The sequence below is a fragment of the Shouchella tritolerans genome (genome assembly GCF_025770735.1).
Taxonomy (GTDB): domain Bacteria; phylum Bacillota; class Bacilli; order Bacillales; family Bacillaceae_D; genus Shouchella; species Shouchella tritolerans.
Window position 1 is genome coordinate 1 of the sequence record NZ_JAODPB010000001.1, and the last position, 230,686, is coordinate 230,686.

Sequence of the window (230,686 nt, forward strand, 5' to 3'; positions counted from 1 at the left end):
AGCCATCTTTCACCCTCTCTCCAGGTGGAGAAAGGGATTATCCGGTATTAGCTCCGGTTTCCCGGAGTTATCCCAGTCTAAGGGGCAGGTTGCCCACGTGTTACTCACCCGTCCGCCGCTAACGTCCGGGAGCAAGCTCCCTTCTGTCCGCTCGACTTGCATGTATTAGGCACGCCGCCAGCGTTCGTCCTGAGCCAGGATCAAACTCTCCGTTAAAAAGTTTGACTTGCTCATTGCACAACCAAAGTTGTGGCTCACTATCATTCATTGACGAGATACCTTGTATCTCTTTTACGCTTGGCTTTTGTTCAGTTTTCAAAGGACTCGTTTGCGCCGTTCTCTCTTGGCGACTCAATTAATATATCATATTTGTTAAATAGCGTCAACTATTTCAGGAAAATAATTTGTGGTTTTTTAAAGTAATGCTTGTAAACTATAAAAGACGGCCTTAGCTGTACTTAGTTGGAACTGGCCGTCCGTATAGTTACTTCTCAATATCTTAATATCTTAGCTTATAATTCTTTAGATTTTTCCCTAGTAGGTAAAAACTGTTGTTCCCGTTTTTCATAAAACCATAGTAATTTCCTTACAAATTTAAGACGAGGGACCATAAAAGAAACCATTAAAGCTGAAACGATACTAATTAGCGCCCCAACTAAGACATCTGCAGGATAGTGGACACCCACCCAAATACGAGAAAGGCCAACAAAAAAAGCAACCGTCATCCATATGTAACTCCATCTTTTTCGATATATGCAGAAAGTTGTACAAAACGCAAAGAATAAAATGGTATGGTCACTCGGAAAGGAATTATCTACTGCTTTCTCTATTAATTGATTTACATTAGACAATTCCGCAAAGGGTTGATTATTTGCATGTAATTTCCCAGCAATTTTCCCGATAACCTCGGCAACAATAAAGGCTATAATAGCCGAAATTATCATCATCCTATTTTCCCTTATCCTGGTAAACCAGAATATTAAAACAATTAAAGCAAGAACAAAAACCATATATTCAGCTATAAATATAAAAGTATCGTTTAGATATGTATGTTCTTTACCAAAATCATTAATTAGTCTAAACAAATCAACATTCATTTGAAATAAATCCATGATTTATGCCTCTCCTTGAATTTTATATTGATATAGGAGAAGTATAAGCCATGTGTTGTTAGTTAATAATCGATTTTCCTTACGTAAACCTTACAATTATGCAATACTACTCTTACAATTATGTAATAAAATTTAAGTTATTTTTTTCTTACACTATTTTGCTTCTTCGTTTAATGACATATCTATCTAAAAAAGAGACCGTTGTTTTCAACATCCTCCAACAGTCCCCATAAAATTTAGTTTAATGTATTCATGCAGCTCGTACAGTTTCCTAGACTAGACAGGAAGCTTTTGCTTTATGAATTCGTCGATTGCCCGCCATCTACATGGAGAACTTGCCCTGTCACAAACCGGGAATCATCAGATGCCAAATAGACGTAAGTCGGCGCTAATTCAAATGGCTGCCCTACCCGGTTAAAGACATTGTCTCCTGGAAGGGCATTATTGTCAGCGGAGAAACTAGCGGGAATGAGCGGTGTCCATATTTTCCCTGGAGCAACGGCGTTTACACGGATCCCTTTATCGCCAATTTGTTTGGCAAGTGCACGGGTCCATCCGACAATCGCCCCTTTTGTCGCCGTATAATCAACAAGCTGAGGCTCTCCGACATAGGTAACGACCGATGTCGTTCCAATAATGGAACTGCCTGCCTTTAAATGTGGAAGAGCGGCACGTGTTAAATAAAAGTGGGAGTAAAAATTGACTTTAAATGTATGGTCAAACTGTTCATCGGTAATATCGACAATGGAGTGTTGTGGAAATTGGATGCCAACGTTATTGCAAAGAATATCGATTTTCCCAAATGCTTCGAGCGTTTTCGCAACAATTGTTTCACACATCTGCTTTTCACTAACATCGCCAGGCACAAGCAAACAATGTTGCCCCAATTCCTCAATTCGTTTTTTCGTGCGCTGGGCATCTTCATGTTCATCCAAATAGCTAATCACCACATCTGCGCCTTCTTTGGCAAAAGCAATTGCTGCCGCAGCGCCGATGCCGCTGTCGCCACCAGTGATGATTGCCGTTTTCCCTGTTAATTTTCCACTTCCTTGTACATTCGGGTTTTCAATGATTGGTTTTGGTACCATTAAACGTTCAACGCCAGGGTGCTTTAATTGCCTTTGTTCTGGAGCAGCCAGTGGAATGTCTTCGTAACGGGTAATTTTTCCGTAGTATGGATATTGGGGATAGGGTTTTGTTTGCTTATGGCGTTCAAACCAGTCTTGTAGCGCTTTTATTTCCTTTTCCTTAAAGTCGCCGTCATTTTTGCTTGCCATTTGCCTCTCCTCCATCCCTTTTTAGCTATTACCACCGTATGTATAGGCAGGCGCCGTGGTGCCCGTCTTCGCTAAAAAAGGATAGGCTCATAAATAAAATGCTTGCGTACAGTAAAGAAAAAGGGGTGTTTTCGCTTGTATACATTTTATCCTGAAGTAACTTTGCTATTGGATAAGGACCTCAATCAAAAAGAACGGATGTTTTATTTAAAGGACTCTTGGCTTGTCCCTAAAATCGGTCCTCGCCCGCCTTTTTACGCCTATCCTCGTTATGGGCCTTCCTACCCCATTATTTAAGTAAACGTTTCAGGTTTACACGAAAAAAAACCAGCTAGCTCAATACGATGCTAACTGGTTTTTTGCTTTTTTATTCTGCGGCCTCATCTGATGTCGGTTGCTCTGGCTCATCATCGTCTTCTAAGTCATCGACTTCGTCGTCGTTAATGTTCACACGGGCGACTGTCGCTACTTCTTCTCCTTCGCCGACTCGAATCAACGTCACGCCTTGAGTATTTCGGCCAGTCGTCGAAATGCCGTCTACGTTGGTGCGAATAATTATCCCATTGGCGGTAACAATCATAATGTCATCTTCGTCAGCCACCATTTTCAAAGAGACAAGAGGGCCGTTTTTATCGGTAATGTTGCATGTTTTAATTCCTTTGCCGCCGCGACTTTGGACTCGGTATTCCTCAAGTGGCGTCCGTTTGCCGTAGCCTTTCTCGGTAACGACGAGAACGCTTTGGTTTTCATCAACTACGTCCATGCCGACAACCCCGTCATTTTCAGAGAGCGTAATGCCTTTGACACCGCCTGCGGTACGTCCCATTAGGCGGACATCTGTTTCTGGAAAACGGATTGCCATTCCCTGTTTCGTCCCGATCATGACTTCACGGTTGCCATCGGTTAAGCGTACGCCATGGAGCGAATCGCCTTCCCTTAAATTGATCGCGAATAAACCACCTTTACGGATATTCGCAAATGCAGACAACTTTGTTCGTTTGGCGATGCCATGCTCTGTTACGAAAAACAAATACGAGTCGTCATCAAAGCATTCAATCGGGATGACTGTACTAATCGCTTCGCCTGGATCAAACGGTAACAAATTAATCGCAGGAATGCCTTTTGCTGTTCGACCTAGTTCAGGGATTTCATACCCTTTTAAGCGATAGGCTTTCCCTTTGTTCGTAAAGACTAACACAGTATGGTGCGTGTTGGTCGTAAACAAGTGTTGGACAAAGTCGTCATCGTTCGTACCCATGCCCTGTACACCTTTCCCGCCGCGTTTTTGAGCACGGTATGTGGAAATAGGTAGGCGTTTAATATAGCCATTATGGGTAATGGTAATAACGATATTTTGCCGTGGAATTAAATCCTCATCTTCCAAATGTTCTTCGCTCGCCGAAATGACCGTCCGCCGTTCGTCATTAAATTTCTCTTTAATGGCAAGGATTTCTTCTTGGATGACGGCAATGACTTTCTCGTCACTAGCCAAAATGGCACGGAGTTCAGCAATTCGCGCCAACACGTCGTTGTATTCTTGTTCAAGCTTATCCCGTTCCAAACCAGTTAACCGTTGCAAACGCATATCGAGAATCGCTTGTGCTTGGTCATAGCTGAGTTCGAATCGCTCGATTAAGCCGTTTCTAGCGATTTCTGCTGTTTCCGAACCACGGATTAAGGCAATAATTTCATCAATATGGTCAAGGGCAATGCGCAATCCTTCCAAAATGTGGGCACGGGCTTCCGCTTTGTTTAGGTCAAACTGAGTGCGCCTGCGGATCACTTCTACTTGGTGAGCCAAATATTGTTCCAGCGTCTGTTTCAAGTTTAAGACTTCGGGCCGGCCGTTCACAAGGGCAAGCATATTAATGCCAAAGCTTGTTTGCAAGGCTGTCTGTTTAAACAAATTGTTCAAAATGACGTTAGGATTTGCGTCTCTACGCACATCGATGACAATGTTCATGCCATTGCGGTCCGAAGAATCACGCAGTTCAGTAATGCCATCAATTTTCTTGTCACGCACTAGTTCCGCGATTTTTTCAATCAGACGCGCTTTATTGACTTGGTATGGCAGTTCCGTGACGATAATCGACTGTTTGCCTTTGTTTTCGACAATTTCCGTTTTAGCCCGTACGGTAATCGAGCCTCGTCCTGTTGAATAGGCTTTGCGTATGCCAGAGCGGCCGAGGATCTCGCCGCCAGTTGGAAAATCAGGGCCTGGAATATATTCCATTAACTCAGGAATACTAATGTCAGGATTTTTTGCTAAAGCGAGTACTCCGTCAATCACTTCGCCTAATTGATGTGGCGGGATATTGGTTGCCATCCCGACTGCAATCCCCGACGTGCCATTGACGAGCAAATTCGGAAAACGGGAAGGCAGCACTTTCGGTTCTCGCTCAGTGCCGTCATAGTTATCGATAAAATCAACGGTATCTTTGTTTAAATCTCGGACTAGCTCCATTGATATTTTGGACATTTTTGATTCTGTATAACGCATCGCCGCAGCAGAGTCGCCATCAATGGAACCAAAGTTGCCATGCCCGTTGACGAGCATATAACGATAACTAAAATCTTGTGCCATTCGTACCATTGCGTCATATACAGAAGTATCGCCGTGTGGGTGGTACTTCCCAAGCACTTCGCCTACGATCCGCGCCGACTTTTTATATGGTTTGTCTGGTGTCATCCCAAGCTCAAACATGGCATACAGAATACGGCGATGCACGGGCTTCATGCCATCTCTTACGTCTGGCAGCGCCCGGCTGACAATGACGCTCATCGCGTAATCGATGAACGATTCTTTCATTTCCTCGTCTATTTGTCTTTCTCTTAGTCTTGGTACATCTTCTTCAGCCATTCCGTAAACCTCCAGGGCAGCTGGCAATGATTTGCGTCAGCCGTTCTTCTACACATCCAAATTTTTCACGTAATGTGCATTTTCTTGAATAAAATCGCGCCTTGGCTCCACTCGGTCGCCCATGAGAATTTCAAAAATCTCATCTGCTTTGATCGCATCAGCGAGAGTCACTTGGAGCATATTGCGAACCTGTGGGTCCATCGTTGTTTCCCACAGTTGGCCAGCGTTCATTTCGCCAAGACCTTTGTAGCGTTGGACGCTCACTTTGCTGCGGTCTGCCACAGTTGCTAAATGCTCATCAAGCTCCCGGTCAGAATAAACATACGTTACATTGTTTTTTCCTTGCTCAATTTTATAAAGAGGCGGTTGAGCAATGTACACATAGCCATTTTCAAGGAGTTCGCGCATATAGCGATAGAAAAACGTTAAGATCAATGTCCGGATATGGGCGCCGTCTACATCAGCATCCGTCATGATGACGATTTTATGGTAACGTGCTTTTGAAATATCAAATTCATCACCAATTCCCGTGCCAATTGCCGTGATGATCATCCGTATTTCATTGTTTGCTAAAATTTTGTCCAGACGGGCTTTTTCTACGTTAAGAATTTTCCCGCGGAGAGGAAGAATCGCTTGGAAATGGGGATCTCGGCCCCCTTTTGCCGAACCACCGGCAGAATCACCCTCAACGATAAACAATTCGCTAATCGACGCATCTTTTGATGTACAGTCGGTTAGTTTTCCAGGAAGCGAGCTTACCTCTAAAGCGCTTTTCCGCCGTGTCAGCTCACGGGCTTTTTTAGCAGCCTCGCGGGCACGGGAAGCCATCAATCCTTTATCGACAATCTTACGGGCGACTCCTGGATTCTCAGACAGGAACCTAGAAAAACTTTCGCTGAATAAAGAGTCGGTAATCGTGCGTGCTTCGCTGTTTCCTAGCTTTGTTTTCGTTTGACCTTCAAACTGGGGCTCAGGAATTTTGACGGAAATGATCGCTGTCAGTCCTTCACGGACATCCTCGCCACTTAAATTTGGATCGTTTTCTTTAAACAGCCCATTTTTGCGGGCGTAATCATTAATAACGCGCGTCAGGCCTGTTTTAAAGCCTGATTCATGCGTGCCTCCTTCATGGGTATTAATGTTATTCGCGAAGGAGTAAATGCTGCTCGTAAATCCGTCATTGTATTGGACCGCTACTTCAACGGAAATGCCATCTTTTTCGCTTTCCACGTAAATCGGCTCTTCATGGAGCGTTTCTTTTGAACGGTTGAGGTGTTTGACAAACGACGAAATCCCACCCTCGTAATGGTAGGTGGCCTTTTTGCCGTCCTCTGTTCGTTTGTCCTCAATTTTGATCGTTAGCCCTTTGTTTAAAAAAGCCAACTCGCGAATGCGGGTAGCAAGTGTTTCATAATCAAATTCAACCGTCTCCCGGAAAATCTCCGGGTCTGGCTGGAACGTAATAATCGTGCCCGTTTTATCGGTTTCGCCTATGACGGTCAAATCAGCATCGGGAATACCGCGGCTATAAGATTGGCTATGGATTTTCCCGTCTAAATGGACATTGACCGTTAAATGTGTCGACAACGCGTTGACGACGGAAGCACCAACTCCATGAAGGCCGCCTGACACTTTATAACCGCCACCGCCAAATTTCCCTCCAGCATGAAGGGTAGTCATAATCACCTCGACCGCCGGACGCCCCATTTTTTCTTGAATACCGACTGGAATGCCACGGCCATTATCCTCAACCGTCAGGGCATTTCCTTCCTCGATCGTTACTTTAATTTCATCGCAAAAACCAGCCATCGCTTCGTCAATGCTGTTGTCGACAATTTCCCATACTAGATGGTGCAGCCCTCTTTGGCTCGTCGACCCGATATACATGCCGGGGCGCTTGCGCACGGCTTCAAGCCCTTCTAAAACTTGAATTTGGCTTTCATCGTATGTTTGATTTTGCTCATTTACCAACATTCTTCACCTTCTCATCAGGGATCGTCTACTCACTATCGCTTAAAAGCGCCTCCCCCAATTCATCATTTAGCAATTCCAATCCATCAGACATGGACCGGCGTTTTAACGTCTGCGATGAAACCGGGGAAAAATAGATGCAAGTATCGGTTACAATGACACTTTTCACTGAATCTTCTGATGCAATTTTTTTGCAATCGTGTTTCGTATCCCATTCGTGTAAAAAAACGGCTGTATCTTTTGCCAGTTCACCCTCTGCATAGGGCAAGATTGCGATAATTTGTGTGGCTGGCAAAATGACATCTCCACCGATGTGAATATACATACTTTACTCCAATCGTTTCACTGTGCCTTGATCTACGGAAAAGAGGCAAGCTTCAGCCAACACGCCATCGTCGAGTCCGCTTGTGGAAGTTGTCGTTACAAATGTTTGCACACGTGCCTGAATAGCCTCTAACAGATGCGATTGCCGATAATTGTCTAGTTCAGACAGTACATCGTCCAAGAGCAAAATCGGGTAATCGCCAATCTCCGCATAGATTAAATCGATTTCAGCTAGTTTGACAGACAGCGCCGTCGTCCTTTGTTGTCCTTGTGAGCCGTAGGATTGGACATCTAAACCATTGACAGAGAAAGAAACGTCATCACGGTGGGGCCCAAACAACGTTGTCCCCCTGCGTACCTCTGTTTCCCTTTTCGTTTCGTACGCTTTAAATAAGTCTTCTTTTATTTTCGACATATTCTCTATGTCTGATACCTCAATTGACGGGATATAGGAAAGAGTGAGCACTTCTTTACCGCGGCTAATGGATTGATGGATTGGCGTGGCCCAGTCTTCGAGCCGGCTAATAAATTCAGCCCGCTTTTTCATGACAAATGCCGCTTTGTCAATCAGCTGTTCGGTCAAGACATCAACCATTGCGTAATTTTGCGAGCGTTTTTGTTGCATATTTTTCAAGAGCACATTCCGTTGCTTTAAGATTTTCCCGTACAAGGAGAGGTTGTTTAAATAGACTGGGCTGATCTGGCCAAGCTCCATGTCGATAAAGCGGCGCCTGACTTGCGGGCTGCCTTTTACTAAGTCAAGGTCTTCAGGAGCGAACATGACGACATTCAGCGTCCCTACATAGTCGCTGAGGCGGCGCTGTTCAAGGCCGTTAATCTTCCCTTTTTTCCCTTTAGCCGACAAAATGATATCCAATTCGACCTCGCCTGTACGTTTTTCGGCTTTCGCGTGAATTCGTGCGAACGGCTCTTCAAAGCGAATCATTTCTTTGTCTTTTTGGGTGCGATGGGATTTGGCTAGTGATACCACATAAATCGCTTCCAGCAAGTTTGTCTTCCCCTGGGCATTTTCGCCGACAAAGACATTGATTTTTTCGCCAAAAACGACAGCCGTTTTGCTGTAATTACGGTAAGAGGACAGCTCAAGCGTGTGGATAATCATCGTTATTCCTTTCCAACAATCGTCAATGTGCGCCCGTCGGCCAATTCAATCACATCCCCGTTTCGTAATTTGCGGCCGCGCCGGTTTTCTTCTTCGCTATTCACGCGCGGGGTGTGCTCGCTTAAATACCATTTTGCCATGCCTCCCGTATCAATAGCGCCAATTTCCTTCAAGAGCTGGCCAAGGGTAATATACTCCGTTCCAATTCGTATTTGTTCCAAGGTATACCTCACAATCGGCTGGACGAAGGAAGACAGCATACTTTGCGAGAATGCTGCCTTTTTCGTTAGCCATATAGGTTTTCTTCCAAATCTCGTTTGTCCATCTTTTCTTATATTGTACTAAACGTTTGCACTGTTAGCCAACCTTTTTTCGCCCTAGTACTTTAATACGTTCTGACTGGCGAGAATAAATGCAAGTAGTGGTCTGAATCAATCGGACGAATAACGAAGGGGCTCATTGCACCTGTCAAAAAGATTTGGACTTCATCGCTGTCAACCACTTTCAAAGCATCAAGGATATTTTTCCCATTAAACGAAATCCGTATTTCATCCCCTTCAAATTGGTCAGTGGCCATTTTTTCCGTCACTTTTCCAATCTCTTGTGATGTTGACGTAATTTCAATTTGGTTGTCGCCAAGTGTTTTGACATTAATGACATTGTTTTTTGCTTCCCTTGACAACAACATTGCCCGTTCAAGCGTATGGACCAATTCTTTTGTTTTTACGACAAAGGACGTTTTGAACTGAGTCGGTATCATGCTCGACGTTACCGGATACTTCCCTTCAAGCAGTCTTGAGAAAAACAACAAGTTTCCGAGTTTGAAAAGGATCTGATTCTCGGTTACAACAATTTCAGCCAAATCGCTTGTATCCTCCAAAATCTTGCTCAACTCTTGCAAGCTTTTTCCTGGGATAACGACATTTTTAAATTCTAGTCCCTCTTCTTGGCTGTCTATCTTTGTTTTCCGCATCGCCAACCGATGGCTATCTGTTGCAGTACAGATAAGTTCCCCATTTTCCGTTTCAATGTTTACACCTGTCAACACGGGACGTGTTTCTTGAGTGGACACAGCAAATACGGTTTGGCGAATGATGTTGCGCAACATATCTTGTGGCAAGCTAAAAATCAAGTCTTCCTTCAGTTGTGGCAGACGAGGATATTCCTCTGGATCAAGGCCGTTTAACGTAAAAACAGAAGAGTCAGAGCGAATGGTCGCTGCAAATTGGTCATGGACTTGGATTTCAATCGTTTCTCCAGGCAGTTTTTTAACAATCTCAGCAAAGTATTTTGATTGCAACACGATGCTTCCTGCTTGTTCGATTTGAACAATTTCACGTTCGTTTTCTTCTTTTGGGATAAACGATTCAATCGATAAGTCCGAGTCGCTCCCAGTAAGCGTTAAGCCATTTGCATCAGCAACCAATTTAATTCCCGTTAAAATCGGGATCGTTGTTCTTGATGAAACGGCTTTTGCAACATGTTGGACATCGTGAACCATCCGATTCCGTTCAATAATGACATGCATAATAAGAAACTCCTTTTCATAAATCTATATATAAGTCTTTTAATGTCGTAGTAATAGTACTAGGGCTTGTGCATTTGTGGATAAGTGAGCGAAATGCGTAAAGAGACAGCCTATTCACATGTGGGTAGTTTGTGGATAGGCTTGTTTCTGTTATACACATGTTCACATCTACTGACGCAGCTGCTCGGTAATAGCTTGCACTTTTTGCTGTAATTCCTGGTCAGTGGCAAGCAGCTTTGAAATCTTTTCATGAGCATGGATGACGGTTGTATGATCGCGGCCGCCAAATTCACTGCCGATTTTAGGCAACGAGGCGTCTGTCATTTCTCGGGATAAGTACATCGCTATTTGACGTGGGAAAGCGACTGATTTAGTTCGTTTCTTTGCTTTGAAATCTTCGAGTTTTACTTGGAAGTGTTCGCCGACAAGCTTTTGGATGTCTGTGATCGTAAGCGTTTTAGGCATCGCATTTGGAATGATGTCTTTTAATGCTTCAGCAGCAAGATCAGCATTCATATCTTGGTTAATTAAAGAAGAATAGGCAACAACACGGATCAGCGCACCTTCTAGCTCACGAATGTTCGTATCAATCTGGTTGGCAATGTAAAGCATCACTTCATTAGGGATATCCAAGTTTTCTGCCTTCGCTTTTTTGCGCAAGATGGCAATACGCGTTTCCAAATCAGGCGGCGTTATATCGGTAATCAGGCCCCACTCAAAACGGGAGCGTAATCGGTCTTCCAGAGTCGGTATCTCTTTTGGAGGGCGGTCGCTTGAAATAACGATCTGCTTTGATTCTTCATGCAATGCATTAAAGGTATGGAAAAATTCTTCCTGTGTTTGGATTTTGCCAGCAATAAATTGGATGTCGTCAATGAGCAGTACATCAACATTGCGGTATTTGTTACGAAAATGAACAGCCTTGTTGTCTCGGATCGCGTTAATAAATTCATTTGTAAATTTTTCAGATGACAAATACACAACTTTCGCATTTGGGTTATGTTCCATTACATAATGGCCAATCGCATGCATTAAGTGGGTTTTTCCTAGGCCGACTCCTCCATAGATAAACAGAGGGTTATAGGCTCTTGCTGGAGCTTCCGCAACGGCTAATGAAGCTGCATGGGCAAAACGATTTCCAGATCCAATGACAAATGTATTAAACGTGTATTTGTCGTTAAGCATCGTTTGAGACAGTGTTGATTGGCCAGCTCCATCTTTTTCCGGCGGTGTCTGAGGTGTTTGTTCAGGTAATGCTTCCTCTTCTTGGTTATGTTGAGGAATAACAAACTTTGGCGCCAATCGCGCACCTGTAAGCTGTTCAATAATGTCGGACGTCAGCCCTGAGTAATGGTCTTCCAGCCAGTCACGGGCAAACTCATTTGGCGCAGTGACAATGATCGTGTCGTTATTTTGGAGCGCGTTTGCTTTTGTTGCTCTTAGCCACGTTTCATAACTAGGTTTGCTTACTTTCTTTTTCATTTCTTCAAGCACTTTGTTCCACAGATCATCAATATTTTCCAAAAAAACCCCTCCCTTATTGCGACATAAATAAGCTGTACAACATTTGTACAACATCTAAAATCAACACGAATAATTATGCGTGCACTGCATAGTTGTGTATAGTAATTATTATAGTAGAAAAACGGAAATCCCCCTTATGCAGTACGTTGTGGATAAGAACGCCAACAGAAATAAAAAACCTGTCCACAACCTTACCCACAGGCTGTGGACAGGTTTTTTGATTAAGTCAATGTCCACGAAGGAAAACAACTTAATCATAGCAAAAATAACTAGATACCGCAATGGTTCTATGTACTTATCCACAAAACCCTGTATCTAGTGTTTTGTAGTTGTCCACAACACTAGATATGTGCAAAGGGTTGTCGATAACTTGTAGACAAGAAAAAATGGAGCGCGGATTTTATCCACAATTGTCGAAAAGAGGGAGAAACAGTAGCCAATTGAACTATCTCTTGACAGAGGTAGTCTGTTGTCTATATAATTTTTTAGAGTGTCTTACAGAGATACAATCCTCGAAGGAGGTGGAATAAATGGGAAAACCAACGTTCCAACCAAATAACCGCAAACGCAAAAAGAATCATGGCTTCCGTGCCCGCATGGCGACAAAAAACGGGCGTAAAGTGATTGCGCGCCGCCGTCAAAAAGGAAGAAAAGTATTGTCTGCATAGACCACTGGCGCCAGTGGTCTTTTTCAAGTATGGGGAGCATTGCAGGCGAGAGGTCGTGGTCAGATTGAAAAAAGAGCAACGAATTAAAAAGAACCGAGAGTTTTCAGCGGTCTTTAAAAAAGGGACTTCAATGGCGAATCGGCAGTTTGTTTTATATGTGTTGCCAAAAGAGGGACAAGACCGTTTCCGACTCGGCCTGTCCGTTTCAAAGCGTGTCGGGAATGCCGTTTGTCGAAATCGGATCAAGCGCCTTGTTCGCGTCGCTTTTCAGGAACTTGAAGGACGGCTTCGGCCAGACTGTGACTATGTAGTGATCGCGCGAAATCAAGCACGGGATCTTTCCTTTAAAGAAGTACGGAGCAGTTTGGAGCATGTTATGAAAAAAGCGAAAGTATTGGCCCCTTTATATGGAAGTAGTAAAGAAAGATAGCTGATTGGTGGGAGGATGTCCGAGTTTGATGAAAAAAACAGGCTGGCTAATTGTACTGGCGAGCATGCTGTTGTTTTTATCCGGCTGCTTTAGCGTCAATGAGCCCGTTACGGCTGACAGCGAAGGGATATGGAATTCGTTTTTTGTGTATCCGTTATCACAGCTTATTATCCTGATTGCCGGCTGGGTCAGTAGCTATGGCTGGGCGATTATTGTTGTAACGGTTCTGTTTCGGATCGTGCTTTTGCCATTAATGGTCAAGCAGACGAAAAGCATGAAAGCAATGCAGCAACTACAGCCCGAAATGCAAAAGCTCCGCGAAAAGTACAGTGCAAAAGATAAGAACACGCAGTTGCAGTTAAATACAGAAATGCAGAAGTTGTTTTCCGAGCATAAAGTGAACCCATTTGCTGGTTGTTTGCCTTTGCTTGTGCAAATGCCGATTTTCCTGGCGATTTACCACGCGATTATGCGGACGCCTAATTTTCAAGGAGAATCGTTTGCTTGGTTTGTTCTAAATAACCCAGACCCCTATTTTATCTTACCTGTTTTGGCATGTATTTTAACGTTTGTCCAGCAAAAAATGATGATGGTACAAGACAATCCGCAAATGAAAATTTTGTTGTATGCAATGCCGATTATGATTTTGGTGGTTGGTATTTTCCTTCCTGCCGCTGTCATTTTGTACTGGGTTGTCGGAAACATTTTCATGATCTTGCAAACCTATTTTATTACCGGACCAAATGCTGGCAAACGGGGCCTCGAAGCAACTGTGCAGACAGCCGCTGCTTCAAAAGCGAAAGGAAACCAAGGTAGCCAACAGAAAAACAACAAGAAAAAGCCAAATAAGAAAAAGAAAAAGCCGAAGAAAAAACGTAAATAAGAAAGGGGATTAAAAGTGGCGCATACGTTCAAAGGTCGGACGGTGGAAGAAGCAGTTGCCAATGCAGTGCAGCATTTGGATACTACGGAAGAACATTTAGTCTATGAAGTCATCGAACAACCACAAAAAGGGTTTTTCGGTTTGTTTGGCGGAAAACCAGCTGTAATTAAAGCACATGTGCCGCCAAGATCTGCAGACGTTGCCCGCTCCTTTCTTGAAGAAACCATTTCTTTAATGGGATTAAAAGCCGAACTTTCTGTTGAGCAAGTAGGCAAAGAAGCGTTTTTTTCGTTGCATACAGAAGAAAAGGATCAAGGGCGTTTGATTGGGCGCAAAGGGCAGACGCTCGACTCCTTAGAGTATTTAACGAATTTGGCTGCTTCCCATTCGCCTAGCACGGATTTCGTCAAAGTCCGCCTCGATGCCGGAGGCTACCGGCACAAACGGGAAGAAACGCTTAAGCAGCTCGCATTGCGAATCAGCCACAAGGCAAAAGCGACAAAGGAACCGATTGTTCTTGAGCCAATGCCAGCTCGTGAACGAAAAGTCATCCATACAACTTTGGCAAACGAAGCCGGTGTGCAAACCTATTCGCAAGGCGAAGGAGCAAAACGGCATATTGTGGTTGAGCCGAAGCAATCAGACTGAGACGAGGAGTGCAGGCGAAGGAAGATGCGAATAGAACGGGTGTTTATGAGCATATGACTGGGGCAAACGACGACGCATGCGAGCGTTTGTCTACAGTCTGAAAGGAAGCAAATGCTTCCTTTTTCTTGTTGCTAAAAAAGCAGCCAATTTCAGGCGATAGCTTTTCACGTTTTCCTGTGCTATGCTTATATGTTGAAGATACTGCCTTAAGGAGGTGAAAACGATGGAAATGGATACAATTGCAGCAATATCGACGGCACTTGGAGAAGGGGCGATTGGGATTGTCCGGCTGAGCGGAGATCAAGCAATTGCGATTGGCGATAAATTGTTTAAAGGGACAAAGCGTTTAGAAGACACGCCGAGTCACACGATTGTGTATGGCCATTTAATGGATGATGCTAGTGAGGAAACGATTGAGGAAGCGATGGTCACGGTTATGAGAGCGCCGAGGACCTATACACGTGAAGACATTGTGGAAATCAATTGCCACGGTGGGCTTGTGTCTGTGAACCGTGTGCTTCAAGCTGTGCTGGCAAAGGGAGCTCGATTGGCTGAGCCGGGAGAATTCACAAAGCGCGCTTTCTTGAATGGCCGTATTGATTTGTCGCAAGCTGAAGGAGTCATCGACTTAATCCGTTCAAAAACAGACCGGGCAATGAATGTCGCGTTGCGTCAAGTGGAAGGGCGTTTGTCCAAAAAAATTGGCAAATTGCGGCAAGATCTTTTAGAAACGATTGCTTCTATTGAGGTCAATATTGATTATCCAGAGTATGATGCGGAGACAATGACAGCTACGCTTATAAACGAAAAATTGACTATTGTTTTAGCAGAAATTGAAGCGTTACTCGCGACTGCAAAACAAGGGAAAGTGTTACGGGAAGGGCTCGCCACCGCTATCATTGGCAGGCCAAATGTTGGCAAGTCCAGTTTGATGAACAGCCTCGTCCATGAAGCAAAAGCGATTGTGACCGATATACCTGGAACGACGAGAGACACGCTTGAAGAGTATGTCAATGTCCGCGGCGTTCCTCTTCGCCTTATTGATACAGCTGGTATTCGGGAAACGGAAGACATTGTTGAGCGAATTGGCGTTGAACGGTCTCGGCAAGCGCTCAAAGAAGCCGACTTGATCTTGCTTGTTTTAAACTACGCAGAAGAGCTTTCAAAAGAGGATGAAGCTTTATTCGAAGCGGTTAAAGGACTGGATGTTGTCGTGATCGTCAATAAAATCGACCAAACAGGGCGGATTGATATGGAGCGTGTCCGCCAACTGGCAGAAGATAGGCCAGTCGTGGCGACTTCCTTCCTCCAGGAAGAAGGAGTCGACCAACTAGAAGAAGCGATTAGTAGCTTGTTTTTTGCTGGCGGAGTGGAAGGTGCTGATTTGACGTATGTGTCAAATGCCCGTCATATTGGCTTGCTGAACCAAGCAAAAGCTCATGCTGAAGAGGCGATTGCTGCTAGTTTAACAGATGTTCCTGTTGATTTGATTCAAATTGATGTGACACGGACGTGGGAATTATTAGGCGAAATTATTGGAGAAGATGTCCAAGATAGTTTAATTGACCAGTTGTTTTCGCAATTTTGTTTAGGAAAATAAACACATTTTTTTGTGTAGAAAGGAAGGTAGGCTGCTAGGCAATTTAGCAGCCGCAGCCCATATGAGTTACCAAGGTGGAACGTTTGACGTTATTGTCATCGGCGCAGGGCATGCGGGCGTAGAAGCTGGCCTTGCTGCTGCGAGAATGGGCGCAAACACGCTCATGTTGACGTTGAATCTAGATGCAGTTGCATTTATGCCGTGCAACCCTTCTGTTGGAGGGCCGGCTAAAGGCATTGTTGTCCGTGAAATTGATGCTCTTGGCGGAGAAATGGGACGGAATATTGATAAAACCCATATTCAAATGAGAATGCTTAACACGGGGAAAGGCCCAGCTGTTCGAGCACTGAGGGCGCAAGCGGATAAATTCCGTTATCAACAAGAGATGAAACGGACGATTGAAGAGCAAGAAAATCTGCTTCTTCGCCAAGGAATGGTGGACCGTTTAATTATCGAAGAAGGAGAGTGCCGCGGCGTTATTACGAACACAGGGGCACAATATCGGGCCAAAGCAGTTGTTGTTACAACAGGCACGTATTTGCGCGGAAAAATTATATTGGGAGAGCTTTCTTATGAGTCTGGGCCGAACAATATGCAACCAAGCATTAAGCTGTCAGACCACTTGAAAGAGCTCGGTTTCGACATGGTTCGCTTTAAAACAGGAACGCCTCCTCGTGTCCATGGGAATACGATTGATTACAAGAAAACAGAAATTCAGCCTGGAGATGACAAACCTCGCGCTTTTTCGTATGAGACGACAAAATTCATTACAGACCAGCTGCCGTGCTGGTTAACGTATACGAGCGAAAATACTCATCAAATTATTTCTGCTAACCTTGGACGTTCCCCTATGTATTCCGGTATGATAGAAGGGACAGGACCAAGGTACTGCCCTTCGATTGAGGATAAAATTGTTCGTTTTAGCGATAAGCCAAGACATCAGATTTTCCTGGAGCCGGAAGGGCGCGATACAAGTGAAGTCTATGTACAAGGGTTGTCGACAAGTCTGCCAGAAGATGTCCAATTGTCGATGCTTAAAACGATTCCTGGCTTAGAAGAAGTCCGAATGATGCGGCCTGGCTATGCGATTGAATATGACGCGATCGTGCCAACACAACTATGGCCAACATTAGAAACGAAAAAAATTAGCGGGTTGTTTACGGCGGGGCAAATCAATGGAACATCTGGCTATGAAGAAGCAGCCGGACAAGGGATTATCGCTGGCATTAATGCGGCCCAAAAGGCATTTGGCAAAGAAGGCGTGATTTTAGATCGTTCAGAGGCTTACATTGGCGTGTTGATTGACGACCTTGTAACCAAAGGGACGAATGAACCATACCGCTTGCTGACATCACGGGCTGAGTTTCGCTTAATTCTTCGCCATGACAATGCCGATTTGCGTTTGACGGAAAAAGGCTACGAGTTAGGATTAATTTCTGAAGAACGCTATTCCCGCTTTAAAGCAAAACAAGAAGCGATTGAACAGGAAAAACAACGAATTTCTGACCTGGTTGTAAAACCGTCAGACCAAGTCAACCAACTACTTGAACGTTTAGGTTCAAGGCCGATGACGGAAGCTTTAAAAGCGACAGCGGTGTTAAAACGGCCAGAAATGACTTACGACCATTTCCTGAAAATCATTCCGCGGCCAGACGTGGAGCTTGATGAAGAGGTATATGAACAAGTTGAAATTCAAATCAAATACGAGGGTTATATTGAGAAACAGTGGCAACAAATTGAACGCTTGAAAAAGATGGAACGAAAACGAATTCCTGAGGATCTTGATTATGATGCAATCCAAGGAATAGCGACAGAAGCGCGGCAAAAACTAAAACAAGTTCGGCCTCTTTCAGTAGGCCAGGCTTCCCGTGTTTCAGGCGTAAACCCAGCAGATATTTCGATTCTGCTTGTATATCTCGAACAAGGGCGGCTGGCAAAAACATCATCGTAAGGAGGAGCAGATGGGCGAAGAATTTTTCTCCTCGTTATTAGCGGAACAAAAAATCGTCTTATCGTCCACTCAGCACGAGCAGTTCAAGCGCTATTTTGAACTGCTCGTTGAGTGGAACGAAAAGATGAATTTGACTGCTATTACCGAAAAAAAGGATGTATACTTAAAACATTTTTATGATTCAATCACGCCGAGTTTTTACTACCCGTTTACTGACCAAAAAATTGTTGATATCGGCGCTGGGGCTGGGTTTCCAAGCTTGCCGCTTAAAATCCTTTATCCCGACTTGCAAATTTCGATTATCGATTCTCTAAATAAGCGAATTGGGTTTTTAACCCATTTGGCTAATGAACTGGAATTAACAGGCGTTTCTTTTTACCATGACCGGGCGGAAATGGCCGGAAAAAGCAAGCTTCACCGTGAAGTTTATGATGTTGCAATCGCCAGGGCAGTCGCACGTATGTCCGTTTTAAGTGAACTTTGTTTGCCTTTTGTGAAAGTAGGCGGTGATTTTATAGCCTTAAAAGGGGCTGGCAGCAATGAAGAAGTGGCTGAAGGAAAAAAAGCGATTGCTGTTTTAGGCGGAGAACTTTCCGCTAGCCATTCATTCCAACTGCCGATTGAACATAGCGAAAGGCAAATTGTACAGATAAAAAAGGCGAAAGCAACGCCAAATAAGTATCCTCGCAAGCCTGGGGTGCCCAATAAGCAGCCAATCACGTGAAGTGTTCCACGTGAAACATATGTGAATTTCCAATGAGAAAAGGAATGCTGCGAATATATGTCGAATCAATTCAAATGGTTAAAAACAAAAGGTGGTGTCCGAGGCGATGAAGCAATCGTTTTCACGCCTATTTGGCTTAAATGATAAAAACGACGATGCTGAATTAAATGCAAACGAAGAGGTACAGCAGCTTGCTATTAAAGATATCGTGCCGAATCGCTTCCAGCCTAGAACTTTATTTGATGAAGACCGGATTGCCGAGTTAGCGCAAACGATAAGGACGCATGGAGTCATACAGCCCATTGTCGTCCGTGTTCGCGATGATAAATATGAAATCATTGCAGGAGAACGCAGATGGCGTGCTGTTACTTCGTTGCAATGGGAAACGATTCCTGCTATTGTCAAAGAATTTAATGATTCGCAAACAGCTTCGATTGCACTAATTGAAAATTTGCAGCGTGAAGGCTTAACTGCAATTGAAGAGGCAACCGCTTATGCAAAATTAATCGAAATCCACAACTTGACGCAGGAAAGTTTGGCACAACGCCTTGGCAAAGGCCAATCAACGATTGCAAACAAACTTCGATTGCTTCATTTGCCACAAGCTGTCCAAGATGCAATTTTAAATAGAGACATTTCAGAGCGTCATGCTCGCGCGTTAATTGCTTTAAAAGATGCTGAAGCCCAAGAAGCGGTTTTAAAACAAATCATTGAAGAACAGTTGAATGTGAAGCAGACGGAAGAACGGGTTAAAGCTTATTTTAAAGCAGCGGAAGAAGAAGCGCCAAAAAAGAAAAAGCCGAAACGAAAATCTTATCCGAAAGACATGCGGATTGCCATGAATACCATTCGTCAATCAGTTGATATGGTGATGAAAAGCGGCTTAAAAGTCGATACCGATGAAGAAGACAATGAAGAATTTTACCAATTTACGATTCGCATTCCGAAGAAAAAATGATCTATCAGCTTTGATAGGTCTTTTTTTGTTGTTTTTTCCCTAAAATGGGTCTAATTCAGTTTCACAAACTACAAGAAAAAATGTATAGTAGAGTTAGACTATTAAAATCGCTCATTAAACACGTAAATTGTTTAACAATCGGATTGTTTGATGTTTTGCAGGAAAGCAGGAAAGAGGTGCCCATGTGTCAAAAATCATCGCTATCGCAAATCAAAAAGGCGGTGTAGGGAAAACGACAACATCAGTCAATTTAGCTGCTTGTTTGGCTCACTTAGGAAAACGTGTGCTGCTCGTAGACATTGATCCCCAAGGCAATGCTACAAGTGGCGTTGGCATTGAAAAAGGCGACGTCGATGAATGTGTCTATGATTTGCTAATAGAGGATTTAGATGCACGCAAAGTTGTTAGGCAAACAGAAGTGGAGAATCTTGATGTTATACCGGCTACGATTCAGTTGTCAGGGGCTGAAATTGAACTAGTACCAACGATTTCAAGGGAAGTCCGTTTGAAAAAAGCATTGACGCCTTTGAAATCCCATTATGATTACATTTTTATTGATTGCCCTCCTTCACTTGGATTGTTAACCATTAATGCGTTAACCGCTTCAGATTCAGTTGTGATTCCTGTCCAATGTGAGTACTATGCACTGGAAGGGCTTAGCCAATTGCTTAATACTGTTCGCCTCGTACAAAAACATTTAAATACGGACTTAGCGATCGAAGGCGTATTGTTAACGATGTTAGATGCGCGAACAAATTTAGGCATTCAAGTAATTGAAGAAGTGAAAAAATATTTTCGTGATAAAGTATTTGATACCATTATTCCGAGAACTGTCCGTTTAGGGGAAGCGCCGAGCTATGGAAAACCAATTATCGTGTATGATGCCAAGTCGCGTGGTGCCGAAGTATACATAGACTTAGCGAAGGAAGTGGTTGCGAATGGCTAGAACTGCAGGAAAAAAAGGGTTAGGAAAAGGGCTGCAAGCGTTCTTTCCGGAACAAGAAGATACGCAAGAAGAGCAAATTGTACAAGTTGATCTTGCAGACGTTAGGCCAAATCCGTATCAACCTAGAAAAACATTTTCGGAAGAAGCATTAAAGGAATTGAGCAACTCGATTCGTGAACACGGAATTTTGCAGCCTGTTACTGTACGCAAAGCGATTAAAGGGTATGAAATTGTAATGGGCGAGCGGCGAGTAAAAGCGGCAAAACAAGCAGGATTAAAACAAATCCCTGTGATTGTCCAGGAACTTGATGAAAATAAAATGATGGAAATTGCTTTAATTGAGAACTTGCAGCGTGAAGATTTGAATCCAATCGAGGAAGCAATTGCTTACGAGAAATTGATGGAGCATACGAATAGCACGCAAGAGCAGCTGGCGCAGCGCCTTGGAAAAAGCAGGCCGCATATTGCCAACCATATGCGCTTGTTGCAATTGCCAAAAGTTGTTCAAGAGTTCATTTCCGTTGGCAAACTCACAATGGGCCATGGACGTGCGCTTTTAGGGCTGCAAGACAAGCAAAAACTTTCACAGCTGTTAGAAAAAGTGCTGCAAGACAAGCTCAGCGTTCGGGAAGTCGAACAGCTCGTCCAGAGACTAAACGAACATGTTCCACGTGAAACAAAGCAAGTAAAAGTGAAGTTACCTCCGATTATTAAAGAACAGCAAGAGCGTTTAAGAGATACGCTTGGTACATCTGTATTAATCAAGCCTGGAAAGAAAAAAGGCAAAATCGAAATTGACTATTTTTCCGAGGATGACTTGGAACGGATTTTATCATTATTGGTTCATACAGAAAAGGAATGAAGCTGTCGGCTGCGATGGCTTCTTTTTTAAAGGAGTGGGATGATGCGGTATTTTGATCAAGCGGCAACTTCTTTTCCGATGGCAAAAACAGTCGCTGATGCTGTTAGCGAAGCGATTCTTACCTATGGAGCGAATCCAGGAAGAGGAGGACATCAGTTAGCGAGGCAAGCAGCGGAAACGCTTTTTCAGGCAAGAAAACAGTTAGCAGCCTTTTTAGGCGCGCCAGGGCCTGAGCACATTTGGTTTTATCCGAATGCCACTTACGCGTTAAATCAAGCCATTCTTGGCTTCCCTTTGCAGCAAGGGGGTCGAGTAGTAAGCACAGCTTTTGAACATAATTCGGTTTTACGGCCATTGCATGTACTTGAAAAAGAAAAGCAGGCGACGATCGTGTATGCAAGCGGAAAAACGGGGAACGAGACAGCAGCAGCAGTCGTAGAAGCAATGACGCCAGGCACGCGCCTTGTTGTTATCAATCATGCATCAAATGTAACAGGAGAAATCGTGCCTTTAAAACCAATTGCAACAAAAGCAAAAGAAATTGGTGCCGTCCTACTTGTGGATGCCTCACAAACGGCTGGGAAAATCGCGATTGACATGGAACAAGACGGAATTGATCTGTTGGCGTGCCCAGGACATAAAGGCTTGTTAGGGCCACAAGGAACAGGGTTGTTAGCAGCAGCGAGAGATGTTGGCTTGAAACCGCTCGTCCATGGCGGTACTGGCCATTTTTCCGAGCATCCAGAGCAGCCAGATAAATGGCCTGAGCGCTATGAAGCTGGCACGGCCAATACACCAGGAATTGCAGGCTTGCTTGCAGGTTTGCAAGAGCTTGAACGTCTAGGAGGAGTGGATGCTGTGCATGCCCATGAAATGGAAGCAACACGTATCTTTTTAGAAGGGATTAGCAACCATGAGCATGTACATGTAGTCGGCTCTTTATCGACACAAGGAAGAGTAGCGGTTGTTTCTTTTGCAATTGACGGCGTAAGCAGCCAAGAAACGGCCATGATTTTAGATGAACATTATAATATCGCTGTACGAGCAGGCCTTCATTGCGCGCCAAAGCTGCACAATTGGTACAAGACAGCTGAAGATGGGCTCGTACGCGCCAGTTTTGGACCTTACACAAAACAAGAAGACGTTTCTGCTCTTGTGGATGCGATTACAGACATTGCCGATGCGTTCCGCTAAGATGTTAGGCAACTGGCTATTCCTTATTGGCGATCAACGATGGCGTTAAAGAGGCTCGGTCTTTGGCGGCAAAAAGGAATAGGCTTTTTTCGTTTTGGCAGTTTGCAGGGCGGTTAATTGTTGGTCAGCCGCAGCGACTGCTTTGCTTATTTTTTGGGCCATGCTCATGACCACATGCAGCCTTGTGCTTTGCAGCATATAAAAATCCATCAGCCCTCCGACATTGACAATGCCTGTTAAGCAAATATCGCCAATTTCAGGTAAGTTTTTGCCCATTGCTGCCCCAGGTTTGAGTGGTTCTGCCGACAATGTAATATAGCCAACGTTTGCAGTCTTGCCAAGGCAGGCATCCAAGGCGACAACAAATGCGTTAGGGTGTTTTTTATAAATGGAGGCAAGCCGTTTTTCCATGTTGGCGGCATGGATTGGTTCTGCTAATGTCCCATGCACGTGGAAATGGTTTAAGTTCTGTCCTTCTAATAAGTTTCCAACTAAAGGCCCTAACGAATCGCCAGTCGAACGGTCCGTACCGATGCAAATGAGCAAAAGGTCGCGATTGCCGCGGTGTTTGCAAAATTCGACAAGAGCGTGTGCGAGATCTTCCGTTAAAGATGCTTCCTCGGTATGGCAGCGAAAGGATGTCGGTCTTTTTTTAAAGGGCCATAGGTTTGTACTCATAAATAAAGCTCACCTCCCATAGTAGTAACAGTATAGTAGATTCTGCAAGAATCTATACATGACGGGGAAATTGAAGGTGACGAAAATGTGGGGAAACGGACTAAAATGGATGTTTTTAATTGTCGGGACGGTGATTGGCGCTGGCTATGCTTCTGGACGGGAACTGTGGGAATTTTTCGGGGCAGAAAGCGGACTGGCTATCCTTTTGTTTGCGGTTTTGTTTACGATCAGCTGTTCTGTCATATTAACGATTGCCCGAAAAGAAAAGACGACTCATTATTTGCCGATACTTGAAAAGTTGCTTGGGCGGCGTTTAGCAAAAGCGTATGATTGGATGATTATTCTTTATTTATTTTCAGTAACGGTTATTATGCTTGCTGGAGCAGGGGCGACACTAGAAGTGTATAACATTCCTTTTTGGCTCGGTGTTGTCATCAATGCGGGATTGGTTGTGTTCATGTTTGCAAAGGATATGACAGGAATGACTAAAGTAAACGCGTTTCTCATCCCAGTGCTCATTATTTGTTTAGTAGCGGTCTTACTTGTTTACCAATCATCAATCGGATTTTCGTTCACATTTGACATTCATATGCAACATAATTGGCCGGCGGCAATGACGTTTACGTCGCTTAATATTTTGCCGATTGTCGCTGTTTTAAGTGCGGTCGGCAACCAAATAAAGCATAAGGGTGAAATTTACATTGCCAGCATCGGCAGCGGGCTCTTACTCGGGACCATTTCCTATTTGTACAATGAGTCATTGCTTTCTGTTGCTCAAGAAATCATTTTTTACGAGATTCCGCTGTTTGTGATCTTAAAACACTATCCGTCTATTATGGTTCTTGCCATTTCCTTATTATTGTGGCTAGCAATCTATACAACGGCGGCTTCAGGGGTTTTTGGGCTGATAGCGAGATTACGAACAAACGTACAGGGCGAAGCTTGGCTGATTGCATTATTGCTTGTTGCATGCATGGCGCCTATGACGATGTTTGGCTTTTCAACATTAATTTCCATATTGTACCCGTTGTATGGCATCTTAAATTTGTTTATTCTGGCTTCACTCGTTCTTTACCCAATTGTCAAACATCCAGCAACGAAAAGCAAACAGTGACACTACAAACTCTTGCTTGGTTCATGTATAATACAAGCAGACGAGCTTGAGGAGGACGAAACGGTGGCAGCAGAAAAGGAATTTGCGTTAGGCGATGTGGTGGAAATGAAGAAACCACATCCTTGTGGGGAAAATCGATGGAAGATTATCCGCATGGGCATGGATGTCCGGATAAAATGCCTGGGTTGCCAACACAGCGTGATGCTACCACGCCGGGACTTTTCAAAAAAACTAAAAAAAGTATTAGGTTCCGAATAACAAGGGAGGGTCGATACTCTACCTTGTTTTTGTGCGGGCCTGTACAAATAAAAAGGACGTGACAGGAAGTGGCTTTAACAACTGGAATAGTAGGGTTGCCAAACGTGGGAAAATCAACGCTGTTCAACGCGATTACCCAAGCGGGTGCTGAATCGGCCAATTACCCGTTTTGTACGATTGATCCAAATGTAGGGATTGTCGAAGTGCCTGACGTTCGGCTGGAAAAATTAACCGAACTGGTCAAACCGAAAAAAACGGTACCAACAGCGTTTGAATTTACAGATATAGCCGGGATTGTCGAAGGCGCCAGCAAAGGCGAAGGGCTTGGCAACCAGTTTTTGTCTCATATTCGTCAAGTAGATGCGATTTCCCATGTTGTCCGCTGTTTTGCTGATGAAAACATTACCCATGTTTCCGGTGGCGTCAATCCGTTGCGTGACATTGAAGTCATCAACCTAGAGTTGATTTTGGCTGACTTGGAATCAGTCGACAAGCGGATTGGCCGTGTCGCGAAGCTGGCGAAAGCAAAAGACAAAGCCGCTGTTGCTGAATTGCCTGTGCTAGAAGCATTAAAAGAGGCGTTTGAAAATGAAAAGCCTGCAAGAAGCATCGATTTCGACGAAGACCAACTGAAAATTGTCAAACAGTTACACTTGCTTACAAGCAAACCTGTTCTTTATGTAGCTAATGTCGCTGAAGACGATTTGCTTGCTGGCGCTGATAATGACTATGTCAAACAAGTAAAAGCATTTGCGGAAGCGGAGAACAGCAATGTGATAGTCGTTTGCGCAAAGATCGAATCGGAAATTGCTGAGCTTGAAGGCGATGAAAAAGCGCTGTTTTTAGAAGAACTCGGCATCCAAGAATCAGGGCTTGACCAACTAATACGCGCAGCTTATTCTTTGCTAGGGTTGGAAACGTATTTTACAGCAGGAGAGCAGGAAGTCAGGGCCTGGACATACCGGCGGGGCACAAAAGCGCCACAAGCAGCTGGGATTATTCATACTGACTTTGAGCGTGGCTTTATCCGTGCTGAAGTTGTCGCCTATGAAGACTTGATTGCGGCTGGCGGCATGGTTGCCGCAAAAGAACGGGGCAAAGTTCGCCTGGAAGGAAAAGAGTACGTCGTTCAAGACGGAGATGTGATCCATTTTCGGTTTAATGTGTAAAAGGGAGGGGCTGCAGCCAACGTTGTAGCCCCTTGATTGTAGAAAAACGCTCCTGTCCTTCGTTGACTCATTTTGTCGAAAAAAATGCAAGAAAAAACAAGGAATTTGCGTTGTAAATAGCGTATATAGTTGATAACCCCTTTGAAAGCCCCCCTCACGTTTGCTCTTACATCTTGATTCCCATTGTCGTGACAATCTGAACAAAAGGCAGGTGTTGCTTCGATAATTCTTGAATAACGATCATTTTAATGGTATACTCGTTCAATGTGAGTGAATTGACTTTTGCTCCTTGCTCTGTGTAAACGGAGCCGCTTAGACCAAAAGGAGGTGACTGGAATGCGTAAGTATGAAATTATGTACATTATCGCTCCAAACCTAGAAGAATCAGCAAACAAGGAAATCATTGAGCGTTACAACAAAGTGCTCACTGACAACGGCGCTGAAATTCTAAAGGTGGACGAGATCGGTAAAAAACGCCTAGCTTATGAAATCAACGATTTCAAAGATGGTTTCTATGTATTGCTAAGTGTACAAGCAAATACAGAAGCGATTAACGAGTTTAACCGTTTGATTAAAATCAACGACAACGTTATCCGCGTTCTCGTAACAAAAGACGAACAGTAAGTTGAAATAGACATATTTTAACGGGCCCAGGACGAATATGGGACCACTTTAAAAGGCTGGGAGGGATCGCATTGTTAAACCGTGTTGTTCTTGTCGGACGCTTAACGCGTGACCCTGAATTGCGATTCACGCCAAACGGTGTAGCTGTAGCCAATTTTACGCTTGCAGTCAACCGTCCGTTTTCAAACCAGCAAGGAGAACGAGAAGCTGACTTCATTAACTGTGTTGTCTGGCGCAAACCGGCTGAGAACGTCGCCAATTTCCTGAAAAAAGGGAGCCTTGCAGGAGTCGACGGCCGTGTGCAAACGCGAAGCTATGACAATAATGAAGGCAGACGCGTTTTTGTAACGGAAGTCGTTGCTGAAAGCGTCCAATTTCTCGAACCTCGCAATAGTCAAAACCAATCCTCTGGGAATCCTGGTTTTGATAATTACGGCGCTGGCAACCAAGGTTCTGGCAACCAAACTGGTGGCAGCCGTTCTAATGGATATGACAACGATCCGTTCTCTAATGACGGTTCGATTGATATTTCCGATGATGATCTTCCATTTTAATGTTTAAATGAAAGGAGTGAAACAGATGGCACGTCGCGGTCGTCCTAAACGGAGAAAAGTATGCTTTTTTACTGCCAATAAAATTACCCATATTGACTACAAAGATGTTGATTTGCTAAAACGTTTCATTTCCGAACGTGGAAAAATTCTTCCACGCCGCGTAACTGGAACTTCTGCAAAGTACCAACGTAAGCTGACTGTAGCGATTAAACGCGCTCGCCAAGTAGCATTGCTACCTTACGTCAACGATGTGAACTAAAGATTGGATAAAGAGGGCGGACCGGGCCAAGCTAAGAAAAAGCTGGCTTGGTTGCCCTCTTTTCTTCTACTTGCTGGCGAATCGAGAGGCTCGCCTTTTACTTTAAAGGTAATTACGCTAAAATAGATGGGAACTGTGTGTAATGAGACGCGCTTGTTGAGCGTGTTAAATGAGGTGAGAATTTGGAACACAGGAACCAGCTGATGAAGGGCCTACTATGCGGTGTGATTTACATTGCATTATTCATGATCTTTGCATTTAACATTCCGCTACTAAACATGTTCGCACTTGTCGCCATGCCGTTGCCAGTTGTTTATTTCACGGTAACTTTTGGGCCGAGGCCAGGGATGGTGTTAACAGCGGCTGTCGGTTTGCTTGGAACAATAGCGACTTTAAACCCTTTGGCAGCATTTGCTTTTGCCATTATTGGCTATGTGCTCGGCTACGCTCAGCATAAGCGCAGAAAAGGGGCTGAATTGTTGCTGGCAACGATTGTCGCATCGTTTGTCTTTCTTTCGGCTGCTTACATATTACTTACAGCCGTCACCGACCTATCCGTAATGCAATTTGTCCGGGAGTCTCTCCAAGAGACGCAACAGCTTCTGTCTGAATTAGGGATGGAAGCCTATGATGAAGCGTTTATAGAGGAATACGTTCAATTAATTGAATCGCTGATGACCTTTTTGTTGTTAATGATGGCTGCCATCTATGCGTTTATGGTCTATGGGGCAGCGACCATGCTCTTTAAACGTGTCGATCTACCGTATCATAAGCTGCCAAAGTTTCGCGAATGGGCATTTCCACGTTTTTTCCTTTGGTTTTATTTTTCCCTATTGCTCCTGTCCTTTTTGCCGTTTGAACCTGGTTCCTATATGGCGGCCGTCACGCAAACTGGCATAAATTTGGTCAGTGTATTGCTTATCATCCAAGGGGTGTCGCTTCTGTTTATGTATTTGCAGGCAAAGCGGCTTGCAAAAGGCGTCTCTGTTTTTATTATCATCATGGTTGTCATCAGTCTTTTACTCGTGCCATTTTTGTTGTGGGCCATGAAAATGATTGGCGTACTGGATATGGTTTTAAGAATTCGCGACCGTATGAAACTGTAATTTCTGGATGACAGGTAGGAGATGACAATATGCCAAATTGGAAAAAGCAGTGGTGGCAACAGCTTCATGTCATCGCACTCTTTGCCATTGCCGTTGTGTCCATTGCTGTTCTCGCTTATTATCGCTTAGAAGCCGGCGCAGTTGCTGGCATTGCTCTGATCGTATGGATCGGTTTATTTCACCAATCCCATAAGCGCAATGAACGGCAGTTGCACAAATATATTTCGACTTTATCATACCGTGTGAATCAGGCAGGGGAAGAAGCTGTCACCAAGCTGCCTGTAGGCATTGTCCTCTATAATGAGGATGGGGTGATCGAGTGGACAAACCCGTTTGTTGATGAACGGTTTGGGACTGGGCTTATTGGCGAGTCCATTACCTGCATCCATGAAGAGCTTGGCGATTATGTAAACAAGGACGTTGCCAATGAAACGTTCCAAATGGAGTCCTCTTACTATTACATGACGTTTGAGCGCGACGAGCAACTTATTTATATTGTGGATGTAACCGAGAAAGAACAAACGCAAAAAAAGTACCAACATATGCTGCCGGTCATCGCGCATATTTACTTAGACAACTACGATGAAGTCACACAAAGCATGGAAGATCAAGTTCGCAGCCGGTTGCTCGCTAAAGTAACAACAGCGTTGAACAATTGGGCGAGCGATTATGATATCTTTTTAAGAAGGACGTCATCAGATCGGTTTTTGGCAGTGATGAACCATAAGACGCTATTGCTCCTAGAGGAGAACCGGTTTGAGTTGCTTGATGATATCCGTGAACGGACAGCGAGGGAGAAAGTGCCAATTACCCTTAGCATTGGGGTCGGCACGGAGGAAACATCATTAAAACAACTGGGCGTCTTGGCCCAATCAAGCTTAGATTTAGCACTTGGCCGCGGCGGCGACCAAGTGGCGATCAAAAAGAAAAATGGCCGCGTCCGCTTTTACGGCGGCAAGACCAATGCAATGGAAAAACGGACACGGGTACGCGCTCGTGTTATCTCCCATGCTTTGCGCGATTTTGTAAAAGAAAGCGAACGAGTGATTGTCATGGGCCACCAGCGTCCAGATATGGATGCGATTGGGGCAGCGATTGGCGTATTGAAAATTGCTGACTTAAATGACCGTGAAGGCTTTATTGTGCTCGATGTGGAGGATATTAACCCTGATGTGCAGCGGTTATTGGAAGAAACGGAGAAACACGACCATTTGTGGAGCCAGTTTGTTTCTCCAGAAGAAGCCTTGGATTTAGCTGATAAAGAGACGTTGCTCGTCGTGGTCGATACACACAAGCCATCGCTTGTCATTGAGCCGCGGCTATTGGAGATGATCGACCGCATCATTGTCATTGACCACCATCGCCGCAGCGAAGATTTTGTTGAAGATCCGGTGCTCGTTTATATGGAGCCGTATGCGTCATCGACGGCTGAGCTTGTGACCGAGCTGCTCGAATACCAGCCGATGCAGTTTAAAATGGACCGGCTTGAAGCGACGGCGCTTCTCGCTGGCATCATTGTCGATACAAGAAGTTTTGCTGTCCGCACTGGGGCGAGGACATTTGATGCAGCCTCTTTTTTACGGGCCAACGGCGCCGATACAGCGCTCGTGCAAAAGCTATTAAAGGAAGACTTGGCGTCTTACGTAAAGCGTGCTAAGCTTGTAGAAAACGCCTATCTTTACCGAGAGGGCTATGCCATTGCTGTTGCCCCAGACGACCATGTTTACGATCAGCTCGTGATTGCCCAGGCTGCTGATACGTTGCTCACAATGAGCGGCGTGCTTGCATCTTTTGTCGTTTGTCGGCTTGCTGATGGACGAATCGGCATTAGCGCTCGTTCACTTGGCGACGTAAATGTCCAAGTCATTATGGAAAAGCTCGGCGGTGGCGGCCATCTCTCAAACGCAGCGACGCAGTTGCCTGACTTGACGCTGGAGGAAGGAAAACGTCAGCTCGAGGAGGCCATTGATGAAGTACGAGAAGGAGGAAGCGGAGCATGAAAGTCATTTTCACTGAAGATGTAAAAGGGAAGGGCAAAAAAGGCGAATTGAAAGACGTGTCAGAAGGCTATGCCCGCAACTATTTAATCCCTAAAAATTTAGCAGTGGCAGCTACGTCTGGAAATATAAAAGACCTTGAGGCGCAAGAAAAAAGCAAGCAAAAAAAGGCAGAAGCGGAACTTCAAAAAGCGAAAGCATTGAAAGAAGAGCTTGAAGCGCTCAAGATCGAGATTCCTGCCAAAGCTGGCGAAGGCGGCCGCCTGTTCGGGGCCGTGTCGACAAAGCAAATTGCCGAGGCACTTGGGAAACAAGGCAAGAAAGTCGATAAACGCAAAATCCAATTGGATGAACCGATTCGTTCTCTCGGCTATACGAAAGTGCCTATTAAAATCCACCCAGAAGTGGTGGCAACGGCTACCGTCCACGTTGTAGAAGCATAGAAACAAAAGGAAGCTGGCTCTCGCTTTGGCCAGCTTCCTTTTAAGTCAGTTGTAAGGGGGGGAGAAATGGATGAGTGACCTGTTGTCAGAGCGGACGCCGCCGCAAAACATTGAAGCGGAGCAGGCTGTGTTAGGTGCGATTTTTCTTGCTGACCATGCGTTAACGACGGCGAGTGAGCGCCTGATGCCTGAAGATTTTTACCGTGCTAGCCACCAGCGGATTTATGAAGTGATGCTCGACCTCGGTGAAAAGGGAGAGCCTGTCGATTTAGTCACAGTCACCTCAGAGCTGCAAAACAGAGGGTGGCTTGATGATATTGGCGGCGTCGCCTATTTGGCTGATGTCGCCGAGTCTGTCCCTACTGCGGCCAATGTCGAGTATTACAGCCGCATCGTCGAGGAAAAATCGCTGTTACGGCGGCTCATCCGTGTGGCCACCAACATTGCAAAAGAAGGCTATGCGAGCGAGGATGAAGTCGATGCGATCCTCGATCAAGCCGAGAAAACGATTCTCGAAGTCGCACAACGAAAAAATACAAGCAGCTTTGTTTTGATTAAAGATGTGCTGCTTGAAACATATGACCAAATCGAAATGTTGCAGCAAACCCGTGGGGAAATTACGGGCATTGCGACTGGTTTTACGGAGCTAGATACAATGACTGCCGGATTCCAGCGTAACGATCTTATTATCGTTGCAGCGCGCCCATCAGTCGGGAAAACCGCCTTTGCGCTTAACATTGCCCAAAACGTTGCTACAAAAACCGATGAAACGGTTGCGATTTTCTCGCTGGAAATGGGAGCGAGCCAGCTTGTCACGCGGATGCTTTGTGCAGAAGGGAACATCGATGCCCAACGGATGCGGACAGGCGCTTTGGAGGAAGAGGATTGGCATAAACTATCGATGGCGATGGGGTCTTTGTCCAAAGCAGGCATTTACATCGATGACACCCCTGGTGTGAAAGTCGGCGAAATTCGCGCCAAATGCCGGCGCCTCAAGCAAGAGAAAGGGCTTGGCATGATTTTGATTGATTACTTGCAGCTCATTCAAGGGAACGGTCGCAGCGGTGAAAACCGCCAGCAAGAAGTATCGGAAATTTCACGGACGCTGAAAGCGATCGCCCGTGAGCTAGAAGTGCCGGTTATTGCCCTGTCCCAATTGTCACGGGGCGTCGAATCAAGGCAAGACAAACGCCCAATGATGTCAGACATCCGGGAATCAGGCAGTATTGAACAAGATGCCGATATTGTCGCTTTTCTCTATCGTGATGATTACTATGATAAAGAAACCGAGAATAAAAATATTATCGAAATTATTATTGCCAAGCAGCGAAACGGCCCCGTTGGGACGGTAGAGCTAGCATTTGTAAAAGAATACAATAAGTTCGTTAATTTGGACCGTCGCCATGACGAGAATGACATGCCTCCAGGTTAACGGGAAAAGCTCTCTCGTATTTGGAGGGCTTTTTCGTTTTTATACGAATGTTGGAAATTTTTAGTATGGAAATGTTCGTGTCTAATTGACGCCCCATAGGCTGACCTGCTATACTTACAATGGTTTTTATAGAGAGCGGAGGTGCAAGCAATGTCTTCAGTCGTTGTTGTTGGAACACAGTGGGGCGATGAAGGAAAAGGAAAAATCACGGACTACTTATCAGAAAAAGCAGAAGTGGTTGCCCGCTACCAAGGTGGAAACAATGCTGGCCATACGATTGTGTTTGACGGAAAAAAATACAAACTTCATTTGATTCCTTCAGGGATTTTTTACAAAGATAAAATTTGTGTCATTGGCAACGGCATGGTAATTGATCCTAAGGCGCTTGTCGAAGAGCTTGCGTATTTGCATGACCACGGCGTCGATACGAGCAATTTGCGGATTTCGAACCGCGCCCATGTGATCTTGCCTTATCATATAAAACTTGATATTGTCGAAGAAGACCGAAAAGGCGCCAATAAAATTGGCACAACAAGAAAAGGCATCGGTCCTGCCTATATGGACAAAGCAGCGCGGATTGGCATTCGAATCGCCGATTTACTTGAGAAAGACACATTTGCTGCAAAAGTGGCAGCTGTTTTGGAAGAGAAAAACCGCCTGTTTGAAAAATATTATGAAACAGATGGCTTTTCAGCAGAAGAAATTGTTGAAGAGTATGTCCGTTATGGCGAACAAATCGCTAAATATGTTGTCGATACATCCGTCGTTTTAAATGACGCTTTGGATGATGGCCGCCGTGTTTTATTTGAAGGCGCCCAAGGCGTGATGCTTGATATTGACCAAGGCACTTATCCATTCGTAACGTCTTCCAATCCGATCGCCGGAGGAGTGACGATCGGCTCAGGCGTCGGCCCATCAAAAATCCATCACGTTGTTGGTGTGTCAAAAGCATACACGACTCGCGTCGGCGATGGCCCGTTTCCGACCGAATTGGATGATGAAATTGGCGACCGCATCCGCAAAGTTGGAAATGAGTATGGAACGACAACAGGGCGTCCACGCCGCGTTGGCTGGTTTGATAGTGTCGTCGTCCGCCACGCTCGCCGGGTGAGTGGCATTACAGATTTGTCCCTTAACTCGATTGATGTGCTCACAGGGCTTAAAACGCTAAAAATTTGCACGAGTTACCGCTATAAAGGCGAAGTGCTTGATGAGTTTCCAGCAAGCTTAAATGTTTTGGCAGAATGTGAGCCAATTTATGAAGAGCTTCCAGGCTGGGAAGAAGACATTACAGGCGTAAAAACGTTGCATGAGCTGCCGGAAAATGCCCGTACGTATGTAGAACGGGTTTGCCAACTGACAGGCATTCCATTGACTGTCTTTTCCGTCGGCCCCGACCGTAGCCAAACGAACATGGTGCGTGGCGTTTTTGCCTAAATGGCAAGGGAAAATGCAGGGAAAGCACCCCTGTATTTTCCCGCTTCTCTTCCATTCAATCGCGCTAAAAAAACTTTTTAAAAAGTAGTTGCACACCTAGTTTTTATATGCTATTATAAATCTTGTCGCCAAGGGATTTGGGGACAAGCGGTTTGCTTTTCTGCACCGCCTGCTCGGCTTTTTTAGAGGAGCCATTAGCTCAGTTGGTAGAGCATCTGACTTTTAATCAGAGGGTCGAAGGTTCGAGTCCTTCATGGCTCACCATGTTTACAGTGGCCCGTTGGTCAAGCGGTTAAGACACCGCCCTTTCACGGCGGTAACACGGGTTCGAATCCCGTACGGGTCACTTTTCATATAGATACATATTTTGGTCCGGTAGTTCAGTTGGTTAGAATGCCTGCCTGTCACGCAGGAGGTCGCGGGTTCGAGTCCCGTCCGGACCGCCATTTACATCATGATAAACAGTTAAAAGAAGCAAAAATGGCTCGGTAGCTCAGTTGGTAGAGCAACGGACTGAAAATCCGTGTGTCGGCGGTTCGATTCCGTCCCGAGCCACCATTTGCCGGTCTAGCTCAATTGGTAGAGCAACTGACTTGTAATCAGTAGGTTGGGGGTTCAAGTCCTCTGGCCGGCATAGCGAAAGAACTTTATGTGCAAGTGCATATAAGGTTCTTTTTTTGCATTCTTCTTGACTTGCCCGTTTGTGGTAAACTAAGAGATAGGGCAAAACAATTGCCCGGGAAAGAATGTTGTTATTTCTAAATGAAGGATCTTAGAACGACGACCAATCTAGGAGGATGAGGATGGACAAACATATTCTCGTGGTAGATGATGAAAAGTCGATTGCTGATATATTAAAATTTAACTTGGAGAAGGAAGGCTTTGATGTTACTTGTGCTTATGATGGGAATGAAGCATTAGAGCGCGTCAAGGAACGGAAGCCTGATTTAATGCTCCTTGATATTATGCTCCCTTATAAAGATGGCATGGAAGTTTGCCGTGAAGTAAGGAAGCAATACGATTTGCCGATTATCATGTTAACGGCAAAAGACTCGGAAATTGATAAAGTGCTTGGCCTTGAGCTTGGCGCTGATGACTATGTCATCAAGCCGTTTAGCACGCGGGAACTGTTGGCACGTGTAAAGGCAAACTTGCGGCGCCAACAAGTCGCTTCAGATGACGCGCCAACCACGCAAAAAGAAATCACAATTGGCGAGCTATCGATCCTTCCTGAAGCGTATCAAGTAAAAAAACGGGGCGAGCCAGTTGATTTAACCCATCGGGAATTTGAGTTGATCCATTATCTCGGCAAGCATTTAGGCCAAGTAATGACGCGTGAGCATTTGCTGCAAGCGGTGTGGGGCTATGATTATTTTGGCGATGTGCGTACGGTGGACGTAACAGTGCGGCGCTTGCGTGAAAAAGTAGAAGACAACCCAAGCTATCCAAACTGGATTATGACGAGAAGGGGAGTCGGCTACTTCTTGTCGGCGCCAGAGGGCGAGCAGCGGTAAATGGAACGGAATGTCGGGTTTTTTAAATCCATTCGCTTTAAACTGATTATTATTTATGTGCTGTTGATTGTATTGGCGATGCAAATTGTCAGTGTGTACTTTTCCCGGGAACTGGAAAGAAATTTGCTTGAAAACTATGAAACACTGTTGAATGACCGCTTAAATGTACTGTCTTTAAGTGTCGGCCAAGAATTGCAAGAAGACCCAGAAGAACGGGACCTTGATACGCTTGTACGCAACGCTTTCCCGCAAAACGATGAGAATACACGCAAAGGGAAAGCGCAAGTGATTGGCTATAATAGCGTGGTGCTGGCAAGCTCTTCCGACGAAGACGCCAACATCATTGACCAACAGACTGACCAAACGATTGTTAAGCGCGCCCTAACCGGGACGCCGACGTATGAATTCCAAGAGCGGATCAACCAAGAAGACCAAGAGCGCTACATTATTAAAGCACACCCCGTTCGTTCCAATGAAAATGGCACTGGCGAAATTCTCGGTGCTGTCTACATTGAAGCGTCAATTGAGGGTGTCAGTAAGCAAGCACAAGCGATCAACCGCATTTTTATATCGGCGACAGGCATTGCAATGGTCTTGACGTTCTTAGTGGTCATTCTACTAGCCCGAACGATCACGATGCCGATTCTTGACATGCGTCGGCAAGCGCTCCGCATGAGCCATGGCGATTTTTCAAGGCAAGTCCGTGTCTACAGTACCGATGAGTTAGGCCAGCTTGCCACTGCGTTTAACGAGCTGACAAATAGGCTTCATGACACGACGTTAATGAGGGACAGGGAGCAGAAGCGTTTGCGTTCGGTGTTGGCGCATATGACGGATGGCGTGATTGCGACAGACCAAAGCGGTTTGATTATTTTGATGAACCGCCGAGCCGAAGAACTGTTAGGCATCCCGTTAAAGCATGTGCTGCGCAGGCCGATTATGAACGTGCTGCGCATGGAAGAGGAAGTGAGCATGTTTGAGCTCTACGAAAGGAACGAGCCGTTGCTCCTTGACTTGAGTACAGGCGAAGAGCCGATTGTGCTCGAAGTGAACTTTTCAGCGATCCAAGAAGAAGAAGGCCCCTTTAATGGCTTGATTGCGGTTCTTCATGATGTAACTGAGAAAGAGAAGATTGAAAATGAACGGCGCGAGTTTGTCGCCAACGTGTCACATGAATTGCGGACGCCGCTGACGACGATGAAAAGCTATCTGGAAGCGTTGGCAGACGGGGCGATGCAAGATGAGGACATTGCACCGCGCTTTTTAGAGGTAACGCAAAAAGAAACGGACCGGATGATCCGCCTTGTTAATGATTTGCTCCAACTGTCCAAAATCGACTCAAACGATTACCGTCTCGACTTGCATTGGGTGGAGCTCGGTGCCTTTTTGCATAGCATCGTCGAACGGTTTGAAATGGTCGTCAAGGACAAAAACATTGATTTTCACCGCCATATTGCGAAACAGCCAACTTACGTCAAAATTGACACCGATAAAATGACTCAAGTGCTGGACAACATTTTATCGAATGCCATTAAATATTCTCCGTCTGGGGGCAATGTGACCATTACCCTCCTCCATCAAGGAAACAAAGCACGGATTAGCATTGCCGATGAAGGGTTGGGCATTCCAGCTGAGTCACAAGACAAGATTTTTGAGCGGTTCTATCGAGTGGACAAAGCTCGGGCGCGGAACGTTGGAGGGACAGGTCTCGGCCTTGCGATTGCAAGCGAGTATGTCCACGCCCATGAAGGCGATATTTGGGTCCACAGTGAATACAATGAAGGCACGACCATTTATATTACGTTGCCTTACTCGACATTCAAAGGAGGAACAGTGTGAGGTACGAACAGTTTAAAACTGTCGCGTTAATTGCCTTAATTGGTCTAAGTGTATTTTTCACGTACCAATTGTGGACATTCCAACCAAATATCGAAGCATTAGAAGATAGCTCCAACGTGCAAACCGAAGAAATGTTTGGCACAGAACGGGACCCAGTGGAGCTAATTGCTCCTGAACAAATCGTGCTGCACAGCTCTGAAGGGACGTATTCACTCGTAAAAAATGGCTCTTCGTATTTTTCTCACGTAGTGGACCAATTGTTTGCCGAAGGGCAATTGCAATCGATCAACCGCGACTATGAAGATATCTCCGCCGTAAGCGGAATTGAGTTGATTTTTCCCGATGCAGTACCAAAAGAATTTGTGCTGAAACAATTCGGGATCGATCATGAAGACTTTCGCTTCAATTTAAGTGCCATCGATCGGATGTTTGTTTACGTTAGCCCTTATGACGGCGGGGTCAACATCCAATTTGCTTCACTGGAAAATGAAAGCTTATTTACGGTTGGCTCTGCGATGGATCCTAATTTGCTTACTGATTTGCTCGAATCTGGAGAGGAAGCAGACATCGAAGAGGCTGTTATCGTGAAGCAGAAGGATGATGAGAACAAATTGCTGCAAAACCGGCTGTATGTCAGCAGTGAGCCACAAAAAGTAAGAGAAAAGCAGTATGAGCTTGCCCGTCTAGACATAGGGCAAATCAACCAGCGTTTGTTTAGCGGGGCTTCTGATGTTCCGCGGCAAAACCAGCTTGATGGGCAAAATGTCTACACCGATGGTAGCCGGATTGTCACGATTGACCAACGGCTACAGTATTTAAGCTACAGCTATCCGTTTGCAGCAGACGGCGTTGACACAAACAACCGCCACATTATTGAGACCGCGACTGAATTTGTCAATTTAAATGGCGGCTGGACTGATGACTATAAGGCGAGCAGTTGGGCGGCCAGGGATAATAGCGAAACCGTTGATTTTCGGATGATGATTGACGGCATTCCTGTTTTTGGCCGCAGCAGCAGCGACAACAAAGACAGGATGAAAATAACTGTCAGCCGCTCAGGCACACAAGTGATCCAATTCGAACGGCCACTCTTTCATTTAGTCGGGGCGCCGCTGCAAGACCCTGAAGTGGAAGTGCCGTCAGGAGAGGCAGCTGCAGAAGCGTTAAAAAACGCAACTTCGGTCAACTGGGACGATGTCACGGACATCCAGCTTGGCTACAGGGCCGATATGGAAAACAACTCAAATGCCAATTTTGTGCCGACATGGTATTATGAAAGCCAAAATACGTGGAAAAGAGTCCCGTTTGATGAGGAGTACAAACAATGAACTGGAGCCGGGCCAAATCCATTTTTATTGTCACGTTTTTGCTGTTAAACGTCTTTTTAGGCATACAGTTGCTGGACAAAATCCAACAAGTACCTGATATTGAGCAATCAAGCGACATCGAAAAGCGGCTTGCCGATAACAACATCTCTCTCCCGTCGAAAGAAATCAACATTGTTGGCGCGAAAGGCGTTGTCCTTGAAGGAAGATGGACAACCTTTTCAGAAGCAGAGCTAGACACTCTTACAGGGCAGACGGCGACGTTGTCCCAATCACGGGAATTGATTAAATCAGCTTTTGATGAACCGATTGACCTATCGGATATTCCTGGAAACGACAGCAACGAAACAGCGGAACAAACCGACTATGCTGCTTTTTTAGCCCAGCATATTTTGCACGGATATGACTATGTGTTTTCAAGGCGAGAAGGATCGTACCTTTATTTTAACCAGCAATATAACCAAAACGAAACGTTCGTCAACGAGGACGCGCCTCTCATTCTAGAACTCGACGAAGAGGACAAGGTCATTGGCTACACACAGCGCCATTTCACCTTTGAAGAAAACCCAGATGAACGGAAAATGATCACGTACATGGAAGCGGTCGAAACGCTGCTAAACAACCATTTTATTAAAAGAAACAATAGCATTGTTGAAATTGATTTTGGCTATTATAGCCTAGCTGAACAAACGCCACGTTTCTTTTCGCCTATGTGGGAAGTGACAGTGAAGCGCAACACCGATGAGGAAGACGATATACGCATTTATTTAGTGAATGCGATTTTAGGCGAACAACATCAGTGGTATCCCGATGAAAACCAAGCGATGGATGGAGAAACGCCTGAATTACAAGAACCAAATGCAGATGAGATGAACGAAGCGGGCAGCACGCCTTAGAGTGTGAAATGAGGGGGGAAACTAGATGAGTATGCGGTTCAGCGTGCTGGCCAGCGGCAGTACTGGAAACGCGATGTATGTAGAAACGGCATCACAGCGCCTTTTAATTGATGCTGGGTTAACCGGAAAAAAACTGGACGAGCTGTTCCAGAAAATTGACCGCAACCCAAAAGACATTGATGCGCTGCTTGTCACCCATGAGCATAGCGACCATATTAAAGGTGTCGGCGTTTTTGCCAGAAAGCATCAAGTGCCGATCTATGCGAATGCAAAAACGTGGAAAGCGATGGAGAAACAGCTTGGGCAGTTGTCTCTTGAGCAAAAATTTGAGTTTAACCGCGGGACAGTCAAGCAGTTTGGCGACATAGAAGTCGAGTCATTTGGCGTTTCCCACGATGCAGCTGAACCGATGTTTTTTGTCTTCCGCCACGAAGGCAAAAAACTCGTTTTAGCAACAGATATGGGCTATGTGAGCGAACGAATTAAAAAGACGGTTGCAGGCGCCGATACGTACGTGTTTGAGTCCAACCATGATATGAACATGCTCCGTGTCGGCCGCTATCCGTGGAACGTCAAACGCCGGATTCTGAGCGATTTAGGCCATGTTTCCAACGAAGATGCTGCGATGGCGTTGGCGGATGTCGTCGAAGACAAACAAGCGAACATCTACTTAGCTCATTTAAGCCTCGATAACAACATGAAGGAATTAGCGCATATGACAGTCAAGCAAGTGTTAGAGCAAGAAGGGCATAAAGTTGGTGAAACGCTGCGCCTTTACGATACGGACCCTTATCACCCTACCCCCCTCTCGATTGTTTAAAAAGGGACGAAAGCGTAAATAAATAGAAAGAACCTACAGTATTCGTTTTTTTATCAAACTTCAGCAACAGTTATCGATAATTGTTAAACGAAGGTCAAAAATCATTGAAATGCCCGCAAATGCCTAGACCATCAGGTGAACAGGGGTATAATAAAGATACATAGAACGAATACGACTGTTTAGAGGGAAGGGGTATAATCATGGGCTACTATGATGACCAGCAAGAAACGCGCTACCGCGAGCCAAATAAGAGCTCGAAAAAAGTGGCTGGTTTGTCCGCATTTGGCGGCGCCATCATTGGCGGTGCGCTTGTATTAATCGCTTCACCAATTATGTCGAGCCTCGGCCTTGGCATAGATGATTCAGCAGGTGAAAACAACAACGCCAACACAGAACCGAATACGGAACAAAACGCTGAAAATGTCATTAACCTCGACGTCAATTCAGCGGTCACGGACGTTGTGAGCAAAGTGTCCGATGCAGTCGTCGGCGTTATTAACATGCAGCAAGCCAACATGTTCGGAGCGAGTGAAACAGACGAAACAGGCACAGGTTCTGGTGTGGTTTATAAAAAAGAAGGCGACTCGGCATTCATTGTTACCAATAACCATGTAATTGAAGGCGCTTCGGAAATTGAAGTTGCCTTAACGGACGGCACCCGCGTTCCAGCAACGCTTGTAGGCCAAGATGAAATAACGGACTTGGCTGTCCTTGAAATCGATGGGGAAAACGTCACAACCGTTGCCGAGTTCGGCAATTCCGATGAATTAAGCGTCGGCGAACCAGCGATTGCGATAGGCAACCCACTTGGCCTTGAATTTGCCGGCAGCGTCACACAAGGCATTATCAGCGCGACAGAACGAAGCATTCCAGTCGATTTAAGCGGCAATGGCCAAATTGATTGGAATGCAGAAGTACTGCAAACGGACGCAGCGATTAATCCCGGCAACAGTGGCGGTGCACTTATTAACATTAACGGCGAAGTCATCGGGATTAATTCGATGAAAATTTCCGGCGTTGCAGAAGGGCTAGGCTTTGCAATCCCCGCGTCGATCGTACAGCCAACCATCAGCGATTTGGAACAATACGGGGAAGTACGGCGCCCAACACTCGGCATCACATTGCGCTCACTCAATGAACTTCCAAGTTCCGCTCTCCAAGGAACGCTGAACTTGCCTGAAGACGTGACAGAGGGCGTTGTCATCGTCGGCGTCCAAAACGGCAGCGCTGCAGCCGATGCAGGCCTGCAAGAACGAGACGTCATCGTCGAAATTGACGGCGAAGCCATTGAAAACCCTCAAGACTTGCGCAAACTCTTATACGCTGAGCGCTCCATCGGCGACACCATTTCTGTCACACTCTACCGTGACGGCGACAAGCAAACAATCGATGTCACCCTTGAAGAACAAAGCGACGTATAAATAAATCCACAGCTCCCGCGAACGACGCGCGGGAGCTGTTTTTTTGTCTTGTGGATTGTGCAAAAGAAGCACTCGCTGTGGATAGCCAAGCCATGCTATAATAGCAAACGACGAAAGAAAGGACGGATTCAATTGCTTTACGCCTGCTCAGAACATATCGAACTGGCCCTAGACGTCGCCGTAGACGAATGGGAAGTGCCACCCAAAATCGAAAAAACCGCAGACGCCAACGAAGCCACATGTAGCTACTGTGGAAACAAAGCAGCGTACACTGTGGCAAAATAATCAGATATACACATTGTTGATATGTGGATAAGTTATGTGGATAAACTGTTTGCATCTGAAAAAGGAGTTATACACAAGTGAATATCACGATTCTATCCGTCGGCAAACTAAAAGAAAAATACTTAAAACAAGGCATCGACGAATACAAAAAGCGCCTAAGCGCCTACGCCAAAATCCAAGAAATCGAAGTCGCCGACGAAAAAGCACCCGAACACTTAAGCACCGAAGACATGCGCCTCGTCAAGAAAAAAGAAGGCGAACGCCTCCTCGCCAAAATAAGCGCCGACAGCCACGTCATCGCTCTGGCAATCGAAGGCAATATGAAAACAAGCGAACAGCTCGCCAAAGGCATCGACCAACTCGCCCTCCACGGCAAAAGCAAACTCACATTCATCATCGGCGGCTCCCTCGGCCTATCCGAAGACGTCTACGCCCGCGCCGACGAACTGCTGTCATTTTCAAAAATGACATTCCCTCATCAACTGATGAAACTCGTGCTATTTGAACAGCTGTACCGGAGTTTTCGGATTATGAGGGGGGAGCCGTATCATAAGTGAGGGGGTTTTTGAAGAAATATATATATAATCTGATGTAATAGAGTTCTCATTATAAGGGGGATGAATATGGAACATGATATTCGTTTAAAAATTATAGATTTGAATTTGGGTTTTAAAATACTAAAGAAATTTGAAGATAATTGGATTTATATAAAGATGGTATCTCATACTTCTAAAAACTCAAGTAATTGTGCCTATTTCAAATTTAAGCTGAAGGATTTTATGCTCTTAGATGATGATATATTTTTTTATGGGAATGAGGATGAGGATAGGCTGTATTTAAACAAAAGCGGAATTGTTCAAACTGAATGTTCCCCTGAAGAAGATGAAATTCTTTTTAAAATAGCCTCCTCCGATGGAGTTATAGAGGTGTTTATAAAAAAATATCTTCCAATCTTAAACGTTAGATTAGATGAATTAACTAATCCGAATAAAAATATAATTATTACAGAAGGACAAACAGACTGGAAACATTTAAAATATGCTTTAAAAAAGTTAAATGAAAATGGAATGTTTGAAAGCTTAGATATTGGATTTTTTGAACCTGATAAAAAAACTCAGATGGGTAACGATAAATTAAAAAAAATCCGTGATTATCATGCTTTATTAGAGAATGAATATTGTAAAATATTTATTTTTGATAGAGATGCTAATGATATTAATAGTGAATTTGGAGATGCTGAAGTATTATATCATGGGAACAACGTGTATTCTATGTTGTTACCAGTACCAGAGCACCGTAAAGACACACCAAATATTAGTATCGAACATTATTATTTCGATAAGGATTTATTTAGAGAAGATAGTAATGGAAGAAGACTATATATGGTAAAAGAATTTGATAAAATTACAAAAAAACATCTACTAATTCCTAATTTATATGCACTTAAAATAAATAAAGAGTCTAGTTATATAGGTATTTTGGATTACAAAATTATGAAGTATGAAGAACAAGAAGTGGACTTATCCAAAGTAGCTAAAGATGGACAAAATATTGCATTAAGTAAAAGCAATTTTATTAAACATATTGAAAATGAAGAATTTAAGGGAGTTAATGTAGCGGCATTTTCATCAGTCTTCACAATGATTGAAGATATATTACAAGATTATTTACAAAATAAAGCTGGAGAAATAGAGATAAGTAAGGGTGCGTATTTAAAAAAGTATCCTACAGGATTAAGTACATTATCTTTATTTGCAGAGGCTCCAAAAGAATTATTAACTCTTTATAAAGGTACAAATCTAGTAACCGTTGGACCTGTAGTACTAGAAAATCATAATAAATTGATACTCGAAATTGAAGCATTGATTAATGAAGAATGGCATCAGATTATACAATTTCCTTTAGATATTACTCCCTACTTAGTAGATTTTATAATGAAGAAAAATAAGAATAGATTTAATCGTATAGAGTTTCATTTGTTTAGCCCCGATAGAGAAATAAGTTTTTCAAGAGAAATCTTAAAAGATGACATCTCTGGAACTATTCTATTAAGAGCGCTAAATTTGTAAAAAAATCCGTTAAATAGATCATGAACGTTTTAAAATGTCAGATCGACTAGATAGTGGATTGTCAACACTAAATCAGACAGCTTTTTTAAGGGATGATCGTTTATATTCAATTGGGCTTACGTAGCCTAGTGTTCCATGAATTCGCAGCTAATTAAACCAGTGAACATTATCACTGAATTCAAGTGTAAGATGCTGCCAACGTTTCGTTAATGAGCTGGTTTTTAAACTCGCTGCCACGGTCGGTGAATAGAAGAAAAAGCCCGTGTGACAAGGCCTGCATCTTTGTTGGGTCCTGTGCTGAAGCCAATAATTTCGCGATTAAAGAGGTCGACAAAGATACATACGTAATGCCATTTGTTTTTGACTTTGACGTATGTTAAATCACTGACGACTACTTTTTTCGCTTTTGTCTGATGAAACTCGCGTTTCAATTCATTTGCCTGAGCTGACTCATTACAGGAAGTTTTCTGCGGCTTGAACTGTGCCGCTGTATAGGAAGAAACAAGCCCTTGTTCCTTCATGATACGGCCAATACGTCTCCTAGAAACCGTAAATCCACGCTTGTACAGTTCGACCTTGATTTTACGCGTGCCGTAGGCACTTCGGTTTTGTTCAAAAATCTCTATGACAGCGCCTGTTACATCGTCTTCTGACTGACGCTCTTTGGCCTCATAGTAGTACGTACTACGGGAGATTTGCAGGACGCTGCACATTGCTGATACCGAGTATTTGTCTGTGTTTCGTTTAATGACATTTACTTTCGTCCCATGATCAGCGCGGCTTGCTTTAAAATATCATTCTCCATTCTAAGTTGCTTTAGTTCCTTGCGAAGTTCCAAAAGCTCCTGCTGTTCAGGAGAACGATTGTCTTTCTCTTTAAAAGAACCAGAGGTTTCGTCCTGGTTGATCCATCGGTCAAGAGAGGACGGAGTCAGATTATATTCATCAATAATCGCTCGTTTCGTTTTTCCATTGTGGTACAGCTGCACCATTTGCTTTTTAAACTCGGGCGTAAATGTGCGGCGTTCTCGCTTTGTCATAGTCGGAGCTGCTCATCTGTTTTAGGTCAAGTGTACGTGACCTTAATTTTTCTGTTCAGATAAGTATAGACGCTCCAATTGGCTTTTATTTAAATGTGTCGTTTTAAACACTCATTCTCTCATTCATTCTTTACTCTTACTATCGTATATAATTGATACTGCTATTACTCAATAAGAAAAGCTTTTATTCTTTAGGAGTGGTGTTGCGAAAATAACAAATGAAATATCAAAATATAACTCTGACAATATTAAAGATAGATGCACCCAACTTTAAGATTATAATAATCTGAAAAATTGCGACATTAACAGAGTCTCAAACCAGATAATAAGGGTCACCACCGAAAGCAAAAATAAAATTGGTTAATAATGAGTAAATTTATGGAGGATATGGAATATGGTATTAAATCAATTTAAAAGTAAAAAAAAGAGAGATTTACATGTCCATCTTAATGGTGCAATTCCAACAGAAACCATCATTCAATTAGTGAAAGAACAAAAGATTAAAATACCATCGGAATTTTGCTTGAATACAAATTTACAAATTACAAAACCTGTCGAATCTTTAAGGGATTATTTTCTTCCTTGGGAGGTATTAAAATTACTACCGAGAGATTATCAAACGCTTAATACAATGGTAGAAATGGCATTTTTGAACTTAGCAAGTGATAATATAAATTATGTAGAATTTAGAAATTCACCTTTTTATATTAGTAAGATAAATAATATTCCATTGAAAGAAGCTATTTCTTGGTTGGTAAGTGTTATATATAAGAATACTTTAAAGTTTAATATCGACGCTAGATTAATACTATCATTAACTAGGCATGAATTAAAAGATAGTCAAGCATTTGATTTATTAGAAGCTATAAAAGATGTTAATAAATATAATATTATAGTAGGAGTAGATATGTCTGGCGATGAAGATGTCTCTGTTCCAAAAGAGATAAAGCATTTTTTTCTTAATGCAAAAGAAGAATACGGTTTAAAAGTAACTATACACGCAGGGGAAACAGGAAATTCAAGTAATATTAACTGGGCTATAAATGAGTGTAATGCAGATAGAATAGGTCATGGAAGTGGTGCAATCTTCTCTGAATATACTTTGAATTTAATTAAGGAAAAAGATGTATGCTTAGAGGTATGCTTATACAGTAATTTAATGTCAGGGAACTGCACTGATATTTCTAATCATCCCATTAAGGTATTTATAGAAAGGGATATCCCCTTCGTGCTTTGTACAGATAATCCCTCGGTACATGGAAAGCAACTGTCTGAGGAGTATATGTTATTTTTGAATACTTTTAATAGGTTAGATATAATAAATGACATGGAAAGCAGAACGAAAAAATATTCTTTCATCTAAGGAGCAATATAAATGAAAATACGCTTTGTTTCAGGTAATCCTTACAAGTTAAAAGAGGCACAACAAATTCTTTCGGAAATAGGAATCGAAGTTATAGCTGTTGATACTAATATTAACGAAATACAAACTGATGATCAAAAAAAAATAGTTCATGATAAAGTTATACGGGCTTTTAAACTAGTGGGAAGGCCTCTTTTTATAGAGCACACGGGCCTTTATGTTGATCATTTTGAAGGACTACCTGGAGGTCTTACTCAAGTATTCTGGGATAAGTTAAAAGCCGATAAATTCTGTGAAATTTTTGGTAATAATACCAATGTAAAGGCATCTGCCAAAACTACTATTGGATTTATTGATGGGAAAAGAATAAGAGTGTTTGAAGGAGAAATAAAAGATAAAATCTCTTCTCTACCTAAAGGAGATAGAAGTTTTCAGTGGGATTGTGTTTTTATACCAAATGGATACGATAAAACATTCGCAGAATTAGGAGAAAAAAAGAATGATATATCAATGAGAAAAGAAGCATTAGTTAAGTTTTCTCAGTTTTTGAGGGAGGGATAAAAATGAATCAAGATATCCGAGATTTGGTAGAAGCAATAAAGAAAAAAGAAATAATTTTATTTGTTGGTGCTGGAATATCTGCAAGTCTTGGACTGCCCACTTTTAGGGACTTAATAGACCGTATAGCTGTTATGTTGAAATACGATCCTGAAATATATAATGTTCTAGGAGACGGAGATTATTTAACTTTAGCGGAGTATTATAAAATAAAAAAAGGGTCAATAGGTGAGCTAAGAAGTTGGATGGATACGAGCTGGCACAATATTAATATTAGGATCGAGGAATCTAGAATACACAATCTCATAGTTAACTTGGACTTTCCGATTATCTATACAACAAATTATGATAGGTGGATAGAGAAATCTTACGATTACCATGGTAAAAACTATACTAAGATCAAAAATGTTGAGGATCTTAAAGATATAGTTAATGGAAAAACTCAAATCGTCAAATTTCACGGGGACTTTGATAATGATAATTCGATTGTATTAACTGAAACTAGTTATTTTGATAGGCTTAGTTTTGAGAGCCCTTTAGATATTAAACTTAGATCGGACACTCTTGGAAAAGGCGTTTTGTTTATAGGATATAGTCTAGATGATATCAATATCAAATATTTACTTTATAGGTTAACAAAACTATGGGAAATGTCTTCGCGAAGTGACCTGAGACCAAAGTCATTTGTATTTTTACCTCGGCCTAACCAGATCAAAAAGGAAATTATGGAAAGTAGAGGATTGAAAGTTATTAATTCCGAAATTGACGATTTGGGTGAAGCTACTGAAGAGTTTCTAGAAGCATTATTAAATGAAGTATCTCAGCAAATATATACAAAATAAAAGGTACTCTTTTGAAGCTGTGTCATTTATTAAAAACTTGTTATATTTTTCTTTTGTTTTACGTCTAACTCTTTATTATTTGTTATATATGAGTTTGCAGATCGCTCTAACTAAAGCTAATGTGACAATAGATAGTGAATTTTTGATAGATCAAATTGGGTGACAAGAACTTTTAATTGACGTTTGTTCTCTAAAATCCTCTTTACGAACTAGAGTTTGTAAATATCTGTATTAAAATCAATCATAGGGAAGTCTTCTTTTTCAGTGAATGTTGGGGTATTAGATTAAAACCGCTTCCTTTTTTCGTATTCATTACACTGAAAATTTTTACATTTTCTGGTGATTATAGTTTTCCTTTCAAGCAGTAAAGATTTTTGCTTTACTACTTATAAATAAACTTTAGCAAGCAAAGTAATGGAATTATAGAGGGAATTACAAGGATATAATAAAACGATTGTTTGACCAAACTTTTCAAAAAATATCTTTGTGTAATTCATGAAAATTACACAAAGATATTGACTGCACAAGTTTTAAGTGATATGATTCACTTGTAATTAAGTAATTTCAAAGAAATACTTTATTTATGAGGGTGGGATATGAAACTTGAAGATATTGTAACGGTTAAAATAGGAAGAAACCTTTCTAGAGGCAATGTTAAAAATGATCATACATTAGTTGCTTATACATATGAGGATTTAAAGAATGATTTAGATGGCTCATTTCTAGACTTGCAAGCTAGGTTTGATGTTGGACATTTAAATCATAAAGAAAGCTATTTGAGCAATGTCGGGGACGTTATTTTCAGCTTTGTTAGTTCCAAAGCTGGGATAGTGAGTGATTTAAACCAAGGCAAGATAATCAATCAAAATTTTGCGAAACTCGTAATCGAACATGATGAATTGGATCGTAGTTATTTATGTTATGCGTTGAATGAATCGTATGCAATGAAAAGGCAAATGGCAATTTTGATGCAAGGAAGTACTGTGCCAAAATTAACTCCAGCGATTTTAAAAGAGTTGGAAATCCAGTTGCCAAGTATTGAAAAACAACGGATAATTGGAAAAGCTTATTTCTGTTTAAGAAAGCGTCAAGCTTTGGCGAAAAAGCAAGCAGAACTGGAAGAGCAACTTTATTTAAAGGTATTAAAACAATTAGACCAACAATAGAAAAAGTGAGGAACACAACCATGGCTGAATTATATTCAAAATTATATAGCTCCGCAGACAACTTGCGAAGTAAAATGGATGCATCAGAATATAAAAACTATTTACTAGGATTAATTTTTTACAAATACTTGTCCGATAAATTATTAGAAAAAGTAGTTGAAATAGCGGGTGAATCGTTAGAAGAATACAACACACAAGACAAACAAACTCAATTGTATATGGAATCATTGGCAGATGAAGAGATAAAAAATGACTTGATTGAAACGTTAGTCGATACATTGGGCTATGATATTGAACCAAAGTATTTATTCAGTGTATTAGCCAACCAAGCGAAACAAAATACGTTTCAGCTGAATGACTTGAATAAGGCATTTATCGATTTGTCTACGAAGTATGATCAATTTAATGGGTTGTTTGATGATGTAGATTTGACATCAAAAAAACTGGGATCAGATGATCAACAGCGAAACATTACCATTACAGAAGTACTGAAGAAACTAAATGATGTCAATGTAATCGGTCATGATGGAGATGTGATTGGGGATGCCTATGAGTACTTAATTGGCCAATTTGCCTCAGAGGCTGGTAAGAAAGCGGGAGAATTTTACACCCCTCATCAAGTATCTAACATGATGGCTCGAATTGCCGCGATTGGTCAAGAAGGCAAAAAATTGTTTAGCGTATTTGACCCAACGATGGGATCTGGTTCTTTAATGTTGAATATTCGAAACTATATTAATTATCCAGATAGCGTAAAATATCATGGGCAAGAACTAAACACAACAACTTTTAATCTAGCGAAGATGAACTTGATCTTGCATGGTGTTAATAAAGAAGATATGCGGTTACGCAATGGGGATACATTAAATAAAGATTGGCCGACAGATGAGCCTTATACTTTTGATGCTGTCCTTATGAATCCTCCATACTCTGCAAAATGGTCTGCAGATACTACATTCTTAGATGATTCTCGTTTCAATCGTTACGGAAAGTTAGCGCCGAAATCAAAAGCAGACTTTGCTTTTCTTTTACATGGGTTCTACCATTTGAAAGATTCGGGAACGATGGCCATCGTCTTACCGCATGGAGTACTGTTCCGTGGAGCTGCAGAAGGTGTGATTCGCAAGAAATTATTAGAAGATGGCAGCATTGATGCCGTGATTGGCATGCCAGCAAACTTATTCTTTGGCACATCAATCCCAACAACAGTCATCATCTTGAAGAAAAATCGTAGCACTCGTGATGTGTTATTTATTGATGCAAGTAAGGAGTTTGTGAAAGGAAAAAACCAAAATAAACTTTCCAAAGAAAACATTGATAAGATTGTCGAAACGTATAAGAAGCGAGAAGATGTGGAGAAATATGCCCACGTTGCAACATTCGATGAAATCAAAGAGAATGATTTTAACTTGAACATTCCTCGATACGTAGATACCTTTGAAGAAGAAGAACCTGTGGATATGGCTGCGATTGGCTCAAAAATCAAAGATATTCGTAAAGAAAAAGCAGAACTAGAATCTAGTCTATATGACATGATTTCTTCGCTACAATATGATGAAGAAAACGCAGAATGGATTAAGGGTGCGTTAGAGGTGTTTAATCGTGGAAAATAAATATACCCCCGCAATACGATTTTCAGGGTTTAATGAAGATTGGGAAGAACGTATGTTAGGGGATGTCTTAAAAGAACACAACGAATTAATCAAAGGGGATATATATCCAATTGCTACGTCATCTAGAAAAGGATTGTTTTTACAAACGGAATATTTTGAGGGAGGAAGAAGTGGAATAGATGAAACATTGACTTTCCATATTGTTCCAGAAAACTATATTACTTACCGCCATATGTCTGATGATTCAACTTTCCATTTTAATAAAAACACTATGGGAACTCCCGTTCTTGTAAGTAAAGAGTATCCTGTATTTACAACTAATGAAAAAGCAAATGATGAGTTTATTTTAAGGAATCTAAACTATTCAGCTGCCTTTTCTAATTTTTCTCATATGCAAAAAAAAGGTGGTACCAGAGTTCGTTTGTATTATAACGTTCTACAAACTTATAAGCTATTGCTTCCGACAGTCGAAGAACAAACGGAAATTGGAGATTTCTTCAAACAACTAGACGACACGATCGCTCTTCATCAGCAAGAACTAACCACCCTCAAACAAACAAAACAGGGATTCTTTCAAAAAATGTTTCCAAAAGAAGGGGAGTCTATGCCGGAGGTTCGGTTCCCGGGATTTACTGGAGAGTGGGAAGAGTGTAAAGTCAAAGATTTCTCAGAAGAGACTTTTGGAGGTGGAACTCCAAAGACTTCAATTAAGGAATATTGGAATGGTGAAATACCGTGGATTCAAAGTTCTGATTTAGAGGAGCATCAAGTTTCAAGTGTTTTTGCAAAGAAAAAAATAACTGAAAAGGGTTTGCAAAATTCGGCAACTAAATTGATTCCTAAAAATTCAATAGCTATAGTGACAAGAGTTGGGGTTGGAAAAATTGCATTAATACAATTTGAATATGCAACAAGTCAAGATTTTCTTTCATTAAGTAACCTTAAAGTAAATGAGTGGTTTGGAGTTTATTCGTTATATAACCAATTACAAAAAGAGTTACATAATGTCCAAGGAACCTCTATAAAAGGAATAACGAAAAATGAACTTCTAGAAAAGAAAATCAATATTCCAACTGATTTAAAAGAACAAACTAAAATAGGTAATTTTTTTAAAAAACTAGATATTACTATCACTCTTCATCAACGTGAATTAGATGCCTTAAAACAAACAAAAAAAGCATTCCTACAAAAGATGTTTGTCTAAGCCGAATAGAGGAGAGAGAATCATGACAAAGATACCGCATAAAGATGAAGCTCAAGTAGAACGTCGCCTGATCGAAGTGTTAGGTGAAGGGCATAATCAGTGGAATTATCGTCCTGATTTAAAATCTGAAGAAGATCTATGGAAGAACTTGCGTCAAAAGATTACGCAAAATAACTTGTCGGAAATTGGGGAACATCCAATTACTGATAAGGAATTTGACACGATAAAGACAGAGTTATTATCGAAAACACAGACCCCCTTTGATGCTGCTAAATGGCTCAAAGGGGAAAATGGAATTGCTCGGATTACGATTGAACGTGAAGATGTCTCTTTAGGTTCGATGTCTTTAGTGCTGTATTCTAACCAAGATATAGGTGGCGGAATCTCTACATATGAAGTTGTTCATCAGATTGCGAAACAAAAAGCAAACCTTGATGGTCGTGATCGCAGATTTGACGTGACACTTTTAATTAATGGATTGCCAATTGTTCAAATTGAATTGAAGCAGGTCAGTGCCAAGGACGGCGTATTCCAAGCCTATAATCAAATCAAAAAATACGCCGAAGAAGGGATGTTTAGAAATAATATCTTTTCTACTCTTCAGTTATTTGTTGTCTCTAACGAACAAACGACTCGCTATTTTGCCAATGCGATGCCAAAAGATATGCATAAGAAATTTGTCTTTAGCTGGCGGACAACGGACAATCGAAAAGTAGAAAATCTCTATGAATTTGTTAAACAAGTCTTAAATATTCCAGATGCCCATCGATTGATTGCTGATTATACAATTGTAAGTGAGGACCAAGATAATAAAGCTGTAATAGTACTAAAACCGTATCAAATTCATGCAATTCAGGCTTTGTTTTCATCTGCCATGAAACATCAATCCGGATATGTTTGGCATGCGACTGGGTCAGGAAAAACGTTGACAAGTTTTGTTTCAACAAAGTTATTAGCTCGCAAAATAGGTGTAGACCGTACTATTATGCTAATTGACCGAAAAGACTTGGATAATCAAACTACGACAGAATTCACAAAATTTGCTTCCGAGTTTAATACCGGTATTTCTTCTGGTGATGCAAAATCGAATAGTTTGATTGTGGGAACTGGAAGTGCGAAGGAGTTAAGTGATACTTTACTTTCTGATGCCAATTCCAATACAGTGATTATTACTACTCGTCAAAAATTAGAAGCTGCCTTGCGTTATGCTCAAAGGCAGGAGGAGCAAAAAGGCACTCAGCGTTTTAAAAAACTACTAGGGCAACATATTGTCTTTGTCGTGGATGAATGCCATCGTGCGTTAAGTGGAGAAGGGATGCAAGTCATCAAGGAATTCTTTCCAAATTCAACTTGGTTCGGATTTACAGGTACACCGATATTTAACGAAAATAAAAAACAGGCTAAAGGTCAATTAGCTCGTACCACTCGTGATCAATATGGAGAAGTTTTGCACACTTATACCATTAAAAATGCACTAGATGATGGTGCTGTTTTAGGGTTTCAAGTAGAGCACGAAGACACGATTGACCAAACATCATTAAATAACTACATTTTTAATCAACTGCGCCAAGTTGAAAAATATGCCAATTTAACTGCAGATGAAATTAATAACATCATTGATCAAATGGATGGAATAGAAAAGGAAACATATCTTGAACCATTTTCGTTTGAAAGTGACGATCATATTCAAAAAGTTATTCATAAGATTTTCAGGCCGGATAATGCCTATACTAAATTTGATTTCCAAAACGGCCGCCCGCAAAAGTCTGCTATTTTAACAACAAGTTCCATTCATATGGCGAAACGCTACTATCGGGCAATCAAGGAAATGACGAAAGATCCAGAATGGTTGACGAAAGAATTTGCTGGACATCCAATTCGAACCGGACGTACAATTGAAGATCCCGATTTTCCACGAATTGCGATCACCTATTCGATTCAAGAAAACGAAGACAATTCGAAACAAATTCAAGATGAAATGAAAGAGATTATTAAGGAATATAACGATTATTATCACACTGCTTGGTCGATAGAAGATATTGAACGATATAATGGTGATATTAACAATCGTTTAGCTCGTAAGAAAGCAGAGTTCAAAGAATTTGGCAAACAAATTGATCTTGTCATTGTTGTCGATCGGTTATTGACTGGTTTTGATGCACCAACGATTCAAACGTTATTTGTCGATCGAAATTTAAGTTATGCTAATTTGATTCAAGCTTTTTCTCGAACCAATCGTACTTATCCAGGAAAGACAAAAGGATTAATTGTGACATTCCGGAAACCTTCAACAATGGAGCAAAATGTAAAGAATGCGACAAAATTATATTCACAAGCACAAGAGGAATCTAGTCTTGTTTATCCAACTTATGATGAATCGAAGAAACGTTTTAAAAAGGCTCACAAAGCACTAACAACGTTAGTTCCAAGTCCAACCGATATTGATGAAAACGCATCTCTTGAAACCCGAATTGAGTTCGTGAAAGCATTTCAAGAGCTAAACAATTCATACGAAGCTATAGTTACATATGATGACTACAACGATGATATGGAGAAATCAAAAGCACTTCAAGAACAGGTGAAAACCTTAGAAGAATATATTGGTATATATAACACGGTTAAGGGTTCGCTTGAAGATGAAGGAAACCAAGATGGTCCGGAACCAGATTTCTCAGACATTGAATTCTATGGAGAAAATGCAGTTAAGATCTATGATATTGACTCAACCTATATTGACCGACTATTAGAAACATACTCTGCCAACAATCAGAACATCCGTGATGAGATCGAGAATGCCCTTCAAAAACTGAAGAAGTCAGAAATAGTGAAAGACGTTTACGGTTCGATGTTAAATGCCATTGATAGGAAAGAAATAGATCCAGAAGAAGATATCCTTGCTGTAAAACGAAGCTTCTTCACTAAAGCACGTGACAAAGCGATTAATGAATTTGCAAATACTTGGTTTGTGGAAGAAGATGAGCTCCATTTATCAGCAATACAATATGTGGTAGGGACAGATCCTATTCCGAATATTGGGCGAATCATTAACAGCAAGCAATTTGATAAGTATAAAGCCGCTCACCCGGATGCAAAACCATTAAAATACAGTCCGGAAATGAAGCGTCAATGGAGAAAGATGTTAGACGAAGTCATTGTACCTTTAAATGATGAGTTGAGATAAAGTCGTTCTAATTATTTTGTTAAGTAATCATCCTTATAGAATTTTTATAGAAGTTGACTTAAAGTACTTAAATGATTTGCTTATAAGCACATGCTAGTATAAAGCTTTCAGTTTATGTTAATATAGAATTAACGTCATTAGGTGGCTAACGGAGGCCATATTAGCTAACCTTCAAAAGGTTAGTAAAGGAGAGAAATTCTTCTCAAATGATTTTCTCGAGAGTTGAGCTTACTTTTACTTATGGTTTCCGTGAAAACCTCTCCGTATAGGAGAGGTTTTTGTTTTGGAGGGATTAATATGTTAAAAGAAGATTTAATAGACGCACTACAAACTGTGGCCGAAAGGAAGGCTGCCCAATATCAAAATTATCATAACTTCTTAGAGCTTGAATTTCAAAGGAATTTAAGAAGAGTAACAGAGGTTTCTCCTAAAAATGTTAAGAAACCAGTGCATTGGGATAAAGATAACATGCATAATCCATTTTATGTTCTAAAACATTGTAATAAGATAGGAAGTTCAATTTTCAAAAAACTTATTAATAATAATTATAATCCACATGAGCCATATGTTAGGGACATAGATAAAAAAGGCAGTATGAAGAAAAGGCCAGTATATATATTCCAAATTCCTGACGAAGCAGTTTCAAATTACTTTTATACTAGATTGTTAGATAAAAATAGCCATAGATTTAGTTCTTTTTCCTATGCATATAGAAAAGATAGAAATGTTCACTATGCGATTAAGGATATAGGGTTAGATATAAAAGCTAGTTCACGAACTTACATAGCTGAGTTTGATTTTAAAGACTTCTTTGGCTCAATTAATCATGATTATTTATTAAAACAATTTAACGAAAATGGATTTTTAATTAGTAATTTTGAGAAGGAAGTTATTTACGCGTTTTTAAATAAAATGGAGAATAATAAAGGATTACCTCAAGGAACTTCTTTATCGCTATTTTTAGCAAATTTAGCATGTTGGAAGCTAGATAAAAAGTTAGAGAAGGAGGGATTGAGGTTTGCTAGATATGCAGACGATACAATAATATGGTCGGATAATTATAATAAAATAAGTAAATCGATAGACTTTATAAATGAGTTTTCTAGAGAAGCTGGAGTAGAGATAAATATGCTCAAGTCAGAAGGTATAAGTACTCTCTCAAAAGAAGAGATGAAATCAGAATTCAAAAAAAAGACTTATATTGAATTCTTAGGGTATAAGTTATCTAGTGATAATATAAGTATAAAACCTTCATCCGTAAACAAAATTAAAGCCCAAATAAGTTATATTCTCTATAAGAACTTGATCCAACCACTCAATGGCAGTCAATTAAAATCTATAAATATACCCAGTAATGATGAAGACTTTGATTTTGTAACTGCCATAATGCAAATAAGGCGCTATTTATATGGTAATTTGAATGAAAGTATGCTTAAAAATTACTTAAACGGTTCATACAAGCGATTACAGTTTAAAGGTATTATGAGTTTCTATCCTTTATTAGATGACGTAGAACAATTAAAACAACTAGATAAATGGCTTTTGTCTACTATACTAAACACTTTAAAGAAGAGAAACATTTTACTTGATAAATGGAATTATAATCGTTCAAACCAATTTCCGTTTAATGTAGATGGAACACAGCTATTAATAGAATGTAAAAAAAGGAGAATTAAGGGGAAAAAAGGTCTAATGGAAATACCAAGTTTCTTAAGGATTTATAATGCAATAAAGGAAAATGTAATAACAGTAGGGATTGAAGGAACAATGCATCCTAAATCTAATGACTATTAGTTTTAATATAGATAGTGGGTAAAGCAATGAATCATAATAGGTATGATTTTCAGGATATCCTTTCAAATTTAAGGTAGAGTTACTTACAAAGAGTTCATTTTTAAGTGTAGTAAAAGCAATTCAACTAGCAACTGTGCCATCGCTCGTTGAAACTGAGAGAAGCATTTCAGCATTAAAATCGTGAGAGCAGTTTTAAACTGCTCTCACGATTTTATGTTTTAGTGTGCTTGTGAGACACCATCTTTTATTAATACCTCTTCCCAAACTTTAATACCTCCAAACAAAGCATGACGAATACGACTGAAGTAAGCACCAAGAAGGAAATAATCGCTCCTATCAAACTTTTTCCCACATACTTTGAAAGAAGATACAAAGTCACACTCGCCACACCAAAATAGATAACATATCGTAGGTATTTCATTTAGTAGTATCATTCCCCTTGTTTTTCTGTCTACTCTCTCTTGCTGAACCGCGGCAATATGCCTTTTGTTGCATCGGGATGCGAAGTCTACAGGGTAGAGTAGCACGGAGTCAACAAATCCGCAAACAGATGAGAGACAAACGATCATGGCCGTCCTTACAGCCAACAAATGCCCCCTTCCGCAACCTTCATCCTCCGTTACCGAGGCTTAACACCCCCAAAAACAGCCAACTCCATCCATTTAAAATAACAGTCTGCGTGATCAAAGCCGATTTTGCGAAGCCAATCAACTTGCACAAACACATTTTCCAAGATATTGTCTGCTTTATCTGGCCTATTATCGTACTCTTTCTCAACGTCAGCACGTGGCCTGTTGTTATACGCGGCTAGGTGGTCAACGAATAACGCATCATGCAGTTGTTCTAATTCGACTGTAGCGGAGGCCGTATGCTCCACATTGACAAACACACCGCCTGGCTTTAATGTATTAAAAATCTCGGCATACAGTTTCTTTTTTCGATCATGGGGCAAATGATGAATTGCATACCCGGATACAATGCAATCCATGGAGCCTGGCTCTGCAAAGGCTGAGATGTCATCCTCCAGATCCGCCTCCACAAAAGTACAGCGTTCCTGATGCTCTGCCATGTATTGAGCTGCATTGTGCAGCATCGGTTTGGAGTGATCGACTAAAATAGCTCTTGCCTCTGGATAAGTTTGCAGCAGCAGCTTGGCCAGAAAGCCATTGCCGCAGCCAAGGTCGAGCACTTGGACAGGTTTGCTCTGAAAGTAGGTGATCACCTGAAGCATCATTTTTGTCTGATCTGCCCCGTAAGGAATGCCGCCACGTACTTGCTTCAAATAATGCTCTGTCACCTGATTTAGCTTCCATGAGGTTGTACTCACGCTATCCCCGCCTTTCCGTTCGTATTATGCAGTAATCAAGAAACCTTACCCGCAACTGTGTGGTAGTCCGTGACGACGGCTGTTTCGAAGTAGAAGGCTCTTTTATCTAATCATTCTTTTTGGTCCAAAAATCAATAGCCGGAAAGGTGAACTTGATCAGCTGTATAAGCTGCTTTCTGCCCACCCAAGAGGTGACTTTGTCTAAACACTCCCAGCCTAAAAGCTCTTCATACCATTGAACTGCCTGGTCAAAATGCTCAGCATCTACCATAATAAATCCACCATCCCAACGATACATTTAAACTCGCTCCTTTAACTATTTTTTATAAGCATAAAGGTTGAACTTAGTTTAATGTCAATAATTAATTTAAAATTTTAAAAACTTACTTTGATATACCGCATAGTTCGTTTTACAAGGGAGGCAATGTCAGGTCACGTATCCGAAGAAACAAAGGAGAAAACGAGACGACCCTTCCACAGAATTTTTCCCCCTCCCTCCCCCCAACTTCCATATTGACAAATCTGTGAACCACTGTTAAGCTCCAAATAGATTCAACTTAGATCTAAGTTAGATTCATGGTGGTGAAAAAAGAATGAATCGGTTGTTGTTAGGCTTTTATGGAGACGATTTCACGGGTTCGACGGATGCAATGGAAGCGCTTGATCAATATGGGTTAAAGACGATTCTTTTTTTAAGGATACCGGATCAAGGAATGCTTAAGCGGTTTGAAGATGTGGATTGTATTGGCGTGGCGGGAACGGCACGAGCCAAGGGGAAAGCGGGGATGAAGGAGGAGTTAGAGCCTGTTTTTTCTTTCTTGTGTGATCTCAATCCTTCCTTTGTCCATTATAAAGTGTGCTCGACGTTTGATTCGTCGCCTGAAACAGGGAGTATTGGGTTTGCTAGTGATTTGGCGAGACGCTATTTTGAAAAAGGCAGCTATCCTTTGCTAGTGGCGGCGCCGAACTTAGGTAGGTATACGGTGTTTGGGCATCATTTTGCCGCTTTTAACAGTCAAGTTTTCCGATTGGATACACATCCGGTCATGTCTAGGCATCCTGTTACACCAATGGATGAAGCAGACTTAGCGAAGCATTTGCAGAAGCAAACGAAGCAACGTATTGCAAACGTCACCATTCTTGATTTGGAGGCAAAGTCTGCGTCGGAGATTGTGAATGACGAGTCGGAAGCGGGCCTTATCGTTTACGATGCCCTGAATCGTGGGCATATGGAAAAGGTTTCTGAAGTGTTATGGGAAAAAAGGGGCGAACGTGCTCAGTTTGTTGTTGGGTCTTCAGGTGTGGAGTATGCGCTTGGTGAGGCAATGAAGCGAGAAAGGCCGAATGGACGAACAGACAGGGTGAAGAAGCCGAGTCAAGCGGAGCGGATTTTTGCCGTTTCTGGAAGCGTATCAGAAGTAACGAAAAACCAATTGCTTGCTGCTGAAGCGGCAGGGTTCCACGCTATTCAAATTCCGGTGGAGCTGTTTACAGATGAAGCGAAGGCAGAAGCGTTTTTAGCGGACGTTGCAGCGATGATTGCTGCGAAGAAAAAAGTTGTCATCTATACGGCTAAAGGGGCCGATGACCCAATTATTATTGAAACAAGGAAGCTTCTGAGCGAAAGTGGCGTAGCGAAAGAAGAGGTCGGCATTTTTATCGGTGAAAAGCTCGGTGCGTGGACGAAATCGATTTTAGATCGTGTCGATGTTCGACGGGTGATTATTTCCGGTGGGGATACTTCTGGTTTTGTCACATCCAATCTCGACATTTATGGGTTAGAAGTAATAGATTCTGTTGCACCAGGGGCTCCTTTATGTTTAGCATATTCTGAGAGCGAGAAATTTGATGGACTGGAAATCGCCTTAAAAAGCGGTCAGCTTGGCGGCGAACATTTTTTTGAAAACGTTTATCAATCTGGCTCTAAATAAACTAAAGGAATGAACATGGACATGTTATTGAAAGATGTTGCTTATGAAAAAATTAAAGAAAAAATTTTAGAAGAGCATTACGAACCTGGCCAGTTTTTATCGGAGCGAACGTTAATCGATGAGCTTGGGATGAGCAAAACGCCCATTAAAAATGCATTGGTGCGGCTTGAATCGGAAGGGTTTGTGACCGTTTCTTCCAAGCAAGGCATCATCGTTGTCGATATATCGATCGAACGGATCAATGATATTTACAATTTGCGGATTGCGTTAGAGACGTTTAATTGCCAGGAAATTTATAAGCGCATAACAGACGATCAAATTAGCGAATTAGAAGAGAATGTCGAAGCAACGAAAGTGGCTGCGGCTAATAGAGATGTGAAGGCATTTGCCACTTTAGATCATGAGTTTCATTTAGCGATAAGTGAGTTTGCTGGAAACAGTGAGATCACAAAAATTTTATTAAATTATCAGGATCATTTACGGAGAATTACGCTCCGGCATTTACGGAAAGACCCTGATCGAGTCAAAAAATTCTATACGGAGCATGTCGACATTTTAGATGCATTGAAAAACAAAAATGACAATTGCTCTGATTTGATGAAAAAACACTTGTACGAATCAAAGATGATGTATTTTCAATGATTGGTTGGTGCAATAAGGAGAGAAACGACGATGAAAGCTGTTTTTGTAGACGATGCAGAAAAAATTAACATCAAAGAAATCGACATACCGGTGGTGAAGGACAATGACGTGCTAATCAAAGTGGCCGCGGCCGGTATTTGTGGGTCGGACATTCATACGTATAAAGGATTGCACCCGTTTCGAAAACCGCCTGTCGTCATTGGTCATGAAGTGGCTGGCGAAGTTGTGAAAGTTGGCAAAGCGGTAAAAAACGTTCAAGTTGGAGACCGGGTAACGGTTGAACCGCAAATTGGTACGGGAGAGAGCGAAGGCGTGATGACAGGCCAGGCGAACTTGTCCGATAAGCGTTTGGCTCCTGGAATGGGCGATTGGCTTGGGACAATGGCTGAATACTTCGTCTCCCCTGAGGCGCAAGTGATTAAGCTACCGGACACGGTCAGTTATGAAAAAGGGGTGCTAGTTGAGCCGTTGGCGGTTGGCGTCCATGCTGCACGTAAAGGGGATATCCAACCAGGGGACCGTGTCGCGATTTTAGGTGCTGGGCCGATTGGCTTGTTGACACTTATAGCGGTAAAAGCGAAAGGCGCTTCACACGTTGTTGTGACCGATGTGTTAGACTACTCCCTTGACGTTGCCAAACAAATGGGGGCAACGGCCGCGATTAATATAAAGGACAAGCCGAATTGGATTGAGGAAGCAAAGAGCAAAGTAGGCCGATCATTCGATAAAGTGCTGATTACAGCAGGCGTGCCGGGCATCATTAATGATTCATTGAATCTACTAAAAAAAGGGGGACGTGCTGTAACGGTCGCGATGTTTCATGGCCAACAAGACTTTGATGTGGAGCAACTACAGCAAAATGAAAAAGAGCTTGTTGGCTGCATGACGTACAATCGTCCCGACACAGAAGAAGCATTGGAAATTATCGCAAAAGCTGTCCTTCCAGTCGAAAAAGTAATTTCGCATCAATTGTCTTATGAGCAGGCTGGCAGAGGGTTTGAAATCGTCGATAAAAAGCTAGATAACTCTGTAAAAGTGATTGTTTCATTTGAACAGGAGGGCTAAAGGATGACAAAAAAACAGTGGTTATGGCCTGTTGCAGCAATCGCCCTTGTCTTAACTGGCTGCAACGTTGGATATGCAGATGAAGGCGAGCCGAAAAAGCTACGTCTTGGCCATATTCAAAGTGAGTCGAATGCGTGGCATAAAGGCTCACTCAAATTTGCCGAATTGGTGCATGAAAAAACAGGCGGTTCTGTCAAGGTAGAGGTTTATCCAAGCTCTACTCTTGGCGCCGACCGCGACCTGGTTGAAGGCATGCAAATTGGCTCAGTTGATTTTGCTTTAGTAGCTGGCGTTATGTCCAACTTTTATGAACCATACTCGATCTTAGAGCTCCCTTATCTATTCGAAGATTTGGACCATTTAGAGGAATTTGTCTATGGAGAAGATGGTAAGCGATTGCAAGAGGAGACATTAGAAGCAACAGGAGTAAGAGGGCTGGAGTTTTGGCTCCGTGGGGCAAGGCAACTTACAACCAATAAGCTTGTTGAGTCACCTGAAGACCTCCGTGGCATAAAAATTCGTGTGCCAAACATTGAGGCGTCTGTAGAAGGCTGGCAGGCAATGGGGGCAAGCCCAACACCGATGAACTTTGGCGAAGTGTATTCCTCTTTACAGACAGGCGTGATTGACGCACAAGAAAATCCAATTGAGTTCACCGCAAGTGCGAGAATCCATGAAGTCCAAGACTATCTTGTGATGACGGACCACGTTTTTGGTTATGTGCAATTATTAATGAGTGACAAAACGTACCAAGAGTTAACAAAGGACGAACAGCAAGCTGTCATGGAAGCGGCTGAAGAAGCTCGTATGTACCAAAATGAAATCGTTTCCGCAGAAGAAGAGAGCGCTTTGCAAATGATGCTCGATGAAGGCGTCGAGCAAATCGAAGTCGATCAGGAGCCGTTTCGTGAGTCTGTTCAACGTGTCAATGAGAGATTAGCTGATCAATATGGGAGAGAACTTTACGACACGATTCAAGGGATGAGGGAGTAAGGCGGATGAATACGTACATTCGAATCATTGATGGTATTAATAATGGAGTTAAGTCGATTGTATCTGTGATGTTGGCGCTCTTAGCGGTGCTCGTCGTTTTACAAGTAACAACACGGTTTGTCATTAATGTTCCACTAGCATGGACAGAAGAAATTGCTCGTTATCTAATGATTTATATTGTATTCCTAGGGTCAGGGTTAGCGACACGTCATAATCAGCATATTGCGATTGATTTTTTAGTAGAGGTCATCAACCACAAAAACAAAGCGAGGTTGCAAACGGTTATTTTAGTGATTAGTGCTGTATTTTTCCTCATTTTAGCCTATTGTGGAGCACAGTTAACGTTCATGGTTATTGGTCAGTCGACCCCTACATTGCAATATTCAATGGCGTGGGCATATGCAGCGATCCCTCTTGGCGCCGTATTAATGCTATTAAATACTGTTGCCTTGCTTTTGAAGCCGAAAAAAGTTGCAGGCAGCATAGACAGAATAGTTGGTGAGAGCAAATGATCATTGTATTGCTTATATCGTTACTCGTTCTCTTCTTTATCGGTGTGCCGGTAGCCATTTCACTTGGCTTATCGACAAGTATTGCGATCATTGTAGCAGGCGATATTCCACTATTAACGCTTGCACAGCGAGCGTTTGTGTCCCTTGACTCGTTTCCTTTACTGGCGATTCCGTTATTTGTTTTAGCTGGTGTTATGATGGAATATGGCGGAATTTCACAACGGCTCATTAACCTGGCCAATGCGATTACTGGCCATTTAACAGGAGGACTCGCTGTTGTGACCGTTGTGACGACGATGTTTTTTGCCGCTATATCAGGATCAAGTGTGGCCGCGACGGCTGCTTTAGGTGCGATTTTAGTACCGGCAATGATTAGCAGAGGGTATGAAAAAGAATTTTCAGGAGGCGTGCAAGCTGTATCAGGAACACTTGGCATTATTATACCGCCGAGCATCCCGTTGATTTTGTATGGAACAGCAGTCGGAGCATCGATTGGCGATTTGTTTATTGCCGGGATGGTACCTGGGATCATTATTGGGATTGGCCTGATTACGACTGTTTATATTATTGCCAAAAAACGGAACTATTCAAAAGAAGAAAAGAAAAGCGGGAAAGAGATTGGCGAGGCTTTTGTAAAAGCCGTGCCAGCCTTAATTATGCCCGTTATTATTCTAGGCGGAATCTACTCAGGTGTGTTTACAGCAACAGAGGCCGCTGGTGTAGCTGTCGCTTATGCAATCATTGTTGGTGTGTTTGTTTATAAAACCATTACGTTCGCGAAAATTAGAACCATTTTGTCTCAAGCATCGGTAACGACTGCTACAATCATGCTTATTTTAGCGGCAGCAGGCTTGTTTAGTTGGATTTTAACAATTGAGAACGTACCGCAGCAAGTGGCCAGCGTCATTACGTCCATTTCCGAAAATCCGTTGGTATTTCTTAGTATTGTTGTTCTATTACTCCTCCTCGTAGGGATGTTTATGGAAACAAACGCATCGATTATTATTTTGGCACCGATTCTTGTACCCGTCGCATCGGAATTAGGGATTGACCCTGTTCACTTCGGCATCGTCATGATTGTCACACTTGCAGTTGGCATGGTCACGCCGCCACTTGGGTTAAATCTCTTTGTTGTATCGAAAATTGCCAACTTAAGAATGGATCGATTAACAGTAAGCCTTATCCCATTTTACATCGCTATATTGATCTGCTTATTCATTGTCACATTTATTCCTTCTCTCACAATGACGGTTGTAGAGTGGATGAAATGATCAAAGCGAAAAAGGAGCGTTAGATATGGAAAACCATTCGATTTTGCAAGACTTGCAAAAGACAGGAACGTTTATGATGGAGAAAGACCTCGCTTGGGGAACGGCAGGGAACATTAGTGCAAGATGTGAAGAAGGCTATTTGATCTCCGCTACTGGCACGTACTTGGGCGAATTAGAAGCAGAGGATTTTGCATATTGCCAAGGAGGAGAGCACCTTGCTGGCAAAAAGCCTTCAAAAGAATATGTAATGCATGAAGGCATTTACGCACAGAGGCCAGAAATCGGGGCTGTGCTCCATTCATCCCCGTTTTACAGCACATTGATCGCTAATACCGACCTTCGTTTGCCATCGAACTACTTTGTCGAGTCGATGTATTATCTGGAGAGAATCGTGCGTATTCCTTACTATCAGCCAGGCAGTAAAGAGCTAGCCCAAGCCGTTAAGGAGAAAGCAAAAGAGGCAAACGTCTTTCTGTTAGAGAATCACGGCATTATCGTTTGCGATGTGAATTTGAAAGAAGCACGCACCGCATTGCAAACGCTTGAATACACAGCGCGCATGCATATAACAGCATTAGAGAAAGGCATAATCATCAACGGTTTAAGTGACGATACAGTCCATCAGTTTCTTCATCACTCCGGCTATAAACCGGTGAGACAGTGGGGAGAAACCAAACAATAAATGTTAAACAGGTTGCATGAAGCAGCCTGTTTTTTGATGTTTTAGCGTATAGAATAAAAAGAAATTATTAAAACCCTCGCAACCTACCCCTCCAATTACCATAGCGTTATTTGCCAAAACTCCCTATCTGCTAACACAAGGTCATAAGGTGTTTCTATATCGGTCCAGTCAACAGTTTTCGTTCTCGAAATAGGCTTATCCTCTTGCCCGTTCACACTAGTAAAATACTCGATTATACGGCTCGTATGGATAGCCGCTTCTAAATAATCGTACAAGATCGTTAAGCATTTTTCTTCGACTGGCTTATTTGTGCATTCTCCTTTTAGTGGAATGGCATTATCATACGCAGCTACTTGATGCTTAAACGAAAAGTGTTGGGAATAGGTAAAGCGCTTTTTCCGTTCATTATCGTAATTTCTTTCAAAAAACAGATGAGTAAAATCGAGTTTATCTTTAAATATGTGGGGCTTATCCTTTGAAATAGGTTTTTGGCCGTAACCACCTTGTGGCAATTTCAGCGGAGAAGCGATGTATATGTATTGAGTCATAAAGATCTCCTTGTTAGCCATTTTTTAATTTAGTAGATTTGATAACCGCTATCTGATGAAATTCTTAAAAAGTTGCTGCAACGGTTATGGATCTACGTTAATCTAATAGTAAGTCATTTCAACATTGGCTGTTCGCCAACGTCATTCCGGGGATCTGGAAGTGGCTTTTTTCTTTTATATTAGTATACAGACTTACTCGTGAAAGTAGGGTGTGCGGTGCTCATTTCGATCATTCTTTATTCATTAATCGGGATTTTGATTGGCATACTTTCAAGTTTATTTGGCTTTGGGGGAGGGTTTGTAGTTGTCCCTGTATTGGTTGCATTCTTGCCTGACTCCATTCCACCAGATTATTTGATGCATACGGCTGTGGGCACTTCTCTTGCTGTAATGATCATTAACTCGTTCAATTCCACGTTCAACCACGCGAAAAAAGGCAATGTGAAGTGGTTTGTTTTTAGAGGGATGGTTTTCTATATTGCCATCGGTTCTTTAATAGGAGGAGTTAGTGCCGTTTATATCAATAGCGATTTTCTAAGGTTTGCCTTTATCGGTTTATTGTTGTACGTCATTGTAAGCAATCTATTTAAAAAAACATTTACTGCCCATGTGGAGGACCAAGATTTTCGGATGCCAAGTCGGAAATCAAGGGGACCAGTAGGTGTTGTCATCGGGTTGATATCAACGATGTTGGGTGTTGGCGGCAGTGTCATGACAATTCCTTATTTAAGAAAGCAAGGGATGCGGATGTTGAATGCGGTTGCCCTTGCTACACCGCTAGGCTTGCCGATTGCGATTGTGGGGGCCTTCACTTTTTTAATCACAGGTTTGCAAATAGAGGGGATGCCTGGCTCCACGCTTGGCTTTATCTTTATTCCGGCTTTGTGTGGATTTACAATCGGTGGGTTTATTGGCGTACCGTTGGGGCGGTCGTGGGCGCAAAAGATCCCCGATGCTGTCTATTCCAAAGTGTACTTAATCTTACTGATCATTGTCGTCATCATGATGATGTTAGAATAGCGTAAACGTGCCGCCTTTAAGAAAGGATATACTCTTAAAGGCGGTTTGTCTGTATATAAAGCACGGTAGGGGTATAAAGGGAGAGACCATACATATGACTGTTTGGCGTGAGTGCGGTTTCATTTATCAGCGCCTAAATAACAAAAGCAATAATCACAACGACGATAACAGAAATCGGCACAATTAAAAAATAGAGCCACGTAAAGGTCTTTAAGCTTTTTTCGCTGCTGTATGAAGAATCGGTGGATTTCATAGCGAATAACGATACAATTAAACCAATTAAACAAATCAATCCAATAATGATATAGAGCGCAATCATGCTGATCCCCCTAGTCGGTCATTTCAGTAAACGTTCTATAGTGGCTAACGATTTTACCGTACCATATTAGAGTGCCGTTTGGAATAAATCCGCTGTTTTTGTTCATGTAGAATTGTTCAAAATACCCTCTTATTTAGCCACTTAGGGGTTTTACCAAGCGGTCCTCCTTAAAGGATCATCACGCCATTCTCTAAAATCCCTATCTCCTACGTTGTTAAGGAAATAGTCCTATCCTCTTCTCTATCGACATAAACATGGTTTTAAGGGGGATTCCTATCTCCATTTTACAAGTTGATCGTTCGTGTTTGCAGGCGAGATTATTTAATTGAATTTTCTTTTTATTCATAGGGAGTGATAGAAAATGGGTATACTTATAAAATTGGGTTGACTTATAGGAATTATATGTTTTAATAAGACTTAGTTTACGTTGAAAAATTCGTGAAGGAGGAGTTCGATTGGTTTTAAGACAAAAATGGCTCTACCCTGGTTTTCTTACAGTGGCATTGTTAGGCGCTTGCAATACGGAGATGGGCGCAGATGATTCAACCCGTTCTTTAGAGGAGAACGACGAAAACCAAGAGGAATCAACGGTTGTAGAAGATGTAAAGGTAAAAGCGGCTGATCCATCCTCCTCACCTGCATTAGCAAGCAATCGAGGGAATACGGTTGTTGTCGGTTTACAGGAGCCAGGAGGCATCTTTACGCCGCATTTTAATACAAGTGGCTATGATGGAAATGTGCAAGCTGTCATGTTCCCTCCCCTTGTTGACATAAATGAAAAGGGGGAGCCATTCGGGAGGCTTGCAGAGGATTGGGACATCTCGGAAGATGAATTAACCTATACATATTATTTACGGGATGACCTAAAATTTGATGACGGCTCGCCTCTTACTGCAAATGATGTGGCTTTTACGGTAACGCTTTTGTTTGATCCTGATTATCCAGGAACAACGGATTTGACAGAAACCAACTTGGTTGGCGGCCTTGAATATAAGGAAGGCGATGCTGACAGCATTGCCGGCATTCATGTAATTGACGATCAAACGATTGAATTTCAGCTAGAAGAACCAAATGCACGAGCGTTGACTATGCTTGGCGGCACTGTGCTTAGTGAAAAATATTATGGAGAGAAATACGAAAAAGGCGACTTGGATTATATGAGTGACTATCATTTAAAACCACTTGGGGCAGGTCCGTTTAAATTTGAGGCGTACCATCCTGGAGAAGAGATTCGGTTCTCGGCCAATGAGCATTATTATAACGGCAAACCAGACGTCGATACATTTGTGTACCGAACGACTGAAGGGGACTCGCAACAATTTTTCCAAACTGGGGAATTGGATTACAGCGGTTTTGTCGCTACGAAAGATAATTTTGAACTGTTGGAGTCAATGGAGTTTGCCAATATTGATCTGTATACTTCGTCGAATTACAGTTATATCGCCTTTAACCATGAGTCCGAGGTGTTTAAAGATCCGAATGTTCGGATTGCTTTTAATTTGGGGCTAGATCGGCAAGCGTACATTGACGCTCGGTTTCAAGGATACGCACAGCTAGCCAATGTCCCGGTGTCGCCTATTTCTTGGGCCTATACAGACGAAGTAGAGGCGTTTCCATATGATCCTGAAGAAGCGAAGCGGCTTCTAGACGAGGCGGGATGGAAGGAAGGACCTGACGGCATAAGAGAAAAAGACGGGCAGAAGTTAACGGTCTATTTCTTTACAACGGATGGCAGTGGCAGCAATGACATTTTCGTGACGCTTGCGCAAGAAAACTATAAAGACATTGGCGTCGATTTTCAAATTGAACAAATGGATTTTAATGCGTTGCTGGCGCGTGTTGACAACGGCGATCATGATCTCGTGTCTTTCTCGACAACGATGCAGCCAGATCCACATATCGGCGTGCAAGCATTTCATTCAAGCCATACTGGCAATACATTTAGAGGGTACAAAAATGAGGAAATTGATCGTTTAATTGAAGCTTCCGTAGCTGTAAGTGATCTTGATGCTAGGGCGGAAGCCTACCATGAGCTTTATGAAAAGTTAAAAGAAGATCCCCCTATCATTCTGCTCAATTACAACAAATCCCTTGCGGCAACCAATGCACGTGTAGAAGGGTTTGAACCGAATGGGTTTCGAGGCATTAGCTTGAGTTTAGAAAACTTGCGGGTGGTAGACACACCTTAAAAAGAGGGGTGTCTATCCCCCTCTTTTTAACGTTTCTGGCAAGGAGGGGTGGCATTGGGGAATTATTTTATAAAACGGCTATTGTACTTAATACCAACGTTAATTGGGGCATCGATCTTGATCTTCTTTTTATATTCCATGATCCCTGGCAATTTTATTGACTCTGATCCGAATTTGACTGCTGAACGAAAAGCAGAGTTATACGCGCTGTATGGGTTTGACCAACCGACAATTGTTCGTTATTTTGTGTGGGTTGGAAACCTGTTGAAAGGGGATCTAGGCTATTCGCTTCAATTCCAGCGTCCTGTCAGTGAGGTGCTTGGAAATTACATATGGAGCTCTTTTATTGTCGCCGGGGCGTCGCTCATTCTTACATGGGGGATCGCTTTAATTGTTGGCGTTGTTTCCGCGACCAAACAGTACTCTTTCTATGATGCGGCCGTTACTGTTCTTGTTTTTGCGGCGATGGCCACGCCGTCCTTTTTTCTCGGCTTGATTGTGATTAAAATTTTTGCAGTGGATTTCGGCTGGTTTCCTGCCGGTGGAATGACGACGTCCGGCGTTGAGTACAGTGGATTTGCTTATATTAAAGACGTATTAGAACATATGATCTTGCCGGTCCTTGTGCTCACGATGCTCGGGATTGGCGGGTTAACGCGGTACTTTCGCACCAATATGCTAGAGGTGATTAAACAGGATTTCATTCGTACAGCCCGTGCGAAAGGGTTAAGAGAAAAAGTGGTTGTTTATAAACATGCATTAAGAAATGCACTGCTTCCTGCGATCACGTTGTTTGCGTTTGAGTTACCTGCACTTTTTAGCGGCGCCATTATTACAGAACAAATTTTTAACTGGCCAGGGATAGGGGCGATTTACATGCAAGCTTTTTCCGTCAGGGATTATCCGCTCTTAATGGGATTTACGATGTTTATCGCTGTCCTGACGGTGATTAGCAATTTAATCGCCGATTTGCTTTATGGAGTCGCCGATCCCCGCGTCCGTGTTAAGTAGGAAGGAGGACAGCATGGAACAGCAACCAAATATTCGCTCAACGACTCCTCTTCCTAAAGGCAGCAGTAAGAGGTCGTCGCTATGGAAAGAAGTGGGCAGGCGATTTATTAAGAAGAAAATGGCGTTGTTTGGCTTAATTGTCCTAATCATTGTTTTTTTATTTAGCTTTGTCGGTCCGTTTTTTTCTCCTTACACGACAGTTGGGACGAATACGCAGGCGATTCATCAGGCTCCTAGTCTTTCTCATTGGTTAGGAACCGATCATTTAGGCCGCGATGTGCTGACGCGTTTGATGTTGGCTGGGCGCATTTCGCTGACAGTCGGACTTGGCGCCATGGCACTGGCAGTGACGATTGGCGGCATTCTAGGGATTTTGGCTGGTTATTACAGAGGGATTGTCGATCAAGTCATTATGAGACTAGCAGATGTGTTAATGACACTGCCTGGCTTGCCGTTGTTGTTTATTATGGCGGCTGTTATGTCAGAGTGGCGGGTGCCGGCGGAACAACGGCTCTATATCGTCATGGTGATGTTAAGCCTCGTAAATTGGCCAGGCTTGGCACGCCTCGTGCGAAGTCAAGTACTCAGCTTAAGGGAACGGGAATTTATGCAAGCAACAGACGCGCTAGGTTTAAGAGACAGAAGAAAAGTGTTTAACCACTTGCTGCCGAATGTAGTGCCCTTATTAATCGTAACAGCGACGTTAAGTGTAGGTGGAGCGATCTTAAGTGAATCGGTGCTTAGTTTTTTCGGTTTAGGTGTCGTTCCCCCTACTGCTTCTTGGGGGAATATGATTAACACAGCGAATACGCTAATCGATTTTACAAACAGGCCTTGGCTCTGGGTTCCTCCTGGGTTAGCTATTTTTATCACAGTCATAGCTGTAAACCTCCTAGGCGACGGGCTTCGTGATGCGATTGATCCAAATATGAAAAGCAGGTGAGGGGTATGGTTAAGCCAATACTGCAAGTAAGCAATTTGCGCACGTATTTTCAAACAGACGAAGGCACTGTAAAAGCCGTTGATGATATAAGTTTTTCTGTAAAACAAGGAGAAACCGTTTGTCTTGTAGGTGAATCAGGATGTGGGAAGAGTGTGACAGCGATGTCAATTATGGGATTGCTTCAAGGCCAAGCTTCTGTAACAGGGAGGATTGAGTTGGCTGGAAACGAATTAACAAAGCTGTCTAAGGGCGAGATGAGGCGGTTGCGTGGCAACGAATTGGCCATGATCTTCCAAGAACCGATGACTTCGTTAAATCCTGTCTTGACGATTGGTGAACAAATGACAGAAGTCTTATTAGAACATAAATCGATCTCAAAGAAACAGGCAAAGGTGAAAGCACTTGAACTCATCAAGCGAGTCGGGATTGGGCGAGAAGAGCAAGTGCTGAAATCGTATCCACATCAAATGAGTGGCGGCATGCTGCAACGAATTATGATTGCGATTGCCCTCGCATGTGAGCCAAAAATGCTGATTGCCGATGAACCAACAACGGCACTCGATGTCACGATCCAAGCGCAAATTCTTGAATTGTTAAAACAGCTGAAAGACAGGCAAGGGATGTCAATGTTGTTAATTACTCATGATTTAGGGGTTGTCGCGGAAGTCGCCGATTATGTTGTTGTGATGTATGCCGGTAAAATCATCGAACAAGGATCGGTAGACGAGATTTTCTTTAACCCGAAGCACCCATATACAAAAGGGTTGCTCCAAGCGAAACCTGTCATCGGGCAAAGGAAAAAGAAACTTTATACCATCCCAGGGCAAGTTCCGCCTTTAATTGATTTGAAGCCCTCTTGCTACTTTGCTGATCGTTGCGATCATTGCATGGACATATGCCTCGATCAAGCACCCTCCCTCATCAATGATGGCGATCAGAAGGATCATCGCGTAGCTTGCTGGTTATACGAGAAGGTGGCGCAATGACAAACAAGCCAGTCGTCATGGAAGTGAATCGATTAAAGAAGTACTATGAGACAAAAGCTCCTTTTTTTAATCGCCAATCAGAGCTTGTAAAAGCTGTCGATGATGTTAGTTTCGTCATCCATGAAGGAGAAACGTTTGGCTTGGTCGGTGAGTCAGGGAGCGGCAAGAGCACAATTGGGAAATCGATTCTTAACTTGCAGCCGTTATCAGCAGGAGAAGTCGTTTATAGAGGAAAAAACCTCCATCGTTTAAGCAAAGAAGAAATGAGAAAGTTAAGGCCCCATATTCAGTTTGTGTTTCAAGATCCATTCAGTTCGTTAAATCCCCGTTTACGGATTGGCGATGCTTTAGCAGAACCGTTATTGGATCATGGCCTCGCGACGAAAAAAACGGTCAGGCAAAAAGTATTGGAAACAATGGAACTTTGTGGACTGCCGTCCTACCATGTGAATAAATTCCCACATGAATTTAGTGGTGGGCAACGCCAGCGGATTGGCATCGCCCGTGCAGTCATTATGGAGCCTGATTTTATTGTAGCCGATGAGCCCGTTTCAGCATTAGACGTATCCATTCAAGCACAAATCATTAATTTGTTTAAAGAACTTCAAGAAAAGAAAAAGTTGGCATTTCTATTTATATCACATGATTTAAGCGTTGTTGAACATCTATGTTCGCGTATTGGTGTGCTCTACTTAGGGACAATGATGGAGCTGGCAAGCAGAGACCGGTTATATGAGAACCCATTGCATCCATACACAAAAGCATTGCTATCTGCTTTGCCTGTACCTGACCCTACCTACAAAAAAGAGAGAATTCTTTTAAAAGGCGACATACCAAATCCAGCATCGCCGCCAGCTGGTTGCAAATTTCATACGAGGTGTCCTATAGCAAAAGATCGTTGTAAGAAGGAAGTGCCCGCTTTTAGGGAAGCAGAGCAAGGCCATTTCGTTGCTTGCCATTTCGTTTAAATAGCGAGTACGCCAACACAAGGAACACCGGCCAGCCCTTTTTGTACAGAAGGCTGGCCGGTGTTCGTGGTCTTTAGTCCCCTAAGCCAAACAGCTGCAAAAAGCGTTGCCATAAGCTCAAGTTATCTTCGTTGTTGTCTTCTTCCGTTTGCGTTTCCTCAGGCAATGTTAGGCGCTCCGTTTGAAAGACGAATTGGACGTTTTCAATAACGTCGTTGTTTTCTGGAGAGACGAAGGAAACAGGTTTGAAATCGGACTTGTCATACTGGGAAAGCATGTCGTCGATTTCGGCTTGCATTTGTTCTGGTATGTCTGCTGTTGCTTCCTCCAGCTCTTCGGCGCCATGATGGATTTCCTCCATTCCGGACGACAATTCCGTCGACCCTTCTGCCGTTTCACCAATGCCCTCATGAATGTGGGCATACGAGTCGTTTAATTGGGAAACGCCGCCGGTATAGTCAACCAACCCTTGGTGAAACTGGCTATATTGGCTGGCTACTTCGTCGATGCCTTCACTTAATTGGGCAAAGCCTTCGCCCATGTCGATCGTCCCTAACGCTTCCTGGAGCGAGCTGGCGAGCTCATCGATTCCAGCAGCGATATCCTCTAAGCCCGCTTTGCTTTCTTCTAAAACAGGCTGGACGGCGTCAAGGCCTTCTTTTACAGCTGCATAGGTGCCTTTTATTTCTTGCCCCGCTTGATAGTAAGCAACTAATTGGGCGAGTGTTTCTGAGTTAGGATTGCTTTCATAGAGCGTTTGGATGTCTTCTTCTGTTAAATCGCTCTCAGGGATGGACTCAACCGCTGCTTTCAAGGCTCCATAGGCTTCGCCGTAATGGGTGCCTAGCTCTCCTAAACCGGCCGCTACTTCGTTTATGCCCGCTGATAGTTCGTCAAAAGCTGCAAATAAGCTGTCATCTAACGCAAAGTCAGTTTCTGGCGCGCTTGCTTCGCTTAAGGAGCTGCTCAGTTCCTTTAAACCAGCCTCAATGTCGCTCGAAGCTTGGACAAGCTCGTCGCCAGAAAGAGCCAATTCCTCGCTGCCAGCTTGATAATCGCTTGAACCATCCTCTAATTGGCTGAGGCCATCTGCGAGTTCATCAATCCCTTTCTTGATTTCACCCATCCCCGTTGCCAGCGCTCCAATTGCGCTAGTCAGCGTGCCCATTTCCTCTTCCAGTTCCCCCGCGTCAGGGGCTTCGACTGCCATAGAAGCAGGCAATGCCGATATTTCGATGCCATTAAACTCAAATTGCTCCACATCGGCAGAGAGGTGGAAGGAGGCGTTTTCTTCAGGCATGACTGTAAAAGCCGCTTGTTTGTCTTTGCCTACATTGGCGATGGTGGCGTCTGGCGCTGTTATGTTGTGAAACACATCGCTTTGCAGTGGTACAGACAGTTGCAGCAAATAATTTTCAAAAAAGGACGTGTCAGCTTCTTCGTTCTGTTTGACCTCTATGGCGATTTCAACCAACCCGCTTTGCCCGATCAACTCTTGTGGGTTGATGGATTGGCCGTCCAATGAGTAAGAGATGGCAAATGTCCAAGGCAGCTCGGTTTGTGCTGGCAAATTGCCTTGGTAATAAAACATGCCGGCAGGAGCGGTTATTTGCCATGCATCCTCGGATTGCTCGATGGGTGATAAGTCTGTTAAGTTAATGACTTGTTCGTATCCGCCAAAATCGGTGATGTCCCCTTCCGCGGCGACATCAAAGCCATTTACCACGTAAATATCCTTTAAGGAACCGTTAGCAAGCAAATTGGCGTAAACGACTTCGTCTTTGGCAGCAACTTCCCCGTTTCCATTTGCCTCTGCTTGAAAAGAAATAGAAGGGATGCAGAGTGCAGCGATCGCACATGCAGTTGCTGTTTTTTTCAATGTCATAATGAGTCCTCCTCCTTGTAAAAGTTGGCCCGATGCGTCGTTTTTTCGATCAAGCGGTCGGCGATTAAAAGAAAAGCCGGAAGGAATAAAATGACCAATAGGAAGGCGAGTGCAGCCCCCCTGCCGAGCAATAAGCCAATCGATGAAACAGTTGGGTTGCTTGACGTAAACCATAAAATGAACCCAACACTTGATAAAATCGACGCGGAAACGGCAATCGGAAATAACTTTTCATCAAGCGCCTGTTTCATCGCAGCAAAGGACGGCATCGTTCGGCGGTGGTGTTTATACGTTTCCATCAGCAAAATTGCATAATCAATCGTTGCAGCCAGCTGGACGGTGCTGACGATCAAATAGCCGACAAACACGAGTGGATCATTGGTGAAATAAGGTACCGACAGGTTGATCCAGACGGCTGCCTGAATGGTGAGTAATAAAATAATCGGTATCGAAACCGACCGGAACATCAACATAAGAACAACGGCAATCGTGATGATCGTCACGATGTTGACGAGTTGGTTGTCTTTGCTAATGGTTTCCTTCATATCGTATAGCGTCGCGCTTTCTCCTAATGTATAAAACGTATCGCCGTAATAGCTTTGCGCAATTTCACGCGTCTGTTCCACAAGCGCAAATGGAATGTCCCCCTCGACACCGGCAGATGTATAGACAGTAATGCGGCTATAGTTTTCCGAATGGAAATCCCTCGTCAATTCATCATCAACAAAATCAGAAGGGATGGCTGTTCCGACCATGTTGGCATAGGCAAGCACCGATTCGACATAGGGAATCTGTTCCAACTCCTGGACAAGCTTTTCTTCTTTGGCGATGTCATCGTTAGGGACGAGCAGGACAATTGGCGTTGATTGCCCGAACGTTTCTTCGACTCGTTTCGCATCGCCGCCAGCGCGTGTCTGTTCAGGCAAGTCCCCAAGCCCATATAAAAACGTGGTGCTGCTTTGTGCCAAAAAACTTGGAACGAGCAGCAGGAGGACAATCACGAGAGCAGGAATTCGCAGCTTAAGCAGCTTGGCTCCGCTGCCCTTGAAGCTTGGCATCAAGCTTCGATGTTTCGTTTTTTCGATCCACTTGTAAAAAGTCAGCGTTAGCGCAGGCAAAAACACGACAACGGATATAAAGCTGAACACAATTCCCTTTACGAGGTTAAATCCTAAGTCGACGCCAATCCCGAAATCCATCAGCATCAGCGACATAAATCCAAAAAATGTCGTCAATGCACTGACAAAGATAACCGGCAACGATTTTCGCAGCGCCTTTGCCATCGCTTCTTTCGGCGATTGATGTTGGTCAAGCTCGTCTGAAAAGGTATGTAAAAGAAAGATCGCGTAATCAAGGGAAACAGCGAGCTGCAAAATAGGCGCCACCGCTTGTGTCACAAACGAAACTTCCCCTAAAAAAATGTTCGTTCCTAAATTGATGAGGACGGAAACGCCGATCGCCGTTAGGAAAAACAATGGCTCTACCCACGATTTAGTCGATAACACCAAAATAATGATGATAATCGGAACAAGCAACGCTGCGGCATAAAGGGACTCAGAACCAGTCATATTTTGGGATGTGGCTGTGTTTACCGCTTCCCCTGTAACGGCGTTTTCTTCGCCAATCAATGAATAAATCGCATCTGTCGCCGCTACTTCGGCGCCGCTGTCAATTGTTACCGAAAAAAGCGCGTCACGATCTTTGTAATACGTTTCAATCAATCCAGAGTCAGCCATTTCGAGTGGAATCCGAATATCAAACACATCATCGAGCCATGATACGTCGCTTACGCCATCAATGCCTGCCAGTTGCTCTTTATAACGAATCGCTTCTTGCATGGAGACATTATGAATAAGCACATTGGTATTCGGCATCGTTGAACGGAACTCTTCTTCCATTAACGCCAGGCCTTCGGTGGAAGGCGCATCATCTGGCAAGTAATCGACCATATTGTAGTTGGTCGATACAAAAAACTGGGCTACCGCTGCGAAAAGCGCAGTGATGGCAAATAAAAGGATAATGCCTTTTTTATGCTTTAGGATGGTATCGACGAACAAGCGCGTATCACCTCTTTATTGACAATCGTTTCAATGCATTTCATATTATAACGACACAGTGTTGGGCAAACAACAAACAGTCGGTTATAATCTGTTGTGAATCCAACATATTTTCCTTGTTTGTTGGCTAACGCAAAAAAGGTGGGAAGAAGATGGCTGAAAAGATCGATCGAAGAAAGAAATATACAAAAATGGTATTAAAAGAAAGCTTGGTTGATTTGCTGAAAGAAAAACCAATTGCCTCTGTCACTGTTAAAGAATTATGCGAGCTGGCCGATATTAACCGCTCTACATTTTACAGCCACTATGCCGACCCTTATGACTTGCTTGCTACGATCAGTGAAGAAGTGATGCTCGATATGGACCATCATTTGAACCAGTACCATTGTGGCAAAGAAGAAGAAGCTTTGCATATGACAGAAAAGATTATGGAGTATATCGCCGACCGGAGCGATATTTGCCAAGTGCTGTTAAGTGGGCACGGTGATCCGACATTTAAAAAGCGGATTATGGAGCTAGCTAAAAAATATATATTAGAAAGGTGGATCGATCAGTATAAATGGCGGGAACAACTCTCCCCCTATATCCCGTTGATGGCTGTGAGCGGAGCGATCGATGCGATTGAAAGCTGGTTGGTAGGAGGAAAAAAAGAAAGCCCAGCAGAAATGGCGGTATTGGTCTACCAATTCACAAACCACGGCTTAGCAGGGCTTCGGAAAGCGAGCCAAACGTAGCACCACTGGCTTGTCAGTTGGGGCAATTTTTCTGTTTGTTCCCGTCAGCCTGCTGTATTCGGTGGCGAGCGAGCGTGCTGTCTGGTTGCTTCGTATGGCTCGGGAGCATCTGAATGGGAAAACAAGCAAAGGGCATACACAGGAAAGCCTGCCTAAAAACTAGGCAGGCTTTGCCATGGAATCGTATAAAAAAACAGAGTACCGATACTCGTGTCAAAGCTACACTTTGACTCCTTTTAGCATTTGTCGAATCGCTCCAAGATGATAGGCTGAATGGGCGAGAGAAGCTAACACTTCATGGGCCGTTTGTTCATTCCATTCTCTCGCGTCTATCGATTGCAAAAGTGTTACGTATTCATTTTGCAACCCTTCCTGAATTTGGCTCCATTGTTGTTCATTTACTGAATGAATGTTCCAACTCTTTTCCCAATCCATTTCTGGTTGTTTCCCTTTTTCCAAGATTTCATTGGTTCCCCACATATAATAGCGAATGTGGTCCGTATGTGCAGCCAATGTTGTTCCATAAACGGATCGGGAAGCTTGGTCGCAAGACATCCCTTCTAGTACACCGAAAATTCCCGAATTCGGTTCAGAATCTGTGAACCAACTCCCTTTTGCTTCTGGTCCTTCAAATGTTTCCTTTATTAACGTTTTAACTGAGTTCCTTACTATTTCGCTCATGTTTAGCCCTCCATAAATGTTTGTTATGCATCCACACAACTGCCAATTGGAATACCAACTGTGTTCAGGTCAAAAAAAATCGATTGGCAACACCTCTATTCGTGTTCTAACCACTTTCCAATTTGCTTTTTCTAAGACGAGGTAAGTTTAATCCAAGTTTTTGTAGCGAGTTTCGAGTGAAATTACGTACATTGTTCATATGTACATAACCCTCTATAATTACTTTGATGGTTATATTATCGGTTGGTTGATTCTAACTGTCAATAGCTTTTATAATGGTTATGAGAGAAAATTCAATTGTTATTTTATGGGAAAACAAGGAGAAGGCATATGTCTGGTATAAAGAAAGATGTACACGAGCATGAATTGCTGGGCGGACGTTTGTGTTTGGATTTTGCGAATACAGTAAGTTGGCACGATAGCAGTGAGAAATCTCAGGAGTTGCTGACGAGTTATGAAAGATTAGTAAACTGGAGTTTGCATGCCAATATTCTTAAGAAACAGCAAGCGCTTTCGCTGCTAAAAAAAGCAGAAAATCAACCTTTTAAGGCTAAAGAAGTTCTCCAACAAGCGATTGAGCTGCGGGAATCGATTTACGGTATTTTTAGTCTTGTATCGAACAATGAAATGCCAGACGCTAACGATCTTTCTATTTTGAATAAAGCCTTAGGCCATGCCTACGGAAGAATGCAAGTAGTACCTAGTGGGACTACATTTTCATTGGAATTTTTAAACGGTGAAGATCCATTAGATGGAATGCTTCCGCCGATTGTTAAGTCTGCTATAGACGTTCTTGTTTCTGAAAAAGAACGAAGCAGGGTGAAAAAGTGTGAAGGGGACCCGTGTGGTTGGCTGTTTTTAGATACAAGCCGCAACCGTAGCAGACGTTGGTGTTCAATGGCAGACTGCGGGAACCGTGCAAAAGCAAAGCGATTTTATCATAATAGAAAATAACAACACTCCACAAAGGAGTGTATTCGTTTCCTAAAGACTGGAGAGGTCCACAGCAAAAAAACGAGCCACATATAAACAAAAAGGGTGAAGGCAAATGAAGAAGGCTAAAACAATTGAAACCAATGCTAGCGTCCATGAATTTATTGAAAGTGTTGAAAGCCCGTCGAAACGGGAAGATGCATACAAGCTTCTTACGATTTTCTCGGAAACGACAGGTTATGAAGCAAAAATGTGGGGGCCGAGCATTATTGGATTTGGTTCTTACCATTATGTGTACAAATCCGGGCATGAAGGGGATGCGCCACTCGTTGGTTTTTCGCCAAGGAAAGCAAAAATCAGTTTATATGTTGCTTGCGAGGAAACGAAAAAACAACAATTGCTTAAGGACTTAGGAAAACATACGACCGGAAAAGCGTGCGTGTATATTAATAAAGTAGCTGATATTGATATAGAGGTTTTGAAGTCGTTGATTGAAGAAACAGTCCAATTTATAAAAACAACCTATCCAGATCGCCAAGAGCAGTGATGCTGTGTTAAGTGGAAAAATGATGCTATAAAGAACATGGCAGTCCTATGCGCAAATTAATTACGCACTAGAACTGCCACTGCCCTTCCAGTCTGATATTTCTGCTGTTTCTAAAAAAGTACTATGGAATCTCGATTTCAAATGGTTCAAACGTAATATTGTAAGGTTCGATGGCGACTTCTTCGTGAGTTTCCTCCATGTGTTCGTCAGTTTCCCCTATACGGTCTGGCGTGATGAGGACTGGGGTGACGATCACTTTTTGGACGGATGGATCTAGCGGATCAAACATTTTCGCCCCTTCGATGGTCCAGACACCATCTTCAAACTGTCCATTAACACCGCCAGAATAAGAAGGAATCGTATTGCCATCTTGGTCAACAAGTTCAAACTCCAAATCGTATATAGGCAAGGAAAGGTCTGTTAATTCTCCTGCTTGAGAAGCGGAGAACGTTAAGCTTGTTGAAGATTGGCTTAAAGACAACGATTCGACGTGTAGTTCGATGCCTTCGGCTTGTTGGCTATTGTTAACGGCAATTTGATTGCTATCAAGCTGGTCTACTCTTTCTGAAAAATAATACGTATCCCCGTTATCATTTTCTAAAATGAGACCGAGTTCAAATGAGTCAGAATCAACCTCTTTCGCCTCAAATTCATAAATGTGTTTTTGTTCATTGGCGCTGATTTGCTGCGTTTCTTTGCTTGCTGAAAATGCTGAAGAAGGCTTGTCGTTTATGACTGGTTGTAAGGTGAAATTGTAATCTTCTTCAGTAAGCGCTTCGTCAGATTGGACAGTAAATCCTACGGAGATACGAGTTTGGTCATACAAAAGCTCTTCTAATGTGACGGCTACTCCATTAATGGTCTGTGTTTCATCTAATCCCTTTGTCAATCCTTGTTCACTTGCCTGGTTAAGTCGCTCGTCCCCTGAAACGCTAAAGACAGAGCCTATCACTGGAATCTGGGAAAGGCTATTGGCCAATGCAGGAGAAAAGTAAGCTGAGCCAAAAAGAAGCGCGACTGCAGCGGCTGAAGCGCCAAGGCTGTAAGCCCATGGTTTCCAACTTGTCTTTTTCGCTTTTTCTGCCTTCAGAATCCCTTGGCGAATAGCGTGCTCAACTTCTTGTTTGATCTGTTTATCAAATGATGGTTCCATGCAAACGTTCGCTCCTCTCATAATAGGCTTTCAATCGTTTTCTCCCTCGAAGCAGGTAGGATTTGATTGTTGATTGTGGTTTTTTCATAATGCCGGCAATCTCTTTGATCGGGAGATCGTGGTAATAGTGCAGGATAATGGCCGACTGGTATTTTGGATCGAGATCGAGAATCCCGGCTGATAACGTTGAAGCATTTGCTGGTGCTTCTTGGTTGCCTTCTAACTTTTTAAATAGATCCGTGTCTTCAAAGGGGATCATTTTCTTTTGCTTTTGCAGCAGTTGATAGCATTCGCGAATGAGAATTTTTGTTACCCAAGTCATAAAGTATTGGGGATGGTTCAATTTGTGAATCGATAAGTATGCTTTGCAGCTAGCCTCTTGAATGGCGTCAAGGGCATCATTATGTTGGTTGGTGTATTTCATTGCTGTATAGTAAAGCTTTTCATAATGAGCCATTAACAAAGATTCAAAAGCGGCTACATTGCCGCTAATGGCTTTTCTTGCGAGCTCTTCGTCCGTCATAGGTTGTGCCTCCTTTCTACTACTTAGAGGGCGTTTTGCGGTCAAAAGGTTGCACTTTCAAGAAAATCTTGATTTAGAGCCAGAAATAAAGAGAGGGCCTACGACTTTTTAAACATAGAAAAAGCACCAAGTCCCGGGATTAGACTTCGACTTGGTGCTTTTTCCTTTTAGTGATCAACGAGTGCTTTTTCCATAATATAGTCATCCATCACATAGCCATTGCCGATGTCGGCTATTTGTGTGCGAACTTTTTGAAAGCCTTTTTTCTCATAGACGGCAATGGAGTCATTATTATGGCGGTTTACCGTCAGCCAAATTTTTGTTAAACCGCGCTTTTGGCAGAGCGTTTCTAAAAATGCAAATGCTTGGCTGGCATACCCTTTTCCGCGGTGGCTTTTTTCAATGTAACATTTGCTGAGGAAGAGTTTCCCCTCTTCTTGTTTGGCGCCGATATAGCCGATGTTTTCGCCGTTTGCGGTAAGGAAGTAATACTCATATCCTTCTTCCTCAATTTGTTTCGTTATGGCTTGGACCGATTGAAATTTGTCTAGCATATATGCAATTTGTTCGTTTGAAATAATGGTCACATAATGTTGTTTCCAAATGTCTGCTCCTAAACGTGCTAACTCGCCAATATCGTTGCTTGTTTTTACTTGTCTGATTTCCACTTTCAACCATCCTTTACGGGGTTATGCTTGCATAGAGCTATATTACCTGATCCTTTCTTAATTTGAAATAGACTTGTTTTGCCAAAAAAAGCCCAGCGACATGATTAAATCGCTGAGCCGTTTTTTTATTGATGCTTGTCTGCAATGTCAAACTGTTGCACTAACCCTTGCAGCTCTTCTGCGAATTGGGTTAAGTTTTCTACAGAAGCCGCGATTTCTTCCATCGAAGCTAGCTGTTCTTCGGTAAAGGCTGAAATGTTTTGGACGCTGGCGGACGACGTCTCTGAGATGGAAGCGAGGTCGTCAAACGTGGCGACGAATGTTTCGCTTCCTTGGCCAATGCTGTTAATTAAGCTTGCGACTTCATGGACTTCCGCGGCCACGTTATCGACGAAACGTTTAATGTTGTGGAACGATTCGCCAGCAACATTGACGACTTCAATGCCTTTTTCCACTTGTTCTTTGCTTGTTTCCATTTGTGCGACCGTTAGTTGGGCATCTTCTTGTGTTAATTGGATCATTTCACTAATTTCAACCGTAGCGGCGGCTGACTGGTCTGCCAGTTTTTTAACTTCGTTAGCGACGACGGAAAAGCCGCGGCCATCTTCGCCAGCGCGGGCAGCTTCGATAGCGGCATTGAGCGCAAGCAAATTGGTTTGGTCAGCAATGTTTTTGATCGTATCGGCCACTTTGTTAATTTCGATTGAACGTTGTCCGAGCCCCTCTACTTTTTGTGATAAGTTTCCTACGGTTTCCTTAATCTGAGTCATTTGTGCAATACTTGTGTTGATCGCTTTGTTGCCGTTTTCTACGAACTGGGCAGCCTCTTGGGCTGTTTGTTGAACACCGTCTGTTTTTTCGACTGCTTCGTTGATGGAACCAGCCATTTTTTTCGCAACTGCTGCACTCTCATTTACGCTTACAGCCTGTTTGTCGACGCCGGTGGCTACTTCCTGCATCGAGTTGGCAATTTGTTCGGTTGCACGGGTGTTTTCTCCAGAGATGGCCGTGACTTCTTCGGCGGAAGCAGACAATTGGTGGGATTTGTCTTGAATATGAGCAATCATGGTTGCAAGGGCGTTGCGCATTTTTTCAAATGACTTGCCTAATCTGCCGATTTCATCGTTTTGATTTTTGTCCACTTTAAATGTGACGGCCAAGTCCCCTTCACTCATTTTCTCGGCTGCTGTCGTCAGCCTGTGGATAGGAGATACAATCGACCGTGTCAAAATATAAACAAGCACGGCCCCGCCTAGTAAGGAAAGAAAAATGACTAGTAAAGTCGTATTTAAGATCGGCGCTACTGCACGCTCAATCTCTGTTTCGTACATGGCGGAGACAATTTTCCAGCCTGTACGGTCATTCGTTGTATAATGAAGTTTGAGGTTTTCATCATCTGTTTCCGACTGGTAATCTAGTTCGCCTTCTTCCGAGTCTTGCAGCTGTAAGAAAAACTCACTCGCCTCGCTGCCTAACTCTTCATGTGGGTGGGAAACATAAGCGTTATTCTGGTCAATAATAAACACGTATCCTTTTTCGCCGATGGAGACAGTCGATAACAAATTGGTTATCGCGTCCAACTGCAAATTAAGGGCCGCTACGCCTTGTTCATCTGCCGTTGTTTTGGCGATTGTAACAACTGGTTTATTAGATGAATTGGAAATGTATGGGTCTGTAATAACTGTTTCCCCCGTTTGGTCCATTGCTTGCTGGTACCAAGGGCGTTCTCTCGGATCATAATCAGGAGGGTTCTGAAACGATGTCGGCTCGTTCATAAAGGTTCCCGCCGTTGTCCCTACATATGTTTGTTCCACATGGTTTCTTGTTTCTTGGAACGTGTGCAACAAGGTGCGTTGCGCCTCAGTCTCTTCTTCTAAGAACTCTTCGGCATCGCTTGCAAGGGCCATGTATTCAATATTTTCCATTTGCCCTTCTATAAATAAGTCGATTGTGCGGTCAATAATTTGTAAGCTTTCCCCATTTGCTTCACTCATACTCGAAATGATGTTGCCCTTTGCACTTTGGTAAGAGCTTATGCCGATAACAGTACTTGGAATGGCTAGCACAACGGCGAAAGCTGTAATGAGCTTTGCTTTTAAAGGCCAATGCTTAAGCGTCGTCCATTTGTTTTTCACGTTTTTGCTCCCCTCTATCGTTATCCTCTTACGTTTAAAAATTCAACACTGTTATTATCGTCATTTGACTCAAATCTTTTAAGGATTGGAGTGGTTGCAAATCGAAACAGCAAACCAATTTAGCCTGTCTATAGCAAATAATAGGAAACATTTTTTTCTCTATAGCATGGCTACAGGGTTGCTTTATTTATAAGAATGGGAGAGACGGGGTTATAACAAAACTAGGCTAAAATTAGAAGGATGGGAGTCTTTTTGGTGTTGGTGACATATTGCCAGGAGGGGAAGTGGCGCCTTCCTCTTTTAGATACAAAAACTCCCCTAAGATAAACACTTAAGGGGAGACAAGAATCGTTAAGAGTCTAGGCTTCTTTTTGTATTCATTTGCCGGCTTTCAATAAATGTCCAAACGTCTTCAGGCAAAGGAATCCCTTCTTTTAGCCTAGTTTCATAGGTGTTTGCTTCTGGATCACCAGGGGCAAGCACTTGTGAGAATCCATCGGCTGGCGGCACTTGGCGAAGTTCACTCACCATTTGGTCGATTTGTGTGGAGAAAGGAACGGCAGGGGCAAATGCTTCCGCGTCAATCGCAATAAAGAAATGGCCTAAACGCCGGTACTGGTCGTAATCGCCATACATTTTTGTGACGTGGGGGCCAAACGCCGAGGCAGTCAATAACGCGGAAAAAACTTCAACGACCATGGCGAGTCCATACCCTTTTGCGCCGCCAAATGGCAATAAATGTGCGACTTCATTCGGATTGGTTGTCGTTTTTCCCTCTTTATCAACGCCCCAGTTCGCGGGAATAGGGTTTCCACTAGCCTGTGCATTTAAAATTTTGCCGAGTGCGGCTTCGCTTGTTGCAAAGTCTAAAATAACTGGCTTTTCAGCTTCAGCAGGGAAACTAAAAGCCATCGGGTTGGTGCCAAAGAAGGGCGCTTTTCCTCCAAACGGGACAACGGCTTTGTCGGTTTGCGACATGGCGATCCCAATGACGTTGCTGTGGGCGGCTTGTTGGACAAAGTAAGACAATGCCCCGCAGTGGCTGCTGTTTTGTACAGCAACAGCGCCAATACCATTGTTTTTCGCTAGTTGGATGGCATGATCCATTGCCTTTTTAGAAGCTGGGTGCCCAAGCCCATGATCGGCGTCATAAACGGCTGTTGACGGAGTCGTTTGCTTGATCGTTGGCTGTGGATCGGTCTTTAAGCCGCCAGCGGCAATTCGTTTTAAATAGTGTTCGACACGCATAACACCGTGTGAATCGACACCACGCAAATTTGCATGGACAAGGACCTCAGCAGCAATATTGGCATCCTCCGCCGCGACATTGGCGTTGATAAAGGCGTTGGCTACCGCATGTTGCAACTGTTCGGCGTGAATACGAATGGCCATAAAAACTCCTCCTTAATGAAAGCGTTTTAGTTTCCGCTCATTTCATACTACCATATTTGCATGGTAGTATGGTAGTATGTTAGTTGAAGAACGAAGAGGAGGTGAATCCATGGATCGATTTGTCAGAAAACGGTATTCGACAACCGATTTTGTCTATGAAACGATTAAAGAGCAAATCATGACGCTTGTTCTTCCTCCAGGGTCCTCGATTTCAGAAAAGGACATAGCTGAAGAGCTGGAAGTAAGCCGGACGCCTGTGCGTGAATCGTTTTTAAGACTATCGGAAGACGATTTGCTTGATATTCGCCCACAACGTGGTTCGTTTGTGACAAAAATTGATCTTTCCCATGTAGAGGATGCCCGTTTTCTCCGGGAACATATGGAAGTGGCTACGATTCGGTTAGCCTGTGAAACAATGACTGAAAAAGCATTATTTTTATTAGAAGAGAACGTCGTTAAACAGAAAAAGGCAAAAGAGCGCGAAGATGAAGAAGAACTGTTTGCATTAGACCGTGACTTTCATCGTCTCATTTCAGAAGGCGCGGGGAAATTGCGGATTTGGGAAGTCGTGCAAAAAATGAACACGCACTTAAATAGAGCGTTGAAGCTAAGCATCCATTCAAAACTAAATTGGAACTTATTGATCCAGCACCATGAGGGAATGGTTGAAGCGATACGCGTGAAACAAGCTGATGAGGCCGAAGCGCTCGTCCGCAATCATCTAAAATTAATTACGTATGACCAATACGAGCTAAAGCAAGCCTATCCAACTTATTTTGAAGGCGAATGACGTATGAACAAACGTGGATTCCGCTTGTGCTTGTTCGGTCTTTGAAAAAGGAAGAGGCCGAGCAAGTCGGCAATGCAATTAGTAGGAATGTCTGTTCAACTAGAGTAATGAGGAGGGACAACGATGAAAAAAACAGTCGGCGTTCTTTTTGCAGCCTTGGCACTAGCCTTAAGCGGATGCACAACGACAGCAGTTAGCGGGGACGAAGGAGAAGTCACACGCTGGAAAATGACGCATGTATCTGACTCAAGCCATTTATGGCATAAGACCGCTGAGGAGTTTGCCAGGCTTGTCGAAGAAAAAACAAATGGAAATGTCATCATTGATATTTATCCGAATAGTCAGTTGGGCAATGAAGTCGACAACATCAATTCTATCCGCTTTGGAGCGACCGATTTGACGATTACCGGCGAGACATTGGAAGTGTGGACGCCAAACGCTATTTTGTTAGCGGTTCCATATGCATTTGAAGACCAAGACCATATGGAGCGTGTAATTGAGGGAGAGATAGGCGGAAAGATTGAACAAGATATTCAGGAAGACGTCGGTTTAACGCCATTGTTTTATATGCAACGGGCGCCGCGGAACTTGACGTCTAATTACCCAATTTCGACTCCGGAAGAGTTGCGTGGATTTAGCATGCGTGTGCCAAACGTGCCGCTGTTCCTTGACGCTTGGGCTGAGGCTGGGGCAAGCCCGCAAGTGATTAGTTTGAATGAAGTCTTTACTGGCTTGCAGCAAGGCGTGATTGAAGGCCAAGAAAATCCAAATGATTTAATTGACAGCAATGGCTTTTATGAAGTCCAACAATATTTAAACTTGACGGAGCATGTCCGCTCATGGATATACGTTGTAGTCGGTACCGAACAATTGAAAGCGTTGCCAGAAGGTGAGCAGGCCGCTGTATTGGAAGCAGCAGAGGAAGCAGAGGCATACGCGCAAAGCTTACTGGAGGAAGAAACGGAATTAGTCTTGGAGCGCCTGTTATCACGGGGGATGACATTGAATGAAGACGTCGATCAAGAAGCATTCCGCGAGGCGATGTTGCCTGCTTTAAAGCAAAACTTAGGAAAAGAACAGTATGAGCTTTATCTGCAAATGGTAGCAGAGGGAGAGGAAGGAGGCAGCGAATGAAGGCAATTTCGATTCTTGATAAGCTATTGGCTTGGGCAACCTTATTGTTATTTACAGCCCTTCTTGCTGTAGTGGTGATCCAAATTATGGGCCGTTACCTTCCATACAACGCCATTTGGACAGAGGAATTATCGCGGTACTTGTTTGTTTACGCCATTACGACAGCCGCTCCATTAGCGTTGCGCAAAAACGAATTTATCCGTGTTGATGTGGTGTTAGCGCCATTAAAAGAAAAGACAAAACGCCTTTATGAAAGCATTATTTTAGGGCTTGTCTTTGCTTTTAGTGTCGTTTTGTTTGTTGAGGGAATCCGGTTTTACAAGCTCGGCCTTGACTTTATTACACCAACGATCGGTTTTAAAATGAGCTATGTTTATGCGGCTGTCCCTTTATTGGCGTTTTTAATCATGGTGTATTCGCTTGTTTCGATTATTGACCGGACGAAGCCGTTGGAAAAGGGGGGGAATGAAGAATGATGTCATTGTTATTAGTTGGGTTGTTCATATTTTTTATTATCGCAGGGATTCCGATTGCGTTTAGCCTTGGCCTGTCTTCAATGATTTATTTGCTTATCGCAGGCATTCCTTTGACGATCATTCCCCAAACGATGCTGGCCGGTATTAATTCTTTTGTGTTGCTCGCCATTCCCGCCTTTATTCTTGCTGGAAATTTAATGAACGCAGGAGGAATCACAACACGGATTATTGACTTTTCCAACGCCGTTGTAGGCCATATCCGCGGCGGGCTAGCGTTAACGAATATCGCTTCTTCGCTCGGGTTTGCAGGTATTTCAGGAACTGCCTTGTCCGATACAGCAAGCATTGGTTCTGTGATGATTCCGGCGATGAAAAAGCACGGGTATGGAGCCGGTTTTTCCGCTGCGGTTACATCGATTTCTTCGACAGTTGGCCCGATGCTTCCGCCATCCTTGCCGATGATCATTATTGGCACTCTTGCCAGCGTCTCAATTGGTGATTTGTTCCTTGCTGGCGCCATCCCTGGCATTTTGTTGGCAGTCGGCTTTTTGGTGGTTGCTTATGTCATTTCTGTTAAGCGCGGTTATCCAAAGGGAGAACGGCAACCGATTAAAAAGGTTGTCACTTCGTTTTTTGGCGCCTTTTGGGCGTTATTTATGGTCTTTATCATTTTATGGGGCATTCTTGGCGGCTATTTTACACCAACAGAGGCAGCGGTCGTTTGTGTGCTATACGCGTTAGTTGTCGGCGGTTTTGTTTATCGGGAACTTAACTTTAAAGAAGTGCCAGGGCTGCTTGTTAGCACACTGCGCTCAACGTCTTCGATTTTGCTGCTCGTTGGTTTTGCCAATCTGTTCGGCTGGATCTTGGTTTCAGAAGGAGTGCCTGTCTTAATCGCAAATGGGATTCTGTCGATTACAGACAACCCAGTCTTTGTCATTCTTCTTATTATTATATTATTGCTAGGAATCGGCATGTTCATGGAAACGATTGCAGCTCTTGTGATTTTATTCCCTGTATTATTGCCTGTCGCTACTAGTATCGGGATGGACCCTGTCCATTTTGGCGTTGTGATGGTGTTGTCTTTAATGATCGGCCTGTCTACTCCGCCAGTAGGAGTGTGTTTATTTGTTGCTTCTAGCTTTGCAAAAGTGCCGATTGGCAAAACGGTTAAAGAGCTTGTGCCATTCTTTGCCATTGCGATCGTCGTGTTGCTGATTGTCGCCTATATTCCGCAACTTTCTTTATTCTTGCCTAGCTTGTTTGAATGATCGTAAAATGCTAAGACCCTGTGCCACCTGGTACAGGGTCTTTTCGCTTAATTGGAAACCGGCTTTTGGCCGCAATATTGTTGTTGTGGCCTAAAAATGCGGTTGTCTTTGCTTTGTTCGATAACGTGGCTGCACCAACCGACGACGCGGCTTACGCAAAATGTCGGTGTAAACCATTCTGGTTTAAGGCAAAGGGCTTCCATAATTGCAGCAGCATAGTATTCAACGTTGGCATGAAGCTGACGGCCGGGTTTGTATTCCGCTAAAAGCTCCGTTGCTATTTGTTCAATCGCCACTGCCTCGCTTAAAAATGTTTCCTGGTTATCGAGACTTTTTAAAATATCACGCAATGCATTGGCGCGAGGGTCTGCTGTTTTATAAACACGGTGGCCAAAGCCCATCAGACGTTCGCCGCGTTTGAGCTTTTCACGCAGCAACTCTTCACTGCTAGTGTCGGCCGTTTGGATTTCACTGAACAGCTCAAGTACACCGGTAGGCGCGCCGCCGTGCAGCCTTCCTTTTAACGCGCCAAGCGCTCCGCAAATAGCTGAACGAAGATCGGCTTCTGTAGAGGCGATCACTCGCGCCGCAAACGTTGACGCATTCATGCCGTGTTCTGCTGTTAATATTAAATAAGCGTTTAAAGCATGAACACGGGCGGCATCTGGCTTTTCGCCAGTGAGCATATACAAGTAATTGGCCACGTGGTTAAGAGAGGAATCTGGCTCAATCGCGTCTTTGCCGCAGCTCATGTTGGCCCATGCAGCCACAATCGTTGGAACGATAGCAATAAGGCGCATCGCTTCTTGTCGTTGCGGGGGCCAGCCTTCTTTTCCTGTGTAGCTAGAAATCAAAGTTCGTAACGCGTCCATTAGGCTAAGTTCTTTTGGCAAAGCCGTGAGCAGCTTTTTCAAATCATCTGGCAAAGAGCGCATCGTTTTCAAGGCAGTGGAAAAATCGTCTTTTTCTGTTGCCGTTGGCCTTTTTCCGTTTAACAGCAAGTAAGCAACGTCTTCAAAGTCAGCTGATTTCGCAAGCTCATCTGCATGATAACCTCGGTAAAGCAGTGTTCCCTGCTCTCCGTCGATCGAACTAATCGTCGTTTTCGCAACGACGACATTCTCTAACCCTTTTGCATAAAGCATATTCCATCCCTCCAAATTCATTTTCTTTATCATAGCGCCATGGTAATCTAATTAAAATTAAATTATTTCTGCATTATTGATTATGATATTTAATTAGTGGAGGGCGAAAATGAATATACACTGGATTGAAAGCTTTCTTGCCGCAGCCAAATATGAAAACTTCCGTAAAGCAGCTGCCTATTTATACGTTTCCCAGCCGACTGTGACTGTCCACATTCATCAACTTGAGAAAGCGCTAGGCGTACCATTGTTTAAACGGACTGGGAGGCAAGTCGCATTGACTGCTTACGGCAAGTCGTATCTTCCTTATGCACGGAGCATCTATGATGCATACCATGAAGGCATCGCCTTTATCGGCAAAAAACGGCAAGGGTATGAAAGTACACTAAAAATCGCTGTCTCGCCGTTGATCGCTTCCAGTTATTTGCCTTACTGGGTCAAAGCATTCGTGAAAAAACAAGCAGCAACAGAAGTGGTAGTGGACGTGGTTGAGTCAGCCGTGATCGGCCAAACGGTTGAATCAGGCCGTGCAGATGTTGGCTTATCAAGAATGCCTTTTGAACAAACAGGGAGCGAGTGTGTACGCCTGCAAACAGAGAAGCTCATGTTTGTCGTTCCCCATGATGGCCGCGATGCAGAGAATGGCCCACCTATTCATTATGAGGAGGCGCTGGGCGAGATGGTCCTTTTAAGCGGCAACCATCCTGTTTATTGGGAAGAAGTGTTGCTGGCGTGCAGGCGGACTGTTCCTGGACTTAAAGAAATGCACGTTTCGCAAGTACATGTCACAAAGCGGTTTATTGAGGAAGGGCTCGGCTGTTCCATATTGCCGGAATCGGCGGTAAGGCGGGAATTAGCAGAGGGCCGCATGCTAGAAGCAGAAACAGCTGGTCTCCCTTTGCCAACCGTATCTACTTACATGATTACAAAAACGCCTTCAGCCGAAGCAGAGGCATTTATGGAGCTAGTAAAAACATTGGCTTGATATTTCAGCACCTATGGGTGAGATGACCGCTTAACGACGAGTCGGTACAGGGTCTCTGCTTTTGAGACCTGTATTCTTAAGGCCATGGTGATTGTTGATGGTTATTGAGAACCTTTCATTAAAAAATTTCAATCTTAATAGAAATAGTTGGTTGTTCATGTTCAATCACAATCGATTAGTTCTTTCTAAATATTCTCTTTATCGAAATGTCTTGAATTCAATTTGTAATGTTGTATACTTGTAATACAACTTATAAAAGCGCTTTCATTGTAAAGGGGGAAAAACGAAGTTATGAAAAAGCGACTGTCATTGTTATTATTCCTATGTTCTTTCATTACTCTCGCTTCCTGTAGCAACAAAGATTATCAGTATTTTTCAATTGCAACCGCTTCCACTGGGGGGACGTATTATCCAATTGGTGTCGGCATGGGAAATCTTTGGACTGAAGAACTAATGGATCAAGGGATCCGGGCAACGGGGCAGTCTTCCGCTGGATCAGTAGAAAATATTGACTTGTTACAGAAGGGGGAAGCACAGCTTGCGATTTTACAAGGGTTAATTGGCGATCAAGCATTCAATGGAACGGGAATCTATGAAGGCCGGTCCTATGAAGACTTGCGTTCAATTACCTTCCTCTGGCCGAATGTGGAACACTTTGTTTTGCAAAACAATCAAATCGAAACGGGAACGATTGCTGATATTGAGGGGAAAGGTTTCTCTGTGGGACCGCAAGCTAGTGGAACGGAACAATCAACACTGGCGATTATGCGTGGTATTGGTCTGACAACCGCTGATATTCAGCCAGAATACCTTGGCTACGATGATACCATTTCGGCCATGCGTGATGGACGTTTACATGGAGGTTCTTTGCCGGCCGGTGTTCCTGTTACTGCGATTACAGACATGTATGCCAGTGGCGTGCGTGCCGATGTCCTTGATGTTTCGGATGAACAGCTTGAATCAATAAATGAGCATTTTAATGTGTTCTTCCGCTATAACATACCTGCTGGGACGTATCCACGAAAAGAGGAGGATATCCAGACAATTGCACAATCAAATTTTCTGGCAACAGATAAGGAGTTAGACGATGAAATTATATACTTATTGACTAAAACGTTGTACGAAAACCTAGAATTCATGTACGAGGTGCATAATTCAGCCCGGGAAATGTCCTTAGAAGCCGCATTAAATGGTCTATCTGTACCACTTCATCCTGGTGCTTACAAATATTATGAGGAGCAAGGCATCGACATTCCGGAGGAGTTACGCCCCCCTGAACTATAGGCATAAAGCTGAACAAAAGCGTTTTCTTTCACAAAGGAGGAGATTACGATGAGTGTGAAGCAGCAACATGTTGAGATAGAACCGAATAATGACGAAGTGCAAGAGTCTGTCAGTATAGGACGGGCATTGAAAGGCAAACAGCAAAAAATCGTTGCCCTTACAGGGATTCTTTTATCTGGGTTTGCTGTCTATGTCAACAGTTTCATCAATATGCAGGAAATTTACCGCAACGTTCTCTTTCTTGCATTGCTCTTTGTTTTAGCCTTTTTGCTTTATCCCGCAACCAAAAAGGGAGCGAAAGATCGATTTACCACAGTCGATATCATCTTAACGATTGCTAGTGTCGCAGGTTCTGTTTACATTTTGCTGTTCTATACGACGATTCATGTTGACCGGATGTCACAGGCGATTACAATGGACTACATTTTTGCTGCGATCACCGTTGTTTTGCTCTTGGAGGCTGCAAGACGGACGCTCGGTCTCTTCATTCCACTTTTAACGAGTTTAGCGATCATTTATGCTGTATTTGGGCCCTATTTTCCTGGGATTTTTGGGCACGCTGGGTTTTCCTTTGAACGACTCTTGTATCGCGTGTACATGACGACAGAGGGCATTTACGGTCTCACTCTTTCGATCGCGTCTACCTATATCGTCATCTTCATTTTATTTGGAGCATTTTTAAGTGTAAGTGGAGCGTCGAAGCTCTTTAACGATTTAGCAATTGCGATAGCAGGACAACGGCGGGGTGGTCCTGCGCAAGTCGCCGTTCTTTCCAGTGCTCTAACAGGGTCATTGAATGGAAGTGCAGTTGCCAATGTTGCGACGACAGGGGCGTTTACGATCCCATTAATGAAACAAATTGGCTTAAAGCCAAGGTATGCAGCGGCCGTTGAAGCAGCTGCTTCTACAGGCGGGATGATGATGCCGCCGATTATGGGAGCAGCTGCCTTTATCATGGCAGGATTTTTAGGTGTTTCCTATTCAGTCATTGTGTTAGCAGCGATTGTTCCAACGTTTCTTTATTTCGTTGCTCTTGTGCTTGCCATTGATTTAGAAGCGAAAAAGCATGGCTTAAAAGGGATGAGCAAAGACTCCATTCCCCAAGTATGGCAAGTAATCAAAGAGCGCGGTGTCTTGCTACTGCCGATTATCATTGTGATCTCAACCTTGTTGATGGGCTATACGCCGATATTCGCCGGTTTTGCTGGTATTATCTCTGTCATCATTGCTAGCTGGCTAACGAAAGATAAAGAGACAAGAGTGACATTTGCAAAAATAGGGACTGCCTTTATCGACGGGGCAAAAAGTACCATTCAAGTAGGGATTGCTTGTGCATCGATCGGCATTATTATTGCGGTTGTGACGATGTCTGGACTTGGTTCAGCGATCGCCTATAATGTTCTTTCGATTTCAAGTGGCATGCTTTGGGTTGCCCTTTTGCTCGTCATGGTTACTTGCATCGTCTTAAGCATGGGGCTCCCATCCACCGCCCTTTACATCGTTGTAGCGGTAACAGCTGCCCCGGCATTAGTGGAAGCAGGAGTAAACCCAATTGCCGCCCATTTCTTTGTTTTCTGGTTTGGGGCACTGTCCAATATTACTCCACCTGTTGCATTGGCATCCTATACAGCTGCTGGCATTGCCAGAGCAGATGCGATGAAAACATCGTGGACGTCCGTAAAGCTAGCATTGCCCGGCTTCGTTATCCCATTTATGATTGCGTATAACCCTGCAATGCTTATGCAATCTGAAAGCGGCTCACTACATGTTGTTACGGTGGGCATCACCATTATTACCTCTGTCTTAGGCGTATTTGCGATGGTTGTTGCGCTGACAAACTATTTCTCAACAAATTTAGTCATGTTGGAACGTCTCTTATTCTTTGCAAGTTCGCTACTCCTCGTGAGTACAGGGTTGCTTTCGAATGTTCTAGGAGTTTCGATCGTTGCGGTCACGTTAGCGTTACACATCCTTCGTGTAAAAAAGAAAAAAAGCGCAACGGAGAGTCCGTTCGCCCAAGGCGGATAAAAGGTGAAAAGTTCAACGAATAATAGCAAAACGCATCTCTCTTCGTTAAAATGAGCGTATACATCAGATGAAACAAGTTCCTCATAGAGTGAGGGACTTATGAAAAGGGTGAACGAAGCTTGCAAGCTCCTTCCCCTTTTTAGCAAAAAAGGAGAGTGTTGACGGTGCGTTTACCGATTGAGCGTAAAAAGGTGTCAAGTCAAGTACTAGAACAGCTAAAAGAAATGATTAAAAACGGTGAATTTCCTGCTCATAGTAAGCTCCCGTCTGAAATGGAGCTTGCAGAACGCTTTGGTGTTAGCCGTTCCCCCATTCGTGAGGCGTTAAGTGTTTTGGAAGCAAGCGGCCTAATCGAGTCGAAACAAGGGGGCGGCAGCTGGGTCAAAGAAGTTCAATTAACGAATTTGTTAGAGCAAGTGACATTGGATATGGTCGATATCGGCCAAGTCTATGATTTGCTCGAACTTCGAAGCATTATTGAAACAGAGGCAGCTGCATTAGCTGCTGTGCGCTATCAAAAGCAAGATCTTTTGGAATTAGAACTAGCGCTGGCTCAATTTGCAAAAACAGTCGAGGATCGAGAGGTTGTCGGGGATGAAGCTGATTACATGTTCCATCGTGTCATTATGAAAGCTTCTTATAATCCATTTTTAGAGCAAACGATGGCGAATGTATCAGAGCTGCTGCAGAAGGCATTGGCCTTTTCATTAAAAAAGAACCGCCTGCAACAAAAACGCGAAGAAGTTTACCGAGAGCATTTAACGATTTTCAACGCCATTCGTGAACGCGATTCTGAGGCGGCAAGAAAAGCAATGAACACACACTTGCATAATGTTCGCCGCAAGCTAGGCGATAAGCGGGTATTGCCTAATTGAGGAGGTAACGTAAAGAGGGGCCACCCTCTTCTTTTTAACAAAAGTGGACTGTCCACAGACCAGTTGGACAATTAGGAGGAAAGGAATGAAATTAACGCCGATTCGTAAGCGGAAACGTGTCTACCAGGAAATTATTGAGCAAGTCAAAACCGCTGTTGCTACGGGCGAGGTTCAACCTGGCGATAAGCTTCCATCTGAACGGGCACTATCAGAGACGTTATCCGTTTCCAGAACTTCCGTGAAGGAAGCCTTAACCGTGTTAAAATCGTCAGGCGTCATTCACATTAAGCCGGGAGTGGGCGCCTTCCTTGTTCAAGAGAGCCCACAGCGCTTGCAGGTTAAGTTGGCGGATTTATTACAGGAGAAAGAAACATCGATCGTCGAATTAATTGAGCTTCGTCAAGCGATTGAAGGGGATGCTGCCTATTATGCAGCAAAACGAATAACAAATAGGCAGAAGGAGAATTTACAAGCTGTATTTGAAAGGCTTGTGGCAATCGAAGAGCAAGGAAAGGTGGCCGTGGAGGAAGATTACCAATTTCATTTAGCCATTATTGAAGCCGCAAACAATCCATTAATGCGTGATGTAATGAATTTAATTTCCGATAACATGCTTCGCGTCTTAACCAAAAATCAAGAGGCTTCAGGAAGAAATGAGCGCTTCCAGGCCGAAATTGCTCAGGAGCACCGAAACATTTACGAAGCGATTGTAAGCGGAAAACCAGAGGAAGCAAGAATAGCGATGTGGCAGCACTTTCAAGGGGTAAAACAGCGACACACGTAAAAGAGAGGGGGAGAGCCTGTTGACGATTGAGCGTTTTTTAGAAGAGATTAAACAAAAAATGAAAGCAGAGAACCGGATTTTAACGAAAAAGGCGGACCGTAGTAGTTATGGCTATGATGCGTCGTTTGGCTACTACTTACCTGATCTTGTGATCCAGCCAACCGCCACTGAAGAAGTAGCTGCGGTCATGAAGTTAGCCAATCAGTACTTAATCCCCGTCTATCCAAGGGGGCAAGGGACAAGTTTAAGCGGTGGCCCACTTCCAGTTAAAGGAGGGGTTGTTCTTGATTTATCCCAGTGGAACGACAAGCTGGAGATTGACAAAGAAGACATGGTGGCCATTGTCTCTCCGGGAGTGATCACAGCAAACATTGACGCTGCCGCAAGGGCGATTGGCTTTATGTACCCGCCTGACCCAAGTAGCTCTCATGTATCAACCATTGGCGGAAATCTTGCCGAAAATGCAGGAGGGCCTAGAGGACTGAAGTATGGCGTAACGAAAGATTATGTCCTCGGCTTAGAAGTGGTAACACCAGAAGGAGAAATCATTCGTACAGGGGGAAGAACGGTTAAAAACGTGACCGGCTATGACTTAACAAAGCTCATTGTTGGTTCAGAAGGGACGCTTGGGATCATCACCGAAGCAACACTCCGCCTCGTTCCCAAACCACCAGCCAGCAAAACAGTAATGGTGCTTTTTGAAGATATTGTCGATTCAGGGCGGGCGATTTCTAAAGTGTTAACGGCAGGCATTGTTCCAGCCAAAATGGAGCTGATGGACCAACTGTCCATCCAGGCAGTCGAGGCATACGAACCACGGGGTTTGCCAACAGATGTAGGGGCTTTGTTGTTAATCGAGCTAGATGGGCACCCAGCATCGATCGCTGAAGAGATGACAAAAGTAAAGGAACTGTGCAGGAGTGTAGGAGCGAGAACTGTCCAGGTGGCAGAGAATGAAAAAGAAGCGGCCGAATTTTGGCAGGCGCGCAAGCTCGTTTCCCCAGCCATTGTTCGAGTGAAGCCAACGAAAATTTCCGAGGATGCCACCGTCCCTCGGAGTAAAATACCGGAAATGTTTCAGCGGTTGAAGGAAATTCGCGAAATGTATCAAATCGATCTTGTCGTGTTTGGCCATGCTGGCGATGGAAATTTACACCCGAATATCATTGCCGATGCTCGTGATCATGAGGAAATGGAACGAGTGGAAAAAGCAGTGGCCGACATTTTCACAGCAGCGGTCGAACTGGGGGGAACCCTTTCAGGGGAGCATGGGATTGGGACGATGAAAGCCCCGTTCATGGAAATGGAAATAGGAAAAGCTGGACTAGACATGATGAAGCGGTTAAAAACAAGCTGGGATCCGAACAACATCTTAAATCCAGGAAAGATATTCCCAGAGCCTGGACAAAGGCTGGTGCTGCGCCATGACTAAACCGGAACAACTGTTAGCCTATCAAGAGACATTTGACTGTGTGCAGTGCGGCTACTGTCTTCCATCTTGCCCAACGTACTTGAGCATGGAAAAGGAAACCCATTCCCCAAGGGGAAGGATTCATTTAGTGAAAATGGCGGCAGAGGGAAAGCTGCCGTTATCTGAGATTGAAGAGCCGATCGATCTTTGCCTTGGTTGCCGTGCCTGTGAAACCGTCTGCCCAACAAATGTACAGTATGGAAAAATACTCGATTCAGCAAAGGTTGCCCTAAAGGAAGAGCGGAAAACAACGGCCCCTTGGCATCAGAAAATGATGAAAAAAGCCATGTTTGAAACGGTGTTGCCAAATGACAGGGTTTTACATGCCATTGGAACGGGCCTTTCCCTCTACCAAAAAAGCGGGGTGGCCCGTATCGCTAGAAAAGCCAAGCTAACACGGATGTTGCCGAAGTCGCTTGCTGCATTCGAAGCAGTGACACCATCGGTTGCTTCTCGAAGGGAAAGGAAAAACCGTTTGGTCGATGCCAAACCGGAAGGAAACACGGCGCTTCGTGTTGGTTTTTTTAAAGGCTGTTTAATGGATACGATGTTCTCGCATATTAATGATTTAACGATTCAGCTTCTCCAACGTGCTGGCTGTGAAGTGACGGTGATCGAGGAGCAAACTTGTTGTGGCGCTTTGCAAAACCATAGCGGTGAAAGAGATGTAGCGAAACGCTTGGCCAAGCAAAACATTGAAGCGTTTGAACAGCACGCCTGCGATTACATTGTGAACAGTATTGGCGGCTGTGGGGCCATGCTTGTAGAATATGGTGAACTTTTAGCAGATGAGCCGGAATGGAGAGATCGGGCGTCTCGCTTTGCTGAAAAAAATGTCGACAGCAGTGTGATTTTTTCCCAGCTTCAGCTTCCATTTGCAAAGAAAGTGAACAACGTAGCAACATACCAACCGTCCTGCCATATGGCAAATGTTCAAAAGCGAATAGAAGAACCGGTAAAGCTGCTTCAATCGATTCCAGGGATTACGTATGTACCGATGAAGGAGAGCGAACTTTGCTGCGGGTCGGCAGGGATCTATAATCTCGTTCATTATGAGCAATCGATGGAAATTCTTGATCGAAAAATGGAAAACGTAAAAGCCGTTCAGCCTGAAATCATCGTAACGACAAACCCTGGCTGTCATTTGCAAATGAAGCTCGGTGTAGAACGGGAAGGACAATCGGAACAAATAAAGGTGGTTCATTTAATTGAACTGCTAGCAGAAGCGTGTGATGTAGGGGGAGGCACAAGAAATGTATGATTTTACCATCATTGGCGGCGGAATTGTCGGGTTAGCTGTCGGGCATGCTCTATTTGCCCGTTATCCAAAGGCAAGTGTTTTAATCATTGAAAAAGAGCAGAAAGTCGCTGCTCATCAAACAGGACATAATAGCGGTGTCATCCATTCAGGGATTTATTATAAGCCAGGCAGTTTTAAAGCGAAGTTTGCAAAAGCGGGTAACCAATCAATGACTGCATTTTGCCAAAAACATGGCCTTAAAGTAGACATTTGCGGAAAGGTCATTGTCGCTACAAATAAGAAAGAGCTGCCACTGCTTGATCATCTCTATCAACGAGGGATTGACAATGGCCTCAATCTCCAGATGTTGTCGAAAGAGGAGCTACATGAGGCCGAACCGTATGTAAACGGTCTTGCCGCGATATCCGTGCCAACAGCCGGGATTGTCAGTTATAAGCAGGTTGCTGAAAAACTCGCTGCTTTAATCATGGAGAAAGGTGGACAGATTCAACTCGGCACTACGGTTGAGACCATTTCCGAAAGCAAGGAAGGAGCGATGATTGAAACAGATAAAGGGACATATCACACGAGCTATCTCATTAATTGTGCAGGCTTGCATAGTGACCGAATCGCCAAGCTTGCAGGCTATCATGTAGACATGAAGATCGTCCCCTTCCGTGGAGAGTACTATAAGCTCCGACCAGAAAAACGGCATCTTGTGAAGAACTTAATCTATCCCGTTCCTAATCCTGATTTTCCATTCCTTGGTGTCCATTTCACACGGATGATTGACGGAGAAGTAGATGCAGGGCCAAATGCGGTTTTAAGCTTTAAGCGGGAAGGCTATAGGAAAGCCGATATCGATTGGAAGGATTTATCTGAGGTCATTCGCTACAAAGGCTTTTGGCAGCTAGCGATTAAATATTGGAAGGAAGGGACGGAAGAAATGATTCGTTCCTTCAGCAAAAAGAAGTTTGTGGAAAACCTTCAGCAATTGATTCCTGGCATCACCGAGGATGATCTAGTTCCAGGACCGAGCGGTGTTCGGGCCCAAGCATTAACGACAGACGGAAAGCTCGTTGACGATTTTCAATTAATCCGTGGGCGAAAAAGCCTGCATGTTTGCAATGCCCCGTCCCCTGCTGCTACAGCTTCCCTTGAAATCGGCAAAGCGATTGTAGAGAAAGTTTCCCAATACAAATGATCCTATTAAAGCTTTTCCTCAAGCGTAGGAGCCGATAAATGGCATCGGCTCCTACGTTTATAGCAGCGCCTCCTTTTCCAGCAACAATGGGCGAATAAAGAAAGCAATGCGCAAACGCAATGTTTCATCAGGCTTTTTTAAATCATAGCCAAGGAGTTCCTCGCATTTTTTGATGCGGTAAATGACCGTGTTGCGATGGATCGCCATGACTTTTGCGGTTTCTGCTACTTGGCAATTATGATTGATATAGATGGACAGTGTGCGGGCCAGTTCCACTTGGTCGGGAGTTTCCGGCGTTGCTAAGTTTTGCAAGGCGGTTTGGCAAAAGGAAGTAAGCTTCTCTGACGGAATCATTTGCAGCATGTCAGCCAGCTCCTGGGCGCGGTACGTTTTGATGAAGCTTTGCAAATGTTCCCGGTAGCCAGAGTGAAGGGCTGCTGTCGCTTCCTTGTATAAGCTTGGCGCTTCACTCAAGCTGGAAAAGCTGGAAATGCCAAACGATACGGAAGAGCGGAAGAGCGCCTGTATGTCTTGGTGAATGGTGTCTACTTCCGCAAGCAACTTTGCTTCTTCATTGTTTGAACGGTCACTTTCAATAACGACAACATACACATCATTCTTCCAAAACACAAGGCTGTTTGGATACCGTTCGCGAAACAGCCGTACAAGGAGGCTATACAGGTCTTCCTGTTGCTCGAGCGCTTTTTCTTTAGTCAGCAATCGACTACCGTTATCTAAGCGAGCGGCAATGAATACATAGTGGTTGTCGGCAGAGAAAGGATACGCTTTGCCGTGCTCCTTTTCGAGAGGGCGGCGCCCTTCGACTAAGTCGGAAAAAAAGCGATTTTGGGCAAGCCGGGCTTGTTGCTCGGCTGCATGAAGCTTCATCAGTTCAAACGACAGGACGTTAGCTGCTTGTTCAATTGCAAGCGCAAACGGGCAATCGCTTTTTGACGCTGAGCCGAGCACAATCAAGTACCCTTTTCGTGCACAGGCTGTTCGAATCGGAAATACAGCGCACGGATTCTCGCCCCTTTCCCGCAGGATGGATAGCTGCAACGTCGGCAGCTGTTCGCTTGGAATCAACTCCCGTAGGCGCCAGTATTTTTCAAAAAAGGAGTCATTCGTGACAGGATCGGAAGACGCGATCATATCCAATTGGTCATTTAACAGCAATGCAGGCACGTTGAGCATAGAGGCCAATTGTACGACAACAGATGTGCCATTTCCGCCAGCCACAATCACATCGGCAAAGCGACGGTGGATCTCCAACGCTTGATGGAGCTCTGTCGTCTGCCCTTTTAAAAGAAACTGCGTTAACTGATGGACGAATTCACTAAAATGAATCGTTTCTGGTAGTTCAAACAGAGGCAGATGAAGACGGTTGCATGCGTCAATAACAACGGCAGGGATCGTTTTCTCCAGTCGTTTAGTCCGCACCACCAAGCCTGCGCAATTTTGCTTTGATAGTTCCTGGACAAAGGCAACAAGGGAATACGGATGCCCCTTTTTAAGAGTGGCAGCGAGCAGCAATTGATGAGGTTCCATGTAGGTACCTGGATCAAAGGAATGAATCATATTGGCAGAACGAAGCGGCTTATCGAGTCCACGTTTGCCTGCGAGCAGACGGGCCTTTGCAAAAGCAGGCAGCATCAACAAGTCTTTCATTTGCATGTAGATCACCTTATTAGAAATAGATGGTAGAGGCTATGTTAAGTATACGGTTCAGCGGCAGTTTGGAGGAAAAGGATGTAAAGAAATGTAACAGGAATTATGAACTTTTCCTGTTGGAACAATTATATATACAAGGTACTAATGCCACATCTAAACAAACACAAACGCCTGTACTTGCCTCAATCAGAAACGAGGTGATCATTGCCAAGACCGTCCCGGCATAAACGACTGTCCATTTACATGAAGAAGAGCATGTACGGTTTTCTTTCTGAGTTAATCGTATATCGTAAGGGGCTTTTCGGATTTGACTGCTAAAAAAAGAAGCAATGATTGACACTGGAAGACATATAATATAGCCGGATCGTATTTTATTATTACAAAAAATTTATAATTGATAAAAAGGGTTTATCATTCTCTGTGGGAAAATATAGTAACGTCTTATAAAAGATTCTTTTACGCAGGCTAAATCTTTTGTAAGACGACTATATTTAGAGGAGAGTTGCTGAATTGAAGAAATTTTTAGTGTCCTTTATCATGATTACTTTGTTAGCAAGTGGAATGGCAGGAGTGGTCAATGCTGAAAGTACCAAGGAAGCAGAATTGAATTTGAATAAACTTAAGGACGATTACGAGGCTTGGTTCAAAGAAGAAGTTTCAAATTCGGTAAATGAAGAATTAATTGAAAGTTATAGTCAATACAATGAACTGTCTGAAGAAGAGCAATTGAAATTTATTGATTATTTATACAACCCAGAAATACAGGAAACGGTTATGGAGGCCTTTTCAAATGAAATGGAGGTAACAAACGTCGAACGTGTTTCTGAAAAGCTAGATGGTTATGAGGATATAGTCATCACTACAGAAATAGTGACGCCTACTGTTGGTGAGGATCAAGAGTTTGGTATCATGGCAAATAGAACGGCTAAATATTGGCGCTATGTTACCTTTTTAGGAATTAAAGTTTTCCAAACAACTTCGACTGTTGACTATTCCCATAATGGTAGTAGAGTTACTAGTGTTGGGGCAGGCGATCACTATGTTTCCAGGAACTTAAATCCGACATTAAATATTTCTTGGAGCGGTAAAAGACAGTCATATACATCAACCCGTGCTCAATCTAGAGTTCATATGCAATGGAACTTTATTCACAAAGGGCTAGGTATCACGTATGGCGCAGGAGAACTTGGTGTGTGGGGAAATCATAAGAATCAGGCTGGAGGTTGGTTTTATGCAGACTAATAAACAAAGAGCATCTTTAAAAACGGGCCAGAAAATTGTTTATTTTTTTGTTCTTCCTATTGTAGTCTTAGCCGTAGTCTTAAGTATTTTAGGCGTAGTCACTTTCAATTTATTTTTATTTTAAAAGAAAATAGGCATGGCTTCCTCAGCTTGTTGACAGGGTTAAGATGGTCGACGGGCTTTTTTGTGTGCAGAAAAGGATCCCGATTAAGTTCAGCCAATATGTATTTTGCTTTTTTAGTAAGGTAGAAATGAATGGGAAGATTGCTCGATTTTTTTACTTAGTGTATTTTTCTATGGCACGAATGGCATCACGCGTAATCGGCGATGCCATTTTGTTTTTTTACTTGTCTACTTAACCACGTTTTGTATCGTCGGCAGAATGGAGAAGCAAAAAGTGCTCGCCTTCAATGTGGAGCTCTTCGCTTTGCAATGGGCTTTCGCAAATGACATCGACAAATGCATGGCTTTTTAATGAGTTAGGAAGTTTGATCGTTGCTTCTGTTTTGCTGCGGTTAACCGCAAATAAAAGCAGCTCTCCGCCTGCCGACGTAGAATACAACAGCACATCCTCTGTGCCTGAGTCATAAAATTGCAATGTGTCATAGGTGCCCATTGCTTGGTGAGTTTTGCGGATCTTAATTAGTTTTTGCAAAAATTGGAATAGTTCTCGATCTTGTTGGTCTTCTTCCCACACCATGCACGCGCGGCAGCCAGGGTCATTTTCTCCGGCCATGCCGATTTCATCTCCGTAATAAATGCAAGGTGAGCCAGGAAAGGAAAATAGCAGTAAATAGGAAAGTTTGACTAACTGTTTGTTGCCTCCACATGCTGTTAAAATTCTTGGTGTGTCATGGCTGCCAAGCAAATTGAACTGGACTTCGTTCACCAATTTTGGGTAACTGTACAAATGTTTTGTAACCGCATGTTGAAAAGTCGATGCGCTTTTGCCGTGTTGGACAAAGTCAAAAATCGCGTCAGTGAGCGGATAGTTCATGACCCCATCGAATTGGTCTCCTTGCAGCCAAGGGTAAGCGTTATGCCATATTTCACCGAGAATATACAAATCTGGTTTTAATGCTTTGACTCTTTTGCGAAACTCACGCCAGAAGGCATGGTCGACTTCATTGGCGACATCCAAACGCCAACCGTCAATGTCAAACTCCTTAATCCAATACGTAGCTACGTTCAATAAATAGTCCCTTACTTTTTCATTTGCTGTATTTAGTTTTGGCATTAAAGGGGTAAAGGCGAACGTATCGTAATTAGGTGGTTCCTCTGCCCGAACGGGAAATTGGCGGATATGAAACCAATCGATATATTCTGATTCCTGCTGGTGTTTGAGTACATCTTGAAAAGGTGGAAAGTACAGGCCAGCATGGTTGAAGACGGCATCAAGCATGACACGAATGCCGCGCGTATGGCATTCATCCACAAGCCGTTTAAGTGTCGTTTCATCTCCAAATTGGGGATCTACTTTTAAATAATCAATCGTATCGTATTTATGGTTGGAAAACGCTTTAAAGATTGGCGTTAAATAAATGCCGTTAATCCCTAGTTTCTGCAAATAATCAAGACGGTCTACAATCCCTTGAAGATCGCCGCCGAAATAATTGGTTGCAGTCGGTGGTGCACTTCCCCAAGCCAATGTATTTTCAGGGTCACGGGAATGATCGCCATTGGCAAAACGTTCAGGAAAGATTTGATACCAGACCGTTTCTTTTACCCATTCAGGCGGTGTAAACAAATCGGCTTGATTCATATAGGGAAAACAAAAATAATCGCTTATGTCTTTTGCTAGCGTATCGGAAAACCCACTTTCTCCATAGTAAATCGTCTCATCTTTTACCTTCATTTCGAACCCGTAACGGAGGCGATGGTAGGGCGGGTTCACTTCCACAGACCAATAATCATGTTCTCCATCGGCCCCTGCGTGTGTCATTGTTTTTTTGGCAGTTACCCATTCGTTATCCGCCCAATCGTAAGGATCTCCATAAATAAGCATGACCTCGTGAGCATCGTCTTTGCGCGTGCGAAGACGGATGTGGATCGTGTCTTTGTCATAAGCGTAAGCATCTTCACTTTTCGGGCGATGGTAGATCGCTGCTTTCATTCAAAACAAGCTCCCTTCTAAACGAGAATCGTAAGCGTTTTCTTGATTGTTATTTTCAGCCTATGAGATGAAGGAGTGAAAGTCAAGAGAAAAGGCAAACGTTTGCAATATAATTAAAATAAAATAGTTGTTTTCGAGAAATGAACATAATATAATGGCGTTAAAAGCACATTGTAACCGATTTCATTTTGTTATGTTTAATTGTGCAAACGATTTCACTGTTGTTTGCGTTCTTGCAAGGCCGGATGCTCCGCCTTGCAGAAAAAACAAAGACCATTTAAGGGGGAAAAACGAGTGAAAAAAGCGACATCTCTTTTATCGTCTGCCGTCTTCATTGTGACGTTGACTGGGTTGCTTACTGCGTGTGGTCCTGATCGCGACGAAGGGAATGGCTCAGCAAGTGAGGGTAGTGCAACGCCTGCTAATGGGGGGCAAGACGGAGCAGCACCAGAAAAGCCAGAAGTGTTAACGATGTGGGTCAACGATGAAGAAGTACAGTTAGATGCTTATGAACAAATTGTAGAAAAGTATGAAGAGGAGACTGGAATTTCCGTAGAGATCACACCGTTTAGTATGCTCGACCAATTGGAGTCACTTTCCTTAGATGCGGCGGCTGGCGGCGGTCCTGACCTTTTTTATCAACCGAATGATCGACTAGGTGACATTTATTTGCAAGGGTTAGCCGCTGAGCTTGAGTTAACTTCGGAACAATTAGAAGGCTATACAGAAGGAGCAATTCAAGCATTAAATTATGACGGGGTCCAGCTAGGAATCCCGGCCGTCATTGAAACCTATGCTTTGTACTATAATACCGAGCTTGTTCCAGAGGCGCCTAAGACAATAGAAGAGCTAGAGCAAATTGCAGCAGATCTAACGAATGCCAGTGCGGATGAATATGGATTTTTATTTGAAGGCACAAACTTTTATTACCTTTATCCGTTTATAGAAGCTTACGGAGGATACGTGTTCGACCAGGATGGTGAAGGCGTATATGACACATCCAACATTGGCCTGACAAATGAAGGAACGGTAGAAGGGGCGAGTTTAATTCAATCTTGGTATGAAGCAGGCTACTTACCAGTAGGAATCACCGACGATATTATACAAGGCTATTTCCGAGATGGGCAAGTAGGAGCAGTCATTTCAGGACCTTGGAACGTTTCTGAATTCTCAGAGGCGCTTGGCGATCAATTAGCAGTTGCGCCCCTCCCAACAATTGATGGGAAAAACCTGTCCTCGTATTCAGGGGTAAAAGGTTGGTTAGTGAATGAGTATAGCGAAAATCAATATTGGGCAACCGACTTAGCTCTATACATTACAAATCCAGAAAGCGCCCTAACGTACTTTGAAGTAGCAGGGGAATTGCCTGCCCGTACAGACGTGGAGATCGATGATGAACTGCGGCAACCGTTTTTGCAACAAGCAGAATACGCGGTACCAATGCCGAACATTCCAGCAATGTCATTGGTATGGGATCCGATGGGGGACGCATTTGAATTTATTTCTCAAGGTGAGGATCCACAGGAAGTGCTAGAAGAAGCAGTGCAACAAATTGCTGATAAGATCGCCCTTCAAGAAAATTAAGGTAGTTTTATGGATGGAGAGCAACCTCTCCATCCACTTGATTTGGCACAGGCCATAGTCATGCAGAGGAGGAAAAAAGAATGAAACTAGAAGTAAGGGAGAGGACGGGACGAAATCATCCAAAACGAGCACTCTGTTTGTCCATCATCCCTGGGTTGGGGCAACTGTATAACAGGCGCTACGGAAAAGGGTCGGTTTTTTTCATTCTCTTTGCTGCCTTCATCATCGTCTTTTATGACATTTTAAATATTGGTTATTGGGGGATCCTAACGTTAGGGACGTTGGAGAGGGTTGATGATTCGCGGATGCTGTTGGCCCAAGGGATCATTGCCCTTATTTTAACGGTTTTTGCTATTGGTTTCTATTTATTCAATTTACGCGATGCATATAAGGATGCAAAACGTATTCAACAAGGATGGCGAATACCCTCGCTCCGTGAAAGCTTCCAGCAAGCATGGGACAAAGGGTTTCCGTATTTGCTAGTTGGCCCAGGGCTGGTCTTTTTAATTTTCACTGTCGTTTTTCCTCTTTTGTTTATGGTCGGGCTTGCTTTTACAAACTATACCCTTTACAATGCCCCACCACGAAACTTGCTTGACTGGGTAGGGTTTGAAAATTTTGTCCAGCTTGTCACTGTACCGATTTGGCGAGAAACATTTTTTAGCGTCTTTTCGTGGACGTTAATTTGGACATTTGTCGCTACCACATGCCAAGTTGGGCTAGGCTTATTATTAGCGATTATGGTTAACGATCCACGAATTAAGTTTAAAAAATTCATTCGTACGATCCTTATCCTCCCATGGGCTGTGCCCGCCTTTGTGACCATTTTAATTTTTTCAGCGATGTTTAACGACAATTTTGGTGCAATTAATCGGGACATTTTCATTCCTTTGTTTGGCCACGGTTTTCCTTGGCTGACCGATCCTTTTTGGGCACGGTTTGCGCTAATTATGATTCAAACATGGCTCGGCTTTCCGTTCGTATTTGCTTTGTTCACCGGTGTTCTGCAAAGCATTTCGAGCGATTGGTATGAAGCTGCGGATATGGACGGAGCCAATCGTTGGCAAAAATTTCGTCATATTACGCTGCCACACCTTTTATTTGCCACCGCGCCACTACTGATCATGCAATATACAGGAAACTTTAACAACTTCTCGATCATTTACTTATTTAACCAAGGGGGACCGCCGATTCGTGGGCAAAACGCTGGCGGCACCGATATTTTGATTTCATGGGTGTACAGTCTCACGTTTGAGAACTCCCAGTACAGTATGGCTGCCGCAATTTCGATTATCATTGGTTTGATTGTAGCGGGCTTTGCTTTGTTCCAGTTCAGACGAAGCCGCTCATTTAAAGAGGAGGGGAGCATCTAATGAATAAAAAGCAAAAGTCAAGGCTCGAAGTGACTGCCATTTACCTGTTTTTGCTTATTATGGGCGTCATCATTCTTTACCCTCTTCTGTGGACGATCGGGCTGTCGTTTAACCCTGGGACGAGTTTACACTCTTCGAAAATGATTCCAGAAACAATTTCGTTGCGCCATTACGAATGGTTGTTCTTTGATCCGCGCAGCAATTATGTGCAGTGGTATAAAAACACGCTCATTGTCGCCAGTATTACATCTTTATGTGCAACATTTCTTGTCGCCTTAACGGCTTATGCCTTTTCCCGTTATCGCTTTGTTGGGCGGACCCATGGGCTGTATGCGTTTTTATTATTACAAATGTTCCCTGTCATGATGGCGATGGTTGCCCTGTATATTTTATTAAATACTGTCCAATTGCTTGATACACTTCTTGGGCTTATCCTTATCTATGTGGGAACCTCGATTCCGATGAACGCGTTTCTGGTGAAAGGTTATTTTGATACCATTCCCCGTGATTTGGATGAATCGGCGAAGTTAGACGGTGCTGGCCATTTTCGTATTTTCTTCACGATCATGCTTCCCCTTGCGAAGCCGATTTTAGCAGTGGTGGCGCTCTTTAATTTCATGTCGCCGTTCATGGACTTTATTTTGCCACGAATTATTTTACGGAGCCCGGAAAATTATACGCTCGCGTTAGGGTTGTTCAATTTTGTCAGTGATCAATTTGCAAACAACTTTACACGCTTTGCTGCAGGTTCTGTACTCATTGCGGTGCCAATCGCCGCTGTGTTCTTATTTTTGCAGCGTTATTTGATTACAGGCTTGTCTTCTGGCGCGACGAAAGGGTAAGGAAAGCGTATACCAAACATGTTGATCAAGTTCTACAGTAGACAAATACGAGCCGTTCATTCAATATAAAGGCAGGAAGGGCTACTGCGCCATCGTGTAGTGCCGCTCCTGCCTTGTTTTGTTAAGAAAAGGGGGAAAACGAGTGGGTGTTACGATCAAAGATGTTGCCAAAAAAGCAAATGTTGCCCCTTCTACCGTGTCACGGGTGATCGCGAACAATCCAAAAATCAGCGCAAAGACAAAAGCGAAAGTCCAGGCGGTAATGGAAGAGTTAGGCTACTACCCAAATGTAAACGCCAGAAACCTTGTGAACAACCGCACAAATGTTGTCGGCATTATTATGCCAAGTGTTTCTTACGCGCCGTTTCAAAATCCGTTTTTTCCGGAAGTGTTAAGAGGCATCACAGCACAAGCGAATGAGAAAAAATACGGTTTGTATTTATCGACTGCGCAAACCGATAAAGGCATTTTAGAAGAAGTCATCGAAATGTACTATACACGCCGCGTCGACGGGATGATTTTGCTGTATTCAACCGTCTCTGACCCAATCATCGAGTTTTTGCTGGAAAAAGCATTTCCTTTTGTCGTTGTTGGCCAACCGCCTGAAACGTTGTCCGGCCAAGTTTCTTATGTAAACAATGACAATGTCAAAGCCGCAAAAATGGTGACCGAATATTTGCTGCTTTTAAAACATGAGCGGATTGCTTTTATTGGCGGTCGCGAAGAAGCATATGTAACGCTAGACCGCAAGAAAGGGTATATAGAAGCGTTAGAGGAAGCAGGAATGACGCCAGATGACTCTTACGTCGTCCACCATGATGAAATTTTTGAGGGCGGCGAACAAGCGGTTATTGAACTGATGTCACGAAAACATCCTCCTACAGCCATGATCGTAATGGATGACTTAATGGCACTGGGCGTGCTGCGCATGTTATTTAACATGAATATTTCCGTGCCTAATGAGGTGTCTGTTGTGAGCTTCAACAATGTGTTAATGGCAGAGCTGGCGACACCACCGCTGACAACACTTGATATCCATATTCATGAACTTGGCTACCGGGCCGCTGAACTTTTGCAAAAACGGATAGCCGATCCTGAGGCTCCGGCGGAAAAGAGGATTATTAGCCACAAATTGATCCGCCGGGAAACAAGTGCTGTCTACTCGGGAGAACGACAGTAGCTCCCGAGTGGCTATAGCTCGGGAACGTATTTGGGTATTTGTTTGCAACATGGACAGTGTATGATAACGCTTTCAACAAATATATGTTATAGTAAATGCATAGAATCGATCTTTCCGCGAAAGGAGGGCGCTATGCTTGTTTGCGGCCGTTACTAGGTGGTTTGACCGCATCGTGCAGCGCTATTTGCCAGATGCCTTTTTGTTTGCGGTATTGTTAACCGTTCTTGTTTTTATATTGGGCGTGTTTGTTACAGATGCTTCGCCTGTACAAATGGTTGATTATTGGGGCTCTGGCTTTTGGGATTTGCTTTCCTTTACGATGCAAATGGCGCTTATTGTTGTAACCGGTTACATTTTGGCGAATACACCGCTGTTTAAGCGCCTATTATCAACGTTGGCAGTATTGGCAAAAACGCCAGGCCAGGCAATTGTGCTTGTAACGTTTGTGGCCAGCATTGCTTGTCTGATCAATTATGGCTTTGGCCTTGTTGTCGGCGCGCTTTTTGCCAGGCACGTTGTTCGCCAAGTACCAAGCGTCGACTATCGTATACTGGTGGCGGCTGCCTACAGCGGTTTTCTTGTATGGCATGGGGGATTATCGGCTTCTATCCCTCTTACAATTGCAACAGAGGACCACTTTTTGGCAGATGTAATGGGGATGATTCCGATTGCCGATACATTGCTGTCTCCGGCCAACCTTTTTATTGTGGGCGCTTTCTTAATTAGCTTGCCTGTCGTGAATTATTTTCTTCTCAAAACGTCGACTTCTTCTCATACAGTCGACATAGCTCTATTTGCTGAAGAAGAACGCGAGGAAGCGGCGACTGTTGCAGAAACACCAGCGGAAAAGTTGGAAAATAGTCAATGGGTGTCACTTGCAATTGCCCTGCTTGGATTAACGTATGTCGTGTTTTATTTCATTAAAAACGGCCTTGACTTGAACATTAATATTGTCAATTTTATGTTTTTATTCTTGGGCCTTTTATGCCATCGTACGCCAAGGCGCTTTTTAACAGCAGTTGGCGAAGGCGTTAAAAATGCCGGAGGCATTATGATTCAATTCCCATTTTATGCTGGCATTATGGGAATGATGGTTGGCTCAGGGCTGTCCGAACAGCTTTCCCTTTGGTTTGTCTCGATTTCAACAGCAGAAACGCTCCCGCTATGGTCGTTTCTTAGCGCAGGTTTGCTTAACATGTTTGTCCCTTCTGGTGGGGGGCAATGGGCTGTTCAAGGCGCGGTTATGATTCCGGCAACACTGGAACTTGGCGCTGATATGGCGAAAACAGCTATGGCTGTCGCTTGGGGGGATGCGTGGACGAACATGATCCAACCATTTTGGGCCTTGCCATTATTAGCGATCGCAGGCTTGAAAGTCCGTGACATTATGGGCTTTTGTGTCATATTGCTTTTTTGGGCATTTGTGCCAATTTCCATTGGCCTAATGTTTTTTTAAACCTCATGGGTGCATAAACATATTGCAGGGGAGGATGAAAAGATGAATAAAATCATTCCGACGACAGAGAAAGCAATGGCGTTTATCAAAGACGGTTCCACTTTAGTAGTAGGCGGCTTCGGGTTATGCGGTATCCCCGAGCATTTAATCGCCGCTGTGAAAAACAGTGGCGCCTCCAACTTGACGGTTGTCAGCAACAATTGCGGCGTCGACGATTTTGGCCTTGGACAACTGCTTGAAAACAAGCAAATTAACAAAATGGTCGCCTCTTATGTAGGGGAAAACAAACGGTTTGAACAGCAATTTTTAAACGGCGAACTGGAAGTTGAACTTGTGCCTCAAGGGACGCTCGCTGAGCGGCTTCGAGCAGGTGGCGCTGGCATTCCCGCTTTTTATACAGCAACAGGCGTCGATACACCAGTCGCTGAAGGAAAAGAAGAGAAAACGTTTGACGGCAAGCGATATATTATGGAACGTGGCATTGTTGGTGACGTTGCTTTAGTAAAAGCGTGGAAAGCAGACCCATTTGGCAACCTCGTTTACCGGAAGACTTCACGCAACTTCAATCCACTCGTAGCAGCTGCTGGCAAAGTAACGATTGTCGAGGTAGAGGAACTCGTCGAATTGGGCGAACTTGACCCAGACCAGATCCATACTCCAGGCATCTATGTGCAGCATATCTTTGTCGGTGATTCCTTTGAAAAACGGATTGAGCGTCGCACTGTGGCAACGGTGGAAGGAGGGAACGGACAATGAAAGAAACAAGAAAACGCATTTTGAACAGGGCGGCAAAAGAAGTAAAAGACGGGATGTGCGTCAATTTAGGCATCGGCATGCCGACACTCATCGCCAATATCATTCCAGCCGATGTCCACGTCATGCTCCAGTCGGAAAATGGCTTGCTAGGGATTGGCGCTTATCCGACAGAGGAAGAAGTTGATCCCGACTTAATTAACGCTGGCAAAGAGACGGTGACGGCAAAGGTAGGCGCTTCTTACTTTGACAGTGCCGAATCGTTTGCGATGATTCGCGGCGGTCATATTGACTTGGCGATACTAGGAGGCATGGAAGTCGCCGAAAATGGCGACTTGGCCAATTGGATGATTCCAGGGAAAATGGTGAAAGGAATGGGCGGCGCCATGGATTTGGTGCAAGGCGCCAAGAAAACGGTCGTCATTATGGACCACACCAATAAATATGGAGAAACGAAAGTGAAAAAGGCCTGTACATTGCCTCTAACCGGCAAAGGGATTGTCGATTTGCTAATTACGGAATTAGCCGTCTTCGAATTTAAGGACGGCACAATGACATTGACCGAATTGCAAGAAGGCGTATCGTTAGAAGAAGTACAAGAAAAAACGGAAGCGTCTTTTCAAGTCGCATTAAAGGTGTAGTAAGCAGGCGAAGCCAACAGCTTCGCCATTTTTTCGCCTTATTCTCTCAGTTGACCTGTTTGTTCGTTTTGCCCATAATGGCAGTAAGAGACTGAAGAAAGGAAGAAGCTTACATAGGGCTTCAAAGGTGGCGGTTATGTACGAGAACTTAGAAGAATGCATTCTTGATTTGGAAAAACATGGCCACCTCGTCCGCATTCAAGAAGAGGTGGACCCGTATTTGGAAATGGCGGCGATTCAAAGGCGCCTTTATCGAGAGGGCGGGCCCGCTGTGTTATTTGAACGGGTAAAAGGATCGAAGTACCGTGCTGTAGCCAATTTATTCGGGACAATGGAACGGAGCAAGTTCTTGTTCCGCAAAAATTGGCACAAAGTCGAACAAGTCATCGCATTGCGCGATGATCCGATGAAAGCGGCTAAACGCCCCCTTCAACAGATCGGCAACGGTTTATCCGCTTTAAAAGCGCTGCCAATGCGGAAACCTGGCCTCAATGGCTCACAACTTGAAGAGATTTCTCTTTCGGACATCCCTTTTGTCCATTCATGGCCAGATGATGGCGGCGCATTTGTCACACTTCCGCAAGTGTACAGCGAGGACCCAGATAAGCCAGGGTTGATGAACGCCAATTTAGGAATGTACCGTGTTCAATTGAATGGAAACGACTATGAGCCAAATAAAGAAATTGGGCTCCATTATCAAATCCAGCGGGGCATTGGCGTCCACCAGACGAAGGCGTCGAAGCGAGGCGAACCGCTAAAAGTCAGCATTTTTATTGGCGGTCCACCGGCGCACACATTGTCAGCAGTGATGCCACTGCCAGAGGGCTTAAGCGAAATGCTGTTTGCTGGATTGCTGGCTGGACGCCGCTTCCGATACGGCTATGTTGATGGCTATGCTGTTAGCCATGATGCTGACTTTGTGATTACAGGGGACATTTATCCAAATGAAACGAAGCCAGAAGGCCCGTTTGGCGACCATTTAGGTTATTATAGTTTGACGCACCCGTTTCCAGTAATGAAAGTCCATAAAGTCTATGCCCGTAAAAACGCAATTTATCCATTTACAGTAGTGGGCCGACCGCCACAAGAGGATACGACATTTGGCGCATTGATCCATGAACTTACTGGAGACGCAGTCACACAGGAATTGCCTGGCGTTAAAGAAGTCCATGCGGTAGACGCAGCCGGTGTCCACCCACTCCTGTTTGCGATTGGCAGCGAGCGATATACACCGTACCAAAAAGTGAAACAGCCGATGGAATTGTTGACGATAGCCAATGCGATTCTCGGCTTTGGCCAACTTAGTTTAGCAAAGTATTTATTTATTACCGCAGAAAAGGACGAGCCGATTAGCACCCATGACGAAGCTACTTTCCTCCAATATATTTTGGAACGAATTGATTTGCGCCGCGACATTCATTTTCAAACCAACACGACAATCGATACGCTTGATTATAGTGGAACAGGGTTAAATAGCGGAAGCAAAGTGGTGCTTGCTGCTTACGGTGAAAAGTTGCGTGAGCTATGTACGGCCATCCCTGCAGAACTTGATGAATGTGACAAGATCAGGAAAGTACGCTACGTAATGCCAGGCGTAGTCGCGATTGAAACGACCGCTTTTTCCAATTATGAGCAAGCTGAGCAAGAATTAAACGGGTTAACTGCTGCGATCGCTAAGAAAAGCTCCCTGCCAAGCTGTCCGCTTCTAGTCCTATGTGATGACAGTGAGTTTGTGAGCGCATCGCTTGCCAACTTTTTATGGGTGACGTTTACCCGCAGCAACCCTTCTCATGACACGTATGGCATCAATTCGTTTATTGAGCATAAACACTGGGGATGCGATGCGTTAATCATTGATGCGAGAAAAAAAGGGCACCATGCGCCGCCGTTAGTCGAAGATGAAGCAGTTGAAAAGCGTGTCGATCGCTTTTTTCAAGCTGGCGGCCCTCTAGCCCATTCATAGAGACATTAGAAAAAAGGTGTCGACAAGTCGACAGTTTGAGGCCAGTTGAATTTACTCTCAACTGGTCTTTTTAATGTCCGTTTTTTGTTTCATACATTTGGATTTGAAAAGGTTATTGACATTTATTTCGAATTTAATATAATTGAATTAGAGATAATTAACTGAAAGGGGCCATGCCCAATGAACGGTTTAAAAGGCATCCATCATGTAACAGCGATTACAAGCAGCGCCGAAAAAATTTATGAATTTTTTACGTACGTGTTAGGGATGCGCCTTGTTAAGAAGACAGTGAACCAAGACGATATCCAAACATACCATTTGTTTTTTGCAGATGATAAAGGCAGTGCCGGCACAGACATGACTTTTTTTGATTTTCCAGGCATACCAAAAAGCTCCCCTGGCACAGATGAAATTTATCAAACATCGTTCCGCGTTCCAACCGATGAGGCGCTCTCTTATTGGGAAAGGCGGTTTGACCGTTTAGCCGTTAAACATACAGGCATTAAAACGCTTTTTGGGAAAAAGACGCTGGCATTCGTTGATTTCGACGAGCAACGCTACCAATTGATTTCAGATGAAAACAACCAAGGGATTGAATCTGGCACGCCGTGGCAAAAAGGACCTGTGCCACTTGAATATGCGATTACTGGCTTAGGTCCTATCTTTATTAGAGTGGCCAACTTTGATTTCTTTAAACAAGTATTGGAGCAGGCGCTTTTCTTTAAAGAAATCGCTGCAGAAGGTTCGCTGCATTTGTTTGAAGTCGGAACAGGAGGGAATGGGGCGCAAGTCATCGTGGAACATAATAACGTTCTTCCCCGGGCCCGCCAAGGCTATGGTGCTGTCCACCATGTCGCTTTTCGTGTCGAAGACCGAGTTGTGCTTAATCAGTGGACGGAACATATGGAGAAGCTTGGCTTCCATACTTCTGGTTATGTAGACCGTCATTTCTTTGAGTCCCTTTATGCACGGGTCTCACCGCAAATTTTATTTGAATTTGCAACGGACGGACCTGGTTTTATGGGCGACGAACCGTATGAAACGCTAGGCGAAAAGTTATCTTTGCCGCCATTTCTTGAAGCGAAGCGTGAGTACATCGAGAGTGTCGTTCGACCGATTGACACAGTTAGAAGCAACAAAACGTTTAAAAAAGAGTAAAGCCATGAGAAACACATTTAAAGAGCAAGCAACAGCTCAATGATTTGAAGAATACTGGCGTATGGTTGAAATTCAAACAACAGGTGTGCCGAAACCATTAGTGAAAGATATGAACAATGAGGGAAAAACATTTAATTTCTTGGTTGGCTTTTGTCCAGCCTCTTTTTTATGACGAATTGTACTCTGAAGTGCGCCTAAAGAAAGACAGCTCATGGAACCCTCGTGTAAGATGTTCGTAACCACACAAACCATCAAGCGCACGTATTGAAACGATGGCTCAGGCAAGAAGAAGCACATTGAATAATTTGGAACACAACTATATACCAATGGTATATAGTTGTGTTATGACTAAAGGTAAATGGATTACACAATACCGAAAAGAATTTATGAATTGGCTATCTTAATGTTACTGAACAAAAAAGATATGCATGGATATTTCGAAGGAGTTGAAAAAAACAGAAGTATTGAGTATAGCTGGAGGGGCGATTTATCCAATTTTAAATTGATTACATGAAAAAGGATGGATTATTTCTTATGTAGAGAAAAAAGAGAAAGGAAAAGGTCCCGAACGTAATTTGAACAAAGAAATAACGGCTACAGAGCCTGATAGAGGAGGGAAAATAAATGACGATGAATTTTATTGAGGAATACACCGAGAAGTTATCTAATTATTTATGTGATCTACCCCCCCATGCCCGAAATAATGTGATTAATGAGATTAGACAACATATGCAAGATTTATCATCTGAACTTGAGGACTCTGGTTATAGTAAAGGAGAAATTGCGACTGAATTATCAAATGAATTTCTAACACCTCAAAAATTAGCTGGTAAATACATTGAAGAATATAAAAGTTCGAATGCTGAACTAACAGAAAAAATGAATGGAACGACTACGTATACCCTAATTTTGTTATTAGGCGGTCTAGTTGCATTCATAGTTCCTATATATCAAAGCACTGTCAACTTATTTGCGTTAGTTCCATTTTTAACTTCTTTTGTTTTAGGATTAGTTCTCATAAATAAAAAGAAACATTTAATAGCTAGTAAATCATTTAAACAGAGTAGGTTGATGCTGTGTTCAATAGTAGGTCTTGGCTTAGCTGCGTTTTCTCTAGGGCTTATAATAAATGATAATTTCCGAATCGTTTTTTCATTATCAGTTTTATTTCTATTTCTCATAAGTAGTTTAGTATCTTTTGTAAATATAAGAATTATTTTGAAGGATAATTAATTACATGCTACTGTAAAGGCTAAGTCACAAGCTACTTCGCAACCAATTCCAACTGAAGGGCTAACTCAGCGGAAGCGTGGCGGCCAAGGGCATAATGTGTATGTTTTTCAACTAATTGACACACGGGTTTCGAGAAAATTAACACAACGAGAAAACGAGAAAAACCTTACGTACATAAGTAATTCAACAGGATGTTCAGGAAGCGAAGCTATACGTAAAAGAGGTCAAGTACTAGATGCAACAATTGCACGCGAATCCGTTCCTGTTTCTTTAGTGCTCATTGCGTGAACGATTTGATTTTACTATTATGGAGAAAGAACGGCTGACTATACTGCTTTTGGAAGAATGTGTGTCTATAAAAGCTTAAAGGAGATTGGCAATGACAGAATTCAAACAAACCCCTCACATTAATGCAAAAGGAGAGATCGCGGAAACGGTCCTTCTTCCAGGAGATCCGCTCCGGGCTAAATTTATTGCCGAACGTTTTTTAACGGACGTCGTCCAATTTAATAGCGTCCGCAATATGTTCGGATTTACCGGCACTTACAACGGCAAGCGTATTTCTGTCATGGGAACAGGAATGGGAATGCCGAGCATGGGCATTTACTCGTATGAGCTCATTCATATGTTCGGCGTTAAAAATTTGATCCGTATTGGGTCATGCGGCGCCCTTCAAGATAATTTGAACTTGTATGACGTTATTCTAGGAATGGGTGCATCAACCAATTCCAACTATGTAAGCCAATATCACTTGCCAGGTACATTCGCGCCGATTGCTTCTTACTCGTTGCTCGAAAAAGCGAAAAAAGCGGCAGACGAAAAAGGCGTGCCTGTCCATGTCGGCAACATCCTTTCCAGCGACACATTTTATAATGCCGATAAAGACGCAGCAGGAAAATGGTGTGATATGGGAATTTTAGGCATTGAAATGGAAGCGGCGGCCTTGTATATGAATGCTGCACAGGCTGGCGTTAATGCGCTTTGCATTTTGACAGTAAGCGACCATATATTTAAAGAGGATGAAACAACTGCTGAAGAGCGGGAAACCTCGTTCACGAACATGATGGAAATCGCCCTAGAATTAGCCTAGTTGTACAAAGCCCGAGAAAACCACTCTCGGGCTGTTTTATTTGTTTGAAAAGCAATATCCATCGTCTTTTAAAAATAAACTAGTTAACAATATAGAACTACATACTATTGCGAAAAAGTATTAAACAGAGAAAATAAGTGTATGTAGTTAATGTTTTTTGAAGGAAAACATAGCCTTTAGCGGGAAGGCGTATCGCAGATGGGGTAGCATTGAGGACCTTAGAAAATAATTATAATCAAATAAATAACAGACTATAGTGTGAATATGTAAGCAGTGATGTTTATTCCACTAAAGGCCATTTTCTGGAATAATAAATTTAGGAACTTAGAAACTTTGTAAAGATATATTGAAAACTATCTTTTAAACTAACGTAAGCAAATAATTTTAAAAAAGCGATTATTATCAAGGATTTCTAACTCTCTAAGGAACATTTTGAAATGCAGTTTCGTATAAATACTGTAGGAGGGGTTAGATGGAATATACAAAAATACAGCTGAATAATGGTTCGCTAATAAACGGTTATGTTAAACAGGGTTTTGAGAAAGTAAGACTGGAATTCATTAAAAACTTTAATGAAAGAAGAGAGCTAGGTGCAGCTTGTTCCATTTATTTGAAAGGTGAGAAGGTCGTTGATTTATGGGGTGGGATAAAAAATCATAAAACAAAGGAAGCCTGGGAAGAAGATACATTGGTAACGGTTTTTTCTTCTACAAAAGGTTTTTCAGCACTTGCAGCTGCTATTGCACATTCCAAAGGATATTTTGAATATGATGAAAAAGTATCTTTCTATTGGAATGAATTCGGTCAAAATGGTAAAGAAAATATTACAATTAGACAGTTGTTAAACCATCAAGCGGGGTTAAGCACTATTAAGGATCTTCCTCTAAATAAAATCGGAGATTTCGATACTAGTAATATAATAACCGAATTGGAAAAGAAAGGGCCGGATTGGGAACCAGGGACTAGACATGGATATCATTGTTGGACAATTGGCTGGTTAATTAGTGAACTAATTAAAAGAACAGATCCTAAAAATCGTTCACTAAGGGATTTTTTTCAAGATGAAATTGCTAAACCTCTAAAAGCGGAATTTTATATTGGTTTGCCAGGTTATATCGATGATTCTAGAATGTCTACTATTAAAGGAGTTAGTTCTGTATTAGATTTATTTAAAAATTTCCATACACTTCCGAGGAGTTTATTAATTGCATTTATGAATCCTAAATCATTAACTAGTAAAAGTATGGTTGATTCTAAAAATATACTAGCACATTCAAATTTCAATACTAGAGAAATGCGGCAAATTGAATTTCCTTCTGGCAATGGTATAGGTTTAGTTCGCGATATGGCTAAAATATATAGCGAATTTGCAAATGGTGGTCTTATTTTAAATCTTAATAAGGATACTCTTGAAGAAATGATGAGTAAACCTGAGCCAACTCAGTATGGATTTAAAGATGTAGTACAAACTGTTGATACTGCTTTTCAAGTAGGCTTTTTTAAACCAATAGAGTCAGGTTCAAATTATGGTTCTTCTAAATGTTTTGGTCACCCAGGAGCAGGTGGTTCATTTTGTTTTGCAGACCCAGAAAATAAAGTAGGTTTTGCTTATGCTATGACAAAAGTGGGGATGTATATGTTTGATGATCCCCGTGAATTAGCTTTGCGGAATGCTTTTTATGAGTGTTTATAATAATATTTACTTTTTGTCATTAAAGTGTAGCCTTAGCGAAAGAATAAGGTGCAAATATGTTAGTTATTCCAATATAGGGCGCGATAGTTGTGGTGGAAAATTTAATGTTGGAGAAGTAAATGTGGTCTTATGTTGTACAAACAGGATAGATACAAGCAGGTATAATTCCTGTTTATCTGTCCTTTTCTTAATACATTATACTTAGATATTTATATATCAGATTCTTTAAATTTTACCGACTTTTAATAAAATAAAGGGGTTTTCTTTTTTTCGGTGTTATTCCTAAGAGAATTAATAACTAGACAATAGGAATTATATGACATCAATGAATCAAAAGAAGAACAAGAGAAAAAGGAAGATGTACCAATTCTTTGTAGGTATTGATATCGGGCTTCATTCCACGTTGCAGCTTGTATCCCCTATGGCAATTGGACATATGATTGGGAAAATTGTGCGACTGTTATACATATGCTTAAAACAGGGTAAAAATGCGATTCTAAAATACACGCAAAAGCAACTGGGATTCAGTTTATGATTAACATTCTAATTTGGACTAGAGATAGCACTACACTACATTATAGGAGTGTGCTGTCTACAAGACGGTTGCGAAATGTTCGTTTATCTGTTATAATTCGTAATCATTACGATTTGTAATTAGGAGGCAGCAAATGAACGTACCTGTGACTGTGTTAAGCGGTTTTTTAGGAGCCGGGAAAACATCCGTGTTGAACCATGTGCTGAATAACAGAAAACAGCAGCAGCGGATTGCCGTGATAGTCAATGATATGAGTGAAGTCAACATTGATGCTGATTTAGTAGAGCGAGGGGGATTTTCGCGGTCAGAGGAAAAACTGGTAGAGCTGTCTAATGGTTGCATTTGTTGCACATTGCGAGAGGACTTGCTCGTTGAAGTCAGGCGTTTAATAGAAAACGGGGACATCGATTATCTATTAATCGAATCAACAGGCATCTCAGAGCCTGTTCCAGTTGCACAAACATTTACGTATGAAGATGAAGGGACAGGCATCGATTTAAAAACATTATGTACGCTTGATACGATGGTGACGGTTGTCGATGCATACCGCTTCTGGAAAGATTTTGATTCAGGCGAGACGTTGCTAGACCGCAATCAAGGCACAGACGAAACAGATGAACGCACAATCGTAGAGCTGCTCGTCGATCAAATCGAATTTTGTGATGTGCTGATCGTGAACAAGGTTGACTTGCTCGAGGAAGAAGAAGTGAATAAACTTGTTTCTTTTTTAAAACATTTGCAGCCCCATGCAAAAATCATTAAAACGGTAAATGGGGAAGTAGATCCGAACGAAATTATGAACACAGGATTGTTTAATGAGGAGCAAGCGATGGCCCATGAAACATGGGAGAAGGAATTGGAAAATGAACATGTTCCAGAAACCGATGAATATGGCGTCTCTTCTTTTGTATTTAGAGATAGAAAGCCATTTCATCCGCTGCGCTTTAAACAGTGGTGCGACCATTACCCTGACGAAGTGACACGGGCAAAGGGGACTGTTTGGGTAGCAAGCCGCAAAGAACTGGCACTCCAGCTGTCGCAAGCGGGACCGCAAGCTGTCTTGCAACCCCTTGCGTATTGGATTGACAGTTTGCCTGCGGCTGAAAAAGTCTATATGAAGCAAAACCATCCGGATATCGCTAGCAAATGGGATGACCGTTTTGGTGACCGTATCAACGAAATCGTATTTATTGGCATCGACATGGACGAAGCACAAATTCGAAAAGAACTGCAAGAATGCCTGTTGACCGATGAGGAGCTTTCGCAAGATTGGAGCCAGTTTGTCGATCCGTTTCCGTGGGTGGTTTCACGTGCTAATTAAATCGTAATAATAATGATTTTCAATTTAAGGAGGCCAGAAAAATGGCGAAAAAAGCAAAAGTACAAAAGGAATTAAAACGGCAAGAACTTGTTGCCCAGTATGCTAAAAAGCGGAGAGAACTTAAAGAAAAGGGCGACTATCTTGCACTTGCAAAGCTTCCGCGGGATTCTTCCCCAAGCAGATTAACAAGAAGATGCCGGAAGACCGGCCGTCCACGCGGCGTTTTGCGCGACTTTGAATTGTCTCGGATTGCTTTTCGGGAGCTAGCCCATAAAGGGCAAATTCCTGGTGTCAAAAAAGCAAGCTGGTAAAGAAGGGCATTTGCTCTCCTACATTATGTAACCCCCAGGTCAGATTACGCCTGCTGTATGTATGGCAGGCGTGAGCTGTTTTTTTGTTACACGTGGAACATCGATTGACATAACCGTTTCCTGGTGGTATGTTGAAGAGGTATTAACCTTCATAGAGGGGGACATTTTTATGTATCTGGTGGTTCTTAACTAATCCGTAATTGGATAGCTGGAAAGCGCAAAAAACGCAGCAGTTGAGCGTTTCTTTAGCTTGCGCGTTTTCAGAACAGTTAAGAACACGTGATCATAGCTAAAAGGATAAATTTGCTATGGCGTAGTGTCATGGTTTTTTTGCGTTGTCAAAAAAACAATGGCTACTTGCCATCTGTTTACCTTGCTGTCATGAGCGATTGTTCATGGCGGCTTTTTTGTTGTTATGGAGAGTAGCTAAATGATCAAACTTCAAAAGGAGGAAATTACATGAACGAACAGACGCTTGACGCACTTGGTTTTTATGAACTGCTTGCTGATATCGCTGCTTATGCGCGAACAGAAACAGGCAAACAAGCAATTTTAAACATGTGCCCCCTTTATGAGCGGAACCGATTGGACCAGCAGTTGAACGAAACAAGAGAAGCAATGGCCATTGTAGCGAGGAGCAGCAGTGTGCCGATTCATTCAGCCAATGAACTAGAAAGTTATTTGCAACAAGCCCATAAAGGGCTCTATATTCGTGCCGATCAGCTTACGCATGTCATTTCTTTTCTAGACCATTGCCGAAAATTAAAACGGTTTATGAAAGACAAACAAACGATTGCCCCGATTGTGAGCGCTTATGCGTTTTCAATTGGCGATCTTCAAGCGTTGGAAGATCGCCTAAGCGCGTGCATACGCCTTGGCCAAGTGGATGATCATGCTTCAAGTGATTTGGCTTACGTCCGCCGGCAACTGCAAATCATTCAAACAAAACTAAAAGACAAAGCCCAACAGCTTGTCAACAATAAGCGTTACGCTCCTTACTTGCAGGATAAAACGATTGTGGACAGAGGGGGGCAACTTGCTCTAGCTGTAAAAAAAGAGTTTCGCACAAAAGTGGAGGGCACGGTGGTTGACCAATCAGCTTCCGGGGCAACACTCTTTATTGAGCCAACTGCTTTAGGCGAAATGCAAGAGGAACGGGCACTGCTGCAAATCGCTGAAGAGGCGGAAGTAGAACGAATTTTATATGAGCTGACTGAAATGGTGCTCAACCATGAAACGGAGATTCACATCGCTATCGAAACGATGCACCACTATGATGTCCTATTTGCCAAAGCGAAGTATAGCGCTTCGATTGACGCTACCGTTCCCACATTGAATGAAGAATACAGGATTGACTTACGTAATGCTCGCCATCCAAAACTTGGCGACAAAGCTGTCCCTCTCTCTATAAAAGTGGATGAGCACGAACGGGCCCTTGTCATTACAGGCCCGAACACAGGCGGGAAGACGGTGACGCTTAAAACGGTTGGCTTGCTGACGTTAATGGCGCAAAGTGGGTTGCCGATTCCTGCTGAGCCAGAGAGTTCGATTGCGATTTTTCGGCAAGTGTTTGTTGACATTGGCGATGGGCAAAGCATAGCAGACAACTTGAGCACATTCAGTTCAAGAATGGTCAACATTATTGCTATTTTGCGCCAGGCGAATGACCAGTCGTTGATCCTCATTGATGAACTAGGTTCAGGCACAGACCCAGGCGAGGGGATGGCGCTGGCAACGGTCATTTTAGAACAGCTCTTTCAAAAAGGAGCAACGTTGATGGCAACGACCCATTACAGCGAAATTAAACAATTTGCTACGAGGACGCCTGGATTCGTAAATGCAGCGATGGAATTTGACATGGCCACACTTGCGCCGACATACCGCTTAATTATTGGGGAAAGCGGAAAAAGCCAGGCATTTGATATTGCGATCAAACTAGGTTTGCATCCGAAAATGGTTGAACGGGCCCATATGCTCACTTACGAAACAGAACGTTCATACTCAGCAGCATTTAGTGACGAACAATTAAAACAAGCAGCTTATCAGAAACAAATAGTGGCCAATAAATATGCTCGGACGAGAAAGAAAACGCCGCAAAAAGCAGGCCAAGAAAAGCTTGCCTCCTTTCGACAAGGAGACGCGGTGACAGTGATTGCGACAGGTGAACATGCAATTGTCTATAAAGGGCCTGATAAAAATGGAAATTACGTTGTGCAGGTAAAGGGGGAAAAACAGGAGCTGAACCATAAACGGCTGAAGCTAGCGATTCCGGCAACTGAGCTGTATCCGCCTGATTATGATTTTGATATTCTGTTTAAAAGCAAAGAATACCGGGAAACGAAAAAACAAATAACGAAAAAACATGTAGACGGTTTGACGCTGGAAGAGGAAGACTAAGGAAGTCATTGCCCCCTCTGCTCCGCGTTTACACGAACAGCAGCAGTGTGTCATACTAAAAGTAAGGCTTATTTTTGAGAAGTCCTAGAAAGGGAGGTTTGGATGGCCAACATAAAAATTGTCACTGACTCTACTTGCGATATAGATAAACAAGAAATGGAACGGCTTGGCATCACCGTTGTCCCTCTTTCCATTGAAATTGGCGGAAAAACGTATCTCGACGGTGTCGATATAACCAAAAAGGAATTTGCGACACTCCTTACCGCTGGCGGTGCCTTGCCGAAAAGCTCACAGCCCCCAGTCGGCGTATTTATGGATGTGTATCAGCGTCTACTTGAGGAAGGAGAAGAGGTACAAGTCCTTTCTCTTCATATGACCGAGGCGTTGAGCGGTACCGTACAATCTGCACAAATGGCTGCAGCAGAAATGGACGGACGCGTTACAGTGGTAGACTCCCATTTCATCTCCACTGCCCTTTCCTTTCAAGTGAAAGAAGCAGCGGAAATGGCGGCTGCCGGGGAAACATTGGAACGCATTTTAGCGGAAATTGAACAAATTCGTGCAAAGACGTCATTATATATAGCCGTCGATACGCTTGAATACTTGGCAAAGGGCGGCCGGATTGGCAAAGGCAAAGCATTGCTAGGTTCGTTGCTAAAAATAAAGCCAATTGCCGCTCTGAAAGAAGGCACGTACACACCTGTTGCGACCAAACGGACTTACAAGCAAGTAGTGGAGTTTTTTACAGAAAAATTCCATCTAGAGACGGCTGGCAAAAAAATTGGCGCTGTCGGCATTGCCCATATTGAAGCCGAGCAGCTTGGCAAAAAAATCGTTGATAGCCTGAAAAAGGTACGCGCCGACCTGTCTGTGTCCATTCTCGAGACCTCTCCGATTATTAGCACGCATACAGGTCCAGGGGCCATTGCGTTAATGTACTATACACGTTAGCCGCAAAAATAGCTTATGCGAACGCATAGGCTTTTTTAGCGGCTGTTTTCACTATAAAGGGGATATTCTTTAATAATGCCCTGTTGTACATATGAAATGAGTTTCCGTGCTTCTGTTTCTACCCGTTTTCTCCCAAAAGGAGAGAGGTGCCAGTTTTCAGCAGTTGTGGTTTTGTCGTCGACTGGACAAAGAGAGTATTCGATCCAGCTTGGCATGTATGTCCGCATCATCAAATAGACTCGTGGCATATGGTAAGACGCGGTAACAAGGAGCAGCCGCTTGATTCGGTGCAAGTCAATAGCCCGGTCGAGCACAAGCAAGGAGGCGAGCACGTTTTCTTTCGTGTGGAGCGAGCGATCTTCCACAAGAATATCTTTGGCAGCAATCCCGAGTGACAATGCTTTTGTTTTCATCAGTACGGCTTCTGGCGTTTTGGTCTCGTCCCAAGAGACGCCGCCAGAAAACAATAGTTTCCTTGCCCGGCCCTGTTTATAAAGCTCAACGGCTTTAGGCACACGATACTCGACCGCTCTGCTGCTGCCAGGGACGAAAATGCAGTCACCGCTTTTGCCGTCATCTTTTTTGTAATCGTAAAGGAGCTTCGTTAACTGCTCGTCAGTAAGGGTAGCCGGATCGAGTTGCGAGATTTTCATCATCCACCTCCAATAGATGAAGCCATGCAACTTGTTTTCTTTGTATCTATCTTTTATTATCCGTGGCAATGCCTGCTTTTTCAACTAAATGCGAATAGGCTATTCCCATCGAGATATATTCAGCGATGTTTTTACAAACAATCGGCTAAGTCGACCTAATATAGAAATATGCGAACGAGCTCGTTCGTGATTACGCGTTTCGATAAGGCAGTTTGTGGAGTTTGGCGCGCACAATGGGGTTCTTATTGATAACCGCAAGTCCGCCTTGCAACTTTGATTCTATGTTTGTCTTTTCAAAGTATGCATAAAAAACCTCCAACCAAAGTTGGAGGCTAAAGGGGGAGTTGGGGAATACAGCTTTAGTATTCCCCAATTGCTCTGTTTTATGCATCTTTTTCTATTTTTTTCTTGATAAATTTTTTGCGACCTACAAAAAATGTTGACGAAATCGGCAAATGAGGATATAGTTAAACCAACTACTTTGCATTGCAAAGTAGTTGGTTTAACCCTTACTATCTTGCATAACAAAGTAGAGGGGGAAGGAGTAGAAAATGGCAATAAGAAGCCAGCTGCTTAAAGGAGTATTGCCAGCATGCATACTAGCAGTGATTGACAGGCAGCCCGTTTACGGTTACGAACTCGCGCAAAAACTTGAGGAAAGCGGCTTGCCAGAAATTAGCGACGGTACGATCTATCCGATCCTTTTGCGTCTACAAAAACAGAAGCTGGTTTACAGCGAAATGAGGCCATCTGAAAGTGGCGGCCCGAAACGCAAATATTATTTTTTGACAGCTGAAGGAAAAAACGAATTATTGCAAATGCGGGCGGAGTGGGGAGCAATTGCCAACCCTGTGTCAACAATGTTAAAGGAGGACCAAGCAAATGTTTAGAAACAATCGAAAGGAAATAAAGGCGTTAATTGAAGAAAACAACCGCTTGCGCCAGCAACTCACACCAGACAACTTAAAATTGTACGAAGATATGATGCTTTATATTCGCACAGACTTGCGGCTTGCAGAGTATGAAAGTGAACAGATTTTGATGGAAATGTTGCATCATATTGTAGACAGCCAAAAGGATGGAAAAACGGCGAAGGATGTATTTGGAGGCAACCCGAAGGACTACGCAGAAGAATTAATTGCAGAACTGCCGCGAGAAAAGAAACGGAATGTCGCCCAATTTATCATTGCCCAATTCGTTGTCCTGATCGGCATTGTTAGTTTGGTAGAAGGGCTTGGCAAGTTGGTTTTGCCTTTATTCGGGCTGAAAGCTCCTGCCGTCGTAGCGGGAAGTTTGATGGTTACGTTAATGATGATCGCTGTTTTCGCGAGCATCGCCATTTATTGGATTTTTAAACAAATAAGGAGAAATCTCTTTACCGAACGGGCAAACTCAAAATGGCAATATGCACAAGCAGGATTGATCGGTGCTGTTGCTTTTATGGCCATGGTCGGCATTGCATTTCTATTGCCAGATTGGGGCATTCCTCTTGCTTTTGCCTGGTGGACATATGTACTAATCGGTCTGTTTTTGCTCATTATTGGAAAACGTCTGCAAGCTGCTTAAAAAACCGGCTGAACAGGCTTCTCCGTTTAAAGAAGCTCGTGGATGCTAAATTTGGAAATAGAGGAGGTATTCAATATGTCTACAGAGGTGTTTACGATCATAGCGATCTTTTCTATTGTGATATGGATAGCGGTGTCCCAAGAGGCTGTAAAGCCCTCAAAAAAAATAAATTGGCAAAAAATGATAACATTACTATCGGCTGGCTCCTTATCCACAATCATTCTAGCGATTTCGCTTTTTCAACAGCTTCCATTGTAAATCGTTAACCATTGCAGATGTACAAAAAGGGAGCTTCCTCAGCTTTGGGCTATATAGCTTTTGGGGAAGCTCTCTTTTTTATCGTTAGAATGATCTCTTATTCTTCGATTACTCTTTTGCTCATTTTGAAAAGCGGACTGCTCTCTTTAAAAGCCTTTATGTAAAGTCTGTTAACGTCTTATTCCAAGAGTTCAATAAAGTCTAAGAACGAATAAACGCCAGAGGCTTTGACCGCACTTTTAAGAGGTATCATGCTCAATATTACGTGGGGGATTGTCCCAATCAATGATGATTACGCTTCATTTTCAATTTCACTGGCTTTAATCGACCAAATAACTTGATTACTACTTCCAGCTGCAACGTTACCCGGGTCTTTTCTAAAATAGTACTCATCGGCGTCATAAACAAATGTAACAAATTGACCTGACATTTCTTCACCGGGAGCAATTACTCCTGACATTTTTTCTATACTATCAAAATGCTCCGATGCATCTGAGAAACCACTACCATCAAGATAATCTGTTACTTCAAGTGAATGCAATAAATCTTCAACTTTCTGTTCTTCTTCACTTGTGTTTTTAACAGTCAAATCTAATAGGATGAATCTATCTAATTCTGAGGATGCGCCATCAATAGTATCTTCTAGCTTCGCTGATACTAACGTAACCTCATATGTTCCTAATGTCGTATCAAATGTTCCTGTACCACCAATTCCTAAATCTAGTTGATCATCGGACTCAACATCGACTCCTACATCCGAAGATTCCTCATCCTCTGTTGTTTCAGATTTCTCGTCTATACCATCGTCTTTTTGACTATCACCCTCCAAAGTAGATTTCTTTTGCTCATTATTTTTGTCGAGATCTTGAGTATCATCCCCACAAGCAGCTAAACAAACCATCATTACAAACGTCAACGTAATAAGTGTGATCGTTTTCTTCATATATTTTCACCTCTATCATTTTGTTAATAAGAAAAATTAACTTTTTTTCTAAAAAAACTCACTGTAGACCATAGTCTTACAGTTGTAGTAGTTTCTGTTGTTACGTAGTTGGAATTTCTCTTAAATCATTACCAGTGTCATTATCAATTTTCTTTGATGGTGTTATCGACTACTTCATTTCCTGTGTATTTTCTCCAGCAACTAATACATATATTATCAATCACTGCACCACCCCTGCTTTTAAAGTTTAGCGCGTACTTCCGCATTTTTGCTTTATTGACTTTTTGGCATGCCATAGTCCAGTAGGAGAGCAGAAGCATATGAGCGTGTCCTGTAGCTTGTCACCTTCTATGATTTTCCACATAACTAGCATAAAAGAAGACACTGCGATATTCAACTGTCGTTATTTTGTTTAATATAAAAGAGGGAGAAAAAAAGGACCGGCAGCCCCTATGGCTGTCGATCCTGATTGTATAGTTTTTAAGGGTTTACTCAAAATAAGCCACAAGTTTTGAAAGCGTCATGTCAAGCAATTCTTTGTACTTGATATCGTAAACATCGTTATCATGCTCAATGAATTTTTATTTGACAGTCCGCTCTCCTGACTGGTCAAAAACATGAAATGAAATTGCACGTCCCCCTTCTTCTTTGAAACTGCAATCACTTCAAATAAATCTGCAAAGAGACATTTTGATTCCCGTAAGACCATACGCTGTTCTCGATTTTAAAATGATCGGCAAACGATTCAATCCACACTTGTTTGGCGTGTAGCAACGCTGTTAATTGAGCGGAGTTAAGCGTTACTTCCTCTACTTGTTCGTTCTTTTGGAAAACAAATACGACTTTTACAAAGTCTCCTTGATTCGTGGCAACACTCATTTTGCTTCCTCCTTTTGTTTATTCATTACTTTCCCATACGGATAATAAGAAAAAATGTTTCACGTTTTGAGCCTGACAATTGGCGTTTTTTCAATGGACGTTAAAGACGGATGGCTCAGAAAGAAAGAAGGAAATGGAACGTTTCACAGCGGTAAAGGAGGAAAGGATTAGAGAAGAAGAGGATCTACACAATAAAAAGTTGGGGATTCTGGCATCAGCTAGCGTACGGTATTAAAACACCGTTTACATGTGGATAGCGATTTAACGGGCGTTGTCGTTATCGTTGGCGCCTTGCAGGCCCTTTTTTAATAGATCATAAACGGCGCCTGAAAACGTCCTGATCTTATGTTGTTTTCGGTAGTCTTCAACACGTTGGACAAGCTCTTTTGGAAATTTGATAAGTTTTGGGACACGGTTCATGACAATAACCTCTTTAAATTTGGGATACTACTAAATTCACCATGATTGATGTCCTTCTGCTAAAGAAAATTTATAGCAGGCAGGCGGTGAATCAATCAAGGGAATGATCGATTTTTAAGTGAATCATACTCCTGAAAGAAATTCGTGTCAACACCCTGTTTGCAACCTTTTATTTCGCGTTCATTTGAAGGCGCTCCTTTTTGCTTTTTGGCATAAGCGAGCAAAAGCAATCTGAAAGTTTTTTAGAGAACTCAGCGCACATTTAACGCCAAAACATTGAAAAAAGTGTTATGATGGGTGTCGGATTACTTAGAAGAGCGAAATAGTATGCTTACTTATATGAAATAGGTTTTTTTTTGAAACGATTCAACTGGAATCGATTCTATTTGTGTAGGGAGATTGAAAGATGCGGACCATTTATTTGATTTTAGCGCTCATTTTAGCGTCTCTTAATATGCGGCCTGCGATTACGTCCGTTGCTCCGTTGCTAGATACCATTCAGCAACAACTAGGAATGAGTGGGCTGGCGTCAAGCTTGTTGACGACATTACCTGTGCTGTGCATGGGTATCTTTGCACCCTTTGCGGCGAAGATTAGTCAAAAGATCGGCTTGGAAAAAGCCATTTTTCTTTCTTTGTTGCTTTTAACTGCGGCCACCGCCGTGCGGGGAATCACAGGTTCAGTCATCGTCTTGGTTGGAACAGCTTTTTTGGCAGGAGTCGGCATCGGCATTGCCGGTCCGCTCTTGTCTGGTTTTATTAAACAGTATTTCCCAACGCGGCCAGGGCTTGTCAGTATCTACTCCGTCTCGATGGCAGCAGGAGCGGGAATAGCCGCTGGGTTGTCTGTGCCAATCTACAACAGTGCGAGCCACAATTGGGGTGTCGCTCTTGCTAGTTGGGCCATTCTTGGCATTGCGGCTTTAACGTTCTGGATCAAATTGGCGCTGCAAAAACGCACAGAAGTAACGGCAGCGAAAGCGAGATTGCCATTAAAAAACAAACGGGCCATTTTAGTGACATTGTTTTTCGCGTTAATGTCCAGTATGTTTTATTCAGTGACAGCTTGGATTGCACCAATTGTCCAAGATATGGGTTATAGCAAATCGACTGCTGCGGCGATGCTTACCGTGTTTACATTGATTCAAATTCCGACTTCGATGGTGTTGCCGACATTCGTTGCGAAATTTGGCCGTTTGACAACGGTGCTGGTTGGCTGCAGCATGCTCGAATTAGCTGGGATCGGCATTTTGCTCGCTGGGTTTCACCCCCTTCCTGCTGCCATTTTACTTGGCATTGGCGCCGGTGGGCTGTTCCCTCTCGCTTTAATGCTCCCGATTGTTGAAACCAATAGCCCCCAAGAAGCGAGTGCATGGTCCGCGATGAATCAAGGAGGCGGCTACATTCTTGCTGCGATCGGCCCCCTTGCGGTTGGCGCGATTTCCGATACGTTTGGCAGCTTTTACCCTGCCTTGCTTGCGATGGCGGTTGTTGTAGTGGCGATGGCAGCTGTACAGCTGCTATTAAAAAAGCATGGCCGGGCGATTGAATAAGGGTGCCTGTCTCTTGCAATTAAAAAGACGAGAGCAGCGCAAGAAAACCGTACTAGAGGATTGATCAAATTTTCCACAGTGCTTATTTCTTTCTTTGGCAAGGCGTCCAGATGTAGGCGCCTTGCTTTTTCATTCCCTTCTGGTATCGTTGAAATTGAGGAAAAGCATTCCCAGTTCTCACTTTCTTCACATTTATTCGCTATACTGGCGAAAAAGGAGGCGAAAACTCGTGAACTGGAAGGCAGTTATGCTAGTGGCCTCGTTCTGTTTTTTGTTTGCCGGATGCGATCAGAAGTCGCTTCCGTTGCCTGAGGGAAATGAACCATACGCGGTTGTCACCCATTTAAAAGAACCTGCTCTTGCTTTTCTAGAGAGTGGTCATAAACGCCCAGTAAGAACCGAGAAAATAGACGAGCCTTGGAGTAAAATTGTCAGTATCCATTCCGGACGCATGGTCGCTTTAGCGCAAACAGGGACAAAACTTTTGGCCATTGACACCATCAGCGGAACCGTTGACGAACTTGCCCAGTTTGATGAAGCCGTGACCGCAATGACAGCGCTTCCTGGCCGTGACGCCGTAGCGGTAGCCGATACGGACAACAGTGAAGTCAAGTTGGTTAGTGTGGAACATGGCGATGTAATGGGGACGTTTTCACTAGAGGGCTCCCCATCAGAGCTTTTGGCTGATGAAAGTGGACTGCTTTTTGTCCTATGTGCTGACAAAAGTGATGTTGCTGTATTTGATTTGGAGAAAATGGAACAAGTCATTTCTTTTCCAGTTAGCGAACGTCCAGCAGGGCTTTTTTTTGATGGCGAATTGCTATGGACTGGTGGGCACGGCCCCACAGGCAACTTAAATAGCGCGATTCGCGGTTATGAAGTGGCATCAGGCGAGATGAAGGCTGAGATTGAAGTTGGGTTGATGCCGATCGCAATGACAGGCAGTCGCAAGGAAAACGATTTTTATGTGGTCTCTCATGGCGACCATCACGTCTATAAAGTAAACCGTGCCACGCAAACGGTCGTTGCCAAAGCAGAAGTCGGGCAAAATCCTAATTATATTTATTTGTTTGGAAAAGAGTTGCTCGTAAGCAATTTTGACAGCGACACATTGTCCATATTGCAGAAGGACCCTTTTGAGTTGACAGATGAGGTGTCTGTCGGGGCAGGGCCCTATGCGATTTCCGTTGCCCCAGGGAGGGAAGAAGATGGGAGCTAAAACAGTGCTAGTCGTTGACGATGAGCCTGAGCTGCTTGAGCTTGTAGTTACCTATTTACGTAAAGAATCTTACCAGGCGCTGACAGCTGATAATGGCGCCGAGGCTCTTAAGCGGATTGAACAGGAAGCGATCGACTTGGTTATTCTTGATGTCATGATGGAAGGGATGGATGGCTTTCACGTTTGTGAGCGTATTCGGCAAAGGCATTCACTCCCTGTGATTATGCTGACAGCACGAGGCAATGAAGCTGATAAAGTCCGTGGCCTTAAAACCGGTGCCGATGACTACATGGTCAAACCATTTAGCCCAAAGGAATTAATGGCCCGTGTAGAGGCAGCGTTGCGCCGTGCGAATATGGATAAAAGGCGTGGCAGACGTCTTGTTTTTGAAGAACTTGAACTTGATAAAGACGGCCGGTCTGTAACCGTTGCTGGAACGCTTATTAGCCTGACAAGGCGGGAATACGAATTGTTGCTGTTTTTAGCTGAAAACGCGGGCCGCGCTTTTTCACGGGAGCATTTATTTGAGCGAGTATGGACAGATACAGCTGCTAGTTCGTTGCGGACGGTCGACACGCATATTAAAACGTTGCGCTTAAAGCTTAATGGGGCGGGCCGTTTTATCGAAACCGTTTGGGGTGTCGGTTATAAATTTGGAGGAAGCGAATGAAGCCCTTGTCCATTGGTACAAAAATTTGGCTAGCCATTGGCACTGCCGCGTTGGCCTTTGTCGTCTCTGGTGGTTTTTTAATCGCGTTTTTGTATGAAAAGCTTTATGTAGACGAACAACTTGGACAGTTTATGGAAGAGGGCAGCGCCATTGTGTCCTTTTATGAAAAGGAAGGTTTGTCGGAAGAGCTATATGAACGAGTGGAGTGGGCGAATGAAAGAAGCCGGGCTCAATTTTTACTGACAGATGATCCAATGGAATTGGCGAGCGGCGTCCCTTTTGCAGCCGATGAAGATGCACAGTTGATCACATTTGAGGAACGGCAAAGTCTGCTGGACGGCGAGACAGTTGTGATTCGTCGCGAACATCCTCGTTTTCAACAAGAGTTGCTAGGGATTGCCCTTCCGTTAATCAGTGAAAATAAATTAGAAGGCGCGATTTTTATTTCAATGCCATTAGCTGTTGTTTATGAGGCGTTTGTTGATATCCAGTGGGCGCTTTATGCAGCAGTGTTGTTTGCTGCTTTCTTTGTCATCGTTTCAGGCAAGCGCATGACGAAACATATTGTAGAGCCGCTAAGGGAAATGAAAGCAAGCGCCAAAGAAATGGAAAATGGCCATTTTTCAAAGCGTGTTGCTATTGGAAAAAGCCATGATGAGCTTGCGGAACTGGCTCATTCTTTTAATGAGCTTGCCAAATCATTAGAGCAAGTAGATCGAGAACGGAATGCGTTTCTGGCCAATGTTGCCCACGAGCTGAGAACGCCTTTAAGCTATATGATCGGCTATGCAGAGGGCATTCAGGAAGGTGTCATTGAAAGAAATAAAGGAATGGCCGTTATTGAAAAAGAGGCGAAGCGATTAGATCGCCTTGTCAATGACCTGCTTGATTTGGCTCAGCTAGAAGGCAACGATTACCGTCTAGACAAAGAGGCATTCCCATTTGCAGAGCTTGCTCGTGAAGCGGTAGCTACATTCGCTTGGCAAGCTGAACAAAAACACATCAAACTGGAACTTGAGTTGGATGAGGACAGCATTATTGATGCCGATTGGGACCGAATGCAGCAAGTGTTAACGAACTTGCTCGCAAATGCAATTGCTTATTCTCCGCCTTTTACAACGGTTACAGTACGGATCATTTCAAGCAACGGCTGGGCAGAATTGGTTGTTGAAGATGAAGGAGCTGGCATCCCTGAAGCAGACCTGTCGTCTGTACAAAAGCGTTTTTATCGGGTCAAGAAAGGCAGGAGCAGGCAGGACGGCGGTACGGGCCTGGGCCTTGCAATCGTGCAAGAGATTGTCGCCAAACATGGCGGCGCCTTTCAGCTAGTGTCACAAGAAGGGAAAGGCACAACAGCGACTGTACGCGTTAAAGAAGTCGATGTTGGCGCTTTTAAGGAAGGAGAACAAACATGAAGCAACGATGGTTAACAGCAACAGTACTTGGTATTGTCGCATTAAGCGGTTGTTCTGAGAAAGAGGAAACGCCTTCACTGTCGGCAGAAGCAATCGAGGTTGCTTTTGAAATGGCAGAAGAACAGCCTGTACTTGAAAACATTGTCCTTGAGGCGAAAGTCACTCAAGGAGACGAGCCTGTCGATGATGCAGAGGAAGTCGTCTTTGAAGTGTGGCCTTATGACGATAGGGAGGAATCGGACTTCCATGAAGCAAGCCATGCTGAATCAGGTTTATACCAAACGCCATTAGCGCTAGAGGAAGCGGGAATTTATATGGTACAAGTCCATGTGACTGCTCGAGGCATGCACGTCATGCCTACTCAGCCTTTATTTGCTGGAGAAATAAGCGAAAGCGAGATCGAACAGTTTGAGGAAGGAAATTAGGTCCCAATTAAATGCTCCCCCTGGAGTGGAGGGCAGTCCTTTTATGTTTATACATATAAATCACAAAGGGCGAATTCTGTGAGGGGGAGAAGTGGAGATGACAACGTTTTACTCGGCTTGTGAACAAGTAGGGGTGATTCTCGGGCAGAAGCCAACACATCAAACTGGCGTCTGCTCGGTCGATATTCCAAGAAGCTTACATGCAACCATTCAAGGGAGGCCAACAAAAGCCAGCCTCCATATTGGCGTCACGTTTGAAGCATTGGACCAAAATGGCACGGCATTGAATTTAGCAGAAATGGTGCTGTTGCAGGAAGAAGTGCCCGTTGTCGTCCGTGGGCTGGCAGAGCAAGGCGTCATTATTAGCGCGATCCACAACCATTGGCTTTTTACTGACCCTGTCCTAATGTATGTACACGCCCAGTCAGTGGAAGAACCGGCTTCTTTTTCACAAAAGATGAGCAACGTGCTTCGTCATATTGCGATTTAACAGCCAAGCGCCTTTAGCTTTCGAAAAATTGGTTGCACGCTTGTGCGGCGTCAATGTCCTTTTGTGTTAGTTTCCCTTCATCGACTGTTGTCCACTTTATCGAAACAGCCGTATGGTCAATCGTGATGACAGGATGGTGCTGGGCGCCTTCTGCATAAGCGGCAACGTTCTGCACAAAATCAATTCCTTTTAAGAAATGGTCAAATGTAAAAGTGCGCCAAAGCGTTTCCTCTTCAACCGTCCAGCCAGGTAGCGCTTTGGCTGTTTTTTTAATTTGGCTCATTGACATCCTCCTCCTCCCCTTTATATACCTAACTATTGTTGCTTGTTAAACGTTAAATTTAGGCAGTGTATTCCTTTGCCTTATAAGAAAAACTGGGCAATGAACACGAGAAGGATTGTAGCGGGTACGAGCGTACGCATAAGAAAAAGCCAAAAAGGGGCAACACGGCCAACAGGCCCCGATGCTATCTGAAATTGATGAAACAATAGGTCGCGTTTGATTTTATAGCCAACGAATAAAGCGATAAGCAAACAACCGACGGGAAGCATGATATTGGATACAAGCAAGTCGGTTAAATCAAACACCGTTTTCTCTTCCCAAGCAAACCCGCTTAAAAGTCCTGCCGATAATGCAGAAGGAATGGCTGCAATAATGACGACAACACCGCTTCCAATGGCAACATGGCGACGGTTCCAGCCTTTGTTTTGGGTAAATGCAGAAATGATAATTTCCAACAAACTTAAAGACGAGGTAATGGTCGCAAAGAAAAACAGCAATAGAAACAAGGTTAAAAATAGAGCACCGAAAGGCATTTGTGCAAAAATGGCAGGCAGTGCGATAAACAACAGGCCTGGCCCAGAGGCTGGCTCAATGCCATAGGCAAAGACAATTGGAAAAATCGCAAGCCCAGCCAATAAGGAGACAAATATGTTCATCGCTGCCACGTACGCAGCCGAGCCTGGCAAACTTTGCTTGTCTCCCAGATAGGAACTGTATGTCACCATACAAGAGAAGCCAACTGCCAGCGAGAAAAACGATTGACCCAGTGCTTCCAGCAAGCCTGGCGCGGTTATTTTTGAAAAGTCAGGCTGTAGGAAAAAACGAACTCCTTCCATCGCGCCTTCAAGGGAGAGGCCACGAAAAATAATAATAAGCAAGAACAAAAACAAAAGCGGCATTAAGTACTTGTTAGCCCGTTCGATCCCGTTTTTAATGCCAAAAGACAACACGACGACATTAAGGGACATGAATACCACAAGACCGAGTATGCTAGACCAAGGGCTGGCGGTAATACTGACAAACAACTGCTCGTAATCGCGTCCATCGGCCAGGACAAAATTGCCAAACGATAAGAGCACGTAAAGCAAAATCCAGCCGCCAACGACCGCATAAAACGTCATCAGCAAAAAGCATCCGACAACGCCAAAACGCCCAATCCAAGACCACGCTTTGCTGTTGACAAGCTTCGGGTAAGCCGATACCGCCTCCCGCTTTGCGCCACGGCCAATGACAAACTCGGCAATAAGCAGCGGCAGACCAATGAAAACGGTAAATAAAATAAATAAGAGAAAGAATGCGCCCCCACCATTTGTCCCCGTTAAATAAGGAAAGCGCCATAGAGCGCCAAGCCCAATTGCAGCGCCCGCAGAAGCGAGTATAAAACCGATTTTAGATGTCCACTGTTCACTCATACGATTGCTGGCTTTGCAGCAGTCACCTGCCTTATTATGTATTGTTTTCCACTTTACCATAGAAAAGCGAATTTGCCGAGAACCGTTTTGGGACGAGTCACATGATTAGGCACGTCAATGGTAGAGTTGGCAACGACGAAAGGGATATCGTAGAGGAGAGGGATAATGAAAGAAGCACATCCAGGGCGTACTTTTTCCATTATCTCAGCATACTGCTTTATAAATAAAGGCTTATCGCTCAGCCTGCTTCTCGGCAATCCATAACGTCCAACGATCCTTCTCAACGATCGGGCCGTCCTGTTCGAGTGACGTATCAATCACATGTACAAGTTTAGCCAATTCCTGGTCAGAAAGCTGATGTAAAATCGAGCGCCCTTTCCGTTTCGATAGATCAACGAGAAGTTCCTGCTTGCTTGGATGGATCGCCCGTGTCTCCCATAACGTTTCCTCATGCAACAATAAAAAGCCGTTAGAATGGAGAGCTTGGCGAACGTAAGCGCTAGAAAAACGGCGTTTTGCTTCTATTTTCCTCAGGCGTGGGAAGGCAGAAAAAAAGTAGCCACGTACATGCTCAGTGCTTCCGGGAAGAAAGCAATCGTCAAGCGTACGGTTTTGAATAATAAACAGGCCACCACTTGTTAATGTCCGCGCCGCTTCTTGAAAAAAAGGCTGCACGCTTGGCAAATGGTGAATGAGCGCTCTTGCCAAAAGCAAATCAGTCGATTCGCTTGCGAGAGGAAGGTCCTCACAATCCCCTTTTCTAAGCTCAATTTGTTGAAACTCCCGGCATGCTTTTTTGGCGTCAGCGAGCATTTGCGCCGACGAATCGACACCGATGACATGAGGAATACCGATCATTGCCAGCGCTCGTGTGTAGATTCCTCCACCACAGCCAATGTCAGCGGCAATATCGATGTGTTTCCTTGACAGATGGCTGGCAATAGTCGTAAGCCACCGTGAATCGGTATTGCGGCCGCTATAGCTGTTTTGGTTGCGCTTATCATGGAAATCCATTTGGAAAGCCTCCTTGCCCTTTTCTTTTAGCGTACAACAGCCAGCCGCGTGTAGATAGGACCGATTTTGAATAGGAGGCGATAAGAAAATGTTTCGTCATTGAATGATGTATGTTGGTCAAGCTCAATAAATCGTTTCGAGAAACTTATGGTAAAGGAAGGGATGGCTCAGTGTTATGTAGAAGGTAGCAGCAGGGGGCATAGAAACTCTCTCTTTGACTTATTTATCTTGCTCTTTTCGTAAACGTTGTTCCTTTTTAAGTTGAATCAATACACTCATTCCTATTTTTATATGGTAAGATAGGAATGTATGTTCGTTTTGCGAGAGGGGTTCATTTAAGATGTTACAGAATAAAGAGGATGTCATAAAGCTCATTCATAGTGATGAAAAAATGATGGAAATCATTAAGGCTGCAAGCTCCCTTGATTTACCTGATTGGTGGATATGTGCAGGGTTTGTACGGTCTAAAATTTGGGATACGTTACACGGCTTTAATGATAGAACGAAGACACCAGATGTGGATGTTATTTATTTTGATAACACCAACATCGACGAGAATGTCGAAAAAGGATTAGAGGGCAGTTTGAAACACTTGATGCCTGATATCCCTTGGTCTGTTAAAAATCAAGCAAGAATGCATGTCTTGTCTTGAATCATTTTTCGCCTTATACGTCTTCAGAAGATGCGATTTCAAAGTTTCCAGAAACTGCAACTGCTTTAGGCGTGAAGTTAGACAAAGACGATCATTTGGTTCTTGCTTCTCCTTGTGGGATAGAAGATGTCCTCCATTTAGAATGAAAACCGACCCCATATTTTACTGAGACAAAAGAACGAGCTGCCATTTATAGGGAGCGGATGATGAAAAAGAACTGGAAGGCTATTTGGCATAAGCTTAAAGTTCACTATTAAATAAACTATTCAAGAGGAGGATAGATGGGAGCTTGCGCTTAGTTCGGTAATGAAGGCTTCTTTTCTGAGTAGTATGCTTTTTCTCCTTTTATTTTTGAGCGAAAAGACACGGGCGTGTTTTACGTCATTTATGCAATGTAAGCGCAACCAACCGCCTGCTAGGAAAAGGTGGAAATAGACAGTGGGGAAAAGCTATGTTAGAATCATTTTTGCTGCCGTCAACTAGTGCAGTAATATGTCAGATAATTGCATTTTTCAGAAAGGGATTGTTATGGAGTCAACAGGAAGGATTTCAAACAAAGAAATATTTTTTATTGGTCTCATGCTATTTTCTCTTTTCTTCGGCGCTGGAAATTTAATTTTTCCGCCGGAATTGGGGCTGAACGCTGGTGAGCATGCATGGCCTGCCATAATTGGGTTTTTAATTTCGGGCGTAGGGCTGCCGATCCTAGGTGTGCTTGCGATTACGTATATTGGCAGCTCCGATGCGGAAGGGTTAAGCAGGCGTGTTCATCCTAAATTTGCGGTAGCGGTGACAACGTTGGCGTACTTTACCATTGGCCCGCTGTTTGCTGTGCCGCGGACGGGAACGGTATCTTATGAAATGGCGATTGTGCCATTTTTAACGAATGGCGGAAGTTCGCTTTCCCTTTTAATCTTCACATTAATTTATTTTGCGATCGTTTATGCGCTTGCCCTGAATCCGGGGAAATTTGTTGATCGCATCGGGAAAATCATCACGCCTTTTTTGCTGCTTGTCGTTTTTACATTGTTAGCCGCGGTTGTGTTCGGGCCACTAGGCACATACCAGGCCCCAACCGAAGCATATACAAGTTATCCGTTATTTAAAGGAATCACAGAAGGCTACTTGACGATGGACACGATTGCCTCCATTGTGTTTGGTGTCATCGTTGTTAAAGCGATTGAAGACAGAGGTGGGAACAATCGGTTATTGGTCCAAAAAGCAGCGTGGAAAGCAGGGCTTGTGGCTGCGGTTTGTTTAGGGACCGTTTATGCAGGACTCGGTTATCTAGGTGCGACTAGCGCAACTGCGATTTCCGCGCAAACGGGCCCTGAAATCCTTGCAGCTGTATCCAATGCGTATTTTGGCGTTTATGGAAATGTGATTTTAGGCCTTGCGCTCTTATTTGCTTGTATTCCGACAGCGACAGGGCTGATTTCTTCATGTGCGATTTATATTAATAGACGGTTTCCGCGTCTTTCTTATTCATCGCTTGTGTTGGTGTTTACGTTATTGAGCCTTGTTATTGCCAATTTTGGCTTGGCAAATGTGATTTCGTTGTCAGTGCCGGTGCTCCATTTTATTTATCCGATTATTATGGTGCTCATTTTTCTTGCTTTTCTGGATAAAATGATTGGTGAAAGACGCTCTATTTACCAATTTGCTGTCTTGTTTACCGGAATCGTAAGCTTAAACGACGGCTTGCTAGCTGCAAACCCAGATTGGGGCTATCTCGGCTTTCTAGCGTTGCCGTTTGCCGAACTTGGATTAGCTTGGGTGGTTCCCGCCTTGCTCGGGGCAGTAATTGGTTTTGTTGTTTCGTTGTTTCAAAAATAATCATCTACTGATAGAAAAGTCCCAGGGCTGCGGTGAGTGCAGCCCTTAAGGTTGTCGACAAAGTCGACAAAATCATTCAGACTGATAGAAAACGCTTGTCAGACGAGGAGTGCAGCCCTTTTACACAACAAGGGAGTGAGCAGCTTGCCAAACATACATGGGTTTCCAATTGACGAAGAAACACGCTGTATTCATTACCAGCAAGAAATGGATGTCGTTGCGATCCAATTTGCTTGCTGTGGCCATTTTTATCCGTGTTATAAGTGTCATGCTGAGTCTGCTGGGCATGAGATTAAAAAGTGGCCAAAGAGTGAGTTTAGCGCGAACGCGATTTATTGTGGAAAATGCCGAAAAACGCTGGCGATTAGCGACTATCTTGAAAAAGGGGAATGCACCCATTGTCGTACACGCTTCAACCCCGGATGTGCTAGACACTACCACATTTATTTTGATGTGTGAATGACCCGTTTCGACTGGATGCTTGAAGAGGGCTTTTTGGCTATTCGTCCCTTCAATCAAGACTATTTTACACAAAGCATGCGATCCCATTTGTTTCCTCATAACCAGATCGTTTCCATCATAGGATATATGAAGAAACAAACAGGAGGAAAGCATGAAAAAAAAGGTGCTGATGTTTTGCGACCCTGGAATCGATGATTCGTTGGCGATTATGTATGCCCTCTCCGCCCCATTTATTGAGTTAATCGGGCTTGTCGTTAGTTATGGCAATGTCAGTAAGAAGCAAGCAGTTACGAACGCTGCGTATTTGCTCCATTTAGCGGGGCGGACAGACATCCCGCTTATATCTGGAGCAAGCATGCCAATTGTTGAGGAAAACTTAGCATACTATCCTAATATTCATGGAGAGGGCGGAATGGGTCCGATTCAATTGCCTGCCCATGACGAGATTCCAGTGCGTCCGTTTGCTATGGTTCCTGAAATCATTGCCCGTTTTCAGGGAGAAGTGATCATTGTCGATACGGGGAGAATGACAGCGCTCGCAGCTGCTTTTGTCGGGTTTGAGAAAGAAATGACGTACGTCCATTCTTTTTATGTAATGGGAGGAGCCTTTTTTATTCCCGGAAACGCCACTCCGCTAGCTGAAGCAAATGTTCACGGCGACCCACACGCGGCACAGCTTGTCATAAGCCGTGCTACTCCGCTAACGCTTGCCCCCTTAAACATCACCAATCAGGCGGTGCTGCCAGCAATAATAGTGGACAAGTGGGCAGAACAAGCAAAAAATCCATTTTCCCATGTCATACGGGATATTTGCGCCTATTACATGGAGGTGCACCAGCAAATGATGCCTGGCATCATTGGGGCCCCTATTCATGATTTGGTGCCGCTTATGCTCATCCGGACACCGGAGATGGCTGGTTATATTGAACGTCCAATTGAAATCATTACATATGGTAAAGAACAAGGACTGACCTATGTTGATTTTCGTCCTGGCATTAGAAATGAAGGCCCCCGAATTGCCGTCACGCTTGATTACCCGCTGTTTTTGCGTGCGTTCAAGGAAGGAGTGGGGTTATCTTCATAGCGCCAAGTGGCTGTTAGGCCGATGAGGTGGTTTTCATCATTGGCTTCTATTTGTAGTGGATCGGTGCCTGGCGAACCGGGTGAATGTTTTGGCAAATTGTTAATGTCCTTTCTCCTTCGCATGAACTTCCTAGGCGTTTACTCTTTTTCCCTTATCAAGGCATAGTAAGCCTTTTTTAGCGTGGTTTTTCATTTTTCAGCAATTGGTCGATTGAAATGGCTACTAGCTGCAAAAAACTTGGTTGATGAGGAACAAGATCATTCAATGTTACTCGCTCGCAATAAGGGCGGCGAATCTTGCCTTCTTCGACAAACCCGTCACTTTTGATCGCTTCGACCGAACCAAAACAGAGTTGATAGAAAGCAGAAAAAGGCACGCGCACCATACCAGCGACTTCTTCCTCTTGTAATCGAAATTGCCCAAACGGGATATGTTGCCTGTATACGTACGTATAAGCAAACTCATAATCATAGATATCATGGTGTTTCGGCATACAGCGGAATTGGCCGAGAAAGTCTAGGTCAGCAAAAGGAATGTCGATCCCTAATTCTTCTTTGACTTCGCGCATACCGTCTTCAGCTGTTTCACCTGCGAGCAAATGGCCAGCTGCGGTAATATCAAACAAGCTAGGGAAATCTTTTTTGTGGGCGCTCCGTTGTTGCAAATAGATGTAAGGCTCGGTTTGTGAATCATCGACGATCCAACAATGGAATGTTTCGTGCCAAAGCCCCTTTTCGTGGGCTGTTTTTCTTGTTGCTGTGCTAATTTTTTGTTTTGCTTGATTGTAAATGGCAAGTGTCTCTGTGTCCATTTGTATGCTCCTTATAAGCGGTTTATGGTTAGTATACCACGTGAACTACCCACCACTTATCACCCTTGCAGGTCGCTTGAAGTGGGAGCTGACGAAATGGACCAAACGCCCCCTCTTGTTCCAAGAGTTTATCGATTCATTAGGCAGTGGCTAATAAGCGAATCCGTTCTTTTTTGATATGGATTGCTGAATTGTAATCCATATCCAGGCTTCGTCCACAAACACATTGATACGTACGTTCGGATCATGCCTTTTTTTATGGAACCACATTGCGAACAAGTCTTTATAGATGGAAACCATTTATCGATGTTGATCAGTTGTTTTCCTTTTGTATTGTAAGAAAGAAGTGGACATTCCCCATCCATTATCAGCGACAGTTTTACCAAACTTCAGTGCTTGTGCCATTCCTTTTATATCTAAATCTTCAATTACAACAGCATCATAGTTAGCTGATTGGCTATCGCCCAACCGATGTTCATCTCCCCTCACCGTTGGCGTGAAGAGGGAGACTTCTTTCGGAAATGTGTTAAAAGAAGGCGTTTTTGCTTTCATTTGTATAAAAGCTTGTTATCATAGTACTACTGTATGAAAAGGAGTGCCTGTCATGAAAGGGTATAAGCGGCTGCCGCTAAAAGGGCAGATTATGCTGTTTAGCGGTTTAATTGTACTCGTTTCGATTTTGATTTTGAGCGCCTTTGTGGCCCATAGCCAAGCAACTGGCGCAAGAGAACATTTGGCGGAAAAAGTGCGCATTAGTGCAAGCCATATCGCCCATAGTGAGATGGCTAAGGCTGCTCTAGTTGCCGGAGAAACCAATGACGAGCTAAAAGCTTACGTAGAAACGGTTCGGGAGGAAAATGACCTTCAATATATCGTCGTAATGGATAACGATCGTATCCGTTACACACATCCAGTAGCGGAACGAATTGGGCAAACATTTGTTGGTGAAGACGCGGTGGATGTGTTTAACGGCCATCGCTACACATCAGAAGGAGTGGGGACGCTTGGGCCGTCGATGCGTGCTTTTGAACCTGTCTGGGACGAGGCAGGCAAGCAAATTGGCGCTGTTTCTGTCGGCATCTCGACTGAGGCTATCGCCGCAGCGGTAAAGGATAGCCAATCGATGCTTATTTGGAGCGTATTTTGCAGCTTGCTCATTGGCATTGTCGGTGCTTCGATGTTAGGGCAAAGCATTAAAAAAACGCTTAACGGGTTGGAGCCTGCGGAGATTGCTTTAGCTGTCGAGGAGCGCAATTCGATGCTTGAAGCAGTCGATGAAGGGATTTTGGCGATCAATAAAGACGGCGAAGTCCTCATGGCTAATGATGCGGCGAAACAATTTTTGCGGCGTACTGGGTATCATGGAGAGTTTGATGGCGTACCAATTGATCGGATTTGGCCTGAGCTTAAGCTACAAGAGGCGTTGACAGCGACTAGCGCATTCTCTAGTGAGCCGATTAAGAAAGGCGATGTGGAAACGGTGGCGACACGCGTGCCGATGTATGTAGCAGGAAAATGTGTTGGCGCCCTTGCGACTTTTAATGAGCGGAGCCACTTAGATGATGTAATGAGACGCCTTGCTGGCGCCGAAGTGTATGCCCATAGTTTGCGTAGTGAAACACATGAGTTTATGAATAAGCTCCACATCATTCATGCAATGGTGGAAACGGAGTCGTACGAAGAATTAACAAACTATATTGAGGAATTATCGGAACGGTACCATAAACGGACAGCAAGTGCAGCGAGCCAAGTAGAACAGCTTGTAGAGGATGTCAGCATTGCCCACTATTTGGCCAAAAAAATTGGCTGGATTGAACAAATGGGCGTGACTGTGCACGTGCAAAGCGGCACACCTTGGCCAAGCATGAATACCGCTTTAACAGACGTCTGGGTAACGGTCATTGGCAACACGTTTGACAATGCGTGGGAAGCAATGCAACACATAGACGAAAAAAAATTAACACTGACGCTTAAACAAGCTGGTGGAGTACTCCGATATGTGATTGAAGACAATGGCATCGGTTTTTCACCGACTGAACAGGAGACCTCCCAGCGTTCTACAAAAGGAGGCGACCGTGGTTACGGTCTTGCGAATATTAGAGAAAAATTGAAGCCGTTTTATGGCACGATCGATATTTTGTCGGAAAAAGGGAAAGGCACGATTGTCACGATCCATATTCCTTATGGAGAAAAAGGAGGGGACGGCCTTGATTAGAGTAGCGGTGATTGAAGATGATATCGATGTAGCAAGGTTTCACCGTCTTTTCTTAAGCAAAGTAGCAGGTTTTGAATTAATTGGAGAAGCCCACACGCTTGAACAAGGCATACACTTGATCCAAGAGCAAAAACCGGATCTGCTTTTGCTGGATGTGTTTGTCGGCCAGGAAAATGGCCTCGACGTATTAAAACGGATCCGCGCGGAAGACACGAATACCGATGTGATTCTGATTACATCCGCTAACGATGCGAAGACCGTGCAAACGGGTTCCCGTTACGGCGTTGTCGATTATTTGATCAAGCCATTTTCATTTGCTCGCTTTCAAGAAGCGTTAAACCGTTACCGTGCTAGCCGGCTAGACGCCAATGTATCCTTTACACAGCAAGATGTAGACAGGCTTCTTCATAAAGGCGGGCAACAAAAAGTTTACGCGTTGCCTAAAGGCATTGCCAAGGAAACGGCTATCCGCGTGCTGCGTTGCCTGATCGAAGCAGACGACTGGCTTGCTGCTGCAGAACTGGAAGCGCGCACGGAAATCTCCCATGTGTCGTTGCGTAAATACATGCGTTTCTTTGAAGAAGAGCAGCTCGTTGAAAAAGAACTCGTTTACCAAAGTTCCGGCAGACCCTTGCAAACGTATAAAGCAAGCCCAGAAGCAGCCTTGTTTTTAAAAGCTAGTTTCATTTAATTAAAAAAACTAGACGGAGCCCCCTCTCTTATGGAAAAATAAGAAAACGCTTTCAGATTAGGGGTGATCATCATGAAACAAGCTTTTTCAATTACATGGGACCGCTTATGGCAGCAACATAAAAGAACGAAAAGCGCCCTTAATGTTTTTTCATATGCCCAAAAAGGGAGCAGTGCATTAAAACGAGAAGCGGCTGAGTACGAACAGTCAACGCAAAGCCATGGAGGGCAGCCAGAGCCGAAAGGAAAAAAACCCTATTCCCGCGCTCAGCTTGTCGGCCTTTTGTTAGGCCCGCTCTTGTTTTTCCTAACGCTGATGTTCTTTCATCCAGAAGGGCTGCCAACAGAAGGGCGCCACGTGCTGGCGGTCACATTATGGATTGCAACATGGTGGATGACGGAGGCCATCCCGATTCCAGCGACATCGCTCATGCCATTAATTTTACTGCCGATCACAGGGGCAATGGAAGGCTCCGCTGTTGCTTCATCCTACGGTAATGACATTATCTTTTTATTCTTAGGTGGATTCTTTATCGCAACGGCCATGGAAAAATGGAATTTGCATAAACGCATTGCCCTCTTTATCATTGCCGTCATCGGTACAAGTACGCAGCGAATTTTGCTCGGTTTTATGGCAGCAACAGCGTTTTTGTCAATGTGGGTATCAAACACGGCTGCTGTTATGATGATGGTGCCAATGGCACTTGCGATTACGGCGCAAGTCGCTGAAACGCTAAAAGGGCAAAAAGAGGGGCGCGAGCTGCCTAAATTCGAGAAAGCAATGCTTTTCGGTGTCGGCTATGCTGGTACGATTGGCGGCTTTGCGACTTTAATTGGAACACCGCCGACGATTATCTTTGCTGGACAAGTGAGAGAACTGTTTGGCGTTGAAGTCTCGTTCGCCTCGTGGATGCTATTTGCTGCGCCACTTATGCTCGTAGTTTTGCTGCTTACGTGGTTTTATTTAGGCAGAATTGCCTTTAAAACGAAAATTAAAGAGCTGCCAGGCGGGAAAGAAGTGATCCAATCCGAAAGAAGCAAGCTTGGACGCGTCTCTTATGAAGAAGGCATTGTCGCGGGCGTGTTTGCCTTTGCTGCCTTTATGTGGATTACAAAAGATTTCTTTTGGAGTGGCGATAATGCAATGATCTTCCAACTTCCAGGGATTTCAGACGGCATGGTGGCTATCATGGCAACGATGTTCTTGTTCCTAATTCCTGGAAAAGCAAGCGCTCGCATTCTGGATTGGGCTGATTCTAAAGACATTCCATGGGGCGTACTATTATTGTTTGGCGGCGGTTTAGCAATTGCAGCCGGTTTCCAATCAAGCGGACTGTCTGTATGGCTTGGTGAACAACTGACCGTTCTAGACGGACTCCATATGTTGCTTATTATCGGTGGTGCAACGTTGCTCATTATGATGTTGACGGAAATCACATCGAATACAGCAACAGCAACGATGATTATGCCGGTTCTTGCTTCGTTGGCGGTGGCAATTAATGTCCATCCATTTGCAGTGATGGTGCCATGTGCGATTGCGGCAAACTGTGCATTCATGCTGCCAGTCGGAACACCGCCGAATGCAATTATTTTCGGTACAGGCAAGTTGAAAATTATTGAAATGGTGCGTGCCGGATTTTGGCTTAATCTTTTCTCCACCCTTCTCATCGTGCTCGCTGTCTACACGTTCTTGCCAATCGTATTTGACATCGATTTAAGCGTCTTTCCAGACAGCTTGAAGTAGTAGAATAAAAGCCCGCCTCCTTTTAGGAAGCGGGCTTTTTGTACAAAAAAGCAATTAAGCAATAGTTGCTTATTTATAGGTCATGCGCTTATATACGTTTAGCAAAGACTATTTTTCAAATAGTGGTTCAATTGTTTAAAATGAAACTAGGAAAACGGTTTTTTCCATGGCAAAATAGAAAAGTGGAGAGGAGGCCGCTAGTTGAAACAGATTGAACTGGAGAAAGTGACAGTCGGATTTGGACGGGGTAAAAGACGTCGTCAAGTACTTAAAAGCCTCTCCTTACGTGTAGGCCGAGGCGAATGTTTGGCGATTTTCGGCAGCGAAGGCGCAGGAAAGACGACGTTGTTTGCAATCATTGCTGGTCTTTTAGAGCTAGACGAAGGAGAAGCAGTCGTAGGAACATACAACTTAGCGAATTGCAGCACGGAAGAAAAAGCCCTCATGCGCCGTGAAGAAATCGGCGTCTATAGTGAGGAAGCACCGTTGTTCGCTGAATTAACTGTACAAGAAAACATCGCCTTTTTAGCTGCGTTGCAACAAAAAAAGCGCAACAAAGCTTGGCTTAAAGAAGTTGCTGACCATTTTGGCGTTTCTCCGTTATTGGCGCTTCCTACCAAAGAACTAGGGCATTATGATTGTCAGGCAGTTCGCCTTGCCCGGGCGGCCGCTGCTGAGCCAGCCGTCTTTTTAGTAGATGGCTCAATTGACCTGGAGTTGTTCCAAAAACTTCAGCAATGGGCGAGAAAACGTCAGCAAACGATTTTATTTGCGACGAGTTCGTATGAAGAGGCACTGTGGGCTCCCCATAACGTGGAGCTGGATAATGGCGTTATTCGTGAATGGGGAGGCAACAAATGCTGATACATAGGCTATGGAAAGTGATTTGGCTTAACATAAGGCATGATAAAAAAACACTGCTTTTTCCATTGGTGGGGGCGATGTTTGCGTGTGCAGCTTTCGCCTGCATATTTTTAATTGCACAACAAATAAATGCCAATTATAAGCAAAACGAAGCATTTCAACTTGGCTATACATACGACTTTTCGATTAATCAGGCTTCTCCAGAAACAATGGCCCAAATCGCTGCTTTGCCAGAAGTGCATGAAACATGGAGGAGCATGACAACTACAGATTGGCAAACAGCCACTGGAGAAACGATAGAAGTATCAATGTTTGATCAACCAAAGTTTGTAGAAACGGGCCATTATTATTTTACCAATCGTTCACCAGTTCAAAAGGGTGAAATTGCGCTCGAGCACAATTTTGTTACCGTCCATTTTCCAGACATCCAATACGGAGACAAAGTTGAATTGATTGACAGCAACGGCAACAGTCATTCATACACATTTGTCAGCCTGTTTTACGGCATGTCGGGAGAAGTGTTATTAATAGAAGACATCGATGAAACCGCCACCGTTTACATTCGGGCAGATACCGACGATAAGACTACAGTAAGAAACGATATCGAAGCGCGGACTGGCAAGACAGTCCGCCAAAATATTGACACGCAATCAGGGTTATTTTACATCGAAGGGCTAGAGGCTGCTTCCTTTCAACAACTACGATTTGCGGGCTATCGTTTGCTTTTTGGAGCGGCAGCGATGTTTATCGCGTTTTGGCTAATAGCGATGAAACGTTTTGGCTTGGCGCTTCGAAAAGCGGCACGAACAGTTGTTTATTTAGGGTACTCTCCTAAAAGGCTAGATCGACAATTGGTCGTTGCCAGTAGTGTGCTAGCGATTATTTTAGCTGTCTTTTCTACGCTTTTGGCGTTGGCGGCGTTCCATCTGTTTGGCTTTGCTTTAGCAAAAGACTTGGCGCCACAGTTATCACTTTATATAGATGTTGCTCAATTGGCTTATATTCCGGTTCCACTTCGTTTTGCCTTGCTGGCAATGGTCCTTCTTCTACTTTTGGCCGTAGTGCTTGGAAGAAGCATTCTCATAGCTCATGCACTAGCCGATCCCAAACCACATCGGCATCTACCGTATCCAGTTAAGACGGGATTCGTGGTAGTCGCTTTATCGGCGGTTGTTGCATTTCTTGCCATTTCATCTTATCAGCAACTGCCAGATCGACAAATTGCAGCAGGAGCGAGAAGCGCTTTATGGTTGGACAGCTGAGGAAGAGCACATATGGCCGTTTGTCCGCTTACAAGCGCCTAAGAAGCAGGCTGACCAGTTTCTAGAACAGCTAAGCGCGGATGGTTTTTCATTTGTGACGTTAACGAACCAAGGCAATTATCTGATTGTCGAGGAAAGCGAAACAAGTTATTCGGAAATATACGTAGACTTGTTAGCCGTTCCAGATCAGCACTGGAAAATGATTCTGTCGCTGCTGGATGTGACACCGTTGCTGTCAGTAGACGACATGAAGGCGAGCAACGGAGCCGTCGTTATTGGCAACGATCTAAGCCACCCGTATATGATTGATCAGACAGTCAAGTTAGTGTCGTGGGAGGAGGAAACAACAGCCAATAGTGAGAGAACGTTAGGCGATGGCGTTGATTTCCATGTGATGGGCACAGCCAAAAAGAATTTTCAACATTTAGGCCGTTATTCGTTCTTAATCCCTGCATCTTTAGCAGCTCAACTTGATGTAAAAATAGACACGTTTACGGAGGAGGAGATGGTGTATCCACTAGAAACCGAAGCAGCGAAAGTCAGTGCCCATTTGCGGGAAATGACTGCCTCTTATCCGTTCGCGAACATATATGATGAAGAGCCTTATTGGACAACGGCTACCGACAATCCTCCTGTTTCGATGTACTATTTCTTGATGGTAGCACTGTTTCCTATTGTGTTGGCTTTATGCTGGGCACTTTTTCGTATAAACACGTATTGGCAAATGCGCTTATGGCTGCGGCTGCTGATTGTCGTGGTGCTGATTGGTGTCGGTGCAGGTGCAGGCTGGACGGCAAGCCAACTGTTCCTATCATTTGGTTATACGAGTATGGCTGAATAGAGTGATTGATTCGTTTCTCTGTTTACAGAGAGAGGGGCATACACAAATGGTCTCTATAGAAAAACAGAAAATTTAGTTGGCAAAAGGAGAGGTCCTTATGAAAGAAACAAGCGTTTTTATTGCTATCTGCCTTGTTGTTAACAGCTTGCAGCCAAGCGGAGGCGAATCAGTTAGAGCCTAAACAACTTTCTGAACTCGAACAACGTTATTTGCAAGTCGGCAACAGCCATTCATTTGTGTATGACGTTTCCCGTTTCGACCCAGATGCGACGACACTATCATTCAAGCTCCAAGCCTATGAAAATGGCGAACGCTCAGAAGAGTGGACACAAGAGATTTATACAATGCATGCAGAGGAAGGCGAGGGGTTGTTTTCAGGGTGGGAAGAAATGATCGTAACGATTGCCAGTCCTAGGCTTTACGAAGAGGTAGGCGAAATGGCGATATACGAAGCTGGATTTATGCTTGCCGAAGAAGGAGGGTCTATGGAAAGCAGTCAACGGATGGAGCTGCCAAATCTGAAAGATGACCCGTTTACAAGTATAGCCAATACAACGCTTGATTTTGAGAAAGAAGGGCAAAACCTTGTCGTTTTCTTTAATGGAGAGGAAGTATCTTCTGGCCCAGCGGGAACGGAAGAAGGGATAGCGCAAATTATTGAGGCGTGTGAATATGTATTTGTATTTCGGTTGGAATGGGAATAGATGGGGAAGGGGAGCGTTCACTAGACGACGCGTGCCGTTAATCGCTTCATGTTTCCTTCCGGCTATACCTTAAAGCCAGCATGGCGGATCCTATCCCTAGTTAGGGCCGCCATGCTTGCAAGGGTAGTGGTGTTTCGTTTTATCCATTTCTGTGCTTCACATGAAACGATACCTTTGTTCCTTTGCCTTTTTTACTATCAATTTGAAGCCCTGTGCCGAAGTGCCGTTTTAACCGCTGGTCCGTATTAATTAATCCAACCCCTGACCGGCTAGCGGCTTTTCTCTCTAAAATCCGTTGCTGTTGAACGTCGTCCATTCCGACTCCATCATCTTCTACTGATACGACGGCATGTGTTTTATTGTTAGAAACCTGAATGAGGACCTTTCCGCCGTGGGGGCGTTTCATAATACCGTGCCTTATCGCATTTTCTACTAATGGTTGAATGGAAAGAAACGGGACTTTTATGTCGCTATCTTCTACTTGCCAATCAATTTCCAACCTCTCCTCAAAACGGACTTTTTCAATAGAGAGATAGGAGCGCACCAGGCTAAGCTCTTCCTCAATCGGAACGAGTTCATCCATATTTTGAAATTGGAATTTGGCGCGCAAAAAGTCGCTAAATTCTTGTAGCAAATCATGCATTTTATCCAGATCGGTTTCACTTAAAGCTGCTACCGCATTTAAGGCATTGAACAAAAAGTGTGGTTGAATTTGTGCTTGGAGCCATGCCGTTTCCAAGCGCAATTGTTCCTGAACCATTTGTTTGATCGTCGTTAGCGCCTCAATCCGTGCTCTTAATTCTAGCGCTTTTACTGGTTTTGTCACGTAATCGTTGGCCCCGGCCATAAAGCCACTTTGAATATCTTTCGATTGGCTTCTGGAAGTAAGGAGCAAAACAGGGAGCTCGATCAGTGTAAATCGCTTGCGAATCATTCGGGTTAGCTCGTATCCAGACATCTGTGGCATCATCGTATCTGAGATAACGAGATCCCACTCTTGCGCATCTAACATAGCCAACGCCTCTTTGCCGCTTGTCACCATTGTTACATCATAATCTTCTGGTGACAGTATCCCTTCAAGTACTTGAAGATTGGCAGGCTCGTCATCAACCATTAATATACGGGGGCAACCATGATGTATTTCGCTTAAACTAGTTTGTGTCGTAGCTAACTGGGCTTCGACTTCTTTCATATAGAGTGGCTTTTTTTTCAGGGTGGGCACGATTGACGACGACTGTTCGAATGTGTGATGGACGCTCTTGTCTTGCTCGTCTTTCAATTCAGCTAATTTTAATGAAAGTGTAAAAGTCGAGCCTTCTCCTAAAACAGAGGACACATCTAATGTGCCTCCATGAAGCTCCACTAATTGCTTACTTATGCTTAAACCTAGCCCAAAACCTTCTTCAATCATAGTCTCGTTTGTACTAGCTTGCTCGTACGGTTGAAATAGGCGCTTAAGGATGTCCTCGTCCATGCCAATTCCTGTATCGGAAATCACAATAAAAGCATTCCCGTTCTCCTTAAAAGCTCGGACGGAAATAACCCCTTCATCCGTATATTTGACAGCATTATGCAATAAATTGTAAACAATTTGAACAAGCCGACTCTCATCAGCGATGACGGGCGGGAAGTCTTTAGCGATTTGATTGACCATTTTAATACGCTTGACTTCTGTGCTATATTGCAGCATGTCAAGGACTCCAGTGACAATAGGTTGAATCGCTATCGCTTTTTTCTGTAGACGTAGGGATCCTTCTTGCAGGCTCATCATGTCAATCAAATCGTTCAAACGCAATGTCAGCCGATGTCCGATCGACAAAACGGTTTCAAGCTCTTTAATGCTTCTTTCCTGTAACATATGCCGTTCTCTCTTTAAAACGGATTGAGACATGTTAAGAATACCATGGAGCGGATTCTTAAATTCCTCTGACATGTTTGCCAAAAATTGATCTCTGTGTTCATTCATTTTTTGCAGTGTTGCCGCATGCTTTTATGTTCTAGTATGCATGTGAAGTCATCCTTAAACCAGATAGAGACAGCACTACCCATTAAATGAAGCAAATCGAACGGATAGTACACATTGCCAAACCGCTTTCCCGAACGAATGTTCAAAGGAACTAGCGCAGCAGCGCAAGATAGAGAAGTCAGTAGTAAAAGAGGGCCCTTTCTATTATTGAAAATCCTTTTAACAATTGATATTGCCATACTCACTGTGGAAACATGAATGAACAGGACAATCTGTTTTCCTAGGAAGGGCAAAGCCGCTTTTGGCAAATACCCTACTCTGGCATCCAGTAAATCAGGATTGGCCCCTTCCACAACAGGAAGCCTCCTTTCCAGATTAGAAATATCCGATGCCGCATAAGCATCGACTTGTTCGGCGAAAAAGCTTTTTTGTCTCAAAATTTCGCCAATCTGTTTTTGCGCATCTCCACTTCCATCCATCACCGTTTCTAAAGCATTTGTTGGCTGTTGGTATATCTCAATAGCGAACGACCCTGGAAAAACGAAGCTGTTCTTATTCATCAAAAAATCCTGCAGCTTGAAACTCGCTTTTCCTGCTTGTCTAATGAAATAAAACCAATCTTTTCGGAATCGTTCTTGCTAAATGCGTTTATCTATGAAAATAGCAATCTATTTTCAATTTAATTCGCTTCCAAAAACACGTCAAGACTTCTGAAGAACGACACGACTAGTCGCCCGTTTTATTCCTTCAAAATGGAGTTCATGTTCGTTTTTACCATTTTGTAGTCCTTATGAACAGGTCCTTTGAGACTGTTTTTTTGGATGCAATATGGTGTTCTTTTTTATCGGAATAACCGCTTAATCCGTTGATATTAGCGAAATGAATGAGTTTGTTTGTTTTTATTAATTGGTAATTAAGGCGATTAGTGGTTTAGAGGGGATGGGTAATAAACCATTATTATTTTCTTTTATTTTACAATTGGATTTTAAAGAGGTGTAAATTTTGTCATATTACAGGTCGTTTTCACTAAAAAAACCTTGTTTGTTTAGCTATTTGTTTGCTAATGGGTCAAAGGAAATGTAATTGGTAAGGGGGAATTTAAGGCCCGCCAAAATAGAAATCGAACCTTCCAGCAACCATGTATGATTTCTCGTACCCCTTAATGAGCGATAGCCTAAGCTTTATGCTGTGAAAATTTCATCCTTTTAAAGCGAAAACTGCTATATGGTTACTTGGAAGGACTCACCATTTTTAGTAAAGAGCAATGGGAATGAAGGAGAGAGTGTGATGAATTTGTTGGCCAAAGTGGCTAAGGGGGGCCACACATACAATTAGCAGCGGCTAAAAGGTCTCTCCTAACCGCTGCGTATTTTGAACAGTCTAGTTCGTCGTCTTATCTGAAACGATATAGGCAGTCAGTTTTACGTCCGGTCCGATTTGCGTGGCTTCACTGAAAACAAGCGGCAACGCGTCAGCCATGTTGTCGATGCCGCTTCCTTCTAAAAAGGTTGGCGCCAATGCGCCGCCAATGAGCTTTGGGGCCACATAGACGATTAGTTTTTGCACAAGCTGGGCTTCAAGAAAAGCGGCATTCAACGTTCCCCCTGCTTCGAGGAGGGCAGAGGAAATCGACTCTTTGTACAAATACGCCATCATTTCCTTGAGATCGACTTTCGTTGTCCCGCTCGTTTGTACGAGGCGGACGCCAGCCTTTTCCAATCGCTCCTGCTTCTCGGGCAAATGCTTAGGTTCCGCTGCCGTAAAAATCCATGTCGGGGCAAGGCCGTCTGTTGCGACAATTGCATCGACCGGTGTGCGCAAATGGGAGTCAACAATCACTCGGATCGGGTTGCGCCCATTGGCGATTCGCGCCGTCAACGAAGGGTTGTCCTTTAAAACAGTGTCAACGCCAACGATAATCGCTTGGTTTTCTGTACGCAGGCGGTGGACATCTTGGCGCGCTTCACTGGAAGTAATCCATTTGCTGTCGCCTGTTTTTGCGGCAATCTTTCCATCGAGCGAGACAGCTGCTTTTAGCGTCACATAGGGCATACGATTGACAATCGAGTAATTAAACACGTCATTTAACTGCACCGCTTCTTTTTCCAAGATACCGGTTTGAACATGGACGCCGCCTTCCTCAAGGATACGTACGCCATTACCGGAGACCAAGGGATTTGGATCAAGGGTAGCAATAATGACTTCTTTGACGCCGGCTTCCACTAACGCAACAGCGCACGGTCCTGTTCTCCCTGTATGGGAACAAGGCTCCAGCGTAACATAAGCGGTGCTGCCTTTCGCTTCAGAGCCAGCCATGCGCAACGCGTTTATTTCTGCATGGGCTTCCCCAGCTTTCAAGTGGGCGCCCACGCCAATAATCCGTCCTTCTTTCACAAGCACGCAGCCGACAAGAGGATTTGGGTCTGTTTGCCCCTTCATTGCTTTAGCATTGTCTAGTGCTAATCTCATGTAACGTTCATGCATTCGATCAAATCCTTTCAACATAGAGGCCATTCTGCCTGGTGCGTGGAATAGGTAAAAAGAAACGAGGCCCGTTTTGCCCGTACAAAGCTACTTGCAACAGGTCCACATTCAATCAAGCAATCGTAAAATTACTTCCATAGTAGGCTAAACCTAACTTACTTGCAACGCTTTGAGATGAATGGTTTTCCGCTAACGTGCTGTATAATGGCAAACAACCCAACTTTCGTACAGCGATAGCCCAGGCGGCAACAACGGCAGGCGCAAACCCATTTCCGCGATATTCCTTTAATGTTTCGATTCCCGCTTCATGCGCGAAATTGGTAATACGAACGCTCCGGCAGATGGAAACGGCTATATTTTGATGGACAACGGCAACGCAAGGCTGAGACACATCTAATTCTCGGATAAGCCACTCAAATTCATGTGGCAACCAGTTAGCAGCATTATCCCGGGTCAGGCTTTTGACTTGTAGTGAGGGAGTGACAATTCTAGGGACAAAATAGCACGGTCCCATTGTATATTGTTGCCCATGAAGGAGAGCCATGTATTCTGCAAAATACTTTGGCTTTGTTGGGAACTCGCTTATGGAGGGTTCTTCTAAAGACAATTCTTGTAAACGCCTAGCAGTCTTGTCTGCTACATCATAGCGAAATCGGCAAACGGCCTTACCGTCAATCGTTCGGCCTAAGAAAAATGTAGGAGCGGGAACGGTTGGATCCAAGTTTTCGTTTATTGTCAACAGCCGTGAATGTTGATCGTGGACAAACAACGCTTCAACATGATACTCCATTAATTTGTTAGCAGTGTTTTCCCAGTTTGGTTCATACAAGTCGTCCAATTGGTTCATTGAAGATGAATCCTCTCTGTTTGATTGAATAAAAACAAAAGGTAGGTCAATAAAACAGTGGGGGCTATTAAATGGGAATAGCTTCTATGATCGCTAGCATAAACATCATATTCGATACACAACAAATTTTACTCAGCCTCGTCTAGATGCAATAATTCCTTTATGCGCTCCGAGTCCTTTTCAGAGACTGAATAATACTGATCTTCTTCAATACCCCGACGAAAAGTAATAGTAGAATTATTGTCAAACCAAAGATAGACCATCATCACCATCGTCGAGTGATCCCAGTTATTTATATGGATCACACTATTAGGATATCCCTCTGTAGATGCCGGCTCTTCGCTAATAGCCGACTCATGGATAATGGCCTTAAACTCATTAATTGTGTCTGGGTCTTTTATTGTCTTCTCCTCGGTAAAAACAATTTGATCATCACTTTGGTAAGAACCGATTAACAACTCCTCGCCGTTTGAACACCCGGACATAGACATAAAAAATACCACTGCTAAAAGAGCGCTAATCTTCCAATGCATAACGACCCTCCTTTTATTAAAATAATACAATATTTTCATTTCATTTCTATAAAAAGGTTTGTCTTATTTATTATTCAGGTGTTGAAAGGGGGGGACTAGCGTTGTTGTTTCTCTTTCGTAATAGAGCTGATGCTCGCTTTTGGTAGTAGTGATAGTCCCTGTGGCTTCTTGTTTGCCTCTGGGAAAGAGCGGGGGCCAGTTTAGAAATGTAAGTAGGATAGGCTGCACGAAAAAGCAACTTGACGGGATGAAACAGTAGCCTAAAGACAAAGTGAAAAGGAACAGCGCACATTTTTTTGCACCATTCCTTTCACAAAAGGCCAGGCCCTCTATTTGACAAACGCTCAGTAAGCCGGTCCAGCGCGTCTTGGTCCATTTCTGTATGAATGTCGTACTTTTGTTTATGGTAATCAGCGACCGTGTTTCCTAACGTTGCGGTATGGAGGAAAATGGCATTGCGAACAAACAATCCTTTTGTTTGCTCAGAGGAAATCTGGAATTCGAGGCGCTCCCTCAAACGATCCGCAAACTTGCCTTCTTGCCCTTCAAGGCATGTTAACGCATGGGTGAGTTGGTCGGTGCCTGTCTCCATTTGTTCTTGGGCCAGGTTAGGCTGTCGCCGTACATCTTCTTCAAAGCCGCTTTGATTAAAAGGAAAGCGGTAGGTACCCACATTCGGATTTAGCCAATCAAACAACGATATTCCCCCTTACTTAATTGATTGAGCCAATGCTTCATCAGCCGCAAACAATCCACGCAAATTTTCTTTGTAGTCAAGCACCAATTGTTCCAGCGCGCGCATATCCAATTCATACATTTCAATGATTCCGTCGATTTGTTCAACCGCACTGGCGGGAACAGGATCAAACTCCTTACGGAAAGTCACCCCTGTTGGCTTGCGGATGGCATCCTTGGAATACGTATGGCCTGCTTCTTGCAAAAACGCTTGCCAATTCGCCTCTTTGTTGCTCATCATACCTTCGACCCGTTCCCGTTGTTCGAACATCCGTTCATGAAGTTCCATATTACGATAGTGGTAAAGAAGGCCAAGAGCCTCGCGCTTTTGTTCCAGTGCCCCTTCCATGGCCTGCAACGCGTTAACAAGACTGTCTTCATCAACGAGGATGTGTGTACCTGTCCCAGGCTCAAGCCGGTACGTGACCGGTTGATGGCCAGGCTGGTCATACAGTTCAATTAATGTCCCGATGCTATGCAAATCAAATTGCTCCTTGGCATTGATTACAGCAAGCACTTTTTCATAGACGGCTGTATTTTTTAAGGCCCATAACCCGCCGACGATATGGCCGAGCCCTACCTCCTCTTTCAGGCGTTCATTTACAGATTCAGGCATGTCTGAAAGTGCTGCCCACGGATTGTCTTTAGCTTTGCCGATTAATTCTGAAAGCTCGGCAACCGTCATTTCCTCGCCAATGATCGTGATAAATTGCAAAAGATGATTGATATTGGCATTATAGGCAACCCGATCTAAATCTGCATTTATGCCAAGCCCAAGAGAAACAAACGTACCAAACATAGGGGGTCTGGAAAATACCTCCGTTAATCCAGGCCACGGCGTCCTTGGCGTCAGCACATCAGGAAATTCAGGCGTTTCCATACCGCCTAAATAATGAATGGTTGCCCCTGGATAAAACGTATACGGAATCGATTGTGCGTAAAGAGGCTCCCCTTTCACGCGTGTATGGCTAATGGTGTTCGCTTCAGCGGCATAAAAGTCGCGAGCAAGGAGAACGAGCTCTTCTTCGGGTATGTCGGAGATGTCTGTTGTGCCCATATTTCGTTCAATAAGGCGTCTAAATTCTGGATCCAGTTTTACAAGTTGTTTTAAGTTAACGGGGGCATCATTTAAACCGCGCACGTCATCAAAGTTTTTTTCAATTAAGGCGACACTAACGATCAAATGCCCTCCAAGAGAATGACCATCGCCATAGCGTTTAATTTCGTCACCATTTGTTTTTTTGGCAATGTCTGACTCAACCCTGTTATAAAAGCGGCGAGCATCATCGATTTGCTTATCTGAAACACCTGCAACAACACCGAAAGCATCGTAAATGACATCTTCGGGTGCGTCGAGGTCAACTTCAGTGCCGCGAAAAATGTAGTAAATGTCGTTAATGCCTTCTTCTTCGTTGTAGTGGTGGATCGCAGCACCGTCAAAGCCAGACTCGTTGCCGATAGGGGAGTCAATATTTTCGCCACTGCTTTTATAAATCGTAATGTCGTTGTAGTTGATGTCGGTAATGTTATAAGAATCCAACACCTTTTTAAGGGAGTCAATATCCAATGGCTCTCCACTTTCATATTGGAGAGCGGTAATAGCATTACGAGTGTTATCCTCAAATCCCATTTAAATTCACCTACTTTTGGAAGCGGATATTATGTATAAGTGTATTGAAAAAGCGGTTTTCTTGTTCATCGTTGATGGTACATGATTCTTCTTCCTTGCAATATAACTCATAATCAACAACCAAGAATTCTTTACGGTCAGGGCTTAGAACCAACGCAAAGTATTGATTTGCAGAATGCGTGGCTGGATCGTAAGTTACGCCCCTGTTTTCTTCCAACTTATAGTAGGAAGAGCCGTAATAGATCGTTGCAGCTTCTGTTTGAAGTTCTTCATACTGGTCATTAAACCCGAAGTCTTTTAGTAGAATTTGTAATTGTATCTCAGCATCATGTTCTGTCATATTGCCACGGTACTTTAATTGAATAAATCCCCAGTACTCTTTTTCGTTAGAATGTGATTGATCTTCATGGATATTGAGAAATTCAAAATGGTCTTTACTTTCGTAACCGACAGGATCATTTTCGATGTAATACCCCGCAGGAAACCACATGGAAAAGTTGTTTTTTTCTGATTGAAAGTAATGGAAGCCTTCATCCGTTTCGACCTCCGTGTCAAGAAAGCTACTTGTAAAATCATCTGTTAAGGCGATATCGTCTGAACCGTTGAGTGCGAACGCCATAACGACCCCTCCTCCTAATACAATCAAGACAACGATCGGAATCCAAATGCCTTTTTTCATTAATCTATCCCACCTTCACTCTCGCCATGAGGTGTTTAGTTTTATCATAAAAAAGACGAAGGGAAAATTCCACTAGTACCCGCAATAAATGGAAAAAAAGCGCTTTAGGCATAGTGAAATAGTCTTCATTTTTAAACGTGTTGTTAAAAATGGAGTTAAGGTTTAGGGAGGGGAAGCAACTGAGTGTGATGGGGAAGTTTTGTATCGCATTCTAACCGTGGGATTGCGAAGGTTGGTCTCATGGCCCATCTCTTTTTCACCTACTTTTTGAAGTGAATGTTTTGAATACGGTTCATTATTGTCCATCATTATGGGCGGTGGGCTATCCCTTTTCAACTAACGGCCTTTGTTTAGAGATGATCTCCTTTTAAAAGAGTTATAGGGGTCTTCAGAATACATAGTGGACTAATGGATTAATTAAACTAATATATCAGAAATAGTTTTAAAAAATAACTTGAAAAATATTTTAAATCGGATTACTTTATCTAAGAAAGGAGGATTAAAATATGAAAATAACTATTGAAGAAGTACCTGAATCAAGGATTGCTTATTTCCGAAATGTTGGGGAGTATGGTGAAAAGCAAAACAAAAAATTAATGGAGAATTTTAAAAAGTGGGCAAAATTAAATGGTGTGTTTGATGATTCTATAATTTTAGGCATACCGCAAGATAACCCAGAGATTACTCCTAAAGAGGAGTGTCGTTATGATGTTTGCGTTGTTATAAATAAAGATTTTAATGTGACAAAACCAGCTCATATTGGAGAATTTTCTGGTGGGAAATACGCTGTTTTTTTGCTTGACCATACAAAAGAGGCAGTCAGTGAATGTTGGGGCAATATTTTTTCTGAGATAGAAAGAAATAATCTATCAATAAGAGAACAACCAATTATAGAAAGATATACTTCACAAATGATTGATAATCATTTGTGTGAAATATTAGTTCCTATACAGTAACGAAGCAGGGACATTTCCTACCTTCTATTTGAAGGACGAACAACTGACACACCTACTATGTATTTCAGATCTAACTGCAGAAACCACCATAAGAAAATGACACAGATATGATGTTTAAATGTTATAACTTTAATATCCTATTAATTTTGAAATTTATTTAAATTGGATCTACAAAAAGCGAAAAGAAGGGTTGCGGTTAGGAGACATTTACTGTATCATGTAAAACAATTTAACAGTATCGTTTGATTTTTTAAAAGCACTGATAAGGATATGAGTTACTTTTTACGGTTTCCAGAGAGGGAAGGAGAGCTGAAATCTTCCTAACGCAGGAGAGTAACTTACCACCTTTGAGCTGTATTGGAGAATGAAGTACCCAATACCGTCTATGCTACGTTACAGCACCAGAGCCGTAAGTTCTTTTTAACTTATGGGAAATTGGGTGGAACCACGGGTAGAACGCACTCGTCCCTTCTTGGGGGATGAGTGCGTTTTTGTGTTTTTACAATTACAAAGAAAGAGCGATGAAAAGGACAGGAATTATTTTTACGGTTTTCAGAGAGGGAAGGGTAAGCTGTGATCTTCCTAGCTTAGGAAAATAATTTACCACCTTTGAGCTGTATTGGGGAACTTAGTATCTAATACCGTTTATGCTACGTTACAGCACCAAAGCCATAAGTTTTTCTTTTTAGCTTATGGGAAATTGGGTGGAACCACGGGTAGAACGCACTCGTCCCTTCTTGAGGGATGGGTGTGTTTTTATTTTATTTACTTTAAAAGGAGTGCTTCTTATTATGAGTAAACCATTAATAGCGATTCAATTTCCAGATGGAAAGAGAAAGCAATTTCCGCAAGGTGTAACACTGGCTGAGCTTGCACAATCCATTAGTCCGAGTCTTTACAAAAAAACGATTGTTGGATGTATAAATGGTGTTCCTTCCGATTTAGCACGTCCAATCACAGAAAACGCTCATATTTCCTTATATGATGTCACTTCAAAAGAAGGAATAGAAGTGCTTCGTCATTCAACAGCCCACTTATTGGCACATGCATTAAAGCGATTATACCCGGCTGTTCATTTAGGCGTGGGTCCTGTCATCGGAGATGGATTTTTTTATGATGTGGCGTTGGACCAACCGATTACCGTCAGTGATTTGCCAAAAATTGAACAGATGATGAAGCAAATCATTAAAGAGAACATGGAGATAACACGTAAGGAAGTTACGCGCGAAAAAGCTAAACAGTTGTTTAAACAGGACCCTTTAAAACTGGAGTTGCTTGAAGATATACCGCCAGAAGAAACAGTGACTGTGTACGAACAAGGTGATTTTTATGATTTATGTCGTGGTCCTCATATACCTTCAACAGGCAAAATCAAGCATTTTAAGTTAACGAAAGTGTCTGGTGCATATTGGCGGGGCAATAGCGATAATCAAATGCTTCAACGTATTTATGGTGTTGCGTTTGCGACAAAAGATGAGTTACAAGATTATTTTGCCTTTCTAGAGGAAGCAGAAAAGAGAAATCACCGTAAGCTTGGAAAAGAGCTGGAATTATTCATGTTCTCAGAAGAAGCTCCAGGAATGCCTTTCTATCTTGCCAATGGTCAAATTATCCGAAATGAGCTTGAATCTTTTTTGCGAAATCTTCAAGCCGAATACGACTATAAAGAAGTTCGCACGCCGATCATGATGAATCAACGGCTATGGGAACAATCTGGTCACTGGGACCATTACAAAGAGAATATGTATTTTACACAAGTGGATGAGCAACAATTTGCGCTAAAACCGATGAATTGCCCTGGCCATATGCTCATTTTTAAAAATGGGCTGCATTCGTACCGGGATTTACCGATTCGCATGGCAGAGTTTGGCCAAGTGCATCGTCATGAATTCAGTGGTGCCTTGAATGGTTTATTGCGTGTCCGTACATTTTGCCAAGATGATGCCCACATTTTCGTGACACCGCAACAAATTGAAGAGGAAATCACACTTGCATTAAAAATAATCGACCATGTCTACCAAGTATTTGGGTTTAAGTTCGAAATTGAATTATCAACACGTCCAGATGATTTTATGGGGAGTGAAGCCCTTTGGGAGCGGGCTGAAACTGCTTTAGAGAATGTACTGCAAAAACTTAATTATGCTTATAAAGTCAATGAAGGCGATGGGGCGTTTTATGGTCCGAAAATTGATATTCACATTAAAGATGCCATTCAACGCAGCCACCAATGCGCCACGGTTCAACTTGATTTCCAACTACCTGAAAAGTTTGATTTATCCTATATAGATAAACAAAACGAAAAAATGCGTCCAGTTGTTATTCACCGTGCTGTATTTGGTTCAATTGACCGCTTTTTAGGAATTTTAATCGAACATTTTGCGGGTGCTTTTCCTGTTTGGCTTGCGCCGGTACAAGTACAAATTGTCCCTGTTTCCCACGTTCACTTGGACTATTGTTTAACGATACAATCAGAACTGAAACAAGTAGGGGTAAGGGTAAACATTGATGAAGATGATGAAAAACTAGGTTACAAAATAAGAAAAGCACAAATGCAAAAAATCCCTTATACGATCGTGCTAGGTGACAACGAATTAAAAGAAGAAACAGTCACGGTTAGACAGTACGGGAAACCAGAAACAGAAAGGGTTCCATTTGAATGTTTTAAAAAGAAAATAGTGCGACAGATCAAAGAACGGAGCATTTAAAATGTTGTGTAACGGAGGTTTTACTACGAGCGAAGCTGCAACATGCCGGTAAAAACAGCTTCGCTCGTTTTCGCTCTAATTCCCACGCATGGTGGTTTTACCCTTTGTGGGAGAACATAGGCAACATGGATAGCGGTACTATTGCAACGGAATGAAGGTTACTTGTTGTTAGCGTTCTATGTTACAAGATAATCACGGTATGCCAAGCGTTCTACTCAACCGAGTTTGCTCGCTCCATGATTTCCTGGACGATCGTGCTTTTCGCATCAGCATAATGTTGCACGTGGCGCCATTGACGTTGAGCAAGGTGGCGTTTGACGCTTGCGTACTTATCCCGGTCGGCATTGTTGCTTCGGAGCCAATCACGGAAACGTAACATTCTATTGACTTCAGAAGCGCCTTCGCTGAATACATGCAGGTTGATGTCTGTATCTGGCCCTTTGAATAAACGATGTTCAAACCATTCAGGTTCCCGAATGCGTAGTGTGTAACCGGCTTTTTCTAAGTCCGGCACATAAGTCGTCTCGTCAGCAGAATCGTTTACAACTAGTAGTATATCAATGATTGGCTTGGCACAAAGGCCCGGAACCGAAGTTGAGCCAACATGTTCGAGTTGCAATGCCTTGTTTCCGAGCACAGAACGAATTCGGCTAGCCTCTCGATCGAATTGATTAGGCCACTCTGGATCGTACTCTAGGAGGGTAACAGGCGCATTGTGGGGTTTACGCTCACCAACTGTGACCTTCTGAAGATCTTCATCACTTTTACGTGGCGGATTTGAATGACTCTGCATGGAGCTCACTCCCAAGTTATAAAATTAGTTTAGCATTTCATCTTACCATAATGGTTGAAAAAAAGTTAAGCAGTTATTCTTCTTCATTCTTGCCGTTGAAGGGGAAGAAAAAGGGCCAATTCGTAATAGCGGTAAAAAAATCCGTCCCATCTTTGGTTGTAAACGTGTGGTTGCGAAGCAATCTGAGTGGTATAGTCGGAGCCAGCTGTATCTAGCAGGGCTTGGTGTATTTATTGACCACGAAAATAAAGGCTTGACTCTCACGTTACGTAATACTTCACACTTTGAATGATCAAAACGTAGAGGTGAAACGATATGAACATTCAAGCACTACGCTCAGACCACATTTACCACCGAGTGATGGAAGTTCCGCCAGCAGAGAAAACAGAGTTATACCGGGAAAAGATGTTGGCCCCATTCATGAAAAAATGGGAGACGCAGCATGTTCCATATAAGGCTGCCGATCCAGGCGGTTTTGACGTGATGACAATCAATAATTTCATATTCCGTGCGCCGGAAGAGATGACACCTGAGATTTCCACGGAACTCGAACTGATATCGTCTGATACGTTTTGGCAGGAATGCGAAGCAGTCGTGGCCCGGAGCCTGGGCCAATTTACAGAAAACGGCGTGAAACTCCCGGTATCCGAGTACTTGTTCACCGTTCTGCTAGGCAACCCGAAGAGCCAGTCTTTGCTGCTAAACGAGGGTTATAGCGGCGACGGGGGAATTCCTGGATATATTTTATGTACGTTAATTCCAAATGCTTATACGCTGCCCCGGATGAAGGCAGCACTGGCCCATGAAGTCAATCATAACGTACGTTACCAGTATATCCAGTGGGACCACACGGTTACTCTAGGCGAGCTGATCGTTAGCGAAGGGCTGGCGGAAAATTTTGCAACCTTACTGTATGGGGAGGAGCTTCTCGGCCCTTGGGTGTCGAAAACGGACGCCGAAACACTAAATCGCCAGATCAAACCTGTATTGAAGGAACAGCTGGATGTAACAGGGTTTGACCGAATCGCGCCGTATCTGTACGGCGACGAATTGGCAAAGCTCCAGAATTTCATGCCAGTCGGCATGCCTTATTCCGCCGGTTATGCTTGCGGATATTATTTAGTACGATACTATCTAGAGAAGACGGGGAAATCGATCGTCGAAGCAACTATCACCCCAGCGGCTCAAATCCTGGACGACGTCAGGGGATACTGGAATGAAACAACCATTATTAGCGGTTAAAGACATCGTGCATATCACCGGCATTACCACCAGAACCTTGCATTATTATGACGAGATCGAGCTGCTGAAGCCTACGCTCGTCGCCGACAATGGCTATCGCTATTACGATCAGGAAAGCTTAGCTAAACTACAGACGATCTTGTTCCTGAAGGAAATGGATATGCCTCTGAAAGAGATTGCAGCCATCTTGAAGCTTCCACTTGAGGAGCAGCGACAAGTATTAAAGCAGCACAACCGCACGTTACGTTTGAAAAAACAGCGCTTAGAGCGGATCTCCACGGCATTGGAGGAGTTTGTGGCTGGAAAGGATGTTTACCATCTTGGTATTTTCCATGATTCTGCGATTTTGCCCTTGCCAGAGCAATATGATCGAGAAGCGAGATGGCGCTACGGCGAGACGGAAGCTTACCAGTCCTATGACAAGAAGCTGCAAGAATTGTCCTCCCCCGAAAAAGAACGCCGGTGGCACCATATGGAGGGCGTGTTCCGAAAGATTGCCGCCTGCATGCATCTCACGCCGGATGCGGCGGAAGTACAGCCACTCGTCGACGAGTGGCGGGGAATCCTCGAGCAGTCGATGTCATGCGACGCACACTTATTAACGTGTATCGCCAACACGTATCAAGCCGATGCCCGGTTCAAGCAGTATTTTAATCGGTTCAGTGAGCAAGGAGATTTAGCAGCATTCATGTATGAGGCAGTTATATATTATGTGCAGGGAATGGAGGAAAGTAAGAGAGAGAATTGAGATGTGACGGTATATGGAGAAGACAGATCGAATGAATGATAGAGTAGATAGTTCAAAGTCCGATAAAAAGCATATTCTGCCTTGGGCCAACCTGAAAGGGTTGGAAACAACCTAGTGTAGGCGGTGCCTGTTTTGGCGACGATGAACTAGAAAAAATGAGCGACCTGGAGTTAGGAGGAAAACCCCTCCAGCTCCAAAGTCAATCGGTCTGGACTTGCCTATCCAGGCTTAGACAAGTGTTGATTCTCTATGAGCACTTGCGAAACAGATCCAGAGGTTTCATTTACTAAGAGACTTCCCTCAGTTTTAGATGGTCAGGTGATAAATATTATACGGCTACTAGATTTAAATAGATCTTCCTAAACGCTTTAAAATTGGTTCTTTTTCTGTCTTCAAATTACCACCATTTGTATCCGTGTGTATTTACTAATTGATTTGCTGCTTCTGGTCCATTGGACCCTGCTGGATATAGATGAAGGGGGATGGCATTCGTCTCAAAATTCTCGATGATTGGTTGAACGGCTTGCCAAGCTAGTTCTACTTCATTCCAGTGTGTAAAGTAAAAGGGATTGCCCTTTATTGCATCGGCAAGCAAATATTCGTAAGCCTCTGGGATCTCTCTATCACTGGATGAAAAATTAATCTGAATGGGCTCTAACTCACCTGTTAGTGGGTGTTTGCTGTTCAACTGAAGAGTGACCCCATCATTTGGGTTGATCCTAATAATGAGGAGGTTTGGTTCTCCTTCATTCGTCTTCCCACTCAAGTTTTTAAATTCAACGACAATCTTCGTCTCTTTTTTATTGAGTCGCTTGCCCGTGCGAATAAAGAAAGGGATGCCTTCCCACAAAGGGGTTTGAATGGTAAGTCGAGCAGCAACAAATGTATCAACCGTTGAGAATGAATCGACGCCTGCCTCTTCTCTATAGCCTGTAATGACGGAATGATGATCTACGTCTAATCGTGCGTACTGTCCCCGGACCACGTCACGCTCTGGTATGATTTGAATGGCTTTCATTAAGTTAATCTTTTCACTTCGCAGTTTAGCTGCGTCTTCTCTCTCGGCCATTTGGACAGCCGTCATCATCACTAATTGCAGCATGTGATTTTGCACCATATCGCGGAGCGCGCCAGTTTGCTCATAATACGCAGCTCTTGACCCAACTCCTACCGTCTCGTTCGCGGTAATCTGCACATTCGAAATCATGTCTTTTCGCCAGATTGACTGCAAGATCGGATTGACGGAGATAAGTGTTTCAAGATTTTGAACCATCGGCTTTCCGAGATAGTGGTCAATCCGGAAAATCTCCTCCTCACTAAACGCTTGCTGAACAATGTGGTTTAATTGCCGAGCCGATTGAAGGTCATGACCAAATGGTTTTTCAATCATGACTCTTTTCCATCCCTTGGTGTTTGCTAAGCCACTTTGTTTGATGTTTGTTGTAATCACATCAAACAATTCAGGAGCCACCGATAAGTAAAAGATTCGATTTTCTTGAAGCTTATTTTCCGATTCTAATCGTCGTACATGAGTGGATAGCTCCTGATAGCTAGCTTCTTTCGTCAGATCTAAGCTGATATATGAGAACTGTTTTACAAATGCCAACTTCTGTCGCTTATCATCGGTTGAATGTCTTGAAAATTTATATAGAGAATCAATGATGTTTGCTTGATACGCTTCTTTTGAGAGCGGCTCTCTCCCAACACCTATAATAGAAAACGATGCTGGAAGCTTCTTGTCCATATAAAGATTAAAGAGGGCTGGATAAATTTTTCGATTTGCCAAATCTCCAGTTGCTCCAAATAAAATAAATGATGTGGATTCCATCTAAAACGCATCCTTTGTCGTAAAAAATAGATTCACCTTGCCTGTCTTGACTTAGTATAGTCCTCGTGTTCAGATCCTGTAAGTACGCACTTTTTTTGCAGATAGTGTGCAATTTCTTACTATGTGTGTTAAAGGGAACGACAAAAAGGCCGTTCCCCTTAATCAAGAAGAACAGCTGCAAATCGGTTGCTAACAATCATTCTTTTTCTAGTACATTCTCGATGTAATCCCTGCCCCATTCATACATCGCATCTAATATAGGCATTAAACTTCTTCCGTGCTCAGTAAGGGAATATTCAACCTTAGGTGGAACAACAGGATACACTTCACGGTGAAGAATTTGATGATCCTCTAGTTCGCGCAGTTGATTCACTAGCATTCGTTGGGTTATTCCAGGCATCAGGGCTTTCAGCTCTCCAAAGCGTTTCGTCCCTTCTTTGCCTAAATGCCAAAGAATCAACATTTTCCATTTACCTCCAATGACCGATAGAGTCAGCTCTTTTTCACAATTAAATGTTCGTTCTCCTAGATTAGGCATAGCGTTCATCCCTTTAACGATTAGTCAAAGTATACTTTTATACACTATATGTGTGAAATGTGCGTACTTTCAAACTTAATGTGTACTTAGTATAATGGCATCCAGGCAGCGAAGTAAATAGTCTAACCGAAATTGGCAAGACTAGGTACGCTCTGTCAAATCACATTTACTAAGGGAGATTGTGCACATGAAATTACAATTAGCATTAGATCTTGTTAACATACCAGAAGCGATTGAGCTTGTAGCGGAAGTTCAAGATTCTATTGATGTAGTAGAAATTGGAACGCCAATCATTAATAGCTTAGGTCACGAAGCTGTACGTGCAATGAAAAAGGCTTATCCAAACTTAACAGTCCTGGCAGACGTGAAAATCATGGATGCTGCTGGATATGAAGTACAACAAGCATCAGCTGCTGGAGCTGACATCGTAACGATTCTAGGTGCAGCAGAAGATAGCTCCATCCGTGGTGCTGTTGAAGCAGCTAAAGAAGAGGGAAAAGAAATCCTAGTTGATATGATTGCCGTGAAGGACATCGAAACACGTGCAAAAGAATTGGATCAGCTCGGAGTAGACTATATCTGCGTTCATACTGGATATGATCTTCAAGCAGAAGGAAAAGATTCTTTCGAAGATCTTCGCAAAATTAAAACTGTCGTTAAAAATGCAAAAACAGCGATTGCTGGCGGTATCAAGCTTGAGACTCTTCCAGAAGTGATCAAAGCTCAACCAGACCTTGTCATCGTTGGGGGTGGCATTACGTCTAAAGAAGATAAGAAAACAGCTGCACAAGAAATCAAAGCACTTATCAACCAAGGGTAACCATGAACACCACTGAGTATCTTAAGGCGATTATTCAGGAGCTCCAGGGAACGGTGCAAGCCATCTCTGAGACGGAGGCTGACCAGCTAGTCGAAGCCATTTTTAAAGCGAAAAAAGTCTTTGTAACGGGGGCTGGTCGTTCTGGCTTTATGGGTAAATCGTTTGTCATGCGCATGATGCATATGGGCATTGATGCTTATGCAGTCGGAGAGACAGTGACAGCGAATCTTGAAGAAGGTGATCTACTGATAGTTGGGACCGGCTCAGGAGAAACGAAGACCTTGATTCCAATCGTAGAAAAAGCGAAAAGTTTGGGCGGTGCAGTCGCTGCAGTGACGCTATCTCCAGAATCTACGATTGGAAAACTTGCAGATTTAAAGGTGATCCTACCAGGAGCACCAAAGGATCGAGAAGAAGACAGCCAATACGAAACCATTCAACCAATGGGCTCACTTTTTGAACAAACCTCTCTTCTTTTCTATGATGCAGTGATCCTGCGTTTTATGGAGAAACGAGAGCTGAACTCAAAGCAAATGTATGGCAAGCACGCCAATCTTGAATAAGAAAACAAGCACCTTCGTGTTCACTGCAATGTACAGTCGAAATCGAAGGTGTTTTTCTCTCCATTGGATACCTAGGCCATTTCCAAACGATTAACGTCTGATCTCGCTGTCAACCACCGCTTAACGTTTACGTTTTAAAGAAACAAACCGGTTTCCCTTTCCTCATCGCTCCCTCGGTCTTTTTCTTGTTGTCCTGTAATAAAAGCAAGGGCCTGTGTATGAAGTGTATAGGAGACGGGTGTCTGTTCATTGATTTCGCCATCGCTGTCGACATCGAGTGTTTGGCGGCATGTGAGCGTAAATTGATCTAGTTCGAGTGCTTCGATCCCTTCTGCGTCGTTAAGCCAATTTTCATCGGTGAAAGCGTGGCTGTACATATTTTTTAAGAGCGTGAAGCCTGCCTCTTTGACAATAAACAGATGAAGTTTGCCGTCTGAAAGGGAGATGTCTTTTAAGAATAAGCCGATTGTGCCAATGTATTGACCGTTCATCGCTAAGATCATGACTGCATCGCCGCTATATGTTTCTCCTTTTGCTGTTGTGATCGTGTACGAAAATGGTTTTGGTTCTTTGATCGATCGAATCGCGCTGATGATATACCCCAGTTTTCCAAACCGTGCTTTTGTCTCCGCTTCTATTTCTTTTGAAGCCTCGGCAATCATGCCTACTCCAGAAAAGTTGGCAAAATAGCTGTCGTTTTGTTGGCCGATGTCAATCGCAACAGTTGTGCCGTTTACAGCTGCCGTGAGGGCGTCGTCTACTGTGGGAATTTGCAAGCTTCTAGCCAAATCATTGCACGTGCCAGCTGGCACAATTGCCACAGTTGGTTGGTTGTCTCCCATCATCAAACCGTTGACGCATTCATGCACAGTGCCGTCACCGCCAACAATGATTAACAGTTCAATGTCCTCAGACAACTGTTTGCATCGTTGTTTTGCTTCGCCTGGCGCTTGCGTCTGGATGAATGTCAGCTCTCTTACTTCAGGAGCAAGTGTTGCCAATATTTGTTGGAGTAGTTCGTTGACGTCTCCTTGCCCTGCGTTCCTATTGTAGAGCAGAATGGCTTTTTCGTAACGGGGCATGCCATGTCCACCTTTCAGCTTAAAATCACTTTCCAATTGGCAACGAAGGAATCGTTTTCCATACTTTGTCATACATGTACCCGTTTTCTAGCATTTTAGTCTGTCGTTGCACTGTTTTTTTTCTGGATGAAAAAATCTCCTTGGAAACGACTGCAATAAAAAACATCACGAATGTCGTGAATGCCCTCTTCACGCAGTGCTTGATGAACTTCTTCTTCTGGAATATCGAGAATGTCTAAATGCTTATGTTGGAGGATGCCATCCATAATAAGCGGGAGTGAAAGGGGGCTGTTGTCGTCTTTTTTAAACACAGACAATGAACCAGATGACTCTAACAACGCCCAATCCACTTCTTGAATGTCGGCAATGTCTTTATCACGCAGCTGCATCATAATGTCATCGATGTTGTAGTTTTGTTTAAATAAATTTTCCTCGATAAAAACGCCATCTCGTATTAACAGTACCGGTTTGCCATCAACGATGTCGCGAAAACGCTGATTTTTAACTTGCAGATAGGAAAAAATACGGGACAATAATATGAGCAGCGCAATCGGAGTCAGGCCGCGAATGAGAGGCATCTTTGTATCTTCAATTAAAATGACAGCTAGCTCTGCGACCATGATTGTAATAATGATATCAAGGACGCTTACTTCGCCGACGTCTTTTTTGCCTGTTAAGCGGAAAAAAAGCAGGACTGCAACAAACATAACGATCGTTCGTCCTGAGATGGAAATGAGCTCTTCCACTTTCTATCACCTCAGCTTCAGTATTGGCGAAAGCGGAGGAAGGTAAACGTGATCCTTTCTCTTGAACCATTCGACAAAAACAGGGACAATGAAAACAAAAGGCAAATGGAGGGGATGTCATGCGTTTACTGCGAATGGACGAACTATCAGCAAGAGACCGCTACCGCTGGATGAGCGGGGCGATTGTGCCTCGCCCGATTGCGTTGGTCACGACGGTAACGGAAAAAGGAGGCGTGGTGAATGCCGCACCATTCAGCTTTTTTACGATGCTTGCTAGCGATCCGCCACTTTTGTCCATTGCTGTGGGCAGGCGTGAGGGGCAAATGAAAGATACGGCGCGCAATGCGGTTGCCATGAAAGAAATGGTGATTCATGCCGTCAGTGAAAAAATCGTAGGCGATATGAATGAGACAGCAGCAACGCTTGGGCCAGATGAGAGTGAGCTGGAACGGACGTCTTTTCATTTGACGCCTAGTGTGACGGTCTCAGTGCCAGCAATTAAGGAAGCCCGTATTCGGTTTGAGTGTAAGCTTGAATCCCACTTGCCGACCAAAAACGATGCAGGGGATGTTTCATTTGATTTGCTTATTGCTCGTGTCTTGGCTATGCATATTGCGGAGGACGTTGTAGACACGGAGACGAATGGCATCGATATGGACGGTCTTCAACCTGTTGCCCGACTAGCGGGGCCGAACTACGCAGGGCTAGGCTTGCGTTATTCCCTTAAGCGGCCTAAATAGCTTCGGAAAAGTCTGTGAAAGTAATGAAAAACAGACGAAAATGATGTATGGTCTGTTTTTTTTTGCGCAAATCCGTCATAATGAAGGAGCCGCGATCAGTGAAAGAGGAAATGCTTCCTAAAAACAACTGACGCACGACAAATGAGGATGGCGCATATATAGCTAATGATAGGCGTCCGTCATTTTTGAAATGATTAGGTTAGAGGAAGATGATGATGAAACGATATATTGAAATATGCAAGCCTTTATGGACGTTATTGCCAGAAGGAACGATCCATGAAAATGAGCGATTATGCAAACATACGTATACGCAAATGGGCGGTGCAGCCGATTTGTTTATTACGCCTCAATCGTATGAGGAAACACAAACCGTTTTGAAGTTTGCCCATGAACATGGTGTTCCTGTTACGTTGCTCGGTAACGGTTCAAATGTAATTGTAAAAGACGGTGGCATTCGTGGAATTACATTAAGCTTAAAAAAGCTCAATACGATCACATGCACAGGAGTAGAGTTAGTCGCGCAGACAGGGGCGACGATCATTGAAGCGTCACGGAAAGCCCGTGATGCAGGGCTGACTGGGCTTGAGTTTGCTTGTGGCATTCCTGGCACGGTAGGCGGTGCGTTTTATATGAATGCCGGTGCTTATGGCGGACAGATTGCCGATGTGCTTGAAAGTGTATTGGTATTAACAGAACAAGGGGAGTTTAAAACGCTCTTGAAAGAAGAGTTTGATTTTGATTACCGTAAAAGTGTGTTTTCGGCAAAACGTTATATCGCCTTGGAGGGCACGTTCCGACTGCAAAAAGGCGACCAGGCGCAAATACAAGCAAAAATGGATGAGTTGACGATTGCAAGGGAAACGAAACAACCACTCGAATACCCATCATGCGGTAGCGTGTTTAAGCGTCCGCCTGGCATGTTTGCTGGCAAGTTGATCCAAGACAGCGGCCTCCAAGGGACACGCATCGGTGGAGCTGAAGTGTCAAAAAAACATGCTGGCTTTATTGTAAATGTGGATAATGCGACTGCTACAGAGTATATGAGCCTTGTCCGCCATGTTCAGCAAACGGTAAAAGACAAGTTTGGCGTTGAGCTGGAAACGGAAGTGATAACAATTGGTGAAGACCTCGAAGAACCTGTTAGCGATTAGTTAATAGGTTTTTCGGTGCCGTTCGTTGTGTTTGTTGACTTATAGAATGGCTGCGCTGCTAACAAGTATCAAATGTATGAACGTTTATTTTGCAATTCAAAACAGTTCTTGGTTAAATAAAAGAGGGGGTTGCCGGCCTGTTAGATCAGAAAGAAGGTTGGAGCAATGATTAAACGTTTTTTTTCCTATTATGTACCGCATAAAAAGTTGTTTTTTATTGACTTTTTCAGCGCCATTGTCGTCGCTGTTTTAGATTTGTTTTTTCCTATTGTCGTCCAATGGTTCATTAACACGCTTTTGCCACAACAAGAGTGGGACAAGGTCGTCTGGGTATCAGGGGGGCTGTTGCTCACCTATTTAATCAGCGCGTACTTACAATACAATGTCAATTTTCTTGGGCATAAGCTCGGGATCCACATTGAGACGGACATGCGCCAAGATTTGTTTGAAAGCATCCAGCGCCAATCGTTCCGTTACTTTGACAATACGAAAACAGGCCACATTATTAGCCGCATTACAAATGACCTGTTTGACATTGGCGAATTAGCGCATCATGGCCCCGAGGACTTATTTATTGCGTTAATGACGTTTGTAGGTGCTTTTGGCATTATGTTTTATGTGAACCCGGCGTTGGCTATTGTAGCGCTTGTATTTGTCCCGTTCCTGATTGCCTTGATTACTTATACCAATATAAAAATGAATCAGGCATGGTCGAAAATGTATGCGGAAATTGGCGATGTGAATGCTCGTGTAGAGGACAGCGTTTCTGGCATGCGCGTTGTCCAATCGTTTACGAACGAAGCCCATGAAGTTGAGGAGTTCCGCAAGAACAACCGTCGTTACCAAAAAGCAAAAGTAGGCGGCTACAAAGTGATGGGCTATACATCTTCAGGCATCTTTTTAGCAACGCGGCTGATGATTTTATCTGTGCTCCTTGTCGGCGCATGGCTGCTCTATAGCAATTCCCTTGATGTTGGCGAGTTTGTCCTCTTCATTCTCTACATCAACATTTTGTTTAAGCCGATTGAGAAAATTAGTGCGATTTTAGAGCTTTATCCAAAAGGGATGGCCGGTTTTAAACGTTTCACTGAAGTCCTTGATACAGAAGTAGATATTGAGGACAAGCCAGACGCTAAAGTGGCGCCTGTGCTTAATGGTGATATTGAATTTCGCAATGTCACGTTCAGTTATGAAAACAATCGGCCGGTTCTTAACGATCTCAATCTCTTTATCCCGGCTGGAAAAACGGTCGCCTTCGTTGGTCCGTCTGGCGCTGGGAAAACAACGATTAGCTCGCTCATTCCGCGCTTTTACGATGTAGACAGCGGCGCTATTGCCATTAATGGCATCGACATTCGCGACATGACGAAGAAGTCGCTGCGTTCGCAGATTGGCATTGTCCAACAAGACGTCTTTTTATTTAGCGGCACGCTGAAAGAAAACATCCGCTATGGCAAACTCGATGCAAGCGACGAAGACATTTACCGCGCCGCCAAGTTGGCGAATTTGGACGGGCTCATCGAATCGCTGCCGGAAGGCTATGAAACGCAAATTGGCCAGCGCGGCTTGAAGTTGTCTGGTGGACAAAAACAGCGGATTGCGATTGCGCGCACATTCTTAAAAAATCCGCCTATCTTGATTTTAGACGAGGCGACTTCTGCATTAGATACAGAAACAGAAGCGCTTATTCAAGAATCCTTGCAAGAGTTGGCGGCAGACCGGACAACGCTTGTTATCGCCCACCGACTAGCGACGATCCGCCATGCGGACCATATTGTCGTCGTAACGAAAGACGGCATTGCCGAGCAAGGGACTTACGAAGAGCTAGTCGCCAAAAATGGCGTGTTTGCGACTCTAAACAATGTCCAGTTGACACATGTGTAAGCAGAGGGAACAATCTCTCTGCTTTTTTTTGCATAGTTTTACGTCTATTGGAAAAGCTAGGCTGGAATAAAAGGAAGGAGTTGGCTAACCAATGGATGATTCAAAAAAGTCGCCCTCGTTTGGAACCAATGTAACGGGGCAAGGCGATGCGCTTGATCAGCGCAAAGCCGCAAATGAAAAAAACGATACATTGACAACCCGTCAAGGCCATCCCGTGAAAGACAATCAAAATGTACGCACTGTCGGCAACCGCGGGCCTATGACATTAGAGAATTACGATTTCTTGGAGAAAATTAGCCATTTCGACCGGGAGCGTATTCCGGAGCGAGTTGTCCATGCCCGCGGTGCAGGGGCACACGGCTATTTTCAATCGTATGGAAAAGTAGGAGATGAACCAATTTCTAAATACACAAGAGCAAAAGTGTTTACAAACACGGAAGTGAAAACGCCTGTATTTGTCCGGTTTTCTTCTGTTATTCATGGCATCCATTCCCCTGAAACACTTCGTGATCCCCGTGGCTTTGCGGTAAAATTTTACACAGAGGATGGCAACTGGGACTTAGTCGGCAATAACTTGAAGATTTTTTTCATTCGCGATCCGCTAAAATTCCCGGATATGGTCCATGCGTTTAAACCGGATCCAGTAACGAACCGGCAAAGCATGGAACGGTTTTTCGATTTTGTCTCGCAAAGCCCAGAGTCGACCCATATGATCACGTTTGTGTTCTCCCCGTGGGGCATTCCGGCAAACTACCGGAACATGCAAGGATCGGGCGTCCATGCGTATAAATGGGTCAACGAGGAAGGAAAAGCGATGCTTGTTAAATACCATTGGGAGCCTGTACAAGGGATTAAAAACTTGACCCAAAAAGAAGCAGAGCAAATCCAAGGAAAAAACTTCAACCATGCGACGCAAGATTTGTATGAAGCAATTGAAAAAGGCGATTACCCTGAATGGGAGCTTTATGTGCAATTGATGGAAGACGGTGAACATCCAGAGCTGGACTTTGATCCTCTTGACCCGACTAAGCTTTGGTATAAAGACCAGTTTCCTTGGCACAAAGTCGGCAAGATGGTGCTCAACAAAAACCCGGAAAATTATTTTGCGGAAGTGGAACAAGCCGCCTTTGGCACCGGCGTACTCGTCGATGGCCTTGACTTTTCCGATGACAAACTGTTGCAAGGACGCACGTTCTCCTATTCTGACACGCAGCGTTACCGCGTTGGCCCGAACTATTTGCAACTGCCAATCAATGCCCCGAAAAAACGGGTAGCGACCAACCAACGAGATGGGCAAATGACGTATCATGTCGATAGTCCTCCAGGAATCAATCCACACGTTAACTATGAGCCATCTGTACTTAACGGCTTAAAGGAAGCAGAAAAAGTCAACCCAGACCACACGCCGCACGTATCAGGCGAAGTGAAATATGAAGCGATCAGCCGCCCGAACAACTTCGGCCAAGCAGGTGAAACGTATCGCCGTTTTTCTGACTGGGAACGGGACGAACTAATTGCCAATTTAGCTAATGCCCTGGCCGACGTCGATAAAAGGATCCAAAAGCAAATGATCGAGAATGTTACAGAAGCGGACCGCGACTACGGCAAGCGTCTAGAGGAAGCGATCAAACGTGTTCAAGAAAGCGTAGACGACAAAGAAGGACATGCGGTCAAGGAAGCAGAACAAGAAGGAATGCCGTCTGATCCTTACTAAAAAAACGAACTCCAAAAAAGGAAACCGTAGGCGTCGATTCGATACCTACGGTTTTTGATCAATTGAACTTGTAATATTTTTTGCAAAGTTGAAAATGGTGATTTTCATGTATACAAAGCAAATGTATGCTTTGTATTAGATTAGGATAATCGGCGATTGGGTCTGGATAGCGAATATGGCCAGCGATTTCGTCTTTTATTTGACGGACCATGGTCTCCAATTGTTTTGTTTCGGCGTCTATGCTTGTCATTAATTGAGCGAATGACGTGTTCTTTTGGATCTCTTTTGGTGGTACTAACATACTTGGCGCTTTCATTGGCTTGTTATGCTTATTGTTATATTCCTTGTATATGTCTTTACTGTGCGTTTCATAAGGCTTGTTTTTCCTTATTGCAGCGATCGGTTTGGACAATGGCAAATACAGCTTATTTAGCTGTATAAAACGTTTGATCATTAAAAATAAATGGTAGTACGTTTCTCCAAACGACCATTTATTTTCACAGGGTCTTTTCCATTCTTCCCCTTTAAAAGGTTCCATCGCAATGGACATTTCATCTCTCTGCTTGTAAAGTGTGTGAAAATGCTTTTCCATATAACTGCTCTTCATAACGCCTCCTAGTAATGCTCTAAAGCATCAATGAGTTGTGAACAACCTAGTAAGTGTATGTTGTAATCAAAGCTTTCTTCGCTTAGGACACACCAACTATAACCTTCAATAAAACCTCGGACATAATATAAGGATTCACCATTTACTTCTAAACAATTCCTTTTGAAGTAATTGACTGTTAACGGGGTATTGAGGGTTCTCATAATATCAATTAGCCGAATCCCTTTACATTTCACATAACTTTCTTTAAACGTCCAAGTGTCCAAGAAAAAGATATTTCTTGAGTGAGGAGAAAGACTTAGTAAGTGGCTTAACTCGTTATCTGTAAAAAAAAATTGAGCCAATTCTTGATTATATTCTTTGTACGCTTCTATGTCGGCTCCTATTAACCCTTTATTGTCATACGCACACATAATCCATTCATTGCAATGAGATAGGCTAAAGTAATCCTTTAATAAAAAAGGTTTTCCGTTTTCATTATAATGTATTTTTAACGGATGTTTTATTCCCTGTTTCTTAATAAGCACATACTGTAAAAGTAAATCACTATACAGAAGGTGGAGCCTCTTCACTGGATGAGAAGCTTTATTTAAACGATTTATCGTTCGCAGCGATAGATTTATTTTAGGTGAAAATTCTATTATGGAAGCCTTAATGTTTAAAAGAAATATATCCATTTTTAATTTTGAAATGATGACAATAAGAGGGATGCATTATGACCGCCAAATGCAAAAGAATTATTTAAAATTTCCCCGCCGTTGTAGTTAGCGGTTTTTTCTAAAAGAAGATTCACATCAATGTCCTCATCCACCTCTTCACTTCGTACATTGATAGTAGGTATCAATTTTCCTCTGCTTATCATCATAGAACATAGCGCTGTTTCAATTGCTCCAGCTGCTCCTAAAGCATGTCCATGTATAGACTTAGTGGATGCGACTAAAGGGTTATGACTAAACAACGCTTTAATCGCTGCTGACTCTGTTAAATCATTTAATTTAGTTGAGGTGCCGTGAGCATTAATGTATTCTATTTCATTAGAGGCGATTTTGGCATCCATTAATGCATTCTCCATGCAGCGTGTAATACCATTCATATCGGGAGCTAGCAATGATTTAGCGTCTGAGGAACTCCCATAGCCTTTTACTTCACAATAAATGTGAACGCCTCGTTCTTTTGCATGATTAAGTTCTTCAAGAACTAGGAAAGCAGCACCTTCACTCATCACAAATCCCGATCGATCTTTCGAAAAAGGTATGCTAGCTTTATCTATAGTCTTGGAATTAGTTAAAGCTCTTAACTTTCTGAAAGCCTCAATAACTTGTGGAATGACACAAGCCTCTGTCCCACCGGCCAATATCATTTTTTGGTTCCCTTGCTGGATTTTCTTAAAGGCTTCCCCTATAGCAACGGTACCGGAAGCGCAGGCAAGAGAATAAGCGAGAGTTTCGCCTTTTATACCTAAATCAATACTTATGTTTGCAGTGATCATATTGATGAGATTTCTCGGGATAACGAGCATCGTCATTTGGTCGACGCCGGCTAATGCTGCTGCACCAAATTCATCGGCGAGGGCACGAATCCCACCGACGGAGCTTCCAACAAAAACAGATATGTTTTCACTATTCTCATCATTCATTTCAAGGTTGGCATCTTCAATAGCTTCCCTAGAAGCGATCAAGGCTAATTGGGTGCACCGGTCCATATAGCGCCTTTCTTTTGTAGACAAAGGTTCATTGAAAATGTCATCAACTTCCCCAACAAATTTTGTATTTTCATGTTTTGATGGAATAATCCCACTCTCTAGATTAAGAATGCTTTCCCAAGTACTTTCTCTTGTAATTCCATTAGGTGATACGATCCCTATTCCTGTCACTACAACTTTTTTCATAAGCATTTGCCTCCTCGTTTGTTAGGGTTAAGCCCTTAAAATGGATGTGATTGGTAAAAGTCTTTTTTACTAAAATGTGGACCAGCTTTTTTTAATGCTTCAAAGGTCGTAGCTTGTTTGGTCACGACAATGAAGACCCGTGAAACCGATACGGTACCGAGTCTCCTTGCCGGTGCTATCCGTCTAAAAAGGTTGCATAGAAATAGCGGGAATTACTAAGCAGCACAAACGAGTACTTGTTCTAACCGTTAAAGCCCTTAGTGGTATGCTACTATGAACTGTTAACTCTTTATGTCTGAAAATTCCTTGACTTATCACCGCAGTTTATGTCATTTAATGTTTTTTATTTTTGCTCTTGTTCTTATTAAGAAGAAGGTAAAAATAGCAATTACCATTCCATTACTTGCTAGTATAATCAACAGATTGTCAGTTACTTTAACAAAGTTAACAAAATCAAACATAATTTGATCAAGGAATGTTCTCACTACAATTTGTGATAAAAGATAGGATCCAATAATACATAGGACCGCAATAGGAAAAGAGAAAGCAAAATGCATTTTCATCACTTCAGCTGTTGAAAAACCTTCTAACTTTAACGTTCTAATTGATTGAATGCTGTTTTGATAACTGAATTCTAAAAGTGAGTACAACAAAGCAATTTGCAAAACAATAGCCAATGAAAGGATTAGGGTAATCTGCTTGTTTATCACTTCTAAAATATTTTCCCCAGATGTTATGATCTCGTCTCTAGTCAAAGTAGCTTCTATTCCATCATCATTAGCCTCTTCAAATGGCTCTGCGCGGGCAATGGCTGGGGTAAAATATGTCTCACTGTTAAATAGATCTCCGTCATCGGAGACTAAATAAATAGTGCTTACTGTGGTGACGTTGTTGATTTTATTGATCTTAAACGAGTAATCTTCCTGGTTCGTTACGTCTTTAAGAACCAATTCATCCCCAACGGCCTTCCCGTATTTATCAGCAAACGCTTGAGTGATGATTACATCCCCGTCTTCAAGCTCTAAATCGTATTTATAGTACGTTGAATCAGAGCCTATCACATAAACGCTCTGTGTAATTCCCTCCTGATCGTATAGGCTATACAATTCAAATTCTTCGCCATTAAACTCATCTTGATTCAATGGCTTTAAAAACAGGATTTCTTCAAAAATATTTTCGGATGCTAAATCATCCACATACTTAGTTACTGAGTCTTTTAACAAGAAAGAGAAGTTAATCAATAACCCAACAAAGAAAATCAATATCATAAACAAGGCCATTTCTTTTTTATTCCTGTTTATTCGTTTTAAACGATAACGATAAGTGAACGGAATAAAATGTATAAATTTGCTTGTCACTTTTTTGGCTGATTTGATTTTACTTTTTTTCTTTTTGGCCTTTATATAAAATTGATACACTAAAACAAAGTTTATAACCAACACGACTATTAATGAAACTATTAAACAAATAGCCAGAAGTGCCCAATCCATTTCGAGTAAGGGATAATTATAAATACGGCTATTCATTTGCATGATGGTTTCAATGGAAAAGAATCCAAGTGTACAGCCAATGATCCAGGCGATTAATAGTGTTAAATTTGTTTCAGTTGTGTAATGTTTGAAAATGGTTCGCTTACTAAAACCCAACTTATTAAAGATTTCCAAGTTGTTTGTTTCTTTTTTTGACATTTCAAAGTGATAAACACTTAAGAGGACACCTACTATTAGATATAGCAAGAACGTCAGAAGCAGGGCAAGATCTCTCGGTGCTTCCGCATCCCCTATGACTTGTTGTATTCTAGTATTGTTTTGAGAATCATTTAGATAGATTGGTTCAACTATCTCTGAAACTTCTTCTACACTGAGGTCGCTCTTATAAGCATAGTAGGACGAGAACTCGTTCCCAAAAAGAGTATTAAATGTTTTTTCGTTAACAAATGCAATGCCAAAAACTTCTGAATTGGCCTGTAAAACAAGGTCGCTGTTTTTGGTTGTAATGTAATCTGGAGAAATGGCCGTTCCAACAATGTTTAAAGTTTCACCATCAAGATTTAATTCATCATTAATAGCTAAGTCATTAGAAGTTAAAAAGTTACTGTCGATCAATATTTCATTAACACCCTGAACATCTTGACCATCTGTAACTTGGTGCTTGTTGATTTTTTCCCTCTCTTGAAATATACGTATGGTGGTGCCGTCTTGTCGTATCTCACCGTATTTAATTTCTTCATAATCAATGTTCTTAAGTGTTTTAGGCGCCTCAATAGTAATAAATGTCCCGTCCTCCACATTGTAATCACTATTAAAGTTTTCAACTGACTGGAGAACACTGCTAGTGCCTACAAAGAAACTTACAAAAATACTTGTTGTAGCAAAAACGACAAGAAATATCACTAACAATTTTAGCTTATAAGTATTCAACCTTCTGCCGATTCGTTTTTGAAGCTTTTTCTTTGTATTGTTATTTACCATTCTAAACTCTCCACCAATGTAACTTCTGTTTGTACTTCATCGTTTATCTTTTGGCCATCATGAATGGTAATGACGCGATTAGAGATCTTTGTAATTTGCTCATTATGGGTTATAAGAACAATCGTAGTTTGATGGCTTTGTTGTAGGTTTTGCAGTACTGTCAAGACTTCCCTAGATGACTTACCATCAAGTGCTCCAGTAGGTTCATCACAAAATAGGATCTTAGATTCTTTTACAAGGGCTCTTAGTATAGCCGCTTTTTGTTGTTGTCCTCCAGAACATTGATGGGGGAATAAATTTATAGCTTTGCGAATGTCCCATTCATCAATAAAGCTTTCAATTTCTTTATTCAATGGATGTTCTAAATAAATATTTTCATGCAAAGTTAGGTCGTCTATTAAATTATATTCTTGAAAAACAAAAGCAATATCATTGCGTCTAAAATCATTTACTTCTTTTTTAGTAAGTTTACAAACATCGCGATTGTTTACCTCTATGTCTCCTGATGTAACGCTTTCTAGCCCAGACAAACATTTAAGCATTGTTGTCTTACCGGATCCCGATTTTCCTATTATTGTACAAAACTCGCCTTTCCTTATATCAAGATTAATGCCCTTTAGCACCTTTAATTCGTTTTGCTTATTTGCGTTATAAATCTTCGTGATGTTTCTAGCCTTAATCATTCGAACCTCCATTTTTATGGTTAATTGTAATAAAATACGAATAATACGTATCGTCTGCTGGGACAATTTCACTTACTTTGAAGCCATGAGAATCTAATAGGTCGAGGAAAGGATTCCATTGTTCAGCTTGGGCAAAATCAGTAAGCATATTATTTAATAGAACTTCGGCTTGAAGAATGCTATTGCAAATATCATATTTATAACGGGAAAGCAAGTTCCATTTTTTGTTATGCTTTGCAATCAATTCTTGATACATTTCGAAGTCAGGATAATACTGACATATTACTATCGAGCCGTTTTTATCAAGGATTTCTTTTAGTTTCTTAAATAAGTCCTCCTTTTCCTCTTGATTGAGATAAAATAGCATATAACTCATATTGATCATGTCAAATTTTGTATTGAAAGTAAGGTTCTTTATGTCATCGTTATATAACTCCACGTTGTTTCTATCTTTATATTTATGTAGGAGCTTCTCGAAAACTTCTTGCTGCCTTTCAACTCCAACGATTTTGATGTCATTGGAATCTAAATGAATATCAATATAATTACCATTTCCGCACCCGATATCTAAAAAAGAGGTAATTTGTTTTTTTGATATAAATGATACATAATTGTTTTTTGTATAAATATTAAAAGCTAATTCTCCAAGATTAGTGTAAAAGTTTTCGGAAAAACTAGGGGATACTTGTTGACACAAATCTAATCCATTAATTTCTTGCAGATAGGTAAGCACTTCTTTTATATATACAAATTCTGTTTTTCTCATTAGCTTGCCAAGTGAAGTATGTTCCTTCTGCGTAATGGCATTTTCAATGAAATGATAATCATAAAAAAGTGTAGTTACCTCCTTATTGTAATCTCCATTAACTAAGTTGATTAATTGATTTTTATTTATTTCATCCACTATGTATTTCTTATTAAGAGAGTAAGTTTCTCCATTTTGAGAAATCATCTCCAATTGAATGCCCAAGTCCATAAATGAGTTAAATATGTTGTGGTTATAGCAATCGCTTTTTGTTATTTCTTTTACATCAATAAAATTTTTGTATACTTGGCTCAAAAAAATAAATCTTATGTAGTTTTTCACTTTAGAGAATAAAAGTAATTGAAATAAAGGGGTATCTCTTACGCCTACTATTTTAGACAGCTTCACTAAAAGGTTTATACGGAAGGATCTCTCCGGTACTTTATGCCGTTTAGCCGAGAAATATGATTCATGTTTATTTAGTAACACATCGTACTGCACAACGGTACCCTCCTTATGACCGATGATGAATCATTAACAGGAAGCAGGGCGCTTCCTGTCTTGGATTTTCGTTTTTATATTAATTTATAGTTTACTAGCAATTCTGTTATCAATTAAAATACTCAAGTTTTCTTTAATCGTTTCTAATGTGATCTGGAGTTCTTCTTTAGTATGTGCGGCTGAAATAAAAAATCGAAGTCTAGCCTCATTCTCTTTAACTGCAGGATAAACAATAGGCATTGCATTAATTCCATTTCTGAATAAAACTTCTGAAAATTCAAGGGCCTTCTCAGAGTTTCCCGTAATTAATGGGATAACTGGAGTGTCATAACTTTCCCCAGTATTTACGCCTAATTTCTTTAGTCCTTCCAGAAAATAAGTATGGTTATCGGTCAATTTTTGAAATAACGCATCTCCTGTTTCGCATAAAGTTAATGAGGCTAAAGCTGCAGCAGCATTGGCTGGAGTCATTCCTACGCTAAAAATAAATCCTGGCGAATTATATCGTAGGTATGTTATAAAGTCCTTACTGCCGGCGATATAGCCGCCGCAACTATTCAATGACTTACTTAGTGTACCCATTAATATATCTACAGATTTAGGATTAACGCCGAAGTAGCTTGTAACACCCCGTCCATTTTTACCGATAGTCCCAATTGAATGAGCCTCGTCTACCATGAGAATTGCATTGTATTTTTCTTTAAGGTTAATGAGCTCTGGTAATTTACAGATGTCACCATCCATGCTGTAAACACCCTCTACAACGATTAACACTCTACGAAATTTTTGCCTTAATTTCTGTAACTCGTTTTCTAAATGCCCCATATCATTATGTTTAAAGGGTTTTCGTTTTGCTTTAGACAGTATAGCTCCTTGAATAATACTATTATGGGCTAAGGCATCGTGTAGAATCAGATCTTCTTCATTCATAATGTTTCCAATGATATTTACATTTGTACTGTGCCCCCCCACTTGAATAATCGCATCTTCTGAACCTAAAAAATGGGAAATTTTTTGCTCGAGTTCTTGATGGATTTTAATTTCCCCACTAAGTAATCTACTCCCAGAAACACTTGTTCCAAAGCGACTTATCGCTTCTATAACCGATTGATTAATAAAGTCAGAGCCGTTAATACCTAGATAATTGTAAGTAGAATAATTAATTTTTTCTTCCCCTTCTATAATGATTCTGTTAGACGCTATCCCATCATTCTTTCTAAAATATGGAACATGTTCTCTGGCATTTAAATATTGATGGAATTCTATAACTTCGGGCAAGCTGTCTAATAAAGATGGAGGCTTATTGTCAAGGCCTAGTTCTGTAGAAACCAATGAAAGAATGGTTCCGACTGTTACATCTTCTTGTTGAAATATGTTTTCTAGATCGGCCTCTTTTATTTCAGGAAAATCATTCACTACTAACCGATAAAAATCCATGGCCATCATGGAGTCCAGCCCAAGGTCATTTACTAATGAATCAGTTAGTGATATGTCAAGTAGATCATATCCTGTTATTTCAGCTAAATGATTAATGATAACGTCGTATACTTTATCCATAGTCGACCTCCAATGGTTTATTTATTTGGGGCAAAATGATCTACTAGAAACTTAGCAGCGTTTGCTGGACCGTCTACATGTTCCATAAGTTCTTTCATTTTCTTTGCTTTAATCTTCATTTCTTTACTGTTTAGGGTAGACTCTATTAATTGGCTTAACCTCTTAGTCGTAATGTCTCTTTTTGTAAGTTCTAGGGCGTTTCCAAAAAGTACGCAATCATGTATATTAGACTTTTGTTCTTGCTGGAGTCCAAGTCCTAAAAAGGGCTTTCCTGATAAACAAGCTGTTTGAACCGTGCCTTCACCACCATGGATAATCGATAAATCTATGATGTTTCCCAACTTATGGGCGGGAAGATAGTCGCTTATGTGAATGTTCCCATCATTTGAAAAATCGTTTGCGCTAGACGCTAATGTTTTTTTCATTGGACAGAGGACGACTACAGGCAAATGCTTTAGTAAGTTTAAGATCTTTATAAGGATATCTTTACTTCCAGAGCTTCCCATCGCAAAATATATGATCGGCTGACTTGTCTTAATATTCTTTACAAATGAGGGCATAGGAGTATCTAATTTAGCGTAAACTGGCCCAATGTATTGATAATGGAGGGGGAGATCATATATACCGCTAATTTCTGGAATTGTTGTGATTAAATTATAATCGGCATCTAGTGCATCTATCGTATACTTAGGGAGACTGACTCCTTCCTCTTTTGCTATTTGAGAAAAAGACTTTGGTTTGTAAGTAATGTTTAAAGCAATTTTTTTATAAAGGTTTAAAATCGTTTTTTTGGGCACTAGAAAATTATTTAATATGGCGGGTATTTTATGATGTCCTTTTAAAAAGTGTGTTCTTGTGTACGCCAAAGGCTTAATATATACGATAGGGATTTCACAAGCTCTTGCTGAAATAAAAATACTAAGAGTCGTTCCAATAACAACAACTGTAGGGCGAAATTCATTGAAGATTTTTTTCTCGCTGTTAACCCGTTTTCTCAGCATGCTATATGTAAAAGGATGTTTTATACCTTTCATCTGATCAACTTTCATGATTTGCTCAATGTGTTTTTCTGTTAAGTGGGGCTCTAGATGAAAAAATTCAAAGTTTGCTTCTTCGATGAGGTAAGCATATTTTGTTGAATAACCTATAAATATGCAGCGGAAATACGCAGAACATTTCTTGGCAACTTCTATTGATCTAGTGGTTTCAGCTAAGTTAAAAGTTTCTGGAGCAAAAAGAATGGTTTTCTTTATTATCCTCACCTTTTTCTCGTTAAATTTTCCCAATAGATTAAAATTAGTATACAAAACCAATTACCATAAAGCAAGTATTATTTTCAATTTTTTGTATTTGTTATGTAAAAAAAGTAATATAATTGTGTAAATATAATCGATCTTATAGTCTCTCTATGCCAACTTCTGAAATTAATTATAAGAGTGAGCGCTATTATGCAATATTAGCGTTTATTTTAATTACAAATTTACTAGTCCCATTCTAAACTGGATTGTCTATAGGCAAAGCAAAAGCCGGTTAAATGCACTAACCGGCTTTCTAAACAGCTTCGCCCTTTGGCCTAAGAGGCTTCGTCGCTTTTACTCGGTTCGTTCTTGTCTCGCCGCAAAAGTGGCATTGTAATCGCTAAAGCGAGAAGCGAGATAATTCCTGCCAATGTGAAAATGTGAGCGATGCCGATATGTTCAGCAACAAAGCCTGCGCCGTACGGGCCAATAAAAATGCCGATCGCATAGACAGATTGGTAGAAACCCATAACGGACGTTTTTAAAGAAGGCTGTGGGAGTGAAGCAATTTGTGAGAGCAACAGCGGCAACACTACACCGATTGTCAAGCCAATGACGCCGTGCAACAGACTGATCGTTGCCAGTGTTGTAGCAAACGGCATACAAAAAAAAGTGAAACAAGCGACAATGAGAGAAAGCACAATCAACCGGATTTCATTGCGCTTTGAAACATTAAAAAAAGCAACTCCTAAAGATGCAGCGGCATGTGGAATAAAGAAAGCAGCCATCAGCCAAATAAGCTGCCCTTCACGAACGCCGTGGGCATTTGCATAAACAGGCGTGAACCCAAAAATCGAAATAAACAACAGAGCGTGCGCAAATAGCGATACAAACGTTAATGGCAGCAGATGTTTGATTGACAGCACTGCCTTGACTTGTTTCCCTAAACGTTGAGAGCCATGATTCTCTGCTTCTTGCGGCACTTCCTTAATAAAAAGGGCAAGTAAGAGTCCGATTCCTGCCGCGACGATCCCGACCCAAAACGGAATGCTCCAGCCAAATTGTTCAACGAGAATGCCGGCCGTTACCATGCTGAGAAATTGCGGCATGACCGTCAAAAATTGCAACGTTCCCATTGCTCGACCAGATTGACCTGGACCAAAATAGTCGGCGTACATAATCGTCGCCATCACCCACATGGCAGCAGTAACGCCTGCTAGCAAACGTCCTGTCAAAACCCATGCAAACGAAGTCGACGATAGTAAAATGATTCCGCTTAGGATAGCGACTACAAAGCCGCCTACATAAAAATGCTTGCGCAAATGTCGCAATGAATCAAGCAAGACGCCAAGTGGAAAACGGAGCAACACTTGCGTAATGCCGTAACTGCCGAGAATAATCCCAATCGCTGCATACGTAAAGGGAATTTGTTCTAAATAAAGGCTAAATATTGGCACATAGCTGTAAGTGCATAGCCAAAAACAGAAAACAGACGCCAAAAAGACGAGATGGTGTCTCCGTTTCAATGCAATAGACACAGGCATTCCTCCTTGCTTTCATCCATCATCTTACCATCTTTTGGCGTTTTGTGGCTGTCCTTTTATTTTAACGTACTTCCTATAGAAGTCTCCCTCTCAAAGGGAAGGCCAAGTTCCCAACATTCAAAAGGAAACGCTATAAACAAAGCGACACAACGAATGTCGTCAATGGGAATATTCAGTTATTGGGTGGTCATATCAAATGACCTAATGAAAGACAACTCTTGGAACAAGAGGGTTCGTTTGCTTCATTTCCAGCTACCAAAAGGGGCGATTACCCAAGAAGCCCCCACTTCAAGCGACCTGCAAAGGTGATAAGTGGTGGGTAGTTCACGAAACCTGGTTGGAGACTCGATTTGAAATCATCACGTGACAGCGTTATACTGGCAATGACTACGGAATCAGAGAGGTTCCCGTGACAAAAGGAGAAGCACCGATGCCACAAGCGAAAACCATATTTGATTACATTAAGCCGACCGACTATCGTTTTGTACATATATGCAGGCGCTGTGACCAGCCGCAATTTTCAAATGAACGAGAGTCAGCAGAAGCATGCGTTCGCTGTGGAAATCACTCGTTCCACGTTGTTCCTTATTACAACCCAGCGCAAGATTATGGTTTAGATGTTGACTATTATGCGATCACAATGATGTATGCGCTGTGGAAAGAAGGGTTGCACAAAACGCAAGTTGTTTACGATGATTTTTACCGAAAAGCGCCGTTTGTAAAAGGCGTAGGCGATTTTAGCGGCGAGCTTGGCGGTTACGTTGCTTTCGGCGGCCTTGGGCACTTAATTGAAACGATGAACAACCTCCATTTCACGGAGGCTGATCTCGATTATTTGCGCCAGCAACCAGAAGGATTTGAAGAAGCGTTTCTTGAAGATTTGCGCAAATTGCGCTTTAGTGGTGATATGTATGCAGTCGAAGAAGGCAACCTTGTGTTCCCGAATACACCCCTTATCCGTTTAGAAGCACCGATATGGGAGTGCATTTGGATTGAGGCGATGCTTTTAAACATTATCAACGCTGAGTCTCTTGTGTTGACTAAGGGATCACGCATTAAAACCATTGCCGGAAAAGACGGCTTGCTTGAAATGGGAAAACGCCGGGCGCAAGGGCGAGACGCTAGTGTATATGGCGCCAAAATGGCTTACATTGCGGGCTTCAATGCGACAAGCAACGTGAAAGCAGGCAAACAGTTTTCGATGCCGATTACAGGAACACAAGCCCATGTATATATTATGTTTCATCCATCAGAGCTAGAGGCGTTTCTCGCTTATGCCAACGTGTTTCCTCAAAAGACGATTCCCCTGCTCGACACGACGGATACGTTAAACAGCGGTTTGCCTCATGCGATTACGACTGCACGCAAGCTACAAGAAAAAGGCTTTGAGATGACGGCAGTGCGCCTAGATAGCGGCGACTTGGCGTATTTGTCGAAAAAAGTGCGCAAACGCCTCGATGAAGAAGGGCTTGAGCATGTAAAAATCGCGGCGACCAATGACTTGGATGAATACACCATCGCTTCTTTAAAACAGCAAGGAGCACAAATTGACATTTGGGGCGTAGGCACAAAATTTATTACCGCTTACGATAACCCAGCCTTAGGAGGCGTCCATAAAATTGTAGCTCGACGGCCTCTGCCCCAAGAGTTGCAAGCGGGCACCTACAACGAGGATGACTGGATTCCGCTTATTAAAATATCAGAGAGCATCGAAAAAATTCTTAATCCAGGCCGCAAAAAAGTGTATCGATTATTCGGCCCAGACGGAATGGCAAAAGGGGACTACATTTGCTTAGCCCATGAAAGCCTGGATGGCCAATCAGAAATTGTCTTAAAACATCCGACCAATCCGTTGAAAGCGAAGAAAATCCGCGATTTTGAGGCAGTTGAGCTCCATAAGCAAATTTTTAAGCAAGGCAAATGCGTGTACGATGTCCCGACATTAGAAGAAGTGCGGGCCTACCATCAGCGCCAAAAGAACACGTTTTGGGAAGAGTATTTGCGCTTAGAAGTTCCCGAAGTGTATCCGGTTTCCCTTTCTGACGAACTAAGAAGCATGAAAGAACGACTGATTGAAGAAAAAAGGCAACATGATGATGTGTAACAACAGCAACACGTTTTAGGTGAAGAGGGGAATATGCAAACATCCCAGAGCCGTACCTTTGGTGCGGCTTTTTTTGTTTTCTTTTCAGGTCAGAGTGCCCAATTACAGAAAAGATTGTCAAATTTTCTACAAATCTCTTTACTTTGCTCGCTTTTTGCCGATGTAAAAGAAAAGGACGTAAAAGGCGAGGGGAAAGATGATCGGAAAAAAGACGCTTAACTTAAAATGGAAACTCTTTTTGGCTTTTGGCCTTTTTCTACTAATACCAAGCTTAGTCATCGGGTTGTTTTCTTATGCGAGCACGAGAGACAATGTCGAAGAAACGATGCTTGAGCAAGCAAGCCATACGACAGCCAATGTCCATGCATCGCTGCAACAATTTATGGAGCTGCAAACAGATAGCGTCCATTACGCTGGCCGTACGATCAATGTAAAGGAACTCTCAGAGGAACAACTTGAGCAGCGCCTTGTTGATTTAACGAACATTAACGAGAATATTTTAGAAGTCTATTTAGTTGGACAGACAGGCGAAGCGGTTGCCTATAACAGCTCAACTGGATTTGGCTCAGAAGAAGAGCTCCAAGAATCATCATGGTTTAAACAGGCGAATGCCAGGCAAGTCGAGGTGTCGATTAGTGAACCGATTTTGACAGTCGAAGGGGAAGAGGAGCACGTCGAGGTCATTATGGGGACGTTAACTGCTGACTCTACGAACGTTCTTGGTATTCGCATTAGCCTGAAAGAGCTGACGGATCAAGTCAATGCTGCAAAAATCGGCAGTACAGGCTATATGTATTTAGCCGACCAATTTGGACGGATTGTCACACATCCGAATAAGGAAACAGGTGAATTTTTGCCGGTTAACTTAATGCAGCAATTTGAAGATGAAAGCGGGCAATTCCAGTCTGATGAAGACGGCGTTGTGCGGGAGCTGAATTATAATAAAATTAGCTCAACCGACTGGGTGTTAGTTGGGACAATGTTGCCGAATGAGGCAAGCCAAACGGTTCAACCAATCTTGCAGACGATGCTGATTGTCATTGCAGCGACATTGGTGGGCGGGTGTGTCATCATTTACTTTGTCGTCCGTTCCGTCGTTGCTCCCCTTTCCGGATTGGCTAAAATGGCAAACGTGATCAAAAGCGGCAATTTAGGTGCGAAGTACGAAGGAAAGGCACTTGCCAATGACGAAATTGGCGCCCTAGCTGAGGCGTTTGACGATATGCGGAATTCACTTATTCTGACAGTAAGCCATATTCAAGATAAAGCGACTTATTTGGCTTCTTCCTCTGAAGAATTGCAAGCGAGCACCGAGCAAAATATGCAGGCAACTGAGCAAATCACACTCGCAGTCCAAGAGGTCTCTTCTGGGGTTGACGCCCAATCGTCCAGCATGGAACAGGGGCGGAAAGCAACCACTTCTGTGTCACAGGGCATTTCCGGTATTGTCATGTCTGCATCTAGCGTGCAAACAGCCGTTGACCAAGCGGCTGCGATTGTGGATAGCGGACAGAAAGGCGTGGAACGCAGCGTTTCGCAAATGAATGCCATTGATGCCCATGTATCTGAGCTTGCTGGCACGATTGAGTCGCTGGAACAACAAGCGAAAACAATTGGCCAAGTGATTCGCTTAATTTCCGATATTTCCGAGCAAACGAACTTGCTCGCTTTAAACGCTTCGATTGAAGCTGCACGAGCTGGCGAGCATGGCCGCGGTTTCGCAGTCGTTGCCGATGAAGTCAGGAAGCTAGCAGAACAGACAAACGAAGCTGCCCAAAACGTGCAGGAGCAAATTCGCGACATTCAAACAGGGACGATGAGTGCTGGAAAAGCGATGCAAGCAGGCAAAGGCGAAGTGGCAAAAGGGGTCGAAGTCATTCAAGATGCAGGTGCTTCCTTTACGGCTATCCAGTCAAACATGGATGAAGTGCGTGAAAAAATAAATCAAGTCACAAACGAAGCGAAACAAATGGCTTTTCAAACTGAACAGTTTATGCTTTCGTATGACGATATTTCGCAAGCAGCTGAAACAACGTCTGCTCATGTCCAAAACGTATCAGCAGCAACTGAAGAGCAGCTTGCTTCAATGGAAGAAATTTTAAGTTCGACCACAAACTTGTCGGCGTTGGCTGAAGAACTGGAAGAAATGATTCAGCGATTTAAATGGTAACGACAACAGGGGTTGCCCCAAAAGCGCTTTGCAGCGATCTTTTGAGACAACCCCTGTTTTTAAGTTGCTTAAAAGAAGTCGACAAGAGCTGGCTGCTCTCCGGGAATAAGGCGAAAAAAATCTTGTAATGCTTTTTCGTCGCCGCGGATGAAGCCGGCATTCTTGAAAAAAGTAGGACGTTTATAGCCGAGCATGAGCGCTGTCAGTGTTTGGATGTCCGTTTCGAATATTGGCTTATCTCCGCCAACGGTTGTCGGTTGTGCTTTTCCATTTTTAACTGAGAACGCAAACAATCGATTGTTCCACTCCGCGACTGGGTCACTAATATGGAACACAAAGTCGCCTTGCTCTCCGGCAAGAAACGGGTAAGCTTGGAAGAACTCAGCGACATCAACAATGCGGGCCATAAAGTATGGAATTGTCTCTGCTCTTGTTTTTGCGTCTGGCAGAAAATACGACAAGCCTTCTGCTGCTGGCACAGTCAACTCAGCCGTGTCAGCCATGGAATCGTGCTGGCCGATAAAGGCAAACAAAGCAGTTAAGTCTTCTTGGTTGCCAAAGATCAGTTCCGCTGTTGCAAAATTCCGTTTTTGAATCGTATACATCATATAAGCGCTCGGCTCTCCGCTTGCGTCCATGTACAAAACGGCTTTCTTTGTTTTGTGCGCTCCGTTTTGTAGATGCTCCCACCATTGCGCATCGCGGACGAGCATTCCATGGGAGAGGTGCTTCTCGTAGACGGTACGAATTCTCGAATCAAATGGGTCGACCCGTTCTAGCTTGCCGGCAGCAATTGGCAAGGGCTTCGGCAGTTGTTTGGCATTTAGTCTATAGGTTGTCTCCTCACAAAGAATTTCCCAGCCGAATTTGCGGTAAAAGCTCACCGAAAATGGCGCTAAATACGACAATAAGTGGCCTTCTGCACGCATCGTTTGCAATGTGTGGCCAAGCAGTTGGCGCACATGGCCTTTGCGCCGTTGTTCAGGATAGGAAGCAACGCCGGCAAGGCCACCCATTGGCATCGTTTTTCCGTGGATGTGGACAGCTAAAGGCAAAAGTGCTAGTTTTGAGATGAGCTGGCCATTTTCAGTGGCGCCGATGTTAATTGATCTCTCCCATGCTTTTTGGGCACGTTGGCGGTGGTCATCAGGGTTGTCAACTTGAAAAGCGTAGCAGCTAAGCTGAAAAGCTTGCTCGAAATCTTTGTCAGTTAGTCTATGAATCGTCATAGTAGCATCCCCCCAGGTTTTGCAGGCTATGTTTAAGTTTAGCACGGCAGACGAAGAATGAAAGCGAAAAAATATGATACAATACGATGAAAGAACTTAATCATAATGGGGTGTAGCGTGAATGGCAAGTTCAGTGAAGGAACGGCTGCGTCAAAACCGCGCCGCGCATTTAGAAGAATTGGCTGCATTTTTAAAAATTCCAAGCATTAGCTCCATTTCCGAGCATAAGGCAGATATCCGTGCTGCAGCAAAATGGTTGAAGCAAGCGTTTCTAAACGCAAAAATGGAGAAAGTGGAAATCATTGAAACGAAAAAGCATCCAATCGTTTATGCAGAGTGGCTTGGAGCAGGGCCAGAGGCAAAAACGATATTGATTTATGGCCATTATGATGTTCAACCAGTTGACCCTTTGCATTTATGGGAAACGGAACCGTTTGAGCCGACCGTTCGCGACGGCAAGCTTTATGCCCGTGGGGCAAGCGATGACAAGGGCCAAGTGTTCATGCATCTGAAAGCGGTGCAAACGATGCTTGAAGTAGAAGGGACATTGCCGTTTAACGTCAAATTTTTAATCGAGGGCGAAGAGGAGATTGGCTCGCCTAATCTTGATGAGTTCGTGGCCAACGAAAAAGAGCGTTTAGCTGCGGATGTGTTGCTCATTTCCGATACGACGATGCTTGAAGCAGGCAAACCGGCCATCTGTTCCGGGCTGCGCGGCATTGCTGCGTTAGAAGTCCGCGTAAAAGGAGCAAAAAGCGATTTGCACTCTGGCCTGTATGGGGGCGCGGTACAAAATGCCCTTCATGCCCTTGTGCAATTGCTCGCTTCGATGCGCGATGAGAACGGCAAAATTACGATTGACGGCTTTTATGAAGGGATCGAAATGCCTTCTGCAGAAGAAATGGAAAGCATCAAGTCGTTAGGGAGCGGGGAAGAGGCACTGAAAGAAGAGCTTGGTGTCAACGAGCTTTTCGGAGAAAAAGGGTATACAGCCCGAGAGCGTACGTGGATTAGGCCGACGCTTGAATTAAACGGTGTGTATGGCGGTTTCCAAGGGGAAGGCGTCAAAACGGTCATTCCTGCGGAAGCAACCGCAAAAATTACATGCCGCTTAGTGCCGGGACAAGATCCAATTGACATATTGGAAAAAATCGAAGCCCATATCCAAGCCCATACGCCGCCTGGAGTGACAGTGGCAACAGAGCGTCATGATACAGGCAAGCCTTTTGTAGCTCCAGTCACAGATCCTGTATTTGCTGCATGTGCCCGCGCTTATGAGGAAGTCTATAAGACAGAAGTGGCGTACACAAGGATGGGTGGGTCCATTCCTGTAGTGGAGACATTTGATTCGCAACTTCATATTCCGATTGTCCTTATGGGATTCGGTTTGCCGAGCGAGAATTTCCATGCTCCAAATGAACATTTTCATCTCGAAAATTTTGACAAAGGGATGGAAACCATTGTCGCTTTTTGGAACCAATATGCAAATAGGTAAAGGAAAACGGATCGTCATGTTCGTCGCCGGCCTGTCGACTACGTTTTGGACGCGTAACCAAAACGGTCGAGAGGCCTTTTCTTTCCCTTTCATTCGTCAATGATGGCGTAGCAAGCCTATGTGAAGACAGCTTTAAGATTCGTTTGCATAGGCATCAGGCACGATTTATTTATAGTAAACTAAAGATAGAAAGCATTGTGAATGGAGGAGACATTTTCGTATGGACCAACAAATAGGACCACACATTCAGTTAATTGCCCTTGATATGGATGGGACACTGCTGGATGACAATCACGAAATTTCGGAAGGCAATCGCGAGGCGATTGCAGAAGCTCAGGAATTAGGTGTCCATGTTGTTTTAGCAACAGGCAGGACGTTGGCAAGTTGCGGGAAGTACGCAACATCGCTTGGGCTGAAGTCTTTCTTAGTGACCGCTAATGGCGGTGAGATTTATGACTGTGAAGGAAGTGTTTTTAATACGAGTTTGGTGCCGCCAGAGGCGGTTGACCATGTATACGAACTAACGGAGAAACACGGCGTTCATGTATGGGGCGCTTCAAGGAAATCCATATTCCGCGGCAAGTTGCCTGATAATAGGCATGGCCACGAGTGGCTGAAGTTCGGATTTGATACGGAAGATGATGAGGTGCGCAAAGAAATTATTGCTGAGCTACAGCTGCGGGCCATCACAGAAATAACCAACTCAAGCCCAACTAATATCGAAGTCAATGCCCTCGGCATTAACAAAGCGTTTGCGTTAAAGAAAGTATGCGATGACTTAGGCATTTCGTTGCAAAACGTGATGGCCGTTGGCGACAGTTTAAATGACATTGCTATGATTACCGAGGCAGGCCTTGGTATCGCCATGGGCAATGCCCAAGAGGCTGTAAAGCGGAAAGCCGATTGGATTACAGCAACAAACACCAATGATGGCGTTGCCGCTGCTATTCAACGCTGGGTCGTATTGCCGCAACAGAAGGAAAAACGGAAAGCAGAGGAGAAATCAGGTTCTCATTAAACGACGGACTGTGTGGAAACGAAGATCTTGGTGTTCGGATAAAATAGGTTTCTCAATTTTGTGAGGGATAAAGAAAGCAGAGGCTCGCTGTGCTGTAGTGTGGACGTGAGCAATCGAAAGCGTGCTCTAGCTGGATATAATGGTTATAGAGTTGTCTAAGGCATGTATAAGCGGCCTTAAGACGGCTCTTTTTTTATTTCCTGTCAAATGCCAATCAAAGCAGTTGTCCCACCGAAGATGGATAAGGCTCGTTTTGTGGTGCCACAGAAACCTGGAACCTCTTTTTACTGGTAAGTATGATAACGTCGAACTAGACGCACGCTATGTAGAAGAACAGGAAAAGATCTCGGTACGTTGTATTGCTTGTTGTGAATATTTTTTGTCTATGAGTCTTGACAAAGTTGGCATTGGTTATTAAAGTTGCATTAGAGAAACTTTATTGTGGACAGGAAAGTGTCCTGCATTTATGCATAAAGTAATGAAAAGAGAATATGGCTAAAGGGGGATATGTCATTGAATAAGAACATATGGGGTATAAGTTCAATAAGTGCAGCAGTTGTCTTACTTGCTGCGACAGGTTGTTCAGATGGAGCGGGCGGAGAAGTCGAACCAAGTGAGGATGATCCTATTCAAGTCGTCGCCACGATTGCCCAAATTGGCGAGCCATTAGAAAGAATTGGCGGCGATTTTGTGGAAGTAAAAACGATTATGGGGCCTGGGGTAGACCCGCATTTATATGAGGCATCGCAAAGTGATTTGCAAACGATTGGTAATGCGGATGTCATTTTCTATAATGGCCTTCATTTAGAAGCACAAATGTCTGACGTATTTGCCAATGTGGATGTACCTGCACTGGCTATTGGCGAAGAAGTGGCGGAAAGTGAATTGCTAGATGATGAAGAGGACGCTTCGGCGACAGACCCGCATATTTGGTTTGACGTAAACATGTGGCAACAGGCGATTGACGCCGCCGTTGAACAATTAAAGGAAATAGCGCCAAGTGAAGCCGATTATTTTGAACAAAACAAGCAAGATTATTTTGCAGAGTTAGATGAGCTCTATACATTTTCGGTCGAGAAGTTAGGCGAAATTCCTGAAGAGCAGCGGATTTTAGTAACAGCCCATGACGCGTTCCAATATTTTGGGCGTATGAATAACATAGAAGTGGTCGGCTTGCAAGGTTTAAGCACAGAAGACGAGGTTGGCATTTCTGACATTCAATCAACGATTGATACAATTGTCGAAAAACAAGTACCTGCTGTATTTGTAGAAAGCAGTGTCAATGATTCTTCGATACAGGCTGTGATTGAAGGCGCTGGAGAAGCTGGTGTTGACATTGAATTAGGAGGCACACTTTATTCTGATGCAATGGGAGAAGCAGGGACAAAGGAAGGCACATATATTGGGATGTACCGACACAATGTCGAAACCATTTATGATGCGCTTATGAATGGAGGCGGCCAAGACTAATTAAATGATGGCGGATTAGTGGCGGAGCGCACCAACAGGAGATGAACAGAACATGAATGTAATTGAAGTCCGGCAGCTTAGCGCTGCTTATCGAAAAAACACGGTGTTGCAAAATGTCTCATTTGAGATCGCCCCAGGTACATTAACGGGCATTGTTGGGCCAAACGGAGCAGGAAAATCAACGTTAATCAAAACGGTGCTCCAATTGCACCCTTACTTGTCAGGAGACGTAACCTTTTTCGGCGAACCCCTTAAAAAAGTAAAAACGCGGATTGGTTACGTTCCACAGCGAGGCTCAGTTGATTGGGATTTTCCGACAAACGCTCTAGATGTTGTGCTGATGGGGCTGTATGGCCGGATTGGCTGGCTGAAATGGCCGCAAAAAAAACATCGGGAAAAAGCAATGCAAGCACTTGAAAAAGTCGGGATGACTGAGTACGCAAATCGGCAAATTAGCCAGCTTTCTGGTGGGCAGCAGCAACGTGTGTTTTTAGCACGTGCCCTTGTACAAGAGGCTGATCTTTATTTTATGGATGAGCCACTTGCTGGCGTCGACGCTGCTACAGAGCGAGCGATTATGGCGATATTAAAAGAGTTGCGTAAAGAGGGAAAAACGGTTCTTGTCGTTCACCATGATTTACAGACAGTGGCTGACTATTTTGACCACGTGCTTTTTCTAAACAAGACGGTTATTGCCCATGGGCCGACGGAAGAAGTGTATACGGCTGCTAATATTGAAAAAACGTACGGCGGCGCGATCCACTTCATGAAAGGGGATGGGCGCAATGTCAGTGCTATCATCCATTAACTTTCAATGGGTCCTCGTTAGTGCGATTTTGCTCGGTGTTGCCTCAGGCATGTTCGGCACGCTAGCTTACTGGAAAAAACAAAGCTTAATGAGCGATGCTTTGTCTCACGCAGCGTTGCCAGGTGTTGTGATTGCCTTCATGATCATTCAAGAGAAACAATTGCTGTTTTTGATTATTGGCGCCGCTTTAAGTGCCTTACTAGGCGCTTGGCTTATTTATGCGATCCGGTCTGCGACACGCATAAAGGAAGATGCGGCAATGGGCATTATTTTGTCCGTCTTTTTTGGCGGTGGGATTGTGTTGTTAACGATTGTTAACCGCACTGCTGGTGGCAATCAAAGCGGACTTGACACATTTATTTTTGGCCAGGCGGCGAGCATGGTGCGCCAAGATGTGTACACAATGGCGGCGCTGGCGGCAGCGGTTATTTTGCTTATCGTGATTGCCTTTAAAGAGTGGAAGCTCTATTTGTTCGATGCTGATTTTGCCAAAGGGCTAGGGCTGCCAGTACCTGTTATGAATGGGTTCTATGTGTTTGGCCTCGTTACGACGATTGTAATCGGCATACAAGCCGTCGGAGTGATTTTAATGGCTGCTCTTTTAATCATTCCTGCCGTCAGCGCCCGTTATTGGACCCATTCCTTTAAGGGGATGATGGTCCTCTCTGCTGTTTTTGGCGGTTTTTCTGGAGCGTTTGGCACGTTTATTAGCGCTCAAGGAGCGGGCTGGCCTACTGGCCCGTTCATTGTTCTTTCGGCAACAGCCTTTTTCCTCGTTTCCCTTGTATTTGGAAAAGAAAAAGGCTTGCTTACTGAACGAATTGAATTTAAAAAGCAACAACGGGATGCACGCGCCCAAAATGACGAGGAAGCAAAGCGGATTGCAGCAGAAGGGGGTGGGCAGCCATGATTTCGTATGAAGGGTGGATTCTAATAACTGGAGCCCTGGTCGGCATTACATGCGGCCTCGTTGGCGCCTACTTAATTTTGCGGCGGATGGCGATGATGGCCGATGCGATCAGCCATACCGTTTTGCTTGGCATTGTCATCGCGTTTCTCATTACCCAGAGCTTAGAAGGCGTGCATATGCTCATTGGCGCGATTGGCGCTGGGATATTGACCACATTTCTCGTTCAGTGGTTCCATTCCAAAGGGGTCGAACACGACGCTTCAATTGGCGTTGTGTTTACGTCGCTATTCGCTCTTGGCGTCATATTAATATCAACAGCTGTAGGCAACGTTCACCTTGATATTAAGCATGCCTTAATGGGAGAAATTGCTTTTATTCCTTGGAATCGATTGACGCTCTTTGGCTTTGAGATCCCTGTTGCTACGGCCACGTTGCTGCTTGTGTTGGTGATCGTTTTGTTTTTTGTGCTCGCTTTCTACAAAGAATGGAAAATCACCTCTTTTGATCCAGCATTGGCTTTAAGCCTCGGTTTGCCTGTGATGTTGCTTCATTATCTATTTATGACGCTTGTCTCGATCACGACGGTCGCTTCATTTGACGCAGTTGGGGCGATTATGGTTGTGGCTATGCTCATTACGCCAGCTGCTTCTGCCTATTTATGGACCAACCGCTTATCGATTATGCTCGTTTTAAGTGCTGCCTTTGGCGCGTTGTCGGCTATTCTCGGCTATTATGTCGCCGTCTGGCTAGATAGTTCAATTTCAGGGTCGATGGCGTTAATGACAGGTGCTGTGTTTCTTGTTAGTTTTATTTGTTCCCCAGCGCATGGACTTGTCTCAAGATGGGTACGGCCTGAGGAGACAACGAAAGCACAATAAAAGAAGGAAGCCCAGACCTTTTTGGACAATGAGGTCTGGGCTTTTATTTGTGTCTTTAGGTGAAAAGCGGTTAAGAGGGGCGTTGGTGGTTTTCTTGTAGTTGCCGTAGTTTCCGCGTCAATCGGGCAAACTCTTCATGATTGCGTTCATCGAGTGCTTTATCGATGGCGGCGCGGAGGCGATTCATTTGATTAGCCTCTGATACGTAGTCGAGAAACTGTTTCGTTTCCTGCTCATACATTTGAAATTGTTTATACGTTTTGTAAGGACGGGATAGGGGTGTATCAAGCAACTGCCGGTAATGGTGGTTTAAGTTGCGCCCATAAAAATGGACAATTAAATAAAAGGGAACAGATGGGTTTGTGATGATGTCGTCCCACGCTTTTGCGACGCTTTCTGTCTTTTTTGCTCCATAGTAATACACAAATCCAGGCTCATCCGATTGTGTGCTGGCGACGATGAGCGTACGTGCCCTAGGGCGTGGCTTTTCAGTAAAATACAATTGTTGTAGCAAGTGGGGTGTTGATTTGATGTGGAGAAGCAAATCTCGTGCATCGCGATGCTTCAAATGGTGCTTGTTCAGAAACCATTCTAAAAATTGTTTTTTCAGTTGATCGCTCAAGGCACGCTCCTCCTTTTTCTATTATGGGTATGTTTATGTAAAAAACCGCCCTCCATGCAGAGGACGGCCTTTTAAGAGCTTAAAAGGTAAACTGGGCGTCTTGATTTGTTACAGCGACAATCACTTTGCCTTGGTCAAGACGCTCTTCCAATTGTTCAGCTTCATCTGCAGTAAAGCCAATTTCTTCAAGTTTGGCCCGAAGCTCATCGCCTTTTTTTCGGAACGTGTTTTTAAGTGCAGTGCCTAACCCAGTCTCAGCTGCACTGATTTTGTTAGCGTCGGCGTTATCGGCCACACGCTCTGTCCGGTCGTCGTCGTGAGTGATGACATAAATGTCGTCTTCAGATACGTTCTTTGCTTTCAGGGCATTGACTGCTTGGACCACTTCTTCATCATTGAAAAACTCTTTATAAACAGGTTTCATGTTGTATCGCCTCCCTGTTTTTTGCTTACCCCGCTCTCAAAATCTTAAAACGTAGGAAAGCAAAAATGCTATAAAGCTGGAGGATGCTGTTGTTTTAAAATTCGGCTATCAAACACAAACGGGCCGAATGGAATAACGGAGGCGATGCTTGCCAACAGCGCCGTTTTAAAAGACCAAGCGCGGCTGAAAAAATACGAAGCGACAAACAGCATGTAAACAATAAACAAAACACCATGTGCCATCCCGACAATGCTTACTGCTTCAGGAATACCAGCAAAATATTTTAATGGCATTGCCACAAACAGCAATAGCAGCAACGAGATGCCTTCTATATAACTAATCCATTTGAACATACGTGCCCTCCTTACTCTTTCCTTTAGTATAACAGCAAGCATGGCAGTGATGTAGCGTAGAAGGAGAAAACATGCTTTTTTTGAAAAATGGTCAACTTTTAAAAGGAGACGTCGTTCCGGTAGCAAAGATTAGTGTCCACGAAGGGAAGAGAGCTTTATTCCATTGATTGCCCTTCACTGAAGTCGACAAAGCCAATCAGACAGAAGCCTTCCCTCTCAAACAGCTTATCGATTTTGTCTATGTTATACTACTTAAAAGAGGTGAGCAAATGAAAGCCTACGAGCAAACCGTTACGGTTAGTGATAAAGTAGCTGTTCGATTAAAAAAGGGATACCCCCTTTTTCATAAAGATGATTTTCACTTGCCTGCTGACGTCCGCGAGGGGACGACTCTTCGCATTACAGATGGCACCGGCCGTTTTTTGGTGCGTGGCTATTATGGAAAACAGAATGTCGGCCAAGGCTGGGTGCTTTCCACTAACAAAGACGAGCCGATTGACGCCCGTTTTTTTAAGGGGAAAATTGAAACGGCTTTAAACAAACGGGCCGGGCTTTTTGTCAATGAAGAGACAACCGCATTTCGTGTCTTAAATGGGGAAGGAGACGGAGTCGGCGGACTTACGATTGACTACTATGAAGGTTTTTTTGTGGTAACGTGGTACAGCAAAGGCATTTATTCATTTCGCAGCCAAGTTCTTGAGGCGCTTACTGCGTGTACGGCCTACAAAGGAATCTATGAGAAGAAACGTTTCGCCCGTGAAGGCAAATATGTCGAAGATGACGATTTCGTTTGTGGCGAGCGAGGCCAGTTTCCATTGCTTGTCAAAGAAAATGGCATGTATTACGCCGTTTATTTAAATGATGGGCCAATGACCGGTATTTTTCTCGACCAGCGCCACGTAAGAAAACGGATTCGTGACCAATACGCCCCTGGAGCGCGAATGTTAAATCTTTTTTCCTATACAGGTGCTTTTTCTGTTGCCGCCGCGCTTGGCGGGGCAGCTTACACAACAAGCGTTGACCTCGCCAACAGGAGCCGTTCGAAAACAGAAGAACAATTTTTAATTAATGGCATTGCCGTTGAAGACCAGCATATTGTTGTTATGGACGCATTTCGCTATCTATCCTATGCTGAAAAAAATCGGCTTGAGTTTGATTTGGTAGTCCTTGATCCGCCTAGCTTTGCCCGTTCAAAAAAACGGACATTCAGCGCGGCAAAAGACTACACGCTTTTGTTGGAGAAGGCGCTCTCGGTAACAGCGACAAACGGTGTTATTGTGGCCTCAACCAATGCTGCTAACGTTGAATTGAAACGATTTAAACAATGTGTAGAACAGGCATGCAAAGTCAAAAACTGCAGCTATGAACTGCTTGAAGAACATCGGCTTCCAGAGGATTTTGCCACTTCGCCGGCCTATCCTCAAGGGCAATATTTAAAAGTGCTCATCATCCGAATAACGGGCAAGGAGTGATTGAATGAAGAAAAAAGCAGTATTAGCAGAAAAACCGTCTGTAGCCCGGGATATTGCCAGGGTTCTTGGGTGCAACCAAAAAGGAAACGGTTATTTCGAAGGAAACGGCTATATTATTACATGGGCGCTTGGCCATTTAGTAACACACGCAGATCCTGAGCATTACGGCAAGCAGTATAAAACCTGGAAGCTAGAAGAATTGCCGATGTTGCCAAAACGCCTTGAGCTTGTCGTTATCAAACAAACGGCGAAACAGTTCCATGCTGTTAAGCACGTATTAAACCGCCAAGATGTAGGAGAGGTCGTGATAGCGACTGATGCTGGGCGTGAAGGGGAACTCGTTGCCCGGTGGATTTTGGAGAAAGCCCATGTCAAAAAACCCGTTAAACGGTTATGGATTTCGTCTGTTACGGATAAAGCCATTAAAGATGGATTTAAACAACTGAAAGATGGCAAACGCTACGAAACATTATACGCTGCAGCAGAAGCAAGAGCCGAGGCCGATTGGTATGTCGGAATTAACGGAACAAGGGCGTTGACGACAAAGCATAATGCCCAACTGTCCTGCGGCCGTGTGCAGACGCCTACGCTCGCTATTCTTGCCGACCGGGAGGAAGCGATCCGCAAGTTTGTGCCAAAACCGTACCACACCATTTCTGTAGAAACGAAAGACGGTGTCACATTCCGCTGGGCGGACAGGCGCTCAAAAGAGGAACGGATTTTTGACGACAAGCGGGCGAAAATGCTGCAAGAGAAGCTGCAGCAGTCTGCCGTTGTCATTGATTCCGTCAACGCAAAAACAAAGCGGACGCCTCCACCGCCTCTTTACGACTTGACGGAACTGCAGCGCGAGGCAAACAAGCGCTTTGGCTATTCGGCTAAAGAAACGCTTGCTGCTTTGCAACGTTTGTATGAACAACATAAAGCAATTACGTATCCGCGCACAGATTCGCGCTATCTTTCTTCTGATCTTGTCGAAACGTTGAAAGAACGCCTCCATGCCGTTGATGTCCAGCCTTTCCGCAAAATGGTAGCAAACGCCAAAAAACAGGGGCTTGCCCATGCAAAACGGCAAATGGTCAACAATGCAAAAGTGTCGGACCACCATGCGCTCATTCCAACGGAACAACCTCAGAGTGCAAGCGCAATGAGCGACAAGGAAACAAAGCTGTATCACTTAATCGTGCGTCGTTTTCTGGCAAACTTTTTCCCACCAAGTGAGTCAGAGTTAACGTCAGTGGAAGCGACGGCAAACGGAGAGCTGCTGCGGGCCAAAGGTGAACGCCTTGTGTCTGCTGGATGGCGCGGGCAGGAAACAGGTGAAGAAGACGAAGCGTTGGCTCGCTTGTTGCCAGCTATGAGCAAAGGCGATAAAAAGGCTGTTAAACTTGTAGGCATGACACAAGGCAAAACAAGCCCACCGCCTCGTTTTAATGAAGGTACATTATTAGCGGCGATGGAAAAACCTGCCCAGCATATGGAAGCGAAAGATGAGACGATTAAAAAAACGCTTGCACAAGCTGGCGGAATTGGGACAGTAGCGACGCGGGCCGATATAATTGAAAAGCTTTTCTCTAGCTTCTACATTGAAAAGAAAGGCAAAGATTTATATATCACTTCAAAAGGCAAGCAGCTGCTTGAGCTTGTTCCGGCTGAATTGAAGTCGCCAGCGCTTACAGCAGAATGGGAACAACGGCTCGAAAAGATTGTCCAAGGCAAAGAGCAAAAACAAGCGTTTATTGCAGAAATGAAGGAATACGCCAAAGCTGTTGTCGCCCAAGTGAAAGCCGACACAGCCACTTTCCGCCACGACAATAAAACAGGTGAAAAATGTCCTGAATGCGGAAAATTTCTCCTCGAAGTAAATGGCAAAAAGGGCAAAATGCGCGTATGCCAAGACCGAGAATGCGGTTATCGAAAAAACATTGCAATGACCACAAATGCACGCTGCCCAAAATGCAAAAAGAAACTAGAGCTTCGCGGTGAAGGCGAAGGCCAAGTGTTTGCTTGTGTCTGCGGCCATCGCGAGAAAAAGGCGCAATTTGAACAACGACGTAAACAAAACAAACATAAAAACGTATCAAAACGAGAAGTGCAGAACTATATGAAGAAGCAAAACAAGCAAGACCAGTTTGCGAATTCGGCACTTGCCGACCAGCTCGCTAAGCTAGGCCTCGGAAAAGGCGAAGACTCTTGATTTGATAGGGAATAAGCCCGCATGCAGCCGAAATAAGCATGCGGGCTTTGTTGTACTTCTGTTTTGACACAGTTGAACAACTGCCTTGCCTCTTTAGCCAATCTTTACGAATGTTAACGGTTTATTTGCGGTTGCTTTACATCGGCCCTTTATACTTACAAATGGAGATCATTCTTACCCCAATGGGAGGCGAAAAGCATGAAACGTTCAAAGAAATTGGCAGTGGCAGGATTGGTTGGGATCGTGTGTCTTGGAGCGACCTACACGGCGGCATTTGCATCAGACAGTGGGGAAGTAGGAGAAGGCGACAATCAGCCTAGCAGCGGACAAGCCAAAAATGTCATCTTTTTAATTCCTGATGGCTTTTCGCAAGGCTATACAAACAATTACCGTTTATACAAGGAAGATGGCGAGCCTATTTGGGACGAACGCAACATGCTGCGCGCCTTCGTGCAAACGCACTCGGCAAATGCAGAAGTGACCGATTCAGCCGCAGCAGGTACTGCTTTAGCAACCGGGGAAAAAACGAATAATGGCATGATCGGCATAACTCCTGATGGACAAACATTGTCGACAATTCTCGATTCAGCGAAAGAAAACGGCAAGCGTACAGGACTTGTGGCTACATCAACGATTACACACGCGACGCCTGCCGCTTTTGCTGTTAGCGTAGAGTCACGGAACAGCTACACGGAAATCGCCTCACAAATGGTCGCAAACGATCATATCGATTTAATGCTTGGCGGTGGCCGGGCAGAGTTTATACCTGAAGACCAAGGCGGTATTCGCGAAGATGGCGTTGATTTAATAAGCGAAGCAGAAGAAAAAGGGTTTGCATTTGTAGAGACAGCGCGGCAATTAACGAACTGGAATGGCGAAGAAGATCGCCTGCTTGGCTTGTTTGCTGAAGAAGCGCTGTCGCCGGCAGCTAATAAACGGACGGACGAGCCTAGTTTAGGGGAGATGACCGAAAAAGCAATTGAATTCTTGTCAAAAGAAGACAATGGGTTTTTCTTAATGGTAGAAGGCAGCCAAATTGACTGGGCAGGACACGCCAATGACGCCTATTACGCCATGACGGATACGGCCGCTTTTGAAGAAGCAGTCGAAGCAGCGGTCGATTTTGCAGATGAGAATGGCGAGACGCTCGTCGTCATGGTCGGTGATCATGATACAGGTGGGATGGCCGTCCATGCTTCGGAAGAAGGGGATCCGTCTAAGCTTCATGGTGTCTCTGCATTGGGCAGCGATATGGCTGCTGAAGTCGAACGGAATTATAGCAACTTAAAAGAAGTGCTCGAAACATACACGGATTTTGAATGGACAGAAGAAGAACTGGACCAACTGAAAGAAAGCGACTCACTGGAATTAGCGATCAATACGGCCATCAGCGAAAAAGCAGGCGTAGCCTGGTCGTCGTTAGATCATACAGGCATTGACGTGCCACTGTACGCTTACGGCGCCGGGGCAGAACGGTTTAGCGGCACGATCGACAACACCGAAGTGCCGAAAATGATGAAAGCAGCACTGGGGATTTAATGCAGTTGATTTTCAAGCCGGAAAAGAAATTTGCAATAAAATCTAGCATCATTAAAGGAAGAGGACGCTGACGGCGCCTCTTCCTTTGTTACTGCAGCTGCCGTCTCATCGAACATACGCGAGTGAAGAACCTAAATGAAACGCACAGAGGACATAAAGCTCTTTCTCGAGTATACTGGAATTAAATTTAAGTTGCATGACAGATACTGGAGGTTAAAACGTGTCCATCGAATCAGAACACGATCTCATCGCTCTACAGAAGATTGGCCGTATTGTGGCAATGGCCCGTGAAGAGATGCTGTCCTCTGTCCAGGCAGGCATCACAACGGCAGAGCTCGACCGCATCGGCAAAAGGGTGCTGGACGAGCATGGAGCTAGCTCCGCGCCTTATATTACCTACGGTTTTCCGGGAACAACTTGTATCTCTGTGAATGAGGTAGCTGCCCATGGCATTCCAGGCCCTCGGGTGCTGAAGGAAGGGGACGTCGTTAATATTGATGTGTCGGCAGAGCTTGGCGGGTATTATGCTGACACCGGGGCAACGACGGTGGTAGGACCGCGTTCGCCCCACAAGGAAAAGCTATGTCAGAGCTCGCTCCGTGCGCTGCACCAAGGGCTTAAGAAGGCTAAGGCGGGTGCGAAGATCAGCGGCATCGGACGGGCGATTCACAACGAAGCCCGCAAAGATGGCTTCACTGTAATCCGCAATTTGGCCGGGCACGGCATTGGCCGCAAGTTGCATGAGATGCCAGACAGCATTTTGAATTACTATGATCCACGAGACAGTAGGTTACTCACAAACGGACTGGTGCTTGCAGTGGAAACCTTTGTATCGGACGGAGCGGAATTTGTAGATGAGGGTGCTGATGGTTGGGGGCTGTTGCTGCCGGACCATCATTATGCCGCGCAGTTTGAGCACACGATCGTTATTACCAAAGATAAACCGCTCATTTTAACAGCGTAACGTTATGATGGAGCTTAATCATTCGAGAAAACGGTTGTCCTTGAAATAAAGGGCAGCTGTTTTTTATCGAAAAGGCAAATAAACCCCTGGTTCCTCCTGCAAAATGCAATCGCTCCTTCATCTAAAAAGCTTGCCGGCATTCTCATGAGGGAGTCGCCAGCAAGCTTTCGTTGTCGCTTTTATTGTGCTTAAATGCCTGAAACATTCAAACCAATGGAATGAGCGTTTATTTTTTCGATAAGTTTTCGACTAGCTCTTTTACGTCAATTCCGCTAGATGCTTTTAGTGATTCTTGGAGGCCGGCCATTAAATCAGTCGCGTAGCCAGTCACTTTGTTAGCGCCGCTCCCTTGGCCGCCTGCGCCGGTGTCGACAACGGTAATCTTATCGATGTTGGCGAGCGGTGCTGCTACTTCGCGGGCGTAATCAGGGAGCATTTCGATTAACATGCTAAGTTTAGCGGCCTCTCCGTATTTATCAAACGCTTCGGCGATTTTTTCTTTTGCTTCCGCTTCCGCAAGCCCTTTGAGACGAATGACTTCTGCTTCAGCTTCCCCACGTGCTCGTTCGGCTTCCGCTTCGGCAAGGCCGTCTACGCGGATTCGCTCCGCTTCCGCTTTTGCCATTGCTTCGACACGGTATTTGTCGGCATCCGCTTCTGCAAAATGCTTGCTTTTTTCTGCGGCAGCCGCTTGCTCGACGGAATAACGGTCGGCATCTGCTTTTTTCTTGACTTCTGCGTCATACTGCCGTTCGCGGCGGGCAATTTCTTTTTCTTCAAGCTCGATTTGCTTTTGCCGTTCAATGATTTGAATTTGCATTTGCTGTTCCGTTACTTCTTGTTTTGAACGGGCTTCTTGCAAGTGGTAGGCTTGGTCCGCTTGCGCTTTGGCTTGTTCTTGCTCGCTGCGGTACGCAGCTACTTTCAATTGGTTGTTCTTTTCCGCTTCGGCGATTTCAGTGGCACGTTCAATCTCGGAACGCTGCGCTTCCATATTGGCATTTGCTTGGCGGATGCGTGTTTCTTTATCCGCTTCAGCAGTGGCAATATCTGCATCACGCTTCACTTGGGCAATGCGCGGTTTCCCAAGTGATTCTAAGTAGCCGTTCGTATCGCGTAAATCTTTAATCGTGAATGATACAATCACAAGTCCCATTTTCGCCAGGTCTTGAGAAGCAACCTTTTGCACTTCTTGTGAAAACCGTTCGCGGTTTTTATAAATTTCTTCGACAGTCATCGAACCTAGAATCGAGCGAAGGTGCCCTTCAAGCACTTCTTTTGCTTCCTGTTCCCGGTCTTCCCGGGTTTTGCCGAGGAACTGTTCTGCTGCTGTCGCAATTTCGCCAATTGAGCCGCCAATTTTAATGATTGCTGTACCGTCGGCAATGACAGGCACGCCTTGTTCGGTATAAACTTCAGGTGTTTGTACGTCGAGTTTGCTCGACAAAAGTGAAAGTGGTTTAGCTTGCTGGAACACAGGCATGACAAAGGTTCCGCCGCCTCTGACAATTTTAATACGGTTCCCAGACTCATCCATGTTGACATTTTTGCCACCAAGGTAGCTACCTGTGACAATTAATGCTTCATCAGGGCCTGCTGTTCTGTAGCGAGTTACGAACACGCCGACAAGCACAGCAAGAATAACAAGCACAATTCCGATAATAATCATGATTTCTACTGCCATTATATACCTCCAATTAATCAAGTAGTGGATCTGTCAATTCTGAGACGTAAGCGATATTGTTTTCAATTTTCATAATGACCGCTGTCGCCCCAGCGGAAATCGGTTTCCCGTCCATGCTTGCGGCCGTTTTGGCAATGGTGCCGCTGTCGAGGCGAACGACAATTTCGCCAAAACCTTCGGTAGGGATAGAGAGAATGATTTCGCCGTTCTTTCCTTCTAGATCTTCCTCGCTGTATGCTGTCGACTCCTCCGTATGCTGTAGCGGGGTTAAAATAAATAAGTTAAATAAAATGGCAAGCGTAAAAGCGACGACTAGACTAATGCCTGCGCTAACGACACTGGATAAGGGTGAAAACTTTTCCAGTAAGTATGCACTTGCACTAAAAAAACTAATGGCCGATAGCACAAATGCTGGTGAAAGCCAACTGTCAAAAATGGCAATGCTATCAAAAATATCTGAAAGCAGGACATAAATGAGCGTTACACCTCCGCTTACAAGCAAAACCGTCAGATACAGCGTATCTAGCTCCATGAACAGCCCTCCTTTCTATACTTTATTTATTTTTATATACGAAGAGCTTTGGCAAAGGTTTCAATTTTAAATCGCATAGTTCCTATGCCTTGTTCATATACTGGAATGTATGTTTTCGATTTATTGCCAAGCGGGCAGGTGAAGGCACGATGCCAGAAATGGATGAACACGCAAGGGAAGAGGAAGCTAGGCGTTCAGAAGAGGTGCTTCGATTTGCTGAAGATCTGATTTACTACGCGGCAATTATCGGCGGAATTGCGACGGCGATGGACCTTGTTGGCTTAACAATAGCTCGAGAGGAAGCGCGAAAAGCAGAGGCTGCCGCTGAGGAGGAAGCCGATACAGCGTTTCCGCAACAGCCGCCAGTCGGTTTTACTGAGCCGGGGAATAATGGGAGAGACGGGCAAAGCACAGGAAACCCTTCTAGTATGCAAAGAAAAGTGGAAAACATGGAGCGCGAAATGAAACAATTACAATGGCAAATGAAGCGGATCGAAAGTATGCTTCATCGTCGCTAAAAGAATGATGAACGAAAAAAGCCATTTAAGGGATGCATCCCTTAAATGGCTTTTTTTATTTTTTTCCAAGCGGTTTTTTGGCAGGCCCTTCAATGACATCGCCTGTATAAGAAAAACGAGAACCATGACATGGACAATCCCATGTATTATCTGCGTGATTCCAATTTACTTCGCAGCCCATGTGGGTACAGGTTGTATCGACGAGATGGAGTGTGCCGTCTTTATCGCGATAGGCGCCTACTCGTTCGCCGTCTTTGTCAATAACGGCGCCTTCCCCAGCTTCAAGTTCCTCCACATGTTCGATATCTTGGTGGAGTTTTCCGCGAAGCAAATGTTTGGCCACGTCTGCGTTTTCTTTTAAAAAGTAACGGATGCTTGGATCGGCGTGGAACCGAGACGGTTTGAATAATTGGCTGTATAAGCTGTTGCCATCCACAATTAAATCGCACAAAACATGGGCGGCCACAGCCGAATTGGTCATGCCCCATTTCCTGAACCCAGTGGCAACGAGTACGTCCGGTTGGAGGGCAGACAATTGGCCAATATAAGGGAGCTTGTCAAGTGTAATCAAGTCTTGTGTCGCCCATTGATCTTCTTGGGTAAATCCTTCTAATGTCTCGGTGGCGAATTGTTTGACTGCATCGTAATGTTTGAGCGCATTCATTCCTTGTCCTGCTTTATGCCCTTCTCCGCCAACTAAAATCATTTCTTCGCCGTTTATCGTGGCGCTGCGCAGAGAACGGCTTGTTTGGTCTACACTTAAATACATGCCGCCTGGCCAAGGTTTTGCGTATGTCCCAGCAATGACATAAGATCGGTCTGCCCGCAAGCGTGTCATGTACAGACCGCCGCCATCTGCAAAGGGAAAGTGTGTCGCCGCGACCACTTTTTTAGCTGTTACTTTCGCGCCGCCCCTTGTTTGGATGGCCGGGCGTTTATCTTCGCCTTGAACGACTTTTTCGCAAACGGTGTTTTCGTAAATCAGGCCGCCTTTTTCGCTTATTTTTTGGCATAGGTAAGCCAAATATTGGAGTGGATGAAATCGTGCTTGGCCTCTTAATCTCAGAGCCGCGCGGATGTCCAAATGAATAGGCAGCGACGTGAGCCATTCTCCTGGAATGCCGAGCTGTTTGTAGGCTTCTAGTTCCCGTTTGAGTTTATGCTCACCATGGTGAGTCGTTGCATAAAGATAGTGGTCTTCGTCGTGAAAATCACACTCGATGTTATGGTCATTGACGAAATTGCGAATCCAACTAATCGCTTCGTCTTGCGCTTTGTAATAAAGCTTCGTTTGTTCTTTGCCGATGTGGCTCAAAAATTCGTGGTAGATCACATCATGTTGGGCTGTGATCTTTGCGGTTGTATGCCCAGTCGTGCCACCGCCAATTTTAGTTGCATCAAGTACGGCGACCTTTTTGCCTGCTTCTGTTAGTAAATAAGCGGTCGTAATGCCAGTCAAACCGCCACCAGCAATGGCGACATCTACTTCAATGTCCTCTTGTAAAGCGGGGAAGTTAGGGAAATCTACTTTTTGCCAAACAGACCCTAGATTTAATTGTTGTTCACTCATCTTTTCGTCCTCCATTTTCTTGTCTGTTATCACTATGGTCATGTTTCCCAGATTTTATGAGCAAAAAGGGCTATTTTTAGTTTTGCGAAATTCGCCATTTGCAACCTGTGCTTGTCTGAGCTACTCTTTAAGAAAAGAAATAGAAAGTGAGTTTGAGAAAGGAGACGCTGTGAAAAAACAAGTTGAGAACGGGCTTTTATTTGCATGGGTGACAGCTTTAGTCGCAACGCTTGGCTCATTGTATTTCTCAGAAATTCGCCAGTTTGAACCTTGTACTCTTTGCTGGTATCAACGAATTTTGATGTATCCTCTAGTTGTCCTTTTGGCGATTGGCATCATTCGCAAAGATTCAAGTGCCGCGATTTATTCTGCTGTTCTTGCTGGCATTGGCTTCTGCATATCGGCTTACCATTATTCGATTCAAAAACTTCCAGTGCAGGAAGGCAATGTTTTAGGGTGCGGGGCTGTCCCATGTACAGGAGAATATATTAATTGGCTTGGCTTTATAACGATTCCTTTTCTTGCTGGAACTGCATTCTTAATGATTTTTTTAACAAGTATGTATATCATTCGAAACCGCTAGGAGTGAGAAAGACGTATGAAGAAGTTACTGATTATTGGCGCAGGCGTATTAGCGCTGTTTATTGTACTCATCATTATTCAAACCGTGAATAACAACAACCGTTTAGCAAATAATGACCTTTATGATAAAGATGACTTAAACGCGGCAACAATTGACCAGCTGAACGATGAAAATTACCAAAACATTATTATGCCTGATGCATTGGCAGAAAAACTTGAAGCGGGAGAAGATGCAGTTGTTTACTTTTTCTCTCCTACTTGCCAGTATTGCAAGAAAGCGACGCCAAAATTAATGGATGTTGCCGGAGAGGAAGACATCCACATTGACCAATTCAATGTGCTTGAGTATGATGATTCCGCTTATGGCATTGAATATACGCCAACGCTTATTTATTTTGAAGACGGCAAGGAAGTCGACCGGATTGTCGGCGACCATACGGAAGATGAGTTTCGTGATTTTCTCGAAACGACAAAAGCAGAGTAGCATGTAATAAAATTGATTATTTGGGTGGCGATGGATGTTTTTTCAAGCCACCCTTGTTGTTGTCCACACTAGCTGCTCTTGCATCCATATTTTGTTTATGGTATGATATTTCTTTGAGAACAACGGAGCGCCTTTTGTGCGGGTATGCGCTTAGCGATAGTGCGTCTATGTAAGAAAGCAATTGATCATAAGGCTGTCTCGATGTTGAAAGCGAGCCTAGCGACTGGCTTTTTGCATCCAGGCAGCCTTTTCTAAGTACGAAAGGCGTTCAATCTATATATAGGGAGTTTTTATCACTTGGCAAATTTTGAACAATTTGGCTTGGATGCTTCTGTTGTCCAAGCAGTAACGAATATCGGCTTTACGGAAGCCACGCCAATCCAACAAGAGACGATTGAGCTCGTACTTGCAGGCAAAGATGTGATTGGCCAAGCCCAGACAGGCACTGGCAAAACAGGGGCGTTTGGCATTCCATTAGTCAATCGCATTGACCCAAGCAACCCTCTTGTCCAAGGTCTTGTATTGGCGCCAACGAGGGAGCTTGCCAACCAAGTCGAGCAGGCATTGCGCCAATTTGGACGCGTCAAAGGTGTACGCACAACCGTCGTATACGGCGGTGAAGACTTTGGCAAACAAATTCGTTCGTTAAAACAGCGCCCACACATTATTGTTGCTACACCTGGGCGTTTGCTTGACCATATGCGTCGTAAAACAATCCGCCTTGAATCGATTGAGACGGTCGTATTGGATGAGGCGGACGAAATGTTGAACATGGGTTTTATCGAGGACATTGAAACGATTTTGGCAGAGACACCTCAAGAAACACGGCAAACATTGCTTTTTTCAGCAACCATGCCAAAGCGGATGGAGTCTCTGGCCAGCAAGTTTATGAAAAGCCCTACGCGGATAGCTGTGAAAGCAAAAGAAGTTACAATGGAAAACATTGCCCAGCAGTTTATTGAAGTCCATGAACGGGAAAAATTTGATGTTCTCTGCCGCCTAATTGATCTAGAGACGCCTGAACTTTCCATTGTGTTCGGCCGGACAAAACGGCGCGTCGATGAGCTAGCGGAAGCTCTTATTAAAAGGGGTTACCGGGCTGAAGGGTTGCATGGCGATTTAAACCAAGCGAAACGTAACAGCGTCTTGCGCAAATTTAAAGAGGGTTTAATCGATGTTCTAGTGGCTACCGACGTTGCAGCACGTGGCCTTGATATTAGCGGCGTTACACACGTCTTTAACTTTGATTTGCCTCAAGACCCAGAAAGCTACGTCCATCGTATCGGCCGTACTGGACGAGCTGGCCGTTCTGGCATTGCGATTACGCTTGCTACAAAACCAGAACGTGAGCACGTCAAATTGATTGAAAGTGTCTCGAAAAGACGGATGACTCAGCGGCCGAAGCCGACTTATGAGGAAGCGCTTGAAGGTCAAAAACAGTCAACTTTAAACGAACTTCGTGAATTGGCTGCGAAGGGCGAGCAAGACAGCTACCGAGTAGCAGCCAAAGAACTGCTTCAAGAAACAGATGCAGTCACGGCTTTAGCGGCAGCATTGAAGTTGTTGACGAAAGAACCTGACCAAACGCCAGTGAAACTCACAAGCGAAGCGCCACTGCGTACGAAAAAGCGCCACGGAAAAGGGGGCCGTGATGGCCGCCGTCCTAATGATCGTGATCGTCGCCCTTGGGGGCAAAAACGGGGCCGTGACGGACGGCGCAGCGGTCATCAACGGAAGTGGGCTTCATCGAACGGCAAGGCAGGCAAGCGTTTATCTTAAGGGCATAAACGTTATGAAAAAGGTCAATCACGATGGCATGTTTCGCATGCATTGTTGATTGACCTTTCTTTTTGTTGAGGCAAGTCCACTCACTTAGCGAAACGAAAGGGCCCGTTCCCACCGTTCTTCGGTAAGTTCTTTGTTTGACAACAGTTGGACTCTTGTTTCTGTTCGTTCAAATCCATTTTGCTGATAAAGTTTTCGTGCTGCTGTGAGTTCACTATTTGTCCATAGAATCACGTTCTCAAACCCTGTTTCCTTACAAAAATCAATCGCTGTTTCCAGCAACTTCTGTCCGTAGCCACACCCTCTTGTGGAAGGGTCAAGGAGAAACAAACCGAGTTGTCCCGTGTCATCGCTTGCCTCTTTTATACTAATTGAGCCTTTTTGTTTGCCGTTGATCTCTAGAATCCAAATGTTTTCTCGAGGATTGGACCTGTCCATAAACCCTGTTACACTGTCTGTAATAAAATCGCGAAACGATAAGTCATATTGAAATTCCTTGTTATATAACTCGTAATGTGATTGAATGATGTAATCTTTGTCCGCTGGTCTAAATGTCCGTATCATTGTATCCCTCTTTATGTTGATGGTCTTTACCGTTAGCCTATCACTAAAAACATAACGAGACAAAGGGTTTCTCGTTGCTTCTTTTCAGATGGTCGATTATTATATTTTTGGCGAGGAACATGGTACGATTAGGATGAAACGAACAGACGAGGAAACACGTATAACCTATGTAACTAACTAAACATGAAAGGGTGTCAAACATGGTGAAACGAACTGGCGAACGTGTTCTTGGCATTATCGGAATAGTGTTGTTTATGCTCGGAACATTGTTTTTAGGAGGCGCTACAGTACTCCAAGGCCAAGGCTTTTATGAAGACTTTTTTATGGAAATGGCCAACGAAGATAGTGAGCTATGGGAAGGACAAGAAAACCCGCCTATAGTCAGCGAAGAAGATGCTGCTGCGACTTCTGCGTTTTTTGAAGAACTCAATTTTGGCATGTACACGCTTGCTTCCTTCATAGCAGGAGTTGCTGGAATTGTTGCTGTTGTCCTTGTTAGCAAAAAGCCCGTTGTTGCAAGCATTTTGTTTTTAGGGTCTACACTTCTTTATGCGATCATGGCCCCTTTTACACTTGCATTCATCATCCCATTCCTGCCAATGCTGTTGTATATTATTGCTGGAATTATGGCGCTTGTGCGCAAACCAAAACAGCCAGAGTTGAGCGGACAGTAAAACCATCCAAATTGGATGGTTTTGCCATTATTATCTGAATATTAGTGTGTCAGATAATCTGACAAATCGATTGCATAAAGGGTAGTGTCGTCATAAAGTAGAAAACAAGAAAAAGATGAACTGTTCATCTACTTTAGGGGAGTGGTAGAGATGACGACACAAGCGCCAACTCGCGAAAGCTTAATTGAGACAATCCGGGAAACGATTGAAAAGAAAAATGTCGAGCTGCTTCATATGCAGTTTGTTGATCTTGAAGGCATGCTCAAACATGTGACGATTACGGCAGAGCAATTGGATCAAGCTGTAAACGGCAAAACCATGTTTGACGGTTCTTCGATTACAGGTTTTACGCCCATTAACCAATCAGACTTGTACTTGTCCCCCGACTTGACGACGTTTGCCGTTCTTCCTTGGACGGAGGAAGAGGGCTACTCAGAAGCACGTTTTTTATGCAGCGTGAAAAATCCTGATGGCTCTGATTTTGAGGGCGATCCACGGAACATTTTAAAAAAAACGGTTAAGCGTGCAGCCGACAAAGGCTACTCGATTAGCGTAGGCCCAGAGCTTGAATTTTTCCTCTTCGACACGGATGAACATGGCGAACCGACGATGCGCACTCAAGACGCTGGTGGCTATTTTGAACCTTCTCCAAAAGACGACGGTGAAAAAGTGCGCCTCGCTATTTACAAAGCACTGCGGATGATGGGCTTCACGATTGAAGCTTCTCACCATGAAGTGGCAGTCGGTCAGCATGAAATTAATTTTAAATATTCAGACGCGTTGGGGTCTGCCGATGCAGCAACGACGTATAAATGGGTTGTAAAAACAGTTGCGAAACAATTTGGCCTCCACGCTACGTTCATGCCAAAACCACTTGGTGGAGCAAACGGAAACGGCATGCATGTCAATATGTCGTTGTTCGATATCGAAAAGCAAGAAAACAGTTTCTACAATGAAGACGATAAAAATGCGCTTTCCAAGACGGCCTATCACTTTATCGCGGGCCTGCTTGATAACGTCAAAGACTTTGTGGCAGTAACCAATCCACTTGTTAACTCATACAAACGCCTCGTTCCAGGCTACGAAGCACCGTGTTACATTGCTTGGTCTGCTTCCAACCGTTCGGCGCTTGTCCGTATCCCGGCTACGCGCGGTCCTGGCACTCGCGTGGAAATCCGTTGCCCAGACCCGTCCGCAAACCCTTATCTTGCTTTTGCGGTTATCGCCTCTGCTGGATTGGACGGCGTTGAGAACGAAATCGAATGCCCTGCGTCTGTAGATGCTGATATTTTCAGCATGTCTTCCGCGGAAATTAAGGAGCGGGCGATTGAGAACTTACCGACAAGCCTTGAAGAAGCGATTCATCGATTTGAAACAGGTGCCATCGGCCGCAAAACGCTTGGCGATCATGCGTTTGAAGAATACATTGATTTAAAACGAAGCGAATGGGACGATTTCCGTACAAGTGTGCATCCTTGGGAAGTTGCGTCTTACCAAAGCAAGTTTTAGTTTGCCAATAGGGGAGCATTGGGCTCCCTTCAAATCAATCTCGTACTACGCAAGCAGTGGTTCGGGGTTTTTATGTCCCATCGATTAACCTATTGCTAAAACAATAGGTAAGAAGCCGTGCAAGGGGATTTTTTGTAAGTATAAACGGTGGAATACGTCGGCTTCTATGAAAGATGTTTGAACGAATAATAACAATAGAATAAGGAATGAAACGTAGAGTTCCATTCCGCACCAATCATGGTTTTTCGCAAAAGCGTTTATGTCTATAGCCAGCTCGGCCAGCAAGGCAATTTAATCGTCACTCGGCTTAGGCAATCTTATCGATCGACTGAGCCACTAATCATCCAAATCACAGTAGGCTCATTCTGCTTTTTTAGCTGACCGATTTTCTCGGAAACTTAATCCGCAAATATCCTGAATAACACTATAGAACCCCGGCAAAAAAGATTTAAAGAACCCTGTACAATGATGCGCTTCTCTATAGCTCTCATTTTCCATTAGGATCATGTGAGCTTTTTTTAAACGATAATGAGGAACCGCTGGAAAGAGATGATGAACCAAATGATAATTGTCGTGATGAGGATGGAGAAAGAAACGTTGTATTGGGTTCCCAAACGTGTTTCTGCTTGAATAAAGCTCATGCGTGTTTTTTAAACCTGAATGTTCAGCCATTTCCGCCCAATAGCGTATGATCTGAAATGTGGTCAATAAAGGAATAAACCAAAATAGGAAAAGCTCTAACCAAAAATCAAACACCAAACTTAATAGCACGATAACTGGCCAAAATAAAGATTTAGCGACTTTTTCAGAGGTTGGTTCTTCTTTTGTCAAAATGTTAACTTTAATGGTCCCGTAAATGTATTTTGGGACATGGATTAACGTTAACGGTTTTAACACATGTCTAAAGACAAATGACCGAATGTTGTCTTGTGGTTTATCTAACCCCATTAACGCATATCGTTTCGTGTCAGGATCTTTTTGCTCATGCCATAAATGACGATGATGCATATAATGGGATTGACAGTAAGCAGTAAACGAGGTAAACACCGGAAAAGCTACAAAAAAACAGGCAATCCATTTATTCATCATTTTATTCTTAAATAATAGAAAATGACTAGCCTCGTGCATAAGGTTGTCAAATGCCCTCATTCTACTTCCTATTATTGTTATAGATATTAAATACACCCACCATATAGGAAATGTCTTCACTAACGCAATCGCCCCAATAATGACGAGCCAATCAAAAGCAATCGTAAACAAATTCCGCCAGTTATCTCGTTCCTGGAGGGCTCTTACCCGATTTTTAATACCTTTTGAAAAAGTAGCTTTTTCCAATTTGTGTTCCATTCCTTTTCCTCCTCTCACTGCCAATTTTTCACACGTAAATGCCTTATATTTTATCAAGCGCTTGCGATAAGTCGTCTCTTATATCTTCATATTCTTCAATTCCGACAGAAAACCTTATCATGCCATCTGTAATGCCGCCTTTTTCACGTTCTTCTCTTGGCAATAAATTGTGTGTCATCGATGCTGGATGGGTAATGGTACTTGCATACCCGCCTAAACTGACAGCCATCTTGTTTAATTTTACATTTGAAATTAAGCCAAGCCCGCCATTCATACCATCCTTAAGTTCAAAACAAATCATGCCACCGCCACCAGTCATTTGTTTAGTAGCCAGTTTGTATTGAGGATGACTTTCAGAAAATGGATAAAACACTTGTCTAATTTTCGGGTGTGTCTCTAGAAATTGAGCTAATTTCAAAGCATTTTCGTTATGCTTTTTCATCCTTAACCCAAGGGTTCGAATCCCTCTACATAGAAGCCACGCTCCAAAAGGGTCTAGGTGTGGACCATGGAAAGAATATTTATGGCGAACTTTATCGATCAACTCTGTTGAACCGGCACATACGCCAGCTACAACATCAGAGTGCCCACCTAAATACTTTGTGGCAGAATGGACAACGATATCCGCCCCATGCTTCAGCGGTTTTTGATTATAAGGTGTAGCAAATGTTGAATCGACTACAAAGACTGCGTCGCTTTGTTCATGAACGAGTGCAGCTACTTTAGAAATATCTACTAAACTTAAAGTTGGGTTGGCTGGGGTTTCAGCAAAAACTAACTTTGTATTCGGTTGAATCGCCTGTTTGTAGTTATTGATGTCACTAGAATCAATAAACGTGACATCAACAGATAATTGCTCTGCTAAAGACTCATGTAATATTTTCGTTTCAGAGTAACAGTTATGAACAGCGATAAAATGATCTCCTGGATTTAAAAACGCATGTGTAATCATGGAGATAGCACCTAATCCAGAAGAAGCACATAGCGCATCGTCTGCTTCTTCTAGTGCAGCGATCAAAGCTTCTAACTCACGTTCATTCCTGCTTCCCCACCTTCCATAAAATTCATCTGCCTTAATGTCTGCTGCACGAACCGCGCCTTCTGAAGTAGTCGGGAATTCAAAAGCAGTGGACTGACAAATAGGAGGACTTAAATGACCTGATTTATTCCAGTGATCCCCTCCGTGTGTACAGGCTGTTTGAAATCCTAAACGATTTTTGTTTGTTTCTGTTCCAGTAGCGATAGGTTTCATGATTTTTAGCTCCTTTTCAACTTTGGGATATAATCGATTTGTAACGCATCGGTCTTATCTAAATGTTCAAAGTTGGTACACCGGCTTTTGTTTATCCAAGCTGAAAAAATCGATTGTAACGTCATTTTTTGAGAAACGACTTATTAATTTAGATAGATCTGTTAACGCCAATTCTGCTCTAGCATCGCCCCCTTGGATTTGGTCAACAAAAAAGATAACGTTTTTGGTCTTGTCCGTAATTTGAGTATGATCAGCATCCCGGTGGTTCCAATAGACACATAAGATTGATCCTGCATCTGAATAGGCAACCACTTTTTCATCTATTCGTATAGGTTTATCACCGCCTATAGGAAGCATTTCTTCGCCTTTTCTCCCATACCTTAAAGAAATACTTCCGGTAATTTGGTCGAGATCATATCCTCCCATGCACAAACAATGCTTTAAAGATACAGCATTGTAGGCATCTACCAACTTATTGATACCGAACACCTTTTTTCCTTTAGAGACTCTTTTATATAAACTTTCAAATGAACACAATACTTTGCTCGGTTTAACTCCCATATCACTGTAAACAGATCTCCAGTTTTGTATCTCACTCTTTGCTAACGAGTCATCTGTGTCTTCCTGCTGATAAACGGCATGATTCATGTACCTTTCGAGTTCCTCCGATTTGTCTGTTTTTGTATCAATCCCTTTTACCGCCAATCCAGAAATGGTTACGTCTGGGTAGCTTTTGAGCACTTCATCCGAAATAGCGATCTCTAAGTTAGCCAACGCGTTGTCCTCCATTTTCAGTAAGTTATCTTAGCTTGGGTAGACTATTACTAATTTATTAAAATGTCATATAGTTCTATCTTCTATCATTCTAGTATTTATTAGGTATAACAGTATAGTTTGATGTATAACAGTTAAACGTTCCTTTTTCATTTACCTGGGTGCGTCAAAAAAAGCCATTCCAGTGACTGAAAGTCTCAGAATGACTTGGTTAAACAAGAGGCACTTTTGATTCTTCATTTCGTTCTTCAAGAAAAGCGGTAAATATTTTACAAAGAGTCTTGATACCTGTTTCTAATAATTGATCATCAACAGCAGCAAAACACAACCGCAGATGATGCATGGCAGGTTCTTTAGGGTAGCAAGCAGATCCAGGGAGAAAGGAGATTCCAAATTTCTTTGCTTCAAACAGCATTTCAGTGGTATCAACCCAAGGAGGAAAAGATATCCAAATATTTACCCCGCCTTTTGGGACAATCCACTTTACTTCCTTCGGAGCATACACAGTAAGAAGGTCGATAACGCGATCCCTTCTCAACTTTAAAGCGATTCGCAGCTTTTTTATATGTTCTTTCATTCGATTCGAACGTAAAAAGGACAGTACCGCCTTTTGGTTTAACAGAGGAGTACCTAAATCTGTGATGGTCTTGGCTGCTATGATTCTGTTGAGATTCGTACCTGAAGTAGCCATCATCCCAATTCGACACCCTGGAGACAGCGTTTTGCTTAATCCTTTTAAATAAATTACATGTCCATACTCATCTAGGCTTTTTATAGGCAATGGGGGTTTACCGTCAAAATAAATTTCACTCCAAGAATCGTCTTCAATAAGAATAATCTCGTTCGATTGCGCAAAATCAAGCAGTAGTTGCCGCCGCTTTTTACTGAGCAATGTTCCAGTAGGGTTTTGAAAAGATGGGATTGTATAAATCAACTTTGGTTTATTTTTCAATGATGGCAGTAAGTCCACTCTCATCCCGTTCTCGTCGACAGGAATCGATACAATCGTTGCACCTCTCCCTCTGAATACATCAATTGCTGCCGAATAAGTAGGAGTCTCTGTAACAACAATATCTCCTGGACCAACGAAACTACGGGCAACAATATCAATGCCTTGTTGAACGCCGCTAGTAATGACAATATCGTCCGGTTCGATTGCTATCTTTAAATGTTTTAAATAAGCAGACATTTCTTTCCTTAGTGTGATGTCTCCTCTTCCTTCTCCATAAGTAGAAAGTATATAAGGTTCCTCAGAAAGGATTTTTATTGTTTCTTTTATAAGGTAACGGTTCGGAAGTAAGTTCGGCCATATCTTAGAGGAGGAAAACTGGATTTCCTCTTTTCCTGCATTAAATTGCATATACTGAGCACGTGGCAAGTAATCTGTAACCGTTAATTGCCAATCATAAGATAGCTGCTTTTTTTCATCCTCGGTTTGGGTTGTCCCACTATTTTTGCGGACAAACGTTCCTTTTCCTTGGATTTTTTCAATCAACCCTTGTTTTTCTAAATGGTTATAGGCTTTATTTGCAGTCATAAGACTAACTCCAGTTTTTTCTGCTAGTTTACGAACAGATGGTAACTTGCTTCCTTCTTCTAGCAGGTTGGAGCGAATCCGGTCAGCAATGTTGTCTTGAATTTGTTGAGCAATCGGTATTTCAGAATGCCGATTTATTTCTATTTTCAAAAAAACACCTCCATCTGTTATGTATGTTCATTTACTGTTATACGGCTTTATTCTAATATTAGTTTAAATGAATTGTAACATATAACAATTGACAGGTGGAGGAAGTGGAGGGCGAAAATGAAGGCGGAAACAAAAGAAAATCCCTGGCAGTCAACAGATAAAAAAGCAGCATTTATGGATGGCGTCTATGCTTGCGTGCCTACATTGTTAGGCTATTTAAGTATTGGTTTTGCAGCAGGGGTCGTTGCAAAAACGGCGGGTTTAAGTGTGCTTGAAATTACATTGATGTCGTTACTTCTCTATGCGGGTTCTGCACAATTTATTGCTGCAAGCATGATTGGAGCTTCCTTTTCAGTCATTGCCATTGCGATTACGATTTTCTTTATAAACATTCGCCATTTGCTAATGACTGCTGCTTTAGCACCTTATTTAAAGAACCTTTCTATCGGGAAGAATATATTGATTGGCGCACAAGTAACAGACGAAACATTTGGCGTAGCAGCCAACAGTTTACCAACTATGAACGGAAACCGGTTTTATTGGATGCTCGGGTTAAATGTAACTGCTTATATTAATTGGGTATTAGCAAATGTGCTAGGAGGGCTATTTGGTGAAATGGTCACGGATACAAGCGCATTAGGAATCGATTTTGCTTTGCCTGCCATGTTTGCGGGTCTATTAGTATTGCAAATGATCAGTCGTTCGAAATATGCCATTGATCTAACTGTAGCCTTGATTGCAATCGTATTGGTAATTGGTGTTCATTACTTGATCCCAGGAAGCTGGTCGGTCATTATCGCTACGTTGATTGCGACTACTATCGGGATGGTGATAAAACAATGGAAATAAATTCGTATATTTTATTGGTGATTATAGCAACAGCCCTTGTTACCTTTATTCCGCGAGTCCTTCCATTAGTTGTGCTTACTAGAATGGAGTTACCAGCGTGGTTTTTAAAATGGCTTGATTACGTGCCTATAGCGATTATTGCTGCATTACTAGGTCAAGAAATCTTCATTAATCAAGAGGGGGATATGTCCTTTTCGTTGTATAATTTAAACATTATCGCCATTATACCGACTTTTTTAGTAGCGATCTTTTCCCGTAGCTTATTAGCCACTGTTTTGTCAGGGGTGTTCACAATGATGGTAGTGCAATATCTTTTTTAGTCTGTCGACTCATGATGAAGCATTTCAGTCACCATCCGAAGCATGCTATTTTCTCCCATTGACAATTGGACCATGTAAGCATAAACTGTATCCTAATAGTCGGAACTTTTGGAGAGGATCTTATGGCGATGCCACAGAGGCTCAATTCAATACATCGCCTATGGCACAGAGGCTGCCGCTTTTTGAAATCACCGGATTTCAAAGCGGCAGCCTCTTTTTTGTGGCCTTTAGTCTAATAGAGGGGTGAAGATATGGTTATTTTAACAGGGCGTTCGCTAACGCTGGATGACATGGAAGCGATTTTGTACAAAGGGGTGAAGGTAGGCTTAAGCCAATCGTGCATCAACCAGATTGAAGCAAGCCGTCGGGCCGTTGAAAAGATCGTCCAAGACGGACGAACAGTGTATGGCATTAATACGGGTTTTGGAAAGTTCAGTGACGTTCAAGTTGCTGCTGGCGACACTGAGGAGCTTCAACGAAACTTGATCTTATCCCATGCATGTGGGGTAGGCAGCTATTTTTCAGATGAAATTTCCCAGGCAATGATGGTGCTGCGGGCTAATGCACTTGCAAAAGGGTTCTCCGGCGTCCGGTTAGAAGTAGTTGAAATGTTGCTGGAGTTGATCAATAAAGAGGTCTATCCGTGCATTCCTGCACAAGGGTCGCTCGGTGCGAGCGGCGACTTGGCGCCATTATCCCATCTTGCCCTTGTGCTAATCGGAGAGGGTGAAGTCCGTTATCGTGGCGAGCGTATGAGTGCTGCATCGTGCTTTGCTAAACTCGGTATTCAACCCCTTACGCTACAAGCAAAAGAAGGGTTAGCCCTTATAAACGGTACGCAGGCGATGACGGCAGTTGGGGTTGTCGCTTACTTAGAAGCAGAAAACTTGGCGTACAAAGGGGAACAGATTGCTGCGATCACGATGGAAGGGCTTCATGGCATTATGGATGCTTTCGATGAAGCGGTTCACGTTGCTAGAGGCTACCAAGAACAAATAGACGTTGCTGCACGGATGCGGGCCCATTTACAAGGGAGCAAATTAATTACCAAACAAGGGGAACAACGAGTGCAGGATGCCTATTCCCTTCGCTGCATTCCCCAAGTTCATGGCGCTGTTTGGCAAGCGCTCGGCTACGTGAAGGATAAGTTGCTTATTGAAATGAATGCGGCGACAGACAACCCTCTCTTGTTTGATGAAGGGGAAAAAGTGATTTCTGGCGGCAATTTTCATGGCGAGCCAATTGCGTTTGCGATGGACTTTCTTTGCATTGCGATGGCGGAGCTTGGCAATATTGCGGAGCGCCGTGTCGAGCGACTCGTCAATCCACAGCTGAATGATTTGCCGCCATTTTTAAGCCCTGCTCCTGGGCTGCAGTCAGGGGCAATGATCATGCAGTATGTTGCAGCCTCCCTTGTTTCAGAAAACAAAACGTTGGCGCACCCAGCAAGCGTTGACTCCATTCCTTCCTCGGCCAATCAAGAAGACCATGTCAGCATGGGGACCATTGCCGCTCGCCATGCTTTGCAGATTGTCGAAAATGTACGCCGCATATGCGCGATTGAAGCGATTTGTGCGCTGCAAGCTGTTGAATATCGGGGCATAGCGGCGATGGCTCCTGCCACGAAAGCCTTTTATGTCGAGGCTCGCCAAGTTGTACCAACGATTACGGCTGATCGAGTATTTGCCAAAGATATTGAAGCGATGGCACAGTGGCTTCACAATGGTGGAAAAGAAACAGCGGTGCTTAGTTAGTAGGCAAAAAAAAGAAGCAGGTGATAGAAGCCTGCTTCTTGCTTAGTAGAGACCGATTTAGTTTTGTTTTTCATGGCGGTAGGCGCCGTGGGCAACCGAACCAACGTATTCGTTTAGTCTGCTGCCGTGCTTAATCGCAGCAGTGACAAAGTCTTTCGCTGTGTGGATCGCTTCCTCAACCGATTTGCCTTTTGCCAGCGTAGCGGTGATTGCTGCAGCAAACGTGCAGCCTGCGCCGTGCGTGTAGGTCGTATCGATTTCTGGATTTTCTAGCAATGTGAAAGACTGGCCATCATACCAAACATCAACCGCTTGCGGGTGGTTTAGCTTGCTTCCTCCCTTAATGACTACATGGTCTGCACCTAGTTGGTGAATCGTTTGCGCAGCTTGTTTAACATCATCGAGCGTTTCAATACGTTGCCCAGAAAGCTGCGTGGCTTCAAACAAGTTTGGCGTAACGACAAATGCTTTTGGCACGAGGACATCGCGTAGGCATGCATCTGTTTCTGGGTTAAGCGCCTCATCCGCACCTTTGCAAACCATCACTGGATCGACAACAAGCTTGCTAACGCCGTATTCCTCAATTTTGTTGGCAACGAGCTCAATGATTTTAATTGATCCAAGCATTCCTGTTTTAACAGCATCAGCGCCAATGCCTTTTAGCACTGTGTCTATTTGTTTGCCGACGAGTGTTGCATCTTGAGGGAATACTTCATGGGCCCAGTTTTCAAACGGATTTTGAGCAACAACAGTCGTCAAGGCATTCATGCCATAAACGCCAAGTTCTTGAAATGTCTTCAAGTCCGCTTGGATGCCGGCACCTCCGCTTGTATCTGAGCCGGCAATCGTTAACGCTTTATAACGTTCCATTTTTCTCTCTCCTTCCTTGTCCGTGCTTTCCATTATACTAAAGCATGGGCATCCTTAAAAGCAGCGGCGCCTTTGGAAATGATTTCCCTTTACTAAGAATAGACCTCTGTAAAAAATGTAATAGCCTGGAGAGGGATAGTTGTGTATAATGATTCATGTTATCTTATTCTTATCCATTTCGGAGGTCCTAATAATGGGAACGAAAGTAAATGTAAAAAATACACTGCTGTTTGTGCTGCCGTCACTGATTGGCATTTTGTTGTTTATGACACCTTTTACAGTGGTCGAAGAAGGCGAAACGAGTGTCAAGCTGCCTGTAGCCCTTGCCGCCGATTGGCTAATGGCGCTCCTTACGGTGGACACCATTATTTTGATCACTGTCATAGCGATGGTGATTTCTGGGCTCTTATCGATTGTTTTTTCCGTTCTAAAAAAGAGAGGCAACGGGATTAACCCACTTTGGGATGGCGTTTTCGCAACCACTCCTGGGTGGCTCGTCGTTCGCGCCATCGGAGCTATTTTAGGAGTGATGGTGTACTTCCAAATCGGGCCCCAATTCCTAATCTCTGGCGACACCGGCCAAGTATTGTTGAACGATCTATTGCCGTTTTTGTTTACCATTTTTTTATTTGCTGGAATGCTGTTGCCGCTTTTGCTTAACTTTGGGCTGATGGAGTTTGTTGGCTCTTTGTTGAAAAACTTCATGCGCCCGTTATTCCGCTTGCCTGGGCGAGCATCGATTGACTGTATTGCGTCTTGGATTGGCGATGGAACAGTAGGCGTCATGCTTTCGAACCAGCAGTACGAGTCCGGGAAGTATACGCAAAGGGAAGCGGCAATTGTTGCTTCGGCATTCTCTGTTGTTTCGATTACATTTAGTATTTATATTTTATCGCAGCTCGGCATTAGCCACTTGTTTTGGCAGTTTTTCTTTACCTTGTTTGTTGCTGGTTTTTTTGCAGCGATCATCATGCCACGAATTCCGCCGCTTTCCTGGAAACAAGACACGTACATCGATGGCTCTCCAGGAAAACAAGAACCGAAAGTCAAAGGCGTTTGGAAGCATGGCTTTAATGAAGCAATCAGCAGAGCAGCAACGAGCGCTAAAAGTGGCGGTAACATGAAAAACGGCTTCAAAAATGTGTTGGATCTCTGGTTTGGTGTGTTGCCTGTCGTTATGACAATTGGGACGCTTGCTGCCGCAGTCGCGACCTACACGCCACTGTTTGAATGGCTGGCTGTGCCTTTTATTCCCGTCCTTGAATGGATGAATGTGCCACAGGCCGCCGAGGCAAGCAAAACGATTTTAGTTGGTTTTGCTGATATGCTGTTGCCGACAGTCCTTGCAGAACCGTTTGGCATCACTAACGAATTTACACTATTTGTGATCGGCACACTGTCTGTCTCGCAGCTCATTTATATGTCAGAAACAGGAGGCGTCTTAATCGCTTCCAAAATTCCTGTCAGTTTTTTCGATTGTGTGTTGCTGTTTTTAATACGCACAATCATTACATTGCCGATTATTGTACTCATGGCCCATCTCCTGCTTTAAAACCACTCAAACTGATCGTATGACCAGCGGAATTCTCCCGCTGGTTTTTGCTGTTTGGCAACATCGGCCATTAACGTTATGATAGATACAGAGACAACTAGATGAAGAGGAGGAACTGAACATGCCTATTCTTCGTAACGATTGGAACGATGTGATTGGCGGCGAATTTCAAAAAACGTATTACTTAGAGCTGCGCGAATTCTTGAAACAGGAGTACAAAGAGCAGACAATCTACCCCCATATGAATGATTTGTTTAATGCTTTCCACTATACGCCGTTTGAACAAGTGAAAGTCGTTATTCTTGGGCAAGACCCTTATCATGGCCCAAACCAAGCCCATGGATTGAGCTTCTCTGTTAAACCAGAAGTGGCTATCCCACCATCGCTTAAAAATATGTATAAAGAATTGCAAGACGATCTAGGCGTTATGCCTGTAGACCATGGTTATTTACAGCCGTGGGCCGACCAAGGCGTGCTGTTGTTAAACACCGTACTCAGCGTCCGTAAAAGGCAGCCAGGCTCCCATAAAGGCAAAGGCTGGGAACGGTTTACGAACGAAGTCATTCACGCCTTAAATAAAAGGGAAGAACCAGTGGCGTTTGTGCTGTGGGGAAGGCATGCCCAAGCGAAAAAAGAGGCGATTGATGCAACACGTCATTTGATTATCGAGTCGGCCCACCCGAGCCCTTTTTCTGCAAATCGAGGTTTCTTTGGCAGCCGCCCGTTTTCGAAAATCAACCGTTGGCTGCAGGAACAGGGAAAAGCCCCGATCGATTGGCAGCTGCCTATGAAAGCAGAGCTCTATTCTTATGGGAAGTAAACTCGTTTTCCTTGCTGTATCTTTTGCAGTTG

203 protein-coding genes, 5 tRNA genes, 1 rRNA gene, 4 pseudogenes and 2 other annotated features (1 of these 215 cut by a window edge) are annotated in these 230,686 nt (G+C 43.5%); of the genes and pseudogenes, 143 read left to right on the forward strand and 70 right to left on the reverse strand.

Annotated elements, in window-relative coordinates:
* The 10 genes from N6H06_RS00005 to dnaA all read right to left on the reverse strand — a co-directional run.
* Positions 1-216: ribosomal RNA gene (locus N6H06_RS00005) — 16S ribosomal RNA — on the reverse strand; the annotation flags it as partial.
* A 296-nt stretch (positions 217-512) separates the two neighbouring features.
* Entirely contained in the window at positions 513-1,112 is a 600-nt protein-coding gene (locus tag N6H06_RS00010) for an undecaprenyl-diphosphatase (RefSeq protein WP_062744596.1), read from the reverse strand.
* Between the two features lie 296 nt (positions 1,113-1,408).
* Positions 1,409-2,389 carry a glucose 1-dehydrogenase gene (locus tag N6H06_RS00015; RefSeq protein WP_062744598.1) on the reverse strand — a complete coding sequence of 327 codons (981 nt, stop codon included), beginning with the start codon at positions 2,387-2,389 and terminating at the stop codon, positions 1,409-1,411.
* A gap of 367 nt (positions 2,390-2,756) precedes the next feature.
* Positions 2,757-5,249: a DNA gyrase subunit A gene (gyrA, locus tag N6H06_RS00020; RefSeq protein WP_062744599.1), complete on the reverse strand. Its 2,493-nt coding sequence runs from the start codon at positions 5,247-5,249 to the stop codon at positions 2,757-2,759.
* A gap of 48 nt (positions 5,250-5,297) precedes the next feature.
* Positions 5,298-7,223, reverse strand: a complete 1,926-nt coding sequence (gene gyrB / locus N6H06_RS00025) for a DNA topoisomerase (ATP-hydrolyzing) subunit B (protein ID WP_062744601.1) — start codon at positions 7,221-7,223, stop codon at positions 5,298-5,300.
* Positions 7,224-7,248: 25 nt separating this feature from the next.
* The gene (gene remB, locus N6H06_RS00030) at positions 7,249-7,545 is read right to left on the reverse strand and encodes an extracellular matrix regulator RemB (protein WP_062744604.1); all 297 of its coding nucleotides are present in this window, start codon (positions 7,543-7,545) and stop codon (positions 7,249-7,251) included.
* 3 nt (positions 7,546-7,548) lie between these two features.
* A complete protein-coding gene (gene recF / locus N6H06_RS00035) occupies positions 7,549-8,667 on the reverse strand; it encodes a DNA replication/repair protein RecF (RefSeq protein ID WP_062744605.1) in 1,119 nt (372 codons plus the stop codon).
* A 2-nt stretch (positions 8,668-8,669) separates the two neighbouring features.
* Positions 8,670-8,927, reverse strand: a complete 258-nt coding sequence (yaaA, locus tag N6H06_RS00040; RefSeq protein WP_062744607.1) for a S4 domain-containing protein YaaA — start codon at positions 8,925-8,927, stop codon at positions 8,670-8,672.
* A 125-nt stretch (positions 8,928-9,052) separates the two neighbouring features.
* A complete protein-coding gene (gene dnaN, locus N6H06_RS00045) occupies positions 9,053-10,195 on the reverse strand; it encodes a DNA polymerase III subunit beta (RefSeq protein WP_263705350.1) in 1,143 nt (380 codons plus the stop codon).
* A gap of 168 nt (positions 10,196-10,363) precedes the next feature.
* The gene (gene dnaA, locus N6H06_RS00050) at positions 10,364-11,719 is read right to left on the reverse strand and encodes a chromosomal replication initiator protein DnaA (RefSeq protein WP_062744611.1); all 1,356 of its coding nucleotides are present in this window, start codon (positions 11,717-11,719) and stop codon (positions 10,364-10,366) included.
* Positions 11,720-12,249: 530 nt separating this feature from the next.
* On the opposite strand from dnaA, the gene rpmH reads away from it, so the two are divergent.
* From rpmH to N6H06_RS00105, 11 genes are all read left to right on the forward strand, one after another.
* Positions 12,250-12,387: a 50S ribosomal protein L34 gene (gene rpmH, locus N6H06_RS00055; protein WP_062744613.1), complete on the forward strand. Its 138-nt coding sequence runs from the start codon at positions 12,250-12,252 to the stop codon at positions 12,385-12,387.
* Positions 12,388-12,451: 64 nt separating this feature from the next.
* Positions 12,452-12,817, forward strand: a complete 366-nt coding sequence (gene rnpA, locus N6H06_RS00060; protein WP_062746512.1) for a ribonuclease P protein component — start codon at positions 12,452-12,454, stop codon at positions 12,815-12,817.
* A 28-nt stretch (positions 12,818-12,845) separates the two neighbouring features.
* Complete coding sequence (gene yidC / locus N6H06_RS00065; protein WP_213028962.1) at positions 12,846-13,700, forward strand: membrane protein insertase YidC; 855 nt, start codon at positions 12,846-12,848, stop codon at positions 13,698-13,700.
* 15 nt (positions 13,701-13,715) lie between these two features.
* Positions 13,716-14,348, forward strand: coding sequence for an RNA-binding cell elongation regulator Jag/EloR (gene jag, locus N6H06_RS00070; protein ID WP_263705351.1), 633 nt, complete (start codon positions 13,716-13,718; stop codon positions 14,346-14,348).
* A gap of 223 nt (positions 14,349-14,571) precedes the next feature.
* Entirely contained in the window at positions 14,572-15,948 is a 1,377-nt protein-coding gene (gene mnmE, locus N6H06_RS00075) for a tRNA uridine-5-carboxymethylaminomethyl(34) synthesis GTPase MnmE (RefSeq protein ID WP_062744618.1), read from the forward strand.
* A 61-nt stretch (positions 15,949-16,009) separates the two neighbouring features.
* Complete coding sequence (gene mnmG, locus N6H06_RS00080) at positions 16,010-17,899, forward strand: tRNA uridine-5-carboxymethylaminomethyl(34) synthesis enzyme MnmG (protein ID WP_263705352.1); 1,890 nt, start codon at positions 16,010-16,012, stop codon at positions 17,897-17,899.
* A 10-nt stretch (positions 17,900-17,909) separates the two neighbouring features.
* Positions 17,910-18,623: a 16S rRNA (guanine(527)-N(7))-methyltransferase RsmG gene (gene rsmG / locus N6H06_RS00085; protein WP_062744621.1), complete on the forward strand. Its 714-nt coding sequence runs from the start codon at positions 17,910-17,912 to the stop codon at positions 18,621-18,623.
* Between the two features lie 106 nt (positions 18,624-18,729).
* A complete protein-coding gene (noc, locus tag N6H06_RS00090) occupies positions 18,730-19,581 on the forward strand; it encodes a nucleoid occlusion protein (RefSeq protein WP_062744623.1) in 852 nt (283 codons plus the stop codon).
* Between the two features lie 184 nt (positions 19,582-19,765).
* Positions 19,766-20,527, forward strand: coding sequence for a ParA family protein (locus tag N6H06_RS00095; protein ID WP_062744624.1), 762 nt, complete (start codon positions 19,766-19,768; stop codon positions 20,525-20,527).
* On the forward strand, positions 20,520-21,389 hold the full coding sequence (locus N6H06_RS00100) for a ParB/RepB/Spo0J family partition protein (protein ID WP_062744626.1): 870 nt from the start codon (positions 20,520-20,522) through the stop codon (positions 21,387-21,389). Before N6H06_RS00095 ends, N6H06_RS00100 begins: the two co-directional genes overlap by 8 nt.
* Positions 21,390-21,431: 42 nt before the next feature.
* Positions 21,432-22,583, forward strand: a complete 1,152-nt coding sequence (locus N6H06_RS00105; RefSeq protein ID WP_263705353.1) for an aminotransferase class V-fold PLP-dependent enzyme — start codon at positions 21,432-21,434, stop codon at positions 22,581-22,583.
* Between the two features lie 45 nt (positions 22,584-22,628).
* On the opposite strand, the gene yyaC is transcribed toward N6H06_RS00105, so the two are convergent.
* Positions 22,629-23,261 (reverse strand): spore protease YyaC, encoded by a 633-nt coding sequence (gene yyaC, locus N6H06_RS00110; protein ID WP_263705354.1) that lies wholly within the window; start codon positions 23,259-23,261, stop codon positions 22,629-22,631.
* 85 nt (positions 23,262-23,346) lie between these two features.
* Between yyaC and N6H06_RS00115 the strand changes: the two genes are divergently transcribed.
* The 25 genes from N6H06_RS00115 (at position 23,347) to N6H06_RS00235 (ending at position 43,823) form a co-directional block, all read left to right on the forward strand.
* Entirely contained in the window at positions 23,347-24,375 is a 1,029-nt protein-coding gene (locus N6H06_RS00115; protein ID WP_062744632.1) for a YkvI family membrane protein, read from the forward strand.
* A 63-nt stretch (positions 24,376-24,438) separates the two neighbouring features.
* Positions 24,439-24,633, forward strand: a complete 195-nt coding sequence (locus N6H06_RS00120) for a DUF951 domain-containing protein (RefSeq protein WP_035205683.1) — start codon at positions 24,439-24,441, stop codon at positions 24,631-24,633.
* A gap of 68 nt (positions 24,634-24,701) precedes the next feature.
* Positions 24,702-25,802: a redox-regulated ATPase YchF gene (gene ychF / locus N6H06_RS00125; protein WP_062744633.1), complete on the forward strand. Its 1,101-nt coding sequence runs from the start codon at positions 24,702-24,704 to the stop codon at positions 25,800-25,802.
* 336 nt (positions 25,803-26,138) lie between these two features.
* Positions 26,139-26,426, forward strand: coding sequence for a 30S ribosomal protein S6 (gene rpsF, locus N6H06_RS00130; protein WP_011248940.1), 288 nt, complete (start codon positions 26,139-26,141; stop codon positions 26,424-26,426).
* Between the two features lie 71 nt (positions 26,427-26,497).
* Positions 26,498-26,980, forward strand: a complete 483-nt coding sequence (gene ssb / locus N6H06_RS00135) for a single-stranded DNA-binding protein (protein ID WP_062744635.1) — start codon at positions 26,498-26,500, stop codon at positions 26,978-26,980.
* Positions 26,981-27,005: 25 nt separating this feature from the next.
* Positions 27,006-27,239: a 30S ribosomal protein S18 gene (rpsR, locus tag N6H06_RS00140; protein WP_011248938.1), complete on the forward strand. Its 234-nt coding sequence runs from the start codon at positions 27,006-27,008 to the stop codon at positions 27,237-27,239.
* Positions 27,240-27,442: 203 nt separating this feature from the next.
* The gene (locus N6H06_RS00145) at positions 27,443-28,345 is read left to right on the forward strand and encodes a YybS family protein (protein ID WP_153020481.1); all 903 of its coding nucleotides are present in this window, start codon (positions 27,443-27,445) and stop codon (positions 28,343-28,345) included.
* Positions 28,346-28,374: 29 nt separating this feature from the next.
* Positions 28,375-30,345 carry a DHH family phosphoesterase gene (locus N6H06_RS00150; protein ID WP_062744639.1) on the forward strand — a complete coding sequence of 657 codons (1,971 nt, stop codon included), beginning with the start codon at positions 28,375-28,377 and terminating at the stop codon, positions 30,343-30,345.
* Entirely contained in the window at positions 30,342-30,785 is a 444-nt protein-coding gene (rplI, locus tag N6H06_RS00155) for a 50S ribosomal protein L9 (protein WP_094424421.1), read from the forward strand. Before N6H06_RS00150 ends, rplI begins: the two co-directional genes overlap by 4 nt.
* Before the next feature lie 70 nt (positions 30,786-30,855).
* A complete protein-coding gene (gene dnaB, locus N6H06_RS00160) occupies positions 30,856-32,217 on the forward strand; it encodes a replicative DNA helicase (RefSeq protein WP_263705357.1) in 1,362 nt (453 codons plus the stop codon).
* 150 nt (positions 32,218-32,367) lie between these two features.
* The gene (locus tag N6H06_RS00165) at positions 32,368-33,654 is read left to right on the forward strand and encodes an adenylosuccinate synthase (protein WP_062744642.1); all 1,287 of its coding nucleotides are present in this window, start codon (positions 32,368-32,370) and stop codon (positions 33,652-33,654) included.
* 188 nt (positions 33,655-33,842) lie between these two features.
* Positions 33,843-33,918 (forward strand) — tRNA-Lys (locus tag N6H06_RS00170).
* 10 nt (positions 33,919-33,928) lie between these two features.
* A tRNA-Glu gene (locus N6H06_RS00175) sits at positions 33,929-34,000 on the forward strand.
* 23 nt (positions 34,001-34,023) lie between these two features.
* Positions 34,024-34,100: transfer RNA gene (locus N6H06_RS00180), tRNA-Asp, on the forward strand.
* Between the two features lie 36 nt (positions 34,101-34,136).
* Positions 34,137-34,212 (forward strand) — tRNA-Phe (locus tag N6H06_RS00185).
* 3 nt (positions 34,213-34,215) lie between these two features.
* Positions 34,216-34,288: transfer RNA gene (locus tag N6H06_RS00190), tRNA-Thr, on the forward strand.
* 169 nt (positions 34,289-34,457) lie between these two features.
* On the forward strand, positions 34,458-35,168 hold the full coding sequence (yycF, locus tag N6H06_RS00195; RefSeq protein ID WP_062744644.1) for a response regulator YycF: 711 nt from the start codon (positions 34,458-34,460) through the stop codon (positions 35,166-35,168).
* Positions 35,169-37,007 (forward strand): cell wall metabolism sensor histidine kinase WalK, encoded by a 1,839-nt coding sequence (gene walK, locus N6H06_RS00200; RefSeq protein ID WP_263705359.1) that lies wholly within the window; start codon positions 35,169-35,171, stop codon positions 37,005-37,007.
* Positions 37,004-38,335, forward strand: a complete 1,332-nt coding sequence (locus N6H06_RS00205) for a YycH family regulatory protein (RefSeq protein ID WP_062744647.1) — start codon at positions 37,004-37,006, stop codon at positions 38,333-38,335. Before walK ends, N6H06_RS00205 begins: the two co-directional genes overlap by 4 nt.
* Complete coding sequence (locus tag N6H06_RS00210) at positions 38,332-39,228, forward strand: two-component system regulatory protein YycI (RefSeq protein ID WP_062744649.1); 897 nt, start codon at positions 38,332-38,334, stop codon at positions 39,226-39,228. The genes N6H06_RS00205 and N6H06_RS00210 overlap by 4 nt, the downstream gene beginning before the upstream one ends.
* A gap of 25 nt (positions 39,229-39,253) precedes the next feature.
* Positions 39,254-40,048: an MBL fold metallo-hydrolase gene (locus tag N6H06_RS00215; protein WP_062744651.1), complete on the forward strand. Its 795-nt coding sequence runs from the start codon at positions 39,254-39,256 to the stop codon at positions 40,046-40,048.
* A 200-nt stretch (positions 40,049-40,248) separates the two neighbouring features.
* Positions 40,249-41,469, forward strand: a complete 1,221-nt coding sequence (locus tag N6H06_RS00220; RefSeq protein WP_263705361.1) for a S1C family serine protease — start codon at positions 40,249-40,251, stop codon at positions 41,467-41,469.
* Positions 41,470-41,526: 57 nt separating this feature from the next.
* A complete protein-coding gene (locus N6H06_RS00225; protein WP_263705862.1) occupies positions 41,527-41,754 on the forward strand; it encodes a CxxH/CxxC protein in 228 nt (75 codons plus the stop codon).
* Between the two features lie 77 nt (positions 41,755-41,831).
* The gene (gene rlmH / locus N6H06_RS00230) at positions 41,832-42,311 is read left to right on the forward strand and encodes a 23S rRNA (pseudouridine(1915)-N(3))-methyltransferase RlmH (RefSeq protein ID WP_263705362.1); all 480 of its coding nucleotides are present in this window, start codon (positions 41,832-41,834) and stop codon (positions 42,309-42,311) included.
* Between the two features lie 66 nt (positions 42,312-42,377).
* Complete coding sequence (locus tag N6H06_RS00235; protein ID WP_263705363.1) at positions 42,378-43,823, forward strand: hypothetical protein; 1,446 nt, start codon at positions 42,378-42,380, stop codon at positions 43,821-43,823.
* A gap of 72 nt (positions 43,824-43,895) precedes the next feature.
* Here the strand turns inward: N6H06_RS00235 and N6H06_RS00240 are convergent.
* Positions 43,896-44,862 (reverse strand): annotated as a pseudogene (locus N6H06_RS00240) (IS3 family transposase).
* Between the two features lie 394 nt (positions 44,863-45,256).
* Between N6H06_RS00240 and N6H06_RS00245 the strand changes: the two are divergent.
* The 8 genes from N6H06_RS00245 (at position 45,257) to N6H06_RS00280 (ending at position 56,583) form a co-directional block, all read left to right on the forward strand.
* Complete coding sequence (locus N6H06_RS00245) at positions 45,257-46,225, forward strand: amidohydrolase family protein (protein ID WP_263705364.1); 969 nt, start codon at positions 45,257-45,259, stop codon at positions 46,223-46,225.
* Between the two features lie 12 nt (positions 46,226-46,237).
* On the forward strand, positions 46,238-46,786 hold the full coding sequence (locus N6H06_RS00250) for a non-canonical purine NTP pyrophosphatase (protein ID WP_263705365.1): 549 nt from the start codon (positions 46,238-46,240) through the stop codon (positions 46,784-46,786).
* A 2-nt stretch (positions 46,787-46,788) separates the two neighbouring features.
* Positions 46,789-47,625, forward strand: a complete 837-nt coding sequence (locus tag N6H06_RS00255) for an SIR2 family protein (protein ID WP_263705366.1) — start codon at positions 46,789-46,791, stop codon at positions 47,623-47,625.
* A 596-nt stretch (positions 47,626-48,221) separates the two neighbouring features.
* On the forward strand, positions 48,222-48,791 hold the full coding sequence (locus tag N6H06_RS00260) for a restriction endonuclease subunit S (RefSeq protein ID WP_263705367.1): 570 nt from the start codon (positions 48,222-48,224) through the stop codon (positions 48,789-48,791).
* 20 nt (positions 48,792-48,811) lie between these two features.
* Positions 48,812-50,404 carry a type I restriction-modification system subunit M gene (locus tag N6H06_RS00265; RefSeq protein WP_263705368.1) on the forward strand — a complete coding sequence of 531 codons (1,593 nt, stop codon included), beginning with the start codon at positions 48,812-48,814 and terminating at the stop codon, positions 50,402-50,404.
* Positions 50,394-51,608 carry a restriction endonuclease subunit S gene (locus tag N6H06_RS00270; protein WP_263705369.1) on the forward strand — a complete coding sequence of 405 codons (1,215 nt, stop codon included), beginning with the start codon at positions 50,394-50,396 and terminating at the stop codon, positions 51,606-51,608. The genes N6H06_RS00265 and N6H06_RS00270 overlap by 11 nt, the downstream gene beginning before the upstream one ends.
* Positions 51,609-51,630: 22 nt before the next feature.
* Positions 51,631-54,789: a type I restriction endonuclease subunit R gene (locus tag N6H06_RS00275; protein WP_263705370.1), complete on the forward strand. Its 3,159-nt coding sequence runs from the start codon at positions 51,631-51,633 to the stop codon at positions 54,787-54,789.
* A 297-nt stretch (positions 54,790-55,086) separates the two neighbouring features.
* The gene (locus N6H06_RS00280) at positions 55,087-56,583 is read left to right on the forward strand and encodes a reverse transcriptase domain-containing protein (protein WP_263705371.1); all 1,497 of its coding nucleotides are present in this window, start codon (positions 55,087-55,089) and stop codon (positions 56,581-56,583) included.
* 619 nt (positions 56,584-57,202) lie between these two features.
* Here the strand turns inward: N6H06_RS00280 and N6H06_RS00285 are convergent.
* Both N6H06_RS00285 and N6H06_RS00290 read right to left on the reverse strand, forming a co-directional pair.
* Positions 57,203-57,910 carry a class I SAM-dependent methyltransferase gene (locus N6H06_RS00285; protein WP_213028871.1) on the reverse strand — a complete coding sequence of 236 codons (708 nt, stop codon included), beginning with the start codon at positions 57,908-57,910 and terminating at the stop codon, positions 57,203-57,205.
* 106 nt (positions 57,911-58,016) lie between these two features.
* The gene (locus tag N6H06_RS00290) at positions 58,017-58,208 is read right to left on the reverse strand and encodes a hypothetical protein (RefSeq protein WP_263705372.1); all 192 of its coding nucleotides are present in this window, start codon (positions 58,206-58,208) and stop codon (positions 58,017-58,019) included.
* A gap of 295 nt (positions 58,209-58,503) precedes the next feature.
* On the opposite strand from N6H06_RS00290, the gene N6H06_RS00295 reads away from it, so the two are divergent.
* The 7 genes from N6H06_RS00295 to N6H06_RS00325 are packed head-to-tail and all read left to right on the forward strand — an operon-like array spanning position 58,504 to position 65,006.
* Positions 58,504-59,841, forward strand: a complete 1,338-nt coding sequence (locus tag N6H06_RS00295) for a four-carbon acid sugar kinase family protein (RefSeq protein ID WP_263705373.1) — start codon at positions 58,504-58,506, stop codon at positions 59,839-59,841.
* Positions 59,842-59,862: 21 nt separating this feature from the next.
* Positions 59,863-60,483, forward strand: coding sequence for a GntR family transcriptional regulator (locus N6H06_RS00300; RefSeq protein WP_062746514.1), 621 nt, complete (start codon positions 59,863-59,865; stop codon positions 60,481-60,483).
* 30 nt (positions 60,484-60,513) lie between these two features.
* A complete protein-coding gene (locus N6H06_RS00305) occupies positions 60,514-61,548 on the forward strand; it encodes a zinc-dependent alcohol dehydrogenase (protein ID WP_263705374.1) in 1,035 nt (344 codons plus the stop codon).
* A gap of 3 nt (positions 61,549-61,551) precedes the next feature.
* Positions 61,552-62,541: a TRAP transporter substrate-binding protein gene (locus tag N6H06_RS00310; protein ID WP_062744670.1), complete on the forward strand. Its 990-nt coding sequence runs from the start codon at positions 61,552-61,554 to the stop codon at positions 62,539-62,541.
* A 5-nt stretch (positions 62,542-62,546) separates the two neighbouring features.
* Positions 62,547-63,053 (forward strand): TRAP transporter small permease, encoded by a 507-nt coding sequence (locus N6H06_RS00315; RefSeq protein WP_213028868.1) that lies wholly within the window; start codon positions 62,547-62,549, stop codon positions 63,051-63,053.
* The gene (locus N6H06_RS00320) at positions 63,050-64,324 is read left to right on the forward strand and encodes a TRAP transporter large permease (RefSeq protein ID WP_213028867.1); all 1,275 of its coding nucleotides are present in this window, start codon (positions 63,050-63,052) and stop codon (positions 64,322-64,324) included. Before N6H06_RS00315 ends, N6H06_RS00320 begins: the two co-directional genes overlap by 4 nt.
* 25 nt (positions 64,325-64,349) lie before the next feature.
* Positions 64,350-65,006: a class II aldolase/adducin family protein gene (locus N6H06_RS00325; protein ID WP_263705375.1), complete on the forward strand. Its 657-nt coding sequence runs from the start codon at positions 64,350-64,352 to the stop codon at positions 65,004-65,006.
* Positions 65,007-65,101: 95 nt separating this feature from the next.
* Here N6H06_RS00325 and N6H06_RS00330 read toward each other — a convergent pair whose 3' ends face one another.
* Positions 65,102-65,554: a hypothetical protein gene (locus tag N6H06_RS00330; RefSeq protein WP_263705376.1), complete on the reverse strand. Its 453-nt coding sequence runs from the start codon at positions 65,552-65,554 to the stop codon at positions 65,102-65,104.
* 216 nt (positions 65,555-65,770) lie between these two features.
* Here N6H06_RS00330 and N6H06_RS00335 point away from each other — a divergent pair, with 216 nt between their 5' ends.
* The gene (locus N6H06_RS00335; protein WP_213028864.1) at positions 65,771-66,574 is read left to right on the forward strand and encodes a sulfite exporter TauE/SafE family protein; all 804 of its coding nucleotides are present in this window, start codon (positions 65,771-65,773) and stop codon (positions 66,572-66,574) included.
* A 133-nt stretch (positions 66,575-66,707) separates the two neighbouring features.
* Here N6H06_RS00335 and N6H06_RS00340 read toward each other — a convergent pair whose 3' ends face one another.
* On the reverse strand, positions 66,708-66,893 hold the full coding sequence (locus tag N6H06_RS00340; RefSeq protein WP_035205729.1) for a hypothetical protein: 186 nt from the start codon (positions 66,891-66,893) through the stop codon (positions 66,708-66,710).
* A 527-nt stretch (positions 66,894-67,420) separates the two neighbouring features.
* On the opposite strand from N6H06_RS00340, the gene N6H06_RS00345 reads away from it, so the two are divergent.
* The 5 genes from N6H06_RS00345 to N6H06_RS00365 are packed head-to-tail and all read left to right on the forward strand — an operon-like array spanning position 67,421 to position 72,990.
* Positions 67,421-69,082 (forward strand): ABC transporter substrate-binding protein, encoded by a 1,662-nt coding sequence (locus tag N6H06_RS00345; protein ID WP_153020506.1) that lies wholly within the window; start codon positions 67,421-67,423, stop codon positions 69,080-69,082.
* 54 nt (positions 69,083-69,136) lie between these two features.
* Complete coding sequence (locus N6H06_RS00350) at positions 69,137-70,093, forward strand: ABC transporter permease (RefSeq protein ID WP_213028863.1); 957 nt, start codon at positions 69,137-69,139, stop codon at positions 70,091-70,093.
* A gap of 13 nt (positions 70,094-70,106) precedes the next feature.
* Positions 70,107-71,036, forward strand: coding sequence for an oligopeptide ABC transporter permease (opp4C, locus tag N6H06_RS00355; protein WP_062744686.1), 930 nt, complete (start codon positions 70,107-70,109; stop codon positions 71,034-71,036).
* Between the two features lie 5 nt (positions 71,037-71,041).
* Positions 71,042-72,022, forward strand: a complete 981-nt coding sequence (locus N6H06_RS00360; RefSeq protein WP_062744688.1) for an ABC transporter ATP-binding protein — start codon at positions 71,042-71,044, stop codon at positions 72,020-72,022.
* On the forward strand, positions 72,019-72,990 hold the full coding sequence (locus N6H06_RS00365) for an ABC transporter ATP-binding protein (protein WP_062744690.1): 972 nt from the start codon (positions 72,019-72,021) through the stop codon (positions 72,988-72,990). Before N6H06_RS00360 ends, N6H06_RS00365 begins: the two co-directional genes overlap by 4 nt.
* Positions 72,991-73,063: 73 nt before the next feature.
* Here the strand turns inward: N6H06_RS00365 and N6H06_RS00370 are convergent, their stop codons facing one another.
* The gene (locus N6H06_RS00370) at positions 73,064-74,875 is read right to left on the reverse strand and encodes a YhgE/Pip domain-containing protein (RefSeq protein ID WP_263705377.1); all 1,812 of its coding nucleotides are present in this window, start codon (positions 74,873-74,875) and stop codon (positions 73,064-73,066) included.
* Positions 74,872-76,932 carry an efflux RND transporter permease subunit gene (locus N6H06_RS00375; protein WP_263705378.1) on the reverse strand — a complete coding sequence of 687 codons (2,061 nt, stop codon included), beginning with the start codon at positions 76,930-76,932 and terminating at the stop codon, positions 74,872-74,874. The genes N6H06_RS00370 and N6H06_RS00375 overlap by 4 nt, the downstream gene beginning before the upstream one ends.
* A 152-nt stretch (positions 76,933-77,084) precedes the next feature.
* On the opposite strand from N6H06_RS00375, the gene N6H06_RS00380 reads away from it, so the two are divergent.
* A complete protein-coding gene (locus N6H06_RS00380; protein ID WP_062744696.1) occupies positions 77,085-77,666 on the forward strand; it encodes a TetR/AcrR family transcriptional regulator in 582 nt (193 codons plus the stop codon).
* Positions 77,667-77,885: 219 nt separating this feature from the next.
* On the opposite strand, the gene N6H06_RS00385 is transcribed toward N6H06_RS00380, so the two are convergent.
* The gene (locus N6H06_RS00385) at positions 77,886-78,347 is read right to left on the reverse strand and encodes a hypothetical protein (protein ID WP_263705379.1); all 462 of its coding nucleotides are present in this window, start codon (positions 78,345-78,347) and stop codon (positions 77,886-77,888) included.
* Between the two features lie 330 nt (positions 78,348-78,677).
* Here N6H06_RS00385 and N6H06_RS00390 point away from each other — a divergent pair, with 330 nt between their 5' ends.
* Positions 78,678-79,301 (forward strand): CGNR zinc finger domain-containing protein, encoded by a 624-nt coding sequence (locus N6H06_RS00390; RefSeq protein ID WP_062744700.1) that lies wholly within the window; start codon positions 78,678-78,680, stop codon positions 79,299-79,301.
* 94 nt (positions 79,302-79,395) lie between these two features.
* A complete protein-coding gene (locus tag N6H06_RS00395) occupies positions 79,396-79,827 on the forward strand; it encodes a DUF1801 domain-containing protein (protein WP_062744701.1) in 432 nt (143 codons plus the stop codon).
* Positions 79,828-79,948: 121 nt separating this feature from the next.
* Here the strand turns inward: N6H06_RS00395 and N6H06_RS00400 are convergent, their stop codons facing one another.
* The 5 genes from N6H06_RS00400 to allD form a co-directional block, all read right to left on the reverse strand.
* Complete coding sequence (locus N6H06_RS00400; RefSeq protein ID WP_263705380.1) at positions 79,949-80,980, reverse strand: DUF4179 domain-containing protein; 1,032 nt, start codon at positions 80,978-80,980, stop codon at positions 79,949-79,951.
* A complete protein-coding gene (locus N6H06_RS00405) occupies positions 80,964-81,503 on the reverse strand; it encodes a sigma-70 family RNA polymerase sigma factor (RefSeq protein ID WP_263705381.1) in 540 nt (179 codons plus the stop codon). The genes N6H06_RS00400 and N6H06_RS00405 overlap by 17 nt, the downstream gene beginning before the upstream one ends.
* 167 nt (positions 81,504-81,670) lie before the next feature.
* Positions 81,671-82,171 carry a GNAT family N-acetyltransferase gene (locus N6H06_RS00410; protein WP_318527480.1) on the reverse strand — a complete coding sequence of 167 codons (501 nt, stop codon included), beginning with the start codon at positions 82,169-82,171 and terminating at the stop codon, positions 81,671-81,673.
* Between the two features lie 125 nt (positions 82,172-82,296).
* On the reverse strand, positions 82,297-84,306 hold the full coding sequence (locus N6H06_RS00415) for a methyl-accepting chemotaxis protein (RefSeq protein WP_062744709.1): 2,010 nt from the start codon (positions 84,304-84,306) through the stop codon (positions 82,297-82,299).
* A gap of 351 nt (positions 84,307-84,657) precedes the next feature.
* On the reverse strand, positions 84,658-85,698 hold the full coding sequence (gene allD, locus N6H06_RS00420; protein WP_263705382.1) for an ureidoglycolate dehydrogenase: 1,041 nt from the start codon (positions 85,696-85,698) through the stop codon (positions 84,658-84,660).
* Between the two features lie 109 nt (positions 85,699-85,807).
* On the opposite strand from allD, the gene N6H06_RS00425 reads away from it, so the two are divergent.
* The 4 genes from N6H06_RS00425 (at position 85,808) to N6H06_RS00440 (ending at position 89,369) form a co-directional block, all read left to right on the forward strand.
* A complete protein-coding gene (locus N6H06_RS00425; protein WP_062744712.1) occupies positions 85,808-86,488 on the forward strand; it encodes a GntR family transcriptional regulator in 681 nt (226 codons plus the stop codon).
* Between the two features lie 123 nt (positions 86,489-86,611).
* The gene (locus N6H06_RS00430) at positions 86,612-87,622 is read left to right on the forward strand and encodes a TRAP transporter substrate-binding protein (protein WP_062744713.1); all 1,011 of its coding nucleotides are present in this window, start codon (positions 86,612-86,614) and stop codon (positions 87,620-87,622) included.
* Positions 87,619-88,098 carry a TRAP transporter small permease gene (locus N6H06_RS00435; protein ID WP_062744715.1) on the forward strand — a complete coding sequence of 160 codons (480 nt, stop codon included), beginning with the start codon at positions 87,619-87,621 and terminating at the stop codon, positions 88,096-88,098. The genes N6H06_RS00430 and N6H06_RS00435 overlap by 4 nt, the downstream gene beginning before the upstream one ends.
* Positions 88,095-89,369, forward strand: a complete 1,275-nt coding sequence (locus tag N6H06_RS00440) for a TRAP transporter large permease (RefSeq protein WP_263705383.1) — start codon at positions 88,095-88,097, stop codon at positions 89,367-89,369. The genes N6H06_RS00435 and N6H06_RS00440 overlap by 4 nt, the downstream gene beginning before the upstream one ends.
* Before the next feature lie 47 nt (positions 89,370-89,416).
* Here N6H06_RS00440 and N6H06_RS00445 read toward each other — a convergent pair whose 3' ends face one another.
* Complete coding sequence (locus tag N6H06_RS00445) at positions 89,417-90,514, reverse strand: citrate synthase/methylcitrate synthase (RefSeq protein WP_212954650.1); 1,098 nt, start codon at positions 90,512-90,514, stop codon at positions 89,417-89,419.
* 109 nt (positions 90,515-90,623) lie between these two features.
* On the opposite strand from N6H06_RS00445, the gene N6H06_RS00450 reads away from it, so the two are divergent.
* The 8 genes from N6H06_RS00450 (at position 90,624) to lhgO (ending at position 100,385) form a co-directional block, all read left to right on the forward strand.
* Positions 90,624-91,499 carry a LysR family transcriptional regulator gene (locus N6H06_RS00450; protein WP_062744720.1) on the forward strand — a complete coding sequence of 292 codons (876 nt, stop codon included), beginning with the start codon at positions 90,624-90,626 and terminating at the stop codon, positions 91,497-91,499.
* 291 nt (positions 91,500-91,790) lie between these two features.
* Entirely contained in the window at positions 91,791-92,783 is a 993-nt protein-coding gene (locus tag N6H06_RS00455) for a TAXI family TRAP transporter solute-binding subunit (protein ID WP_062744721.1), read from the forward strand.
* Between the two features lie 48 nt (positions 92,784-92,831).
* On the forward strand, positions 92,832-94,811 hold the full coding sequence (locus N6H06_RS00460; protein WP_263705384.1) for a TRAP transporter permease: 1,980 nt from the start codon (positions 92,832-92,834) through the stop codon (positions 94,809-94,811).
* A gap of 164 nt (positions 94,812-94,975) precedes the next feature.
* Positions 94,976-95,686: a FadR/GntR family transcriptional regulator gene (locus tag N6H06_RS00465; protein WP_263705385.1), complete on the forward strand. Its 711-nt coding sequence runs from the start codon at positions 94,976-94,978 to the stop codon at positions 95,684-95,686.
* An 85-nt stretch (positions 95,687-95,771) separates the two neighbouring features.
* On the forward strand, positions 95,772-96,470 hold the full coding sequence (locus tag N6H06_RS00470) for a FadR/GntR family transcriptional regulator (protein ID WP_263705386.1): 699 nt from the start codon (positions 95,772-95,774) through the stop codon (positions 96,468-96,470).
* A 58-nt stretch (positions 96,471-96,528) separates the two neighbouring features.
* Entirely contained in the window at positions 96,529-97,902 is a 1,374-nt protein-coding gene (locus N6H06_RS00475) for an FAD-binding oxidoreductase (protein ID WP_404830329.1), read from the forward strand.
* Positions 97,895-99,202 (forward strand): (Fe-S)-binding protein, encoded by a 1,308-nt coding sequence (locus N6H06_RS00480; protein ID WP_212954646.1) that lies wholly within the window; start codon positions 97,895-97,897, stop codon positions 99,200-99,202. The genes N6H06_RS00475 and N6H06_RS00480 overlap by 8 nt, the downstream gene beginning before the upstream one ends.
* Positions 99,195-100,385, forward strand: a complete 1,191-nt coding sequence (lhgO, locus tag N6H06_RS00485) for an L-2-hydroxyglutarate oxidase (protein ID WP_263705388.1) — start codon at positions 99,195-99,197, stop codon at positions 100,383-100,385. Before N6H06_RS00480 ends, lhgO begins: the two co-directional genes overlap by 8 nt.
* A 57-nt stretch (positions 100,386-100,442) precedes the next feature.
* Here the strand turns inward: lhgO and N6H06_RS00490 are convergent, their stop codons facing one another.
* Positions 100,443-102,059: a PucR family transcriptional regulator gene (locus tag N6H06_RS00490; RefSeq protein WP_263705389.1), complete on the reverse strand. Its 1,617-nt coding sequence runs from the start codon at positions 102,057-102,059 to the stop codon at positions 100,443-100,445.
* Positions 102,060-102,566: 507 nt separating this feature from the next.
* Here N6H06_RS00490 and N6H06_RS00495 point away from each other — a divergent pair.
* Complete coding sequence (locus N6H06_RS00495) at positions 102,567-103,298, forward strand: hypothetical protein (RefSeq protein ID WP_212954643.1); 732 nt, start codon at positions 102,567-102,569, stop codon at positions 103,296-103,298.
* A 355-nt stretch (positions 103,299-103,653) separates the two neighbouring features.
* Here N6H06_RS00495 and N6H06_RS00500 read toward each other — a convergent pair whose 3' ends face one another.
* Positions 103,654-105,411, reverse strand: coding sequence for a glycoside hydrolase family 13 protein (locus N6H06_RS00500; RefSeq protein ID WP_062744734.1), 1,758 nt, complete (start codon positions 105,409-105,411; stop codon positions 103,654-103,656).
* A 294-nt stretch (positions 105,412-105,705) separates the two neighbouring features.
* On the opposite strand from N6H06_RS00500, the gene N6H06_RS00505 reads away from it, so the two are divergent.
* The 16 genes from N6H06_RS00505 (at position 105,706) to N6H06_RS00580 (ending at position 125,892) form a co-directional block, all read left to right on the forward strand.
* Entirely contained in the window at positions 105,706-106,995 is a 1,290-nt protein-coding gene (locus N6H06_RS00505) for a sugar ABC transporter substrate-binding protein (RefSeq protein WP_263705390.1), read from the forward strand.
* A gap of 80 nt (positions 106,996-107,075) precedes the next feature.
* Positions 107,076-108,368, forward strand: a complete 1,293-nt coding sequence (locus N6H06_RS00510; protein WP_063608912.1) for a sugar ABC transporter permease — start codon at positions 107,076-107,078, stop codon at positions 108,366-108,368.
* The gene (locus N6H06_RS00515) at positions 108,368-109,210 is read left to right on the forward strand and encodes a sugar ABC transporter permease (RefSeq protein ID WP_063608913.1); all 843 of its coding nucleotides are present in this window, start codon (positions 108,368-108,370) and stop codon (positions 109,208-109,210) included. Before N6H06_RS00510 ends, N6H06_RS00515 begins: the two co-directional genes overlap by 1 nt.
* 142 nt (positions 109,211-109,352) lie before the next feature.
* Positions 109,353-110,390: a LacI family DNA-binding transcriptional regulator gene (locus N6H06_RS00520; protein ID WP_263705391.1), complete on the forward strand. Its 1,038-nt coding sequence runs from the start codon at positions 109,353-109,355 to the stop codon at positions 110,388-110,390.
* 136 nt (positions 110,391-110,526) lie between these two features.
* Positions 110,527-111,846, forward strand: a complete 1,320-nt coding sequence (locus N6H06_RS00525) for a short-chain fatty acid transporter (RefSeq protein ID WP_062744744.1) — start codon at positions 110,527-110,529, stop codon at positions 111,844-111,846.
* 42 nt (positions 111,847-111,888) lie between these two features.
* Complete coding sequence (locus N6H06_RS00530; protein WP_263705392.1) at positions 111,889-112,602, forward strand: CoA transferase subunit A; 714 nt, start codon at positions 111,889-111,891, stop codon at positions 112,600-112,602.
* Entirely contained in the window at positions 112,599-113,240 is a 642-nt protein-coding gene (locus tag N6H06_RS00535; RefSeq protein ID WP_263705393.1) for a 3-oxoacid CoA-transferase subunit B, read from the forward strand. Before N6H06_RS00530 ends, N6H06_RS00535 begins: the two co-directional genes overlap by 4 nt.
* A gap of 136 nt (positions 113,241-113,376) precedes the next feature.
* Positions 113,377-115,203 (forward strand): UbiD family decarboxylase, encoded by a 1,827-nt coding sequence (locus N6H06_RS00540; protein WP_263705394.1) that lies wholly within the window; start codon positions 113,377-113,379, stop codon positions 115,201-115,203.
* A 180-nt stretch (positions 115,204-115,383) separates the two neighbouring features.
* Positions 115,384-116,361 carry a ring-cleaving dioxygenase gene (locus N6H06_RS00545; protein WP_263705395.1) on the forward strand — a complete coding sequence of 326 codons (978 nt, stop codon included), beginning with the start codon at positions 115,384-115,386 and terminating at the stop codon, positions 116,359-116,361.
* A 624-nt stretch (positions 116,362-116,985) separates the two neighbouring features.
* On the forward strand, positions 116,986-117,594 hold the full coding sequence (locus tag N6H06_RS00550; protein WP_263705396.1) for an HAAS signaling domain-containing protein: 609 nt from the start codon (positions 116,986-116,988) through the stop codon (positions 117,592-117,594).
* Positions 117,595-117,973: 379 nt separating this feature from the next.
* A complete protein-coding gene (gene deoD / locus N6H06_RS00555; protein ID WP_263705397.1) occupies positions 117,974-118,684 on the forward strand; it encodes a purine-nucleoside phosphorylase in 711 nt (236 codons plus the stop codon).
* A gap of 472 nt (positions 118,685-119,156) precedes the next feature.
* Positions 119,157-120,377 (forward strand): serine hydrolase domain-containing protein, encoded by a 1,221-nt coding sequence (locus tag N6H06_RS00560; protein WP_263705398.1) that lies wholly within the window; start codon positions 119,157-119,159, stop codon positions 120,375-120,377.
* Between the two features lie 668 nt (positions 120,378-121,045).
* The gene (locus tag N6H06_RS00565) at positions 121,046-122,233 is read left to right on the forward strand and encodes a GTP-binding protein (protein WP_263705399.1); all 1,188 of its coding nucleotides are present in this window, start codon (positions 121,046-121,048) and stop codon (positions 122,231-122,233) included.
* A 41-nt stretch (positions 122,234-122,274) separates the two neighbouring features.
* Positions 122,275-122,544, forward strand: coding sequence for a 30S ribosomal protein S14 (gene rpsN, locus N6H06_RS00570; RefSeq protein WP_263705400.1), 270 nt, complete (start codon positions 122,275-122,277; stop codon positions 122,542-122,544).
* A gap of 459 nt (positions 122,545-123,003) precedes the next feature.
* Positions 123,004-124,941, forward strand: a complete 1,938-nt coding sequence (locus N6H06_RS00575; protein WP_263705401.1) for an endonuclease MutS2 — start codon at positions 123,004-123,006, stop codon at positions 124,939-124,941.
* 102 nt (positions 124,942-125,043) lie between these two features.
* Positions 125,044-125,892: a DegV family protein gene (locus N6H06_RS00580; RefSeq protein WP_062744760.1), complete on the forward strand. Its 849-nt coding sequence runs from the start codon at positions 125,044-125,046 to the stop codon at positions 125,890-125,892.
* Positions 125,893-125,927: 35 nt separating this feature from the next.
* Here N6H06_RS00580 and N6H06_RS00585 read toward each other — a convergent pair whose 3' ends face one another.
* Entirely contained in the window at positions 125,928-126,545 is a 618-nt protein-coding gene (locus N6H06_RS00585; RefSeq protein WP_263705402.1) for a YdcF family protein, read from the reverse strand.
* Positions 126,546-127,096: 551 nt separating this feature from the next.
* Here N6H06_RS00585 and N6H06_RS00590 point away from each other — a divergent pair.
* The 3 genes from N6H06_RS00590 (at position 127,097) to N6H06_RS00600 (ending at position 128,369) form a co-directional block, all read left to right on the forward strand.
* Positions 127,097-127,435, forward strand: coding sequence for a PadR family transcriptional regulator (locus N6H06_RS00590; protein ID WP_094424491.1), 339 nt, complete (start codon positions 127,097-127,099; stop codon positions 127,433-127,435).
* Positions 127,428-128,111 carry a DUF1129 family protein gene (locus tag N6H06_RS00595; RefSeq protein WP_212954633.1) on the forward strand — a complete coding sequence of 228 codons (684 nt, stop codon included), beginning with the start codon at positions 127,428-127,430 and terminating at the stop codon, positions 128,109-128,111. Before N6H06_RS00590 ends, N6H06_RS00595 begins: the two co-directional genes overlap by 8 nt.
* A gap of 75 nt (positions 128,112-128,186) precedes the next feature.
* A complete protein-coding gene (locus N6H06_RS00600) occupies positions 128,187-128,369 on the forward strand; it encodes a hypothetical protein (RefSeq protein WP_263705403.1) in 183 nt (60 codons plus the stop codon).
* A 292-nt stretch (positions 128,370-128,661) separates the two neighbouring features.
* Here N6H06_RS00600 and N6H06_RS00605 read toward each other — a convergent pair whose 3' ends face one another.
* The 3 genes from N6H06_RS00605 to N6H06_RS00615 all read right to left on the reverse strand — a co-directional run bounded on the left by N6H06_RS00605 (position 128,662) and on the right by N6H06_RS00615 (position 130,611).
* Entirely contained in the window at positions 128,662-129,312 is a 651-nt protein-coding gene (locus N6H06_RS00605) for a DUF4352 domain-containing protein (protein ID WP_062744768.1), read from the reverse strand.
* 660 nt (positions 129,313-129,972) lie between these two features.
* Positions 129,973-130,191 carry a hypothetical protein gene (locus N6H06_RS00610; protein ID WP_062744770.1) on the reverse strand — a complete coding sequence of 73 codons (219 nt, stop codon included), beginning with the start codon at positions 130,189-130,191 and terminating at the stop codon, positions 129,973-129,975.
* Between the two features lie 261 nt (positions 130,192-130,452).
* The gene (locus N6H06_RS00615; RefSeq protein ID WP_176471735.1) at positions 130,453-130,611 is read right to left on the reverse strand and encodes a hypothetical protein; all 159 of its coding nucleotides are present in this window, start codon (positions 130,609-130,611) and stop codon (positions 130,453-130,455) included.
* A 406-nt stretch (positions 130,612-131,017) separates the two neighbouring features.
* On the opposite strand from N6H06_RS00615, the gene N6H06_RS00620 reads away from it, so the two are divergent.
* From N6H06_RS00620 to N6H06_RS00645, 6 genes are all read left to right on the forward strand, one after another.
* Positions 131,018-132,163: an MFS transporter gene (locus tag N6H06_RS00620; protein WP_062744772.1), complete on the forward strand. Its 1,146-nt coding sequence runs from the start codon at positions 131,018-131,020 to the stop codon at positions 132,161-132,163.
* Between the two features lie 229 nt (positions 132,164-132,392).
* Entirely contained in the window at positions 132,393-133,382 is a 990-nt protein-coding gene (locus N6H06_RS00625; RefSeq protein WP_263705404.1) for a YncE family protein, read from the forward strand.
* Entirely contained in the window at positions 133,372-134,052 is a 681-nt protein-coding gene (locus N6H06_RS00630) for a response regulator transcription factor (RefSeq protein WP_062744774.1), read from the forward strand. The genes N6H06_RS00625 and N6H06_RS00630 overlap by 11 nt, the downstream gene beginning before the upstream one ends.
* On the forward strand, positions 134,049-135,467 hold the full coding sequence (locus N6H06_RS00635; protein ID WP_263705405.1) for a sensor histidine kinase: 1,419 nt from the start codon (positions 134,049-134,051) through the stop codon (positions 135,465-135,467). The genes N6H06_RS00630 and N6H06_RS00635 overlap by 4 nt, the downstream gene beginning before the upstream one ends.
* Positions 135,464-135,892 carry a FixH family protein gene (locus N6H06_RS00640; protein WP_263705406.1) on the forward strand — a complete coding sequence of 143 codons (429 nt, stop codon included), beginning with the start codon at positions 135,464-135,466 and terminating at the stop codon, positions 135,890-135,892. The genes N6H06_RS00635 and N6H06_RS00640 overlap by 4 nt, the downstream gene beginning before the upstream one ends.
* A gap of 97 nt (positions 135,893-135,989) precedes the next feature.
* Entirely contained in the window at positions 135,990-136,382 is a 393-nt protein-coding gene (locus tag N6H06_RS00645; protein ID WP_062744779.1) for a DUF1259 domain-containing protein, read from the forward strand.
* Positions 136,383-136,395: 13 nt separating this feature from the next.
* On the opposite strand, the gene N6H06_RS00650 is transcribed toward N6H06_RS00645, so the two are convergent.
* The 3 genes from N6H06_RS00650 to N6H06_RS00660 all read right to left on the reverse strand — a co-directional run bounded on the left by N6H06_RS00650 (position 136,396) and on the right by N6H06_RS00660 (position 139,091).
* The gene (locus N6H06_RS00650) at positions 136,396-136,665 is read right to left on the reverse strand and encodes a 4a-hydroxytetrahydrobiopterin dehydratase (RefSeq protein WP_064505243.1); all 270 of its coding nucleotides are present in this window, start codon (positions 136,663-136,665) and stop codon (positions 136,396-136,398) included.
* An 80-nt stretch (positions 136,666-136,745) separates the two neighbouring features.
* Complete coding sequence (locus N6H06_RS00655) at positions 136,746-138,077, reverse strand: sodium-dependent transporter (protein ID WP_062744782.1); 1,332 nt, start codon at positions 138,075-138,077, stop codon at positions 136,746-136,748.
* A 231-nt stretch (positions 138,078-138,308) separates the two neighbouring features.
* Positions 138,309-139,091 (reverse strand): class I SAM-dependent methyltransferase, encoded by a 783-nt coding sequence (locus N6H06_RS00660; RefSeq protein WP_263705407.1) that lies wholly within the window; start codon positions 139,089-139,091, stop codon positions 138,309-138,311.
* Positions 139,092-139,431: 340 nt separating this feature from the next.
* Here N6H06_RS00660 and N6H06_RS00665 point away from each other — a divergent pair.
* The 4 genes and pseudogenes from N6H06_RS00665 to N6H06_RS00680 all read left to right on the forward strand — a co-directional run bounded on the left by N6H06_RS00665 (position 139,432) and on the right by N6H06_RS00680 (position 143,125).
* A pseudogene (locus tag N6H06_RS00665) lies at positions 139,432-140,000 on the forward strand (nucleotidyltransferase family protein).
* Positions 140,001-140,271: 271 nt separating this feature from the next.
* Entirely contained in the window at positions 140,272-141,579 is a 1,308-nt protein-coding gene (gene brnQ / locus N6H06_RS00670; RefSeq protein ID WP_062744788.1) for a branched-chain amino acid transport system II carrier protein, read from the forward strand.
* Positions 141,580-141,714: 135 nt separating this feature from the next.
* Positions 141,715-142,038, forward strand: coding sequence for a CHY zinc finger protein (locus N6H06_RS00675; protein WP_318527481.1), 324 nt, complete (start codon positions 141,715-141,717; stop codon positions 142,036-142,038).
* A 154-nt stretch (positions 142,039-142,192) separates the two neighbouring features.
* On the forward strand, positions 142,193-143,125 hold the full coding sequence (locus N6H06_RS00680; protein WP_062744791.1) for a nucleoside hydrolase: 933 nt from the start codon (positions 142,193-142,195) through the stop codon (positions 143,123-143,125).
* Positions 143,126-143,300: 175 nt separating this feature from the next.
* Here N6H06_RS00680 and N6H06_RS00685 read toward each other — a convergent pair whose 3' ends face one another.
* Positions 143,301-143,936 (reverse strand): NUDIX hydrolase, encoded by a 636-nt coding sequence (locus N6H06_RS00685; protein ID WP_263705408.1) that lies wholly within the window; start codon positions 143,934-143,936, stop codon positions 143,301-143,303.
* Positions 143,937-144,075: 139 nt separating this feature from the next.
* Positions 144,076-144,377 (reverse strand): annotated as a pseudogene (locus tag N6H06_RS00690) (zinc ribbon domain-containing protein); the annotation flags it as partial.
* A gap of 163 nt (positions 144,378-144,540) precedes the next feature.
* Between N6H06_RS00690 and N6H06_RS00695 the strand changes: the two are divergent.
* From N6H06_RS00695 to N6H06_RS00725, 7 genes are all read left to right on the forward strand, one after another.
* Complete coding sequence (locus N6H06_RS00695) at positions 144,541-146,151, forward strand: ATP-binding protein (protein ID WP_263705409.1); 1,611 nt, start codon at positions 144,541-144,543, stop codon at positions 146,149-146,151.
* The gene (locus N6H06_RS00700) at positions 146,144-146,842 is read left to right on the forward strand and encodes a response regulator (RefSeq protein ID WP_064505244.1); all 699 of its coding nucleotides are present in this window, start codon (positions 146,144-146,146) and stop codon (positions 146,840-146,842) included. The genes N6H06_RS00695 and N6H06_RS00700 overlap by 8 nt, the downstream gene beginning before the upstream one ends.
* Before the next feature lie 72 nt (positions 146,843-146,914).
* Positions 146,915-148,585 carry an SLC13 family permease gene (locus tag N6H06_RS00705; RefSeq protein ID WP_062744798.1) on the forward strand — a complete coding sequence of 557 codons (1,671 nt, stop codon included), beginning with the start codon at positions 146,915-146,917 and terminating at the stop codon, positions 148,583-148,585.
* A gap of 201 nt (positions 148,586-148,786) precedes the next feature.
* Positions 148,787-149,449 carry an ATP-binding cassette domain-containing protein gene (locus tag N6H06_RS00710; RefSeq protein ID WP_263705410.1) on the forward strand — a complete coding sequence of 221 codons (663 nt, stop codon included), beginning with the start codon at positions 148,787-148,789 and terminating at the stop codon, positions 149,447-149,449.
* The gene (locus N6H06_RS00715; protein ID WP_263705411.1) at positions 149,443-150,711 is read left to right on the forward strand and encodes an ABC transporter permease family protein; all 1,269 of its coding nucleotides are present in this window, start codon (positions 149,443-149,445) and stop codon (positions 150,709-150,711) included. The genes N6H06_RS00710 and N6H06_RS00715 overlap by 7 nt, the downstream gene beginning before the upstream one ends.
* Complete coding sequence (locus N6H06_RS00720; protein WP_263705412.1) at positions 150,671-151,552, forward strand: hypothetical protein; 882 nt, start codon at positions 150,671-150,673, stop codon at positions 151,550-151,552. The genes N6H06_RS00715 and N6H06_RS00720 overlap by 41 nt, the downstream gene beginning before the upstream one ends.
* Before the next feature lie 119 nt (positions 151,553-151,671).
* Positions 151,672-152,256, forward strand: a complete 585-nt coding sequence (locus N6H06_RS00725) for a hypothetical protein (RefSeq protein ID WP_263705413.1) — start codon at positions 151,672-151,674, stop codon at positions 152,254-152,256.
* Between the two features lie 139 nt (positions 152,257-152,395).
* Here N6H06_RS00725 and N6H06_RS00730 read toward each other — a convergent pair.
* The 7 genes and pseudogenes from N6H06_RS00730 to N6H06_RS00760 form a co-directional block, all read right to left on the reverse strand.
* A pseudogene (locus N6H06_RS00730) lies at positions 152,396-154,476 on the reverse strand (ATP-binding response regulator); the annotation flags it as partial.
* Positions 154,477-155,602: 1,126 nt separating this feature from the next.
* On the reverse strand, positions 155,603-156,706 hold the full coding sequence (ribD, locus tag N6H06_RS00735) for a bifunctional diaminohydroxyphosphoribosylaminopyrimidine deaminase/5-amino-6-(5-phosphoribosylamino)uracil reductase RibD (protein ID WP_082808157.1): 1,104 nt from the start codon (positions 156,704-156,706) through the stop codon (positions 155,603-155,605).
* A 112-nt stretch (positions 156,707-156,818) separates the two neighbouring features.
* Positions 156,819-157,553, reverse strand: a complete 735-nt coding sequence (locus tag N6H06_RS00740) for a GNAT family N-acetyltransferase (RefSeq protein WP_263705415.1) — start codon at positions 157,551-157,553, stop codon at positions 156,819-156,821.
* Between the two features lie 128 nt (positions 157,554-157,681).
* The gene (locus N6H06_RS00745; RefSeq protein WP_263705416.1) at positions 157,682-158,086 is read right to left on the reverse strand and encodes a hypothetical protein; all 405 of its coding nucleotides are present in this window, start codon (positions 158,084-158,086) and stop codon (positions 157,682-157,684) included.
* A 310-nt stretch (positions 158,087-158,396) separates the two neighbouring features.
* Positions 158,397-158,783, reverse strand: a complete 387-nt coding sequence (locus tag N6H06_RS00750; protein ID WP_095335678.1) for a hypothetical protein — start codon at positions 158,781-158,783, stop codon at positions 158,397-158,399.
* Between the two features lie 12 nt (positions 158,784-158,795).
* On the reverse strand, positions 158,796-160,451 hold the full coding sequence (locus N6H06_RS00755; RefSeq protein WP_263705417.1) for a DUF6792 domain-containing protein: 1,656 nt from the start codon (positions 160,449-160,451) through the stop codon (positions 158,796-158,798).
* A 10-nt stretch (positions 160,452-160,461) separates the two neighbouring features.
* Positions 160,462-161,130: a hypothetical protein gene (locus N6H06_RS00760; RefSeq protein ID WP_263705418.1), complete on the reverse strand. Its 669-nt coding sequence runs from the start codon at positions 161,128-161,130 to the stop codon at positions 160,462-160,464.
* A 506-nt stretch (positions 161,131-161,636) separates the two neighbouring features.
* Here N6H06_RS00760 and N6H06_RS00765 point away from each other — a divergent pair.
* Both N6H06_RS00765 and thrS read left to right on the forward strand, forming a co-directional pair.
* Entirely contained in the window at positions 161,637-162,086 is a 450-nt protein-coding gene (locus tag N6H06_RS00765; RefSeq protein ID WP_062744819.1) for an AraC family transcriptional regulator, read from the forward strand.
* Positions 162,087-162,336: 250 nt separating this feature from the next.
* Positions 162,337-162,559: a binding site (T-box leader), on the forward strand.
* Positions 162,560-162,598: 39 nt separating this feature from the next.
* Positions 162,599-162,824: a binding site (T-box leader), on the forward strand.
* 53 nt (positions 162,825-162,877) lie between these two features.
* Positions 162,878-164,791: a threonine--tRNA ligase gene (gene thrS / locus N6H06_RS00770; protein ID WP_263705419.1), complete on the forward strand. Its 1,914-nt coding sequence runs from the start codon at positions 162,878-162,880 to the stop codon at positions 164,789-164,791.
* Positions 164,792-165,002: 211 nt separating this feature from the next.
* Here the strand turns inward: thrS and N6H06_RS00775 are convergent, their stop codons facing one another.
* On the reverse strand, positions 165,003-165,584 hold the full coding sequence (locus tag N6H06_RS00775) for a GrpB family protein (RefSeq protein ID WP_062744823.1): 582 nt from the start codon (positions 165,582-165,584) through the stop codon (positions 165,003-165,005).
* A 315-nt stretch (positions 165,585-165,899) separates the two neighbouring features.
* Here N6H06_RS00775 and N6H06_RS00780 point away from each other — a divergent pair, with 315 nt between their 5' ends.
* Both N6H06_RS00780 and N6H06_RS00785 read left to right on the forward strand, forming a co-directional pair.
* On the forward strand, positions 165,900-166,826 hold the full coding sequence (locus N6H06_RS00780) for a DUF2268 domain-containing protein (protein ID WP_062744825.1): 927 nt from the start codon (positions 165,900-165,902) through the stop codon (positions 166,824-166,826).
* The gene (locus N6H06_RS00785) at positions 166,801-167,574 is read left to right on the forward strand and encodes a MerR family transcriptional regulator (RefSeq protein WP_263705420.1); all 774 of its coding nucleotides are present in this window, start codon (positions 166,801-166,803) and stop codon (positions 167,572-167,574) included. The genes N6H06_RS00780 and N6H06_RS00785 overlap by 26 nt, the downstream gene beginning before the upstream one ends.
* 397 nt (positions 167,575-167,971) lie before the next feature.
* Here N6H06_RS00785 and zwf read toward each other — a convergent pair whose 3' ends face one another.
* On the reverse strand, positions 167,972-169,402 hold the full coding sequence (zwf, locus tag N6H06_RS00790) for a glucose-6-phosphate dehydrogenase (protein ID WP_263705421.1): 1,431 nt from the start codon (positions 169,400-169,402) through the stop codon (positions 167,972-167,974).
* 196 nt (positions 169,403-169,598) lie between these two features.
* Positions 169,599-169,940, reverse strand: coding sequence for a winged helix-turn-helix transcriptional regulator (locus N6H06_RS00795; RefSeq protein WP_062744830.1), 342 nt, complete (start codon positions 169,938-169,940; stop codon positions 169,599-169,601).
* A gap of 187 nt (positions 169,941-170,127) precedes the next feature.
* Here N6H06_RS00795 and hxlA point away from each other — a divergent pair, with 187 nt between their 5' ends.
* Positions 170,128-170,760 (forward strand): 3-hexulose-6-phosphate synthase, encoded by a 633-nt coding sequence (gene hxlA / locus N6H06_RS00800; protein ID WP_062744832.1) that lies wholly within the window; start codon positions 170,128-170,130, stop codon positions 170,758-170,760.
* 2 nt (positions 170,761-170,762) lie between these two features.
* Entirely contained in the window at positions 170,763-171,323 is a 561-nt protein-coding gene (hxlB, locus tag N6H06_RS00805; RefSeq protein WP_212954610.1) for a 6-phospho-3-hexuloisomerase, read from the forward strand.
* Between the two features lie 134 nt (positions 171,324-171,457).
* On the opposite strand, the gene N6H06_RS00810 is transcribed toward hxlB, so the two are convergent.
* Together N6H06_RS00810 and N6H06_RS00815 are read right to left on the reverse strand one after the other, a co-directional pair.
* Complete coding sequence (locus tag N6H06_RS00810) at positions 171,458-172,405, reverse strand: diacylglycerol/lipid kinase family protein (RefSeq protein ID WP_263705422.1); 948 nt, start codon at positions 172,403-172,405, stop codon at positions 171,458-171,460.
* Between the two features lie 95 nt (positions 172,406-172,500).
* Positions 172,501-173,151, reverse strand: a complete 651-nt coding sequence (locus tag N6H06_RS00815; protein WP_062744838.1) for a DUF421 domain-containing protein — start codon at positions 173,149-173,151, stop codon at positions 172,501-172,503.
* Between the two features lie 119 nt (positions 173,152-173,270).
* On the opposite strand from N6H06_RS00815, the gene N6H06_RS00820 reads away from it, so the two are divergent.
* From N6H06_RS00820 to N6H06_RS00835, 4 genes are all read left to right on the forward strand, one after another.
* Positions 173,271-173,891 carry a flavin reductase family protein gene (locus N6H06_RS00820; RefSeq protein ID WP_062744839.1) on the forward strand — a complete coding sequence of 207 codons (621 nt, stop codon included), beginning with the start codon at positions 173,271-173,273 and terminating at the stop codon, positions 173,889-173,891.
* A 215-nt stretch (positions 173,892-174,106) separates the two neighbouring features.
* Complete coding sequence (gene murB / locus N6H06_RS00825; RefSeq protein WP_404830320.1) at positions 174,107-175,042, forward strand: UDP-N-acetylmuramate dehydrogenase; 936 nt, start codon at positions 174,107-174,109, stop codon at positions 175,040-175,042.
* Between the two features lie 165 nt (positions 175,043-175,207).
* Positions 175,208-176,926, forward strand: a complete 1,719-nt coding sequence (locus tag N6H06_RS00830) for an ABC transporter ATP-binding protein (RefSeq protein WP_263705424.1) — start codon at positions 175,208-175,210, stop codon at positions 176,924-176,926.
* Between the two features lie 91 nt (positions 176,927-177,017).
* A complete protein-coding gene (locus N6H06_RS00835) occupies positions 177,018-178,640 on the forward strand; it encodes a catalase (RefSeq protein WP_263705425.1) in 1,623 nt (540 codons plus the stop codon).
* 58 nt (positions 178,641-178,698) lie between these two features.
* Here the strand turns inward: N6H06_RS00835 and N6H06_RS00840 are convergent, their stop codons facing one another.
* From N6H06_RS00840 to N6H06_RS00880, 9 genes are all read right to left on the reverse strand, one after another.
* Positions 178,699-179,247 carry a DinB family protein gene (locus N6H06_RS00840; protein WP_263705426.1) on the reverse strand — a complete coding sequence of 183 codons (549 nt, stop codon included), beginning with the start codon at positions 179,245-179,247 and terminating at the stop codon, positions 178,699-178,701.
* Between the two features lie 8 nt (positions 179,248-179,255).
* A complete protein-coding gene (locus tag N6H06_RS23060; RefSeq protein ID WP_318527483.1) occupies positions 179,256-179,924 on the reverse strand; it encodes a 4'-phosphopantetheinyl transferase family protein in 669 nt (222 codons plus the stop codon).
* A gap of 2 nt (positions 179,925-179,926) precedes the next feature.
* Positions 179,927-181,135, reverse strand: coding sequence for a beta-ketoacyl-[acyl-carrier-protein] synthase family protein (locus N6H06_RS00850; RefSeq protein WP_062744844.1), 1,209 nt, complete (start codon positions 181,133-181,135; stop codon positions 179,927-179,929).
* A gap of 329 nt (positions 181,136-181,464) precedes the next feature.
* Positions 181,465-183,606 (reverse strand): FtsX-like permease family protein, encoded by a 2,142-nt coding sequence (locus N6H06_RS00855; protein WP_263705427.1) that lies wholly within the window; start codon positions 183,604-183,606, stop codon positions 181,465-181,467.
* Complete coding sequence (locus N6H06_RS00860; RefSeq protein ID WP_062744847.1) at positions 183,600-184,289, reverse strand: ABC transporter ATP-binding protein; 690 nt, start codon at positions 184,287-184,289, stop codon at positions 183,600-183,602. The genes N6H06_RS00855 and N6H06_RS00860 overlap by 7 nt, the downstream gene beginning before the upstream one ends.
* Positions 184,282-185,535: a class I SAM-dependent methyltransferase gene (locus tag N6H06_RS00865; protein ID WP_263705428.1), complete on the reverse strand. Its 1,254-nt coding sequence runs from the start codon at positions 185,533-185,535 to the stop codon at positions 184,282-184,284. The genes N6H06_RS00860 and N6H06_RS00865 overlap by 8 nt, the downstream gene beginning before the upstream one ends.
* A gap of 84 nt (positions 185,536-185,619) precedes the next feature.
* Positions 185,620-187,092: an aminotransferase class I/II-fold pyridoxal phosphate-dependent enzyme gene (locus N6H06_RS00870; RefSeq protein ID WP_263705429.1), complete on the reverse strand. Its 1,473-nt coding sequence runs from the start codon at positions 187,090-187,092 to the stop codon at positions 185,620-185,622.
* 17 nt (positions 187,093-187,109) lie between these two features.
* The gene (locus tag N6H06_RS00875; protein WP_062746519.1) at positions 187,110-188,354 is read right to left on the reverse strand and encodes a glycosyltransferase; all 1,245 of its coding nucleotides are present in this window, start codon (positions 188,352-188,354) and stop codon (positions 187,110-187,112) included.
* 311 nt (positions 188,355-188,665) lie between these two features.
* Positions 188,666-189,868, reverse strand: a complete 1,203-nt coding sequence (locus N6H06_RS00880; RefSeq protein ID WP_062744851.1) for an MFS transporter — start codon at positions 189,866-189,868, stop codon at positions 188,666-188,668.
* Positions 189,869-190,304: 436 nt separating this feature from the next.
* Between N6H06_RS00880 and N6H06_RS00885 the strand changes: the two genes are divergently transcribed.
* The gene (locus N6H06_RS00885) at positions 190,305-191,978 is read left to right on the forward strand and encodes a nicotinate phosphoribosyltransferase (protein WP_062744853.1); all 1,674 of its coding nucleotides are present in this window, start codon (positions 190,305-190,307) and stop codon (positions 191,976-191,978) included.
* A gap of 196 nt (positions 191,979-192,174) precedes the next feature.
* Complete coding sequence (locus N6H06_RS00890; RefSeq protein WP_263705430.1) at positions 192,175-194,148, forward strand: methyl-accepting chemotaxis protein; 1,974 nt, start codon at positions 192,175-192,177, stop codon at positions 194,146-194,148.
* Between the two features lie 68 nt (positions 194,149-194,216).
* Here N6H06_RS00890 and N6H06_RS00895 read toward each other — a convergent pair whose 3' ends face one another.
* Positions 194,217-195,377: a GNAT family N-acetyltransferase gene (locus N6H06_RS00895; RefSeq protein ID WP_263705431.1), complete on the reverse strand. Its 1,161-nt coding sequence runs from the start codon at positions 195,375-195,377 to the stop codon at positions 194,217-194,219.
* 121 nt (positions 195,378-195,498) lie between these two features.
* Here N6H06_RS00895 and N6H06_RS00900 point away from each other — a divergent pair, with 121 nt between their 5' ends.
* From N6H06_RS00900 to N6H06_RS00925, 6 genes are all read left to right on the forward strand, one after another.
* Complete coding sequence (locus N6H06_RS00900; protein WP_263705432.1) at positions 195,499-196,872, forward strand: dipeptidase; 1,374 nt, start codon at positions 195,499-195,501, stop codon at positions 196,870-196,872.
* Positions 196,873-197,092: 220 nt separating this feature from the next.
* The gene (locus tag N6H06_RS00905) at positions 197,093-197,890 is read left to right on the forward strand and encodes a Cof-type HAD-IIB family hydrolase (protein WP_263705433.1); all 798 of its coding nucleotides are present in this window, start codon (positions 197,093-197,095) and stop codon (positions 197,888-197,890) included.
* 507 nt (positions 197,891-198,397) lie between these two features.
* Positions 198,398-199,360, forward strand: coding sequence for a metal ABC transporter solute-binding protein, Zn/Mn family (locus tag N6H06_RS00910; protein ID WP_263705434.1), 963 nt, complete (start codon positions 198,398-198,400; stop codon positions 199,358-199,360).
* Positions 199,361-199,412: 52 nt separating this feature from the next.
* Positions 199,413-200,168 carry a metal ABC transporter ATP-binding protein gene (locus N6H06_RS00915; protein ID WP_062744870.1) on the forward strand — a complete coding sequence of 252 codons (756 nt, stop codon included), beginning with the start codon at positions 199,413-199,415 and terminating at the stop codon, positions 200,166-200,168.
* On the forward strand, positions 200,146-201,078 hold the full coding sequence (locus N6H06_RS00920) for a metal ABC transporter permease (RefSeq protein WP_062744872.1): 933 nt from the start codon (positions 200,146-200,148) through the stop codon (positions 201,076-201,078). Before N6H06_RS00915 ends, N6H06_RS00920 begins: the two co-directional genes overlap by 23 nt.
* A complete protein-coding gene (locus tag N6H06_RS00925; protein WP_062746521.1) occupies positions 201,078-201,956 on the forward strand; it encodes a metal ABC transporter permease in 879 nt (292 codons plus the stop codon). Before N6H06_RS00920 ends, N6H06_RS00925 begins: the two co-directional genes overlap by 1 nt.
* A 70-nt stretch (positions 201,957-202,026) precedes the next feature.
* On the opposite strand, the gene N6H06_RS00930 is transcribed toward N6H06_RS00925, so the two are convergent.
* The 3 genes from N6H06_RS00930 to N6H06_RS00940 form a co-directional block, all read right to left on the reverse strand.
* Positions 202,027-202,578 carry a YpiB family protein gene (locus N6H06_RS00930; protein WP_062744874.1) on the reverse strand — a complete coding sequence of 184 codons (552 nt, stop codon included), beginning with the start codon at positions 202,576-202,578 and terminating at the stop codon, positions 202,027-202,029.
* 79 nt (positions 202,579-202,657) lie between these two features.
* A complete protein-coding gene (locus N6H06_RS00935) occupies positions 202,658-203,002 on the reverse strand; it encodes a general stress protein (protein WP_062744876.1) in 345 nt (114 codons plus the stop codon).
* Positions 203,003-203,070: 68 nt separating this feature from the next.
* The gene (locus tag N6H06_RS00940) at positions 203,071-203,355 is read right to left on the reverse strand and encodes a DUF3817 domain-containing protein (RefSeq protein ID WP_062744877.1); all 285 of its coding nucleotides are present in this window, start codon (positions 203,353-203,355) and stop codon (positions 203,071-203,073) included.
* Between the two features lie 269 nt (positions 203,356-203,624).
* On the opposite strand from N6H06_RS00940, the gene N6H06_RS00945 reads away from it, so the two are divergent.
* The 4 genes from N6H06_RS00945 (at position 203,625) to map (ending at position 209,527) form a co-directional block, all read left to right on the forward strand.
* Positions 203,625-204,827: a class I SAM-dependent rRNA methyltransferase gene (locus N6H06_RS00945; protein WP_263705435.1), complete on the forward strand. Its 1,203-nt coding sequence runs from the start codon at positions 203,625-203,627 to the stop codon at positions 204,825-204,827.
* A gap of 4 nt (positions 204,828-204,831) precedes the next feature.
* Complete coding sequence (locus N6H06_RS00950; protein ID WP_263705436.1) at positions 204,832-207,024, forward strand: DNA topoisomerase III; 2,193 nt, start codon at positions 204,832-204,834, stop codon at positions 207,022-207,024.
* A gap of 198 nt (positions 207,025-207,222) precedes the next feature.
* On the forward strand, positions 207,223-208,563 hold the full coding sequence (locus N6H06_RS00955) for an alkaline phosphatase (protein WP_263705437.1): 1,341 nt from the start codon (positions 207,223-207,225) through the stop codon (positions 208,561-208,563).
* 220 nt (positions 208,564-208,783) lie between these two features.
* Positions 208,784-209,527: a type I methionyl aminopeptidase gene (gene map / locus N6H06_RS00960; RefSeq protein ID WP_062744884.1), complete on the forward strand. Its 744-nt coding sequence runs from the start codon at positions 208,784-208,786 to the stop codon at positions 209,525-209,527.
* A 226-nt stretch (positions 209,528-209,753) separates the two neighbouring features.
* Here map and N6H06_RS00965 read toward each other — a convergent pair whose 3' ends face one another.
* Both N6H06_RS00965 and N6H06_RS00970 read right to left on the reverse strand, forming a co-directional pair.
* Positions 209,754-211,211, reverse strand: a complete 1,458-nt coding sequence (locus N6H06_RS00965) for a flotillin family protein (RefSeq protein ID WP_062744885.1) — start codon at positions 211,209-211,211, stop codon at positions 209,754-209,756.
* 13 nt (positions 211,212-211,224) lie between these two features.
* Positions 211,225-211,743 carry a hypothetical protein gene (locus N6H06_RS00970; RefSeq protein ID WP_062744887.1) on the reverse strand — a complete coding sequence of 173 codons (519 nt, stop codon included), beginning with the start codon at positions 211,741-211,743 and terminating at the stop codon, positions 211,225-211,227.
* Positions 211,744-211,892: 149 nt separating this feature from the next.
* On the opposite strand from N6H06_RS00970, the gene N6H06_RS00975 reads away from it, so the two are divergent.
* The gene (locus N6H06_RS00975) at positions 211,893-212,261 is read left to right on the forward strand and encodes a hypothetical protein (protein WP_062744888.1); all 369 of its coding nucleotides are present in this window, start codon (positions 211,893-211,895) and stop codon (positions 212,259-212,261) included.
* A 55-nt stretch (positions 212,262-212,316) separates the two neighbouring features.
* Here the strand turns inward: N6H06_RS00975 and N6H06_RS00980 are convergent, their stop codons facing one another.
* Entirely contained in the window at positions 212,317-213,831 is a 1,515-nt protein-coding gene (locus N6H06_RS00980) for an FAD-dependent oxidoreductase (protein WP_062744890.1), read from the reverse strand.
* Between the two features lie 169 nt (positions 213,832-214,000).
* Between N6H06_RS00980 and N6H06_RS00985 the strand changes: the two genes are divergently transcribed.
* The 3 genes from N6H06_RS00985 to N6H06_RS00995 all read left to right on the forward strand — a co-directional run bounded on the left by N6H06_RS00985 (position 214,001) and on the right by N6H06_RS00995 (position 216,676).
* Positions 214,001-214,414, forward strand: a complete 414-nt coding sequence (locus tag N6H06_RS00985; RefSeq protein ID WP_062744892.1) for a disulfide formation protein C — start codon at positions 214,001-214,003, stop codon at positions 214,412-214,414.
* Between the two features lie 15 nt (positions 214,415-214,429).
* Positions 214,430-214,897 carry a thioredoxin family protein gene (locus N6H06_RS00990; RefSeq protein WP_062744894.1) on the forward strand — a complete coding sequence of 156 codons (468 nt, stop codon included), beginning with the start codon at positions 214,430-214,432 and terminating at the stop codon, positions 214,895-214,897.
* 297 nt (positions 214,898-215,194) lie between these two features.
* Positions 215,195-216,676 (forward strand): DEAD/DEAH box helicase, encoded by a 1,482-nt coding sequence (locus N6H06_RS00995; RefSeq protein ID WP_062744896.1) that lies wholly within the window; start codon positions 215,195-215,197, stop codon positions 216,674-216,676.
* Positions 216,677-216,769: 93 nt separating this feature from the next.
* Here N6H06_RS00995 and N6H06_RS01000 read toward each other — a convergent pair whose 3' ends face one another.
* Positions 216,770-217,246, reverse strand: coding sequence for a GNAT family N-acetyltransferase (locus N6H06_RS01000; protein WP_263705438.1), 477 nt, complete (start codon positions 217,244-217,246; stop codon positions 216,770-216,772).
* A 200-nt stretch (positions 217,247-217,446) separates the two neighbouring features.
* Between N6H06_RS01000 and N6H06_RS01005 the strand changes: the two genes are divergently transcribed.
* Both N6H06_RS01005 and glnA read left to right on the forward strand, forming a co-directional pair.
* The gene (locus N6H06_RS01005) at positions 217,447-217,920 is read left to right on the forward strand and encodes a DUF4064 domain-containing protein (protein ID WP_062744900.1); all 474 of its coding nucleotides are present in this window, start codon (positions 217,447-217,449) and stop codon (positions 217,918-217,920) included.
* Positions 217,921-218,070: 150 nt separating this feature from the next.
* The gene (gene glnA / locus N6H06_RS01010; protein WP_212954597.1) at positions 218,071-219,429 is read left to right on the forward strand and encodes a type I glutamate--ammonia ligase; all 1,359 of its coding nucleotides are present in this window, start codon (positions 218,071-218,073) and stop codon (positions 219,427-219,429) included.
* A gap of 360 nt (positions 219,430-219,789) precedes the next feature.
* Here the strand turns inward: glnA and N6H06_RS01015 are convergent, their stop codons facing one another.
* From N6H06_RS01015 to pdxR, 4 genes are all read right to left on the reverse strand, one after another.
* A complete protein-coding gene (locus N6H06_RS01015) occupies positions 219,790-220,776 on the reverse strand; it encodes a fatty acid desaturase family protein (RefSeq protein ID WP_263705439.1) in 987 nt (328 codons plus the stop codon).
* Positions 220,777-220,819: 43 nt separating this feature from the next.
* Positions 220,820-222,028 carry a trans-sulfuration enzyme family protein gene (locus N6H06_RS01020; RefSeq protein WP_062744906.1) on the reverse strand — a complete coding sequence of 403 codons (1,209 nt, stop codon included), beginning with the start codon at positions 222,026-222,028 and terminating at the stop codon, positions 220,820-220,822.
* 66 nt (positions 222,029-222,094) lie between these two features.
* Entirely contained in the window at positions 222,095-222,802 is a 708-nt protein-coding gene (locus N6H06_RS01025; protein ID WP_263705440.1) for a B3/B4 domain-containing protein, read from the reverse strand.
* 211 nt (positions 222,803-223,013) lie between these two features.
* Positions 223,014-224,489 (reverse strand): MocR-like pyridoxine biosynthesis transcription factor PdxR, encoded by a 1,476-nt coding sequence (gene pdxR / locus N6H06_RS01030; RefSeq protein WP_263705441.1) that lies wholly within the window; start codon positions 224,487-224,489, stop codon positions 223,014-223,016.
* A 117-nt stretch (positions 224,490-224,606) separates the two neighbouring features.
* Here pdxR and N6H06_RS01035 point away from each other — a divergent pair, with 117 nt between their 5' ends.
* The 3 genes from N6H06_RS01035 to hutH all read left to right on the forward strand — a co-directional run bounded on the left by N6H06_RS01035 (position 224,607) and on the right by hutH (position 227,412).
* Entirely contained in the window at positions 224,607-225,338 is a 732-nt protein-coding gene (locus tag N6H06_RS01035) for an AzlC family ABC transporter permease (protein ID WP_263705442.1), read from the forward strand.
* A complete protein-coding gene (locus tag N6H06_RS01040; protein WP_062744913.1) occupies positions 225,329-225,658 on the forward strand; it encodes an AzlD domain-containing protein in 330 nt (109 codons plus the stop codon). Before N6H06_RS01035 ends, N6H06_RS01040 begins: the two co-directional genes overlap by 10 nt.
* A 251-nt stretch (positions 225,659-225,909) precedes the next feature.
* Entirely contained in the window at positions 225,910-227,412 is a 1,503-nt protein-coding gene (gene hutH, locus N6H06_RS01045) for a histidine ammonia-lyase (protein WP_263705443.1), read from the forward strand.
* Between the two features lie 57 nt (positions 227,413-227,469).
* On the opposite strand, the gene pdxK is transcribed toward hutH, so the two are convergent.
* Positions 227,470-228,282, reverse strand: a complete 813-nt coding sequence (gene pdxK, locus N6H06_RS01050) for a pyridoxine/pyridoxal/pyridoxamine kinase (protein ID WP_062744917.1) — start codon at positions 228,280-228,282, stop codon at positions 227,470-227,472.
* A gap of 193 nt (positions 228,283-228,475) precedes the next feature.
* On the opposite strand from pdxK, the gene N6H06_RS01055 reads away from it, so the two are divergent.
* The 3 genes from N6H06_RS01055 to N6H06_RS01065 form a co-directional block, all read left to right on the forward strand.
* The gene (locus N6H06_RS01055; protein WP_212954592.1) at positions 228,476-229,834 is read left to right on the forward strand and encodes a YjiH family protein; all 1,359 of its coding nucleotides are present in this window, start codon (positions 228,476-228,478) and stop codon (positions 229,832-229,834) included.
* A 121-nt stretch (positions 229,835-229,955) separates the two neighbouring features.
* Entirely contained in the window at positions 229,956-230,654 is a 699-nt protein-coding gene (locus N6H06_RS01060) for a uracil-DNA glycosylase (protein WP_062744921.1), read from the forward strand.
* On the forward strand, positions 230,644-230,686 hold the beginning of the coding sequence (locus tag N6H06_RS01065; RefSeq protein ID WP_062744922.1) for an AbrB family transcriptional regulator. It continues 1,001 nt past the right edge of the window; 43 of the gene's 1,044 nt are visible here — the first part of the coding sequence; its start codon is at positions 230,644-230,646; its stop codon lies off the right edge, out of view. The genes N6H06_RS01060 and N6H06_RS01065 overlap by 11 nt, the downstream gene beginning before the upstream one ends.

Bases quoted from the DNA above. Each gene is read 5' to 3' on its own strand.
- N6H06_RS00290 (WP_263705372.1), bottom strand. From the start codon at position 58,208: ATGTATCGTTGGGATGGTGGATTTATTATGGTAGATGCTGAGCATTTT.
- N6H06_RS00405 (WP_263705381.1), bottom strand. From the start codon at position 81,503: ATGACGGACGAAGAGCTCGCAAGAAAAGCCATTAGCGGCAATGTAGCC.
- N6H06_RS00860 (WP_062744847.1), bottom strand. From the start codon at position 184,289: ATGATTAAGGCTAGAAACATCACGAAGATTTATAACGCAAATAAGCAA.
- N6H06_RS00165 (WP_062744642.1), top strand. From the start codon at position 32,368: ATGTCTTCAGTCGTTGTTGTTGGAACACAGTGGGGCGATGAAGGAAAA.
- N6H06_RS00445 (WP_212954650.1), bottom strand. From the start codon at position 90,514: ATGCTTTATGCAAAAGGGTTAGAGAATGTCGTCGTTGCGAAAACGACG.
- N6H06_RS00425 (WP_062744712.1), top strand. From the start codon at position 85,808: ATGGATCGATTTGTCAGAAAACGGTATTCGACAACCGATTTTGTCTAT.
- N6H06_RS00510 (WP_063608912.1), top strand. From the start codon at position 107,076: ATGAAACTAGAAGTAAGGGAGAGGACGGGACGAAATCATCCAAAACGA.
- yaaA (WP_062744607.1), bottom strand. From the start codon at position 8,927: ATGCTGTCTTCCTTCGTCCAGCCGATTGTGAGGTATACCTTGGAACAA.
- N6H06_RS00950 (WP_263705436.1), top strand. From the start codon at position 204,832: ATGAAGAAAAAAGCAGTATTAGCAGAAAAACCGTCTGTAGCCCGGGAT.
- N6H06_RS00910 (WP_263705434.1), top strand. From the start codon at position 198,398: ATGTCATTGAATAAGAACATATGGGGTATAAGTTCAATAAGTGCAGCA.
- N6H06_RS00595 (WP_212954633.1), top strand. From the start codon at position 127,428: ATGTTTAGAAACAATCGAAAGGAAATAAAGGCGTTAATTGAAGAAAAC.
- N6H06_RS00300 (WP_062746514.1), top strand. From the start codon at position 59,863: ATGTTATTGAAAGATGTTGCTTATGAAAAAATTAAAGAAAAAATTTTA.
- dnaN (WP_263705350.1), bottom strand. From the start codon at position 10,195: ATGCATGTCATTATTGAACGGAATCGGATGGTTCACGATGTCCAACAT.
- remB (WP_062744604.1), bottom strand. From the start codon at position 7,545: ATGTATATTCACATCGGTGGAGATGTCATTTTGCCAGCCACACAAATT.
- N6H06_RS01035 (WP_263705442.1), top strand. From the start codon at position 224,607: ATGAAGGCGGAAACAAAAGAAAATCCCTGGCAGTCAACAGATAAAAAA.
- gyrB (WP_062744601.1), bottom strand. From the start codon at position 7,223: ATGTTGGTAAATGAGCAAAATCAAACATACGATGAAAGCCAAATTCAA.
- N6H06_RS00775 (WP_062744823.1), bottom strand. From the start codon at position 165,584: ATGCAGAGTCATTCAAATCCGCCACGTAAAAGTGATGAAGATCTTCAG.
- N6H06_RS00260 (WP_263705367.1), top strand. From the start codon at position 48,222: ATGAAACTTGAAGATATTGTAACGGTTAAAATAGGAAGAAACCTTTCT.
- N6H06_RS00295 (WP_263705373.1), top strand. From the start codon at position 58,504: ATGAATCGGTTGTTGTTAGGCTTTTATGGAGACGATTTCACGGGTTCG.
- N6H06_RS00590 (WP_094424491.1), top strand. From the start codon at position 127,097: ATGGCAATAAGAAGCCAGCTGCTTAAAGGAGTATTGCCAGCATGCATA.
- N6H06_RS00115 (WP_062744632.1), top strand. From the start codon at position 23,347: ATGTGGGGAAACGGACTAAAATGGATGTTTTTAATTGTCGGGACGGTG.
- N6H06_RS00345 (WP_153020506.1), top strand. From the start codon at position 67,421: ATGGGCGCAGATGATTCAACCCGTTCTTTAGAGGAGAACGACGAAAAC.
- N6H06_RS00630 (WP_062744774.1), top strand. From the start codon at position 133,372: ATGGGAGCTAAAACAGTGCTAGTCGTTGACGATGAGCCTGAGCTGCTT.
- yyaC (WP_263705354.1), bottom strand. From the start codon at position 23,261: ATGAGTACAAACCTATGGCCCTTTAAAAAAAGACCGACATCCTTTCGC.
- N6H06_RS00940 (WP_062744877.1), bottom strand. From the start codon at position 203,355: ATGTTCAAATGGATTAGTTATATAGAAGGCATCTCGTTGCTGCTATTG.
- N6H06_RS00905 (WP_263705433.1), top strand. From the start codon at position 197,093: ATGGACCAACAAATAGGACCACACATTCAGTTAATTGCCCTTGATATG.
- N6H06_RS00840 (WP_263705426.1), bottom strand. From the start codon at position 179,247: ATGAAGAGCAGTTATATGGAAAAGCATTTTCACACACTTTACAAGCAG.
- N6H06_RS00780 (WP_062744825.1), top strand. From the start codon at position 165,900: ATGAACATTCAAGCACTACGCTCAGACCACATTTACCACCGAGTGATG.
- opp4C (WP_062744686.1), top strand. From the start codon at position 70,107: ATGGAACAGCAACCAAATATTCGCTCAACGACTCCTCTTCCTAAAGGC.
- N6H06_RS01005 (WP_062744900.1), top strand. From the start codon at position 217,447: ATGGTGAAACGAACTGGCGAACGTGTTCTTGGCATTATCGGAATAGTG.
- N6H06_RS00330 (WP_263705376.1), bottom strand. From the start codon at position 65,554: ATGACTCAATACATATACATCGCTTCTCCGCTGAAATTGCCACAAGGT.
- rpsF (WP_011248940.1), top strand. From the start codon at position 26,139: ATGCGTAAGTATGAAATTATGTACATTATCGCTCCAAACCTAGAAGAA.
- N6H06_RS00615 (WP_176471735.1), bottom strand. From the start codon at position 130,611: ATGAACCGTGTCCCAAAACTTATCAAATTTCCAAAAGAGCTTGTCCAA.
- N6H06_RS00640 (WP_263705406.1), top strand. From the start codon at position 135,464: ATGAAGCAACGATGGTTAACAGCAACAGTACTTGGTATTGTCGCATTA.
- mnmE (WP_062744618.1), top strand. From the start codon at position 14,572: ATGGAAATGGATACAATTGCAGCAATATCGACGGCACTTGGAGAAGGG.
- N6H06_RS00645 (WP_062744779.1), top strand. From the start codon at position 135,990: ATGACAACGTTTTACTCGGCTTGTGAACAAGTAGGGGTGATTCTCGGG.
- N6H06_RS00990 (WP_062744894.1), top strand. From the start codon at position 214,430: ATGAAGAAGTTACTGATTATTGGCGCAGGCGTATTAGCGCTGTTTATT.
- N6H06_RS00920 (WP_062744872.1), top strand. From the start codon at position 200,146: ATGTCAGTGCTATCATCCATTAACTTTCAATGGGTCCTCGTTAGTGCG.
- N6H06_RS00660 (WP_263705407.1), bottom strand. From the start codon at position 139,091: ATGGATTTCCATGATAAGCGCAACCAAAACAGCTATAGCGGCCGCAAT.
- N6H06_RS00580 (WP_062744760.1), top strand. From the start codon at position 125,044: ATGGCCAACATAAAAATTGTCACTGACTCTACTTGCGATATAGATAAA.
- N6H06_RS00235 (WP_263705363.1), top strand. From the start codon at position 42,378: ATGGAACATGATATTCGTTTAAAAATTATAGATTTGAATTTGGGTTTT.
- N6H06_RS00820 (WP_062744839.1), top strand. From the start codon at position 173,271: ATGCGTTTACTGCGAATGGACGAACTATCAGCAAGAGACCGCTACCGC.
- brnQ (WP_062744788.1), top strand. From the start codon at position 140,272: ATGGAGTCAACAGGAAGGATTTCAAACAAAGAAATATTTTTTATTGGT.
- N6H06_RS00740 (WP_263705415.1), bottom strand. From the start codon at position 157,553: ATGAACCAATTGGACGACTTGTATGAACCAAACTGGGAAAACACTGCT.
- zwf (WP_263705421.1), bottom strand. From the start codon at position 169,402: ATGGAATCCACATCATTTATTTTATTTGGAGCAACTGGAGATTTGGCA.
- hutH (WP_263705443.1), top strand. From the start codon at position 225,910: ATGGTTATTTTAACAGGGCGTTCGCTAACGCTGGATGACATGGAAGCG.
- N6H06_RS00745 (WP_263705416.1), bottom strand. From the start codon at position 158,086: ATGCATTGGAAGATTAGCGCTCTTTTAGCAGTGGTATTTTTTATGTCT.
- N6H06_RS00785 (WP_263705420.1), top strand. From the start codon at position 166,801: ATGAAACAACCATTATTAGCGGTTAAAGACATCGTGCATATCACCGGC.
- allD (WP_263705382.1), bottom strand. From the start codon at position 85,698: ATGGCCATTCGTATTCACGCCGAACAGTTGCAACATGCGGTAGCCAAC.
- mnmG (WP_263705352.1), top strand. From the start codon at position 16,010: ATGAGTTACCAAGGTGGAACGTTTGACGTTATTGTCATCGGCGCAGGG.
- N6H06_RS00870 (WP_263705429.1), bottom strand. From the start codon at position 187,092: ATGGATAAAGTATACGACGTTATCATTAATCATTTAGCTGAAATAACA.
- N6H06_RS01020 (WP_062744906.1), bottom strand. From the start codon at position 222,028: ATGAAACCTATCGCTACTGGAACAGAAACAAACAAAAATCGTTTAGGA.
- N6H06_RS01000 (WP_263705438.1), bottom strand. From the start codon at position 217,246: ATGATACGGACATTTAGACCAGCGGACAAAGATTACATCATTCAATCA.
- N6H06_RS00215 (WP_062744651.1), top strand. From the start codon at position 39,254: ATGAGTATGCGGTTCAGCGTGCTGGCCAGCGGCAGTACTGGAAACGCG.
- N6H06_RS00885 (WP_062744853.1), top strand. From the start codon at position 190,305: ATGCCACAAGCGAAAACCATATTTGATTACATTAAGCCGACCGACTAT.
- N6H06_RS00955 (WP_263705437.1), top strand. From the start codon at position 207,223: ATGAAACGTTCAAAGAAATTGGCAGTGGCAGGATTGGTTGGGATCGTG.
- N6H06_RS00280 (WP_263705371.1), top strand. From the start codon at position 55,087: ATGTTAAAAGAAGATTTAATAGACGCACTACAAACTGTGGCCGAAAGG.
- N6H06_RS00320 (WP_213028867.1), top strand. From the start codon at position 63,050: ATGATCATTGTATTGCTTATATCGTTACTCGTTCTCTTCTTTATCGGT.
- N6H06_RS00480 (WP_212954646.1), top strand. From the start codon at position 97,895: ATGACTAAACCGGAACAACTGTTAGCCTATCAAGAGACATTTGACTGT.
- N6H06_RS00545 (WP_263705395.1), top strand. From the start codon at position 115,384: ATGAACGGTTTAAAAGGCATCCATCATGTAACAGCGATTACAAGCAGC.
- N6H06_RS00635 (WP_263705405.1), top strand. From the start codon at position 134,049: ATGAAGCCCTTGTCCATTGGTACAAAAATTTGGCTAGCCATTGGCACT.
- N6H06_RS00915 (WP_062744870.1), top strand. From the start codon at position 199,413: ATGAATGTAATTGAAGTCCGGCAGCTTAGCGCTGCTTATCGAAAAAAC.
- N6H06_RS00460 (WP_263705384.1), top strand. From the start codon at position 92,832: ATGAGTGTGAAGCAGCAACATGTTGAGATAGAACCGAATAATGACGAA.
- N6H06_RS00565 (WP_263705399.1), top strand. From the start codon at position 121,046: ATGAACGTACCTGTGACTGTGTTAAGCGGTTTTTTAGGAGCCGGGAAA.
- N6H06_RS00390 (WP_062744700.1), top strand. From the start codon at position 78,678: ATGTCTGGTATAAAGAAAGATGTACACGAGCATGAATTGCTGGGCGGA.
- N6H06_RS00475 (WP_404830329.1), top strand. From the start codon at position 96,529: ATGAAAGCAGAGAACCGGATTTTAACGAAAAAGGCGGACCGTAGTAGT.
- N6H06_RS00605 (WP_062744768.1), bottom strand. From the start codon at position 129,312: ATGAAGAAAACGATCACACTTATTACGTTGACGTTTGTAATGATGGTT.
- thrS (WP_263705419.1), top strand. From the start codon at position 162,878: ATGAGTAAACCATTAATAGCGATTCAATTTCCAGATGGAAAGAGAAAG.
- N6H06_RS00890 (WP_263705430.1), top strand. From the start codon at position 192,175: ATGATCGGAAAAAAGACGCTTAACTTAAAATGGAAACTCTTTTTGGCT.
- N6H06_RS00695 (WP_263705409.1), top strand. From the start codon at position 144,541: ATGAAAGGGTATAAGCGGCTGCCGCTAAAAGGGCAGATTATGCTGTTT.
- gyrA (WP_062744599.1), bottom strand. From the start codon at position 5,249: ATGGCTGAAGAAGATGTACCAAGACTAAGAGAAAGACAAATAGACGAG.
- pdxK (WP_062744917.1), bottom strand. From the start codon at position 228,282: ATGGAACGTTATAAAGCGTTAACGATTGCCGGCTCAGATACAAGCGGA.
- N6H06_RS00015 (WP_062744598.1), bottom strand. From the start codon at position 2,389: ATGGCAAGCAAAAATGACGGCGACTTTAAGGAAAAGGAAATAAAAGCG.
- N6H06_RS00010 (WP_062744596.1), bottom strand. From the start codon at position 1,112: ATGGATTTATTTCAAATGAATGTTGATTTGTTTAGACTAATTAATGAT.
- rpsR (WP_011248938.1), top strand. From the start codon at position 27,006: ATGGCACGTCGCGGTCGTCCTAAACGGAGAAAAGTATGCTTTTTTACT.
- N6H06_RS00980 (WP_062744890.1), bottom strand. From the start codon at position 213,831: ATGAGTGAACAACAATTAAATCTAGGGTCTGTTTGGCAAAAAGTAGAT.
- yycF (WP_062744644.1), top strand. From the start codon at position 34,458: ATGGACAAACATATTCTCGTGGTAGATGATGAAAAGTCGATTGCTGAT.
- rpsN (WP_263705400.1), top strand. From the start codon at position 122,275: ATGGCGAAAAAAGCAAAAGTACAAAAGGAATTAAAACGGCAAGAACTT.
- glnA (WP_212954597.1), top strand. From the start codon at position 218,071: ATGACGACACAAGCGCCAACTCGCGAAAGCTTAATTGAGACAATCCGG.
- N6H06_RS00385 (WP_263705379.1), bottom strand. From the start codon at position 78,347: ATGAGCGAAATAGTAAGGAACTCAGTTAAAACGTTAATAAAGGAAACA.
- N6H06_RS00810 (WP_263705422.1), bottom strand. From the start codon at position 172,405: ATGCCCCGTTACGAAAAAGCCATTCTGCTCTACAATAGGAACGCAGGG.
- hxlA (WP_062744832.1), top strand. From the start codon at position 170,128: ATGAAATTACAATTAGCATTAGATCTTGTTAACATACCAGAAGCGATT.
- N6H06_RS00370 (WP_263705377.1), bottom strand. From the start codon at position 74,875: ATGACATTGAAAAAAACAGCAACTGCATGTGCGATCGCTGCACTCTGC.
- ribD (WP_082808157.1), bottom strand. From the start codon at position 156,706: ATGCATGAACGTTACATGAGATTAGCACTAGACAATGCTAAAGCAATG.
- rsmG (WP_062744621.1), top strand. From the start codon at position 17,910: ATGGGCGAAGAATTTTTCTCCTCGTTATTAGCGGAACAAAAAATCGTC.
- N6H06_RS00835 (WP_263705425.1), top strand. From the start codon at position 177,018: ATGGATGATTCAAAAAAGTCGCCCTCGTTTGGAACCAATGTAACGGGG.
- N6H06_RS01015 (WP_263705439.1), bottom strand. From the start codon at position 220,776: ATGGAACACAAATTGGAAAAAGCTACTTTTTCAAAAGGTATTAAAAAT.
- walK (WP_263705359.1), top strand. From the start codon at position 35,169: ATGGAACGGAATGTCGGGTTTTTTAAATCCATTCGCTTTAAACTGATT.
- N6H06_RS00100 (WP_062744626.1), top strand. From the start codon at position 20,520: ATGGCTAGAACTGCAGGAAAAAAAGGGTTAGGAAAAGGGCTGCAAGCG.
- N6H06_RS00145 (WP_153020481.1), top strand. From the start codon at position 27,443: ATGAAGGGCCTACTATGCGGTGTGATTTACATTGCATTATTCATGATC.
- N6H06_RS00340 (WP_035205729.1), bottom strand. From the start codon at position 66,893: ATGATTGCGCTCTATATCATTATTGGATTGATTTGTTTAATTGGTTTA.
- N6H06_RS01055 (WP_212954592.1), top strand. From the start codon at position 228,476: ATGGGAACGAAAGTAAATGTAAAAAATACACTGCTGTTTGTGCTGCCG.
- N6H06_RS00685 (WP_263705408.1), bottom strand. From the start codon at position 143,936: ATGGACACAGAGACACTTGCCATTTACAATCAAGCAAAACAAAAAATT.
- N6H06_RS00850 (WP_062744844.1), bottom strand. From the start codon at position 181,135: ATGAAAAAAGTTGTAGTGACAGGAATAGGGATCGTATCACCTAATGGA.
- N6H06_RS00900 (WP_263705432.1), top strand. From the start codon at position 195,499: ATGGCAAGTTCAGTGAAGGAACGGCTGCGTCAAAACCGCGCCGCGCAT.
- N6H06_RS00610 (WP_062744770.1), bottom strand. From the start codon at position 130,191: ATGAGTGTTGCCACGAATCAAGGAGACTTTGTAAAAGTCGTATTTGTT.
- N6H06_RS00360 (WP_062744688.1), top strand. From the start codon at position 71,042: ATGGTTAAGCCAATACTGCAAGTAAGCAATTTGCGCACGTATTTTCAA.
- N6H06_RS00255 (WP_263705366.1), top strand. From the start codon at position 46,789: ATGAATCAAGATATCCGAGATTTGGTAGAAGCAATAAAGAAAAAAGAA.
- N6H06_RS00250 (WP_263705365.1), top strand. From the start codon at position 46,238: ATGAAAATACGCTTTGTTTCAGGTAATCCTTACAAGTTAAAAGAGGCA.
- N6H06_RS00550 (WP_263705396.1), top strand. From the start codon at position 116,986: ATGACGATGAATTTTATTGAGGAATACACCGAGAAGTTATCTAATTAT.
- murB (WP_404830320.1), top strand. From the start codon at position 174,107: ATGAAACGATATATTGAAATATGCAAGCCTTTATGGACGTTATTGCCA.
- N6H06_RS00530 (WP_263705392.1), top strand. From the start codon at position 111,889: ATGAATAAAATCATTCCGACGACAGAGAAAGCAATGGCGTTTATCAAA.
- deoD (WP_263705397.1), top strand. From the start codon at position 117,974: ATGACAGAATTCAAACAAACCCCTCACATTAATGCAAAAGGAGAGATC.
- N6H06_RS00755 (WP_263705417.1), bottom strand. From the start codon at position 160,451: ATGGGATTTGAGGATAACACTCGTAATGCTATTACCGCTCTCCAATAT.
- hxlB (WP_212954610.1), top strand. From the start codon at position 170,763: ATGAACACCACTGAGTATCTTAAGGCGATTATTCAGGAGCTCCAGGGA.
- noc (WP_062744623.1), top strand. From the start codon at position 18,730: ATGAAGCAATCGTTTTCACGCCTATTTGGCTTAAATGATAAAAACGAC.
- N6H06_RS00435 (WP_062744715.1), top strand. From the start codon at position 87,619: ATGAAGGCAATTTCGATTCTTGATAAGCTATTGGCTTGGGCAACCTTA.
- N6H06_RS00560 (WP_263705398.1), top strand. From the start codon at position 119,157: ATGGAATATACAAAAATACAGCTGAATAATGGTTCGCTAATAAACGGT.
- N6H06_RS00440 (WP_263705383.1), top strand. From the start codon at position 88,095: ATGATGTCATTGTTATTAGTTGGGTTGTTCATATTTTTTATTATCGCA.
- N6H06_RS00380 (WP_062744696.1), top strand. From the start codon at position 77,085: ATGGCTGAAAAGATCGATCGAAGAAAGAAATATACAAAAATGGTATTA.
- N6H06_RS00795 (WP_062744830.1), bottom strand. From the start codon at position 169,940: ATGCCTAATCTAGGAGAACGAACATTTAATTGTGAAAAAGAGCTGACT.
- N6H06_RS00500 (WP_062744734.1), bottom strand. From the start codon at position 105,411: ATGAAAGCAGCGATCTACCATCGCCCGAAAAGTGAAGATGCTTACGCT.
- N6H06_RS00450 (WP_062744720.1), top strand. From the start codon at position 90,624: ATGAATATACACTGGATTGAAAGCTTTCTTGCCGCAGCCAAATATGAA.
- N6H06_RS00210 (WP_062744649.1), top strand. From the start codon at position 38,332: ATGAACTGGAGCCGGGCCAAATCCATTTTTATTGTCACGTTTTTGCTG.
- N6H06_RS00540 (WP_263705394.1), top strand. From the start codon at position 113,377: ATGTACGAGAACTTAGAAGAATGCATTCTTGATTTGGAAAAACATGGC.
- N6H06_RS00325 (WP_263705375.1), top strand. From the start codon at position 64,350: ATGGAAAACCATTCGATTTTGCAAGACTTGCAAAAGACAGGAACGTTT.
- rpmH (WP_062744613.1), top strand. From the start codon at position 12,250: ATGGGAAAACCAACGTTCCAACCAAATAACCGCAAACGCAAAAAGAAT.
- N6H06_RS00515 (WP_063608913.1), top strand. From the start codon at position 108,368: ATGAATAAAAAGCAAAAGTCAAGGCTCGAAGTGACTGCCATTTACCTG.
- N6H06_RS00680 (WP_062744791.1), top strand. From the start codon at position 142,193: ATGAAAAAAAAGGTGCTGATGTTTTGCGACCCTGGAATCGATGATTCG.
- N6H06_RS00395 (WP_062744701.1), top strand. From the start codon at position 79,396: ATGAAGAAGGCTAAAACAATTGAAACCAATGCTAGCGTCCATGAATTT.
- N6H06_RS00655 (WP_062744782.1), bottom strand. From the start codon at position 138,077: ATGAGTGAACAGTGGACATCTAAAATCGGTTTTATACTCGCTTCTGCG.
- N6H06_RS00150 (WP_062744639.1), top strand. From the start codon at position 28,375: ATGCCAAATTGGAAAAAGCAGTGGTGGCAACAGCTTCATGTCATCGCA.
- N6H06_RS23060 (WP_318527483.1), bottom strand. From the start codon at position 179,924: ATGGATATATTTCTTTTAAACATTAAGGCTTCCATAATAGAATTTTCA.
- N6H06_RS00600 (WP_263705403.1), top strand. From the start codon at position 128,187: ATGTCTACAGAGGTGTTTACGATCATAGCGATCTTTTCTATTGTGATA.
- N6H06_RS00855 (WP_263705427.1), bottom strand. From the start codon at position 183,606: ATGGTAAATAACAATACAAAGAAAAAGCTTCAAAAACGAATCGGCAGA.
- N6H06_RS00895 (WP_263705431.1), bottom strand. From the start codon at position 195,377: ATGACGATTCATAGACTAACTGACAAAGATTTCGAGCAAGCTTTTCAG.
- N6H06_RS00585 (WP_263705402.1), bottom strand. From the start codon at position 126,545: ATGAAAATCTCGCAACTCGATCCGGCTACCCTTACTGACGAGCAGTTA.
- N6H06_RS00220 (WP_263705361.1), top strand. From the start codon at position 40,249: ATGGGCTACTATGATGACCAGCAAGAAACGCGCTACCGCGAGCCAAAT.
- N6H06_RS00400 (WP_263705380.1), bottom strand. From the start codon at position 80,980: ATGGAACCATCATTTGATAAACAGATCAAACAAGAAGTTGAGCACGCT.
- N6H06_RS00830 (WP_263705424.1), top strand. From the start codon at position 175,208: ATGATTAAACGTTTTTTTTCCTATTATGTACCGCATAAAAAGTTGTTT.
- N6H06_RS00620 (WP_062744772.1), top strand. From the start codon at position 131,018: ATGCGGACCATTTATTTGATTTTAGCGCTCATTTTAGCGTCTCTTAAT.
- N6H06_RS00535 (WP_263705393.1), top strand. From the start codon at position 112,599: ATGAAAGAAACAAGAAAACGCATTTTGAACAGGGCGGCAAAAGAAGTA.
- N6H06_RS00430 (WP_062744713.1), top strand. From the start codon at position 86,612: ATGAAAAAAACAGTCGGCGTTCTTTTTGCAGCCTTGGCACTAGCCTTA.
- N6H06_RS00490 (WP_263705389.1), bottom strand. From the start codon at position 102,059: ATGCAAATGAAAGACTTGTTGATGCTGCCTGCTTTTGCAAAGGCCCGT.
- N6H06_RS00105 (WP_263705353.1), top strand. From the start codon at position 21,432: ATGCGGTATTTTGATCAAGCGGCAACTTCTTTTCCGATGGCAAAAACA.
- N6H06_RS01060 (WP_062744921.1), top strand. From the start codon at position 229,956: ATGCCTATTCTTCGTAACGATTGGAACGATGTGATTGGCGGCGAATTT.
- N6H06_RS00245 (WP_263705364.1), top strand. From the start codon at position 45,257: ATGGTATTAAATCAATTTAAAAGTAAAAAAAAGAGAGATTTACATGTC.
- recF (WP_062744605.1), bottom strand. From the start codon at position 8,667: ATGATTATCCACACGCTTGAGCTGTCCTCTTACCGTAATTACAGCAAA.
- N6H06_RS00470 (WP_263705386.1), top strand. From the start codon at position 95,772: ATGAAATTAACGCCGATTCGTAAGCGGAAACGTGTCTACCAGGAAATT.
- lhgO (WP_263705388.1), top strand. From the start codon at position 99,195: ATGTATGATTTTACCATCATTGGCGGCGGAATTGTCGGGTTAGCTGTC.
- N6H06_RS00970 (WP_062744887.1), bottom strand. From the start codon at position 211,743: ATGGAGCTAGATACGCTGTATCTGACGGTTTTGCTTGTAAGCGGAGGT.
- dnaB (WP_263705357.1), top strand. From the start codon at position 30,856: ATGAGTGACCTGTTGTCAGAGCGGACGCCGCCGCAAAACATTGAAGCG.
- N6H06_RS00935 (WP_062744876.1), bottom strand. From the start codon at position 203,002: ATGAAACCTGTTTATAAAGAGTTTTTCAATGATGAAGAAGTGGTCCAA.
- N6H06_RS00945 (WP_263705435.1), top strand. From the start codon at position 203,625: ATGAAAGCCTACGAGCAAACCGTTACGGTTAGTGATAAAGTAGCTGTT.
- N6H06_RS00705 (WP_062744798.1), top strand. From the start codon at position 146,915: ATGAAACAAGCTTTTTCAATTACATGGGACCGCTTATGGCAGCAACAT.
- N6H06_RS00715 (WP_263705411.1), top strand. From the start codon at position 149,443: ATGCTGATACATAGGCTATGGAAAGTGATTTGGCTTAACATAAGGCAT.
- N6H06_RS00965 (WP_062744885.1), bottom strand. From the start codon at position 211,211: ATGGCAGTAGAAATCATGATTATTATCGGAATTGTGCTTGTTATTCTT.
- N6H06_RS00455 (WP_062744721.1), top strand. From the start codon at position 91,791: ATGAAAAAGCGACTGTCATTGTTATTATTCCTATGTTCTTTCATTACT.
- N6H06_RS00305 (WP_263705374.1), top strand. From the start codon at position 60,514: ATGAAAGCTGTTTTTGTAGACGATGCAGAAAAAATTAACATCAAAGAA.
- N6H06_RS00265 (WP_263705368.1), top strand. From the start codon at position 48,812: ATGGCTGAATTATATTCAAAATTATATAGCTCCGCAGACAACTTGCGA.
- N6H06_RS00975 (WP_062744888.1), top strand. From the start codon at position 211,893: ATGCCAGAAATGGATGAACACGCAAGGGAAGAGGAAGCTAGGCGTTCA.
- N6H06_RS00365 (WP_062744690.1), top strand. From the start codon at position 72,019: ATGACAAACAAGCCAGTCGTCATGGAAGTGAATCGATTAAAGAAGTAC.
- N6H06_RS00765 (WP_062744819.1), top strand. From the start codon at position 161,637: ATGAAAATAACTATTGAAGAAGTACCTGAATCAAGGATTGCTTATTTC.
- N6H06_RS00275 (WP_263705370.1), top strand. From the start codon at position 51,631: ATGACAAAGATACCGCATAAAGATGAAGCTCAAGTAGAACGTCGCCTG.
- yidC (WP_213028962.1), top strand. From the start codon at position 12,846: ATGAAAAAAACAGGCTGGCTAATTGTACTGGCGAGCATGCTGTTGTTT.
- N6H06_RS00760 (WP_263705418.1), bottom strand. From the start codon at position 161,130: ATGAAAAAAGGCATTTGGATTCCGATCGTTGTCTTGATTGTATTAGGA.
- N6H06_RS00315 (WP_213028868.1), top strand. From the start codon at position 62,547: ATGAATACGTACATTCGAATCATTGATGGTATTAATAATGGAGTTAAG.
- N6H06_RS00575 (WP_263705401.1), top strand. From the start codon at position 123,004: ATGAACGAACAGACGCTTGACGCACTTGGTTTTTATGAACTGCTTGCT.
- N6H06_RS00310 (WP_062744670.1), top strand. From the start codon at position 61,552: ATGACAAAAAAACAGTGGTTATGGCCTGTTGCAGCAATCGCCCTTGTC.
- N6H06_RS00650 (WP_064505243.1), bottom strand. From the start codon at position 136,665: ATGAGCCAAATTAAAAAAACAGCCAAAGCGCTACCTGGCTGGACGGTT.
- N6H06_RS01040 (WP_062744913.1), top strand. From the start codon at position 225,329: ATGGAAATAAATTCGTATATTTTATTGGTGATTATAGCAACAGCCCTT.
- rplI (WP_094424421.1), top strand. From the start codon at position 30,342: ATGAAAGTCATTTTCACTGAAGATGTAAAAGGGAAGGGCAAAAAAGGC.